This window comes from Sphingomonas mollis (assembly GCF_016427505.1).
Lineage (GTDB): Bacteria > Pseudomonadota > Alphaproteobacteria > Sphingomonadales > Sphingomonadaceae > Sphingomonas > Sphingomonas mollis.
In genome coordinates this window covers 1-165,633 of the sequence record NZ_JAELXS010000009.1, presented here as the reverse complement: position 1 = coordinate 165,633, position 165,633 = coordinate 1, and the positions used below count along the sequence as shown (strand labels likewise).

Genomic DNA, 165,633 nt, shown 5'->3' with positions numbered 1-165,633 from the left:
GCGGGGTGGAGCAGCCCGGTAGCTCGTCAGGCTCATAACCTGAAGGTCACAGGTTCAAATCCTGTCCCCGCAACCAAATTTGAGAACAACCAGACCGTTTCGGGATTTCCCGGGGCGGTTTTTTGTGTTGCTAGGCAGTTACGTCGTGACCTGCCAGCGGGCGAGCGTGACGCGGTGCGCGGCTGGTTCGACCAATATGTCTTTAGCAACGACGCGCAGGCGGCAGGAGACCATCTGCCCGTCACCGCTCGCGGCATGCTGTCACCGCCATCGCCACCGCGTATTTCGCTCGGGATGCAAAGTGAGATACGCGTTCATTGCCGAGCATCGCGATCACTTTGGCGTGAGGGCAATGTGCCGCTGTCTCGCCGTGCAGCCCAGCGGTTTCTATGCTTGGCAGAAGAGCCCGCTGAGGAGCCAGCGGGCTTGGGAGGACGTTCGGCAAACGGAGCCGCTGCAGCGGGCCTGGAACGACAGCGGTAAGGTCTATGGCTACCGCAAGCTGCATGATGCCCTGCTGGATCACGGCGGGACATGCCCAACCGCGTTGCGCGGTTGACCAGGCTGGCAGGTATCAGGGCGCAGGTTGGCTACAAGCGCCGACTTGTCAGCTATGGCAGCAAACCTTCGCTGGTGGTCGACAACACGCTGGATCGCCAGTTCGACGTGGCTGCGCCAAACCGGGCCTGGGTGACAGACATTACATACATCCGCACCCTGGAGGGCTTTGCCTATTTGGCGGTTGTGATCGATCTCTATTCCCGCCGCGTGGTCGGATGGTCGATGCAGAGCCGGCAGACCACCGATGTGGTGCAGCAGGCGCTGCACATGGCTGTATGGCGGCGCAAGCCGAAGTGCCGGGTGCTGATCCATTCAGACCAGGGATCGCAGTTCACCAGTATGGACTGGGCTGCTTCATCCGCGCTCACAATCTTGAGCACTCCATGAGCCGACACGGAAACTACCATGACAATGCCCGGTGCGCAAGCACGTCAGGAACGGAATGCTGTCGCCCGTCGAGTTCGAACGACAGCAGATTTTGGAATTGGAAGACGTCTAGAAAACTAGGGGCTACTCATTGCCGTATAGAGACAGTCGTCGAGCGGCAGCAGCGTGTGCGGACGGAACGCCACCATTGCTTCCTCCGCTTTGGTCAAGATCGTTGAACGAGGGGCCTTCGGCCCGGTCTTCAGATCCTCGACTGTCGCTCTCTTACGCCACTTCGCCACCGTCTTCGGATTGATGCCAAGTTCCCGGCTCGGCGTCGCGAGCGACGCCTGCGATCGCTGTATCGCTGCTCCCACGGCGTGCGTGGTCGTGGCGCTCCCGTGACGAACTTGTCCCGTGCTGCTTCCTTCCATTCCAGCGAAAGGATCGCACTGTCAAACTGCGGGATCAGAACACCAGATTCAATGCTCCCTAAATGACGACCAGAAACCGCTCGTTATGGGTTCCAACGCGTATTCCAGCGCCGTCCGCGCCCGTAGCGGCACCAGTATTTCCGCAGGAAGGCCAGCTCGTAACGTCACCCCATGATCTTCGGCCCCAACGAGTTTGAGTTCGCTCGGCGGGACGACGATCTCGCCGGCGTAATATGCCTGGCCCGAATGTTCGTCGACGAAGCTGTCCGCCGACAGTTTCGTCAACCGCCCTTTCAGATCGGCCAGCGCGCGGTTGTGCAGGGATGGGAAGCGGACCATCGCGTCCTGACCGATCTTCAGATCGTCCGCATCGTCGGTCGAGAAGCGCGCCTGCACGATCAACGGGGCGCGATCGGGCACGATATCCATCAGTTTCTGCCCGGCATTGATGACGCCGCCGGCGGTGAAGACCGACAGGCCGACGACCGATCCGGTGGCCGGCGCGCGGATCATCGTCCGGGCCAGCTGGTCGCGGGCCGCGGTCAGTTTCGGCAACACGTCGCCCAGCGCCGTATCCACCTCGCGCAGTTCGGCCGCCGTCCGTTCGCGATAGGTCTGCTGCGCCTGCAGGCTTTGCAGCACATTCTCCTGTGCCGACTGGCGGCTGCCGCCGATGCTGGCATCGTACTGGCCCTCCTGCCCTTGCAATTGCGCCCGCAGCCGTTCGAGTTCGCGGACGCGGGTCTGCGCGACGAAGCCACGTTGCGCGAGCGGCGCGAGCGCGGCCAGTTGGGAGTCGACCAGTCGCAGCTGTTCCGTCGTCGCCTCGACCTGACGGGTATAGCCACGGCTCTGCGTCCGCGCCTGCGCCGCGCGCTGGCCGAGCGCACCGCGTTGCGCAGACACCGTCGCGCGCCGGGCGGACAGTTCGATCTGTTGCGCGCGGAGCGCCTGATCCGCGAGCGGACGGTCGTCATCCGACAGATTTGCAAATTCGGCGGGCGGGGTGAGGCGGGCCTGTCCGGTCTGTTCGGCCAGCAAACGAGCGCGCTGTGCCAGCAGACGGATGGTGTTGGAAGCAAGCGCCCGTTCCTGTGCCTGCACCTCCGGCGCGGCAAGGGCGATCAGGGTCTGGCCGCGACGGACATGCTGCCCCTCATGCACCATGATCCGGCCGACGACACCGCCGTCGCGATGCTGCACCGCCTGACGCTGCCCAGACACCACGAGTTGTCCTGCAGCATGCGCCGCCGCATCGAGCCGCGCGAACGCCGCCCAGCCGATCAGTCCGACGAAGAACAGCAGCGCGACGATGGTGCCGGTGCGGATATCGGACGTCGGGTCCATCCAGCGCATGGGCTTGGAGCGTGCCGTCATCACGCGGCCGCTCACAGCGCCACCGGGCGGCGCGGTGGCGCGGCGGTGACAGCAGGTGCCGGTTTCAGGGCATTCATCACTTCATCCCTCGGGCCGAACAGCGCGACGCGGCCGTCGCGCATCACCAGAATCTTGTCGACCGCCGGCAGCACCGATAATTTATGCGACACGATCACGATCGTCTTGCCCTGCGCTTTCAGTCGGGCGAGGGCGGCTACCAGCAGCGCATCGCCATCGACGTCGAGATGCGCGTTGGGTTCGTCGAGCAGCAGGATGGCGGGATCGCCGAACACCGCCCGCGCCAGCGCGACGCGTTGCGCCTGTCCCGCCGACAGACCGACGCCGCCGGCGCCCAGTTCGTAATCATAGCCACCGGGCAACCGGACGATCAGGTCGTGCGCGCCGATCGATTGCGCCGCGGCGACGACCGCCAGGTCGATATCCTCGCGGTCCGCATCCAGCTCGCCGGAGAAGCGCGCGATATTGTCGCGCACCCGACCGGCGAGCAGCGCCGTGTTCTGCGGCAGGAAGCCGAGCGCGCGGTTGAGCCGCTCCTGATCCCAGTCGGTGCTCGCGGCGCCATCGAACCGGATGGTACCGCGATCGGCGGGCATCGCGGTCGCCAGCAGCCGCAGCAAGGTGGATTTTCCGGCGCCGCTCGGCCCCAGAATCGCCAGCACCTCGCCGGGAGCGAGCGCGAAGCTGACATTGTCGACCAGCGGCCGCTCATGGCCCGGCAGGATCGCGGTCAGTCCCTCCGCTGCGATCGCGCCGCGGGGAGGCGGCAGGATGGTGGGTTCGACAGGGGCGCCATGGCCGACCAGTGTCGACAGCGAGGTATAGCTGTTGCACGCCTGTACCAGTCCCTTCCACGCGGCCACCAGTTGTTCGATCGGCGCCAGCGCGCGGGCGATCAGGAAGGACGAGGCGAAGATGGCACCCGGCGATATCTGGCCGTCGATCGCCAACAACGCCCCCAAACCCAGCGCCAGCGACTGCAACGCCAGCCGGACGAACTTAGTCGCGGCCAGATAGAACCCGCTGGTGAAGCCCGCCGACGTCGACAGGTCCAGCGCGACCTCGCGCTGCCGCACCTGTCGCGCCACGGTGCTGCGGCGCATCCCGAGCGCCCGCACCGCCTCGGCCGAGGAAAGCAGCGCATCCTGCGCGGCATAGGTAGCGACGGCCGCTTGCTGGGCGTGCTTCATCTTCGTGCCGGTGGCCACTTCGTTGCGCCAGGCGATACACGGCAGCAACAGGCCACCGAACAGCGCGACGGCGCCGATCGCCGGATGCACCAGAAAGCAGATGAGGATGTAGACGGGCGTCCATGGTGCATCGAACAGCGCGAGGACGCCGGGGCCGGTCAACGTCTGGCGCATCGCATCGAAATCGCGCAGCGCCTGCCGGCTGGCGGGCGGATCGGGGCGACGGATCGCGGCATCCAGAATGGCGGGCGCCAATGTCACGTCCAGCACGACGCTGGCCCTGACCAGCAGCCGCATGCGGACGCGATCGAGCACGGCGATCACCAGCAGCGCCGCCATCAGCACGATCGTTAGGAATAGCAACGTCAGATGGCCATGGGTCGGCACGACCCGATCATAGACCTGCAGCATGTACAAAGTCGGGGCGATATAGAGCATATTCAGCAGCGCGCTGAACACGCCGCCGGCCACCAGATGCCGCCGACATGCCGCCAACGCGGCCTGCATCGACCCGAACGGTCGTTCCGTCCCCGCCATTCCGATACGCCTCCGCCCGTGCATCCCCCTGAACGGAATGCCGAAATCCCCATGTCGCGTTCAAGAAACGAACCGCCGTTGCGGGGTAATAGCGTAGAATTATTATCAAATCATAATGATCGTTTCGCATGTTCCAAATTGGAACATCGCCATTTTGGTTACATGGCCTGGGTTACCGAGATGCATATTCCGTGATAGTTGGCCAAACAACGGGGTTATTCAGCAGAATACGACGACGCGCCTTGAATATTGCCAAACTAGTCGTTCGACTGTTTTGGCGATGGGAGACGCTTGTCTGAATCGGGGGAAGTAGAAATGGCTGTTCAGCATAGTCCGATCCGTATCGACGGCACACTCGATGAATGGATCGAGGATGATCGCATCGATGGCGCGGCCCCCGTCAGTGGATATCGAGTCTATGGAACGTCGGACACCAGCACCTATTCGATCGCGCTGACGTCGCCCACGGCTATCGGCGCCAATACGACGATCTGGCTCAACACCGATCGCAATGCATCCACCGGGTATCAGGTGTTCGGCTTCGCAGGTGGCGCCGAATACAATATCAATTTCGCTGCCGACGGCACCGCGTCTCTCTATACGGGCGCGGCCGGGCAGACGCTGGTCGCGGGCAACTTGCTGATGGCGCGATCGGCCGATGGCAAGACCATGGAAGTGCAGATTCCCAAGGCGTTGATCGGCAATCCTCCCGCCATAAATATCCTGACCGACGTCAACGATGCGGCCTATATTCCCGGCAACTACTCCGGACCCCAGTACACGATCTTTGGCGACACCGGCATCGTCCCCGACGCCGGCAAGCGCGTCGCGATCGTCTATTCGGAAACGACCGCGAAGAATTATTTCAGCGAAACCGCCTATGCGCAGCTGTTCATGGCCGCACAGTCGCAGGTGATGCAGGCGGGTGTGCCGTTCGACATCCTGACCGAAAAGGATCTGACCAGCCTGCAGACGCTGGCAAAGTACGACACGATCGTTTTTCCTTCGTTTCGCAACGTGCAGGTCGGATCGGTGGATGCGATCACGGCCACGCTGGAACAGGCGACCCGCCAGTTCGGTATCGGTCTGGTCGCCGCCGGTGAGTTCATGACCAACGGTGCCGACAATGCGGCACTGGCCGGTGACTCCTATGGCCGCATGAAGCTGTTGTTCGATGCGACGCGCATCACCGGCGGTTTCCCGGCGGACGTCACGCTGAAGTCGGCGGATGCCAACCACCTCGTTCTCGACAATTACGTGGCGGGTGAGACGATCCGCCAGTACACCGGTGTCGGCTGGACCGCGATCGGCAGCGTCAGCGGCACGGGCACCACGATCGTCACCGAAACGGTGAACGGCCAGAACTATACCGCCGCGCTGGCGACGCAGACCGCCGGCGGCGGCCGGAATGTCCTGTTCTCGTCCGAAGCGGTGATGGCCGACAGTAACCTGTTGTGGCAGGCGGTCGATCATTCAGTGAATGGTGCCGGCGTGTCGGTTGGCCTTGAGATGACGCGCAACAGCTCGATCGTCGCATCGCGCACCGACATGGACCAGAGCCAATACCGTGACGAGGTGAACCCGGCGAACAACGCGCCGGGCATCTATGACAAGCTGCTGCCGATCCTCGAAAGCTGGAAGAAGGATTTCAACTTCGTCGGCAGCTATTACGTCAACGTCGGCAACAATGCCGCCGCCGACGAGACCACCGACTGGACCGTGTCGGGCGCCTATTACAAGCAGTTGCTGGCGATGGGTAACGAGCTTGGCTCGCACAGCTATACTCATCCGGAAAACACCAACCTCCTGACACCGGCAGAGGTGGCGTTCCAGTTCGGCGAAGCGCGCAAGGTGCTGGAACAGGAAATGTCGAAGGTGCTGGGCTATGCCTTCACCGTCGGTGGCGCCGCCGTACCCGGCGCGCCGGAGACGCTCGGCACCTCGCAAGAGATCATGAAATACGTCGATTACCTGTCGGGCGGTTATGCCGGCGTCGGTGCCGGTTATCCCAACGCGTTCGGTTACATCCAGCCGGGCACCGACAAGGTGTATCTGGCCCCGAACACGAGCTTCGATTTCTCGCTCGTTGAGTTCCAGGGCAAGACGCCCGCGCAGGCCGAGGCCGCATGGGCCGCCGAATGGGCCGCGCTGACCGCCAAGGCGGAAACGCCGGTCGTGATCTGGCCGTGGCACGATTACGGCCCCACCGCCTGGACCGCGGACGCGACCGGTGCGCCGAGCAAATACACCCAGTCGATGTTCACCAACTGGATCGAGCGCGCCTATACCAGCGGTGCGGAGTTCGTGACGTTGCTGGATCTGGCGCAGCGGGTCAGCGCCATGTCGCATGCCACGCTGACGACCAGCATCGTCGGCGACGTCATCACCGCGAAAGTCGGTGCGAGCAACATCGGCACCTTCGCCCTCGATGTCGACGGGCAGGGCAGCAAGGTCATCAAGAGCGTCGCGGGCTGGTATGCCTATGACGAGGACAGTGTGTTCATGCCGGCCAGCGGCGGCACCTTCACGATCACGCTGGGCGCCGTCGCCGATGACGTGACCCACATCACCGCGCTACCGATGCGCGCCTCGTTGATCTCGGTAAAGGGCGATGGTCGCAACCTGGCCTTCACCGCGGTGGGCGAAGGCAGCGTCACGATCGATCTTGCCGCGACGGGCACGGATTGGGTAAAGACGACGGGCGCCACGGTGGTGTCGCGAACGGGCGATATCCTGACCCTGGCGCTGGGTGCGATCGGCAGCCATGACGTGGCGGTCGGTTACGTGGCGAACGTGGCACCGGTGCTGACATCGGGTGCCGGCAAGGCCAGCATCGCGCTGACGATTCTGGAGAACAGCGCGGCGGTCGCCACGATCGCGGCGACGGACGCCAATGCGGCACTCGGCGATGTCGTGAAATATACGCTGGCGGCCGGCGGCGACGCCGCGCTGTTCACGGTCGACGAAAAGACGGGCGTGCTGAAATTCATCGCGGCACCGGATTTCGAGACCCCGCTCGATGCGGGACGCGACAACGTCTATAACGTCACCGTCCTGGCAAGCGACGCCCGTGGCGCCAGCACGGCGCAGGCCTATGCCGTCACGATCGGCGATGTGGCGGGCGTCAACCTGCGCGGCGGATTGTTCAACGATACCCTGACGGGTAGCGGCGAGAACGATACGATCGACGGCAGCTGGGGTAACGACATTCTGTACGGCCGCGGCGGCAACGATACGCTGATCGGCGGTCTGGGCGATGACTCCTTGTACGGCGAAGACGGCAACGACAATCTGACCGGCGATTCGGGTCGCGACATGCTCGACGGTGGGGCCGGCAACGACACGCTGAACGGCGGGTCGGGCGAGGACAAGCTCTATGGTCGTGCCGGTAACGACACGCTGATCGGCGACACCTATGACGATTATCTGGATGGTGGCGACGGCGACGACTTTCTGGACGGCGGTGCCAACGAAGACATTTTGATCGGCGGCGCCGGCAACGACATCCTCGATGGCGGCAGCAGCGAGGATATTCTGACCGGCGGTGCCGGGCGCGACATCTTCCGGTTCAGCAAGGCGTCCGATACGGGCACCAGCCGCGCCAGCCGCGACGTCATCACCGATTTCATCCGCGGTGAGGATCGCATCGATCTGTCGCTGATCGACGCCAACACACGCGTCGCCGGCGATCAGGCGTTCACGCTGCTGTCCGGCACGAACGCCAAGTTCACGGCGCCGGGTCAGCTCCGCGTGGTCTATCAGGTGATCGACGGGGTGGAGCATACGATCCTCGAAGGAAATACCGATACCGGGTCCCTCGCCGAATTCTCGGTCGATCTGGTCGGTCATTTCACCTTCACGCCCTCAGACTTCATGCTCTGAGCCGATACGGGACGCGGTAACGTAACGTGGCGGGTATCGGCTTCAAGCTGGCGCGCATGGCGCAGGTCGGCGGCATCGGTGGTGTCGTGGCGGCGGCGTCGCATGGCGCGATCATCAGTTCCGGACCGTGGTTGATGGCGGCCGGCGCGGTGATCGCGCTGGAAGCGTGGGGTCAGCAACACGCCGGTCTGGCCGCGACCGGCGCACTGCAGACGATCCTCGTCTATGCGTTCAGCCTGTCGGCGCTGGCGGCGGCGCCGACTATCGCGGTTGCCACGCGCGTGATGTCCGATCTGCTCTATGCCAAGCGGCACGAACAGGTGCCGGGCATCCTGGTCGCTGCACTGGCCAGCGCGGCGGCGATCTCGGTGCCGGTCGGGGCATTGGTCTATGCCTTTTCCGGACTGGCGCCGGTCGATCAACTCGCGGCCACCGCCATTCTGACGCTCCTCGCTCAGATTTGGGTCGCGAATCTGTTCCTGACCGCGACCCGGCGACACTGGGCGGTGCTGACGGGCTATGCCGGCGGCATCGGCGTCGTGGTGGTGATCGGTGCGCTGGCGCCCGACGTATCGATGCGCGGCCTGTTGTGGCTGACGCTGGCGGGGGTTGCCGTCACGACGATCCTGCTGGTGCGCGCGGTGCGCCATGGTTTCCTCGCGCCGCCGATCTGGCCGACCGAGTGGGCCGTGGCGCATCGCCGTCATGCGCATCTGGCGATCGGTGGCACGCTGGCCACGTTGGCGATCTGGATCGACAAGTGGATCACCTGGTACGCCGCCGATGACAGCGTGGCGGGATTGTCGATGCTGCGGTTCCATCCGGTCTATGATCCGGCCAGCTTTCTGGGCCTCCTGTCGTTGGTGCCCGGTTTGACGTTGCTGCTGGTGGCGACAGAGACGCGGTTCGACCGCAGCTTCGCGGTACTGATGGCCGCCTGCACGGGAACCGCGCCGATCGCGGGTATCCGGCGGGCGCGGCGGGCGCTTATCAATACCGTCCTGCACGATGTCCGCCTGTTGACGGTCGCACAGGCGACCATCGCCGCTGCCCTATGGGTGCTGGCGCCCGAGTTGTTCAAGCTGATCGGGGCCGATCCGCGCGGTATCTTCGCCTTCCGGTTCACGGTGGTGGGGGCGGTGTTTCACCTCGTGGCGTTGTTCTTCACGATCATCCTGTCCTATTTCGATCTGGCCGGCCGCGTCCTGATCGTCTGGGCGATGTTCTTCGTGGTCAGCGCGGGGACGACGCTGGCGACGGTCCATGCCGGGTTCGCCTGGTACGGTTGGGGTTATCTTGCGGGTGCCGTGATGGCGGCGATGACGGGCGCGATGCTGGCCGGTCATGCGCTGTGGGACCTCGTCTATCTGCTGTTCGTCGGCAACAATCCCGCGGTCGTGGGGGAGCGCCGGCGATGGGCGTGATGGCGAAACCCTCCGCTTTCCGTCGCTGGGGGCGGCTGGCGTTCCATGCCGGGCTGGTGCTGGCCATGAGCCAGACGAACGCGTGCGCCAAACCGGCCCACGAACCCCGATTGCCCGCCGGCACCGACTGGCGCTGGGCGATCGATTACGGCTCGGCGACCGATGCAACGCTCGCCGGCCAGTATGACGTGCTGGTGCTGGAGCCCGATCACGACCGGGCGCCGGCATCGCTGCGCCGGCCGGGCGGGCTGGCGATCGGGTATATCAGCCTGGGCGAGGTGGAGAAAAGCCGGCCGGCGGCGGCATCACTCGCCGCGGCGGGGGCGCTGCTGGCCGCCAATCCCCATTGGCCCGACGCCCGCTATGCCGATCTGCGTCATACGCGCTGGCGGGCGGAGGTGTTGGACAAGCTGGTCCCGGCGATCCTGGCCAAGGGGTATAACGGGATTTTCATGGACACCCTCGACAACGCCGAAGCGATGGAACGGGCCAATCCGATCGGCAATGCCGGCATGGTCGATGCCGCGGCATCGTTGGTGCGCGCGATCCACGAACGGTTTCCTGCTGCCATCATCGTCATGAACCGGGGTTATGCGTTGTTGCCGAAGGTCGCAGACGCGATCGACGGCGTGCTGGGTGAGGCGATGGCGACGCGCTGGAATTTCCGCACCCGCACCTACGACACGCTGAGCGAGGGAGACTGGAACTGGCAGGCCGGGCGGCTGCGTGCCGCGCGTCAGGTCAATCCCGCGCTGGCGCTGATGACGCTGGATTATTGGGAGCCCGGCGATGCCGCCGGAGTGCAGGCGCTGTATGCGCGAGAGCGGGCGGCCGGATTCGTGCCGTATGTGTCCGTGCTTGCGCTCGACCGGATCGTGCCGGAGCCGGGCCGGTGATCGCCGCCCGTCGCGCACCATTGATGGCGACGCTGGGTCTGGCGGCGGTCGGTGCCGCGCTGATCCTCGGTGCTGGCGGATGGTTGCTCGCGCCCAGCACCGGCGAACAATTGAGCGCGGCGATGGGGACGGCGGATCGATCTGCCCTCGCGCGGCTGTCGCGGGATGCCAAGGGCAGCGATGCCGGTACGCAGGCGTTGCTCGCGCGTTCGCTATTGGCGGCGGGCAAGCCCGATGAGGCGTTGGCTGCGCTGGCGCCGGTGGCCGCCGCGCATCCCCGCGACCCGGTGTTGATTGCCCTGATGAGCCGCGCGCTGGCGAAGGCCGGTCGGCAAGGCGAACGCCTGAAGCTGCTGCACGACGAGGCCGCGCGCACCGGAACAGAAAAGGCCCTAGGCGAATTACGCGTCGTGGCGCTCGCGGCGAACGATGTTGTGGAGGAGCGGTTCGCTCTCACGCGACTGGCGCAGATGTCGCGGCTGGATGGCGATGGTATCGAACGGCTGGCGTATCTGGAGGAACGGGCAGGTGCCGGTGATAGCGCGCGGACACGGCTGACCGAACGCCGGATGACGGGTGCCTCGATGTCGACGGATGCCTTGCAGCGATTGCTGCGGCTGTCGCTGAAGGACGCCGACGCGCCCACCATCGCCACGCTGGTCGATACGCTGGCCGAACGCGGTGCCGAACCCGGCCGGGCGAGCGTGGTCGACGAACTGGCGGCCCGGCGGCGGCCGCAGGTCGCGCTGGCACTCGCCAGCGATCCCAGAGGTGATGGGCCGGCGCTCTGGCGGCGGCGTGCCGAACTGACGATACGCGTCGGCGATACGGCCGGCGCGCGGGCGCTGCTGGCTGCCGCCACGGCGCGGGCAGGCGTCGCGCCGCCGCAGGATATCGTCGCCGTCGCTTATGCGTTGCAGGCGCCGGACATGGTCCTGACCGCGGCCGAACATGGGGCGATACCGCGGCCGGACGCCGCCCTGACGCTCGATCTTGCCCGTCGGTTCGCGACACGACCCGCCCTCATTGCCCGGTTGGACCGCCTGGCGGGTGCGGAGTGGCGTCGGCAGGACCCGTGGCTGGCGATGCGACTGGCGGTGGCGGCCGACGATCGGCCCGCCGCGCTGCGCTATGCAGATATGGTGGCGCCGGCGCAGCGCGATGCGGCGCGCGAGGATCTGCTGATCCGGTTCGGCGATCGCGCCGGTCTGCAAGCTCAGTTGCTCGATCGCGCCCGCCGCGATCCGGCCGCGCGGGTGGCGCTGGCGGAACGGCTGTTGTCGATCGGCGCGCGGAACGAGGCGACCGGGTTGTTGCGGACGATGGCGGTGTCGCCGAACGATGCCGCGACGCGCAGGCTGCTGTATCTCTGGGGGCCGCGCCCGGGGTCGGCCGCGCTGGCGTGGTTGCGGGAACGGGCGGCCGGTGCCCAGAACAACGACGATCGGCTTCGCTGGCTGATGCTCTATGCTCAGCGCGATGTGCCACAGGCGGCGTTGCGGGTGCTTGAGCAACATCCGCTCGCCGGGCAGACGCCGGTGCTGCTGTCGCGGCTAAACCTGTCGGCGGAAACGGCCGATCAGGGCGCCAACGAGCGTGCCTTGCGTCCCCTGCTCGATGGGCGTTCGCTGTCGCCGGCCCAGTTGCGGCAGATGACGGCGACCACCATGCCGACGATCGATCGCAACCTGCGGCTGGCGCTCACGCGGCGACGGATCGCGGCCAATGCTTCCCTGCCGGCGGATCGGATGGATGTCGCGTGGGCGGCGTGGAACGCGCGCGATCTGGCTGCCGCGCGAGCCGCCGTCGCCGACCAACTGGCGGCACATCCCGACGATGCGACGGCGGCGACGTTGATGGCCGAGATCGAGTCGAAGCAGCATGGCGATCGCCGCGCCCGCCCGTGGTTCGAGCGGGCATTGGATATGGGTGAGGGCGACAGCCGGGCGCGGGTCGCGCTGCTGTCGCGGCTCGGCCGCACCGATGCGGCGCTGGCAATGACGCGTCGGCTGCGGGCGACTGCCTCGTTAGACAAGTCGCTGATCGCCGACGAAGCACGATTGCTGATCGCCGCCGGCCGGCCCGCCGATGCCAGAGCTTTGTTTTTGCGATGACGATGATCCTCCTTGCCGTTGCGCTGATGGCGCCGGCCGCTCGGCAAATGCCGGACGCGGCACCCGGCGCGTCTGTCGCGGCAACCACCGATCTGGTACTCGACTGGCCAGCCGACGCCGCCCTGTCGATCGAAGCCGATGGAGCTGAGACCATCGTCTGGTTTGATCGTGGCCCGGATGCGACCGCGCTCGACGCCTTTCGTCAGCGGGCCGGAGATGATCTGGGTCGGATGGAATGGAACGATACCAGCATGGTCATCCGGCCGGCGCCCGGCCGCCGGTTCATGTCGACCGTGGCTGGCGATCGACTGACGATCAGGGTGATCCGCGACACGCCGATCGCCGCGACCATGGCGGGCGAGGCGGTCGATTATGCCTTGGCGCAGGCGGCGGCGGATGCGGCTACCGGCTATCCCGGCCGGTCGCGTCGGCGCCTGACGACGCTTGACCGGCAAGTACCCGGCGATCCGCAGGTCGCCCGCGCGCTGGCCGATGCCGATACCGCGCGCGGAGCCACGGCGCGTGCGGCCGATCGCTATCGCGCGCTCGGGGCGACGGACACCGTCGCACGCCGGACGATCAGCGCGGCCGGCGGCGACGTGGCGGCCATCGCCACCGTGCGTGACGGTCGTGGCTTCACGCAGGCCGAGGGGAGCCTGCGCGTCGCGGTTCCCGTTCTCGGGAGCGCGACCGGCGCCGATGTCGTGATCGGCGGGGCGGTGCGCCGGTTCCAGACCAGTGCCGATGGCGTCGTCACACAGGCCGGCACCATCCGGTCGCTCCGGCGTGGCACCGTGTTCGCCGACGTGACCGGCAGTGTCGGCAATGCGGCAACGCGGCTGGAGGTGCAGGGGGCCGCGAACCTGACGAATGCCCGCGTGGGACTGGCCGGCCGGCTGGTCGTCGGCCCCGCTGAGCGCGAGGGTCGATTGATCGCCGGGTGGCATGTGCCTGACGTCTCGACGGCTGAGCAGGCGTTGCTGGGCGGTTATGTTAATCGCTGGGGGGCGGGGGGTACACTACGCGTGTCGCCGGCGCTGACGGTGCAGGGCGATGTCGCGCGCACATTCTATGGACTGGGTCACGAGGGGGCGCTTGCCCGGACGACCGTCGTGACCGGCGGCCTCGATGCCACGGTGAGGCGGATGAAACCCGCTTTGACGCTGCTGTACCGGCTGGAGGCGGAATATGTCGATCGGATGGTCCGGCGGCCCGGCGGTGCGCTGTCATTACCGCTAGTCGACCGCGAGAATCATACCATGCAGGCGTTGGTGGCCGAGCAGCTCGGCGCGTGGCGGATCGCCGGGGCGGCGGGGTGGACGTTCGACCGCTTCGGCGGCAACGGCCCCACCGCCACGCTGACCGTGGCGGGGTATATCGACGACGCCTGGCAGATCGAGGCCGCAGGCGGCGTCAGTTCGGTTCAACGACCCAATCTGGTCGGCACGCAGGTGTTCGCGCGGGTGGGGATCAAATATAGCATGGGGCGGCTGCCATGAAGGCGAAGCAATTGCTGCGGATCAACGCGGAACTGGCGGTCATGATCGGCCTGCTGGTACTGATCGACGTCAAATCGACCGGCGGAACGGCGTTCGCGGCGCTGAACCCCAATCCCTTGTGGTTACCGGTGCTGGCGATGGCGCTGGGATATGGCAGCGGTATGGGGTTGCTGGCGGCGGGGATGGCCTCGGCTTATTGGTTCGCCATGCCGCATGCGGCGATGGCGTTGGACGAGGATCCGTTCCACTACATGCTTGCGCGGTCCCTGCCGCCGCTGATGTGGGTGGCGGCGAGCGTGCTGGTGGGTGAACTGACCTATGTCCGCCAGCGTCGGATCGCGTCGCTGGAACGGCACGGCCGCCGGACGGAGGATGACTTGGCCACGGCGACGAACGCTTTCCGGCTGGCCAGCGAGAACGCCCATGCGCTTCAGGTCCGCATCGCGGTGGACGAAGTCGGTGTGGGCCGGGCGATCGAGGCAGCCACCGGGCTGTTCGATCCGGACCGGGGGCGCTTGCCCCAGACGATGTCGCGTCTGGTGGCGATGGATGCGCAGGCGCAGGATTTCACCATCTATACGCCGGTGGCGGGATCGTGGCGCGCGTTCGCGCAGGGACAGGAGGCATCGGGTCGCCCCGACTATCTCGCCGGCGCACTGGTCGATGCGATCCTCGCTACGCCGCAAGCGGTGACGCTGGCCGATCCGGGTGCCGGTGCGTTGTTGGGGCGCATCGGCGTGATGGCCCTGCCGGCGCGTGATGCGCGGGCGACCGTGCGCGCGATCCTGATGTTCCATCATCTGGAACCGGAGCGGTTCAGTCGCCGCGGCATCGTCGATCTCGATGCGGTCGCATCGCGACTGGCGGCGCTGCTTGCGGTGTTGCCGGCCGATGTGTCGAGCAATCAGCCACCGCGGTTCCAAGTTGCGATCACCAGCGACGCCGCGTGATCCGACCGCTGATCCTCTGGTCGCTGGTGGATGTGATGGCGATGGCGCTGCCGTCGCTCCATCCGGCGACCTACCCGCTGTTCGCGCCGATCCATGTGTCCGCTACGCTGGCCGCCCTGTTGATCGCACGGCGATCGACGGATTGGCGGACGGTCGGTGGCTGGATGCTTTGGCTGGGCGCGGCATTCGGGCCGATCGGCTTGTTGGCGATCCGCCTTGCGACGCCCGTGCTGGCGCTCCGTTTTCTGGCGCTGGATTCGGCGCGGCTGGCGTTGCCGGAGCCGGTGGACGACGATTCCTGGATCGACGATCGCTCCATCCATATCGCGCCTCTCAGCGGCGAAGCCATCAACCTGCCCGATCCAGCGCAGCTCGGCTCGCTGGTATCGGTGTTCCGCCATGGCAGCATCGCGGACCGGCAGATGGCGATCGAAACCGTCGTCGCTTCCTATGAATCGCGGTTGTCGAGCATCGTTGCCCGTGGCCTGATCGATGACGACCAGACGATCCGGGCGCTGGCGGCATCGGCGGCGACGCGGGCCAACCAGATCCTGCTACAGCGGCGGCGGCGGCTGGAACGCGCCGTGGCGATGCACGGCCATCCCGACGATCGCTTGGCACTGGCGCAATTGCTGGCCGATCACGGCGAACACGATGTCCTGATTTCCGAAACCGGCCGCGCCCGCCTGCGCAACGACGCGGTGGAGGAAATGCAAGGGGCGCTGGCCGTGCTGCCTCGTCCCGATCAGCGTTTCGCGGCGGCGGAGGCATTGCTCCACCGCTTGCGGCCCCGTCGCAAGGACCCGACCCGCCTGCCGCTCAGGACGGCGCTGGACCTGCTGGTCCGCGCGCGCGACGTGGAGGGGCTGGCCCGGCGATGCGCCATGTCCGATGCCGCCGCGTTGCCGCCGGCCGATCCCTTGTATCAGGTCGTGCAGTTCTGGCGCGGGGCCGCGCGCGCTTGACCGTTTCGCCGCATGCCGACGTATGCCTGATCGTCGAGGGTGCCTACCCTTACGTCGTGGGCGGAGTCGCAAACTGGTTGCAGGATCTGATCGGCGGCCTGCCCGATTGCCGGTTCGCGATCGTCGCGATCAAGCCGGATGCCACGCCGATGCCTTGGCGGCTCGAACCCCCCGCCAATGTCGTGTCCGTCACCGAAGTCTCGCTGGCGCCGGGATTGGACGTGGTGCCCCGCCGCCGCCGCCCGGCGGATGTCGCGGCGATCGCCGGGATGCTGCTCGCCTTTCTCGGAGAGGAAGGCGAACCGCCACTCGCGGCCCTGTTCGCCGCGCTCACCGCCAGCCGGGAGCCATGGACCCCGGCGGAGTTGCTGACGCATCCCGTGCTGTTCCAGGCGATCGTCGCCTATGCCGAACGCGCGATGCCATCGGCCTCGTTCCACCACGTGTTCTGGGCGACGCGGACGCTGCTCGGCGGACTGCTCGCGGCGTTGCTGACCCCGCTGCCGATCGCGGCGCGCTATCACACGATCTCGACCGGTTTTGCTGGCCTGATCGCGGCACGCGCAGTGATCGAGCACCGGGCGCCGGCGATGATTACCGAACATGGCATCTATCTGCTCGAACGGCAGATCGAGATCATGATGGCCGACTGGATCGGATCGCATGCGGGGCAGGGACTGACGCTCGATGCCGACGTGCCGGGCCTGCGCGAGTTATGGCGGCGCGCGTTCCGCAACTATGCCCGGTTGTGTTACGATCACTGCGATCCGATCATCGCGCTCTATGCAGCCAACAATGCCGTGCAGGCGCGACTGGGCGCCGCGCCGGAACGGCTGCGGGTCATTCCCAACGGTATCTACCTCGATCGATTCGTGAATATCCCCGTGGCGCAGAACCCTGAAAAGCCGCTGGTCGCGCTGATCGGACGGGTGGTGCCGATCAAGGACATCAAGACCTTCATTCGCGCCGCCGCGATCGCCCATCGCGCCTGCCCGACCGCCGAGTTCGCCGTCCTCGGTCCGCTGGATGAGGACGGCGACTACTATGACGAATGCCGCGCGCTCGTGACCGCGATGGGAATGGACAAGGTGATCCGCTTCACCGGGCGGGTCCGGGTCGACGAATGGCTGCCGCGGATCGACATCGTCGTCCTCACCAGCCTGTCCGAAGCGCAGCCGCTCGTGATCCTCGAAGCAGGGGCGTTCGGCATCCCCGTGGTCGCACCCGATGTCGGCAGTTGCCGGGAAATGCTGGAAGGCGCGCAAGGCGACGATGCGTATGGCGGTATCATCACGCCGCTGGTCGATCCCGAAGCAACGGGCAAGGCGATCATCAGCCTGCTCGCCGACCCCGCCCGCCGCGTAGTCTTGGGGAAGTCGCTGCACGATCGGGTGAAGCGCGACTACGACCAGACGTCAGTCATCGCCCGATATCGGCAGCTGTATCTGCCGGATCAACTGTTTTCGCAGCAAGTCTAAGGCTCAGGACCCATTGATCGGAGCCAGTCATGCGGGATCGGTGCCTTGCGCCCTTTGCGTGACGGGGTGCAGGCGGTGGTGCCGCGCAGCAAGCGCGTGGCGAAACCAATCGGCGTCACAGCCCGATCCGCGAGCAGAACTGGAGCGGACGGCATCGCGTCGAACATGAGCGCGGCGCCCTTGTCGTCGCCCATCTGCCCTTCGGTGAGCAGCATGACACGCGGGCGGCGGCATGTTATTGCCGCCGCGCGCATTTCGGGGTTCCAGCCGGCCTTGCCTGCCAACCGTCCCGAACGACGCTACTCGGAGTTAGCTCGCAGCATCTGAGCCACTTTCGTAGAGAGGGCTTCGAGAGTGAACGGCTTGGTCAGCAGTTCCATGCCTGGTTCCATATGGCCGTTACCAACTGCGGCATTCTCGGCAAAGCCTGTGATGAACAGCACCTTCAGGCCGGGCCGCAAAACGCGAGCGGCATCGGCAACCTGTCGGCCGTTCATACCGTTGGGCAAACCGACATCCGTTATGAGCAGCTCGATCCTGGCTCCGGACTGAAGCACCTTGATTCCCGCCGCCCCATCGGCTGCGCCAATCACGGTGTATCCCAGATCGTCGAGTACCTCGTCGATGAGATGGCGGATGGTCGCCTCGTCATCGACAACGAGCACGGTCTGGGCATTGCCACTCGCGGAAAGCCCGGTTGCGCCTTCCTCGAGTATCTCAGCGGCGTCGCCATGATGGCGTGGCAGGTAAATGCACACCGTCGTGCCTTGTCCTATCTCGGAGTAAATTCGAACCTGTCCGCCGGACTGCCTGGCGAAACCATAAATCATTGAAAGGCCGAGGCCTGTGCCCTGACCGATCGGCTTGGTCGTATAAAAGGGTTCGAACGCGCGCTCGATCGTCTCCGGCGTCATGCCCGTGCCTGTGTCGGTCACGCAGATCGAGATATACTGCCCCGGTGGCAGATCGCGCTCCCTTCCTATGCGGTCATCGACCCACTTGTTTGCAGTTTCGATCGTCAGCTTGCCTCCTTCAGGCATCGCGTCACGGCCGTTGATGCAAAGGTTGAGGACTGCGTTCTCGAGTTGCGGCGCGTCGATATCCGCCAGCCAAAGACCGGCAGCGCCGACGATTTCGATGTCGACCGTCGCCCCGACTGTCCGGTGCAGCATTTCCTCGAAACCAATGATCAGCCGGTTAACATCGGTGGGCTTGGGGTCGAGCGTCTGGCGGCGCGAAAACGCCAGAAGGCGCTGTGTCAGCGATGCAGCACGTCGACCAGCGCCCTGTGCGGCATTGATGAAGCGGTCGAGATCATCGAGCCGTCCTCGCGCCACGCGAAGCTGGAGCAGTTCCAGATTGCCCATCATACCGGTCAGCAGATTGTTGAAGTCATGGGCCAGCCCGCCGGTCAGTTGACCGACCGCTTCCATCTTCTGCGCCTGACGCAGTTGCTCCTCGGTCTTCCTCAGCGCCTCCGCCTGCTCCTTCTCGGCTGTGATATCGCGACCTGTCGCATAGGTCATGTCGCCAGCGGGCACGGCGACCCAGGAAAGCCACCGTAATGAGCCATCTTTGTGGTGGTAACGATTGACTATGGCCGGACGCCCGCCGTCTGCAGCGAACTCATAGGCGTCGGTTGTCCGGTTGTGATCATCGGACATCACGAACTCGTTGACGTGATGTCCGATAAGCTCGCCCGAGGCGTACCCCAGCATGGTCGTCCAGGCAGGATTGACGCGTCTGATGACGCCCGCAAAATCGATCACGAGCATGAGATCGGGTGATGTCTCCCAGATCCGGTCGCGCTCCGCGGTCCGTTCGGCGACCTCGTCCTCAAGCGTCTCATTGAGCCGCTGGAGTTCGAGTTCCGCGCGCTTGCGTTCCGTGATGTCGATCGATGAGCCGACCAGGCCGTTCACGGTACCATTGGCGTCCCGGAACGGTGATTTGGTCGAGAGCCAGGTCACGCAGGTACCATCGGGAAGGCTGACTTCTTCCTCTACGACCTCCGTGATCTGCTCGGTCATCACCCGCTCGTCATTCGCCATGACGATCTCGGCCTGAGTTTGATCGTCGAGAAATTCGCGATCGGTTCGCCCGATGATTCTATCCAGGGCCTTGCCAACCAGATCGGCGGTGCCGCGGTTGGCAGCCAACATCCGCCCCGCACGGTCCTTGGCATAGACCACGCCGGGTACGGCTTCCATCACGGCTGATAGAAGCGCGTTCGCGCCACGAAGCGCGTCCTCCGCCTCGCGACGATCTGCTATGTCGATGACGGAACCGATATAGCCCAGGAATTCGGCCCGAGGTCCGAACCGCGGAGAGGCTGCATCGATCGCCCAACGGTATGTGCCATCTGCACGACGCAAGCGATACTCGAGGCGGAAAGGCTCCTGTCGAGTATTCGCATCGAGGAAGATCCGGCCTGCCGCTGCCTTGTCGTCCGGATGCGTGACGTCAAGCCAGCCCAGACCGGCCGCCTCCTCGGGTGTCTGGCCGGTAAAGTCATACCATTGGCGGTTAAGGTACGTGCAATTGCCTTCCGGGTCGGTCACCCACATCATCACGGGCGCATGATCGGCCATGTTGCGGAACCGGGCTTCACTGTCGACAAGCTCGATGCGTGTCAGCGCCAGCGCCTTCTCGCTCGCGCGAGAGCTGAGCGAGCGCTGATCGCGTTCCTGTACCGTGCGACGCAGGTCGAGCAGCGACATGACCTGCCGCGCCAGCACTTGCAGCGTGTCCTGCTGGAGCGCCGTGAAGGGCCGCGGGCGATAGTCCAGTACACACAGCGTCCCGATCGGCAGTCCGTCTTCGGTCTTCAGCAACGCGCCTGCGTAGGAGCGGATATGTGGATCGCCGGTTACCAGCGGATTGTACTCGAACCGGGTATCCAGCGTCAGGTCCGGCACCACGAGAAATTCGTCCTCAAGCAGCGCCTTGACGCAGAACGAGCTTTCCAGTGGCGTCTCGCGTACGCCCAGCCCGACTTCCGCCTTGAAGAATTGACGCCCATCGCCGATCAGATTGACGACCGCGATCGGTGCATCGCAGAGCCGTGCTGTCAGCGCCGCAAGTTCGTCAAAAGATTGCTCCCGAGGCGTATCCAGCACCTCGTATCGCGCCAATGCGGCAAGCCGTTCCTGTTCGCGCGCGGTGGTTGCGTCAACCACGACACGGCTCTCCGTCTAGGCGAGCCTCGTTACGGGCGATCATCAGGCGCAGGGAAGAGTGCGCGACCTCACCGGAAGTGCTGTACCGTCCAGTGATCACCTCCGCCTTCATGTACGATTCGAATTCCGTCGTGAGGGCGACGTGGCGGGGTGGGGTAGAGGACATGCCGTTCTGTTCGCGACCAGACGGCAGGTGTCAACGTTTGCTGGAGTCTGGGTCGGCTGGTCTGAATCGAAGAGGATTCACAAGGCGCAGGAATTCTGGTTCGAGCAGCTGGCCATGTAGAGGTCGGCAGTATGGGTCGAGCTTATTCGGATGATTTGCGTGAGCGGGTAGCGGCCTCGGTTCTGGGTGGCCGGTCGTTCCGTGCAACGGCTGAACTCTTCGGGGTCAGCGTATCGAGTGCAGTGAAGTGGTCGCAACGCCTTTGGGCGACGGGCAGTGCTGCGGCCCGGCCATTAGCACGCTAGCAGCCGCGTTCGCTTGAGCGCGAGCGTGCGTGGCTGCTGGAGCGACCGGCGACCACGCCGGACGTGACGCTGCGTGCGTTGGTGGCGGAACTGGGCGAGCGCGGCATGGTGACGAGCTATGGTTCGGTGTGGCGGATCGTGCGCGAAGCGGGGTGACGGTCAAAAAAACGCTGATCGCCCGCGCAATGGCGCAGGTATCAGGGCCGGATTGATCCGCGCCGCTTTGTCTTCATCGACAAGATCTGGGCCAAGACAAGTATGACCCGACTACCCGGTTGGTGCGCACGAGAACGCCCGCTCATCGGCAATGTGCCGCACGGTCATTGGCGTACGCTCACCGTCCTCGCAGCACTTCGCCACGACCGCGGTGGTCGCACGCCGGTCGAAAATCCTCAGGTTGCTTCCTTTGGAGATCGTCGGTTGCGATGTTCGAGGTGACGGCGCAGATCGAACAGGTCCGTGGGACGCTGACTTATTTCAGCTATGACGACGGCTATGATGCCAGCGCCTTGCTCTTAGCCACCTGCTGATTGCGAACCCCAGTGATTGCCTCGCTGGCGCTCAAGCCGCACTGCGCGTATCGTTTGCCCGGCACGAGCTATACGGCATTGACCGGTACGATGGAGCCAGAGCAGATTCAGGTTATCGTCAACGCCATGGCGATGTCGCTTTCACTCAGATGTCGAATCACCGAATGCGCTCGATCCGCAGAAGCATGCGATCCGGGATAGCCGGATCGTATGGCTGGTCCGCCGCTGCCGTCGAGGCGGACCAGGATCTTCGGCGATCGTCACGGCATGGGCGAAGCCACGCAACTCTTCGACGATCGCTCCGGCGAATGCCGTATCGTCTTCGGAGAGAAGGTTCGACCCATGCTGGTCGGCTACTCGATTTCCGAATGCCGCTTAAACGGATCGCCCGGCAGCAGCGATCACTTGTCGCGTTCGGCGCGCTTCCGATCGGCCTTGCGGGCGCGGCTGATGGCGGCGGCGTGCTGACGCGCGCGCTTCTCCGACGGCTTTTCGTAATGCCGACGCAGCTTCATTTCGCGATAGACGCCTTCCCGCTGCAGCTTCTTCTTGAGCGCGCGCAGGGCCTGATCGACATTGTTGTCGCGGACGATGATTTGCATATCGACTTAACTCTCGGGTGTGTGAGCAGCCTCACGGCCGCCGTTATCGCTGGGGTTCCTGTACCGAGGTATGGCGAGTAATCAAGATTTACCCTGCCCCTAACGCTGGCCCACAGGTAGAATGGAACCGACTTTTATCGATTCCGGGTGCCCATCTCGTTCTTCCACTACGATTTTCCGTGAGTGGAATGCGTCGGCAGCCAGATTCGGCATCGTATCCACGCTGATTCTGACAGATGATGGGCGGTGGTTGGATAGAATGTTTTCGATTCTCTCGCCGATCGCCTAGGACCGCGTTCATACCATGGGCGTCCCGACGACGCGCATGATGGGTTCAGCACAGACAGGACAGACATGGCCGGCGCCACCATCGGCAAGACCATCCGATCGAATATCGTGCTGTTCGGTGCGCTGTTCGCCAATGTCGGGATAGCGATCGCCAAGTTCATCGCAGCTGGTCTGACCGGTTCTTCCTCGATGCTGAGCGAAGGATTTCATTCCCTGGTCGATAGCGGCAACCAGATATTGCTGCTTTACGGACAGCGGCGGGCCAAACGGCCGGCGGACGTCCAACATCCGTTCGGCTATGGCCGGGAGCTTTATTTCTGGGCGTTCGTCGTGGCTATCCTCGTCTTCGCACTGGGTGCCGGGATTTCGTTCTATGAGGGATGGCTGCACATCCGATCCCCTGAACCCTTACGTGATCCGACGGTCAACTACGTGGTTCTCGGCATCGCGTTCCTTTTGGAAGGCAGTTCGTGGACGATCGCCGTACGGGAATTTGCCCGGACCAAAGGCGAAGTCGGCTGGTGGGATGCTGTAAAGGCATCGAAAGACCCGGCCAGCTTCATCGTTCTATTCGAGGATTCTGCGGCATTGGCCGGCCTTCTGGTCGCGGCGATCGGCATCTGGGCAAGCCATCGATGGCTCGAACCCCGGATCGATGGTGTCGCTTCCCTCGTCATCGGTGCGATCCTGGCCGCCGTGGCCGCATTGCTGGCTCGCGAAGCCAAGGGCCTGCTGATCGGCGAGCGGGCCGATCCGGATGTAGTGGAGCGGGTCCGATCGATGGTCGCGGCCAGCGATGGCGTGACGGCGGTCAATCACGTCAGGACCATTCACACAGCGCCGGAGGCGGTGTTCGTGGCGATCAGCGCCGACTTCGACGACGACCTGACCATGGGACAGGGCGAGGCATTGATCGGAAAGATCGAGCAGAGCCTGCGCGAAGAATTTCCCGAGATATCCTCGATCTATGTCCGTCCCGAAAGGGTGGCGGAGTCCACCGATGGTAGCGGCCAACCGGGCGCAACAACGAACGGATGACGGCTCCGCCTGGCGAAAATCCGACGCAAGGCTTTCACAGAGGCCGGATATCCCGCTGAAATATGATAGCTAAGTGACATGCCGAAACCCGATATCCTGATGCCTGCGCCGATGTCGCCCGAAGTAATCTCTGCGCTCGACGACCGCTTCGTGCTTCACCGTTTGTGGGAGCAGCCTGATACCGGCGAGTTTATGAACTCTGTCGGCCCCCATATTCAGGGACTGGCGGTAAGCACGCTGGCCGGACGGATCGACGATGTGCTGTTCGACCGCCTTCCCGCGTTGGAGATCGTCGCCAATTTCGGCGTAGGTTATGACAATGTCGATGCGCGGGCGGCTGCGGCACTTGGAATCATGGTCACCAACACGCCGGGCGTCCTCGATGAGGAGGTGGCCGACCTGACCCTGGGCCTGTTGCTGGCGACGATCCGGTGTATCCCGCAGGTTGAACGATATGTGCGGGAGGGGTTATGGCCATCGGGTGCTTTCCCGCTTTCCCCGACCCTGCGCGGACGGCGAATCGGCATTCTCGGGCTGGGCGCGATCGGCAAGGCGGTGGCGCGACGGCTCGACGGGTTCGGCGTGGAGATCGCCTATCATGGCCGTTCCAGACAGGCCGATGTCGATTACGACTATCACGATACCCCGGTTGCGCTGGCGACGGCGTGCGACGTCCTGATCGCCATCGTACCCGGTGGCGCTGCAACGAGGCATCTTGTCGATGCCGATGTCCTGACGGACCTCGGCCCTGACGGCGTGATTATCAATGTCGCGCGCGGCAGCGTCGTCGACGAAGCGGCGCTCATCGCCGCGCTTCGATCCGGCACGATCCTGGCGGCAGGACTCGACGTGTTCGAGGACGAGCCGCAGGTGCCCGAGGTGCTGCTGACGCTCCCCAATGTCGTGGTGCTGCCGCATATCGGCTCGGCGTCGATAAAGACGCGGGCAGCGATGGGGCAATTGGTGGTCGATAATCTCGTCGCCTGGTTCGATGGCGGGAAGCCGATCACGCCGGTTCCTGAAACGATCTAGCATCCCGCCGGATACGGGGGGACGGCTTGATCGTTTGCGGTCGATGATACGCTTGACCATGGCGGCTGCGGCCATTTCGATTACCTTGTCGTCGACAGGCGGTATCGCGCAGACCGGGCCGCTCGGCGCCAATCTCGAGCTGTTCGATTATCGCGCGCCGGTCCGCTGGTTCGAGGCAAGCTCGCAGGGACAGCCGATCAAAATGGCCTATCTGGACTTGCCCCCGACCGGCGTGTCGAATGGTACGACCGTCGTCCTGCTGCACGGCAAGAACTTCTGCGCGGCGACGTGGCTGGATACGGCGCAGGCGCTGGCCGCCGAGGGTTTCCGCGTCATCGCGCCCGACCAGATCGGCTTCTGCAAATCATCGAAGCCCGCAGGATATCAATACAGCTTTCACACGATGGCCGAATTGACGCGGGGCCTGCTCGACCATGCTGGCGTGGGCAGGGTGGTCCTTGTCGGCCATTCCACCGGCGGTATCCTCGCCACGCGCTTTGCCTTGCTCCATCCCGAGCGTGTCGTAAAGCTGGTGCTGGTCAATCCGCTGGGTCTGAACGATACGCTGGCCGAAGGCGTACCCTACACCGATCTGGGCAAGCTGCGCGTGGAGGAGGCAAAGACTGATGCCGCCTCGATCAAGACCTATCAGCTACGCAATTATTATCATGGGGAATGGCGCCCGGCCTATGATCGCTGGGTCGCGATGCTGGCGGGGCAGTATGCCGGTCCCGACGGTGATATCGTCCGTGATGCGCAGGCCCGGCTGTCGGACATGATCCAGACCCAGCCGGTTGCCGCCGAGCTGCCGCGCCTCGCCATGTCGGTCACGCTCATCATCGGCCAGCGCGACCTCACCGCATTCCGCGCCAATACGGCTCCACCCGAGCGCCGCGATCAGGTCCGGACCGTGCCGAAAGCGGCGGAGGACGCCGTCAAGCGCATCCCCGATGCGCGACTGATCCGCCTGAACGATCTCGGTCACTCCCCGCAGGTGGAGTCGCCGCCGCAGTTCATGGAGGCGCTGCGAATGGCCATCGGCGCATCGGGGGGTGCAAACTTGTCGGAAAGCGTCAGGTAAGCGGACCGTTCGCCACCGGCGGGTCGAAGATCGGCGTGCCATCGGCGCGATAGACGATGGGCTGGACGCGGGTGTGGCGGTTCGGGTCGAGCAGCGGGTCGCCCTTGATCGTCTCGTAATCGCGGGCGTGGAACACCAGCATGTCGCGACCGCGCTCATCCACGGTGAAGCTGTTGTGACCGGGGCCATAAACTTTATGCGCAGCCGACGTGGTCATCACCGGGCTTTGGCTTTTGGTCCAGACCGCCGGGTCCATGATGTTCGCATCGTCGCGCGCCGTCAGCATACCCAGACAATAGCGCGCATCGGTCGCACTGGCCGAATAGGTCATGAACAGGCGGCCGTTGCGGGCCAGCAGGGCCGGTGCCTCGTTCACCTTGTAGCCGCGCACCTCCCAATCCAGCGTCGGCACCGACAATCGCGCGGGCTTCGCCGCCAGCGTCAGTGGGGTGGCGAGGGGAGCCAGATAGAGATTGGAGTTGGTCTCGATCCCCGGCTCGCGCTGCGCCCATGCCAGATACCGCGTGCCGCGATGGACGAAGCTGGTGGAGTCGAGATTGAAGCTGTCCCACGGCGTTTCCAGCTGGCCCAGCACCGACCATTTGCCCGTCATCGGATCGGGGCCGTCGCAGACGACGGCATAGGTGCGGATGCGGAACACGTCGGCACCGCCGCCGCTGGGGCCGGCCGCGAAATACATGATCCAGCGGCCGTCGATCAGGTGCAGTTCCGGCGCCCAGATATATCCCGACATCGGCCCGCTCGACTGATGCCGCCACAGCACCGCTTCCTTCGCGGTCGACAGCCCGGCGATCGTTCGCGAACGGCGCAGCACCAGCCGGTCATATTCCGGCACCGACCCGGTCAGGTAATACCAGCCGTCGGTATGGCGGAATACCTGCGCATCGGCCCGCTGACGGACCAGCGGATTGACGATCGGCGGCGGGGCTTTCTTCTGGGCCAACGCCGGTGCGGCGGCAGTGACGGCGGCACCGGCAAGAAACAAACGACGGGATGGATGGATCATAGGGGATATCCTGAGCATCGGATGGTCGTTTGGCAACAGACGAGCGGTCCATCCCCATTCAACCACCCACGCCGCGTTCGCGCGCCCACACGACGGCTGCGCTGCGACGATTGACGCCGATCTTCGCATAAAGCCGTGCGACGTGATTGCGCACCGTGTTGCGCGACAGGCAAAGGCGCTCTGCCATCGCGACGTCGTCCATATCCTGACAAATCAGCTCCAGCACCTCGCGCTCGCGCTTGCTGAGATCTGCCGTTGGCGTTTCGATCGCGCCGGCCGGCCGCGGGTTTCGCAGGGTAGCGAGCTTGTCCATGATCGAACGGCTGAGCCAGTTGGCGTCCTTCATCACCGCCTCGATCGCCTCGACGAGTTCCAGCTCGCCGCGTCGCCGTAGGGAAATGTCCTGATAGAGCCACAGCACGCACGGTGCGCCGTCCACGCTGATCCGCTCGGCTGACGCCAGACAGTCCGCGCTTTCACCGTCCTTGCGAAGAAGGCGGACGTCATGACCACGGAACCCGCCCTGGTCGCGGATTTCCTTTTCCAGCCCCTTGCGCTGTGACGCGTCGTTCCACAGCTGAAGATCGTCAGCGACACACCCATCGATCGCCTTTGCGGAATAGCCGGTCAGCGCCTGAAAGGCCTCGTTCACGCGGACGATGCGGTTGTCGTCTCCCTCCGTCACGACCATCGCGACGGGCGCCATTTCGAATACGGAGGAGAAGTGGCGCTCGCTGGACCGCAGCGCCTGCTCAGCGCGTCGTCTCGGTTCCAGGTCCGCGAAGGTGAACAACAGGCAGTTCTCGTTGGCAACCTCGATCGGCTGGCCGGCGAGCAGGACGAGTGTCTTGTCGCCGCCGGCCAGTGGCAGTTCCGCCTCCAGCTGCGGCACCGGTTTGCCATCCGCGATACATTCCCGAACGAACGCCTTGCGATCGACTTCTGCCAAAAAATCCAGATCGAACAGCGTCTTGCCGATGATCTGCTCGCGAGTATAGCCCGACAGGTCAAGGAAACCCTGATTGACCAGCACGTAACGCCGGTCGGCAATGCGGATGATGAGGGCCGGGGCGGGATTGGCGTGAAACATCGCCTCGAACCGGTCTTCCGCATCGAAGCGTTCGGACACGTCGCTGATGACCAGTCCCAGACAATCGGGTTCGCCGCCATCTTCGTCCATCACGATGTCACGCACTTGATGCACCCAGTATGACTCGTCGGCGCCGACCGGCATGACCTCCACGATCAGATCAGGGAAACTCTCGCCAGCCAGCAGGCGCACCAGAGGGTACTCGCGCCGGGGCAGTCGACGATGATCGCGATAGCGAAGCTGGAAGCGCGTAGCATAATCATCGGCGGTTCCGCCCAGATCCGCCACCGCCGCCACGCCATGCATCCGCAGTGCGGCAGGATTAGCGCTCAGGATGACGCCAGTCGGGTCCATCAGGATTACGCCTTCGAGCAATCCCGCCATCAATTGTTCCAGATGGTGCAGGGTCGGCGCGTGTAATGGCTGGCTGTCGCGGTTTATCATCTCCGTTGAGCGCGGGGTGACCGTCATGGGTTCCCCGGCCTGCCATACCAAAATACTAAATTACGTGGTGCCATGATACCAATGGTCATCCTGCTCTTTATCGGCGGAACTGAACGGAATGGCACCGCCGGTTGTTGAACCCCCGGAACGACATTCTTCAGGAGCTTATCATGAACCTCATCATTCTTCTCGTCGTCGGCGGGCTTATCGGCTGGGTCGCCAGCATGATCATGCGGACGGACGCACAGCAGGGTGTCCTGCTCAACATCGTCGTCGGCATCGTTGGCGCGCTGTTGGCCGGTTTCATCATCACGCCGCTGATCGGTGGCGCATCGATCATGGACGGCGCGCTGAACATCCAGTCGATCCTGATCTCGCTGGCCGGTGCGGTCATCCTGCTCGCCATCGTCAACATGGTGCGCCGCGGTACGGTTCGCTGATCGACAAGGGAGGCAAGACCATCAGGTCTCGCCTCCCGTCAAGCGTTCGCCATCGCCCCATGTCGGCTGACACTCCGACATAGAGCGATGGCTTTGATAAATCATCAAGGGCAGATATCGTTTGCGGCTTCAGCATGCCCATTGCATCGCTTGACGCGGCAGGCTTAACTTCGTCGCCGATGTCGAGAGAGATCCCTCTTGGGGTGATCACACCGTTTAGCTGACTCAGCGAAACTGTTGATCGACGCGCGTAACGTCTCGTCCCTTTTTACCGTCGCGCCATTATTTCCCGAACGGGTTCTTCGTGTCTGCATCGATCGGCACGATCTTTAACTGTTGGGGCACCGTGCCGACGTCGATATGCTCTTCGGCCAGTCTCTGCAGGATGGCGGTCAACGCGGCACTTCGTGCGGGGTAGGCGGTGCGGGCGCTGGAGGTGTGGGCGAAGCAGTTGAACAGGATGCGACCGTCAGCGATGTTGTCGATGAACGCGACCGCGGCGGGGCTGTCCAGAATCGCCGCCTCCGCTTCGAAGATGTCGAGCACGATGCGGCGAATACGCTCCGGCTCTATCCCGATCGGCACCGAAAATTGGATCTGCAACCGGCCCAGTGCGTTCGCCATCGTCTTGTTCAGGACCGATTTCGTAATCAGCTCGGAATTGGGCACGATCAGGGTCGAATGATCGGCCAGCTCGATCTCCGTCGATCGCACGCTGATCCGCTTCACATCGCCTTCCTCGGTACCAATGCGCACGAGATCACCGATCTTGACCGGCCGCTCGGCCAGCAGGATCAGGCCAGAAACGAAATTCTGGGTGATCGCCTGCAGGCCGAAACCGATGCCGACCGACAGCGCCGACAGCATCAGCGCGATCCGCTCCATCCCGATGCCGAGCGAGGCGATGCCCCACAGCACTGCCAGGATGATGGTGATGTAACGGGCGATCAGCGCGAAGGAGTTGCGGCCGCTGATATCCATGCTGGTCGTCGGCAGATATCGATCGTTCAGCCATCGCAGGAACAGCCGCGCCAGCGTGAGTCCGACGAGTAACACCGCCAGTGCACGCAGGATCGCACCCGGCGAAATGCTGACGTCGCCGATCGTGATGCCATCGGCGACCGTGCCGAAACGTTCGACCGTGCTGTCCACTCCCGAACCGAACGGCGTGAGCAACATCACCACGGCGACGACCGCCAAGCCCAGCCGGAGCACACCCGATAGCAACACGCCGAACTGATCGATCGCGCCCGGTCGGATGCCGACTCCCCGCGCCAGCAAGTGACCGGGCCGGCTCTCGGCCGAGAAGATCGTGGTGACGACATCGTCAATGAAGGTCAGGAGCAGATAGAAGGTGCCGACCACGATCGCGAGCCATTCGATCACGATGCGGGTCAGGAACAGGCTGAAATTGGTGTAGCCCGCCAACAGCGCCACACCACCGGCCAATGTGACCAGCCATGCCAGCAACGTCACGATCCCGACACTGGCGCGCGCGGCGCCGGTTCCGGTGATGGCTGTCCCGTCCTCGTCCGCCCTCGCGTCGTCCGCGATACGAGCCCGCGTGCGCAGGCGACCGAGTGTGAACAGCAGGCCACCGATCGCCAGCAGGCGGATCGCCGCCAGCGCGGCATCGGCGCCCGATACGGCGACGGGACTGAAGCGCATCGTCTCGACGGAAGCGGAGAGAAAGATATCGACCGAGGTCAGAATGGCGAGCACCCACGCCCAGGGCAGCAGTGCCCGCGCGACATCGTCGCCGATCGGCAACAGCCGCCACGATCCCTGGCTGCGCATCAACAACGCAGCGCCCAGTGCACCGATAAAGGCCCCCATGCCGACTGCGAACACGAACGCCGAGAGCATTGGCTCGGCAGTCGCCGCCGTCAGCCCCGACCAGCGCAGTCCCTGAACGAGCGCGGTGGCGGCAAGGGTCGGCAGGGCGGTGCCGGTGACCAGTCGCCACATCGCATATCCGGATCGACGGACCCGGTGGCCGGGCGCCGCATCGATGGCATAACGCCGCCCCGTCTCACGCAAGGCGATCCGTGCAGGCCAGCCCATCGCCACCGCGACTACCGCGCTGGCGATGGCGATCCACCAATGACCACCCGCCAGACCATGACCGATATCGCGGATGATCTGTTCGAGGAACCGGCCGAACCGCGAGACGTCCCGCGGCCCGGCGTCGATCAATGCTGCCCAGAAACCCGGTGTCAGCGGCGACGGATTGCGCGTCGCCCAGCTTCGCCCCAGTTCCGCAGCCTGATCCGCAGCGATCCGGTCGGCCAGTTGCTGCGCCTCGACGATCAGCAGCTTGCCGCGGCGAATGGCGCTGTCGATCGTGTTGCGCCGTTGGGCTAGCAGCTTGCGCTGTGCCGCGATATCGGGCGCATCGACGATGCCCGGCGCGACCGGCCCGATTTCGGTTATCTTGGCATCGACCAGCGCCATCTGCGTATCGAGCATTTCGTCGGACTTGGTCGCGGTGGCCCGAGCCGCCGAAAGACGATCGGTCAGCGCGCTACGCTCTTCCCGCGTGCTCGCGTTATCGGCGGCCTTCTCCACCGCCCGCACTTCGTTGGACGCCCCGACGAGTTCGACGACCGCATTGGCGACGACATCGTCACCTTGGGCAATCGCCGGCTCACCGATTGATATGATCGCGAGCAGAACCGCCGCGCAGCGCGCGATGAGCCAAGATGGTCGTGAGGTGGACAATGATCGCTCCGGACAGCCGAACCGGCTCCTTAGCGCCCTCGGTCAGGAAAGCCCAAGATGTGCCCGCTCACCGATACAATTGAGCCGCATCTGCCTTGAACCGGGCACCACTGTCGTTCCGGCTGTAGAACATATGACCGCCGGCATAGACGCGGAGTTGAACGCGCTCGGACTGGCCGAACGCCGGCATCTGATCGACGATCAGGCGGGACGCGAAGAAGGGGCAGGACAGATCGTCCCAGCCATGGACGATCAGCACCCGCATCTTCGGATCATTGGCGATCGCCTTGCGCAAATCGGTCACGGGCGTGTCGGCGGGCTTGCCGCGATCCCAGGCGCGGTTCACCGCATAGGACAATGCGTTGTACCGGGCATCCGTCTTCCAGCCGACCTCACGCGTGACGAAATCGACCATCGCACTGGTCGTCGGCCCGATCAGCGCGTCGAGAATCGGATCGTTGGACTGTTGCTGCGCCGACCAGGGAAACGGATCGAAGGCCGTGACGTTGGAATCGTACACGCTGCCGATCGTCCCGTCTGTGCGATGGATCTCGCGAAGATACGTGCCGGTATCGACGCGGCCGCCCAGACGGCGGACGAGGGCGGGGTCCAGCCCGGTCAGCTCCGTCACACGGGACACGATCCGGCCGGTCGCCTCGGGATCGGAGCGGCCCCGCAACAGGTCACGGGCGAAGTCGCCCCGCGTGTACGCCTCCACATCCGCCATGGCCGCAGGGGTCAGCCGTCCCTGCCGCTCGAGGTTCGCCGCCGCCATCGAGGGCAGGGCGGTCATCCATGGTAACGGCGACAGCGCCGTCGCGTCGTCGCCCGATGCAGGGTCGAGATAGGGCGAGACCATGATGAGGCCATTCACGCCCACGCCGATCTGCGACTGGAGTTCATAGGCGATGCGTGGCGCGCGATACCCGCCATAGCTTTCGCCCATCAAATATTTCGGCGAGCGCAGACGCCCTTCCTTGACCAGCCAGTCATAGACGACCTTCGACAGGTATCGGATGTCGGGATCGTTGGCATAAAAGGACTTCTTCGTTTCGGCCTCGTCGACCAGGCTGCGGCTGAACCCGGTGCCAATCGGATCGATGAAGACGAGGTCGGTGAAATCGAGCCAGCTGTTCGGGTTATCCCGCGCGATCGGGGCGTCCGATGGCGCGTCGCCCTGCGCGCCGAACTGCACGCGCTTCGGGCCGACGGCACCGAGATTGAGATAGACCGATGCCGCCCCCGGCCCGCCGTTGAACGCGAAGGTCACCGGCCGGGCGGGATCGCGGTCCGCGATGGTATAGGCCGTATAGGTGACCTGCCCGATCTCCTTGCCCTTGTCGTCGCGTACCGGGATCGTACCGACCGTCGCCTTGTAGTTGATCGCCCGGCCACCGATCCGCGCGGTCTGGGTGATCGACTTGTCGGCCGGCAGCGGCGGCAGCTTCAGAGCGTCCTCCGTCTTCTTCTCGACCGTGGTCGTGGTCTTGTCTGCCTGAGCATAGGCGGTGCTGCCGCCGAGGAGGAGTGTGGCGGCGAGAAGACGGGCGGTGATCGACAAGGTCATGTCCTGTTACTGGGCGGCGGTCGCGGGAGCGGGGGCGGCGGTGCTCGTACGATATCGATCGAACCAGGCGATGATCGCCGAGGCCTTGGCGGCGGATTGCGATGGGCGCGACGTGAAGCCGCCATGGCTGGCGCCCGGCACCTTCACGAGCGCGGTTGGCACGCCGCGGATCTGGAGCGCGGCGTAATATTGCTCCGATTCACTCACCGGCGTGCGGTAATCGTCGCTGCCGACGACGACGAGGGTCGGCGTCTTCACATTGCCGACCAGACTGAGTGGCGAGCGGTTCCAATAGCTCATCGGGTCTTCCCAAGGCAGCTTGGTGAACCAGTAGCGCGAGGTGAACAGCGTGTTGTCCATCGTCAGCGCCTCGCTGACCCAGTTGATGACCGGCTTTTGCGTGGCGGCGGCCTTGAACCGGTTCGTCTTGCCGACGATCCATGCGGTCAGCACGCCGCCGCCCGACCCGCCGGTAACGAACAGATTGTCGGGATCGGCCGTTCCATCGGCGATCGCGGCATCGACCGCGGCGATCAGGTCGTCATAATCGGCCGACGGATAAGCCTTGTCGATCAGATTGGCGAAATCCGCGCCGTAGGAGGTCGATCCGCGCGGATTGGTCCACAACACCGCATAACCGGCCGCGGCATAGAGTTGCACGTCGGTCGAAAAGCTTGGCCCGTAGGCGCTGTTGGGACCGCCATGGATTTCCAGGATCAGCGGCACACGCCGCCCGGCCACGCGGTTGGCCGGTGTCGCCAGCCAGGCGTCGATCGGCCGGCCATCGGGTGCCGTGACCGCGATCTTGCGAACGGTGGCGAGCGATTTGGCACCGGTCATCACGGCATTCAGTTGCGTCAGCCGGCGTGCTTTGCCGCCGTTCCACACCCAAACATCCGCCGGTGCATTCGCGTCGCCGCCGGTATAAGCGATGACGCCGCCCTTCGAGACCGAGAACTCGCCGCCCGTATAGGGCCGGTCGAGCGCATCGCCCTCGACATTGTCGATCAGCGGTGTCGTCCGGCCATCGAGCGCGATCCGCGCGATCCGGCGCTGCCCGTGGTCGTCGTAACTGGCATACAGGCTGCGGCTATCCGCCGCCCACATCGCATCCTCGATCGCGCGGTCCAGTGGCGCGGTGAGCGATCGCGGCGCGGCGGCGCTACGATCGCCGACATAAAGCTGCGTGTTTTCATAGCTCCGTCGTTTGTCGTCGAAGCCCAGCCAAGCGATCCGGTTGCCATCCGGCGATACGCGCGGCTGGCCATCCGGGCCATCGCGCGACGTCAGTGTCCGCATCGCGCCGCTGGCGACGTCGATCGAGATGATATCGGAATTCATCACCTGCCGCTCGGCATCCGGCCCGCGAATGGCGGCGAAGACGATCTCGCGGCTATCGGGCGTCCATGACAGCGGGCCGCCATCGTCGAAGGCGCCGAACGTCAGTTGCCGCGCCGCACCCCCGTCCGCCGCGACGACGAACAGATGGTCGCGACCGGGTTTCACATAACCGGGGCCGTCATTGCGATAGTTGACGCGATCGATGACGGTCAGCGGCTCGGCCCATTTCGCACCCTCGGGCTTGGACGGCGCCTTGCCCAGCGTCGTCGCCTCTCCCGCAACGGTCGCGACATAGGCGAGCCGCATGCCATCGGGCGACCAGGCGAGCGCCTGCGGATCGCCGGGGAAGCTGGTCACGCGCGCACTGGCGCCCGTCGCGATCCAGCGCACGAACAACTGCGAATTACCGCCTTCCCCGTCGCTCGCCGCATAGGCGATGCGGGTGCCATCGGGCGACCAGCGAGGGCTGGACCCTTGGGCGGCGAACGGCGACTGCCGCCCCGTCGCCACGTCGATCAGCCATAGTGACGACTGCATCCGATCGGTCATCACGTCGCCGGCGCGGCGGACGTACACGATCGTGCGGCCGTCCGGGCTGATCTGGGGATCGGCGGCGATCGACAGGCCGAACAGATCGGCACCGCCGAACAATCGTGACGGCCCGTCCGCCGGCGCGGCATGGGGCTGTCGCTGCGCGGCGGCGGGTGTCGTGGTGGCCAGCAGCAGAAGGGCGATCGTGAGACGCAAGGGACGCTCCTGAATTGATGAACGGGACAATGCCCGATTGCGTTTTTCGCGCAACTCCGATGTTGATCGACCTCTGCGACCCGCGGGTCTCGACGCTCAGATCGGCTGAAAGCTGCCTTTCGCGGCGTAGGGTTTCAGGCAGATCGTCCACGTCGTCAGCATGCCGGGCAAGCGGGTGCCTTGATTGCCCGAACCGTGGCGGCGTCCATCCTCCGGCCCGGCGTCCCTCACCGTCTCACGTAGAAGAGATGCCTGCGGACCCGCGCCACCTTTACCAATGAGTCGCGCCAGTACGGCACCATCCAGTCGGTGTGATAATGCGTGGCCCGTCCGACGTCCGGAAAGACATAGCCTGAAAGCGCGCGGCGGGCGGCCCGTCTCGCCCTGGCCCAACCGACATGCACCGTGCGTCGCTGGATCGACCCGTCGCAGGTGAAGGAGAACTGGCACCCGGTATCACGGGTATAGCCTTGATAGACGACGCCGCAGATCGTCTTGGGAAAACCGGGCGCCCGGACGCGGTTCAGGATCACCTGGATCACTGCCTTCTGCCCGCGCGTATCGCTACCCGCTTCGTACAAGGCGGCGGTCGCCAGACATTCGGTCGCCTGTTCACGGGACGCGACGCCGCCGGAGAAGCGATAGCGAGCGGCGGTCGATCGTCGCTCCTCGTCAACCGGCACCGCTGCGTTCGATGCACGCGCCTGCGCCATCGTCAGCGACCGCTTTGGCCGGGTCGATGGCCGGGGCCCGATCACCCCCAGGATAATCACGACGGTCCCGACGATGCCGAGCAGCAGCAACCAGCGTTTCGCCGCGGCGTCGCGGGCTGCCTTGCGCCTTCTTCCCCGTCGCAACGCTCCGGATTTTACACGTCGCTGCGCCATGATCGTCCGGATGTAGCACCGGAACGGGCGGCTGACAGGTGCTTAGAAAGGGAAGCGACGTAGGCGGCCGGTTTCGCCTGATTATTGCGGGATGATCGGCTTCACGAAGAAGCCGGGCGGGAAGGGCGCCTGACCCGGTCCGGCGGGATTGCGCAGTGCATTGCGCTGACCGGCATCGGCGCTCAGCGGAATCTGCATGCCATCGGTTTCGGCCAGAATGGCGAACAGCTTCCCGCTCATCCGTTCGGCCAGATCCTCATGGCCGGGGCGGGCGAGAAGATTGTCCGTCTCATGCGGGTCTGCGGCCAGATCATATAGTTCGTCGATGTCCCAGATGCCGTGGAAGTGCATGTATTTGTACCGGTCCTCGCGCAGCGAATGGACGGTCGGCGTCTGTGGAAAATTACGCTCCCAATAATATTCGTACAACAGCTCATGTCGCCAGGGTACCGGCTGGCGCTGCGCTAGGGGCAGGGCGTTCGCTCCGGCCATACCAGCCGGCGCCTTCAGCCCCGCCGCCGCCAGCATGGTCGGTGCGATGTCGATATTGGCGACCACCTGTTCCACCACGCTGCCCGCCGGAAACAATGAAGGACACCGCGCGATCATCGGGATGCGCATCGATTCCTCATAGGCGGTGCGCTTGTCGATCAGGCCGTGTTCGCCGAACATGAAACCGTTGTCGCCTAGATACAGGACTACCGTATCGTCAAGCTCGCCCCGCTCCTCCAATAGCGCGAGAATGCGCGCCAGTCCTTCGTCGACCGCCAGCAACGTCTCCATGTAACGCTTGTAGTAATCGCCGATGTCGAGCGTGCCGTGATACGGATAACCGACACCGTGCCAGCTATTGCGCTGGTTCTCGACCCAGGCTGGCCGACCGGGTACGCCTGCCTTCATCGATGCCGGATATCGGAACGTTTCCTTGTCATAGCGCCCGGCGTGGCGCGCCGCCGGAATGAATTCGGAATGCACCGCCTTGTGCGCGAGGTGCATCATCCACGGCTTGTCGGCCGGACGTTTGCCGATCCAGTCGATCGCATAATCGGTCAGCTCGTCGGTGATGTAGCCCTTTTGCGGGACCTGCCGGCCATCGACATTCAGCCCGTCCGCACTCGGCAGGTAGCTGCCCTGGCCCTTGAAGCTGACCCAATGATCGAACCCCGGCTGCGGTCCGGCGCCCTCGTCGCCCATGTGCCATTTGCCGATAAAGGCGGTGTCGTACCCGGCGGCCTGGAGATATTCGGGATAGAAGATCAGGCCCGGTGGGATCGGATGATTGTTGTCGACCACCTTGTGCTGATGCGCATACAGGCCGGTGAAGATCGACGCGCGCGATGGCGAGCACAGCGCCGTGGTGACGAAGGCGTTGCGAAAGTGCGTGCCCTCACGCGCAAGCCGGTCGAGCGTCGGCGTGTCGCCGAAATCCTGCGCCTTCATGAACCCCATCGCATCATACCGATGATCGTCGGTCAGCACGACGAGGATGTTCTTAGGCTTGACCCCCTGCAGCCGCGGCAGGCGCCGCGATGCCGGTACAGGCCTGGCAGCCGCCGAAGCCCACGAATACAGTCCGAACGCGCCGCCGGTCCCGGCCAGCAGCACGCCCCGCCGCGTCGGATCGTCGATCATCAGAAATCCTTGCGCAGCAGCAGGCCGGCATAGCGGCGGTCGTCACGCGGCACGAACCGGACCGTGCCGGCGAACGTCCCGTTGCCCAGGAAGCTGGCATAGGAACTGTCGGTGATGTTCTTCACATACGCCCGCAATTGCCACCCGTCGCCGGGTCGGACCAGCGCGATGCTGGCGTTCCAGATCGCATAAGCGGGCTGGATCGTGTTCGGTGTCTGCGCGAGCGAATATTGTACCTTGCTCGAAAAGGTCACATCACTTTGCAGTTCGAGCGAGAGCTAGTCCGACAAAGCGAAGCGATAGGCTGCATTCTCGTAAAGCCGGACCTTAGGTGCGAAGGGCAACGGCTGACCATTGATGTCGCAGCTGACCGGTGCGCCGGTCGGGCAATTGAAGTTGCGGACCTCGGCATCCGTGTAGGCACCGGAAATATCGATCGTGAACCCCGCGATCGGCCGCAACGTGACATCGGCCTCGACCCCGCGTGACCGAACCGATCCGGCATTGATGAGCCGGGTGACGGGAGCGCCACCGACCAAGTCGGTGAAATTCGCCTGATATCCGTCGAACGTCGTGTTGAACGCTGCCAGCGCATAACTGAATTTTCGGTCGCCCGTGCTGCCCTTCACGCCGATCTCGAAAGAATCCGATGTCTCCGGGCTTAACGGTACTTCGTCCAGCAGCGTCGTCGCGTTGAGCGAACGCATGTTGAAATACACGTTGAACGCCGGCCCCTTATAGCCGCGCGAATAGGTGAAATAGGTTTGCGCATGTTCCCCCAGATCATGCTGGAGTCCGAGCCGATAGCTGTCGCCGCGCTTGTCGGTGTTCCCGGTCGCGTTATGATATGCCCGGATGCCGGGTCGGTCGAGTGCGGCCACGCCGCTGTTCGTGGGATCGTTGGTCGATGTGCGGACGTGGTAGAAATCGATGTCGTCCCACGTCGATCGATAGCCGGCAATCGCGCGGAAGGCGCTCGTGAAATTGACGTTCGCTTCCCCGAATAGCGCGTAGTTCTTGCTGGTGATGCCGTAATTGGCGACGCCGGTCGTCGTAGTCTGCGTCGTGCCCGCCAGCGTGGTCAATGCGCGCTGATACCGCTCGTCCGTGTCGCCGTGCAGATAGTAGGCGCCGACGACATAATCGATTAGGCCGCCGCGCGGGGAGGCGAGGCGCAATTCCTGCGAGAATTGCTTGCTGTTCACGCGTCCGTCGTCGATCCCTTGCGGAAAGGCGGCGGTCAGCGTCGGCAGGCCGTCATAATCCTGCTGCTGATGGTTAAGCCATTGCCGCCACGCGGTGATCGATGTCAGTTGATAGTCACCCCGCGCCAGCTCGGCCGTCAGCGAGCCGCCGTAATTCTCGTCGCGGACGTTGGTATCGATATTGGTCGCCGCCAGCCGGTTCGCGGCATCGGGGCGGATGCCGACGCCCGCGAGCAGCGCGGCGAGCGGTGCCGAATTGGTGATCGCGCCGGTCGGATAGGCGATCTGTTGCGTCGAGCTGAACACCGATGCGATGGTCTCACGGGTATTCAGGTAATCGCTGATCGCGGTCAGTTTCAGCGCCTCGAACGGTGTCGCGACCAGCTTGGTGCGAACGCCGTAGCGGCGCGAGCCGTTGGTGTCGTTGCCCGTCGTGACGTTACGGGTATTGCCGTTGAAATTGCTGTACAAGCCACCGATCAGCGCCTGTAACTTGCCCGGCACGATCGCGCCCGACACGCCGGCCTTGATCCGGTATTCCTCGTCCGTCGTCGCGCCCAGTTCGCCGAACGCGCGAAATTCGTCGGTGGGGCTGCGGGTGACGATGTTGACCACACCGGCTGACGCGTTCTTCCCGAAGAGCGTTCCCTGTGGCCCGCGCAATACCTCGATGCGTTCGACTTCGCCTAGATCAAGCGTCGATTGGCCCGGGCGGCTCAACACGACGCCATCCAGTACCGTCGATACCGATGGCTCGACGCCCGGCGAGGTGGTGATCGTCCCGACACCGCGGATGAAGATCGTGCGATCCTTGTTCGAAGCGCCGCTGCGGAACCCGACCGAGGGGATCGAGGCGGCGATCGTTTCGACATTGTTCAATTGCCGCTCGGCGAGCGAGGTGCCCGATACGGCGGTGATCGCGATCGGCACCTGTTGCAAGGTCTCGTTGCGGAAACGCGCGGTGACGACGATATCGCCGGTGGGGGCATCGGGTGTTCGTTCGGTGGCATCAGCCTCGGTCGGCGGGGCCGCTTCCTGTGCGACGGCTGGTATAGCCGTGGCGATCATGGTGGTGCTAGCGAGCAGCATGAGCAGGTAGCGGTCAGTCATCGATTGCCCCTTTTGTATCTGGTCCTGTTAATTCCCATTAGGTTGATCGGATATAAAGAAGCGCAAGGGAGCGCCCTAACCCTACTTTATACCATGGCAGGGATCGGCACATCATCCTCCAAGGCGACCAGCTTCGGCAACAGCAGCTGGATCCAGCCCAATGCCGCCAGATAGGCCACGCTCGCGAACAGCAGCAGCGGCAGATAACCAAGGCCCGCGGCCAAGGTCAGGCCTGCGACCTTGGCGATGCCGATGCCGCCGACATTTCCGCAGAACGAGCCGAACGCGGTTACGCGTCCGACCCGGCGTTGCGGCACGATATCGGCGATCAGCGCGAATAGATTTGTGGAGAACGCCTGATGCCCGGCCAGTGCCAGCGCCATCAGAGCGACCGCGACCGGATAGTCATGCGTGACGAGCGCGAACGGGATCGGCACCACCGCCAATGCCGCGGCCAGCATGATGCCCTTGCGCACCCAGTTCACCGAATATCCAAGGCCAAGCAACCGGGTCGAAACGCTACCCCCGACCAGCGAGCCTACCGCCGCGCCGCCATAGGCGATCGCGAGCGGCACGCCGAGCGCCACCCCGGTCAGGCCGAACTGGCGGTGGAAGAAATCGGGCAGCCAGAAAAGCAGCAGCCACCACGTCGCGTCCGACAGGATTTTCGCCCCCGCAACCGCCCATGTCCGTCGATCGCGCAGGATCGGCCCGTCCGCGATGACGATCGGCCCGTTCGCGACCGGAGGCGCGGTGAAGGTCACGCCCCGCGCCGCGATCAGCCACGCCAACGCCCAGACCAGCCCGATCGCGCCCGCCACGACGAACGTACCCCGCCAGCCAAACCACAGGGCGATGGCGGGGATCGCCAAAGGTGCCAGGATCGCTCCCAGGCTGCTCGCGGCGTTGGTCGCGCCGAAGCCCGTCGATCGCCAGCGTGGCGGCAGCACGGCGGCCACGGTCTTGGTGCCGGTCGGCGTGCCCATCGCCTCGGTCGCACCCAGGGCGATGCGGACCGCCGTGAATTCGATCATCGACCGCGCCCATCCGTGCAGCAAAGCGGCGACGCTCCATGCCGCTACGCCAACCGGGTTGGCCCATTTCACCCCCAGTCGATCGGCGATCCAGCCACTGAACAGGAACCCGACGGCAGCTCCCGTCTGGAACCAGGCGGCGAGCGTGCCGTAATCATTGTCCGTCCAACCCAGATCGACGGCGATCACCGGCTTCAGCACCGCGATGATCTGGCGATCGACCAGATTGAGCACGCCCGCGGTGATGACCAGCGCGAACAACAGCGCGCGATGCCGGGCACCAAGTTGGCCGACCGTTTTCAATGATGTGACCCGTTCATGCCATGAACATGACCAGCAGACGACCGACGCGGCGAGGCAGTTTCTCTATCAAAGCATCAAGGGCGCGTGGTCGATATGCGGCAACACATGTCGCGCAAACAGGTCCGCCTCGGCGGCATGGGGGTATCCCGAGAGGATGAACGCATCGATCCCCTCCGCCCGATAGGCGTTGAGTTTTGCGAGCACCTGATCCGGATCGCCGACGATCGCCGCCCCGCAACCCGATCGTGCACGGCCGATACCCGTCCACAAATTCGCCTCGGCATAACCGTCCTGACGCGCGGCTTCTTCGCGCAGCTCGGCTTGCCGGCGGACGCCCGCCGACTGCGAATCGAGCGAACGCGACCGGATTTCGGCACCGGTCGCATCGTCCAGTTTGGACAACAGGCGATCGGCGGCGGCCCACGCCTCCGCCTCGGTTTCGCGCACGACAACATGGACGCGGTAGCCGAAGCGCAGTGTGCGACCGTGGCGGCCCGCACGGGTGCGCATGTCCGACACGATACCACGTACCCCCTCCATCGTATCCGGCCACATCAGATACACGTCGCATCCTTGCGCCGCTGCCTCACGCGCCGCCGGCGACAGTCCGCCGAAATAAAACGGCGGACAGCGCCCGCTCATGGTCGTGATGCGCGGTGGATCCAGCTTCAATCGCCAGAACTCGCCCTGATGATCGAGCGGCTTTCCATCCAGCAACGTGCGCAGGATCGTCATCGCCTCGACCGTGCGGGCGTAGCGCGGCTCGCTTGCCAACGTTTCGCCAGGCAGATCGCTGGAGATGATATTGACGGTCAGCCGCCCGCCCATCATCCGGTCGATGGTGGCGATCTGCCGAGCCAGTTGCGGCGGCCAGCTTTCGCCGATCCGCACCGCCATCAATGTCCGTATCCGTGTCAACATCGCGGCCATCGCCGCGGCAAAGGCGGTGGTGTCGATGCCCAGCGCATAGCCGGACGGCAGCAGCACATTGTCGAACCCGCCGCTCTCCGCCTGCATCACGATGTCCCGGCAATGTTCGAAGCTCGATTGCAGTTTCGGATCGGGAACGCCCAGAAATTCGTAATCGTCGTCGCACAGCGCGGAGAACCAACTGATCTCGCAGGGAGGAAGCGTCGTCCTCATGGCAGCATCTCTCCCATCCCGGCCTGCAAGACCCCGTACCATTCGGCGCGGGTCCATTCGATCTGGTAAGCCCTGGCCGATGCCAGGATACGGGACGGCGTCTGCGATCCCACGATCGGAATGATACCAGCCGGATGCGCCATCACCCAGGCGAGCGCGGCGGTGGCGGCATCGACGCCGTACCGTGCCCCCTGCGCCGCCAAAGCCTGCGCCGCCGGATGCGTGCCGTCAGCCAGCCGTCCGCCACCAAGCGGTGACCAGGCGAGTACCGCCAGATCGAGCCGCATCGCCTGATCCAGTGTTCCGTCGAACAGCGGCGCAGTATGAAGGGCCGAAAATTCCGGCTGCGTGCTGACGATCCGGCGATCCAGAAATGCCTGCACCGCGTCGATTTCGGCGGGACTGTAGTTGGAAACGCCGACTTCACGAACCTTGCCGGATGTCACCATGCGATCGAGCGTGGCGGCGACTTCCTGCGGATGGGTGAGCAGGTCGCGCCGATGAATCTGGTACAGATCGACATGCTCGATACGCATGCGGCGGAGCGAATCGTCCAGGGCAGTCCCCAGATAATCGGCGCTGGAGTTATACGGGATACCGGGCCGGATACCGCCCTTGGTCGCGACGACCATTCGGTCACGCAGATCCGGCGCCTCCGCCAGTGCCCGTCCGAACAGCGCCTCGGCCGATCCGAACCCGGCGGGCGTGTCGCAACCATAGATGTCCGCCGTGTCGAACAGCGTGATTCCCGCCTCGAACGCCGCGTCGATCAACGCGCGTACCGCTGGAATGTCGTCTCCGGCGAGCCGCCACATGCCCCAGGCTATCGGCGAGACAAGCAGATCGCTCTTGCCGAGCGGGCGGAGTTGAGCGGAAAGGCGCAGCGTCGTCATGACCGGCGACATGGCATAGGGATGAACGCGATGGTAGCCGCGATCAGGTACGGCGTGGTCGGAACGGGCATGATGGGGGTGGAGCATCTCCACAATATCGCCCTGATTCCCGACGCGGAGGTGGTGGCGATCGCCGATCCCGTGGCGACCTCGCTCGACTGGGCGCGGAATGCGTTGGGCGAGCGTGCCGCCGGCGTCGTCGCCTATGCCAGCGTTGCCGCCTTCGCTCGCGATGCGCAGGTCGATGCGATCGTCATCGCCTCACCCAACCACACGCATCGGACGGTGCTGGACCCGTTGTTCGGCATGGATGCGGCGGTTCTGTGCGAAAAGCCGCTGGCGACGACGATGGACGATGCCCGCTGGATCGTCGATCGTGCGGCATCGCGTGACCGCCCGTTCTGGACAGGCATGGAATACCGCTTCATGCCGCCGGCCGCCGCCTTTATCGACCAGATTCACCAGGGGCGGGTCGGTCGCCTGCAGATGCTGTCGATCCGCGAGCACCGTTTTCCCTTCTTGCCCAAGGTCGGCGACTGGAATCGCTTCGCGCGCAACACCGGTGGCACGATGGTCGAGAAATGCTGCCATTTTTTCGACCTGATGCGGCTGGTCGTGCAGTCGGAGCCGGTCCGAGTCTATTGTTCCGGCGCGATGGACGTGAACCATCTCGACGAACGATATGACGGCGCCCGGCCCGACATCATCGATAACAGCTTCACCACGGTCGATTTCGCCAATGGCGTCCGCGCCATGCTCGATCTCTCCATGTTCGCCGACGGGGCCGAGCATCAGGAGGAGATGAGCGCTACCGGCGATGCTGCGCGGCTCGACGTGCTTATCCCGCCCGGCGACCTGATCTTCTCACCCCGCGTCGGCTTCCGGGGTCAGAAGCGCCCCGAGCGTACCCGCGTCGCGATCGATCCGACCGCCCATGCCGCCGGCTCGCACGAGGGCGCGACCTATTACCAGCATGTCGCCTTCGCGGCGGCGGTGCGTGGCGAGGGGCCGGTACTCGTCAGCGCGGAGGACGGTTTGCGTGCGGTGGCGATCGGTACCGCTGCCGAAATCAGCGCGCGGGAGCACCGCGTCGTCGAGATGAGTGAATTCGGCCTGTAAACGAAGAATCAGTCGAGTGGATCGCGGCGCGCGAGGGCCTCGGCGAGCGAGCTTTTGCCGCTGCCGCGCTTGGCCGGTTGCGGTTGCGATGCGTCGGGCGCCCAGCCGGTGAGGAAGATGATATCGATGCGCTCGCGGGTGCGGCCGTCGGGGCCGGCGGCATCGGCGAATGCGGCGGCCGCGCGGGACAGGGCGCCGGGCGACAACGGGTGGCGATCGGTCAGGATGTTCGTACCGGCCATCCCGCGCAGATCCTGCAACAGTCTGCCCAGATCGGGATAGCCGATGTCGAGCGTCTCGATATCCGCGACCGGCAACGCGAAGCCGGCCCTGACCAGCAGATCGCCCGCCGACCGCACATCGACCTGCGGATGCAGCCGCGCGACGGGACGATCGCGTTCCGCGATCTGGAATGCGCGACGAAGTGCCGGAAAGGAGCCGGCACCGACGAACGCGGCTAGGAACAGACCGTCGGGCCGCAGCACCCGGCGAGCCAGCGACAGGGCGCCGGGCAGATCACCGATCTGGTCGAGCACCCCGGCACTCACCACGCAATCGAACGCGCCGTCCGCGAAGGGCAACCGGTCCTCATCCCCCTGAACGCCCTCGCTCTGCTTTGCGAACCCGAAACCAGCATCCAGTCGCGCAACGCGGGTGCCCGGCGGTGGCAGGAAGGCGCCATCGAACGAACCGAGATCGAGGATATCTGTGAACGAACGCGTCACCGTATCCAGCCGGTCGGCAACACCGTCGAGCATCGCGGTACGGAGAAAATCATGCGCGGCGTAGCGGTCGGTCGCGCGGTCGCGGCGCCGGCGCCGGGCGGTGCGATCGAAGATGTCGGGCACGTCCATGCCGGCGCTTGTGCCGTGCGCGTGGGCCGGCGACAAGCGATGGATGCTGCGGTCAGTCCTGAAGCCCTTGCGATGGATCGCCGATTACGCCCTGCCGCCGCGCTGCCCCGGCTGCGGCGTACCGGTGGCGGAGGACCACCAGTTCTGCGGCACGTGCTGGGGCGCATTGCGGTTTCTGGGGCCGCCATGGTGCGCGGCCTGTCATACGCCGTTCGCCTTCGACCGCGGCGAGGGGGCGGTCTGTGCGACCTGCGCGGGCACGCCGCCCCGACATGCCGGCGTGCGGGCGGCGGTCGCTTACGGCGATGTGGCGGGTGCGCTGGCGGTGCGGTTGAAGCATGGCGGCCGCATCGCGCTGGCGAACACGATGGCGCGGGCGATGCTTCGCCTGATGCCGGCGGCGGGCGACCTGCTGGTGCCGGTGCCGCTGCATCGCGGTCGATTATGGCGTCGCGGGTTCAACCAGGCTGCATTGATCGCGGACGTCGTATCACAAAGGACCGGCGTGCCGCGCGATCATCATGCGTTGCAACGGCGGCGGGCGACACCGTTGCTGCGCGGCCTCGGCCGCCGTGCGCGGGCCAGGGCGGTGGCCGGCGTATTCGTCGTCGATCGCGCGCGTCGGGACGCGATCAGGGGCCGGGCGGTGGTGCTGGTCGACGACGTCTACACGACCGGCGCGACCGCGACCGCCTGCACTCGCGCGCTGCTGGCGGCGGGGGCGCGATCGGTGACGATCCTGTGCTGGGCGCGGGTGCTGCCGGACGCGGCCGATGATTGACAAGCGCAGGCCGTCACCACACCTGATGTCCATGGCCAACGTAGAAATCTATACCAAGGCGTTCTGCCCTTATTGCACGCGGGCGATGCGGTTGCTCGATTCCAAGGGCGTCGACCCGCAGGAATTCGACATCACGCTGGGCGGGCCGAAGCGCGCCGAGATGATCGAGCGGGCACAGGGCCGCACTACCGTGCCGCAGGTGTTCATCGATGGCCGCCATGTCGGTGGCTATGACGATCTGGCGGCGCTGGATCGGTCCGGGGGGCTCGACCCGCTGCTGGCGGCGTGAAGGCCGCCGTTCTCCAGATGACGGCCGGGATCGATCCGGCCGTCAATGCCGCCACGCTGGTCGACGCGATCGAGCGCGCGGCAGGGCTGGGGGCGGCGATGGTGTTCACGCCGGAAATGTCCGGTCTGATCGATCGCGACCGGACACGTGCGGCGGCATCGATCGTCGGCGAAGATGACGACATCGTGCTGATGGCGGTGCGCGAGGCAGCGGAGCGTTACGGCGTTTGGGTCCAACTGGGATCGCTCGCGGTGCGCCGGGCGGATGGCCGACTGGCCAATCGTGGTTACGTCATTGACGCTGACGGTGCGATCCGTGCCCGATACGATAAGCTGCACCTCTTCGACGTCGACCTGCCGAGCGGCGAAAGCTGGCGTGAATCTGCCAGCTACGCGCCCGGTGAAATGGCGACCGTGGTAGATAGCCCCGTCGGCCGGATCGGATTGTCGATCTGTTACGATATCCGCTTCCCCGATCTCTATCGAACGCTGAGCGACGCCGGAGCGACAGTGCTGGCAGTGCCGGCGGCGTTCACCCGGCCGACCGGCGCGGCACATTGGGAGGTGCTGCTCCGCGCCCGCGCGATCGAGGCGGGAGCGTTCGTCGTGGCCGCGGCGCAGACCGGGACTCACGCCGATGGACGTACGACTTATGGCCATTCGCTGGTGGTCGATCCATGGGGCGAGGCGCTGCTGGACATGGGGGAAACGCCCGGTCTGGCGGTGGTCGATCTCGATCCAGCGTTGTTAACCGATGTGCGGACGCGAATTCCGTCGCTGCGGCATCGCCGGCCGATCCCGCCGGTAACGATCGTCGCATGATCGTATTCGACCTGCGATGTCCGACCGGTCATGTGTTCGAGGCTTGGTTCGGATCGACCGGCGCCTATGAGCAACAACGAAACGCCGGCCTGATCGGCTGTCCGGCCTGCGGCGACACCGATATCGAAAAGGCAGTGATGGCCCCGGCGATCGCGGCAAAGGGTCATCGTTCGAGCGTGGCACCGCAGGCGATGAAACAGGCAATGCAGATGCTTGCCGCCGAACAGGCGAAGCTGTTGGATAAATCGACATGGGTCGGTGCGGGATTCGCTCACCGCGCGCGGGCGATGCATGCGGGCGAAGAATCGCCGTCACTGATCCACGGGCAGGCCACGGTGGCAGAGGCAAAGGCATTGATCGACGATGGCGTGCCGGTCGCGCCACTGCCACTGCCCATCGTGCCGCCCGATCAGGTCAATTGAGTCGATCGGTGAAATGGACTCTCTAGGGGGTGGATAGCCGCGCGCCACTGGATTAAGAGGGCAGTCGTGGTTCCGTAGCTCAGCTGGACAGAGCGCCACTTTCCTAAAGTGGGCGTCGGGGGTTCGAGTCCCTCCGGGACCACCACTCTCCCGCTACGGTTGCGATACTTATCGACACCGAAAGTATCGGGGGTGCCGCCGGCACCCCCGATGAAGCATCAGGCCTTGGTAAGATGGGCCGAGATGTACTTGTTCATCTCGAACATCGTGGCCTTGTCCTTGCCGAACACCTTCTTCAGGTTGTCATCGGCCAGGATTTCGCGCTTGTTTTCGGGATTCTGCAGGTTCTTGGACTTGATATAGTCCCAGACCTTGCTGATGACTTCGCTGCGCGGCAACGCGTCGTTGCCGACGATCGCACCGAGATCGGCAGACGGCTTGACCGGCGCATGGATGCCCGTCCCGCTGTTGGTTGGCTTCTTGGCAGCCTTGTCGGCGCCGGCGTCCTGCTTTGCAGTGGCCATGGTAATCCTTCCTGTTGAACTGTTGCCCAGCTTAGCGGAGCATTACGCCTTGTCGAGCGCGGACGCCTTGTGCGCCGCCTTTCCGCCGTTGTCACTCTTTACGATATACTGGGGGTCATCCGCCGACGCGCGGACCTGATAACCCTTGATCTTGATATCGCTGGTCACCTTCTTCTCGACATGGCCGTGCGCTTCGCCACCATGGGATTGCCACGTGACCTCGTCGCCTTTCTTGGGGTCCTTCATCGCTCCACCTCCTTGATTGTTGGCTATCAATCGCGGCAGAGGCCGGAAGGTTGCGAGGAGTGAGACCAAATGAAGACGCGAGCCGCCGTGGCGTTCGAGGCGAAACGGCCGTTGGAGATCGTGGAACTCGATCTGGACGGGCCGAAGGCTGGCGAGGTGCTGGTCGAGATCATGGCGACGGGCATCTGCCATACCGACGCCTATACGCTCGACGGGCTCGATTCGGAGGGGCTGTTCCCCAGCGTACTGGGCCATGAGGGCGCCGGCATCGTGCGGGAGATCGGCGCGGGCGTGACCAGCGTCGCGGTCGGCGATCATGTCATCCCGCTCTACACGCCGGAATGCCGCCAGTGTAAATCGTGCCTCAGCGGCAAGACCAACCTGTGCACCGCGATCCGCGCGACGCAGGGGAAGGGGCTGATGCCCGACGGCACTACCCGCTTCAGTTATAAAGGCCAGCCGATCTTCCATTACATGGGTTGCTCGACCTTTTCGAACTTCACCGTGCTGCCCGAAATCGCGGTGGCGAAGATCCGGGAGGACGCGCCGTTCGACACCAGTTGCTATGTCGGCTGCGGCGTCACCACCGGCGTCGGCGCTGTAGTGCATACCGCCAAGGTGCAGCCGGGAGATACCGTGGTCGTGTTCGGTCTGGGCGGGATCGGGCTGAACGTGATCCAGGGTGCGAAGCTGGCCGGCGCGAAGATGATCGTCGGTGTCGATATCAATCCCGACCGCGAGGAATGGGGCCGCCGGTTCGGCATGACGCATTTCGTCAACCCCAAGGATACCTCTTCAGTGCCTGGGGGCGACATCGTGCCGCACATCGTCGCGCTGACCGATGGCGGTGCCGATTACAGCTTCGATGCCACGGGCAACACCGATGTGATGCGGCAGGCGCTGGAATGCTGCCACCGCGGATGGGGCACCAGCATCGTCATTGGCGTGGCGGAGGCGGGCAAGGAGATCAGCACGCGGCCCTTCCAGCTCGTCACCGGACGCAACTGGCGCGGTACGGCGTTCGGCGGCGCGCGCGGGCGGACGGACACGCCGAAGATCGTCGACTGGTACATGGACGGGATGATCCAGATCGACCCGATGATCACCCACCGGCTGACGCTGGACGAGATCAACAAGGGGTTCGATCTGATGCATGCGGGCGAATCGATCCGCTCGGTCGTGATCTACTGACCGTCGGCCCGTAACGACAACGGAGAGGAATATTCCATGTTCAGTCACATCATGCTCGGCACCGACGATATCGATGCGTCGAAGTCGTTCTACGACGCCACGCTGGGTGCGCTCGGCATTCCGGCGGGGCGGATCGATCCGATGGGTCGGGCCACCTATGTTCATAGCGGCGGCATCCTGATCCTGACCAGGCCGATCAATGGCGAGCCCGCTTGCCACGCCAATGGCGGGACAGTGGGCTTCGCGGCGGCGTCGCCGGAGGCCGCCGATGCGTGGCATGCGGCGGGCCTCGCCGCCGGCGGGACGGCGATCGAGAATGCGCCGGGGGTCCGCAACTCGCCGTTCGGGCCGCTCTACCTCGCCTATCTTCGCGATCCGGCGGGCAACAAGATCTGCGCGATGCACCGCGTCGCGTCGAAGGCATGATCGACGCCGGCACGGCCCTGATCCTCACCCTTGCGTGCCAGGACCGTGTCGGCATCGTGGCCGCGGTGGCGGGGGCGCTGGTCGGGATCGACGGGTTCATCCTCGACAGCCAGCAATATGCCGATCTGGAGACGGGGCGCTTCTTCATGCGCGTCGTGTTCACCGGCGGCGGGCCGGGCTTCCCGAGCGATGTCGAGGGTGTCCGGGCGGCGCTGGCGGCGGCGGCGCTGCGGTTCGACTTCGCGTGGGAGGTCGTTCGCGCGGACGACCGGCCGCGCGTGCTGCTGGCGGTGTCGAAGGGGTCGCACTGCCTGAATGATCTGCTCCACCGCTGGCGGACGAACGCGCTGCCGGTCGAGATCGTCGGTGTGGTGTCGAACCATGATGCGCTGCGCTCGTTGGTCGAATGGCATGGCCTGCCGTGGCACCACCTGCCGGTCGACGATGCCAGTCGTGATGCGCAGGAACGCGCGATCCTCGATCTGATGGCCGTCGAACGGGCACAGTATCTGGTGCTGGCGCGGTACATGCAGGTGCTGGGGCCGACGCTGGTCGAGGCGCTGCCGGGGCGGTGCATCAACATCCATCACAGCTTCCTGCCCGGCTTCAAGGGGGCGCGGCCGTATCACCGGGCGCATGAGCGCGGCGTGAAACTGATCGGCGCGACGGCCCATTTCGTGACCGCCGATCTGGACGAAGGGCCGATCATCGAGCAGGCGGTGGAGCGGGTCGATCACCGTGCCTCGGCCGACGACCTGGTCCGCATCGGCCGTGATATCGAGGCGCAGGTGCTGGCGCGCGCGGTGACGTGGGTCGGCGAACGACGCGTATTCCTGAACGACAACCGGACGGTGGTGTTTCGATGACGATGGAGACGGTTTCGACGGCGAAGGCCCATGGCGGCACGCAAGGCGTCTATCGCCACCGATCGACCACGACGGGCACCGACATGACCTTTGCCGTCTTCGTGCCCGCGCATGATCCGGGCGAGCGATTGCCGGTGCTGTGGTTCCTGTCCGGCCTGACGTGCACGCACGCCAACGTGATGGACAAGGGCGAATATCGCCGCGCCTGCGCCGAGCATCGCATCGTCTTCGTGGCTCCCGACACCAGCCCGCGGGGCGAGGGCGTGGCCGACGATCCCGCTTACGACATGGGGCAGGGCGCCGGCTTCTACGTCGATGCCACCGAAGAGCCATGGGCGCCGCATTTCCGGATGCGGACCTATATCGAGGATGAACTGCCGGCCCTGATCGGCTCGGAGTTTCCGGTCGATCCGGACCGGCAGGCGATCACCGGGCATTCGATGGGAGGCCACGGCGCGCTGACAATCGGATTGCGGCATCCCGACCGGTTCCGCAGCGTCACCGCCTTCGCGCCGATCGTCGCACCCGGGCAGGTGCCGTGGGGCGAGAAGGCGCTGGGCGGGTATCTGGGCGACGATCGCAGCACCTGGCGCGCCCATGACGCAGTGGCGTTAATCGAGGATGGTGCGCGGCGGCCCGATCTACTGGTCGATCAGGGTGAGGCTGACCAGTTTTTGGACGAGCAATTGCGACCCGAACTGCTGGCGGCGGCATGTGCGGCGGCGGGGATCGACCTGACGCTCAGGATGCAGCCGGGATACGATCACAGCTATCTGGGCGTCTCGACCTTCATGGCGGATCACGTCGCCTGGGCGGCCGAACGATTGGGGAAGGCGACATGAGCATGGAACCGGAGGATGGCGACCTGATCGCCGAGGACGGCAAGATCGCCGTGCCGCCCCAGGTCGCCGATGCGATCCGCACGTTGATCGCGTGGACGGGCGACGATCCGACCCGCGAGGGTTTGCTCGATACGCCCAGACGCGTCGCGCGGGCGTGGCGGGAATATTGCTCCGGCTATGGCGACGATCCCGCCCGGCATCTGTCGCGGGTGTTCGAGGAGGTGGGCGGGTATGACGAGATCGTGCTGCTGAAAGACATCCCCTTCCAGTCGCATTGCGAACATCATATGGCGCCGATCATCGGCGTCGCTCACATCGCCTATCTGCCGCGCAACCATGTCGTCGGCATTTCGAAGCTGGCCCGCGTGCTGCATGGCTTCGCGCGGCGGTTGCAGGTGCAGGAGCGCCTCACGGCGGAGGTCGCCGATTGCATCTGGGACAATTTGAAGCCGCTGGGCGTCGCGGTGGTGATCGAGGCGACGCACGCCTGCATGACCGCACGCGGCGTGCGGACGCCGGGCGTGGCGATGACGACCAGCCGGATGATGGGCGTGTTCCGCGACGACGAGCGCAGCCGCAAGGAAGTGCTGGCGCTGATGGGTCGCGGCGGCGCGTGAGCCGGCGGCCGCTGGCGCTGGTGACGGGCGGTTGCCGCCGGCTGGGCGCGGCGATCGCCGCCGCGCTGGCTGGGGCGGGATATGATCTGGCGCTGCACGGCAGTCATGATGCCGATCCGGCGCCGTCGCTCGCCGATGCGCTGGCGACGGCCGGCGGTGTCTGGCAAGGGTTCGTGGCGGATTTCGCTGATCCTGCACGAGCGACGGCGCTGTATGGCGAGGTGACGGCCCGTTTCGGGCGGGCACCGGATCTGCTCGTCAACGGTGCGTCGCTGTTCGGGCAGGATGTGCTGGCCGATGTGACGGCGGACGATCTGGCGCAGGCCCATGCGATCAACGCAGCAGCGCCGGTGCTGCTGATGCAGGCTTTCGCCGCGACGATGGGCGAGGGGGCGGGCGAGCTCGATCGGTCGATCGTCAACATCCTCGACCAGCGGATCCTGCATCCGCACCCGGACCAGCTATCCTACACGCTCGCCAAGCTGGGGCTGACGGGTGCCACGCGGATCGGCGCGGCGGGGGTACGGGTGAACGGTGTCGCACCGGGACTGACCTTGCCGACCGGCGATTATTCCGGCGAGCAGATGACGTCCCTTGCCGACCTGATGCCGCTCCGACGACTGCCGATGCCGGACGACATCGCCGCAGCGGTGCTGTTCTGCGCGTCGATGCCGTCGCTCGACCGGCAAATCCTGTACGTCGATGGCGGTGCGCATCTGGTGCCGTTCGCGAGAGATTTCGTTCACCTGACGGCGTGAGCGCCGACAGGGTCCGGGTGTAGTTAAGTCCCTAGGTGTTTGATCCTGGGCTTTGATGGTGCATCACTCACTGTTGGAAGGATGCGCTATGGGCCAGCTACTCCACAGGAGCGCCACGGCATCAACCGGCTGCCGGAGGTAAAGGGCGACAAGCCGGCGAAGCGTAAGTTCAAGTCCTGCCCGATCAGCTATTTCCATATCGACATCGCCGAGGTCCGAACCAAAGAGGGCAAGCTATACCTCCTCGTCGCGGTCGACCGCACCTCCAAGTTCGCCTTGGTCGAGCTGCACGAAAAGGCGATCCGCCGGCTCCCCGCCGACTTCCTGCGACACCTCGTGGCCGCAGTGCCCTACAAAATCCACACCGTTCTCACCGACGATCCTGTCCTAAGCGAAGTCGATTCACCGACCCGACCGGGGACGGCTGGACGCCCGAAGACATTAAGGCAACGTGGGCGCAGCTACCTATCTGGTGCCGCGGCTTCGAAGCAGCCTGTGCCGTTCTCGACATTTAACATCGCCTGAGCAAGTCTTTCCTGAGCGAAGTCGAAGGGCCGCGACACCCTTGGACCAACAATCAGGGCCTGCCCCGGCGAAGGTCGGGGTGGAACGGACGAACCGCACCAAGGATGCGATTGTCAAGCGCTACTGCTACAAGACCACGATCAACTCCGACAACACCTTGACGACTTCGTCGCCGCCTACAACTTCGGCCGAAGACTCAAGACCCTCAAAAGCTCACACCATACGAAGCGATCTGCACGGCATGGCAACAAGAGCCAAGCGGGTTTACATCAAATCCACACCAACAATTGCCGGGACCAAACATCTAGCGTCGCGTAACGCTGGCGATATTCAAACTCTTCGTCTGGTCGATTGCATGAACCTCGACTACGGGATCGACGAAGCCTTTCGTCTATCCCGTAGTCAGCGTGGTCTCGCCTGCCACGCCTGCATCTCCTCGACAGCTATCGATCGTCTCAAGACGCGGGCGTCGGGGTCGATGACGACATGAGCGTCTCCCGATATCGTCAGCGTTCCGCGACCGTCCGTCATCGGCAGCGTCCGGCGGATACCATCGACGGTGATATCGATGGGCAGGGGAAAGGGGCCGTTGCCGGGAACCCGCCACGCCAGCGTGAGTGTGTCGCCGGTTCGTGTCTCCACCAGATCGGGCAGCGCCGCCTGGCGCAGATAGACGTCGAAGAACCAGTGATAATCCTTGCCCGTCACCTTCGCGACCAGCGCCTCATACTCCCTCGTCGATCCGAAGCGGGGCGTGAAATTGCCGGGACGGGGATCGGGACGGCCATAGACGGCGAGGCGCGTGACATCCCAGAATGCCTTGTCGCCGATCAGCCCGCGCAGGGTGTGGAGCATCCACGATCCCTTCATATAGATGTCGAGGCCGGCGCCGCCCCTGGAGGCCTCGTACACCTCCTCCTCGGTCAAAATCTTGCCGCGAACTATGGGCGCCTTGTTCACGATCTGACTGCGCTGCCCCATCATCATCGTGATGTAGCGGGCGTTGCCCTCCCGCCACTGGCCATAGGCGGGCTGCATGTAGCTGCCATACCCTTCGTGCAGCCAGTAATCGTCCCAGTTGGCGGCGGTCAGTTGGTTGGCGAACCATTCATGGGTGAATTCGTGCTGGAACAGCCAGTCGAACCCTTCGATCGCCTTGGCATAGCCGTTGCCATAGGCATTGATCGTCTGGTGCTCCATGCCCTTGTGCGGGGTCTCGACCACGCCGACCTTTTCATCGCCGAAGGGATAGGGACCGATCATCGTTTCAAAGAAATCGAGCGTCGGTGCGAATTCGGCGAACAGGCGCTCCGCCTGTGCCTTTTCGCCGGGCAGATACCAGTAGAACATCGGGATGCTATTGCCGAAGCGGCTCTTGTAGATGCCGCTGATCTCTTCGTACGGGCCGACGTTGAGCGCAATCGCGTAGGTGTTGGGGTGGGCGGTGCGCCAGTGCCACGTCGTGCGGCCGTCGGACAGCGTGTCTATGCCAAGCAGCTTGCCGTTCGAGGGCGCCTTCAACCCTTTCGGCACGGTGACGTGGAGGGTCACGGCCGCCGGCTCGCCTTCGGAAAAGTCGAGGCAGGGCCAGAGCAGGTCGCACCCGTACCCTTCCGTAGTGGTGGCAAACCACAAACGGCCATCCGGCGTCTTCGACCAGACGACACCGTCGTCCCATGGTGCGTTGAGCGCGACATGCGGCGTCCCACCATAGGTGATGCGGGCCGATACCGATTGTCCGGCGGTGAGCGGGCGGGGCAGGCGGATCACGAGTTGCCCTTCCGGATTCGACCATGCCGAGGCGGGCAGGGTAACGCCGTCGATCGCGATGGCGCTGACGGGCAGGTTGCGGTCGAGATCGATGACCAGTCGGGTTAGCGGCGTCTTTGCGGTAAAGCCGAGGGTTGCGATGCCGGTCAGTTGATAGGTGTCCGGCAACACCTCGAACGCCAGATCGGCGCTGTCGAAACGCAATGCCAGCTGGTCGGCGGTGCGCTCACCACCCGATCGCTGGGTCTGTTCAGTGATCGCCGGCATTCCCTTCTTGGGTGGTTCGGCGGCGGCGGCGAGCAGGGCGAGGGCGGTTACGATCATGGCTGGATATGTCCCCGCTCATCCGATCCGGCGCAAGCCGATTGATGGTTTCCCAATACTCCCCATATATTGGCGGAAAGCGTGCCCGGATCGGCACTCACCGGAGTTTGCATGAACCAGACCTATCCCGTCCTGCCGCTGCGCGATATCGTCGTTTTCCCCAACATGATCGTGCCCCTGTTCGTTGGCCGCGACAAATCCGTCGCCGCGCTCGAATCGGCGATGAATGCCGACAAGGAGATATTCCTCGTCGCGCAGCTCGACCCCGCGGAGGACGATCCCGCGCGTGAGGATCTCTACGAAGTCGGCGTCACCGCCACCGTGTTGCAGTTGCTGAAGCTGCCCGATGGCACCGTTCGCGTCCTGGTCGAGGGCAAGGAGCGAGCGCGGATGGACGAGCTGATTCCCATCGAGACGCATCTGACGGCCACCATCGTCCCCGTCGCCGATCTGGCGGCCGAGGGTACGGAGGTCGAGGCGTTGATGCGGTCGGTCGTCGGGCAGTTCGAGAATTATGCCAAGCTCAACAAGAAGCTGCCGGCGGAAACCGCGGTGCAGCTTGGGGAGATCGACGAGCCGGCCAAGCTGGCCGATGCCGTTGCTGCGAACATCGCGGTGAAGGTGGCGGACAAGCAGGCAATGCTGGTCGAGGCTGATCCGGCAAAGCGGCTGGAGATGGCGTTTGCCTTGATGGAGGGCGAACTCGGTGTTCTGCAGGTTGAAAAGAAGATCAAGAGCCGCGTGAAGCGCCAGATGGAGAAATCCCAGCGCGAATATTATCTGAACGAGCAGCTGAAGGCGATCCAGCGCGAGCTGGGCAACGGCGACGAGGAAAGCGACGGCGACGAGCTTGCCGAGCTGACCCAGAAGATCGCCACGCTGAAACTGTCGAAGGAGGCCCGCCAAAAGGCGACCTCCGAGCTGAAGAAGCTGAAGACGATGGCGCCGATGAGCGCCGAGGCGACCGTCGTACGCAACTATCTCGACGTGCTGCTGGGCCTGCCATGGGGCAAGAAGTCGAAGATCAAGAAGGATATTGCCGCCGCGCAGATCGTCCTCGACGAGGATCATTATGCGCTGGAAAAGGTGAAGGATCGCATCGTCGAGTATCTCGGCGTGCAGGCACGGACCAACAAGCTGAAGGGGCCGATCCTGTGCCTTGTCGGCCCGCCGGGTGTCGGCAAGACATCGCTGGGCAAATCGATCGCCAAGGCGACGGGACGCGAGTTCATTCGCCAGTCGCTGGGCGGCGTGCGGGACGAGGCCGAAATCCGCGGCCATCGGCGGACTTATATCGGATCGCTGCCGGGCAAGATCGTCACCAACCTGAAGAAGACCGGCACGTCGAACCCGCTGTTCCTGCTCGACGAGATCGACAAGCTGGGTCAGGATTTCCGGGGCGATCCGGCGTCGGCGCTGCTTGAAGTGCTCGATCCCGAACAGAACGGGAAGTTCCAGGATCATTATCTGGAAATCGATCTCGACCTGTCGGACATCATGTTCGTCTGCACGGCAAACACGTTGAACCTGCCGCAGCCGTTGCTCGACCGGATGGAGATCATCCGGCTGGAGGGTTATACCGAGGATGAAAAGGTAGAGATCGCCGAGCGGCATCTGGTTGAGAAGCAGATCGAGGCGCATGGCCTGAAGGCTGGTGAGTTCGAACTGACCCAAGCCGGTCTGCGCGCGCTGATCCAGAAGTACACACGCGAGGCTGGTGTGCGGACGCTGGAGCGCGAGATCGCCAAACTGTGCCGCAAGGCGCTGCGTCGCATTCTCGAAGGCAAGATGGAGAGCGTGATCATCACGCCCGACAATCTTCACGAATATGCCGGCATCCAAAAATATCGCCATGGCCTGTCGGAAACCGAGCATCAGATCGGTGCTGTCACGGGGCTGGCCTGGACCGAGGTCGGCGGCGAGTTGCTGACGATCGAAAGCGTTACGGTCGGCGGGCGCGGGGCGGTGAAGACCACCGGCAAGCTCGGCGACGTGATGAAGGAGTCGGTGGAGGCGGCCTGGAGTTTCGTGAAGGCGCGCGCGCCGAGTTACGGGATCAAGCCATCGCTGTTTCACCGTAAGGATGTCCATGTTCACCTGCCCGAAGGAGCGGTGCCGAAGGATGGTCCGTCGGCGGGCATCGGCCTCGTGACGTCGCTGGTCTCGACGTTGACCGGTGTGCCGGTGCGGCGCGAAGTAGCGATGACGGGCGAAGTGACGTTGCGCGGTCGGGTGCTGCCGATCGGTGGCCTGAAGGAGAAGTTGTTGGCGGCGCTGCGCGGTGGCATCACCACGGTGCTGATCCCGGCCGAGAACGAAAAGGACCTCGCCGAGATTCCCCAGAATGTGAAGGATGGGCTGACGATCATCCCCGTTGCGCATGTCGATGAGGTGTTGCGACTGGCGCTGACCGAGCCGCTGGTGGCGATCGACTGGACGGATGCGGATGAGCTGGCCGCGCTGCCACCGCCGGGCGTGGCGCCGGCGGGTGCCGAGCTGCATCACTGATCGTTGGTCAGTGATCATGTCCTGCCGCGGGACCATATCGTCTCGCGGCAGGTTGACTTGCGGGGACCGCCCGCTGTTATTGGGCGCTTGGCTTGCGCGCCGCGTTCGTGCGCATCACGATTCGTAAATGGGGGTTTGCAATGAACAAGCAGGAGCTGATCGCGACGGTTGCCGACACATCGGGACTGGCGCGCAGCGACGCGGTGAAGGCGGTAGAGGCGGTGTTCGACACCATCTCTGCCAGCCTGAAGAAGGGTGATGAGGTACGTTTGGTGGGTTTCGGGACGTTCTCGGTATCCAAGCGCAAGGCGTCGACGGGTCGCAATCCGCGCACCGGCGAGCCGATGACGATCAAGGCATCGACCCAGCCCAAGTTCAAGGCGGGCAAGATCCTGAAGGATTCGGTCAACTAACAGACTGGACAGGAAGGGGGCGGCCGATTAGAGGGCTGCCTCCCGCCGAGGATGGGCGCGTAGCTCAGCGGTAGAGCACACCCTTCACACGGGTGGGGTCACAGGTTCAATCCCTGTCGCGCCCACCATCTTCGGACACGAAAAGGCCCGCCACTCAGATTTGAGCGGCGGGCCTTTTCGTGCCGATACGCCCTACCACGATCAATGCGCGTTGCGGTGCTTCCACTTGTGCATCACCACCGCGATGACGCCGCCGACTATCAGGCCAACGATGCCCGATCCGATCGCGGTCACGGTCCACGCGATGACGCCGTGCAGGCCGGACACCGCGCCGGCCACCCCCTCTGCCGCATCGTGGATCAGATGGGCGGGGGTGCCCCAACCAAGCCCCTCCAGACCATGGACGATGATCCCGCCGCCTACCCAGATCATTGCGGCGGTGCCGATCGCGGCGAGCGCGGTCATGATGACGGGCATCGCCTTCACCATCCCGCGGCCGATCGATTGTGTCATCGGCGAGGGGCGGCGAGCCAGGTGCAGGCCGATATCGTCCAGCTTCACGATGATCGCCACCGCACCGTACACACCGACGGTGATCGCGATCGCGACCAACGCCAGGGCGACCGCCTGGCTGACGATGCTGCCGTCCGATACCTCGGCCAAGGCGATCGCCATGATTTCGGCCGACAGGATGAAGTCGGTCTTCACCGCGCCGGATACCTTCTGCTGTTCGAGCGCCTCGGGCGTGGTCGCCGTATCGGCTGCTTCGGCGACCGCGGCGTGGCCGGACATCGCTTCCCACAGCTTTTCCGCACCCTCGAAGCAGAGATAGGCACCGCCGATCATCAGCAGCGGCGTCAGCGCCCATGGGGCGAAGGCACTGAGCAACAACGCCACCGGCAACAGGATCAGCAACTTGTTGCGCAGTGACCCCATCGCGATCTTGCCGATGATCGGCAGCTCGCGCGCGGGAGACAAGCCCATGACGTAGCGCGGCGTGACGGCCGTATCGTCGATCACCACGCCCACCGCCTTGGTGCCGGCCCGGCCGGCGGCGGCGCCGATATCGTCGAGCGATGCGGCCGCCAGCCGGGTGATGCCGGCGATATCGTCGAGCAGAGCGGCCAATCCCGATGCCATGCTATTCTCCGAAATGATGTGTAGCGGCCCGTGTGTGCGCAAGTGATGCCGGTGACAAGCGTCAGGCGGCACCCATCCGTTCCGGCAGGAATGGATCAAACCGGCGACGAACATCCATAATGGACTGGCTAAGCACCGATTTCCTTCAGTCACCGAATAGCCAAATCCGATGGATGACCGGTTAGCCGGCCTTAGCCCCCGCCAGTTACAATGCCTCCGGCTCGTCGCACGGGGTTTGGAAGCGAAAGAGATCGGGCGTTCGCTCGGCATTTCCGACCTGACCGTCAAGAACCATCTGAGCGCGGCACGCGCCGCGCTGGGCGTGGCGCGATCGATCGATGCGGCGCGGCTGGTCGACGCCTATGACCGCGCCCTCGGTGATGACCCGGATGCCACTGGTGCTTCGGGTACTAGTGCCCCGCCGGGGATACCGGATCTCTCCTATTATGATGTTCAGCCAGCGGGCCAGTCGGAGACATCAGACGATATCGATGGCCTGCGGGACGGGGGAGTGATCCCCTATCGCACAGGACCATCGCTGCCGCTGCCGTTTCCGACGCGAAGGGGGCAGCGGAACGATCTGGGGATCGCACCCAGGCTGGCCATCGTCGGGGGGTTGGTCGTGTTGCTGATCGCAGCGGTCGGCTTCTTCGTCGAGGCCAGTCGCGGGTTGAAATTCTGATGACCCGGCATTCATCATCGACCACGTCCTTCGTCGTGGCCGGATCGGAGCATCACGCCCATGACGACCATCGCCCCCGCCGCTGCCTACAAGATCGCCACGCGCCTCACCGGGCTGGAACAGGAGATCGATCTGGCCGCCCGGTCGAGTGCGCGCCTGCCGGCCGACCTGCTCGACGAACTGGCCCGGGCCGGCGCCTCGCCGATCGCGGCACAGCGCGTGCTGGATGCTGCCGCAGAGACGTTCGCCGCCCTGATCGCGGCACGTGGCAAGATCGCGCGGACGCACGGCCTATTGCTGGCCTATGCCAAGGAAGAGGGACTGACCGAAGCGTTCGGCGATCAGTTCGAGTGTCACGAATTCGTGACCGGGCTGGGCGAGCAGGCGAAATCCGATGTGATCCGTCTGGCCGCCTGATGTGGACGGCCGGCGGACGGGCGAATAGCCCGGGGCGCCGGCCATGATCCACATCCTGTTCTTCTATGCCCTACTGGCGACTGCCTGTGGCTATGCTGCATATCGGGGCGGTGCGCCCGAGCGATGGGTTGCGGGCATCCTGCTGGCCGGCACCGTCGCCACCTGGGCTGTCGCGATCGGTCTGGGGGGAAGCCATGCCGGGCATTTCATCGGACTCGAATATGGCGTGCTCATCGTCGACAGTATCATGCTCGTCGCCCTCATGGTCGTCGCGGCGCTGGCGGATCGGTTCTGGCCGTTATGGATGACGGCGCTGCACGGCTTTGGCGTCGTCGGCCACGTGGCGAAGGCGATGGCGCCGGAGATCATGCCGAACGTCTATCAGGCGGCGCACCTGTTCTCCGCCTATCCGGTGACGATCCTGCTGATTCTGGCCACGCGCTGGCATGTCCGGCGGTTGCGGGAAGCGGGGCACGACAGATCCTGGTCGATCTTCTGGCGCCCCTCGACGCCATGCTGGCAGCCAGCTGGGCCGACCAGCTGATCGCGGCATTCGGCAGTGTCGGCGCAGTGCTGGCCGGAAGCGCCCAACGGCTGCGAGCGGTGCTGGACGGCGACGAACGTGCAGTCGCACTGCTGGTCGCGCAACGGCGGACGATCTTGTGGGTCCTGCGCGAGCGAGTGGTGCGGCGACCGATCATCGCGACCCGCCATGATCTGATCCGGTATCTGCATCATCGCATGGCCCATGACGGCGAGGAGTCGATACGCGTCTTCTTCGTCAATGGCCGGCGCGAATTGCTGGCGGAGGAAGTGCTGGCGCATGGCGGCCCCGACGCGGTGGCGATCGAGCCTCGGCGGGTGATCGTCCGCGCGCTGGAACTGGCGGCGACGGGTATCGTCCTGATCCACAATCATCCCAGCGGCGATCCGTCACCCAGTATCGCCGACCGCCGCTTTACCCGGCGGCTGGCGCTGGCGGGCGATTGTCTCGGCATCCGGTTGCATGATCATCTGATCGTCGCGCGTGACGGCTATCAGCGGATCGAGGTCGTAGGGGTGCCGCTCGCCTGACCAGACGGGCAGAATATAATCCGAAATGGAGGTAGCTGATCGACATCTGCTCGGCTGGCGATCGTCCCGCCATGGGTCGGTGTCACGGTTTCGTCACGTATCAGTCACCGATCTGTCGCAGGATTCGCATCTTCCCGTCATGCGATCGTCCTAATCGCCCGTTCGAGATCGACGGGGTTTCCGATGTCGATCCTGGGCGCCAGCCCACACCACAAGAAGATCGACAGGGAGTTTTCGACATGGCCAGCTTCACGGCGGTTACGCGCGTTCTGATGGCGGGCACCGCCTGCGTCCTGCTAGCTTCGTGCGGTGGCGCCGACAGCGTGGCATCGCCCGGTGCGGGCAGCGTCACCATCGTCAATCCGGCGCCCACGCCGACCCCGGCGCCGACCGGCACGCCCACCCCATCGGCGATCACCGCCGCACAGTTCGCCGCGGTGACCACCATCGACGGCATCTCGATCACCGCCGACGAGCAGCTAGCGCTGGTGAATGCCGGCACGAACAACAACGTCAACGGCGTGAACGTGCTGAGCGGCGTCTATCCCGTCAGCGCAACGTCCGCGACAACAGCGACTGATCCGTCGAGCACCAACGCGTTTTTCACGAGCACCAATTTCGTCGGTGCGCTGAACGGGCCGACCGATACGGCATTCCAGGATTGGACGTGCAACGCGCCGGGTACGACCTTTGGCGGTGGCGGCGGTTCGTGTTCAGCGGTGCCCGCCATCGGTACGGGTGGTTCATCAGCGGCCTGCCCAACCGGAACGATCGATGACGGACTGGTGCAGACGTTCCGCGCTTGCCGTCTTCCAACGCTTATCAACAGCAGTCTGACGCTGCCAAAAATCGCGGGGGTGTTCTATCGTCTCCGCGGGCAGACCGAGGTGGGAGGGGACGTCGGAACAACGGGAGCGGATACGGGGGTCACTCTGACGATCGCTCCTGGCGTCGTGATTGCGGCCGACTCGACGGAAGCGACGGCCGATCTTCTGCTCGTCAACCGCGGTTCCAAGATCAATGCGGTCGGTACCCGCGCCGCGCCGATCATCTTCACTGCACAGCAGAACCTGGGCGGAAATGCCAACTTCGGCGATACCAGCCAAGGGCTGTGGGGCGGTATCATTCTGCTTGGTCGCGCTCCCGTCGCAGTGTGCGCTACCGGCGGTCCAAACAATGCGGGCGGGACCAGCACGACCTGTCAGGCGGCGATTGAGGGCGTAACTGGCCGCTTTTATGGTGGCCCGAACGCTGCCGACAGCAGCGGTCAAATGTCATATGTCCAAATCCGGTACAGTGGCATCGCGATATCCGACGGCAACGAATTGCAGGGTCTGACCCTTGGCGGTACCGGTTCTGGTACGGTTATCGACCATATACAGAGCCACAACTCGTCCGATGACGGTGTCGAAATCTTCGGTGGCACGACCAACATGAAGTATTTCGCGGTAACCGGTGCTGACGATGACGGCTTTGACATCGACAACGGCTATCGTGGCTCGATCCAGTTCATGATCGCAATCCAGAAGGCTTCCGGCGCTACGGTGGACAGCTTTTCCACCGAAATCGACTCGAACCGTGGCGAAGATCTGTTGCCGCGCACTTATGGACAGTACGCCAATTTTACCTTTGTGCAGACGGCTTCGGCGCCTGCCGCGATCCGTTTACGTGGTGGAGCGGATATGCGGTTCGTCAACGGGATCGTAAAGACGCCATCGGGCGTGGCCTGTGTGAACATGGTTGCTGCCGAAGTGAGCGCCACCGACCGTTCTACGATCCGCGCGGCCAATACCAATCTGCAGGACTTGGGCCCGCCGGTGTTCAGCTCCGTCTACTTCGCCTGTCAGGGTCGCTGAGCTCGCTCGCGACCCGATGAGCATCGGTGCCGGGGCGGCTGACCAGCTGCCCCGGCACTCGCCATAGAATTTCTGATCTGGAACCCCGGTCATGCCACAGCGCCTGCGCTACGCCACGCTCCTTCTTCTGACCTCGCAGCTGGTCGCACCGGCCGTGCTGGCGCAGAACGCACCCGCCCCGGCCGCACCGCCGCCCGCCGCCACCAGCACGACGGCGACCCAGCCAGACACCGCGGCGGCACCAGCCGAGCAGACGCAGGAAGCGGAAATCTCCGCCCCCGGCGGCGGCGCGGATGCCGAGGACATCGTAGTGGTGGGGCGCAACATCCCCAATTTCGTCCGCGCGACGCCGCAGATCGTCTCCGTCCTGTCGAGCGCCGACATCGCCCGTACGGGCGAGGGCGACATCGCCGGTGCTTTGACCCGGGTCACCGGTCTGTCGGTGGTCGGCGGCGGCTTCGTGTTCGTCCGGGGTCTTGGCGATCGCTATTCCTCGTCGCTGCTGAACGGATCGCCGTTGCCTAGCCCCGAGCCGCTGCGCCGTTCGGTGCCGCTCGATATCTTTCCGACCGCGATCGTCGGCTCGGCGGTGGTGCAGAAGACCTATTCAGCGAATTACCCCGGCGAATTCGGCGGCGGCATCATCAACCTGACGACCAAGGCAATACCGGACAAGAATTTCGTGTCGGCCGGCGCGTCGATCTCTGCCGATACCGTGACGACCAGCGAGCTGGGTTATACCTATTATGGCGGCGGTGCCGACTGGATCGGCTATGACGACAAGACCCGCAGCGTGCCGGGCTTCATCCGTAATGCACCGCAGGGATCGGGCATCATCCCGGTCGAGCAGGTTGCGCAGCTGAGCAACGCCCGCACCACCCTGCTTCAGCGAAACAACCAGTTGCCGGCGAACTGGTCGGGCGAGATCAGCGGCGGGTCGGTCTATGATCTGGGCACCGGGCGGCTGGGCGTGATCGGATCGGTCAGCGTCAGCAACACGTTCCGCACGCGATCGACCACGCAACAGGATTCGGTCAGCGCGAACGGCGCGATCCGCAACGATTACCAGACGCTCATCACCGACAACCGCATCGTCGCCAACGCGCTGGTCGGTGTCGGGTATGAGTGGGACGAGAACAAGATCCGCTGGACCAACGTGTACATCCACGACACGCTGAAGCAGGGTCGCGCCTCGGTATCGGATAACTACAACAATTTCAGCGGACTTCGCTTTCAGCAGAATACCAGTTGGTTCGAACGCCAGCTGATCGAAACCCAGCTGGTGGGCGAGTTCAAGCCGATCGACGATTTCAGCGTCGATGTACGCGGTGCCTATGCCAATTCGAAGCGGAACGCGCCGTACGAGCGGCAGTTCGATTATCTCTGTGTCGCCCGCCCGCAAGGTCTGACCGTCTCACAGACGTCGGCCAATGACGCCGGTGGCAAGCAATGCGACGGTGTCTATCAGGTCAACCAGCGCTTCTCGCCGTTCGCCTCGATCATCTTCAGCGAGCTGGAAGAGAATCTCTGGAGCGGTCAGGCAGATCTGGCCTACAAGCTACCTACCGATCGTCCGTTCACTGTTTCTGCCGGTTATTATTATTCGGATACGCAGCGCACCTCGACCCGGCTTCAGTTCAATTACCAGCTGAACACCGGCGGCGGCACTGCGATCGGTTATCCGTACAATCTCTATCGCCCCGATTACCTGCTCTCGCCGGACGTGCTGAACAACGCCTGCCCGCTCGTGGGAACGGGTTCATGCACAGTGCAGTTGCAGTTCGTGACTCCCCAGGGTGCGTACGAATATGATGCGCTTCTGCGCACCCATGCCGGTTACGTCCAGGCCGAGGCCGAGGCCACCGACGGCGTGCGCGCCACGATCGGCGTACGCTACGAAACCGCCGACGAGCGGGTTACGCCGATCTTGTCGCCGACGCGTCGGTTGAAGAACGACTACTTCCTGCCCGCGGCAACGCTGACGTGGAACTTCGCCGCGGACATGCAGCTGCGCGCCAGTGCGTCGAAGACGATCTCGCGTCCGCAGTTCCGCGAGCTGGCACCGCAGCAGTTCCGCGATCCGGATTCGGATCGCCTGTTCTTCGGTAACCCGAACCTCGTCGATACCAAGCTGTACAATCTGGAAGGCCGGTACGAGTGGTTCTACGCGCGCGACCAGCGCGTGACGCTGGGTGGCTTCTACAAGCGGATCGACAATCCGATCGAGCAAGTCGGCTTCTATCCCGGCTCGGACGACCGGCTCCAGACCGGTTTCACCAACCTGCCCAGCGCCACGTTGTACGGCGGCGAGTTCGAGGTGCAGAAGTTCTTCCCGCTCGATTTCCTGAACAGCGATTTCTTCGCGACCCGACGCCTGCTGGCGATCGCGAACTACACCTATTCGAAATCGAAGATCAACGCATCGGACACTTGTGTCCCCAATCCTGCCGATGTCAGTGCGACCCTACGGCTAAATGGGTGCGCGGCGGGCTTCGGCTTTGCCAGTTCGTTGTTCCGGTCGGATGCGCCTCTCACCGGTCAGTCGGATCATCTGGTCAACCTGCAACTCGGCATTGAGGATACCAAGTCGCTCTCGGCGGCGACGCTGTTGTTCAATTACGCTAGTGAGCGCGTGACCAATCGCGGGCCGCTCAATCTGGGCGGGGGTAGTTTCCAGCCGGACATCATCGAAAAGCCGGGCATCCGCCTCGATCTGGTCGTGCGGCAGGGTTTCGACCTGATCGGCGGCCGGTTCGAGCTGAAGGCAGAGGCACGCAACCTGACGGGTACGCAATATCAGGAGCGGCAGACGTTCGACGGCGGCAACGTCGTCTTCATCAACCGCTACAAGCAGGGCCGCATCTTCTCGTTGGGGCTGAGCACAACCTTCTGAGGCTGATGACGTGGGGGGTGACGGACGATCGTCACCCCCAGGGGCGTTCGCGATACCATTTCGTGATGACGTACTTCACCCCGCTACGCACCTTCATCCCCTGATGCAGCGTGGCGGGGTTCAGCGATCCGTCCGGGCGGCGGTTGTTCCAGCAGACCAGCTTGCCGGTTTCCGGCTGGATGATCTTGTCGATCGCCTTGAACCGCGTCGCGCCGCCCGCCTCGGGTTCGTTCAGATAGACCATCAGCGTCCATGTCCGGTTGCCGGCGACCGAACAATATCGATCGTAATCGGCACCCTGCGGTTCGAAATAATCGGTATGTCCCTTGAATTCCTGCCCGAGTGCATAGCGTTGGCCCTGCAACGGTTCGCCGTGCGCGGGGTCGAGACCGGTCAGCGCGGCGAACAGCGCCTCCGTTTCGATCACGGCCGGATCAGCGGGGTCCAGATCGCCGGTTTCGCTGGTGCGATAGGCGGCGTCGCCATTGCTGTCAGCGATCGTCGAGGGGCGGCGAACCGCGTCGATCCGGTCGACCAGCGCGGCGCAGAGCGTGGATGTCAGGAACCCGCGGCGCACGAACAGCGTCAACCTGGCGCTGGGCAGGCGCTGGACGCCGCCATGCGACAGGATGCGATCGACGATCGGAGCGGCGTCGAGACCGGAGCCGAGCGGGGGAAGCGTAGCCATGACGACGCTTTTGCCAGCATCGTGTCCGCGCGCCAGCTTCTTTTCGTTTCAGACCTTTGACGTAAAGCGGTAACATGCCATGGTTAAGCGCCAGCGTGCGGGGCGGGATGGGTATGGAATGCGATTGAAGCTCGACGCGCGCGCCCGGCGCCTGCTGCGGCGATTGCCCGTAGTGAACGTCTATTCGGTGGCGGAACTCGCACTGATGGCGGGGCTGGCGGTTCAGTGCGCGCGGTTGTTGTGGGTTTTGGTGACGCCGGTCGGGCCGCTGGGTGACTGGCGTCCGGCAGGGGTCACGGTGCCCGGCTCGCCGATCGGCTTGCTGACCAGCTTCGATCCATTCTTCCGGTTACAGGGTGCGCAGACCGGACCGTCCACGGTCACCGCGTTGCAGTTGACGCTGTTCGGCACCCGGCTGGACGAGGCGACGGGGCGTGGCTCGGCGATCATCGCGGGACCTGACGGCGTGCAGCAAAGCGTGGCGGTGGGCGATGAAATCCAGCCCGGCGTCCGGCTGAAGGCGGTGTCGTTCGATCATATCACGCTCGATCGTGGCGGCGTGGACGAGGATCTGTTCCTCGATCAGTCCGGTCAGACGCCGCCGCCACCGGACGGCATGCCCGGCAACGGACCGCCGGCGACCGTGCCGATGGTGCCGGGCGGGTCGACACCACGTCCCGGCGGCGGCGCTCCAGCGATCGGCATCGGTCAGTTGCGGCAGGAAATCGGCTTCATCCCGCGGCTGGACGGCGGCCGGGTCAGTGGCCTTGCCGTCCGATCGCAGGGTACGGGGCAGGCGTTTCGCATGGCGGGCTTGCGCGATGGCGACGTCATCACCGCGATCGGTGGCCGACCCGTATCCAGTCCTGCCGATCTAGACCGTGTCGCCACCGATTTTTCGGGCGGCGGCAATATTCCCATCACCGTCGAGCGTGGGCAGGAAACGCTGCCGCTCGCCATCACGATAGCGGCTCCCACTCGATGAAACTTCCTTCTCTCGTTCCGGCGGCCATGATCATGGCGGCGGCATCGCCGGTGGTGGCGCAGACGACGCTGAACGTCCGCGATGCCGATATCCGCGCCTTCATCGCCGACGCCGCGCGCGTCACGGGCCGGACGTTCATCATCGACGCGCGGGTGGCGGGCAAGGTGACGGTGGTGACCGACCGGCCGCTGTCGCGCTCCGAATATTTCGAGGTTTTCCTGTCGACGTTGCGTGCCAATGGCCTGGTCGCCGTGCCGACCGGCAATGGCGCGCTGCGTATCCAGCCGATCGACAATGCCGCCGCACAGCCGAGCCGGATCGGATCGGGCGGCGCGGCGCGTAATAGCTTCGTGACCGAGATCGTTCGCCTGCGATCGATCGATGCGCCCAGCGCGGTCGAAACCGTGCGGCCGCTGGTCAGTGCGCAGGGGGCGGTCACCGCCAATCGCGGTGGCAACAGTCTGGTCATCGTCGATTTTGCCGACAACATCCGACGTATCCGCGAAGTGATACGGCGCATCGATACCGACAGCAGCACGACCCGCGTCGTCGCCTTGCGCAACTCCAGCGCGCGCGAGATCGCGACGGCGCTACAGTCGCTGGCCAGCGGCGCCGGTGGCGCGACATCGGGCGGCGGCGGTGGTCAGGCGGCGGCCGGTGGCAGCGGCGTATCCGTGGTGGCGATAGAAAGCTCGAATTCGATCGCGCTGCGTGGTGATGCGTCGAGCGTCGCACGACTGGCGGCGGTGGCGGCCGATCTGGATCGCAAGGCGAGGAGCGGCACCGAGATCAAAGTCGTGTTCCTGGAAAACGCCGACGCGGAGCAATTGCTGCCCGTTCTCCAGCAGCTCGTCGGCCAGACCCCCGATCCGATCCAGACGACGACGCTGTCCCGCGGGACGTTCCAGCAGAGCAACTCGACCAGCGGATCGACCGGCAGCAACGTCCAGCCGCAGGCGATCCAGCAGACTCCGCAGGTTTCCGGCGGCGGCGGTGGCAGCAATACGACCGCCAATGGGCAGCAGGCACCGATCTCGCAGCCGGGCAGCCGCGTACAGGCTGTCGTCACCCGCTTCACCGGCGCCAACGCGATCGTCATCGCCGCACCTGCCGAGGTCCAGCGTCAATTGTCGGAAGTGGTGCGTCAGCTCGATACCCGCCGCGAGCAGGTGTTGATCGAGGCGATCATCGCCGAGGTGTCCGACGCGACGGTGAAGCGGCTGGGCGCTCAGTTCCTGCTCGGCAATCTGTCCGGCGGTGCATTCGGTGCATCGACGTTCACGAATACCGCGCCCAACATCCTGTCGATCGCCGGTGCGATTGGCGCACGCAGTATCGGCGGCACCGAGACGACCGTGGTCGGCGCAGACGGATCGCGGACTACCACCCGCACGCCGGATCCGGCTTCGGCGGCGTTGACCCAGTCGGCGATCGGCTCGATTCTCAGCGCCAGCGGTGGCTTCGCGGGCTGGGGTGGACAGATCGGCGACACGATCTTCGGCGCGATCGTCAACGCGGTGAAATCTGATAATACGTCAAACCTGTTGCAGGTTCCGCACCTCATCACGCTCGACAACCAGCAGGCGCACAGTTTGGTCGGGCAGGAGATTCCGGTAACGACGGGACAGGCGTTGTCGAACAATTTCGACAACGCGTTCCGTACCGTGCAACGCCAGAATGTCGGCATCCAGCTCGACGTGAAGCCGCAGGTGAATGCTGGCGGCTCGCTGAAGCTCTATGTCCGGCTGGAGGTCAGCTCGATCGCGGGGCCGGTGTCGAGCGACAATAGCGAACTGATCCTGAACAAACGCGCGTTCGAGAACGTCTTCACCCCCGATGACGGCCAGATCACCGTGATCGGCGGGCTGCTCGATGACAACGAGCGCCGTACGATCGAGAAAATCCCGCTGCTGGGCGACATTCCGGGGCTGGGCGCGTTGTTCCGGTCGAAGGCGCGCAGCCGCACGAAGACCAATCTGATGGTCTTCATCCGCCCCACCATCCTGCGCACCGCCGCGGACAGTCGCCGCGTGACCGAGCAGCGATATGGCTATCTGCGCGCGGTGCAGGGCTATGCCCAGCCGGGGGTGGAGCCATCGATCGACCAGCTGGTGCGTGATTACATGAACGCCGCGCCGCCGATCCCTTCCGCACCGATGGCAGGTAATATCGAGGACCCGAAGATCGCGGTGCCGGTACAGACCCGGTCGTCGATGTCGATCCGGCCCGAACGGCAATGATCATCCGTCAGGGCAACGAGATGGCGCCGCCGCCGTCGCTGCCGCCCATAGCCGGTGGGAACACGGACGAGGCGACGATCGCGAGCGCCGACCTGTTGGCGCCCGAACCGGGCGTCAGCGATGTCGTCGTGCCGCAACTGGCGCTGCCTTATGGCTTTGCGCGCAAGTTCGGTGTGGTGGTGCAGCCGACCGGCCCCGATGCGCCGTTCACCGTGGCTCTGCGCGACGGTGCCGATCCCAAGGCGTTGTTGGAGGCGCGGCGATATCTGGCGCAGCCGTTCGACGTCACGATCGTCGATGCGCCGGCGTTCGACCGGTTGCTGTCGGATGCCTATGCGATGGATGGTCAGGCGACCGCGCTGGCCGCGGTCGGCATGGGTGACGAACTCGACCTGCTGGCAGGCGACCTGCCGACGGCCGAAGACCTGCTCGACACCGCCGACGATGCACCGGCGATCCGCCTCATCAACGGCGTCATCGCCGATGCGACGCGCAACGGCGTGTCGGATATCCATATCGAGCCATACGAAACCGGCCTCGTCGTGCGCATGCGGATCGACGGCGTACTGCGCGAAACGATGCGGATGCCGCCGCATGTCGCGCCCGTGGTGGTAAGCCGCATCAAGGTGATGGCACGTCTCGACATCGCCGAGCGACGGGTTCCGCAGGACGGACGCATGGGCCTGACGCTGGGCGGCAAGCTGCTCGACGTCCGCGTTTCGACCTTGCCCAGCCGGGCAGGCGAGCGGGTGGTGTTGCGTATCCTGGACAAGGACAATGCCGGCATCGATCTCGATGCGCTGGGGATGCCGCCGGCGATGCTGAAAATCTGGCAGGAGGTGCTGGCCGAGCCAAACGGAATCGTGCTCGTTACCGGGCCGACGGGGTCGGGCAAGACCACCAGCCTTTACGCGAGTTTGCGCCTGTTGAATGACGGCAGCCGCAATATCCTGACCGTCGAGGACCCGGTGGAATATGCCGTCGATGGCATCGGCCAGACGCAGGTCAATTCCAAGGTCGGGCTTACCTTTGCGGCGGGCCTGCGTGCGATCCTGCGGCAGGACCCCGACGTGGTGATGGTCGGCGAAATCCGCGATCGCGAGACGGCGGAGATCGCGGTGCAGGCATCGTTGACCGGGCATCTGGTGCTGTCGACCGTTCACACCAACGACGCGATCGGCGCGATCACCCGGATGCGCGACATGAAGGTCGAGCCATTCCTGCTCGCCTCCACCCTGCGCGCCGTCGTGGCGCAGCGGCTGGTGCGGCGGCTGTGCCCGGCGTGCCGCAAGCCGGTGCCGGCGGCGGGAACGGTGGCGCTGTTGCTGGGGCTGGAACCGACGGAAACCGTATACACCGCCGTCGGCTGCGACCAGTGCAGCCATAGCGGATACAAGGGCCGGATCGGCGTGTACGAAGCGGTACGCGTCGATGACACGATCCGCCGTCTCATCAACGAGGGCGGCGACGAGCAGGCGATCGCAGACCATGCATTCCGCCGCGTCCCCGATCTTGCGAACGCGGCGCGCGATCTGGTCCGCGCCGGCCAGACGACACCGGAAGAGGCCGTGCGCGTCTCGCGGCGTGATATGACCGACGTGCCGGAGCCGGTGGATGCGTAAGGCCGTCGTCGGTCGTGGCATCGCATAGTCGATGGCAGATTTCGACTATATCGCGATCGACACGCGCGGCGCCGAGAAGCGCGGCCATGTCGCTGCCCCCGATCTGGATGCCGCGCGCGTGTCGCTCGGCCGGCAGAAACTGTACATCGTCAAGATCGAGCCCGGGTCGCCGCCGGCCGTGCGCGGCCGGCCGCTCTTCGGTCTGCAACTGGGCCGCGCCAAGATGAGCGTGAAGCATCTGACGCTGTTCACGCGCCAGCTCGCGACGCTTAACCGGGTATCACCGCTGGAGGAGTCACTCCGCACCATTACCAAGCAGACCGAGCAGGACAATGTACGCGGCATCGTCAGCATCGTTCATGCCGGCGTGGTCGAGGGGCGACGACTGGCCGATTCGATGGCGCGCGAGCCAAAGAGTTTCCCGCCGCTGTACCGCGCGATGGTAGCGGCAGGCGAAAGCTCCGGCACGCTGCCGACGATCCTCGATCGGCTGGCCGCGCTGCTGGAACGGCAGGCGGAGATTCGCGGCAAGCTGATTACCGCGCTCGCCTATCCGGCGATCCTTGCGATCGTCGCGCTAGGTGTCGTCACCGCACTTATGATGTTCGTCGTGCCTCAGGTGGTCGAGCAGTTCGATACGGTCGGACAGGAATTGCCGCTGCTGACGCGGATGGTAATCGCCCTGTCGGACTTCCTCGTCGGCTGGTGGTGGGTGATGCTCATCGCGCTGGCGCTGGGCGGGGTTGCGATGTGGCGTTTGCTGAAGGAGCCGTCGATCCGCCTGTCGTTCGATAGCTGGCTGCTTCGCATCCCCCTGATCGGCCGGTTGTTGCGCGATCTCCATGCCGCACGGATGGCGCGGACGTTGGGCACGATGGTGGCCAGCCGGTTGCCGCTGCTGGAAGGGCTGACGCTGACAGCCGGCACGATCCACAATCGCCGGCTGCGCGTGGCCTCCGACGATCTGGTCGATGCGATCCGTGGCGGTGGCAGTCTGTCGGCGGCGATGCGGCGGGCGGGGGTGTTCCCGCCCTTGCTCACCTATCTGGCGGCGTCGGGCGAGGCGGCGGGGCGGCTGGATGAGATGCTGGAACGAGCCGCCGATTATCTGGAACGCGAATTCGACCGTTTCACCGCCACTGCGCTGTCGCTGCTGGAGCCAGCGATCATCGTCGTGATGGGCGGTATCGTCGCGACGATCGTGCTATCGATCCTGCTGCCGATCCTTCAGCTCAACACGCTGGCCGGGGGCTAGGCGCCAATGAGAGGTTTCATGCGTACCGAATCGAAGAAGAACCGCCGCCGTGAACAAGGCTTCACGCCCGTCAGGCGTTCCGCCGAACACGGCTTCACGCTGGTCGAGCTGATGGTCGTGATCGTCATCATCGGCCTGCTCGCCACGATCGTCGCGCTCAACGTGCTGCCATCGGGCGATACCGCGCGTATCCAGAAGGCAAAGGCCGACATCGCGCAGATCGAGGGTGGGCTGGAACTGTTCAAACTGCAGAACGTGAACTTTCCAACGACGACTGAAGGGCTGCAGGCGCTGGTAACGGCGCCGTCTGGCCTCGCCGATCCGTCGCGTTATCAACAGGGCGGATATCTGAAGCGTTTGCCCGACGATCCATGGGGTCGCCCGTATCTCTATGCCTCGCCCGGCCAGCATGGCGAGGCCGACGTCTGGACCTATGGCGCCGACGGCAAGGAAGGCGGCGAGGGGATCAATGCCGATATCGGTAGCTGGCAGTAACCGCCGCCTGACGCCAACCGGTCGCGCCGATGCGCGGCAGGGCGGATTTACGCTGGTGGAGCTGATGGTGGTCATCACCATCATCGGACTGGCGTCCGCCGTGGCGGCATTCGCGATGCCCGATCCGCGCGGGCGGGTGCTGGATGAAGGATTGCGCTTTGCCGCCCGCGTCCGCGCGGCCCGCGACATAGCGGTGGTCGAGGCGCGACCGGTCAGCCTGTGGGTGACCGGCGGCGGTTATGGCTTCGACCGGCGCCTCGGCGGCACGTGGCGGCCCGTCGCTGAAAAGCCGCTGCGGGTGGAGCGCTGGTCGGAAGATACGCGGGCAATCCTGCCGGATGCGAGTGGCCGGGTGCGCGTGACCTTCGACCCCACCGGCATCGCCGATCGCAGCATCGATATCCGTCTGACGCGCAGTGGCGTAGATGCGCTGGTCCGTATCGGGGCGGATGGCGAGGTGCGCGCCGATGCGCAATGAGCGTGGGTTCACCCTGATCGAGATCATGGTCGCGCTGGCAGTGTTCAGCCTCGCGGTGCTGGCGCTCGTCCGACTGGAAAGCGCCACCGTGCGGGGTGCCGGCCTGATCGACGAAGCGATGGTCGCACAGATCGTCGCCCGCAACGTCGCGCTCGACGCGCTGACGGAGGCACAACCGCCCGCACTGGGCCGAACCAGCGGCGCCGAAGTGAACGGCGGTCGCGCGTGGGGCTGGACGCGGCAGGTGTCGCCGACCGGCGATCCCACGGTCGTGCGGATCGACGTAGCGGTCGCCAACCGCACCGGCCAGGTGGTCGGCCGCATCATGATGATCCGGCCGCCGAGCGCAGCGGCGGCGGTCGTCGGCGTGTCGTCATGAACCGTTCTCAGTCAGAGCGCGGCTTCACCCTGGTCGAGGTGATGGTCGCGCTGATGATCTTCGGCATGATCGCTGCTGCCGGTGTCGCGATCCTGTCGTTCAGCATCCGTGCGCAGGCCGCTACCGCCACGCGGCTGGACGATGCCTCGGCGCTGGCGCGGACCGTCTCCGCCCTGTCGGCGGACCTCGCCCAGGCGAATACCCGCGCCGTGCGCGATGAGGGCGGCACGCTGCGCCCTGCATTCGTCGGTGAAGCGACGACGCTGGAACTGGTACGCGGTGGCTGGACCAATATCGATGCCGCCCCGCGGGCAGGCGAGCAGAAGGTGTTCTGGCAGATCGCCGACGGCACGCTGGTACGGATCGGCTATCCGCATCTCGACGGCGCGGTGGCCTTGCCGCCGACGACGATGCTGGCGGGCGTGCGCAGCCTGCGCTGGCGGTATCGCTATGCCGGTGCCTGGAGCGACCGATGGGACGGAGCGTCGGGCATTCCTCTGCCACAGGCGGTGGAACTGACGTTCGATCGGGGCGAGCGGCTTAGTTACCGCGCGATGTTCCTCGTCGGGACCGGCTATAGCGGCACGTTGCCAGGGTCTGCTCCCGGTGCGACGCCGCCTCCCACGCCGACACCGGCGAACCCCGGTGCCAACTGATTTCCCTTCCCGACAGCGCGGTGCGGCATTGCTCACCGTGCTGATGCTGGTCGCGGTAATCGCCGTGATGGCGGGGGCGGCGCTGGAAAAGCTGCGCCTGTCGACGCGACTGGCGGGCAATGCCGCCAATACCGAACAGGCTCGCGCCTATGCCGTGGCGGCGGAGGCGATGGCGGCGGTGCGGATCGGAGGCTTGCTGAACGCCAATCGCCAGCGGGTGACCCTGGCCGGCGGATGGAGCGGGAGACCGTTCGGCTTTCCGCTGCCCGGCGGCGGCATGGCGACCGCGCGTGTCACCGATGGTGCCAATTGCTTCAACCTCAACGGGCTCGTCCTGCGAACCGGCAGCGTCTATTCCAGCAATCCGGCACAGCGGGCGCAGTTCACCCGGTTGATGCGATTGATCGGCGTGCCCACGCAGGTGGCGGATCAGATCGCGGCGGGCGCCTCCGACTGGATTGATACCGACGCCGACCAACAGGCGAACGGGGCGGAGGACGCGCGTTATACCGGCCAACAGGTCGGGTATCGCACCGCCGGTACGCTGATGGGGGATCCCAGCGAATTGCGCGCGATCGCCGGTGTGACGCCGGATATCTACGCACAGGTTCGGCCCTGGATCTGCACCTTGCCGCAGGCATTGCCGGCGCGGATGAACGTGAACACGCTGTTGCCCGAACAGGCGCCTTTGCTCGCGATGCTGGCGCAGGATACCGTGTCGGTGGATGCCGCCCGACAGATGTTGCTGCGTCGGCCGTTGCAAGGATGGGGCAATCCGGCGCAGGTGTGGGAAGGGACCGGCTCTCCGACGGTTGGCGCGAACCAACTCGGCACGCGTTCGGAGTGGTTCAATCTGGCGATCGATGTGGCGATTCCGGGGGCGCAACTGGAAGAACGTGCATTGGTCGATGCGACAAGGCTTCCCGTGCGGCTCGTGGCGCGGCAATGGGGGGAAGACACATGACCACGCTCCTGTTCCTTCCCGCCGGTGACATCGGCTTCCGCTGGATGCGATTCGGCGATGTCGGCCTGATGGCGCGCGGCGATGGCATTCCCGCCGGCGAAGACCCGGTGATCGCGGTGGCGCCTGCCGATGCGGTGACCCTGCACTGGGCCGACCTGCCGACCCGCTCCACCGCTCAGGCCACCGCCGCCGCGCGCATCCTTGCCGCAGAGGCCAGCGCTGCGCCGCCGGGCGAGCTACACGTCGCAATCGGGCAAGAGGACAAATCGGACGGCACCGACCGGCCGATCGCCGTCGTCGGAACAGCCGCGATGCGCGACTGGCTGGAGATGCTGGCGCGCGTCGGCGTCGATCCGGTCGCGATGGTGCCCGCCCCGCTGCTGTTGCCGCGCCCGGACGAGGGGTATTGGCAGGCGACGATCGCCGGACAGGCGCTGGTGCGGGGACGGACCAGTGGTTTCGCCGACGAGACGCGGCTGACCGAACTGGTGACGATGGGCCAGTCGTTGACCCCGCTGGCGCATGAGCCGCTGGATCAGGCGATCGCTGCCGCCGCCCTGTCGCCCTCCCTCGACCTGCGGCAGGGAATGTTCGCGCGGCGACGTCGTCTGGCCGTCGATTGGCGGTTGATCCGGCGATTGGCGGTGTTGGGCGTGGCGATCGTTGGCGTGACGCTGGCGATCTCGCTCGTCCGGCTGGCCAAATACCGTTTTGCCGCCGATGCGCTGGAGGCGCGGGCGGATGCGCTGGCCGCGACCGGATTGCCGCGGGGCGAGACGGTGACAGATGCCGATCGCCAGTTGAGTGAGCGGACCGGTCGCGTGATTGGGCCGGGGCTGGGCTTTTCCACCACGACCGCCGCCGCCTTTGCGGCGGTCCGCGCCGTTCCGGGGACCGAAGTGACCGCGATCGACTTCGCCGCCAATGGCGATCTGCGCCTGACCGTCGCGACCGAGCGTGAGGCGTTGGCGACCGACCTGAAACGTGCGCTGGAGGCGGCGGGTTTCGCCGTGCAGGCGAGCGTGTTTCAGGCATCCGGCAATCGGGTGACCGGTGAGATGACGGTGCGCGCCCGATGACTGCATTACGTAGCTGGTTCGATGGCCGGTCGAAACGCGAGCAGCGGTTGCTGCTGGTGATGGCGGCGCTGGCCGCGGTCACGATCGTCTGGGGACTCGTGATCCGGCCGATGAGCGATATGATGGCGGGGGCGCGGGAACGGCATGCGGCGGCCGTCGTGCGGTTCGGCGAAACCGCAGCGCGGGTCGATGCGCTGCGTGATGCGCGGGCCGCGCGGATGCCGCTCCTGACCGGATCGCTGGCGGATGCGGTTCGCGCCCGCGCCGATCAGGCCGGGTTCCCGCTGGCAAGTCTCGATCCCGACGGCAATGACGGCGTCCGTATATCCATCCAGTCCGCGAAGGGATCTGCCTTGACTGCATGGCTGGCTCGACTGGAACGGGCAGGGATCGTCGTGGAAAGCGCGACCCTCACCGATAATGGCGACCGTACCGTGGCCGGTCGCTTGGTCTTGCGGCGGCGGGCGGCATGAGGCGTATTCGACTGTCCACCGCGCCGGCCGTGCTGTTCGGTGCGATGCTGCTGATCTGTCTGATCGTGTTCCTGCCGATGCGACTGGTGCTGGGTTGGGCGGGCGCAGGCGAACAGGGGCTGCTGGCGCGGTCGGTGACCGGAACGATCTGGGGATCGACGCTGCGTGAGGCGCAATTCGGCGATCTGGCGATGGGCGATCTGTCGGCCCGTCTGTCGCCGTTGCCCTTGTTGACCGGGCGGGCGACGATGATGCTGACCGGGCCGGGCGGCACCGGCGCTCCGCCGCTGTCGGGCAATGCTTTTGTCAGCCGTCATGGCTACGGCATCGGCGGGATGACGGCACGGATCGCCACGGGGCGCGCGTTTCAGCCGTTGCCGGTCACCAGCCTCGATCTGGATGACGTAACGGTACGGTTCGAGGACGATCGCTGCATCGCGGCCGAGGGACGGGTACGTGCGGCGCTGACGGGGGATGTCGCCGGCATCGGTGTGCCGCCCTCCGTCGCTGGCGTGGCGCGATGCGATTCGGGGGCGCTGGTGTTGCCGCTGTCGAGTCAGGCGGGAACGGAGTCGGTCACGCTGCGCATCGGTGGCAACGGCCGGTACCGCGCCGACCTGTCGATACGGCCTGGCGATCCCGTCGCGGCGACGCGACTGGAGGCGGCGGGTTTCGTGCGTGGTGGTGACGGATATGCTCTTTCGGTCGAAGGACGTCTGTGACCGCTTGACGGTCGGCGGGTCGTGCCGCTAGAGGCTCCAACCTTCGCGGCGACCGTAGTTCAATTGGTTAGAGCGTCGGCTTGTGATGCCGGAAGTTGCGGGTTCAAGTCCCGTCGGTCGCCCCACTATCTCTCCTCCCCCCGGACATTCGCGATGACCCATGACTGGGGTTTCCCCGATTTCGACGACCATGAGGGCGTCCATCTCTTCACCGATCCCGTATCCGGGTTGAGGGCGGTCATCGCGATCCACTCCACCAAGCTGGGTCCGGCTGCGGGCGGCGTCCGCTTCTGGCATTATGCCGACAGCGACCGCGCGATCACCGACGCACTGCGCCTGTCGCGCGGCATGAGCTTCAAGAACGCGATGGCCGGTCTGGAGCTTGGCGGCGGCAAGGGGGTCGTGCTGGCGGCGAACCCCGGCGACACGATCACCACCGATCAACTCGAAGCCTTTGGCCGCGTCGTCGAATCGCTCGGCGGCAAATATGTGACCGCCGAAGATGTCGGCATGTCCGAAGCGCGGATGAAGGTGATTGCAGGCCAGACGCGCTACGTCTCCGGATTGCCGGTGGCGAGCGGTGCGGCGGGCGGCGATCCGGGTCCGTATACGGCGCACGGCGTATATCTCGGCGTGAAGGCGGCCGCTGCGCGCGGTCTCGGCGCAACCGACATGAAGGGCGTGCGCGTCGCCGTTCAGGGCGTCGGTTCGGTCGGTGGCGGCTTGGCCCGGTTGCTGGCAAAGGACGGCGCGATCCTGACGCTGGCGGACGTGAACGAAGGCCGCGCGCAGGCGCTGGCCGCCGAACTGGGCGCGACGTCGGTGCCGGCGGAGGCGATCCTGGTGCAGGACGTCGACCTGTTCAGCCCGAATGCCCTGGGCGCGATCCTGACCGAGCAATCGATCGGCGAACTCACTGCCAGAGTAATCGCGGGCGGTGCGAACAACCAGCTCGCCACACGCGCCGATGGCTTGCGCGTGCACGAGCGCGGCATCCTGTATGCACCCGATTATGTCATCAATGCGGGCGGCATCATCAATGTCGGCCTTGAATATCTCGGCCATGGCGACGAGGCCGAGGTGATGGCACGCATCGCGAAGATCCCCGAGCGACTGAACGAGGTTTGGGCGGAGAGCGAACGGTCGGGGCTGCCGGCGTCGGATGTCGCCGACCAGATCGCACAGCGGCTGATCGGGCGTTAAGTCCGGTCGGGCTTCGATGCTCTTCCGTCAGAGGATTTATCGTCGGGGTGCCCGTTGGTCTTTGTGATGACGCAACTCGCGCGTGACGACGGCGAAAATCTGCCGTAATAATTTGCGTATCGTGCCCACGCTTCATGCCTTCGCCAATCCTGCGCGCTTCCTGACGATCGCCCGGCCGTTGACGCCGATGCTGGTCTGGGCCGGTATCGCGCTGATCGCGATTGGCTGCTGGGCGGGGCTGACGCAGACGCCGCCGGATTATCTGCAGGGCGAGACGGTGCGCATCCTCTACATTCATGTCCCGGCCGCATGGCTGGGCATGGGCGGGTGGAGCGGTATTGCCCTGTCGTCGATCGCGCTCCTGATCTGGCGCCATCCTCTGGCGACGATTGCGGCGCGAGCGATCGCCGTGCCGGGAGCGGTGTTCGCCGGCATCTGCCTAGTCACCGGATCGATCTGGGGACGACCGACCTGGGGGACATGGTGGCAATGGGATGGGCGGCTGACGTCGATGCTGCTGCTGTTCTTCGTCTATGTCGCCTATATCGCGCTGGCCCGTGCCGATAACGATCGGGGCGGCGATGGCCGCGTACCGGCGTTGTTCGGACTGGCAGGAACGATCCTGTTGCCGATTATCCGGTATTCGGTGGTATGGTGGAACACACTGCATCAGGGACCGAGCATCGGTTTGACGAAATCCACCATTGCCGGATCGATCCTGTGGCCGCTGCCGATCATGCTGGCAGGCTTCTCCTTCCTGTTCGCCGGGATCGTACTAATGCGGATGCGGACGATGCTCGCGACGGCGAAGGCCGAGGCGCGGTTGCGACGGATGGCGCGCATATGAACCCCTGGCCATTCGTCGCCGCCGCTTATGCCGTCACGCTGGGCGGTGCGGCCTTGCTCGTTGTCGTCAGTTATCTCGCGATGAAGCGGGCCGAGCGATGAGGGCCAAGAATCAGCGGCTGACATTAGTGTTGCTGGCGCTGGCCGCGGTCGGTGTCGCGGCCCTGCTGGCGCTATCGGCGCTCAAGGATCAGGCCGCGTTCTTCTACGCCCCGTCCGACGTGCAGCGCGAAGGCTTGCCGCTGGGACGGGCCGTACGGCTGGGCGGCATGGTCGAGGCAGGCTCGGTGAAGCGAGCGGCGGATGGCGTGACCGTACACTTCGTGGTGACCGATGGTCGGGCGACGACGCCCGTCACTTTCGCCGGAATCGTCCCGGACCTGTTCCGTGAGCGATCGGGGGTCGTGGCCGAGGGGCAATTCCAATCGACCGGCGCGTTCGTCGCGACCAATCTGCTGGCCAAGCATGACGAGAAGTACATGCCGCCCGAACTGGCCGGCAAGATGCACGAAACGACGACGCTTGCTCGCTGAAGCCGGTCTTGCCGCATTGTGGCTGGCGGCGGCGCTCGCTGCCCTGCAACTCCTGATGGCGGCGCTGGGGCTGAAGGGCAACGGCGAGGTCATGGCGGCGGTCCGGCCGGTGGCGGTAGTCCAGGGCGTATTGGCGATCGTGGCGATGGGCGTGTTGATCGCGGTGTTCTGGCGATCGGACATGTCGGTCGCGCTGGTCGCGGCGAACAGCCATTCCGCCAAGCCGTGGCTGTACAAAGTGGCCGGCGCGTGGGGCAACCACGAGGGATCGATGCTGCTGTGGGTGACGATCCTCGGTCTTGCCGGCGGTGCGGTCGCCTTGCTGGAACGACGGCTACCGGAACGAACCCTAATCGCGACGCTTGGCGCGCAGGCGGCGATCGCGCTGGGCTTTTATGCGTTCCTGTTGTTCGCGTCGAACCCGTTCGCCCGGCTGGAGCCGGCACCGGCCGATGGCATGGGGTTGAACCCGCTGTTGCAGGACCCCGGCCTGGCATTCCACCCACCGACGCTTTACGCCGGTTATGTCGGACTGTCGGTGGCGTTCTCGTTTGCGGTCGGTGCGCTGGTGACGCGCGACGTGGGGCGCGAGTTCGCGCGGGCGATGCGGCCTTGGGTGCTGGGCGCGTGGATATTCCTGACGCTGGGGATCACGGCGGGCAGCTATTGGGCCTATTACGAACTCGGCTGGGGTGGCTGGTGGTTCTGGGACCCGGTCGAGAATGCATCACTGATGCCGTGGCTGGCGGCGACCGCGTTGCTCCATTCGGTGACGGTGCTGGCGACGCGCGACGGCTTGCGTGCGTGGACGGTGATGCTGGCGGTGGTCGCGTTCTCGATGTCGATGCTGGGCACGTTCCTTGTCCGATCGGGCATCCTGACCAGCGTCCATGCCTTTGCGGTCGACCCGCGTCGGGGGGCGTTCATCCTCGCGCTCCTGGTCATCTATATCGGCGGAGCGCTGGTGCTGTTTGCCGCGCGTGTCGGGACGGTGCGGCAGGGGACGATGTTCGATCCGGTCAGTCGCGAGGGCGGGCTGGTCGCCAACAACCTGTTGCTGTCGGTGATCCTCGGCATCGTGTTGATCGGTACGCTTTACCCGATCGTCGCCGCCGGTTTCGGCGTGCAATTGTCCGTGGGGCCGCCGTTCTTCAACAAGGCGGCGGGACCGATCGCGTTGCTGCTCGTGGCGATCATGGCGGTCGGCCCGCTGCTGCGCTGGCGACGGGATGAGGCGCAGGCGGTGATCGCGCGGGCGACCTGGCCGATCGCCGCGACGGCCTTTGCCTTTGCAGGGCTGATCGTGTTCGCGATGCCGATCGGTGTGCTGCCGCTGCTGGGACTGAGCGCGGCGACGGGTCTGGCGGTGGCGAGCGTCGCGCCCTTGTGGAAGCGTGATCTGCGCCGGACGCCGCTATTCACCTGGGGGATGGTCATCGCGCATCTGGGCATTGCCGTATCACTGGCAGGCATGGCGTGTGACGCCGCCTTCACCGCCGAGCGCCTGATCGCCCTCAGACCGGGTGACGCAACGCGGATCGGGCCATACCGGGTGACGCTGGACGGCATTTCGCCCGTGGTGGCGGACAATTGGTCGGCGTTGCAGGCGCAATTGACCGTGACCCGCGATGGTGGATCGCGACGCCTGTACCCGCAATCGCGCACCTTCACCGATCCGCCGACGACGACCAGCGAGTCGGCGATCGCGACCGTGCTGGATGGTCAGCTATATACCGTGCTGGGCGTGGCGGATGGCCGGGGGCGCTGGCAGTTGCGGTTGTGGTGGAAACCGTTCGTGACGCTGATCTGGTTCGGCGGCGTGTTGGTGGCATTGGGCGGTGCGCTGTCGCTGCTTGGGCGAGTGCGGCCGCGCCGCCGTTCCCGGCCGGAACCGGCGTGGCTGTGACGCGGCGTGTACTCTGGCTGCCGCTGGTCGGCTTCGCTCTGCTCTTCGCGGTCGTCGCATCGGGTTTGATGCGACCGGCCGATCGGACGGTACGGTCGGCGCTGATCGGCAAGCCGTTGCCGGCGTTTTCGCTGCCGCCGCTGATTCCCGGCAAGCCGGGTCTGTCGAGCGCGGCGATGGCGGGGCAGGGGCCGCGCCTGTTGAACGTGTTCGCCAGTTGGTGCGTGCCATGCGTGGCGGAGGCTCCGCAGTTGATGCGCCTGAAGGCAGCGGGCGTACCGATCGACGCTATCGCGATTCGCGATACGACACCGGCGATCCGCCGGTTCCTGGCGCGTGTCGGCGATCCTTATGCACGGATCGGCGACGACCGGGTCAGCGCGGTGCAATTGTCGCTCGGCTCGTCCGGCGTGCCGGAGACGTTCCTGATCGACGGCAAGGGCATCGTCGTGCGGCAATATGTCGGCGATATCCGGCCAGAGCAGGTCGACGAGATCCTCGCCGATTTTCGGAAACTGCGGTGAGGATATTACTACCCATCGTTCTGGCCCTGTCGCCGGCCATCGCGCTCGCTCAATCGACCGCGCCCGCGGCGCTCGCCGACACGCAGCTTGCCGATCCGACGCAGGAGGCGGCGGCAAAGGCGTTGATGGAAACGCTGCGCTGCGTCGTCTGTCAGGGCCAGTCGATTGCAGACAGCGATGCGACGATGGCGGGCGACATGCGCGCTCTGGTTCGTCAGCGCATTCAGGCCGGCGAATCGCCGATCGCGATCCGCGACTGGCTGATCGGGCGATACGGCGACTATATCTCCTATGACCCGCCGCTGTCCGCGGCGACGTCGCTGTTGTGGGCGACGCCGGTCCTGCTTCTCGGGCTGGGTGTGTGGATCGCCCGAGCCAGTTTCAGGCGGCGACGTTGATGGGCTGGCTGGCGCTCGTGATCATGATGGCGGCGGCGTTTGTCGCGTTGGTGCTGCTGCGCCTGCCGCGACTGGTGTGGTCGATGGTCGGCGCCGCGTTGATGCTGGGCGCGACCGGATATGCGCTGCAATGCCGACCCGATCTTCCTGCACAGCTTGCGATACCAGCCGGCGAGACGCTGGCCACCGATCCGGCGATTACCGATATCCGCGGTCAGATGTTCGGTCGCTTCGGTGCCGAGGGGGCGTATCTGACGGCAGCCGATGCGCTGTCGCGCAATGGATCGTCGCGATACGAAGTGCAGACTATTCTGGGCGGCATCCGCAACTCGCCGAAAAGCGTGCAACTGTGGACGGCGCTCGGCGACGCGATCGCCCGGCATGACCATGGTCAGCTATCGCCGGCGGCGGCGCTGGCCTTTAGTCACGCTGCCCAGCTTGATCCACGTCATCCCGGGCCACCGTTCTTTCGGGGAATGGCTCTCGCACGTGCCGGCGATGTCGATGGGGCTGAGGCTTCATGGCGTCGGGCACTGTCGCTGACGGCACCCGACGCTGTCTATAGACCGGCAATTGTCGAACGGCTCGCGCTGATCGACAATCTCCGGCAGATGCTGGACCGCTGAACGATCAGGACGCGCCACGTCCTGTTTTTGCCTGCAACTCATCGATCCGCTTCGAGGCGTCCGCCTTGCTCAGCTTGTCGTCGAATTCCTCATGCGCTTCTTCGCTCAAGGTCTTGAGGTAGCTGGCCTGTGCGCCGGTCATCGGCTCGTCGCCGGTGGTCCAGTCGTCGGGGTCCTTCTCGGCATTGGAAAAGGTTTCGGTCTTCGGGTTCGGGGTGTCGGTCATCGCAAAAATCCTTCCGGTTGACCAACACCCCTGTTCACAATGTGTTCCGCTTCTGGTGAGTCAGTTCAGCGGCAGATCGAGCGCCTCGGCAACGGCTGCATGGCGAATCTTGCCACCCGATACATTGAGACCCGCCGCCAGATGCGGGTCGGCCGCCATCGCCGCGTCGGCACCCAGATTGGCGAGCTTCACCGCAAAGGGCAGCGTCGCGTTGTTAAGTGCGAACGCCGACGTCCGCGCCACCGCGCCGGGCATGTTCGCGACGCAATAATGGATCACGCCATCGACCTCGAACACCGGGTCCTCATGCGTCGTGGCGTGCGACGTCTCGAAACAGCCGCCCTGATCGATCGCGATATCGACCAGTACGCTGCCGCGCTTCATCGTCTTCAGCATCTCACGCGTTACCAGCTTCGGCGCGGCGGCCCCCGGTACCAGAACCGCACCGATCACCAGATGCGCGTTCTTCACCGCCGCCGCGATGGCCGCCTTGCTGGCATAGGCGGTCTTGATCTGGCTGGAGAAGAACATGTCCAGTTCGGCAAGCCGGGCCATGTTCAGGTCATAGATCGTTACATCGGCCCGCATCCCGACCGCCATCTGCGCGGCATTGATGCCCGACACACCGCCGCCCAGAATCGCGACCTTGGCCGGCGCCACGCCCGGCACGCCGCCCAGCAACACCCCGCGACCGCCCTGTTCCTTCTCCAGATAGTGGGCGCCCACCTGCACCGACATGCGCCCTGCGACCTCCGACATCGGCTTCAGCAATGGCAGGCCGCCGCCCTGCGCCGTCACCGTCTCATACGCGATGCAGGTTGCGCCCGACGCCATCAACCCTTCCGCCTGCGGCTTGTCGGCTGCAAGGTGCAGATAGGTGAACAGCAGGTGGCGTGGCTCCAGCAGGGCGATCTCGCTGGCCTGCGGTTCCTTCACCTTCACGATCATCTCGGCGCCGGCGAAGACGGATCGGGCATCCGGCAGGATGGTCGCGCCCGCCGCTCGGTAATCGGCATCCTCGAAATCGATGCCCGCACCAGCCTTCGTTTCGACCACCACCTCATGTCCGGCCGCGACCAGTTCGGCGACCGATGGTGGCGTCAGTCCCACGCGATATTCGTGATTCTTGATTTCCTTGGGAACGCCGATCTTCATGGTAACCTCTCTTTTGTTCTGATGCTGGCGCTATAACGTGCGGCAACCATGTTGTCCCGTTGCGGGTGTTCGGCGACCATGCTAATCGCGCGTTCATGTCAGCACCTGATAGTGCGTCGTTTGCCTGCGGTATGGCACCCCGCATCGCGGATCGATCGATCCGCCCGTGAGCACCTCCACCAGCAAGACTTCAGCGGCCCTCGGCACGGCCGCCGATGGCTATCAGCATCATCCCAAACAGGGACTGGCCAAGCTGGCGCTCGGCGCGATCGGGGTCGTCTATGGCGATATCGGCACCAGCCCGCTGTATGCGATGAAGGAGGTGTTCGTCGGCCATCATCCGCTGGCGGTCGATCAACTCCATATCTTCGGCGTCGTCAGCCTGATCTTCTGGTCGCTGGCGATGATCGTCACGTTGAAATACGTGCTCATCATCCTGCGTGCCGACAATAACGGCGAAGGCGGCAGTCTTGCGCTGCTGGCGCTGATCCAGCGGCGGACGGGTGGCGGGCGATGGGGCCCGAGCCTCGTGATCCTCGGCGTGCTGGCGACGGCGCTGTTCTTCGGCGACTGCATGATCACGCCCGCCGTGTCGGTGCTGTCGGCGGTCGAGGGATTGGCGACCGTGGAGCAGGGGTTCAACGCGTTCGTCATCCCGATCGCGGTCGTGATTCTGATGGGCCTGTTCTACATCCAGTCGAGCGGCACGGCGCGGGTCGGGCGATTTTTCGGCCCGATCATGCTCGTTTATTTCATGACGCTGACGGTGCTGGGCGTCATCAATATTCTTGGCCGGCCTGATATCCTGATGGCGATCGACCCGCGCTGGGCGGTCCGGTTCGTCATGACGGACGGAATGCTGGCGTTTCTGGCGCTGGGTTCCGTCGTGTTGGCCGTGACGGGGGCAGAGGCGCTTTACGCCGACATGGGCCATTTCGGCCGTCGCCCGATCGAAGTAGCGTGGCTGTATCTCGTCTTCCCCGCCCTGATGGTGAATTATCTGGGGCAGGGGGCGCTGCTGCTCGATCAGCCCGACGCTGCGAAAAACCCCTTCTTCCTGATGGCGTCGGAGGACTGGCGCCTGCCGCTGGTCATCCTGTCGACCATGGCCACCGTCATCGCCAGCCAGGCGGTGATCACCGGCGCGTTCTCCGTCGTGCAACAGGCGGTGCAACTGGGTCTGATGCCGCGTTTGCGCATCGAGCATACCAGTGCGGCCGAAGCGGGACAGATCTACATCCCGGTCGTTAACTGGGCGTTGATGGTCATGGTGCTGCTGCTGATCTTCGGCTTTCGCGAATCGTCCAATCTGGCGGCGGCGTATGGCATCGCCGTGACGGGGACGATGTTCATCAGCACCTTCATGGTCGGCGTGCTGATCCGGCGGGTATGGCAATGGCCGGCATGGGCGACGTGGCTGTTCGTCGGCCTGTTCCTGCTGATCGACGGCGCGTATTTCGCATCGAACCTGACGAAGGTGCCCGATGGCGGCTGGTTCCCGCTGTTGGTGGGCGCGGTCGTGTTCACGGCGCTCACGACCTGGTCGACCGGGCGCAAGCTGATGATCGACCGGCTGCGCGATGCGGCGATGCCGATCAAGGTGTTCATCGCCTCGGCCGCCACCTCGGCCAGCCGGGTGCCGGGAACCGCGGTGTTCATGACCTCCACCGCCGAGGGAGTGCCGCATGCGCTGCTCCACAACCTGAAGCACAACAAGGTGCTGCACGACCGCATCATCCTGTTGACCGTCGCGATCGCCGATCAGCCTTACTGGCCGGATGCGGAGCGGGTGAAGCATGAGGAACTTGGCCATGGCTTCCACCGGGTCGTATTGCGCTTCGGCTTCATGGAGGAGCCAAACGTACCGTTCGCATTGAAGAACGCCTATGGTCCGGGTGCCGAGGTAAAGATGATGGACACCAGCTTCTTCCTGTCTCGCCAGACGCTGATCGCGTCCGAACGGCCCGGCATGGCGCTATGGCGCGAGAAGCTGTTTGCGTGGATGCTGCGCAACGCGGAAAGCGCGATGGAGTTTTTCCGCCTGCCGTCGAATCGCGTGGTCGAGCTGGGCAGTCAGGTCGAGATTTGACGGGCGATTTTCCAGCAGCGCCGATCCCTGCGCCGATTATCGTGACCGCTCTATTCGGACGGTCGGATCAGGGCTGGTTCGATGCCCAGCGGGCGGAGTTCTTTCCACCCGAGCGGAACGTGCTGTCGGCGCATTGCACGCTGTTTCATCACCTACCGCCATCCGCAGCCGATGAGTTGAAGCATCGACTGACCCAGGCCACGCGCGCCGTCCGTGCGCCAGACGTACGGATCGCCGGACTGATGTCGCTGGGTCGAGGTGTCGCGTACCGGCTCGATGCACCGGGACTGGCGGCGATCCGTCATGACCTTGTCGATGCGTTCGCCGGGCTGTTGACGCCACAGGATGCCGGTGGATGGCGGCCTCACGTCACCATCCAGAACAAGGTGACGCCGAATGTCGCGAAGCTGTTGCTCGACCGACTGGCCAAGGATTTCCGTCCGCGCCCGGTCGAACTCACGGGGCTGGCGACGTGGTGGTATCGCGGTGGTCCATGGGAAGCGCTGTCACGGCATATGTTCGCTTGACCGCCTCCGCGACGCTTCCTATAGGCGCCGCTCGCGAGTGAACATGCCTCTTGGGGCGAAGTAGCTCAGCTGGTTAGAGCACGGGAATCATAATCCTGGGGTCGGGGGTTCAAGTCCCTCCTTCGCTACCACTCGCGAACCTTTTCCATGGATCGTTGACGACGAGCATCGCGTCCCGCCGGGCCAGCGCGATCAGCGTCAGGCCGTGGGCGGCGGCATGGGCGATCGCCATGCTGGTGGGCGCCGATACGCCGACGAGCAGCGGAGCGCCCGCTATCAACGCCTTGTCGACCATCTCGAAGCTGATCCGCGATGTGACGAGAATGAACCCGTCCACGCCGCGTCCCGCCAGCCCGCCGACGAGTTTGTCCAGTGCGTTATGTCGCCCGACATCCTCATAAGCTGCTACAACCTCTCCCTGACGATTACAGACGGTGGCAGCGTGGACAGCCCCCGTAGCGGCGTTGAGCGGCTGGTGATCGCGCAGGTTCTTCAGCGCGGCAAACAGGGCTTCTCGGGTCACATCGGGACGCGGCGCCATCGGCGCAGGTCGATGAAGCTGCTCCAGCCCTGCGATCCCGCACAGGCCGCAGCTCGTATCGCTGGTCCGATGCCGCACCCGGTCATGGATACGGTTGCGGCAGCGATCGGCCAGGGCGATGCGGACGATCCAGCCCGCCTCCGTTTCGAACGGCTCCACGGCGACGACATCGGCGACGGTGTCGGCCAGTCGCTCGGTCAGCATGAAGCCGATCGCGAAGGCCTCCAGATCGGCAGGGGTCATCATCATCACGGCATAGCCAAGGCCATCGACCTCGATCGACACGGGCGCTTCCACCGCTACGCATCGCTCGCCCGCCGTTATGCCATCCGGTCGCATGATGCTCGCGGGCATTGGTCGCATCGTCATGCGGTCAGCATATCGCCTTCCAGCGCGGCAAGATCATCACGTGTGTTCACATTGGCCAAACTGGTCGCGGCGCGGATCGGCAAAGCGCCGACGCTTTCCGCCCAGCCCCTGACCGACCGGTTCGACGCCGTCTCGATATGTGCCAACAGATGCGCGCCCAAGGCGGATGACCAGTGACCCAGCACCGGCGCGTCCTCGCAATAGGCCGGGCCGCGATGCAGCAGCGCCTCGATCAATTCATCGGGAAGGCGCGGCATGTCGCAACCGATCGTCAAGACGCAGCGAAAATCGTGCGTCGCCGCATGATCCAGCGCCGCCGCGATCCCGCCCAATGGTCCCAGCCCGGGGCGGGGGAGGTCAGGCAAACCAGCCGCCTGCTTGCCGATCACCACCACCTCGTCACAGTGTCGCCGCAGCGTCGCAACGGCGTGATCGACCAGTGTCCGGCCTTCCAGTACGGCCTGTGCCTTGTCGGTGCCGAACCTCGACGACCGGCCACCGGCCAGCACGGCGCCCAGCGGTCTGGTCATATCCTCACCCTGACCGGCACCGACTTACCCGCTGGCACATGGCTTTCCAGCGCATGGTGTTCCAACGGGATCAGGTAGTTCAGCTCGGGATAGTATCCACCCAGGCATCCTTCGGGAATGTTGTATTCCACGACCCGCAGCCCTTCGACGACGCGTTCGATGCCGTCCTCCGCATCGCTTTCCAGTGCGACCGTATCGCCGTCTGCAATACCGAGATGGGCGATGTCCGCACGGTTCATCATCACCACCATCCGCGTGCCCTTGATCCCGCGGAAGCGATCGTCATAGCCATAGATGGTGGTGTTGAACTGGTCGTTGGACCGCAATGTCACTAACCGGAACCTGCCCTCCTTCTCGGCGAAGCCGCTGGCGTTCAGCGCCCGGGGCACGTTGAATTCCGCCTTGCCGCTATCGGTCTGCCATTCGCGGTGGGACGCGGGATTACCCTTCCAGAAGCCGCCGGGCACGAACAGGCGTTCGTTGAAATTGGCGAACTTGTCCGGATAGACGTTCTCGATCGCCGTGCGGACGAGACCGTAATCGCCGACCCATTCATCCCAGGGCACATTGGGATTGTCCGGTAGCAGCGCCTTGGCGATGCCGGCGATGATCGCTGGTTCGGACAGCAACGTCTCGGCGGCCGGCGTCGCCTTGCCGACCGAACCATAGATGTGACTGAACGAGTCCTCCATCGACACCGCCTGCCGGCCGCCTGTCTGCATGTCCTGTTCCATCCGGCCGAGGCAGGGGAGGATATACGATTCTTCGCCCGGATACAGATGGCTCTTGTTGAGCTTGGTCGCGATATGGACCGCGATCGGCAGCTTGGCCCACCCTTCCTTCATTGCCGCATGTTCAGGCGTCGCACGCAGGAAATTGCCGCCGAGCTGAACGAAACCCTGCGCGGTTCCGGCAATGATCTCGCGGCAGCTTTCGACCGTGTCCCAACCCTTTTCGGTCGGCGGTTCGAACTCGAACAATTCCTTCAGCCGCTCGACCGGCGCCAGTTCGGTCTTCTCGGTGATGCCGACGGTGCGCTGGCCCTGCACGTTGCTATGGCCGCGCACCGGGCCGGGGCCGGCACCCTCACGACCGATGTTACCGCGCAGGAACAGCATGTTCAGGATCATGTACAGGCTGTCGATGCCATAGCGGTGCTGGGTGATGCCCATGCCGTACACGGCGATGACGCGTTCCGCCTTCATATAGACCCGCGCCGCGCCCTCGATCGCGTTGCGGCTCAGGCCGCTTTCATCGACGATCTCTTCCCAGCGCGCGTTGCGACAAAAGGTGGCGAAGTCGTCGAAGCGGACGGTGTGTTGCGCGATGAAATGATGGTCGAGGATGCGCTCGCCCCCCTCGGTCTGCGCGCGGTCGTCCGCCTCGATCACATATTTGCAGATGCCGAGCATCGCCGAGATGTCGCCGCCGGCGCACACCTGATGATATTGGCTGGATATCTTTGTCGGTGCGCCGACCGTCATCTGCACCGGACTCTGCGGACTGGCGAAGCGTTCCCAGCCGCGCTCGCGCAAGGGATTGAAGGTGACGATCTCCACCCCGCGCTCGCGGCATTCCTGCAATGTGTGGAGCATCCGCGGCGCGTTGGTGCCGACATTCTGTCCGAACACGAAGATCGCGTCGCACTTGTCGTAATCCTCAAGCTGGATCGTCGCCACCGGCGAACCTATCGCGCTCTTCATCCCGACCGACGTGGTCTCGTGGCACATGTTCGACGAATCGGGCAGGTTCTGCTGCCCCCACATCCGCGCCATCAGGCTGTACATGAACGACGTTTCGAGACTGGCGCGGCCGGAGGCGTACAGGACGACCTTGGTGGGGTCGCAGGTCTTCAGCTTGGCGCCGATCGCGTCGAACGCTTCCTGCCAGCCGACGGCGACATATTTGTCGGTCGCCGCATCGTATTTCATCGGATGCGTTAGCCGCCCGGCTTGTTCCAGATCGTAATCCGGCCACTCAGCAAGTTCGGACACGCTGTGCTTCTGAAAGAATTCGGGCGTGACGCGATGGCTGGTCAGTTCCCACGCGGTGGCCTTCGCCCCGTTTTCGCAGAATTCGGCGATATGCGGCTTGGCCGGTTTGCCCCAGGCACAGGACACGCACATCACGCCTTCGGGCTTGTTCTGGCGACGGAGCGCATCGAGCACGTCGGGACTGATGCCTTCTTTGGGCAGGATCTTCGACATGCCCTTCATCGATCCCCAGCCACCGGCCGGAGCGGTATATTCCTTGATTACAACGTCCTTGTCGTCACTCATGCCGTCCTCCGCTTAAAAGCGGAACGAAGCGGCGCGAGTTTCGATGCGGGGCGGTTCAAATTCAGTGCGCGAACGACTAGATGGGCGTCACACTACAGGATCGTTCGATGACCACCCACACCACGCGTATGCTTATCCTCGGTTCAGGTCCGGCCGGCCTGTCCGCCGCGATCTATGGTGCGCGCGCCGGGATGGCGCCGATCGTGGTGCAGGGCATCCAGCCCGGCGGCCAGCTGACGACGACGACCGATGTCGAGAATTATCCCGGCTTCGCGGATGTGATCCAGGGTCCGTGGCTGATGGAGCAGATGCAGAAGCAGGCTGAACATGTCGGCACCCGCCTGATGTGGGACACGATCGTCGAAGTCGATCTGTCGCGTCGGCCGTTCCGCCTGATCGGCGACGGCGGCGACGTGTATGAGGGCGAGGTGCTGGTGATCGCCACCGGCGCGCAGGCCAAGTGGCTGGGGCTGGACAGCGAACACGCCATGAAGGGCAAGGGCGTGTCCGCCTGCGCCACCTGCGACGGATTCTTCTATCGCGGCAAGAAGGTCGCGGTGATTGGCGGCGGCAACACCGCGGTCGAGGAGGCGCTGTACCTGACGAACCATTCCGACGACGTGACGCTGATCCACCGCCGCGATTCATTGCGTGCCGAGCGCATCCTGCAGGAGCGGCTCCACGCCCATCCGAACATCACGGTGCTCTGGAACAAGGAAGTCCGCGAATTCGTCGATGGTGGCGGCAATGCCGGCCTCGTCGCGCTCGATCTGGAAGACACGGTGACTGGCGAGCACAGCCGACTGGATGTCGAGGGCGGCTTCGTGGCGATCGGCCATCACCCCGCAACCGAACTGTTCCGGGGGCATCTCGACCTCGACAGCGATGGCTATATCGCAGTGGAGACGGGATCGACGCGCACCAACGTCGCAGGCGTGTTCGCGTGCGGCGATGTGGCGGACAAGATCTATCGTCAGGCGGTGACGGCGGCCGGCACCGGCTGCATGGCCGCGCTGGATGCCGAACGCTTCCTGGCGGCGGTGGAGTTCGAGGAAATGGCCGAGGCGGCGGAGTAGGGGCCTAAAGCCCCTGCGCCTTGCTCCGCACGAAATCGGTCAGTGCGCCGAAGGTTTCGAGCATGTCGCCATCCACTTCATCATCCTCGATCAGGATGCCGAGCCGGTCTTCCAGCTCGGTCAGCACACCGGCGACCGCCATCGAATCGAGTTCGGGCAGTGCCCCGAACAACGGCGTATCGACGGTGAAGGTAGCCGCGCGTTCGGGCGCGATGCCGAGCACGTCGGCCAGCACGCCGCGTACATTGGTTTCGATCACATCGTCGCTGGTTGCGTCGCCCGTCATCATCTTCCCCGCCATTATCGCGGCGGGCGTTACCGCGCGGGCATGAAAACGGCAATCGCTCTGCTATGCGGTTCGATATGATCGCGCTCGACCCCGTTCCTCACGCCATCGACCGGCTGACCGCCTGCGGCCGGGCGGAAGACCCGGCGCTGATCGACCGCGCGGGTGAATGGAGCTTCGCGCAACTGGGGCAGGCTGTGGCCGCCGCTGCCGCCTGGCTGCGCGCGGAGGGGCTGGAACCCGGCGACCGGGTTGCGACGTGGTTGCCCAAGACCCGGATCGCCTGCGTCATGCCGCTCGCCGCCGCGCGCGCGCGATTGGTCCATGTCCCCCTCAATCCGGCACTCCGTCGCGCACAGGTGGCGCATATTCTTGCCGACAGCGGCGCACGTCTGCTCGTCACCCAAGCCTCGCGCGCCGCGACGCTGGCGCTGGACGACTTACCGGTGGGATGCACCGTCGCGGAGGACACCGCGGTGCCATTGGCGGGGGCGGGGCTGGCGCCTTCCGATGCCGACCCCGGCGATCTCGTCTCCATCCTCTACACCTCCGGCTCGACGGGACGGCCCAAGGGGGTGATGCTCAGCCACGCCAATCTGTGGCTCGGCGCGATTTCGGTCGCGCATTATCTGAAGCTGGAACCGCACGACCGTGTGCTGGGCGTCTTGCCACTCGGCTTCGATTACGGCCAGAACCAGCTGTTTTCCACCTGGGCAGCCGGTGCCGCCGTGGCGCCACTCGATTACCTGACGGCGCGCGATGTGGTGAAGGCTGTCGCGCGGGTCGGTGCGACCACCCTCGCCGGTGTCCCGCCGCTCTGGGTTCAATTGCTGGAGGCGGAATGGCCTCCTGAAACCGCCGGGACGCTTCGCCGTCTGACCAATTCGGGTGGCGCGCTGACACCACAACTGGTTCGGCGCTTGCGCGAACGTTTCCCCCAAGCGGACCTGTATCCCATGTACGGTCTGACCGAGGCGTTCCGATCGACCTATCTCGACCCTTCACTGGTCGATGCACATCCCGATTCGATCGGCCGCGCGATCCCCTTCGCGGAAGTGATGGCCGTCCGCCCCGACGGCACTCGCGCTGCGCCGGACGAGCCGGGCGAACTGGTCCACGCCGGCCCGCTCGTCACGCAAGGATATTGGCAGGATGCCGAACGTACCGCCCACCGTTTCCGCCCCGCGCCTGCCTTCGCACGATCGGGCGGCATGGCGGTGTGGTCCGGCGACACGGTGGTCGAGGGCAAGAACGGTCTGTTTCGCTTCGTCGGTCGCTACGACGAGATGATAAAGAGCGCCGGCCACCGGATCAGCCCTCAGGAAATCGAGGAAGCGGTCCTGTCCGGCGGGGAAGCCCGCGAAGCGGTGGCGCTAGGCATACCCGACGAACGGCAGGGTCAGATCGTCGCGGTGATGCTGGCCGGCGATGCCATGCATGAACCGATACTGCGCGCCAGGCTGAAGGCGGAATTGCCCTACTGGATGCAGCCCGTCCATTATGTCTGGCGCGCTGCCCTGCCGCGCAATGCCAACGGCAAGCTCGACCGCGCCTTGATCCGTGATCTTGTTAGGCAGGGTCATCAAGAGCAAGGGGCGCCGGAATGAACCCCAAACCGATGGGGCCGATCCCCCCCGAATATGCCGATCAGCATGGCGTTTTGACGATCGCCGGTCATCTCGCCGGCGACTGGGCGGCGGCGGGTACGCCTGTCTTCGTGTATGATGCGGCGATCGTCGCGGCGCGTATAGCGCGGTTCAGGGCAGCGATGCCGGCGGTCGATCTCCATTACGCGATCAAGGCCAATCCGCACCCCGACCTGCTTGCTGCCATCGCGCCGCTGGTCGATGGACTGGATATCGCCTCGGCCGGCGAACTGCATCGTGCCCTGACGGTGAAGCCCGCGACTGCGATCAGCTTCGCCGGGCCGGGCAAGCGGGACACCGAACTGGAAGCCGCCATCGCGGCCGGGGTGACGTTGAACCTGGAATCCGAAGCCGAGGCGACGCGGGCAATCGCGATCGCCGATCGCCTTGACCGCACGCCGCGGCTGGCAGTGCGGGTGAACCCGGATATCGAGTTGCGCGGATCGGGCATGAAGATGGGCGGCCGCCCGTCGCCCTTCGGCATCGATGCGGTCCGCGTGCCGGCGCTCGTCCGCCGATTGATCGCGGCCGGCGTCGACTGGCGCGGCTTCCACATCTATGCCGGCAGTCAGGCACTGGACGCCGATGCTGTTGCGGAGACGCAGGCCGCCACCGTCGCGCTGGCAGCGCGGCTGGCGGACGAAGCCGGCGCGTTGCCGCCGCTCGTCAACCTCGGCGGTGGGTTCGGCGTGCCGTATTTTTCAGGCGACCGGCCACTCGATATCGAGACGATCGGCAGCCGACTGGCCGACGCCCTCGCAACGCGACCGACGGTTTTGGCGAGCAGTCGCTTCGCGATCGAACTTGGCCGCTGGCTGGTGGCGGAGGCCGGGGTCTATCTGGCCCGCGTGGTGGATCGCAAGGAAAGTGGTGGCGAAATCTTCATCGTCCTCGATGGCGGCCTGAACCACCAGCTTGCGGCGTCCGGCAATTTCGGCACGGTGGTACGGCGCAACTACCCGCTCGCCGTCGCGGATCGCATGGGCGAGCCGGTGGTGGAGACGGTCAACGTGGTCGGTCCACTCTGCACACCACTGGACCGGCTGGGGGACAGGGTAGCCCTGCCGCACATCGAGCCTGGCGATGTGATCGCGATCTTTCTCGCCGGCGCCTATGGTGCGACCGCCAGCCCGGCGGCGTTCCTCGGGCATCCGCCAGCGATCGAGCGGGTGGCCGTCTAACCGAACGCTGCCATTGCAGCGCGCTGCGTCAGCGAACGGAGCGCGAGATTGGATAGCAGGAACAGCGCGAACCTTGGTCGCGCCCGTTGTTGGTCGCGTACGCTACGCTGTGCAATCCGTGGGCCGGCATAGGCCCAATCGATCCACGCACTGGCGCCACCACGTAGACAATATCGGCCGCTCCATCCGGAGGTTGCAATATGCGCCTTTCATCGCGCCTGTGCCGTGCCGGTTCCCCATCTTCGGTCAGGAACTTCTAGGTTCGTCTGTCAATCGTCATAGCGCCCAAACGGCAACGACCCCCACATCGGATAATCCGGTGCGAGGGCCGTCGCTTGTCCGGCGATGCCGGTACGGATCAGTCGAAGGTCGCGCCCCACTTGCGAACCGGACGGTCCTTCCACAGGCCGCGATGATAGGCGTCAGATGCCAGCAGCGGCATCACCGACCCGGCCTCGGCGAACACCATCTGCTCGATGCCCGTGTTCACCTTGCCCCACGATGCCGCTTCCTGCAGCGTCGAGGACGAACACGCACCGTCACGCACGTCGGCGACGGTGATCTGCACCGCATACTTATGCACCTGTACATCGTCATGGCCGAGGATTTCGGCGCAGACGACGGTGTCCTGGATGAAGTTCTTCGGCACACCGCCGCCGATCATCAGCAGGCCCGTGGTGCCGGCCTTGATCTTGATGTCGGTCAGCTCGCGGAAATCGGCGATCGCGTCGAGCACCATGTACGGCTTGCCCTCCTTCGCGCGATCGACCTGATGCTTCACCAGACCGAAGCCGGCCGAGGAATCGACGAACGCCGGGCAGAAGATCGGCACATCATGCTCATAGGCGAGCTTGACGAGGCTGTTTTCCTTCTTGCCGTTCTCGACCAGATACTTGCCCATCGCGCGGATGAACTCGCGGCTCGAATAGGGGCGCGGCTCCAGCGAATTGGCGATGTCGAGGATCGTGTGGTCGCAATCCTGCAACTGCTCTTCGTCGATATACGTGTCGTAAATGCGATCGATCAGCAGCGAGCGCAGCGTATCGTCATCTGGCACTTCCAGCGCCTGATAATGCTTGTGGCCAAGGCCCTCGAAGAAATCCATGTCGACGATCGACGCGCCGGTCGCGACGATGCCGTCGATCATGTTGTTGCGCAACAATTCGGCGTATAGATCCATGCAGCCACCGGCCGAGGTCGAACCGGCGATGACGAGGAAGATCGTGCAGTCCTTGTCGGCCAGCATCTGGTTATAGATTTCGGTCGCGCGGCCAAGATCGCGGCTGGTGAACGACATCTTTTTCATCGCGTCGACGATCGGTCGCGCGTCGAACTTCGTGATGTCGATATGCTCGACCGTGGTCGAAAGCAGTTCCGCCTTGCGCTGCGCGTCGATGCGGGTGTCTTCGGTCATGTCAATTCCCTGGTAAACAGCCGTCGCCCGACGAAATTCGGGGTCTTCACCGGCGGTCGCGATGCGCGCCTTGCGAAGACCCCGGCTTTCGCCGGGGTGACAGGTAATGATGGCAGTGCGTTACAGCTTGACGACGTTCGATGCGACCCCGGCATGGCCGGTCAGATCAGTATAGAGCGACACCATCGGCTCGTCGTCCACGATCACGGTCTCTTCCGAACCGAAGCCGTTGAACGCCGTCCGCATCGCCGCGCCATAGGCGCCGAGCATCCCGATCTCGATATAATCGCCCACCTGCACATCGGCCGGCAGCAGGAACGGGCCTGCCATATGGTCCATGTCGTCGCAGGTCGGGCCATAGAAGGAGAACGGATGATCCCGCACCGTCGATTCCGGCTCACGCAACAGCGTGACGGGGAAGCGCCAGCCGATATGCGCCGCATCGAACAGCGCGCCATACGCACCGTCGTTGATGTACAGTTCGTTGCCGCGGCGACGCTCCACGCGCACCACGACCGAGCTGTATTCCGCGCACAGGGCCCGGCCCGGCTCCGCCCACAATTCCGCCGAATAGCTGATCGGCAGGCTTTCGAACGCGCGGTGGATCGTCTCGAAGAAGCGCTCCAGCGGCGGTGGCTCCATGCCCGGATAGGACGAGGGGAAACCGCCGCCGACGTCGATCACGTCGACGGTTACGGCCGCCTCCACGATCGCCGCGCGCACGCGCTCCATCGCCTGCGCATAGGCATCCGGGGTCATCGCCTGGCTGCCAACGTGGAAGCAGATACCCAAGGCGTCCGCCGCCTGACGGGCCGCGAACAGCAGTTCCTTCGATTCGCCCGGCGCTACACCGAATTTCGATGCGAGGCTCAGCTTCGAATATTCGGACGACACGCGCAGCCGGACGCACAGCGTCAGATCGGACGCGTTGCGCGTTGCGCGCATCACCTTGTCGAGTTCTTCGATGCTGTCGAGCGAGAACACCCGCACGCCATGGGTGAAATACGCTTCGGCGACCGCTTCCTCGGCCTTTACCGGGTGCATGAAGCACAGGGTGGCATCGGGCAGCGTCCGCGCGACGAGACGCACCTCGGCAATCGAGGCAACGTCGTAATGCGTGATGCCGTTATCCCACAACACCTGCAACAGGTCGGGGGACGGGTTCGCCTTCACCGCATACATCGAGCGACCCGGAAACTTCTCAGCGAAGAATCGGGCGGCCCGCGCCGCGGCGTGGGGACGAATCAGGGTTACCGGATCAACCGGGTTCCGCCTGGCGATGTCGATGCCTCCACCAACGGTGGGGAGGACGGTCGATTGGGCTTTCGCTAGCCCCAGCGCGCTATGGTGCTTGTGCAATTCAAGGGACCTCCAATTGCCTTTCGGCATACGGTGACAAAAGCTGCCTTGCGGTTGGAAGTCCCATGGGGCAGCGGAAGCGCGATCTAGGGTCGTGATCCCCCCATGTAAAGTGGCTAGCTTCAGCAAAGGACGACATGTGACGATTTTGCGACAGCCTACCATGGCGGGCGTCCGCGACGCAGCGGCCAAGCTGATGACAATTCTGCCGCCGACGCCGATTTTCACGACGGAAATCAAGGGCGTGCCCGTTACCTTCAAGGCCGAATGCCTGCAACCGATCGGGTCGTTCAAACTGCGCGGCGCCTGGCACCGTCTGACGGCGCTGGACGAGGCGGCCCGCCGCCGTGGCGTCGTCGCGTTCTCATCCGGCAATCACGCCCAAGGGGTGGCCTGGGCAGCCCGTCGTCTGGGCATCGCCGCAACGATCGTCATGCCCACCGACGCACCGCGCGTGAAGCGCGAGGCCACCTTGGCACTGGGTGCGGAGGTCGTCGATTACGACCGCGCTACCGAGAGCCGCGAACTGATCGCCGGTCGATTGGCGGAGGCGCGCGGCAGCACGCTCGTGCCCAGTTTCGACGATCCATGGGTCATCGAGGGGCAGGGCTCCGCCGCACTTGAGGCAGCACAGCAGATGACCTTGGCGGGGCTGGGGGCGCCGATACAGGTGGTCGTCCCATGCGGCGGTGGCGGTCTGGCGGCGGGCAGTGCGCTCGCGCTCAGGGACGCGGCGATCTGGCTCGTGGAACCGACAGGATGGGACGACATGCGCCGCAGTCTGGAGGCGTCATGGATCGAGCCGGTCGGCCCCAATCCACCTCCCACCGCCTGCGATTCGCTCCAGACCACGCGCGTCTCGCCGCTGACGTTCGATGTCCTGTCCCGCCGCGACGCGACCGGCGTGGCGGTCAGCGAGGACGAGATCGCCGCCGCGCAGGGGTGGGCGGCGGAGCGGTTACGACTGGTGGTCGAACCCGGCGGTGCCGTGGCGCTGGCGGCGCTGCTGGCGGGGCGTGTGCCGGTGAAACCGGGGACGCTGGCGATCCTGTCGGGCGGCAATGTCGATCTGGCTGCCTATGCGCTGGCGATCAGCCGGTGAACGGCGTGCTGGGATCGATCGCATCGGCGGCGCCGGCGATCGCGATGCTGGGATGCTTCGCGTGCGTCATCGGCGGCATTGCCCTGATTCGCGGGCGACGGGACGTGCGTAAAGGCGTGTTGATGCTGGTGATGGCGGCGGTGCTGCTGGGTAACGTGCTGATCTGGACGATGTAGCAGGCGGCACCACGAGACAATGGCGTTGCGTGACAGGCCGGTTATTAAATCACGCCGTCAGGTTCAGGGAAGGAAACTCGATGCGCGCGCTGTCTCTGATTGCTGCTGTTTCGCTGATGTTTTCTTCGTCGTCTTTGGCAGGATCACCCGAGCAGCTGCCGGAACCATGGGCGGTTGCTTCGGATACCGCCGTCACCAGTCGCGATATCAGTTTTCAGAATGGCGGCGCGACCCTGTCGGGAACGCTGTTCTACCCCGCCGGCACGAGGCCGCGCGCGACCGTCATCGCCCTGCATGGCGCCGGCGTGCCGTTGCGTTCCGATCCGCTGTATCGCCATCTGATCCAGATCATGCCGCGTCTGGGCATGGCCGTCTTTCTGTACGATCGGCGCGGATCAGGTCGCTCTACCATGGCGGTGCAAAGCCGGGCAACTTCGACCTGCTGGCCGACGATGCCGTCGCCGCCTTCGCGCGGCTGTCCCGAGAACCTGGCATCGATCCCGCGCGTATCGGCTTCTGGGGATTGTCGCAGGGCGGATGGCTGACGATCCTTGCCGCGGCCAAGGAACAGCGAGCCGCCTTCGCCATCGCTGCCTCGGCGCCGATGGCCGCCGCCGACGTCCAGATGAACTTCGCCGTCGCGAACATCCTGCGGATACGCGGTCAGCCACTATCGGTGATCGACCGGGCAATCCGCGCCCGTACCATCGTCGATGAGTATGCCCGCGGCCGCCGCTCCCGCGCCGAAGCTGAAGCAGCGGAAGCCGATGCGAAGACCGCGCCGTGGTACGACCAGATTTGGCTGAGGGGGAACATCGACGATCCCGAATGGCGCCGGCAGATCAGCGCCGATCCCCTGCGCGCGCTCGAACGGTCACGCGTACCGACGCTCATCCTCTTCGGGCAGAAGGATCCATGGGTGCCGGTGGCAGGTTCGATCGCCTCGCTGCGATCATCCGCTTCCCGGTTTCCTCAGGTCACCGTCCGCGTGATCGACAATGCCGATCACGCGATGATGATGGATGTTCCACCCATACGACAGATCGACACTCGTTTCGCGACCCGGGCAGCACCGAACGCGCCGGCATATTTCGCGTTGCTCGGCGCGTGGCTTGAGTCTGTCGTTGGCGAATAGGCGGTTGCTTGAATCCCGTCACGGGCAAAGCCCATGCCGTCGAACGGCGCAGAGCGCCGCCGGCCGGCTTTGCACCCTAGCGCAGATCAGCTTGGCTGATCCGCTGCGCCCAGCCTCACTTGATCGGCGACTTTGGATCGAGCCGCATGTCCAGATATTTGTCCACCGATCCCATCAGTTCGGGCATTTCATGCTCGAAGAAATGGTTCGCCTTCGGGATCGTGTCGTGGTGGATGGTGATGTGCTTCTGGGTGCGCAGCTTGTCGACCAGCTTCTGCACCGACACTGGCGTGACCACCTCGTCATTCTCGCCCTGGATGATGATGCCAGACGACGGGCAGGGGGCGAGGAAGGTGAAGTCGAACATGTTCGCCGGCGGCGCGATCGAGATGAAGCCGCGGATTTCCGGACGGCGCATCAGCAACTGCATGCCGATCCACGCGCCGAAGCCCGATCCGGCGATCCACGTCGTCGATGCCTCCGGGTGAAAGCTCTGCACCCAGTCGAGCGCCGATGCCGCATCGGACAATTCGCCGATGCCGTTGTCGAACACGCCCTGGCTCTTGCCGACGCCACGGAAATTGAACCGCAGCGTGGCGAAACCGCGCCGCTGGAACGTCTTGTACAGTTCCTGCACGATACGGTTGTTCATCGTGCCGCCCGCCGACGGGTGCGGATGCAGGATCATCGCGACGGGTGCGCGGGGACGGGGAGCGGGCGCGAAACGGCCCTCCAGACGGCCTTCGGGACCGGGAAAGATGACTTCGGGCATGGAAACTCGCCAATCTGGGGCGCGCCGGGTGGAGCGCGGAATGTGGGGCGCTATATAGGCGCAAAGCCCTTCTCCGCAATCGGCCCTGTTTTATCGATGGAACGATCCTGACCGCCTCGACCCGCCTATACCTCGACCATGCCGCCACCACGCCGATGACGCGACTCGCCCGGGAGGCGATGGCGGCGGGGCTGGCGAACTGGGCCAATCCATCCTCGCCGCATACCGAGGGTCGCGCCGCGCGTGCGGCCCTGGAAGATGCCCGCCGTGCGATCGCCGCTGCCTATGGGTGGACGGGCGAGGCGCTGCTGACCAGTGGGGCAAGCGAATCGCTGGCGATCGCGCTGTGTCGCGGCACCGCCACCCGGATCGCGATCGGCGCGACCGAGCATGACGCGGTGCTGCGTGCCGCCCCGCATGCGACGGTGTTGCCGGTGACGGCGGACGGGACGATCGATCTGTCGGCGCTGCGCGAATGGATAACCGCCGATCCCACCCCCGCACTGGTCGCCGCGCAATGGTGCAACAGCGAGACCGGGGTGCGGCAACCGCTCGCCGAGATCGCGGCCATCGTTCATGCGGCGGGTGGCCGGCTGCTGGTCGATGCCGCGCAGATGCCTGTGGGCGCCGATCGGGACTTGGCCGCACAGGCCGATTTCGTCGCTCTGTCGGCGCACAAACGTGGCGGGCCGCCGGGTATCGGCGCGCTGCTGGTCCGCGATCTTGCCGCGTTGATGCCGACCGGCGGGCAGGAGCGCGGCTATCGCCCCGGCACCGAGAACGTCCCCGCCGTGCTGGGCTATGCCGCCGCGCTGGCCGAGCCCGAGGACATCGACCGGATGGTGCTGCTGCGCGCCCGGCTCGACGATGCGATCGCACGGTCGGGCGGCGAGGTGGCTGCCCGGCACGCATGGCGGCATCCGGCGATCGGGTCGTACCGCCTGTCCGGCACCGCCGCGACCGCGCAACTGATCCGCCTCGACCTTGCCGGCTTCGCCGTATCGGCGGGCAGCGCTTGTGCCAGTGGCAGCATGAAGCCCAGCCATGTGCTGTCGGCGATGGGTTGGGCGGAGGCGGCCACCCGCGAAGTGATTCGCGTCAGCTTCGGCCGCACGACGACGGACGCCGACGTCGATGCCTTCATCGCCGCGTGGCGGGCGATGGCGCGTGCGACCGGGCGGTTCGCGGCATGATCTACCTCGATTATCAGGCGACGACCCCTCTCGCGCCCGAGGCATTGGCGGCGATGCTGCCCTGGCTGCGCGATCAGCACGCCAATCCTCACTCTCCGCATCGTCCCGGTCGTGCGGCGCGGGCGGCGGTGGAGGTGGCGCGCGATCAGATTGCGGCACTCTGTCCGCCCGGTGGTCGCATCGCCTTCACCAGCGGTGCGACCGAATCGCTCAACTGGGCGATCAAGGGAACGACCGGGCCGATCGTCACCCTGGCGACGGAACACGCCGCCGTTCTCGATACCGTCGCGGCGGAGGCGAAGAGCGGGCGGGCGGTCATGATATTACCGGTCGGTCCGGATGGTCTGGTCGATCTCGACACTGCCCGTGCGGCGATCGTGCCGAGGGTCGGACTGGTCGTGGCGATGCTCGTCAATAACGAGATCGGCGTGATCCAGCCGATCGCCGAACTGGCGGCGATGGCCCGCGCTGCCGGTGCGCTGATGCTGTGCGATGCCGTGCAGGGATATGGCCGCGTATCCATTCCGCCGACGTGCGACATGATCGCGATCTCGGCGCATAAAATCTACGGGCCGAAGGGCGTGGGCGCCCTGTGGATACGCGACGGTGTCGATCTCGCGCCGTTGCTCCACGGCGGTGGTCAGGAGGCACCGGGGCGATCGGGAACGCTCAGTCCGTCGCTTTGTGCGGGGTTCGGGGTGGCGGCCTCGCTGATGGCGACGCAGGCAGAAGCGGATCAAATGCATATCGACAATCTGTGGCGGATCGCGTCCGCCCGGCTGCCGTCCGACTGGCAACTGAACGGCACCGACGCGCCCCGCTATCGCGGCAATCTCAACATCCGTAGCGCCGGGCTCGATGTCGCGCGCCTGATGTCCGATTGTCGCGATCTCGCCTTCTCCGCCGGATCGGCCTGTGCCAGCGGCTCCGGCCGGTCGAGCCATGTCCTGCGGGCGATCGGTCTGGGTGAGGGGCCGGCGCGATCGTCGATCCGGCTGGGCTGGGGGCGCTACACGACCGAAACCGGCTTCACCGCCGCGATCGACGCGATCATCGCGGCCGCGGAGGCACAGCGCCTGTGATCCGGGTCCGTTTCGTCGCGACCGACGGCACCGTCACCGATGCGCAGGGCGCGGACGGCGTTCGCCTGCTCGACGTCGCGCAGGCGGCGGGGCAGCCGCTGGAGGGGACCTGCAACGGCGATCTCGCGTGCGCCACCTGCCACGTCATCGTCGATCCCGCCGATGCACCGCGCCTGCCGCCCGCCAGCGAGAACGAGGAGGATCTGCTCGATCTCGCCCCGGCGGCCACGCGCACCAGCCGGCTGGCCTGCCAGATCATCCTGACATCCGCGCTCGATGGCCTGACGGTGCGGATCCCCCGAAGCTGACATTCCGACAACATGGGGTTCAGTATCGATCCATCCTGCCCGGCTCATATCCGTGCCCTGCCCGCCGTAGTTCGGGGGGTGCGTAACGGAGTAAGAGCTCATGAAAATCGTCGCCCTGATCGGTGCCGGCCTGCTCGCCAGCGGCACCTTCGTCGCCGCGTCCGCCGATGCCCAGCCTCGTCACGGTTATGGCCGTGGGTATGACCGCGGATATGGTCATGATCGCGGCTGGCGCGGGGATCGCTGGGACCGCGGTCAGAGGTGGAACGGCGGCTATCGTCGCGATCGCGGGCGCTGGAACGGTGGTTATCGCGGTCGTGGACGAGGTCGCCTCGTCTGCCACATGGAGCGCGGTCGGTACGGGCCGGTCCGCACCTGTTTCCGCGGCTATCGCTGATTCGACCGGACCGGGCCGGTTGGAACGGTCCGGTTCATCCACGCATTCCGCCCGGTTCCGGGATATCGAAGGAAGCATCGCATGAAACTCACCACCCTTTTTGCCGCCGGTCTGGTCGTGCTGTCCGGCCTCGCGCCGATCGCCCCGGCGGCCGCGCAGCGCACCGTCGTCCATGAACGCACCGTCGTTCGCCATGACGGCGGACGCCATTACCGTGGCCGCGACCGGGTCCGTACGCGTCGGGTCTGCACCAACCGCTGGCGCGACGGTCGCCGGGTGCAAGTGTGTCGCACCGTCCGCGTTCGTCGCTGACGACTTGATCGATCCGCCCGGCTCCGCCATAGGGCGCCTGGGAGTCGGGCGGACGTGGTCGTCGCCAACCCGGTCAGGTCCTGACGGAAGCAGCCGCAACGATTTCGCCGCGGGTCGTCCCGGCTCCCACCGCAAGCACGTGTAAAACGTGCTGGCGCGGCCAGCGGTGCAAAGTATCGTCTGACGACGCGGCTTCGCCGCGACGCTATTCCCCTCCACACCGCCCCGCCGACCGGCTAAGACGACGGCAATGTCCGACTCCTTCGACCTCGGCGAACCGCCACAGCCTGCCACCGCCCCGCCGCCCGAGGCGTATCGCGTCCTTGCCCGCAAATATCGTCCGCAGACGTTTTCCGAACTGATCGGTCAGGATGCGATGGTCACGACGCTGGGCAACGCGATCAAGCGCGACCGGCTGGCCCATGCGTTTCTGATGACCGGCGTCCGCGGCGTCGGGAAGACGTCGACCGCCCGCCTGATCGCGAAGGCGCTCAACTGCGTCGGCCCGGACGGTCAGGGCGGCCCGACGATCGACCCCTGCGGCGTCTGCGAGCCGTGCCGGGCGATCGCCGAGGGCCGGCACATCGACGTGATCGAGATGGACGCCGCCAGCCATACCGGCGTCGACGATGTCCGCGAGATCATCGATGCCTCGCGCTATTCGGCGGTGTCCGCGCGCTTCAAGATCTATATCGTGGACGAGGTCCACATGCTCTCGAAAAACGCCTTCAACGCGCTGTTGAAGACGCTGGAGGAACCGCCCGCGCATGTGAAATTCCTGTTCGCCACGACCGAGGTGAACAAGGTGCCCATCACCGTCCTGTCGCGGTGCCAGCGATTCGACCTGCGCCGCATCCCGGCCGAAAAGCTCGCGGATCATTTCGCGGAGGTATGCCGCAAGGAGGGCGTGACCGCCGAGCCGGAGGCACTGGCGCTGATTGCCCGCGCCGCCGAAGGGTCGGCGCGCGACGGCCTGTCGATCCTCGATCAGGGGATCGCCCATGCTGGCCTCGACGGCGGTGGCGTGACGGCGGAGGCGGTGCGCCAGATGCTGGGCCTGTCCGACCGCGGGGCGGTGCGCGATCTGTTCGCGATGCTGCTGGCCGGCGACGCGGCGGGGGCGCTGGTCAGCCTGCGCCGCCAATATGATTATGGCGTCGATCCGGTGTCGGTGTTGCGGTCGCTGCTGGAGACGGTGCACGGCATCACATTGGCCAAGGTCGGCGCGGCGGCCGATCCGTCGCAGCCGGTCGAGGAGCGGACCGCGCGGGCGGACTGGGCGGCGGGGCTGTCGTTCCCGGTGCTGCACCGATTGTGGCAACTGGTGCTGAAGGGGCATGACGAGGTCGCGCACGCCGCCCTGCCGATCGAGGCGGCCGAGATGGCGTTGCTGCGCGTCATCCATGCCTCGCAATTGCCCGATCCGGGCGATCTCGCGCGGCGTCTGGCGGACGGCCATGCACCCGCCGCCGCTGCCCCGGTGATCGCCGCGCCGCCTGCACCGCCACCGGCGCCCGTCGAGGCGGTGTTGCCCGAGCGGTTCGAGGATCTGGTCAGGCGGCTGGAGGATAACGGATCGCTGGCGCTGGCGGCGCGGCTGCATAACGGCGCCCGTGTCGTCCGCTATGCGCCGCCCGAACTGGTGCTGAGCGGCAGTCGGCCGATGGCGGCGGATACCGTCACCGATCTGGCGCTGGTGCTGAAGGCGATGACGAAACAGGTCTGGCGCATTACCTTCGACGACGTACCCGGTACGCCGACGCTGAAAGAGCAGGAGGAGGCGGCCGAGGAGACGAAGCGGCTGGCCGCCTGGGACTCGCCCATGGTACGCGCCGCCCGAGAGGCTTTTCCCGATGCGGTCCTGGAGGACTGGCCGGGTAAACGGAGACTGGCATGAAGAATATCGACGAAATCCTGGCGATGGCCCAGAACGTCCAGAACGAGCTGGAAAAGGCGCAGGCCAATCTCGACACGATCGAGGTCGAGGGTGTGTCCGGCGGTGGTCTGGTCAAGGTGAAGGCATCCGCCAAGGGCCGCATCATCGGTATCGCGATCGACGATTCACTGATGCAATTGTCCGAAAAGCAGATGCTGGAAGACCTGCTGGCCGCCGCCTATAACGACGCGCGGGCGAAGGCCGATGCGGTGTCCGGCACCGAGATGTCGAAGATGACCAGCGGGCTTTCGCTGCCGCCGGGGTTCAAGCTGCCGTTCTGATTGGTCGTTTCAGTGGTTGAATCGGGCTGTTCCCCGGCGGAGGCCCGGGGGCAGTCGGCGTAGCCATTGTAATATCGGCTTTCGACAATCCCGACGCTTCGTCGTTGCTTCGCTGCGCTCGCAACGACGAACGTCCATCCATCATTATAATCGTTCGCCCAACTGGATTCCGGCCTGCGCCGGGGAACGGCCGTGATGTCGTTGCGCCCCGAAGCGCAGCGGCGTCTTCATCGGAAAGTCGCTAAAGTCACACTCACGGCCGCGCGCCTGCGCGGGCGGGTGCGTATGTGTGCGCGAGAATAATCGCGGGTCTGGCAAACGGTGAGAAGGAACGCTCAAGGGGATATGCCTTTGTCCCCGTGTAGGACATCCCCTGTTTTGATCCCGTTACGGTACAGGAACAACTTTCGATCGGACAGCGTTGCGCTCCTTATAACAGAGGAGGATGTCCATCATGGCCGACGAACGCATCGTGACCGATACCGGAACACAGCCGCACACCACGATCATCGAGCGTCGCAGCGGCGGCGGCGGGATGTTGATCGCGATCGTCCTGTTGATCGCGGTCGTGATCGGCGGTTTCTATCTGTTCGGGCGGCAGGGCGCGGAGAACCGCAAGGATGCGGCGATTACCTCGGCGGCCAAGAGCGTCGGCGGGGCGGCCGACAAGGTCGGCGATGCGGTAGGTGGCGAGAAGAAGTAACGCGGCAACTCACCGTTCCGGCGGCACCGCGGGGTGGCCGCCGGGCGTGGCGGCGAGATCGATGACGCACATTGATCCGCGTGTCGCGTGGGGTCCGCACCAGATGCCGGCGTAGCGATAGAAACTGGCAGTCAGCAGTTTGCGATGGCCGCGCCCCGGTACGCCGTCATCGACCATCATCTGACGCACGACATCTTCCGCGCCGTGCATCCCGTAGCTGATCGCCTCGACGACGTAGATGTCTCCGCCGCGTTGCCGAACGCGGGCGCCCGGCGAGGCGCCGGCCGTACTGGCATGGCCGATACCGCCGACCGCGCCTTGCGCCATACCATGGTCGCGGGCGGCGGCGGCGAGTATCGGGTCGGGTGCCAGCAACGGGACTGGCGGCATGGCACCGATCGCCGAGGCGGCGGCTTCGGCGGCAGCCGGGCCTTCGACCGTGGCATGTTCGGTGCCGTCGCGCTCTCGGTAAAATATGCCGTCATAACTTTCGGCGGCACGGCGGAGCCATCCGGCATAGCCGGCGGGGTCGGCACGCACCGCGTTCAGGGCGCCGAGTACGTCGCGATCGTTCGGCCAGAGCGGAGCAGGGGGAGCGAGGGCGGCGAGCAGCACCGCCGCCGCCAGCTTCAGCGCAGGCACGTATCCAGCCCCGCACGACGCACCACGCCGACATAGCGGGCGAGGACGTTGCCGTGCCGCCGCACGAAGCCGCTAGGGGCGATCGCGGCGCGTTTCTTGGGCAGCGGCAGGACGGCGGCGATCCGGGCGGCCTCGGTCGGCGACAGGCGGGTGGCGTCGTGACCGAAATAGCGGAGCGCGGCGGCGTTGACACCATAAGTACCGATGCCGGTTTCGGCGATGTTCAGGTACACCTCCATGATCCGTCGCTTGCCCCAGAGCATTTCGATCAGCGTCGTGAAATACGCCTCGAACGTCTTTCGCACATAGCCGCCGCCCTGGAACAGGAAAGCGTTCTTCGCGGTCTGCTGGCTGATCGTCGAGCCGCCACGGATACGGCCGCCCTCGGCATTGCGCATCGCCGCGCCGGCGATGGCGCGGAAATCGAAGCCGTGATGCTGGCAGAAGCGCGAGTCCTCTCCGGCGATGGCGGCGCGGGCCATATCCGGATCGATCTGCGACAGCGGCATCCAGTCCTTGGTCACGCTGCGCCCGCCGAGCAGATCGCCCATCATCGTGAAGGTGAAGGGGGGCGGGACGAACCGGTACAGGCCGACCCACAGCATCGTCACCGCGACGAAGATCAGGGTGGCCTTCAACAGCCAGCGAAGAGCGATCATGCTTGCCCGTCTAACGCATCGAACGTTTAACTCCACCCGTTCGTGCTGAGCTCTTCGGCTTGCTAGCTAGCCAGCCGCTCAGAATAACCTTCGGCATGTAGCGCCGAAGTCGAAGCATTTCGTGGAGAGGTGGCCCCTTCGGCGTAGCTCAGGACAGGCTTCAACTGCGCCCAGGCCGAACGGAAGACGGCGTTACGCAGGCGCGCGGCAAAGCGCCAGAATCTGCGCCGCGGCGGCGACGCCGGTGTCGTGTGCGCCGTGTGCGGTCGAAAAGTCGTGCGGCGAGCACGCCTCGCCTGCGAAGAACAGCCGGTGGTCGATCGGCTCGGCGAGCACCCGGCGCTGCCCGGCGGCGCCGATCATGGCATGGCTGTAACTGCCGCCGATCCACGGTTCGTGGCGCCAGCGGGTAGCGGCGAGCGGCGACAGGCGGGACCGCCAGTCGCCACCCAGCAGGGCGACCAGTTCGTCGATGGCGAAGGCGGTGGCGGCGCGATCGTCTTCCAGCGCATCGGCACAGGGGCCGCCGAAGAAGCTCTCCACGATCGGGCGGCCGAACGGCGACAGGCGATGGCTGGCGGTGCAGGCGCTGTGGGGATTGCCGATCAGATGCGCATCGGCGGGCCAGATCGGCCGGTCCACCGCGAGGAATACCTTGTCGGCGATGCCCAGCGGCAGGGAGGCGGCGGCATGGTGCTTGGCGGGGAGGGGCGGGTCGAAGGTGATCGCCTCCCCCGTCAGCGCGGTCGTCGGCACGCAGAGGATGACGTGATCGGCCTCGATCGTGCCGGTCGGCGTGTCGAGGCGAAGCGTGCGGTGGCAGTGGTCGATCCGCGTCACCGGGGTCGAAAGCCGGACGGGAAGACCGGCGGCGTGATCGACGATCAGCGTGCCATATCCATCCGGTAATGCCCAATTGTCGTCGGTGGCGGCGTCTTCATAGGCCGCCCAGTCGTGCAGCGAAACCGCGCTAAGGGCGGCGCCGTTGGCGAAGCCGGAGATCGCGTCGATCATCGGGCGGGCGGGATCGTCGGCAGCGATGAAATCGGAGAGCGGGCGATCAGGTCCGTCCAGCGCCGCATGGGCGGCATCGTCCCAATCGCGTCGGGCCTTCGCGAAAGCTTGCTGATTGACGGGCGGGTAGCCCAGATCGCGCCATTGCGTGCCCCAATTGGCGGTGGTGCGATCAATTGCGATGCCCCGCCGTTCGGCGACGTGTGTCCATACGTTCCGGCTCGCCGAATGGAGCCATCCGCAACCAAGATCGATGATCCCTGATGCGGGGGAAAGCGCCGCGCTGCTCGCGCGACCGCCGAGCCGGTCGCTGGCCTCGACGAGTAATACCGCATGCCCGGTATCATGGAGATGCCGGGTAGCGGCAATGCCGGCCGCGCCGCCGCCGATCACGACGGTGCGCGGCATCGTGTCAGGCCGCGGCGAGCAGTCGCTTCTCGCCGGCGATGCGCATCATGCCCTTTTGCAGCTTCTCGAACGCCCGCACCTCGATCTGGCGGACACGCTCGCGACTGACGCCATAGACCTGGCTGAGTTCCTCCAGCGTCTTGGGATCGTCGGTCAGGCGGCGCTCGGTCAGGATGTGCTTCTCGCGATCGTTCAAGTCGTCCATCGCCGACACGAGCATGCCGTGGCGGACGTCCGCCTCCTGCTGGTCGGCGACGATCGAATCCTGCAACGGCGCATCGTCCTGCAGCCAATCCTGCCACTGACCCTCGCCATCCTCCCGCATCGGCACGTTCAGCGAGGTGTCGCCGCCCATGGCCATGCGGCGGTTCATCGAAACGACGTCCTGCTCCGCGACGCCCAGATCGGTGGCGATCTTGGTGACGTGTTCCGGCTTCAGGTCGCCATCCTCGAACGCGTCCAGCTTGGACTTCATGCGGCGCAGGTTGAAGAACAGCTTCTTCTGGGCAGCGGTGGTGCCCATTTTCACGAGGCTCCACGACCGCAGGATGTATTCCTGGATCGAGGCGCGAATCCACCACATCGCATAGGTGGCGAGGCGGAAGCCGCGATCCGGCTCGAACTTCTTCACACCCTGCATCAGGCCGATATTGCCCTCGGAGATCAGCTCCGACGTGGGCAGGCCGTAGCCGCGATAGCCCATCGCGATCTTGGCGACGAGGCGCAGGTGGCTGGTGACGAGCTGGGCCGCCGCATCGGTATCGCCATGTTCCTGAAAACGCTTGGCGAGCATATATTCCTGTTCCGGCTGCAGCAGCGGAAACTTGCGGATCTCGGACAGATAGCGGTTGAGGCTCTGCTCCCCGCCGAGCGCAGGGATCGTCGCCGGGACGTTGCTGCCTTTTGCCATTGATCGATCCCTTTCCTTGGAAGCATGCCTGCCGCATCGCAGCGAGCGCATACCGATATCTATACGTGAAGACTGGTGAACAGTTCCTGCATATCCGCAGGCATCGGACTTTCGAGCGCCAAAGCGACACATGTTACCGGATGAATGAACCCCAGATGCGCGGCGTGCAAGGCTTGGCGTGTGAAACCGAGCGTTTCGAGGCAGCGTCGCGGCTGACCCTTCGCCTTGCCGTACACCGGGTCGCCAAGGAGCGAATGGCCGATCGATGCCATGTGGACGCGCACCTGATGGGTGCGGCCGGTTTCCAGCCGGCATTCGACCAGTGCCGCCTCGCGCAGTCGCTGGATCGTAGTGAAGTGCGTGACGGCGCGCTTGCCGTTCGCGACGATCGCGATCTTCTTGCGGTTGTGCGGGCTGCGCGCGAGCGGGGCGTCGACCGTCCCCTCGGCCGGGCGGGGGATGCCGCCGACGATCGCGCGGTAACGGCGGTCGATGCTGTGGTCGTGGAACTGGCGGGCCAGTCCCTCATGCGCCTGATCGGTCTTGGCGGCCACCATGAGCCCGGAGGTGTCCTTGTCGATCCTGTGGACGATCCCTGGCCGCGCGACGCCGCCGATGCCCGACAGCGATCCGCCGCAATGATGGAGGAGGGCGTTGACCAGCGTGCCGTCGAAATTGCCCGCCGCCGGATGCACGACCAAGCCGGCGGGCTTGTCGACGACGATCAGATGCTCGTCTTCATAGGCGATGACGAGCGGGATATCCTGCGCCTCATTGTGGAGCGGCGTGGGGGCGGGGACGGCGACCGCGAAGATCAGGCCGGCGGCGGCGGGGCGGGAGGGGTCGCGCGCCGGGGTGCCGCCCTGCGACACCGCGCCGGCGGCGATCAGCGCTTTCAGCCGCTCGCGCGACATCGTCGGCACCGCATCCGCCAGCGCACGGTCCAGCCGCCATCCGTCCGCGGTCGGCGCGATCGTCGCTTCGATGATGGAAACCCCCCGGTCCATGGAGTAGCCAGATGGTGATGGACGTGGCGATATCAAGCGACCTGCTGCAACGGATCGTCGCGGCGGCGGCGGCCGATCCGGCGGTGGAGGTGTGCGGCCTGCTGTTCGGCGAGGCCGGCGCGATCGTTGCGGTGGAGGCGTGCCGCAACGTCGCGGGCGACCCGGCGCGGCGGTTCGAGATCGATCCGGCGGCGCTGATCGCGGCGTATCGGCGGGGGCGGAGCGGCGGGCCGGCGGTGATCGGCTGTTACCATTCGCATCCCACCGGCATCGCGGCGCCGTCTGCGCGCGATGCGGGGGACGCGGCGGCGGATGGCGGCCTGTGGCTGATCGTCGGCGGCGGGGCGGTGACGGCTTGGCGTGCGGTGGCGAACGGCCCCGTCCATGGCCGGTTCGAGCCGGTCCGGCTCGTGGTGGCGACGGACCGGGGGTGAGGGCACGTCACAGCCGCTTGCGGGGCGGGCGGAAAGGCCTCAGATGGCAGTACGTTCAAGGGGATTATGATGGCCATCAGTCCGGTCGATTTTGCCAGCCTGCTCTGTTCGCGACTTTGCCATGACCTGTTGTCGCCGGTCGGCGCGCTGAACAACGGGCTGGAACTGCTGGCCGACGAGACCGATCCGGCGATGCGCCAACGATGCATGGAACTGCTCGCCGACAGTGCGCGCACGTCCGCCAACAAGCTGAAATTCTTTCGACTGGCGTTCGGCGCCGGCGGCAGTTTCGGCGAGATGGTCGATCCGCGCGAGGCGAAGGCAGCGATCGAGGGGCTGTTGTCCGATGCCAAGCGGACGACGCTGGGCTGGTATGTCGAGGCGGATTCACTGCCCAAGGCGGCGGTGAAGGCGCTGTTGAACCTCGCGCTGATCGCCAACGAGGCGCTGGTGCGCGGCGGATCGCTGGATATCGGGGCCGAGCAGCAGGGCGACCATCTGGAGATCGTCGTGAAGATCGAGGGGTTGCGGATCATCCTCGATCCCCAGATCCGGCAGATGCTGACCACCGGTGCGTCGGAGGACGGCGTGACATCGCGCCTCGCCGCCGCGTTCATGGTGCATACGCTGGTGACGGAAGCGGCCGGCACGATGCAGGTGTCGGAGCCGGCGCCGGGGGTGATGATCTTCGGCGCGGCCCTGAGCACGGGCGGCGCGGGATAAAAGGCCGGCGGGTAAAGGAGCTATTAACCGGCATCGGGCATGACGGGCGTCGAAAGCCCGGAGGCCCATGGACGACCTGTTACAGGAATTCATTGCTGAAACCCGCGAGACGCTGGATGCGATCGCGGGCGAGATCGTGCTGTGGGAGTCGAATCCGACCGACCGCGCACGCCTCGATGCGATCTTCCGCTTCGTCCATACGGTGAAGGGAAGCTGCGGTTTTCTCGATCTGCCGCGGCTGGGTCGACTGGCGCATGCGGCCGAGGATGTGCTGTCCGCCGTGCGTGACGGTACGCGGTTGCCGGATACCGCGCTGGTCAATGCCGTGCTGGCCATCGTCGACCGGATCGGCGAGCTGACCGAGGCGATCGCGGCGGGCGTGCCGCTGGACGATACGACCGAAGACCTATTGATCGCCGCGCTGGCCGAGGATGCCGCCCCGGTGGCGCCGGCCGCCGTCGGCCCGCAGACGCGGACTGCCAATCGCAGCGTGCGGCTGGCCGTCGATCTGCTGGACCAGATGATGGCCGGCATGTCGGACATGGTGCTGGCGCGCAACGAACTCGCCCGCCGCCTGCGCGACCAGCCGATCGATCCCCGCGTCGAGGGCGCGCTGGAACGCCTGTCGCTGACCGTGGGCGAGATGCGCGACACGATCACCCGCACCCGGATGCAGCGGATCGAGACGCTGTTCTCTGCCATCCCGCGCATGGTGCGCGACGCCGCCGCGCCGCTGGGCAAGGCGGTGACGCTGGATATCGAGGGCGCCGACGTCGAACTCGACCGCGAGATGATCGAGCTGTTGCGCGATCCGCTGGTCCATATCATCCGCAACGCGGTCGATCATGGCATCGAACTGCCGGCCGATCGTCGCAGTGCCGGCAAGCGCGAGAACGGGCGGCTGCTGGTGCTGGCGCGCCAGACCGGCAACCAGATCGTGCTGGAAGTGACCGATGACGGTCGCGGCATCGACGTCGACCGCTTGGTCGCGAAGGCGATCGCCGCCGGGCGTCGCACCGAGCAACAGGCCGCGGCGATGACCGAGGCGGAACGGCTTGCGCTGGTGTTCGAAGCCGGGCTGTCGAGCCGCGACGTCGTAACCGAACTGTCCGGGCGCGGCGTCGGCATGGATGTGGTGCGCGCCAATATCGAACAGATCGGCGGTCGCATCGCGCTGAAGAACCGGCCGGGCGCGGGACTGACGATCGAGTTGCAGGTGCCGCTGACGCTGTCGATCATCCCGACGATCATCGTCGGCGTCGGCGACCAGCGCTTCGCCCTGCCGCGCCAGTCGATCGAGGAGATCGTGGCGCTGCGCGGGCAGGCGGTGCGGATCGATGCGCTAGGCGATGCCAGCGTCGCCACCGTGCGTGGTCGTCGGCTGCCGATGATTACGCTGGGCAGGGTATTGGGCATCGAGGCGTCCGAACCGACCGCGCTGGTGATCGTCGCCACGCGTGAGGGCGATTACGCGCTGGGGATCGATGCGGTGCTGGATACCGAGGAACTGGTGGTGAAGCCGGTACCGCCGGCGATCATGGCGACCGGCGTCTATGCGGGGCAGACGCTGCCCGACAGCGGATTGCCGTTGCTGCTGCTGGACGGCACCGGACTGGCCGCCGCGGCGGGCCTGCGTTTTGCGCCATTGGCGATCGCGTCGGAGGAAGAGGAGATCGTCGAGGAGAAGGGCATCGTCGCCCTGTTATTCGACGATCTGGATGGCCAGCGCCGGGCCCTGCCGCTGGCGGCGGTCGACCGGGTGGAGACGGTGTGCGCCTCCGCGATCCGGCGCACCGGCGGCCGGCTGCACCTGTCGCTGGAGGGCGGTGTGATCCCGCTGGTCGCGATGGCGGTGCCGCCGGCGACGGGACAGGTGACGTTGCTGCGCCTGACCGACGGCTTTGGCGAGCTGGGCTATGCGATCGACGACGCGCATGAGATCGTGACGTTGCCGCTGGCGGTGGCGCCGGCACGGGGGCGGCCGGGCATCGCCGGGGTGGTGATGGTCGCGGGCGAGCAGGTCGAACTGGTCGATGCCCATGCGCTGTTCGCGGGCGAACTGGCGGCGCCGGGCAGCGGCCCGCTCTGCCTGTTGCAATGTGACGAGTCGGGATGGATGGAGACGTTCCTGCGACCGATGCTGGAGGCATCCGGTTACCGCTGTGCGACGCGATTGGCCGAGGGCGACCGGATCGCCGTGACGCTGGCGATGGACGATGACGCCGACCGGGTCGACCGCAGTCATCCGGTGGTGCTGCTTCGCCGTCAGCCGGGCCTGTCGGGCGAGCCGGGCGTGTATCGATACGACCGGGCGGCGCTGATCGCCGCGGTCGCGGCCGGCATGGAGGTGGCGGCATGAGCGCCCTGTTCCTGATCGCGCAGATCGCCGGCCGCTGGATCGCGGTGCCCGCCGATCAGGTCGATTCGGCGGTCGATATCGGCACGGTGGTCGCGGTGCCGCGGGCATCGGCGGCGGTGCGCGGACTGGCGGCGCTGCGCAGCCGGGTGGTGACGGTGATCGATACGCGGGTCGCGCTGGGTCTTGCTCCCACACCGCAGGCGGGCCGCGCGATCATCGCGAAGTTCGACGGGCATTTCTATGCCTTTCTGGTCGATGCGTTCGACGACGTCTTTCCGTTCGATCCGATGCCGTTGTCGTCCGGCCTTGCGCTGGAAGGTCGGTGGGGCGCCAGTGCGATCGGTATCGTCGAGCGCGACGACGAACCGATGCTGGTGCTCGATCTGGCCGCACTGGTCCCCGGCACGCTGGCCGTCGCCGCCTGATCGAGCGCCGCCTGATCGACCGCTGATCGATGGCGCGTCCGTTAAGCGCCCGCTTACCCTTTGCTGCCACAATGCGGCTCGATGTGATGGAAGGCTGTTCGCATGAAGACGTGTCTGGTGGTCGACGACTCCAAGGTTATTCGAAAGGTCGCGCGCCACATCCTCGAAACGCTGGATTTCCAGGTCAGCGAGGCGTGCGACGGGCGTGAGGCGCTGGAGGCATGTCTGGTGTCCGCGCCCGATGTGATCCTGCTCGACTGGAATATGCCGGTGATGAGCGGGATGGATTTCCTGCGCGCGTTGCGCGACTCGTCGATCCCGACGCGACCCAAGGTGGTGTTCTGCACGACCGAGAACGGCATGGCGTACATCCGTGCCGCGATCGATGCGGGCGCGGACGAATATGTGATGAAGCCGTTCGATCGCGACACGCTGGAAAGCAAGCTGCAGATCGTCGGCGTCGCCTGAACCCCCCAACGGGCTGATCCGGCGATGGCGCTCGCACCCCTGATCGTGATGGCACCGGCGGTGCGCGTGCTGATCGTCGACGACTCGGTCGTCGCGCGGGTTGTGCTGACCCGGCTGGTCCAGGCGGATGGCCGGTTCATGGTGGTGGCGGCGGTCGGCACCATCGCGGCGGCGTTGCAGTTCCTGACCGACGAGGCGGTCGACATCATCCTGCTTGATGTGGCGTTGCCCGGTGTCGATGGCCTGACCGCGCTGCCCGACATGCTGGCGGCAGGGCGCGGCGCGCGGATCGTGATCGTGTCATCCTCCGCCGGCGATGGTGCGGCGACCACCGTGCAGGCGCTGGCGCTGGGCGCTGCCGATACGTTGGAGAAACCGGACGCGAGTGGCCTTTCGTCCGATTTCGGGCGGCGGCTGGTCGATCGGCTGTCGCGATTGTCGGATCGATCGACGACGGGGCGGGCACCGACACCGGCGCCGATCGCCCTGGCGCCGATCACCCTGACGTCGGTCGCGCCGCCGCCCCGCACCGCCGAGGACGCGTATGATATCGTCGCGATCGGTGCGTCCACGGGGGGCATCCACGCGCTCGGCCAGATGCTGCGCGCGTTGCCGCCGACGTTCCGGCTGCCGATTCTGGTGACGCAACATCTGCCGACGTCCTTCATGCCCTATTTCGCGGCGCAACTGGCGCTGATGGCCGGGCGACCGTGCGATGTCGCGACCGATCGCCTGCGGATCAGGCCGGGCCGGCTGATCGTGGCGCCGGGCGACGCGCATCTGCGCTGCGTCTCGCTGGGGGAGGGCAATGCGGCGGTGCGACTGACCACCGACCCGGCGGCCAGCGGCTGCCTGCCGTCGGTCGATCCGATGCTGTCCTCGCTGGCCGAGGTGTTCGGGCGCCGCCTGATGGCGGTGGTCCTGAGCGGGATGGGGCGCGACGGCGCCGAGGGCGCGCGACGGGTTCGCGCGGCGGGGGGATGCGTGGTGGTACAGGATCAGGCGAGTTCGGTGGTCTGGGGGATGCCGGGCGCGATCGCGATGCAGGGGCTGGCGGATGCGGTGCTGCCCCCCGACGCGATCGGCCGGCTGGTCGCCACGCGGCGTCGGCCATGACGGCGACACTGGCGCCGCCCGTCGTGGGGGCGATCCCCGGTTCGCCATCGGCGATGACCGTGCTGGCGGCGCTGCTGGAGGCGCGGACCGGCCAGCAATTGTCCAGCTATCGATCGTGGCGGCTGGATACCGCGTTGAAGCCGCTGCTGCGCGCCCGCGGGCTGGACACGCTCGACCAGCTGGTGATGCAGTTGCTCGACGGCACCGACCGGGCGGTCGGCGACCTGATCGTCGACGCGCTGGTGAACGGCGAAAGCTCGTTCTATCGCGACCTGCCGATCTTCGACCAGCTGGCCGAGGCGATCGTCGCGCATGAGGGGAACGGCCGCCGCGTTCGTATCTGGAGCGCGGGGTGCGCGACGGGGCAGGAGCCGTTATCGCTGGCGATGCTCTATGCCGAACGACAGGCGGAAACCGGCACGCCGGTGCCGGAGATCGTCGCCACCGACATCTCCGACACCGCGCTCAACCGCGCGCGGGCGGGCCGGTACACGCAGTTCGAGATCCAGCGCGGCCTGCCGATCCGGCGGATGATGCACTGGTTCGACGGCGACGGCGCCGATTGGATCGCGAAGCCCGAGCTGACCCGGCTGATCCAGTTCCGGCGGCTCAATCTGGTCGGCGACCGGGGGCCGGCGGGCAAGTTCGATGTGGTGCTGTGCCGCAACGTCCTGCTCTATCTGTCGCCGCCGGCCAAGGCGCAGGTCTTCGCCCTGATCGCCGGCGCGCTGAAGCCGGGCGGCACGCTGGTGCTGGGCGCGGGCGAGACGGTGATCGGGCAGACCGGCCTGTTCGAGCCGAGCCGCCGGTTTCGCGGGTTTTACGAGCGGACCACGGCGGAGCGGGAGCGCGACGCGGCCTGATCGCTTGCGAGCGGGCGCATCTTCGGCCACCAAGCCCCGATGCGGGAGAACGGCCGGACATGACGATCATCGACACACCGTCCCCCAACTGGGACGAGCGCGCGTTGCCCGTGTCGATGCTGGTGCTCCACTACACCGGCATGCCCGATGCGGAGGGCGCGATCGCCCGGCTGCGCGATCCGGCGGCCAAGGTGTCGTGCCATTATCTGGTCGCCGAGGACGGCACTATTCTGCGCATGGTCGACGAGGACAAGCGCGCCTGGCACGCGGGCCGGTCGCACTGGCGCGAGATCGACGACGTCAATTCCGCCAGCATCGGCATCGAGATCGTCAATCCCGGTCATGACTGGGGGTATCGCCCGTTTCCGGCCGAACAGATGTCGGCGCTGATCCCGCTGGTGGCCGTGATCGTCGAGCGCCATCGCATCACCCGCGGCAACGTCGTCGGCCATTCGGACATCGCCCCGGCGCGCAAGCGCGATCCGGGCGAGCTGTTTCCGTGGCACGATCTGGCCCGGTTGCGACTGGCGCTGCCCCGGCCGACCAGGAATTTGATGGACCCGCACTGGACGGAGGCGGGATTCTGCCTGGCGCTGGAGCGGTTCGGCTACGACGTGACCGACCGGATGGCGGCGATCATGGCGTTCCAGCGGCGCTTTCGCCCCGAACTGATCGATGGCGAGATCGATGCCGAATGCCGGATGATCCTGCTGGCGTTGTTGCTGCCGAGGCCGCAAGGCGACGATTGAGCTTGGCGGGCGGCGACCCGCCCGCTAGGGCCTGCCGACGCCAGAGGATCGGGCGACCGCGGGCGGCTTTCGGGCCGCGCGAGGAAAGTCCGGGCTCCACGAAACGACGGTGCCGGGTAACGCCCGGCGGGGGCGACCCCAGGGACAGTGCCACAGAGAGTAGACGGCGTGCGGCTTCGGCCCAGTGCTTCGGCAGCGTCAAGGTGAAAGGGTGCGGTAAAAGCGCACCGCGCGACCGGTAACGGAAGCGGCATGGTAAACCCCACCGGGAGCAAGACCGAATAGGGATGGCATGGGCCGCAAGGTCCGGGCGTGTTTCCGCCTGCCGTCCGGGTTGGTTGCTGGAGGCGGCGCGCAAGCGTCGTCGTAGAGGAATGGTCGCCCATCCCCTTTGGGGGAGGACAGAACCCGGCTTACAGATCCTCTGGCGTTTCATCTTCCCGCACGCCACGGTGCCGCCGATCAAACGGGATGGGGATTCGCGTGAACAGGAAAATGATCGTCGGCGCCGGGCTGTTGCTCGCGTCGGCCGCCACGGCGCAGCAGCCGGCACGTACCGTACAGCAGGATTTCGAGGCGGCGGCGGCGCTGGACGCCGGCACCGATCACGCCGCCGCGCTGGGCGCGTGGGAGGCGCTGGAGAAGCGGACGAAGCCGGGGACGCGCAGCAATGCGATCGTGCTGGTGCGCAAGAGCAATGTCCTGTGGAAGCTGGGGCGCAGCGACGATGCGGTCGCCGCGGCGCGGGCCGGGTTGGAAAAACTGCCGACGACGGACGCGTCGTTACGTGGCGACCGATACGATGCCTATTTCACGATCGGCCGGGTCGCCATGGCGGCGCTCGATTACGCCGGTGCGGCGACCGCTTTTGCCCAGGCGGAGCAACTGGCCGATCTTCCCGCGCAGAAACTCACCAGCCTGTTCGGCCTGATCGAAACCCTGACCTTCACCGATCCGGAAGGCGCGAAGGCTGCGCTGGCGCGCGCCAATACGGTGATCGCCGCCATCAAGGTCGAACCCGCGGTGGTCGCGCAGATTGCCCGCCGCGCCGCTGTTCTCGCGCTCAATTCGGGCGACCTCGCAACCGCCAGAAGCGAATCGCAGCGTGCGGTTAAGCTGATGGGCGGGTTGACCATGCAGACCGACCTCAATGACGTTTCCGCGCGCGCCGATGCGGCGCTGGCCCTGATATTGGGTGGTCAGCCCGACAGGGCGCGGGAGTATCTGGCCTATACCGGGGCCGGCCGGATACCGAACACGGATTTCGATCCCGCCAGCGGCATGACCGTTCCCGAATGCGGGGGCGATGCCGGATTGAAACCGAACGACATGGCGGTCGTGGAATTCTCGATCGCCGATGATGGCAAGGTCGACCGGTCCACGCCCGTCTATGCTGCGGGCGGCGGTGCGGTGGGACTGGAGTTCGCCCGAGCCGCGCGCAACTGGTCCATGTCGCCCGAACAGGCAAAACAATTGCCGGCTTTCTACCGGCACAACGTCCGTGTGGAATTACGGTGCACGACGGCGTTTGCCCGCCCGACGTTGACGCGCGTGCTGGCTGACGACCTGACCGCGTGGCTGGCGACGAAGGGCTTGCGGTCGGATCAGGATGTGGAAGAGGGGAAGGCGCCCGATACGACAAAATCCCGGTCCGCCCTTGCCGCGGCAGAGGCCAGGGGAGACGGCGATGCGCTGACTTCCCTGCCGCTGCTCGTCGCGTTGATGAACGATCCTCGGGTCGGTCGTGAGGAGACGCATGGTTTTGCGGTGCGGGCGCTGTCGATTGCGCGGGCCAACGCCGCACCCGCCACGGCATCATTGGGGCTGGCGCTGGTCGAACGGGCTACGGCCGGCACGGCGACATGGCGGGATCGCGATTATCAGCGCGCCATCGAGCCGCTGCAGGCCGATCCCTTGTTCGCCAACGATGCGCAGGCACGTGGCGCGTTGAGATTGACCCTCGCCGATTCGCAAAAGGGTGAGCGCGGCATGACATTGCTGCGACAGGTCGCTGACGATCCCGGCCTGAAGCCCAACGATCCGTTCCGGGTCGGGGCGCTCGTTCGTATCGCGTCACGGTCGCAGGCAAGCGGCGATACGATCGCGGCGAGGCAAGCGTTCGAGAAGACCGGACTGGAAGCCAGTCAGTGCGCCCTGCTCGATTCCCCACCGCGCTTTCTGAGCGCGGGCGGCACGTTTCCGGAAGAAGCCCGGCGCTGGGGGTTCGAGGGCTGGACGCGGACGGAGTTCGACGTCGATGCCAATGGCCGCGTCGTGAACCAGCGCGCAATCGTCAGCTACCCCGCCTTTGTCTTCACGGATGCCGGTGTGAAGACCATCACCGGCGCCCGTTTTACCAAAAGCTATCGGCCTGACGGAGGGCTTGGCTGTGGGGCGCTATGGCGAAACATAAAATTCGTCATGGGGAGCTGAAGGATATCGCGGCGACCGGCCTCTTCATCAGGCCGGTCGCGCGGTGAACATCACACCGTCAGCACCGGCTCCGGTCGGCCGACCTGATCCAGCGCGGTGTGGCGGTCGATCTCCATCAGCGGCTTCAACAGGCCGTCGCGGATGTCATAGACCCAGCCGTGCAGCGTCAGGTCCTGCCCACGTGCGAACGCGGCCTGCACGGTGTCGGTGCGGGCGAGGTTCACGAGCTGGTCGCGGACGTTGACCTCGACCAACCGGTTCACCTGCGCCTCGCCCTCCGGCAGGGCATGTACCTCGTCGGCATGATCGCACAGCGCGGCATGGGCGGGTTCCAGCCATCGCTTGACGGGGCCGGTGGCGCTGCCGCTCAGCGTCGCCTTGATGCCGCCGCAACCGTGATGGCCGCAGACGATGATGTTGGGCACGGCCAGCACGTCGACGGCGTGCTGCAACGTGCTCATCAGGTTCAGGTCTTCGGGATTGACCAGATTGGCGATGTTGCTGTGGATGACCATCCGGCCGGGCAGCGACTGGGTTTTCTGTTCCGGGCTGACCCGGCTGCCGGAACAGCCGATCCACATGAATTCCGGCTTCTGGCCGGCGACGCTGCGGCTGAAGAAATCGGCATTCTCGTCGGTAAGCTCGACCGCCCAGGCGCGGTTGGCGAGCAGGAGTTGCTTGGACTGTTTCATACGAACCGGACCCCGGAAACAGGTGCGTCGATCAACGGCGCGCTGCGATCGGCGATGTCACCGCGCACGACGACGCCGATGCCGCGATACTGCGCGTTCTTGATGAAGGCGTTGATGATGTCGATGTTGTCGAGGTCGACATAGCTGGTCGAGGTCAGGTCGATCATCAGGTTCGCGCCGTCCGGCACCAGCCCCAACCGCTCCTGCAATTCATATTTGTGGATGAAATACAGGTTGCGGCGGGCGCGGACCAGCCAGTCGTCGCCGTCATGCGCCACCGTGATCGCGGTACGGAAATTCCGCCCGATCACGAAGACGAAGCCGACGACCATGCCGATCATGATCCCTTCCAGCAGGTCGGTGAACAGGATGGCGACGACGGTGACGACCAGCGGCACGAACTGCGTCCAGCCCTGTTTGAAGCGGGCGATGTACAGCTTCGGCTTGGTCAGCTTGTACCCCGTCGCGATCAGCACGGCGGCCAGCGCCGACAGCGGGATCAGGTTCAGCACGGCGGGGATCAGCGCGACCGACACCAGCAGCCAGGTGCCGTGCAGGATCGTCGACAGCTTGCTGTCGGCGCCCGCATCGACGTTGGCCGAGGAGCGGACGATGACCGACGTGACCGGCAGGCCGCCGATCAGGCCGGAGACGATGTTGCCGCCGCCCTGCGCCATCAGTTCCCAGTTCTTGTCGGTGGTGCGGCGCTTGGGATCGATCTCGTCCACGGCCTTGACGCTCAGCAGCGATTCGAGGCTGGCGACGATGGCGAGCGTGGCGGCGGTGGTCCACACCGCGCCGGTGCCGATCGCGGTGAAGTCGGGCAGGCTGAACAGCGCGATGAATTCGGACGGATTCGCAGCCTTGGGCACCTGCACCAGGTGCTTGGCGGCAAGCTGCCACTCAGGCTTCACTGCACCGAGCAGCGCGTTGCCGAGCACGCCGATCAGCACGACGACCAGCGGCCCCGGCACGAACCGCAGCGGCCCCTGCTTCGGCCGGGCGGCGTCCCACCAGAACAGGAACACGAGCGACACCAGCGCGATGATCGTGGCACCCGGCGTGATACTGCCGGTCAGGCTCTCCGCGATCCGCGAGAAGGTGTTGACGCCGGCCTCGGTGCTGAATTCGAAGATGCCCTCCGCCTCGGCATCGAAGCCGACGGCGTGGGGGATCTGTTTCAGGATCAGGATCAGGCCGATCGCCGCCAGCATGCCGGTGATGACCGACGAGGGCACGAATTCGGCCAGGATGCCGGCCTTCGTAAACGAAAATCCCAGCTGCAACACGCCGGCCAGCATCACCGCCAGCGTGAATACCTGAAACGAGGGCAGGCTCTCGATCGCGGTCAGGACGATGACGGTCAGGCCCGCCGCCGGTCCCGATACGGACAAGGAGGATCGCGACAGGGCACCGACGACGATGCCGCCGACGATGCCCGCGATCACGCCGGAGAAGAGCGGCGCACCGGAGGCGAGTGCGACGCCGAGACATAGCGGCAGCGCGACGAGCGCCACCACGATGGAGGCCGGCACGTCGGTACGGGCGGTGGCCAGCAAGGATTTCGAGGACGGCACCAGGGCTCCTGTCGCTAAGGTGTCGAAGCCAATGTCCGTATCGGACATGAACTTAACATGACATATCTGTCATCTGCCTCCGGGCATAGATGACGATCGCAACCCGTGCAACGGCGAAGGGCCGAAACGACCGTATCGAGGTTGCGTCACGGCATCGGACGCCTATGTCGGCAGGCTATGGCGTACCGCCCGACACGATCCAACGACTGGGGCTTTCCCCGATGGCGCGGCTATAGCGCCGGCCGCGAGGCGGAAACCGTGCGCCTGTGCGACCGGCATGGCTGCCAGGAACCGGGCAATTGCCCTGCGCCGAAATCGCCCAACAACCCCGATCGCTGGTGGTTTTGCCAAACTCACGCCGGCGAATACAATCGCGGCTGGGACTATTTCGAGGGCCTGTCGGCGGAGGAAGCGGCGGCGCGCGAGGCGGACGAATCGGGCACGGCGGCCGGGTACGAACGGTCGCGCCATTACGCGTGGAGCGGGCCGGGCGATGGCAGCCGGTCGCGCGACGAACTCCGTGCGTTGACCGCACTGGGGCTGGAAGAAGAGGCCGGCTTCGAGGAAATCCGCGGCGCGTGGCGCAAGCTGGCCAAGGAGAACCATCCCGATGTGCGGCCGGGCGATCCCGATGCCGCCGTGCGGTTTCAGGCGGTGCAGGCCGCCTATGAAGTCCTCCGTGCCGCCGAAGAGCGTCGGACAGCCGCTTGATCCGCATCGCCAAGAGCCGCTGGCGCGGCGTCGTGCTGGTGTGCGGTAAATGTTCGAAGAAGGTGTCGGGCGGGTTCGGCGACGACGGTCGGACGTCGCTGACCAAGGTGCTGCGCCAGCGCGCGGGAAAGGGGCGGAAGGCTGATTTCGGGGTAATCGAGACGAAATGCCTGAAGCTCTGCCCGAAGCGCGCGGTCGCGGTGGTCGATGCGGAACGGCCGGCGGCGTGGCTGGTGGTCGATCCGGGTGAGCCGGTCGATACGGTGGTGGCGCGGTTGGGATTTATCGACCGGACTGAGTAGTCACCTTTATGTTCCCCGGCGGCGGCCGGGGTCCAGCCGGGTGGACTATCGTGATGACTTACAGCGGCCTTCCCAACTAGACCCCGGCCTCCGCCGGGGAACGGCAGGTATCCGCTGCTACGCGTAGCGCGCGGCGGTTTCGTGGATCAGCGCGATCATGTTGGGGATGCCCTGCGTCCGGTTCGAGCTCAACTGCCGGCTGAGATCGAACGGCGCCAGTTCTCCTGCCACGTCCGTGGTCAGGATCGCCGCCGGTTGCCGGTCCTGCACCGCGATCAGGACCAGCGCGATGATGCCCTTGGTGATCGCGGCGTTCGAGTCGGCCAGAAAGTGCAGCGTGCCGTCGTCGGCACGGGTCGGATAGACCCAGACGGAGGCGGAGCAACCACGGACCAGCGTCGCATCGGTCTTCAGCGCGTCCGGCATCGGTTCCAGCGCCTTGCCCAGATCGATCAGCAGACGATAACGGTCGTCGGCGTCGAGAAAGTCGTATTCGTCGTGAATTTCAGTGAGGCTGGGCATCACCGGCGGGTAGCGGCTGGCGCGGGCCGCGACAACCGTGGCGACCGCGTGGGGGACGCCGATCCCTAGAGATCGACGCCGGCCGCGATCGCTTCGAGCTTCTTGATCCGCTCGCGCAGGTCGGCGATCTCGATGCGGGCGCCGGCGGTGGGCAGGGGGGCGTGGCCGCCCTGGTCCATCTCGTTGCGCTTCAGCTGCAGCCAGCCGCGCCAGCCGGCAAGGCCGCCCGCGACGATCATGCCCAGGCCGGTCAGGCCCGCAAGCGACAGGGTAACGGTGGTGAATGGATCGATCATGACCCGCCTCCTTCTAGCGGTCGCGCAGCCGCTCGATCTCGCGATCGAGACCCAGGCTGCCATGGTTGTCGGTGATGACGCGTTCCAGCACGGCGACGCGTTCCTTCAGTTGCCGCATCTCTTCCTGCGTGCGCATCGCGTCGGCGCTTTGCACGAGGTGGTGCTGTTGCTGGCCGAGTGACTGGTATCGCCGTGAGAGGACCTTGGCGATCGAGACGATGAGGACGATCGCGACGACCATCGAAAAGGGGTTCATGTTCGTTCTTCCCTGAATTGACGCTGGTCAGCCCAGCCTGATCGGTTCCGGCTGGTCGCGGCGCAATCGTTCGATCTCGTCGGACAGATCCATGCCGCGATCGGTGACGATCCGTTCCAGCACCCGGACCCGCTGTTCCAGCCGCTCGGTATGCGCCGCATATTGCGCGGCCTTCTCGGCGGTCTGCCGGGTGATGACCTCGCTCATCCGTTCCTTGTGCTTCAGCCAGCGGCTGAACATGTTGCCGCCGACACCGAGGATGACGGGCAGTCCCACCACGATGAAGAAAAAGGCGAGGAAAACGCTGCTTTGCATGGTCTGATCCTCAGTTCGGATGGCTGCGAAGGCGATCGATCTCGTGGCTCAACAGGTTGCCGCTGTCGGTCACGATCCGTTCGACGACCAGCCGGTCCTTCATCGATCCCAGTTCGGCGCGCAGCTGGGCGTTCTCCTGACTGAGCAGCTTGATCCGCTCGGCGGTCTCCTGATCCTTGCGGGGATAGACCGCCTGACCCCAGGCGCCGTCCAACGGATAGCCGTTCTTGATCCGCATCCAGGTGGTCAGCACCCAGCCACCGATTCCGGACAGCCCCAGAATGACCGCGACGGGGACGAAAGCATCGAAAGGGAATGGCATGATGGCGGCTCCTCTCAGCGCAGCGCGTCGATGTCGCGGGCGGTGCGTTCGGCGGGGTCGGTGGCGATGCGTTCCAGCACCGCGATCCGCTCCTCCAGCCGGCTGACCTTGCCCACCAGCTTTTCATTCTCGGTCGTCAGCAGCCTCATGTGCCGGCGCGCCTCGGGATCGTCGGTGTTGCCCCAGTCGTCGCTCGGCGCATAACCATGCCTGGCGCGTATCCAGTTGTTCACGACCCATCCGCCGGTCGACATGGCAATGATCGCCAGCACGAAGAACGGTCCACCCCAGTCCATCGTCTTCCTCCCTGATCTCGTCGTCTCGCCGTCGGGCGAAGGGTCAGCGCAGCGCGTCGATCTCGTTGGCGAGAGCGGTGTTGCGGCTGGTGTAGTGGGTTTCCATGTCGGCCAGCCGGCGATCGATATCGCGCAGTTTCGACCGGACCTCGGCGCTCGACCGCTTCGGGTTCGAGCGGACGCCCTGCCAGAACTTGGCATCGTCCGGCGTATCGTACAGCCCGATCGGCTTGGGATCGACGACCCAGGCGACGATCATGTACGCGATGACCAGCCACCATTGCTGGGCGATGACGGTCATGCCGGCCACGCCGAGGCGGACCCAAAGGACATCGAGACCGGTATAATCGGATATCCCGGCGCAGACGCCCTTCCACTTGGCATCCTGCTTGTTCAGGTAGAATTGGGTACGGGCAGCCATCTCAGTTGCTCCGATCAAGATTGGGGTTGCGGTTGATCTGATATTGCGTCGGCGTCTGCGGGGCGTTCAGGCCCGGCTTCCAGTCGGGATTGTCGGCGGCCACGATCCGTTCGACGGTGTTGAGGCGATCTTCCAGACGGCGGGCGAGATTGTACATCTCGTCCAGCATCCGTTCGTCCTCCTCGGTGATCTTCGGCGCCCGCTTCCACTGCGAGACATAGTGCAGGATCAGCCACGGCAGGCCGATGAAGATCGACGTGATCGCGATCAGCGGTACGAAAATGTCTTCCATCGCCTCAGCCCTCCGACTTGTTCAGTCGCGCCTTCAGCGCGGCCAGATCGGCATCGACGCGGTCGCTCTGGCGAAGCTCGGCGATCTCGTCTTCCAGGCTCTTGCTGACGCCAAGACCCATCGCCTCGGCGCGGCCCTCCGCCTCGTCGGCGCGGCGTTCCAGTTCGCCGAAGCGGCTGAACGCCTCCTGCGTCTTGGGGCCGGCATAGGCATCGCGCAGGCGATAGCGGTTGTTGGCGCTTTCCAGCCGGGTCTGGATCGTCGACTGCTTGTTGCGCGCCTCGCGCAGGCGACCCTGCAGCTTGGCGATGTCCTCTTCCGACGCGCGCAGGCCGTCGTCGAGCACCTGCACCTCCGCCTTAAGCTGATCGGCCATGTCGGCCGCCTTCTGGCGTTCCATCAGGGCGGCCTTGGCCAGATCCTCGCGGTCCTTCGACAGCGCCAGTTCCGCCTTTTCGGTCCAGTTCGTCTGAAGCTGGTCCAGCTTGGCGATGTGCCGGCGCATTTCCTTCTGGTCGGCGATGGTGCGGGCGGCAGAGGCGCGAACCTCGACCAGCGTCTCTTCCATCTCGAGGATAATCATCCGGATCATCTTCGCGGGGTCTTCGGCCTTGTCGAGCAGGTCGGCGAAGTTGGCGGCGACGATGTCGCGGGTGCGGCTGAATATTCCCATCATGAACTCCTGAGGGGCGGAAATGGCGTTCACGCCCTTATGCCACGAACCGGGCCGCCGTGGCGACTGCCGCGCCGGCATTCCCGCCCGTTTTCATCGAACCGTCATGGGCGGCGGGACCGACGGCGGCGAGCACGCAGGTGGCGCTCATGACGATGGTGAGGGCGAGGGCGGCGAACTTGTGGGTCAGGTCGTTGAACATCATTGCCTCCATCAATTGGTTGGCCGCGCTGTCGGCGGGATACCTGATGCTTTGCAGGGGGCGTGCCAGTTTTGAAAAACGTGAGAAAACAGCGGCTAATGCGATTTCCGCTGCGATGGATGATGTGGCGGCTTGCGCAAACTTGGTATTTTGCGCCAAACATTGGCGATGGAACGGGCCAGCCAGGTCATCGGTCAGTCGGGGGCGTTCCTCGATGCCCTCGAACGTGCGAGCCGCGCGGCCGCGCTCGACCGCCCCGTGCTGGTCATCGGCGAGCGGGGGACGGGCAAGGAACTGGTCGCCGAGCGACTCCATCGCCTCAGCCAGCGCTGGGACCATCCGCTGGTCGTCATGAACTGCGCGGCGCTGCCCGAAACGCTGATCGAGGCGGAATTGTTCGGGCATGAGGCGGGAGCCTTCACCGGCGCGACCAAGGCGCGCGTCGGGCGATTCGAGGAGGCGGATGGCGGCACGCTGTTCCTCGACGAACTGGGCACCCTGTCGATGGCTGCGCAGGAACGCCTGCTGCGCGCGGTCGAATATGGCGAGGTCACGCGGATCGGATCGTCGCGGCCGATGCGGGTCGACGTGCGCATCGTCGCCGCCACCAACGAACACCTGCCCGACAAGGTGGACCGGCACGAGTTCCGCGCCGATCTGCTCGACCGGCTGTCGTTCGAGGTCGTGACGCTGCCGCCGCTGCGCAGTCGCGCGGGCGACATCCATGTGCTGGCGGATCATTTCGGACGAAGGATGGCGGCGGAGCTGGGGCGGGAGCGCTGGCCCGGCTTCGGTCCAGTGGCGGTGGATCAGTTGCTGAAGCATCGCTGGCCCGGCAACGTCCGCGAATTGCGTAATGTGGTGGAGCGGGCGGTGTATCGCTGGGAACAGGGCGGGCCGATCGATTCGATCGAGATCGATCCGTTCGCGTCGCCCTATCGGCCCCAGAATCAGGGGCAGGGGCAGGGGCAGGGGGCGCCGACGCCGCGGGTCGAAACGACGGGCAACGCACCGACGGATCAGGCGGGGCAGGACGACGAGGTGGCCGCCTGCGAGGTCGGGCCATCCGACTTCAAATCGCGTGTGGCCTTGTTCGAGCGGGAATTGCTGACCCGCAGCTTGGCCGAGAACCGCTTCAACCAGCGCCAGACCGCCGATGCGCTGGGGCTGTCGTACGACCAGCTTCGCCATGCGCTGCGCCGCCACGATCTGATCGGAACGGTTGCGTAACACACGCCGGGGGACCAATTGAGCGCGGCGTGCGTTTCTCGCACCGTCTAATTCAGGCCCAATCAGGAGAAGCCCCATGGCGTTCGAACTGCCGCCCCTTCCGTATGATTACGACGCGCTGGAGCCGACAATCTCGAAAGAGACGATGACGTTCCACCACGACAAGCACCACGCCGCCTATACCAACAAGCTGAACGAGTTCGTCGCCGCCGATCCGAAGCTGGAAGGCAAGACGATCGAGGAAATCCTCGGCCAGATCTCGACGTTGCCGGCCGGCATCCGCAACAATGGCGGCGGTTTCTGGAACCACGACTTCTTCTGGAACACCATGAAGAAGGGCGGCGGCACGCCATCGGGCAAGCTGGCCGAGGCGATCGACCGCGATTTCGGCGGGCTCGACAAGCTGAAGGAAGAGTTCAACACCAAGGGCGCGGGCCAGTTCGGCTCGGGCTGGGCATGGCTGATCGCCGATGCGAGCGGCAAGCTGAAGGTCACGTCGACCCCCAATCAGGACAATCCCCTGATGGACGACGCCAAGGAGCAGGGCACGCCGTTGCTGGGTAACGACGTGTGGGAGCACGCGTACTACCTGACGTATATGAACGACCGGCCGGGCTATCTGAAGGCGTGGTGGGACGTGGTCGACTGGGACAAGGTCGGTCAGCGTTACGACGCGGTAGCGGCGTAACTCCCGACAAACATCCGACGTCACCCCAGCGAAAGCTGGGGTCTCCCTGTGGTGAGGTACTTACCGTTTACCGGGAGATGCCAGCCTTCGCTGGCATGACGATGGGGAGAGGGGTGGTTTTACGACCGCCCCTCACTCCGGCGGCAACTCCTTCGCCACCGCGCCTTCGCCCGCCTGCAACCCGTGGCGCATCAGCATCGGCAGGTTCGCGATCGCGAAGCCCAGCGTCAGCGGGATCGCGCCCCACAGCTTGAACCCCACCCAGAAATCCCAGCCGGCGTTGCGCCAGACGATCTCGTTCAGGATCGCCATGGCGACGAAGAATATCATCCAGTTACGCGTCAGCTTGCGCCAGCCGAGCGCCGACAGGCCCGGATAGGCGGAACCCAGCAATCCCTCCAGCAACGGTCGCCCGGTAATGAGGCCGAAGCCCAAGACGCTGGCGAATGTGGCGTAGACGATGGTCGGCTTCATCTGGATGAAGCGGGGGTCGTGGAAATAGACGGTCAGGCCGCCGAATATCACGACCAGCACGCCCGAAATCCACAGCATCGGCGACACGCTGCCCAGCTTTACCTTCGACACGATGATCGCGATTATGGTGGCGATGACGAACGCGGTCGTCGCGCAGATCACCCGCGCGATCACCAGCGCGCCGAGCCGGTCCATGTCGGACAGCATCCCGCTGAACTGCGCCACCAGCCGCATCATCGGTTCGGCGGGGGCAAGGAAATTGACGAGGAAGAAAACGACGAGTGGCGCGTAGTCGACGCCCATGCGCAGGCCGGAGGAGTTGTCGTTCCTGCTCATCAAAATCCTCCCCGGCACGGGGAGGGGGACCAGCGAAGCTGGTGGAGGGGGAGTGCCACGGGAGATCCCGCTCGCGGCGACCCCCCTCCACCACGCGCTATGCGCGCGGTCCCCCTCCCCGTGCCGGGGAGGATCATCAGCCCGCTCACTTCTTCACTCCCTCAACCCCGGCGATGATCCGGCTGACCTCGTTGGCGTCGAACGGTCGCAGGTCGGTCATGCCCTCACCGATGCCGATCGCGTGGATCGGCAGGCCGAAGCGCTCCGCCGCTGCGACCAGCACGCCGCCGCGCGCGGTGCCGTCCAGCTTGGTCATGACCAGCCCGGTGACGCCGGCGACGTCCTTGAACACCTCGATCTGGTTCAGCGCGTTCTGGCCGGTGGTGGCGTCCAGCACCAGCACCACGTCGTGCGGCGCCTCCGGGTTCAGGCGGCCGAGCACGCGGCGGATCTTGGACAGTTCGTCCATCAGCTCGCGCTTGTTCTGCAGGCGGCCGGCGGTGTCGACGATCAGCACGTCGATACCCGTCGCGGTCGCCTGCTTTACGGCTTCGTAGACGATGCCGGCCGCGTCGCCGCCTTCCTTGCCGGTGACGATCGGCACGCCGACCCGGTCCGCCCAAGTGCGCAACTGGCCGATCGCGGCGGCGCGGAACGTGTCGCCCGCGGCCAGCATCACGCCGTAATCCTGTTCCATGAACAGATGCGCCAGCTTGGCGATCGTCGTCGTCTTGCCGGAACCGTTGACGCCGATGACCAGGATCACCTGCGGTCGGGGAAAGGCATCGATCTCCAGCGGCCGCGCGACCTTGGCCAGCGCCTTCTCCACCTCTTCGGCGACGACGAGGCGGATGCCGAGTTCCTCCATGTTCCGCTCGAAACTGCCCTCGGCCAGCCGGGTGCGGATATGGCCCGCCGTCTCGGGACCGAGATCGGAGGCGATCAGCGCCTCCTCGATCTCCTCCAACGTGTTGTCGTCCAGCCGCGCGGTGCCGAGGCCGGCGAGGTTGCCGACCAGCCGGTCGGACGTGCGCCGGAAGCCGCCGAGCAGCTTGTCATGCCAGGAGGGGGTCGTGCTCATACCGTGGTTCCGATGAGATGGGTGTCGGTGGCGCCGGTGATCGCGGCGCGGACGATGGTGCCGGGGTCGGCATGGGCGGTCAGGTGGATGTCGGCGAAGTCGTCGGCATGGCCGCGTGTGCCCGGTCGTTCGACCAGCACGGTGCGGACGGCGCCGACCTGCGCCGCCAGCCATGCCGCCCGGCGAGTGGCCGCTGCTTGCCGCAACAGGCCGGCCCGCTCGCGCCGCACGACCGGATCGACCTGCGGCATCCGTGCGGCGGGCGTGCCGGTGCGCGGTGAATAGGGGAAGATATGCGCATGGACGATGTCGCAATCGGCGATCAGCGCCAGCGTATCGGCGAACATCGCATCATCCTCGGTAGGGAAGCCGGCGATCAGGTCCGCGCCGATCGCCACGTCGGGCCGGCATGCCTTGATCCGCTCCACCAGCGCCACCGACTGGGCGCGGGAATGGCGGCGCTTCATCCGCTTCAGGATCATGTCGTTGCCCGCCTGCAGCGACAGGTGGAGATGCGGCATCACCCGCATCTCGCTCGTCACCAGATCGAACAGGCGGTCGTCGATCTCGATCGAATCGAGCGACGACAGCCGCAACCGCATCAGGCCGGGCACGCCGCGCAGGATGCGCTCGACAAGCAAGCCGAGCGATGGCGCACCCGGCAGGTCGTGGCCATAACTGGTAAGGTCGACACCGGTCAGCACGACCTCGCGGTGGCCGGCATCGACCAGTGCCGCGATGTGATCCACCACCCCGCCGGCCGGGATCGACCGGCTGGCACCACGCCCCTGCGGGATGATGCAGAAGGTGCAAGCGTGGTCGCAGCCATTCTGCACCTCGACAAAGGCGCGGGCATGGCCGTCGAACAGGGTGGCGGGCAGGGCTTCGGTGCGGCCCCAGCTGGCGGGCAGCAGCTTGGCGTCGTTGGCGACGACGCGCTCGACCTCCGGCATCGCCGCGAAACTCGCCGGATCGATCGTCGCGGCGCAGCCGGTGACCACGATCCTTGCCCCGGGCCGGTCGCGGGCGGCGCGGCGAATCGCGGCGCGGGTCTGCTTCACCGCCTCGTTCGTGACGGCGCAACTATTGACGACGACCATGTCCCGCCCCGCGATCAGGGCGCGGATCGTTTCGCTTTCGGCAATGTTGAGGCGACATCCGAGGCTGACCACCTCGGCCGCAGGAGGAGGCGACATGACCGGCGATTTAGGGGCGCACGACGCGCAAGTCCACGACCAGCCACGCGAACGCGCCGGCGCGATACTCGACTTCTGGTTCGCGCTGACCCCCGAAGAGCATTTCGCAAAGAACGAGGCGCTCGATGCGACCATCGCCACCCGGTTCGGGACATGGCGCGACGCGGTGCTGGCGTCCGGCGCGGCGGGGTGGCGCGACGATCCGAAAACGTTGCTGGCCGCGATCATCCTGCTCGACCAATTCTCTCGCAACATCCATCGCGGCACGGCGGAGGCGTTCGCGGCCGATCCGCTGGCCCTGTCGCTGACGCACGAGGCGATCGCGCGGGGGTGGGACGTCGATTATACCGATGACGAGCGCGTCTTTCTCTATCTGCCGCTGATGCACGCAGAGGACGCGGCGACGCAGGATCTGTGCGTCGAGAAATATGCCGCGCTGGGTATCGAGAACAATCTGGCCTTCGCGCGCGACCATCGCGCGGTGATCCAGCGGTTCGGCCGCTTCCCCGGCCGCAACGACGCGCTGGGGCGGGACAGCAGCGAGGCGGAGCGGCAATATCTGGAGGAGACGGGCGGCGGCTGGTAGCGGCCGTCCTTGCCAATCCCGTCGCATTCGCCTATCGGACCACTCACGTTCGTTGTCGAACGCTGAAGATCAGCACGACCGCCCTTTGCGCGGCGTGCACGCTGGCCGGCGAGTTTTCGCCCGCCGGCGCTTTTGCGTTTGGCGTGTTTTGAGGTTGGTGACACCATGTTCGAGAGCTTGAGCGACCGGCTTGGCGGCGTCTTCGATCGCCTGCGTGGCCGGGGCGCGCTGACCGAGGCGGATGTCCGCGCGGCGATGCGCGAAGTGCGCGTGGCGCTGCTCGAAGCCGACGTGGCGTTGCCCGTCGCGCGCGATTTCGTCGACAAGGTGACCGAACAGGCGATCGGCCAGAACGTCCTACGCTCGGTCACGCCGGGTCAGCAGGTCGTCAAGATCGTCCATGACGCGCTGATCGCGATGCTGGGCGCCGACGAATCGTCGTTGTTGCTCGATGTCACGCCGCCCGCGGTCGTGATGATGGTCGGCCTGCAGGGGTCGGGCAAGACGACCACGACCGCCAAGATCGCCAAACGCCTGACCCAGGGTTCTTTGACCGGTCGCGAGCGCAAGAAGGTGCTGATGGCGTCGCTCGACGTCAATCGCCCCAATGCGCAGGAGCAGTTGGCGACGCTCGGCACGCAGGTCGAGGTCGCGACGTTGCCGATCATCGCCGGCCAGCAGCCGGTCGAGATCGCCCGCCGCGCGATGCAGGCGGCCAAGTTGCAGGGCTATGACGTCCTGATGCTCGACACCGCCGGTCGTCTGCACGTCGATCAGGCGCTGATGGACGAGATGAAGGCGGTCGCCGACATCGCCCGCCCGCAGGAAATCCTGCTCGTCGTCGATTCGCTGACCGGTCAGGACGCGGTCAACGTCGCGCAGAACTTCTCGGATCAGGTGCCGCTGACCGGCATCGTGCTGACCCGGATGGACGGCGATGCACGCGGCGGTGCCGCGTTGTCGATGCGCGCCGTCACCGGCAAGCCGATCAAGTTTGCCGGCACCGGCGAAAAGATGGATGCGCTTGAGGCGTTCCATCCGGAGCGTGTAGCCGGTCGTATCCTGGGCATGGGCGACGTCGTGTCGCTGGTCGAGCGCGCCGCCGAATCGATCCAGGTCGAAGACGCCGAGCGCATGGCCATGAAGATGGCCAAGGGCCAGTTCGACATGGACGATCTGCGCGGTCAGCTGGCGCAGATGCGCCGGATGGGCGGCCTGGGCGCGCTGGCCGGCATGATGCCCGGCATGAAGAAGGCGCAGGGCGCGCTCGCCGCCCAGCCGGGCAGCGACAAGATGCTGATCCATATGGATGCGATGATCGGGTCGATGACGGCCAAGGAACGCTCGAAGCCCGAACTCATCAACGCCAAGCGCAAGATCCGTATCGCCAAGGGCTCCGGCACCACGGTTCAGGAGGTGAACAAGCTCCTGAAGATGCACCTCGAAATGTCCACCGCCATGAAGAAGATCAAGAAGATGGGCGGGCTGAAGGGCATGATGGCGATGCTGGGCAAGGGCGGCATGGGCGGTGGTATGGCCGGGCTCGGCAATGCCATCGGCGGCGCCGGCATGGGCGACCTGATGAGCAAGGCGGGGGGCGGGCTTACCGGCCTAGGCGGCGGTGCCGACGGCATGCCCAAGCTGCCACCCGGCTTCGAAGGACTTCTCAAGAAGAAATAACGACCTGCCCGATCCCGCTGCGGCGGCGAGAGGGCCTTACCCCAACCAACCTGTCCCGGCGCCTGTCGGGATCACGATACCAAGAAGGAAGAATATCATGGCCATCAGCATTCGCCTGTCGCGTGGCGGCTCCAAGAAGCGCCCGTATTACCGCATCGTCGTGGCCGATGCGCGCGCACCGCGCGACGGCAAGTTCATCGAGAAGATCGGCAACTACAATCCGCTGCTCGCCAAGGATGCCGAGAACCGCGTCGTGCTCGATGCCGACCGTGCGAAGCATTGGCTGTCGGTCGGCGCGCAGCCCACCGACCGCGTCGCTCGTTTCCTCGACGCCGCCGGCCTGCGTGAGCGTGCCGCTCGCCAGAACCCGAACAAGGGCAAGCCCGGCGAGAAGGCTACCGAGCGCGCCGAGGAGCGTGCCGAAAAGGTGAAGGCCGCCGAGGAAGCCGCCGCCGCCGAGAAGGCAGCACCTGCCGCCGAGCCGGAGGCCGCCGAGGCCCCCGCCGACGCGACCGCCGAGTAACAGGCAGCCGATCCGCGTCATCATGCGTTGTCCCGCTATCCAGCAGGAGTGACGCATGATGACGATGGATACGAACCCCACCCCCGACCCCCGCACCGCGCCCGACGATATGGAGGACGCGACGAACGAGGGTCGATCGGCCGAGCAGCCCGCCGAGGGCGGCGATGGTACGCCCCCGGAGAATGATGGCTCCCCCCACCAACGCTGATACGAAGCAGCCCGTCACGCTTGCCGCTGTCATTGGTGCGCACGGCATCGCGGGCGAGGTGCGCCTGAAGGTCTTTGCCGAGGATTTCGCGGCGCACCACAGCTTTAACGACGGTGCCCTGACGCTGACGTCCCTGCGCCATGGCGGCAATGGGGCGATTGCCCGCTTCACGCAGGTGGAGGATCGCACCGCCGCCGAAGCGCTGCGCGGCACGACGCTGACCGTGCCGCGCAGCGCCCTGCCGCCGCTGGCCGAGGGCGAATATTATCATGCCGACCTGCTCGATCTGCCAGCCGTCACGCCTGATGGCGATGCACTGGGCACAGTGGTCGCCATCGACAATTTCGGGGCAGGGGACGTGATCGAGATCGAACGCCCCACCGGCAAGCGCTTCATGGTGCCGATGCGACCCGAGGCCGTGCCGGAATGGTCGCCGGAGCGGCTGGTGATCGACCCGCTCTTCGTCGAGTAGGCCGGGCTGACCGTCAGCCGGTATGGCTGAACAGGTCGGTATGCAGATGCAGATAGCGCTGGTTGAAGTCGCCGATGCTGCGCAGCCGTTCCCATTGCGGAAAATTGATCTTGCGCTTCGTACGCGAGATCAGGCCATCGGCCTCCAGCGCCTTCAACATTCGGTTCACATGCACCGATGTCAGACCCAGCGCGTCGCTCAGCCGCTCCTGCGTCATCGGCAGCATATAGCCATATTCATCGATCAGGTCGGCCGCTTCCAGCCGGGCGCCCAGCTCGCATAGCAGATGCGCCGTCCGCGTCAGGGCGTTGCGCCGTCCGACATTGACGATCCACTCGCGCGAGATCGATGCCTCTGCCAGCATATTGACGAACAGCGCATGCCCCACCGCCGGCCGTGCCTTGACCAATTGCTGCACGTCGGACCGCACGATCACCGCGATGTCTCCGCGCGTCAGCATCTGGACGCTGTGATCGGCTACATCGAGCGCCATATAGTTCAGGTCGATCGGATCGCCCGGTATGTGCAGGGCGATGATCTGTTGCGACCCGTCACCGGTCAGTTTCTGGCGAAAGGCAAAACCCGCCGTCAGGACGAAACACAGGCCCGGCCGCTCGGCTTCACGGATGACATAGGTGGAAGCCTCCAGCGTCCGCATCGTGACCGGCAGTTCGGCGATCATCCGGCAGTCGTCGGCATCCAGCGGTGCCCGCAGCGACAGATTCCGAATCAGCGATTGCAAAGGTGTCGGAGGGGCACTCATCATCATTTCCCGCGTTAGGGCGGGAGCACGAAGCATCTCTCGGTCGCCGAAGCCCGGATATCCGTTCAGCGATGACCGTCCATAACATGTCCGCGCATGACTGGTACAACAAATGTATGATCTTGTATATTGACATAAATTTATGTTTTTGGGCAGTGGTTATGCCAAAAAGCGATGGCCATCGTAACCAACGGCATTGGCAAATACGCTCCCTGAATTTTTCAGGTGATGCAACGACATCCGCGATTTTCATGACATGTGACGGCATCAATAATCATGACCCGTTTGGATAGTCGCTGGTCCTGACGATGGTGTTGCGGCGTCGTACGATCGATATCGACGGAACCTCGCGGCGCACGACTTGCCCATTAATTTTTACAGACGGCGATGGTCGTCAGCGCCTGATCGGCCGCTGGTCCGACAGCATGTTGCGGATGGTTGTGGCGGCGACGCCGGCTTCGCCCATCGCATGGCTGATCTGGTCCAGCCCCTTCACCACGTCGCCCGCTGCGAACAGGCCGGGCAGGGAGGTGCGCTGGTGATCGTCCACCTCCAGGCACCCCTCCGCCGTCGCCCGCGCACCGGCCGCCACCGCCAGCGACGATCGGATGACCGACCCCATCGCCGGATAGACGCTGTCGAACGACATTCGCCCTTCTGCGGTATCGAAGGCGAAACGCTCCCCCTCGATGGCGAAGCCGCCACAGGGCCCCTGCACGCGGACGACACCGGCATCGTCCAGCGCCGCTTCGCAGGCGGCATCCAGTTCCATATCCTCCACCGGACTGACCAGCGTGACGTCACGGGTATAGGCGCGCAGGAACAACGCCTCCTTCATCCCATGCTGGCCCTGACCGATCACGCCGACGCGCCGATCGGTTACCTCATATCCATCGCAGATCGGGCAATAGCGCAACAGGCCGGCGGCGAGCGCCCGGCTGTGCAGATCGACGTCCATCTCGGGCCGGTTGTTCACCACGCCGGTCGCCAGCAACACGGAGCGGGCACGGACGCCGCGATCGCCGATGCGGACGATGAATCCGTCGCCCACCGGCTCGATCGCCGTCACCATCGCCTCCTCGCGCACCGCGCCGAACCGCTCCGCCTGGGTCAGCATCAGGCGCAGCAGGTCGCGGCCGGGGATGCCATCGGGATAGCCGGCATGGTTGTTTGTGCGCGGTATCCACGCGGCGCGACTGTCGCCGGAATCGAACAGGCGGATGTTCAGCCGGAACCGCGCCAGATAGATCGCCGCCGTCAGCCCCGCCGGCCCCGCGCCGATGATGACGCAGTCGTCCACCGCCTCTTGCGTTGTGACCGGCTCAGGGGAAAGGGAAGCCATGACGTTCATCGCGCAAGTCCTGACGCTGTATCCCGAGATGTTTCCGGGTCCGCTTGGCCTGTCCATCGCGGGTCGCGCGCTTAACGAAGGACGGTGGCGGTGCGATCCGTTGCAGATTCGCGACTTCGCCACCGATCGCCATCGCTCGGTCGACGACACGCCGGCGGGGGGCGGGGCCGGCATGGTGCTGCGAGCCGACGTAGTGGCGCGCGCAGTCGATCATGCCGCCGCCGCCGCGCCCGGCCTGCCGATGCTGGCGATGACGCCGCGCGGCGCCCCCCTGTCGCAGAAGCGGGTGAGGGCGTTGGCCGCCGGCCCCGGCCTCACCATCTTGTGCGGGCGGTTCGAGGGGTTCGACGAGCGGCTGTTCGAGGCGCGCGGGATCGAACAGGTGTCGATCGGCGACTATATCCTGTCGGGCGGCGAGATGGGGGCGCTGGTCCTGCTCGATGCTTGCGTCCGGCTGTTGCCTGGGGTAATGGGCGCGCCTTCTAGTGGGGATGACGAGAGCTTCGAAAGCGGCCTGCTCGAATATCCGCACTATACCCGCCCCAATGAATGGGAAGGGCGCACGATCCCCGAAGTGCTGCGATCGGGGGATCATGCGAAGATCGCGGCCTGGCGAAAGTCGAAGGCGGAGATCGATACACGGCTACGGAGGCCGGACCTGTGGGAGCGCCATGAGGGCGCTCGGGTCCGATCTCCCTCTGGCGCGCGGCACGACGAGGATTGAAGACATGAACCTGATCCAGACGCTCGAAGCCGAGCAGATCGCCAAGCTGACCGAAAAGCGCGCGATCCCCGAATTCCGCGCCGGCGACACGCTGCGCGTCGGCGTGAAGGTGGTCGAGGGCGAGCGTACCCGCGTCCAGGCATATGAGGGCGTGTGCATCGCGCGCTCGAACAAGGGGATGGGTTCCAGCTTCACCGTGCGCAAGATCTCGTTCGGTGAGGGTGTCGAGCGCGTGTTCCCGCTGTATTCGCCGAACATCGATTCGATCGACGTCGTCCGCAAGGGCGCCGTGCGTCGCGCGAAGCTGTATTACCTGCGTGGCCGCACCGGCAAGTCGGCGCGTATCGCCGAGCGCCGCGACACGCGTCCGGCCAAGGGTACGGCCGCAGCCGAGTAACATCGGTTGTCGCACACCGGTTTGGTGGGTCGGTTGGGGCAGCGGCGTTTCGGCGTCGTTGCCCCGATGGCTGTCTGCCGATGAAGAAACCCGTCGTCTCCCTTATTCGTGAGGGCGCGCCGGGATGGCGCTGGCTTGCCGACCGGATCGATGCGGTGGACTGGCACTTCCACGATATCCCGCAGCAACGCACCGGCAGTCGCGGCGAGAAGCTGGCGCGGCTGGCTCGATCGCTGAAGGCGGTCTTCGCGGCACGGCACAGCGACTTGATCCTGTCGTTCGGCCCCGGCAATGCGGCGGCGATCGAACTCGCCCGCCGCATTCTGCGCGTGTCGGTGCCGCATGCGAATTACTTCTTCAACTACACGCCCTTGCCACCGCCCGCCCAGAGCGCGTCGCGCGGCAAGCTGTTGGCCGATATCGGCCTGCTTGTTGTGTCGGCGGAGAGCGAACGGACACAATATGCGCAGCATTTCGGCCTGAACCCGGCGATCCTCGAAACCGTCCTGTGGGGCGTCGGGATGCCGGTGGTCGATACCGCTTATACGGTGCCGGCCGGCCCGTATGTCTGTTCGATCGGCGGCAACAATCGAGATTATCCGATGCTGCTGGCGGCGGCTGCGCTGCTGCCCGATACCCGTTTCCTGATCGTCGCCCGGCCGGTGAACATGGTCGGCCTGACCGTGCCGGCCAATGTGGAGGTGCGCACGAACATCCCGTTCGAGGCGGCCATGGCGGTCATCGCCGGTGCCGAGGCGATCATACTGCCGATGGCCGACCGGGCGGTGGCGGCGGGCCATGTCACCATCGTCAACGCGTTCCTGCTGGAAACGCCCGTCATCGCGACGGAGGCACCCGGCATCGCCGATTACGTCATCAATGGGCAGACGGGCATCCTGACGGTCGAACACGACGCTAAAGCCATGGCGGACGCTATCACGGCCCTGTTGAACGATCCCGCTCGCCGGAAAGCGATCGCCGCGACGGCCCGGACATTCGCGCTGGAGCGGTGTTCGGAGCAGAATTACATCGACCATCTGCCCAAGGTCGTGGAGCGCCTGCGCCGCCGGCGGTAAGGTGCGCAACCTCCACTGATACCTGTTCGTGGCAAGTAAAGATCGAACAGCCCGCGGGGCGTATCGAGGTGCCACTTCGCGCGACAGCCTGTCTATCGATACGGGCCTTCAACAAACTCGTATCAAAATCTTGTTAATAAAGATCTCGTCGTTGCGAGCGTAGCGAAGCAACCCAGTATCCCAAGCGCTGCTCTGGGTTGCTTCGCTGTGCTCGCAATGACGAGGCATCGTGATTGCGAAATCCGGCATCGAACTCCGCTCGTGACTAAAGACGGAGGACAGTCCACCGCAAATCACGCTCAAAAACCGGCGGATGCAACACGCACCCGCCGGCTGTATCCTCACTGATCCAGGAAGCTGCGCATCTTTCGGCTACGGCTGGGATGCTTCAGCTTGCGGAGTGCCTTCGCCTCGATCTGGCGGATGCGCTCGCGGGTCACGCTGAACTGCTGGCCGACTTCTTCCAGCGTGTGATCGGTGTTCATGCCGATGCCGAACCGCATGCGCAGCACGCGCTCCTCACGCGGCGTCAGCGAGGCGAGGACGCGGGTCACCGTTTCCTTCAAATTCGCCTGGATCGCCGCGTCGACCGGGATGACCGCGTTCTTGTCCTCGATGAAGTCGCCCAGATGCGAATCCTCCTCGTCGCCGATCGGCGTTTCGAGCGAGATCGGCTCCTTGGCGATCTTCATCACCTTGCGGACCTTCTCCAGCGGCATGGAGAGGCGTTCGGCCATCTCCTCCGGGGTCGGCTCGCGGCCCTGCTCGTGCAGGAACTGGCGGCTGGTGCGGACCAGCTTGTTGATCGTCTCGATCATGTGGACCGGGATGCGGATCGTCCGCGCCTGATCGGCGATCGACCGCGTGATCGCCTGCCTGATCCACCAGGTTGCATAGGTGCTGAACTTGTACCCGCGGCGATACTCGAACTTGTCGACCGCCTTCATCAGGCCGATATTGCCTTCCTGAATGAGGTCGAGGAACTGCAACCCGCGGTTCGTGTACTTCTTGGCGATCGAGATCACGAGGCGCAGGTTAGCCTCGACCATCTCCTTCTTGGCGATCCGCGCCTCGCGCTCACCCTTCTGGACCATGTTCACGATGCGGCGGAATTCGATCAGCGCCATGCCGGTCGCCTGCGAAATCTCGCCGATCTCGGTCCGGATGCGATCGACCGCTTCACCCTCGTTGGTGACGAAGGCGGTCCATTTCTTGTCGAGCTTGCCGACGCCGGCCAGCCACGAATCATCCAGCTCATGACCGATATACCGGTCGAGGAAGTCCTTGCGCGGCACCTTGTGACGCTCGGCCAGACGCAGCATCTGGCCGCCCAGTGCGGTCAGGCGGCGGTTGAAGGCATAGAGCTGATCGACGAGATATTCGATCTTGGCATTGTGGAACTGGACGCTCTCTACCTCGGCGGTCAGGTCCTCGCGCAGCTTCTGGTATTTGCGCTCGTCGGACGCCGACAATTCGCCACCGGCGGCCATCGAATCGAGGCGCGTCTGCTGCAGCTTGGCGAATTTCTTGTAGAGCGCCGTGATGTTGGCGAACCGCTCCAGCGCGATCGGCTTCAGCTGCTCTTCCATCTGGGCGAGCGAGAGGGTGTTGTCCTCCTCCTCGTCGTCCGATGCACGCGGCGTGCGTGGTTCACCCGACTCGTCGTCGTCGTCGGCCGACGGTTCTTCAGGTTCGGCCTCTTCCTTGAACGACGCGCCGGCGGTCTTCTCGCTGATCTCGCCGTTCTCATCGTCCTCGGCGCCCTCGACCTGCTCCGGCGACGGACCCTTGGACAGCATCGCATCGAGATCGAGAATCTCGCGCAACTGCATCGTGCCTTCGTTCAGCGCGGTCGACCAGTCGATGATCGCGTTGAAAGTGATCGGCGATTCGCACAGGCCCAGGATCATCGTATCCCGGCCGGCCTCGATCCGCTTGGCGATCGCGATCTCGCCCTCGCGCGACAGCAGCTCCACGGCTCCCATCTCGCGCAGGTACATGCGGACCGGATCGTCGGTACGATCGATCGTCTCTTTCTTCTTTTCCGGCAGCGCGGCATCGGCGGCGCCGTCCTCGGCGGCCTCCGGCTCGTCATCGGCGTCGGCGCGCTCTTCGGTCTCGCCGTCTTCGCCGGCTTCGTCGTTCTCGACGATGTTGATGCCCATTTCCGACAGCGCGGACGTCATGTCCTCGATCTGGTCGGACGTCATCTCGCCCTGCGGCAACGCCTCGTTCAACTGGTCGTAGGTGATGTACCCACGCTTCTTGGCGCGGGCGATCACCTTCTTGACCGACGCGTCGTTGAGATCGATCAGCGGTGCGTCACCCGTATCAGGAGCCTCTGCCGTATCCGCTGTCATGTTAGCCTTCGCCATCAATTACCCTCAGATCCCAACGATCGGGCGTCTTCGTTCGACTGACATAGGTTTGCAAGTCGCATTTCCAACGCCTGTTTCTCTTTCACCAGTGCCACTTGCCGTTCGAACGCCTCATCGGTGAAGCGTGTCTGCATCGCCTGGGTCGCCTGCGCGAGCTGGGCGTCCACCTCGGGCCGGGCGATCAGGATGGCGATCGCCTCGTCGAGGTCTTCACGGGCACGGGCTTCGTCACCCAGTCTTTGCGTGAACGTATAGGGCATGGCATCGGCCCGAAGGAGATCGGTGGCGACCTCCCCGAAACCGGACCTCGCCAATATGGTGACGAGGTGCGCGCTATCAAGCGCGTTTGCTTTGCGCTTGTCCTCCAGTGCCAAGTCGACCACCGCCTCAAATAGTCGCCCAAGCGCGCCATCGGCCAAGCGGAGGCTGCCAAGAACCTCCATATGCCGGGCGATCTCCGCAGGGTGACGGATCAAACCAGCGAGCACCGCCTTCGCAAGAACGGGGTCGATGCCGCTATCTCGTACCGCCTTGGCTTCGCTGGTAACGGGCCCGCTGGTGATCGCCGGACCCGGCCGCCATGGCTGCTTGCCGCGCTGGAACGGCACGAAGGGTTTGCGCTGGGGCGTGAAATGGGTGTCGCACCGGCGGCGGAAGTCGGACTGGTATTCCGACCGCACCGACGCATCGGCGATACCCGCCGCCAGTTCGCCCAGCCGCCGCTTCAATCCCGCACGCTGTTCGGGCGTATCGAGCGGTTCGGCGGCCAGTTCGGCCTGCCACAGGCGATCGACCAGCGGCTGCGGTTCGGCGAGCAGCTTCTCCATCGCCGCCGCGCCGCCGGCCTTTACCAGATCGTCGGGGTCCTGCCCCTGCGGCAGCGTCACGAACGACAGGCTGCGCCCCGGCGCCAGCATCGGCAGCGCACGGTGCGCGGCCCGAAGCGCGGCCTTCTGCCCCGCCGCATCGCCGTCGAAGCACAGGATCGGCACGTCGCTGATGCGCCACAGCCGTTCCAGTTGATGTTCGGTCAGCGCGGTGCCAAGCGGCGCGACCGCCTCACCGATGCCGGCCTGCGCCAGCGCGATGACGTCCATATATCCCTCGACCACCAGTACCCGGTCGGCCTTGCGCGCGGCGGGGGCGGCGCGGTCGAGGTTGTAGAGCGTGCGCCCCTTGTCGAAGAGCGGGGTGTCCGGCGAGTTCAGGTATTTCGGCTCGCCCTGATCCAGAATGCGGCCGCCGAACGCGATCGTCCGCCCGCGCGCATCGCGGATCGGGATCATCAGGCGGCCACGGAAACGATCGTACGGCTCCTTGCCCTCGACCTGGATCAACATGCCGGATTCGACCAGCATCGGGTCGCCATAATCCTTCAACGCGGTCTTGAGCTTGCCGCGCGAATCGGGTGCGAAGCCCATGTCGAAGGTGCGCGCCGTCTCCGCCGAGATCCCCCGCCGGTCGAGCAGCGCCCGCGCCTCGGTGCCGGCCAGGCCGTTCAGCTGTTCGGTGAACCACGTCGCCGCGTCGGTCATCGCCTCGTGCAGGCCCTTGGCGCGTTCTGCCTTGGCCGCGGACTGGCGATCCATCGCGGGCAGTTCCATGCCGGCGGTCTGCGCCAGTTCCTTCACCGCATCCATGAACGGCAGGCCACGCTGGTCGGTCATCCACCGGATCGCGTCGCCATGCGCGGAACAGCCGAAACAGTGATAGAAGCCCTTGTCGTCGTTGACGTAGAAGCTGGGCGTCTTCTCGTTATGGAACGGGCAGCAACCGCGCATCTCGCGGCCGGCTTTTTGCAGTTTGGTGGTCTTGCCGATCAACGCCGACAACGACGTGCGCGCACGCAGTTCGTCGAGAAAGGCGGGTGAGAGGCTCATGCGCGCTTTATAACGCCTATGTCGGGTTTGCGGTAGAAGAGCAACAATTCCCTCAACTCCCCTCCCGCTTGCGGGAGGGGTCGGGGGAGGGCCTGTCCACGAGCGCCCGTTCGATCGTGACTACCACGCCGTCCAGTCGTTCCAGCACGTCGTTGTTCCAGAAGCGGATAACCCGAAATCCCTGAGCCTCCAGATAGCGGGTGCGCCGGGCGTCCTCGTCGGCGCGCCAGTCATGCTGGCCGCCATCGACCTCGATCACCAGCCTAGCCCCGCGCGACACGAAGTCGCAAATGAAGGGACCGATCGGCACCTGTCGATTGAAGCGGATGCCCGCGACTTTGCGCGCGCTGATCGCTTGCCACAGGCGGCGTTCGGCATCGGTGGCATTCAGCCTCAATTCGCGGGCGCGGGCGGTGGGGCGGGTGTAGCCTTTGTCCGACATGCCCTCCCCCGACCCCTCCCGCTTGCGGGAGGGGAGTTTCCGTTACGCCAAAGCAGCCTTCACCAAACCGCTCGCCTTGCTCATATCCAGCGCCGTCGCATGGCGCGCCTTCAGCTCCGCCATCACCCGGCCCATGTCCTTCATCCCCGTCGCGCCCAGATCGGCCTTGATCGCCTCGATCGCCGCGCTGGTCTCCTCGTCGGTCAGGCGCGTCGGCAGGAAGCGTTCGATCACCGCCACCTCTGCCGTCTCCGCCGCCGCCAGTTCGGGCCGGTTGCCCTGTTCGTACATCGCGATCGATTCGCGGCGCTGCTTCACCATCTTCTGCAGCACCTCGACGACCAGCGCGTCGTCGTCGGCGGGGGCGACGCCTTCACGACTTTGCGGGGCGCGGGCCTCGATGTCGCGGTTCTTGATCGCGGCCTGGATCAGGCTCACGGTGGCGCGGGTTTCCTTGTCGCCGGCCTTCATGGCGGCGATTTGGGCGGATTTGATGTCGTCTCGAATCATGATGCGCGGCCCATAGCAGATTGACGGCGAGGGTGGGCGAGTTTAGCGGGCGGGGCTTAGCGACATCGCTGATCCAAAGGAGTGCCCGCCGCATCATGGCCGACGCCACGACATTTGCCGCGCCCGTCGCATCCGCGCCCCCGCAGCCCGAGGGCGCGACAGGCGTTCTCGTCCTCGCCAGTGGCGACGTCCTGTGGGGCCGTGGCTTCGGCGCCGAGGGTGAAGCGGTGGGCGAGGTATGCTTCCACACCGCGATGACCGGTTATCAGGAAATCATGACCGACCCGTCGTTCGCGGGCCAGATGATTACCTTCACCTTCCCGCATATCGGCAATGTCGGCGCAAACCCCGACGATGTGGAGGCGGATGCCCCCCACGCGCTGGGCATGATCGTGCGCGAGGACCCGACCGCGCCGTCCAGTTTCCGCGCGATGGAGAATCTCGACGGCTGGATGCGCCGCCACGCGCGCATCGGCCTCGCCGGCATCGACACGCGCGCGCTGACGCGGCGGATCAGGACCGGCGGCGCGCCCAACGGCGTCATCGCGCATTCGGCGACGGGGACGTTCGATCTCGACCTGCTGCTCGACATGGCGCGCAGCTGGCCGGGGCTGGAGGGCATGGACCTTGCCAAAACCGTGTCGACCGAGATGCATTATGGCTGGCAGGGCGGCCTCTGGCGGCTCGGCTTCGGGTATGAGCCTTCTGCTCCCCTCCCGCTCGCGGGAGGGGGGTGAGCGCCCGCACGTCGTCGCGATCGATTACGGCAGCAAACGCAACATCTTCCGTAACCTTGTTCAAGCGGGCGCGAAGGTATCCGTCCTCCCCGCCACCGCGACCTACGAACAGGTGATGGCACTGAGGCCCGACGGCATCTTCCTGTCGAACGGCCCCGGCGACCCCGCCGCGACCGGTGAATATGCCGTGCCGGTGATCCGCCAGTTGCTGGACACGAAGCTGCCGCTGTTCGGCATCTGCCTCGGCCACCAGTTGCTGGGCCTCACGGTCGGCGCGACGACGACCAAGATGTTCCAGGGCCATCGCGGCGCGAACCACCCCGTCCAGTGCCTGAGCGACGGCCCCCGTTCTGGGCGAGTCGAGATCACCAGCATGAACCACGGCTTCTCGGTAGAGCGCGACAGCCTGCCCGCCGGCGTGACGGAGACGCATGTGTCGCTGTTCGACGGCTCCAACGCGGGGCTGGAGATCGACGGCGGCCGGGCGTTCTCGGTACAGTATCACCCCGAGGCGTCGCCGGGGCCGCAGGATAGTTTCTATCTGTTCGAGCGGTTTGTGGGGATGCTGTAAGTGGGACGTGAGGTTTCTGACTATGTTGCGTTGGCGCTGGTGGCTGATCTCCGCGTCGAGCGTGATTACTTTTCAGATAAACCTGAGGATTTTAGCGGCGATATCGATCAATTAAAGGCAAAAGCAGAAGAAATTCTGAGATTTCCCATCTCTGATTACATGCTTCAGCAGGTTGTCAGGACCCTTGCAGATTGCAAGCTGATCCGCATAACCGATGATCACTTTTCAGGTACTTTTATCAAGATCAAGGCGAGTAATCTTGGAAAGTTTGTCGAGAACGCCAAATTAGAGCTAGGTCAAGCAGTTAACGAGTCTGATGAGCTTTCTATTATCACAAAGCCGTCGGACTATCCAAATGCGTCAGCGCTGCAAAAGCATGAATTGTTTGAGGATTACGATGAGCTTGGGCCCGCATGGCTGAATAGAGCTCTCGACGGTCTTCGGAAGCAAGTGGAACAGGCTGGTTCTCTTGACGCTATTGCGAGTCAATCTGTTGTTAAAGAAACTAAGGTCCCGGCTTCCGATCGAGTTGTCACATTCTCCGATAACCAAGTTACGGAATTAGACGAGCAAACGACCGCGATTATCGATGCAGTTTCAGCGCAGAATCAAATTGACGGCGTTCCTGGATTACGGGAGTTGGTGCTTGGTCAATTAAAAGCTGGCCGGGAGCTATTACGAGCTGGAAGCTTCCGTCTCTATTTGATTGAACTGACTCTAATTGAAACGCTCAGAATGCTGGTGAAGAGATATGAAAAAGAAGCGATTGGCGGATTGGCGTCGGCATTGATCGCGGTCCTGCTGAAACACATTGGAATTGACGCATAATGCCCAAACGCACCGACATCTCCTCCATCCTCGTGATCGGCGCGGGGCCGATCGTCATCGGTCAGGCGTGCGAGTTCGATTATTCGGGCACGCAGGCGATCAAGGCGTTGAAGGAGGAGGGCTATCGCATCGTCCTCGTCAACTCCAATCCCGCCACGATCATGACCGATCCCGAGCTGGCCGACGCCACCTATGTCGAGCCGATCACGCCGGACGTGGTCGCGAAGATCATCGAGAAGGAGCGGCCCGACGCCGTCCTGCCGACGATGGGTGGCCAGACCGCGCTCAACACCGCGCTGGCGCTGTTCCGCGACGGCACGCTGGACAAGTTCGGTGTGCAGATGATCGGCGCGGATGCCGATGCGATCGACATGGCGGAAGACCGGCTGAAATTCCGCGACGCGATGGACCGGATCGGCCTCGAAAGCGCCCGCTCGGCCATCGCGCATTCCGAAAAGGAAGCGCTGGAAGGTCTTGATAAGGTAGGGCTTCCCGCCATCATCCGGCCCAGCTTCACGATGGGCGGCTCCGGCGGCGGCATCGCCTACAACCGAGCCGAATTCCTGGCGATCGTCCGCAGCGGACTGGACCTGTCGCCGACGACCGAGGTCCTGATCGAGGAGTCGCTCCTCGGCTGGAAGGAATATGAGATGGAGGTGGTGCGCGACCGCAAGGACAACGCGATCATCATCTGCTCGATCGAGAATGTCGATCCGATGGGCGTTCACACCGGCGACTCGATCACCGTCGCGCCGGCGCTGACGCTGACCGACAAGGAATACCAGATCATGCGTAACGCATCGATCGCGGTATTGCGCGAAATCGGTGTGGAAACAGGCGGTTCCAACGTACAGTTCGCGGTAAATCCGAAGGATGGCCGCCTGATCGTCATCGAGATGAACCCGCGTGTGTCGCGTTCGTCGGCATTGGCGTCGAAGGCAACCGGCTTTCCGATCGCCAAGGTCGCGGCGAAGCTGGCCGTGGGATACACACTCGACGAGATCGAGAACGACATCACCGGCGCGACGCCGGCCAGTTTCGAGCCGACGATCGATTACGTCGTCACCAAGATTCCGCGCTTCGCCTTCGAGAAGTTCAAGGGCGCCGAGCCGACGCTGGGCACGGCGATGAAGTCGGTCGGCGAGGTCATGGCGATCGGCCGCAACATCCACGAATCGATGCAGAAGGCGCTGCGCGGTCTGGAAACCGGCCTGTCCGGCTTCAACAATGTCGACGCGCTGGTCGGCGCACCGCGCGGCCAGATCGAGGCGGCGCTCGCTTCGCCGACGCCCGACCGGTTGCTGGTCGCGGCACAGGCATTGCGCGAAGGCTTCACCGTTGCCGAGGTCCACGCGATCGCCAAATACGACCCGTGGTTCCTGGAGCGGATCGCCGAGATCGTCGCCGCCGAGGCCGAGGTGATGGAACACGGCCTGCCGATCGACGCGCCCGGCATGCGCCGGCTGAAGGCGATGGGCTTCAGCGACAAGCGGCTCGCCTGGCTCGCCCTGCAATCCGCGAACCTGCGCGGCATGACCCGCGGCATCGCGCGCGGATCGGGCCTGATCCACGAGGTCGTGAAGGCGATGACCGGCGGCGTGACCGAGGACGAGGTGCGCGCGCATCGGCTGAAACTGGGCGTGCGCCCCGTCTTCAAGCGGATCGACACCTGCGCGGCCGAATTCGATGCGAAGACGCCGTATATGTATTCGACCTATGAGGCGCCGACCTTCGGCGAGCCAGAGGACGAATCGATGCCGTCGGATCGCCGCAAGGTCGTGATCCTCGGCGGCGGGCCGAACCGGATCGGGCAGGGGATCGAGTTCGATTACTGCTGCTGCCACGCGTGCTTCGCGCTGGCCGATGCCGGGTACGAGACGATCATGGTCAACTGCAATCCGGAGACGGTCAGCACCGATTACGATACGTCCGACCGCCTGTACTTCGAACCGCTGACCGCCGAAGACGTGCTGGCGATCCTTGATGTCGAAAAATCGCGCGGCGAGTTGGTTGGCGTGATCGTGCAATTCGGCGGCCAGACGCCGCTCAATCTGGCGCGAGCGCTGGAGGCCGCCGGCATCCCGATCCTCGGCACCACGCCGGCCGCGATCGATCTGGCCGAGGACCGCGAACAGTTCGCGGCGCTCATCAACAAGCTGGGCCTGCTCCAGCCATCGAACGGCATCGCGCGCAGCAGGGACGAGGCGCTGATCGTCGCCGACCGGGTCGGCTATCCCGTGCTGATGCGGCCCAGTTTCGTGCTGGGCGGCCGGGCGATGGAGATCGTCGATGGCCCATCGCAGCTCGAAGACTATATCCAGACCGCCGTGCAAGTGTCTGGCGATGCGCCGGTTCTGATCGACCAGTATCTCCGCGACGCGATCGAGGTCGATGTCGATGCGATCTGCGACGGCGAGGACGTGGTGGTCGCGGGTGTGTTGCAGCACATCGAAGAGGCGGGCGTCCATTCGGGCGATTCGGCCTGCTCGATCCCGCCCTACAGCCTGTCGGGCGAGATCATCGCCGAGATCGAACGCCAGACCGAGGCACTGGCGCGGGCGCTGTCCGTCGTCGGCCTGATGAACATCCAGTTCGCGGTGAAGGACGGGAAGGTCTATCTGATCGAGGTCAACCCACGCGCCTCGCGCACCGTGCCGTTCGTCGCCAAGGCGATCGGCGTGCCCATCGCCAAGATCGCCGCACGGGTGATGGCGGGCGAGAAGCTGCGCGACCTGCCGCCGATCGATCGCCACATCGATTACGTCGCAGTGAAGGAGGCGGTGTTCCCGTTCAACCGCTTCCCCGGCGTCGATCCGGTGCTGTCACCGGAAATGAGGTCCACCGGCGAAGTGATGGGTATCGCCGCCGATTTCACGACTGCGTTCGCCAAGTCTCAGTTGGGTGCCGGCACGATCCTGCCGACCGAAGGCGCCGTGTTCGTCAGCGTGAAGGACGGCGACAAGCCGCAGATCGTGCCGGCGATGCGCGAACTGATCGACAAGGGCTTCACCGTCGTCGCGACCGGCGGCACCGCCGATTATCTGGAACGGGCGGGTCTGGCGGTCGAGCGGATCAACAAGGTCGCGCAGGGGCGCCCGCATATCGTCGACCGCATCGCCGATGGCGGCATCGCGCTGATCTTCAACACGACCGAGGGGTGGCAGTCGCTGAAGGATTCGAAGCCGATCCGTCAGGCCGCGCTGGCGGGTCGCATCCCGTATTTCACGACCGCCCCGGCGAGCGTGCAGGCGGCGCATGCGATCGCGACCGGTGCGGGCGTGCTTGAAGTACGGCCCCTGCAGTCCTATTATTCGCAGTCGCACAACTGATCCCGAAATAATCGCGATGTGCGTGCGGCCCGGACGGGTTGTTCGGGGATAGACTGAATTGGGGACTACACATGGCGACCGTCGAAAAGATGCCGATGCTCCAGGAGGGCTACGAAACGCTCACCGCGGATCTGAAGCGTCTGAAAGCCGAGCGGCCGCATATCGTCGATGCGATCGAGGAAGCGCGCGCGCATGGCGATCTGTCGGAAAATGCCGAATACCACGCCGCCAAGGAGCAGCAGGGTCAGAACGAGGCCACGATCTCGGACATCGAGGACAAGCTGAGCCGCGCGCAGATCATCGATCCGCGCGACCTGTCGGGTGACAAGGTGGTGTTCGGTGCGACCGTGACGTTGCTCGACGACGACGACAAGCCGGTGAAATACCAGATCGTCGGCCAGACCGAGGCGAACGCGAAGACCGGGCGGATCAGTTACAATTCGCCGCTGGGTCGCGCGCTGATCGGCCGCAAGGTCGATGAGGATGTCGAGGTGTCGGTGCCCGCGGGCGATCGTTACTACGTCGTGTCCAAGATCGAATTCATCTGACGATGTGGCGCGAAGGGCGGGCGACCGCGGCGATCGCCGCCGCGACCGTTCTCGTGTCGGCGTTGCTGATCCTCAGCGGGACGTTGCCGACGGCAGCGGTCGGCTGGGGCTTCATTCCGTTGCGGTTCGAGGGTGCGCCGCCGCCTGATCACCTGTTCATGGCCCCGCTATGGCTGACGCCGCTCAGCGCGACGTTGATCCATGGCGGCTGGATGCATCTGGGCTTCAATATCCTGATGTTCGTCTATTGCGGGCAACAGACGGAGCGGGTGCTGGGGGTCGGTGGCATCGCCGTCCTGTATCTGGTCGGCGCCTATGCGGCGGCGGCCGTGCAATGGTCGTTCGGACCGCTCTCGGCCCAGCCGATGATCGGCGCCAGCGGCGCGATATCCGCGATCGTCGGCGCCTATGCGATCCTGTTCGGGCAGCGGCGTGCCAAGCGGTTGGGACCGATTCCCGCCTATGTCATGCACGTGGCGTGGCTGGCGGTATCGTGGATCGGCATCCAGTTGCTGATCGGGCTGGCCGGCATGGGCGGCGTATCCGTGGCGATCGGTGCACATATCGGCGGTTTCGTAGCCGGCGTGTTGCTGGCGCGGCCGTTGCTGGGATGGCGCTACCGACGGGCCTGATCCGGGTTCGATATCTTCGTCCTTGCGAGTGTAGCGAAGCAATCGATGCAGCGCGCGGACCACTGGTTTGCTTCGCTACGCTCGCAATGACGAACTGCATCGTAAAGCCGGCTTATCCAGCAACGGTATCACCCAAGACAAAAAAAGGGCGCCCCGCAGGACGCCCCAATTCGTATCACGCAGGCTTGATCGTATCCGGTTCCAGCAGCCGGTGCAGATGCACGACCACGAATCGCATCTCGGCATCATCGACTGTCCGCTGGGCGGCGGCACGCCATGCCTTTTCGGCGCTGGCATAATCGGGAAAGATACCGACGACATCCAGCTTGCCGGGATCGACGAAGTCGAGAGTGCGCGGATCGCTGACGCGGCCGCCGAAGACGAGGTGGAGTTTGCTCATGCCCCGTCTTTTAAGGTGCGCCGCAGCATGCGGCAATGGGGCGACGCATCATCAGCGTCCGCCCCGTTGTCGTCGATCAAGTCCGCCCGCTGCCCTTGGCCGCCTGCGCTGCCGCGCCACCGGCGCTCGACAACGCCTTCAGGACGCCATCGAACAGCGCCTGACCACGCTCGCGTGCCGCACCGGTGGTAAGGCCCGCCTGATCCAGTTCCTGCTTGCCCGCCTCGCGCGCCGCCGCGAATGCCTGGCGGGCGCTGTCACCCAGCTTGCGGCCGACCGGCGACAGCAATTCCTTTTCCTTCGCCGACCGGGGCAGCAGCGCGCCTGCCAGCGCGCCCAGCGCTACGCCGCCGATCAGGACGACGAACGGGTTCGTCTCGATCTCGTCTGCGGCGCGATGCGCGGCATCCTTCGTGGCGCGCTTGGACGAATCATAGACATCCGCCGCACGGTCGCGGGCGTCGTGATAGACCCGCGATGCCGTCTCGCGAACCTGATCGTAACTCGATGCGGCATCGGTATCGCTCTTGGCGCCATCGTGATGGGGGCGGGGAGGGGTGTCGCTCATGATATCAATCCTTCGAACGGGGTATCGGGGAGGCGGGAACCGGGCGGCGGGCACGGCGTCGGCGTAGCGCATCGCCGATGCGGCGACGGGCGAACAACAGTCCGACCGCGGCGACTGCTCCGGCGACGATGCCGGGATAACGCTTGGCCCCATCGACGCCGGCATTCACGGCATCGAGACCCGCCTGTCGCGCATCGTCGGCGATGACCTTCGGGTCGAGCCGCCCCTGTAATTGCGCGACGGTGCCTGACAGGCGCGCACGCGCTTCGGCTGCCTGAAGTTCGGCGGCGACGAGATCGAGACGCGGATCGCTCACGCCGACCGCTCCGGCAGGATCGGCGCGGCGAGCTTGCCCTTGCCGACGAACGCCAGCCCACCGGCGAGGGCAAGCACGACGATTACGACGATCACCGTCGCCAGCAACGGCCCGACCAGCGTGGCGAGCGCCATGATGAGCCCGACCAGCAACGCGACCAACGCCGCCAGGGCCAGCACGCCGGCGACCGCAAAGAACAGGATCGCGGACTTGTACGCCGCGATCCGTTCGGACGCCTTCGCCTTGTACAGGCCGATTTCGGCGGACACGACATGCCGGCTGTCATCTACCAGCCGGCCGATCAACGTCGTGACACCTTCTTCTTCGATCAGGGGCGGCAAAGAGGTCAATCCTGCGAATCCACGCCCGACTGGATCAGGCGCGCGACGACGAAGCCGAGCGCGGCGGCGGCACCGACCGCGACGGCCGGGCTTGCCTTCACGAAATTGCGGGCATCGTCGATCAGGTCGTCGATGTTCTTGTTGCGGACCGTATCGGCGAATCCCGACACCTGACCGGCGGCCGAGCGGGCATATTCGCCGTATTGCGCACCGATCTTGTCATCGACCTGCGTCGCGGCATCGATCAGCAATTGCGACAGCTGGTCCAGCGCGGTGCCGGCCTTCGCCTTGCCGTCGTCGGCCAGCGTGCGAAGCTTCTCCGTCGCCTGCTGGCCAGCCTTGCCGGCGCCGTCGCGGATCGCCTGTTTGGCATCGGCGGTGCGGGCAGCGAGCGACTTGTCGGCGGTCGGTGCATCGATATCGCTGCCGGCATTCTTCAGTGGCGCGGCGGTCTGCAACTCACCACCGGCGGGGCTGGCGGCGATATCGCTATCGGTCATCGGGTTCAGATCGTTGTCGGGCATGGTCGGTGTCCTTGCTATTCGCCGGTTCAACAAGTCTTATCCGTGCCGGTTCCCTGCACGCAACGTACGCGCAACGATTGCCGACGCGGTGCCCGCGATATAGGACGCAAGCGAACCCAGTGCATCTGCACGACAGCGCATTCACAGCATGCTTCAGGAGCAAGCCACCTTGACCGCCATCATCGACATCCATGCCCGCCAGATCCTCGACAGCCGGGGCAATCCGACCGTGGAGGTCGATGTGCTGCTGGAAGACGGCAGTTTCGGCCGCGCGGCGGTGCCGTCGGGCGCGTCGACCGGCGCGCATGAGGCGGTCGAGAAGCGCGACGGCGACAAGAGCCGCTGGGGCGGCAAGGGCGTCGATCAGGCGATCGAGGCGGTGAACGGCGAGATCGCCGAGAAGGTCGTCGGCCTCGATGCCGAGGATCAGGTCGATCTTGATCACGCGATGATCGAACTGGACGGCACCGAGAACAAGGGCCGGCTGGGTGCGAACGCGATCCTGGGCGTCAGTCTGGCGGCGGCCAAGGCGGCGGCGGATGCGCGCGGGCTGCCGCTGTACAAATATGTCGGCGGCGTCTCGGCGCACCTGTTGCCGGTGCCGATGATGAACATCATCAACGGCGGCGAACATGCCGACAACCCGATCGATTTCCAGGAATTCATGATCGTGCCGGTCGGCGCGTCGAGCATCCTCGAAGCGGTCCGTTGCGGTTCGGAAATCTTCCACACGCTGAAGAAGGGCCTGAGCGAGAAGGGCCTGAACACGGCGGTCGGCGACGAGGGCGGCTTCGCGCCCAACATCGCCAGCACCACCGACGCGCTCGATTTCATCATGCAGAGCATCGAGAAGGCCGGATACACGCCGGGCGACGACGTCCACATCGCGCTCGATTGCGCCGCGACCGAATTCTACAAGGACGGCCGCTACAACATCAGCGGCGAGAACCGCATCCTGTCGAGCCATGAAATGGCCGAATATCTCGCCGACCTGACCCGCCGCTATCCGATCTTCTCGATCGAGGACGGCATGGGTGAGGACGATTGGGAAGGCTGGAAGGCGCTGACCGACCTGATCGGCGACAAGGTCCAGCTGGTCGGCGACGATCTGTTCGTGACCAATCCGAAGCGGCTGAAGCGCGGCATTACCGAGGGGATCGCCAATTCGCTGCTGGTGAAGGTCAACCAGATCGGCACGCTGACCGAAACGCTGGAGGCCGTGTCGATGGCGCAGCGCGCCGGCTACACCGCGGTCATGAGCCACCGGTCGGGTGAGACCGAGGACTCGACGATCGCCGATCTCGCGGTCGCCACCAACTGCGGCCAGATCAAGACGGGCAGCCTCGCCCGGTCGGACCGGTTGGCCAAGTACAACCAGCTGATCCGCATCGAGGAAGAACTGGGCAACGCGGCGCGCTATGCCGGCCGCGACGTGCTGATCGGCGGCTGACGATGCGCGCGAGGAAGCCGTCGGCCTTTCGCCGGACGCTGCGGCGGGCAGCGGTGCCGGCGGCGGTCCTCGCGGTCATGGCGTTCTTCGGCATCTATGCCGTGCTGGGGCCGAACGGCCTGCTCGCCTATGGCGATTACAAGCGGCAACTGGTGAAGCGGGAACGGGATTATGCCGTGCTCGATCAGCGGCGGCAGGTGCTGAAGAACCGGGTGGCGTTGCTCAACCCGGATCACGCCAACCCGGATATGGTCGACGAAATGGTCCGCAAGGAACTGAACGTCACCCATCCCGACGAGGTGATCGTCCCGCTCGACCCGAAATAACGAAGCGCGCCGGTCGCCGTTGATGGCGACCGGCGCGTTTCATCGGATCAGCGGCCCAGGAAGGTCAGCAGATCCTGTGTCAGGCGGTCGCTGTGCGTCACGTTCAGGCCGTGCGGCGCGCCGTCATATTCCACCAACTGCGCGTTCGCGATGCCGGCCTTCGCCGCGCGGGCCGAGGCATCGATCGGCACGGTCTGGTCGCCGGTGCCATGGACGATGAGCGTCGGCACGCGGAACGAGGCGAGGTCGGGCCGGAAATCGGTGTGGCTGAACGCCTCCGCACAGGCCAGCGTCGGCTTCAGACCGGCCTGCAGCGCCAGACTGGTCGACCAGTGGACGACATCGTCGCTGACCGGGCTGGAAATATACCCCACGCCATAGAATTGCGGCACGAAGGTGTGCCGGAAGAACTTCGCCCGGTCTTCCTTGATGCCGTCGGCGATCTGGTCGAACGTCGATTGCGGCGTGCCGTCCGGATTGTCGTCGGTCTTCAGCATATACGGGACCACCGACGAGATCAGGCCGGCGGCGATCACGCCCCGGCCGTCGTGCCGGCTCATATAGCGTGCGACCTCGCCGCCACCCATCGAGAAGCCGACGATCGCGGCGTCCGCATCGGCGCCCGTCGCCTTCATCACATCGGCCAGATCGTCGGCCAGCGTGTCGTAATCGTACCCCGACCATGGCTGCCCCGACCGGCCGAAACCGCGCCGGTCATAGGCGATCGCACGGAACCCGGCATCCGCCAGCGCCATCGCCTGCGCATCCCAGCTATCGGCGTTCAGCGGCCAGCCATGGGTCAGGATGACGGGACGGCCACTACCCCAGTCCTTGACGTAAATATCTGTACCGTCGCGTGTTTTTACGTAGGGCATGTCGTCGCTCCGTTCGTGATCGATGCGGGCGGTAAACGTATCTCGCCTGCGACCCGTTCCCCGAAATGCTGGCGCCGACGCGGTGCGCCTGCCAGCATGGCCGCTCGGGCGAATCGGAGAAATGGACGAATGACGAAATGGGGGATGGCGGCATCCGCTGCGCTGCTGGCGTTGACGGGCGCCGCGCCGGCGCCACGCGCGCCGCAGTCGACGGCCGTGACGCCGCAGGCCAGTCGCTGGGGCAGTTTTCGCGATGCCTATGTCGAGGAACTGTTCCGGCTCGATCCCGGCTACGCCATCTATCAGGGCCGGCACGATCTCGACGGGCAGGTGCAGGACTGGAGCCCGGCGGGCCTGAAGCGGCTGGGCGAATTCTATCGCCGGTCGCTGGTCGCCGCGCGGGCGATGCCGGTGCGTGGGATGACCGCGCAGGACCGGTTTGAGCGCGACTATCTGATAAAGGTCACCGAGGGCCGGTTGTTCTGGCTGGAGGATGCCGACCAGCCGCACCACAATCCGCAATGGTACATGACCGCCGGTCTCGACCCGAACGTCTATATCGCGCGCAACTATGCCGATGCGACGACACGGGCGCGGGCGTTGACGAAGTTCTTCCTCGCGGTGCCCGCGGCGGCGGCCAACATCCGCGCCAATCTGGCGACGCCGATGCCGCTCAGCTTCGCCGAGTTCGGCGCGGCGGGGTTCAACGGCTTTGCCGACTACTATACCGGCGATGCCGTCCGCGCCTTTGCCGGGGTAAAAGACGAGCGCGTGCAGCGCGACCTTAAGACCGCCGCCGCCAGCGCGTCCGCCGCGATGCGCGCGCTCGGCGGCTGGATGGAGCAGCAACGGCCCAGCGCCACCAGCGACTTCGCGCTGGGCGCCCCCCGCTTCGCCCGCATGCTGGCGACGACCGAGGGCGTCACCCTGCCACTCGCCCAGGTCGAGGCGGCGGGCCGCGCCGATCTGGCCCGCAACCGCGCGGCGCTGGTCGCGGCGTGCGCGCAATATGCGCCGGGCACGACGGTGCCGGTCTGCGTCAAGCGGATGAAATCGGACAAGCCGGCCGATAGCGCGGTGGCGGAGGCACGCCGCCAGATACCGCGACTGCGGGCCTTCGTCGTCGAGAACGATCTGGTCACGATCCCCGGCACCGAACAGGCGCTGGTCGAGGAAGCGCCACCATACATGCGCCAGAACCCGGCCTATATCGATCCGCCGGGGCCGTTCGAGCGCAACATCCCGTCGATCTATTACATCTCGCCGCCCGATCCCGCGTGGGACAAGGCGACGCGCGACGCGTTCGTGCCGGCGAAGGACGACCTGCTGTTCACCTCGGTGCACGAGGTGATGCCCGGCCACTTCCTCCAATTCCTGCACGCCAACCGCTCGCCGTCCCTCTTCGGCCGTATATTCGTTGGCTATGCCTATGCCGAGGGGTGGGCGCATTACAGCGAGGAGATGATGTGGGAGGCCGGCCTGGGGCAGGGCAGCGCGCAGGTGCATATCGGCCAGTTGTCGAACGCCCTGCTGCGCGATTGCCGCTTCCTGTCGGCCATCGGCCTGCATGCGCGCGGGATGACGCAGGAACAGTCGCGCCAGATGTTCGTCGACCAATGCTATCAGGACGAGGGCAACGCCCGCCAGCAGTCGGCGCGCGGCACCTATGATCCTGCCTATCTGAACTACACGATGGGCAAGCTGATGATCCGCCGCCTGCGCGCCGACTGGACCGCGACGCATGGCGGCCGGGCGGGGTGGAAGGCATTCCACGATCGCTTCCTCAGCTTCGGCGGCCCGCCCATCCCGCTGGTTCGACAGGCGATGATGGGGGAGAAGACGGCGCGGGCGGTGTTTTAAAGTCCGGGAGATACCTTCCACCCCCGTCATCCCGGCGAAGGCCGGGACCCATGGACACGGAGGTCGGGGTCAGGTTTCGTTCCCTATCCGGACACACCGCAACCATGGGTCCCGGCCTTCGCCGGGATGACGGTGAGGGGGAGTATCGCTCATACATTGCGCAAACGGCTATCCAAAGGCACAAGGCGTGATATTGTATCAACGGAGCCATTCATGCGTGAAGTGAAGATGTTGCTGGCCGCGACGATCCTGGCCGGGGGGCTTGCGGGCGCCCCGACGCTCGCCCAGACCGCGGCGATGACCAACGATCCCTATATCTGGCTGGAGGACAAGGACGGCGCGAAGGCGCTGTCATGGGTGGAGGCGGAGAATGCCCGCACGCTGCCCCGGCTCCAGAACGATCCCCGCTACGCCGCCTTCTATGCAGAGGCGTTGGCGATCGCGTCGGCCAAGGATCGCATCCCGATGCCCAACCAGCAGTTTGGCCGCATCCTGAATTTCTGGCGCGATGCCGATCATCCGCAAGGGCTGTGGCGCTGGACGACCGAGGCCGATTACGCAAACCCCGCACCCGCATGGAAGACGCTGATCGACCTCGACGCGCTCAGCAAGGCCGAGGGCAAGAAATGGGTGTGGAAGGGCGCGACCTGCCTGCAACCCGAGGAACGCCTGTGCCTGGTCGCCCTGTCCGAAGGGGGCGAGGACGCGATCAGCTATCGCGAATTCGATCTGGCGACGGGCCAGTTCGTCGCCAACGGCTTCGCGCTGTCGACCTCGAAGCAGGGGGCGACCTGGATCGACAAGGACACGCTGCTCGTCAGCCGTGACTGGGGCGCCGGCACGCTGACCGCCTCGTCCTATCCCTTTGTCGTCAAGCTGTTGAAGCGTGGACAGCCGGTCGATCAGGCGGTCGAGGTGTTCCGCGGATCGCCGCAGGATCAACTCGGCACCTATGCGACGACGCTGATCGACGCGAAGGGCAACCGCGCGGTGGTGATCGAGCGACGGGTGACGTTCTTCGGTGGCGAGAAGTTCGTTTGGACCCCCACGGGGACGCCAGCGGGAACGACGCGCAAGCTCGACGTGCCGGCCCGCACCTTTCCGGCCGGAATGGTCGATGGCCGGGTGATCTTCGACACCAGCGATCCGTGGGGCAATATCGCCGCCGGCTCGGTCGCGTGGGTGCCGCTGGCCGAACTGGAAAGCGGGCGGATGACACCGCGCGTCCTGTTCGCTCCGACCCCGCGTCAGGCGGTACAGGGCGTGTCGACGACGAAGGATCGCGTGATCCTGACCTATATCGACAATGTCCGGGGGCGGATGACCGTGTTCGCGCCGACCGCCGCCGGCTGGGCAGCAACGCCGGTGGCCGTGCCAGAGAATATGAGCGTCGGCGTCGCCAGCACCACCGATCGCGAGAACCGCGCGTTCGTGTCGCTGACCGGCTTCGCGACCCCGACCACGCTCGCCACCATCGATGCGGCGGCACCGGCCGCGCCGAAGGTCGTGAAGACGCTGCCCGCGCAATATGACGCAGCCGGCGTGACGGTGGAACAGTTCGAGGCGACCTCGACCGATGCCACGAAGGTGCCGTATTTCGTCGTTCGGCCGAAGGGGGCGAAGCTCGACGGCACGACGCCGACGCTGATGACCGCCTATGGCGGGTTCGAACTGTCGCGCCTGCCGACCTATCTGGGATCGACCGGCAAGCTGTGGCTCGAACGCGGCGGTGCCTATGTTCTCGCCAATATCCGGGGCGGCGGCGAGTTCGGGCCGGCGTGGCACGATGCCGGCCGCAAGACGAAGCGGCAGGTGATCTATGACGATTTCGCCGCCGTGGCGAAGGATCTGTTCGCGCGGCGGATGACGAGCGCGAAGAAGCTCGGCATCTATGGCGGGTCGAACGGCGGCCTGTTGATGGGCGTCGAATTCAACCAGCACCCCGATCTGTGGAACGCCGTCGCGATCCAGGTGCCGCTGCTCGACATGATCCGGTACGAAAAGATCGCGGCGGGCGCGTCGTGGGTCGACGAATATGGCTCGGTCGACAACCCGGCGGAGCGCGCGTTCCTCGAAAAGATATCGCCCTATGCGAACATCAGGAAGGGCGGCGCCTATCCCGAACCCTATATCTGGACGACGACCAAGGACGATCGCGTCGGGCCGCAGCACGCGCGCAAGTTCGCGGCGCGGTTGAAGGAATATGGCCTGCCCTATCTGTTCTACGAGGATACGGCGGGCGGCCATTCGGGGGATGCTGACATTGCGCAGGGTGCACGGTTGCAGGCCTTGCAGATGACCTATTTCGCGCAGAAACTGATGGGACCTGCCGGGGAAACGGCCGCGCGATAGGCTTTCCGGTGCTGCCCTGCCGGCGATTGCGTGCCGTGATGAAACGATGCGTTCGCCACATCGTTATTGCTGCAACGCAGCGATAGGCGCAAAGGGAGCGGGATGAACGATATGAGCTCTGCGATCGAACGTCCCGCTGCCTCCCCACCGCCGTCGCCGGCGGTGATCTTCGAGGCGATCGTCAAGCAACTGGCGGTCGCCGCGACCTATAATCGCGGCGACGTGACGCTGGCGCCGCACGTCATCTATACCCGGCACGACGAGATCTACGTCGATGCCACGACGCTGGAACGCGACGGCAAGCCGCCCAAGGAAGAAAAGATGGGCTCGTTCAAGCTCGCCGGCCTCGGCGCGTTGCGCATCACGCCGCGCCGCTTCTCGGCCAGCACGCTGCACAACCCGGGTGACCCGCGCTACGAGGGCACCGTGCTGATGGCGATCGAGCCGAACTGATCGATCGCGAACTGACGGAATAACTTACACTGGGTCGTTGCCGCCCGTCGGTCGCCCTCCTAGGGTGGTGACATGGTCGACCCGGACACCCGTCTTACCCCCGATATGCCCGGCGACTCCCTGTTGGGCGTGCCGGTGGGCGTCGCCGCGGAGGAAGCGGTACGCATTGCCATGCGCCGCGACCGGCTGCTGGCGTCGCTGACGCTGACCGCCGGTGTCGGACTGGTACTGGCGTTGCCGTTCGCCCTGAAGGCGGGGGCGGAGTTTTTCCTGCCGCTCACGACCGCACTGGTCATCGCCGTCGCGCTGATCCCGGTGCTGGAATGGCTGGAGCGGCGGCGGGTGCCGTCGCCGCTGGCCGCGCTGCTGTGCCTTCTCACGTTCCTGCTGGCCGCCAATATCGCGCTGGCGGCGATCATCGTCCCGGCGGCCGACTTCTTCCGCCTGCTGCCGACCCGGCTGGACCGCATCCAGGACAATCTGGCGCCGCTGTTCGACCTGTATTCCAACCTCGAAACCTATGTGAACAAGACGCTGCGCCAGGTGGCGACGACGCCGATCCGCCAGCCGCGCACGGCAGCGGTGGCGGCGCCGGGATCGATCCTCGAACTGGCCGCCACCTCGGCGCCGGCGGTGATCGTGCAGGTGCTGTTCGGCATGCTGATCGTATTCTTCTTCCTGTCCGGCTGGACGCGGATGCGGCAGCGGACGATCACCGGCCGCACCAGTTTCGACGGCGCGATGGCGACCGCCCGCGTGATTCAGGACGTGGTGGACGACGTGTCCGCCTATCTCGGCACGATCACCGCCATCAACGTGGTGCTGGGCATCGTCACCGGCGTGGCGTTGTGGGCGATCGGCATGCCCTATCCGGCGATGTGGGGCGGGATCGTCGCACTGCTCAACTACATCCCCTATTTCGGGCCGGTGATCGGCGCGTTCCTGCTGGCGCTGGGCGGGCTGATGACCTTTTCCGACATCTGGATGGCGATGCTGCCGCCCGCGATGATGTACGGGCTGCACCTGATCGAGGCGAACGCGATCACGCCGTTCGTCGTCGGCCATCGCCTGACGATTAGTCCGCTGCTGATCCTCATCTCGCTCAGCTTCTGGGGATGGGTGTGGGGGACGCTCGGCGCGCTGCTGGCGGTGCCGCTGCTCATCATCATCCAGACCGTGCTGGGGGCGGCGGGCAAGCCGGATATCGCCGGTTTCCTGTTCGAACACGGCACGCTCGTCCAGCAACAGCGCGGGCGCAAGCGGCCGGCGGCGGACGCACCGGCGGCGCCCTGAAAAACGCCGCATGAAAAAGGGTCGTTGACAGGCAGGGGGGCCTCGCCTAGTTGGCCGGCCTCGCTTCCAAGCGGGTGTAGCTCAGTTGGTTAGAGCGCCGGCCTGTCACGCCGGAGGTCGCGGGTTCAAGTCCCGTCACTCGCGCCA

General features: G+C 65.4%; 162 protein-coding genes, 5 tRNA genes, 2 other RNA genes and 5 pseudogenes. 108 read left to right on the top strand and 66 right to left on the bottom strand.

Annotated features, from left to right (window positions below; genetic code table 11):
- Positions 1-277: 277 nt before the first annotated feature.
- Positions 278-1,060: pseudogene (locus JAO74_RS15840) on the top strand (IS3 family transposase); the annotation flags it as partial.
- A gap of 25 nt (positions 1,061-1,085) precedes the next feature.
- Here JAO74_RS15840 and JAO74_RS18840 read toward each other — a convergent pair.
- The 3 genes and pseudogenes from JAO74_RS18840 to JAO74_RS15830 form a co-directional block, all read right to left on the bottom strand.
- A pseudogene (locus tag JAO74_RS18840) lies at positions 1,086-1,361 on the bottom strand (IS481 family transposase); the annotation flags it as partial.
- Between the two features lie 48 nt (positions 1,362-1,409).
- On the bottom strand, positions 1,410-2,708 hold the full coding sequence (locus JAO74_RS15835; protein ID WP_233151078.1) for an HlyD family type I secretion periplasmic adaptor subunit: 1,299 nt from the start codon (positions 2,706-2,708) through the stop codon (positions 1,410-1,412).
- 41 nt (positions 2,709-2,749) lie between these two features.
- Positions 2,750-4,483: a type I secretion system permease/ATPase gene (locus JAO74_RS15830; protein ID WP_233151077.1), complete on the bottom strand. Its 1,734-nt coding sequence runs from the start codon at positions 4,481-4,483 to the stop codon at positions 2,750-2,752.
- A gap of 315 nt (positions 4,484-4,798) precedes the next feature.
- On the opposite strand from JAO74_RS15830, the gene JAO74_RS19095 reads away from it, so the two are divergent.
- Genes JAO74_RS19095 through pelF form a run of 8 tightly spaced genes read left to right on the top strand, consistent with a single transcriptional unit; the run spans position 4,799 to position 17,691 of the window.
- Positions 4,799-8,365 carry a M10 family metallopeptidase C-terminal domain-containing protein gene (locus JAO74_RS19095; protein WP_199040285.1) on the top strand — a complete coding sequence of 1,189 codons (3,567 nt, stop codon included), beginning with the start codon at positions 4,799-4,801 and terminating at the stop codon, positions 8,363-8,365.
- 26 nt (positions 8,366-8,391) lie between these two features.
- On the top strand, positions 8,392-9,789 hold the full coding sequence (gene pelG, locus JAO74_RS15820) for an exopolysaccharide Pel transporter PelG (protein ID WP_199040282.1): 1,398 nt from the start codon (positions 8,392-8,394) through the stop codon (positions 9,787-9,789).
- Positions 9,789-10,685: an endo alpha-1,4 polygalactosaminidase gene (locus JAO74_RS15815; RefSeq protein ID WP_233151076.1), complete on the top strand. Its 897-nt coding sequence runs from the start codon at positions 9,789-9,791 to the stop codon at positions 10,683-10,685. The genes pelG and JAO74_RS15815 overlap by 1 nt, the downstream gene beginning before the upstream one ends.
- Positions 10,682-12,799: a hypothetical protein gene (locus JAO74_RS15810; RefSeq protein ID WP_199040279.1), complete on the top strand. Its 2,118-nt coding sequence runs from the start codon at positions 10,682-10,684 to the stop codon at positions 12,797-12,799. The genes JAO74_RS15815 and JAO74_RS15810 overlap by 4 nt, the downstream gene beginning before the upstream one ends.
- Complete coding sequence (locus JAO74_RS15805; RefSeq protein ID WP_199040276.1) at positions 12,796-14,298, top strand: hypothetical protein; 1,503 nt, start codon at positions 12,796-12,798, stop codon at positions 14,296-14,298. Before JAO74_RS15810 ends, JAO74_RS15805 begins: the two co-directional genes overlap by 4 nt.
- On the top strand, positions 14,295-15,248 hold the full coding sequence (locus JAO74_RS15800; protein WP_199040273.1) for a hypothetical protein: 954 nt from the start codon (positions 14,295-14,297) through the stop codon (positions 15,246-15,248). Before JAO74_RS15805 ends, JAO74_RS15800 begins: the two co-directional genes overlap by 4 nt.
- Positions 15,245-16,213, top strand: a complete 969-nt coding sequence (locus JAO74_RS15795) for a hypothetical protein (protein ID WP_199040270.1) — start codon at positions 15,245-15,247, stop codon at positions 16,211-16,213. Before JAO74_RS15800 ends, JAO74_RS15795 begins: the two co-directional genes overlap by 4 nt.
- On the top strand, positions 16,210-17,691 hold the full coding sequence (gene pelF / locus JAO74_RS15790; protein WP_233151075.1) for a GT4 family glycosyltransferase PelF: 1,482 nt from the start codon (positions 16,210-16,212) through the stop codon (positions 17,689-17,691). Before JAO74_RS15795 ends, pelF begins: the two co-directional genes overlap by 4 nt.
- On the opposite strand, the gene JAO74_RS15785 is transcribed toward pelF, so the two are convergent.
- The 4 genes from JAO74_RS15785 to rpsU all read right to left on the bottom strand — a co-directional run bounded on the left by JAO74_RS15785 (position 17,688) and on the right by rpsU (position 22,473).
- A complete protein-coding gene (locus tag JAO74_RS15785) occupies positions 17,688-17,906 on the bottom strand; it encodes a hypothetical protein (RefSeq protein WP_199040264.1) in 219 nt (72 codons plus the stop codon). The two genes, pelF and JAO74_RS15785, sit on opposite strands and share 4 nt — an antisense overlap.
- A gap of 84 nt (positions 17,907-17,990) precedes the next feature.
- The gene (locus tag JAO74_RS15780) at positions 17,991-20,870 is read right to left on the bottom strand and encodes a PAS domain S-box protein (RefSeq protein ID WP_332908832.1); all 2,880 of its coding nucleotides are present in this window, start codon (positions 20,868-20,870) and stop codon (positions 17,991-17,993) included.
- Entirely contained in the window at positions 20,863-21,036 is a 174-nt protein-coding gene (locus JAO74_RS19290) for a type II toxin-antitoxin system ParD family antitoxin (protein WP_199040261.1), read from the bottom strand. The genes JAO74_RS15780 and JAO74_RS19290 overlap by 8 nt, the downstream gene beginning before the upstream one ends.
- A 1,236-nt stretch (positions 21,037-22,272) precedes the next feature.
- Positions 22,273-22,473 carry a 30S ribosomal protein S21 gene (gene rpsU, locus JAO74_RS15760; protein WP_056528936.1) on the bottom strand — a complete coding sequence of 67 codons (201 nt, stop codon included), beginning with the start codon at positions 22,471-22,473 and terminating at the stop codon, positions 22,273-22,275.
- Between the two features lie 354 nt (positions 22,474-22,827).
- On the opposite strand from rpsU, the gene JAO74_RS15755 reads away from it, so the two are divergent.
- The 3 genes from JAO74_RS15755 to JAO74_RS15745 all read left to right on the top strand — a co-directional run bounded on the left by JAO74_RS15755 (position 22,828) and on the right by JAO74_RS15745 (position 25,912).
- On the top strand, positions 22,828-23,799 hold the full coding sequence (locus tag JAO74_RS15755; RefSeq protein ID WP_199040258.1) for a cation diffusion facilitator family transporter: 972 nt from the start codon (positions 22,828-22,830) through the stop codon (positions 23,797-23,799).
- A gap of 78 nt (positions 23,800-23,877) precedes the next feature.
- Positions 23,878-24,831: a 2-hydroxyacid dehydrogenase gene (locus tag JAO74_RS15750; protein WP_199040255.1), complete on the top strand. Its 954-nt coding sequence runs from the start codon at positions 23,878-23,880 to the stop codon at positions 24,829-24,831.
- Positions 24,832-24,889: 58 nt separating this feature from the next.
- Positions 24,890-25,912 carry an alpha/beta fold hydrolase gene (locus JAO74_RS15745; RefSeq protein WP_233151074.1) on the top strand — a complete coding sequence of 341 codons (1,023 nt, stop codon included), beginning with the start codon at positions 24,890-24,892 and terminating at the stop codon, positions 25,910-25,912.
- Here JAO74_RS15745 and JAO74_RS15740 read toward each other — a convergent pair.
- Positions 25,911-26,939, bottom strand: a pseudogene (locus tag JAO74_RS15740) (glycoside hydrolase family 43 protein); the annotation flags it as partial. The gene JAO74_RS15745 and the pseudogene JAO74_RS15740 overlap by 2 nt on opposite strands.
- 58 nt (positions 26,940-26,997) lie before the next feature.
- Complete coding sequence (locus JAO74_RS15735; protein WP_269845954.1) at positions 26,998-28,473, bottom strand: PAS domain S-box protein; 1,476 nt, start codon at positions 28,471-28,473, stop codon at positions 26,998-27,000.
- Between the two features lie 170 nt (positions 28,474-28,643).
- On the opposite strand from JAO74_RS15735, the gene JAO74_RS15730 reads away from it, so the two are divergent.
- On the top strand, positions 28,644-28,913 hold the full coding sequence (locus JAO74_RS15730) for a GlsB/YeaQ/YmgE family stress response membrane protein (protein WP_199040246.1): 270 nt from the start codon (positions 28,644-28,646) through the stop codon (positions 28,911-28,913).
- 282 nt (positions 28,914-29,195) lie between these two features.
- On the opposite strand, the gene JAO74_RS15725 is transcribed toward JAO74_RS15730, so the two are convergent.
- From JAO74_RS15725 to JAO74_RS15685, 10 genes are all read right to left on the bottom strand, one after another.
- The gene (locus JAO74_RS15725) at positions 29,196-31,634 is read right to left on the bottom strand and encodes a DUF3772 domain-containing protein (protein ID WP_233151073.1); all 2,439 of its coding nucleotides are present in this window, start codon (positions 31,632-31,634) and stop codon (positions 29,196-29,198) included.
- Between the two features lie 67 nt (positions 31,635-31,701).
- Entirely contained in the window at positions 31,702-33,201 is a 1,500-nt protein-coding gene (locus JAO74_RS15720) for a S10 family peptidase (RefSeq protein WP_199040243.1), read from the bottom strand.
- 6 nt (positions 33,202-33,207) lie between these two features.
- Entirely contained in the window at positions 33,208-35,289 is a 2,082-nt protein-coding gene (locus tag JAO74_RS15715) for an alpha/beta hydrolase family protein (RefSeq protein WP_199040240.1), read from the bottom strand.
- A gap of 227 nt (positions 35,290-35,516) precedes the next feature.
- A complete protein-coding gene (locus JAO74_RS15710; RefSeq protein ID WP_199040237.1) occupies positions 35,517-36,176 on the bottom strand; it encodes a cell wall hydrolase in 660 nt (219 codons plus the stop codon).
- An 81-nt stretch (positions 36,177-36,257) separates the two neighbouring features.
- A complete protein-coding gene (locus JAO74_RS15705) occupies positions 36,258-37,808 on the bottom strand; it encodes a sulfatase family protein (protein WP_199040234.1) in 1,551 nt (516 codons plus the stop codon).
- Positions 37,808-38,062, bottom strand: coding sequence for a hypothetical protein (locus JAO74_RS19170; RefSeq protein WP_332908831.1), 255 nt, complete (start codon positions 38,060-38,062; stop codon positions 37,808-37,810). Before JAO74_RS19170 ends, JAO74_RS15705 begins: the two co-directional genes overlap by 1 nt.
- Before the next feature lie 24 nt (positions 38,063-38,086).
- Positions 38,087-40,123, bottom strand: coding sequence for a TonB-dependent receptor (locus tag JAO74_RS15700; RefSeq protein WP_332908830.1), 2,037 nt, complete (start codon positions 40,121-40,123; stop codon positions 38,087-38,089).
- Positions 40,124-40,209: 86 nt separating this feature from the next.
- Entirely contained in the window at positions 40,210-41,460 is a 1,251-nt protein-coding gene (locus JAO74_RS15695) for an MFS transporter (protein ID WP_199040231.1), read from the bottom strand.
- Between the two features lie 66 nt (positions 41,461-41,526).
- Entirely contained in the window at positions 41,527-42,603 is a 1,077-nt protein-coding gene (locus JAO74_RS15690; protein WP_199040228.1) for an LLM class flavin-dependent oxidoreductase, read from the bottom strand.
- On the bottom strand, positions 42,600-43,496 hold the full coding sequence (locus JAO74_RS15685; RefSeq protein ID WP_199040329.1) for an aldo/keto reductase: 897 nt from the start codon (positions 43,494-43,496) through the stop codon (positions 42,600-42,602). Before JAO74_RS15685 ends, JAO74_RS15690 begins: the two co-directional genes overlap by 4 nt.
- Before the next feature lie 30 nt (positions 43,497-43,526).
- Here JAO74_RS15685 and JAO74_RS15680 point away from each other — a divergent pair, with 30 nt between their 5' ends.
- On the top strand, positions 43,527-44,615 hold the full coding sequence (locus JAO74_RS15680) for a Gfo/Idh/MocA family protein (protein WP_199040225.1): 1,089 nt from the start codon (positions 43,527-43,529) through the stop codon (positions 44,613-44,615).
- A gap of 8 nt (positions 44,616-44,623) precedes the next feature.
- On the opposite strand, the gene JAO74_RS15675 is transcribed toward JAO74_RS15680, so the two are convergent.
- A complete protein-coding gene (locus JAO74_RS15675; RefSeq protein ID WP_199040222.1) occupies positions 44,624-45,469 on the bottom strand; it encodes a methyltransferase domain-containing protein in 846 nt (281 codons plus the stop codon).
- A gap of 43 nt (positions 45,470-45,512) precedes the next feature.
- On the opposite strand from JAO74_RS15675, the gene JAO74_RS15670 reads away from it, so the two are divergent.
- The 5 genes from JAO74_RS15670 (at position 45,513) to JAO74_RS15650 (ending at position 47,927) form a co-directional block, all read left to right on the top strand.
- Positions 45,513-46,250, top strand: a complete 738-nt coding sequence (locus JAO74_RS15670; protein WP_199040219.1) for a ComF family protein — start codon at positions 45,513-45,515, stop codon at positions 46,248-46,250.
- A 31-nt stretch (positions 46,251-46,281) separates the two neighbouring features.
- Positions 46,282-46,539 (top strand): glutaredoxin 3, encoded by a 258-nt coding sequence (gene grxC / locus JAO74_RS15665; protein ID WP_199040216.1) that lies wholly within the window; start codon positions 46,282-46,284, stop codon positions 46,537-46,539.
- On the top strand, positions 46,536-47,360 hold the full coding sequence (locus tag JAO74_RS15660; RefSeq protein WP_199040214.1) for a carbon-nitrogen hydrolase family protein: 825 nt from the start codon (positions 46,536-46,538) through the stop codon (positions 47,358-47,360). The genes grxC and JAO74_RS15660 overlap by 4 nt, the downstream gene beginning before the upstream one ends.
- Complete coding sequence (locus JAO74_RS15655; RefSeq protein ID WP_199040211.1) at positions 47,357-47,782, top strand: DUF1178 family protein; 426 nt, start codon at positions 47,357-47,359, stop codon at positions 47,780-47,782. Before JAO74_RS15660 ends, JAO74_RS15655 begins: the two co-directional genes overlap by 4 nt.
- 68 nt (positions 47,783-47,850) lie before the next feature.
- Positions 47,851-47,927: transfer RNA gene (locus JAO74_RS15650), tRNA-Arg, on the top strand.
- A gap of 73 nt (positions 47,928-48,000) precedes the next feature.
- On the opposite strand, the gene JAO74_RS15645 is transcribed toward JAO74_RS15650, so the two are convergent.
- Together JAO74_RS15645 and JAO74_RS15640 are read right to left on the bottom strand one after the other, a co-directional pair.
- Complete coding sequence (locus tag JAO74_RS15645) at positions 48,001-48,306, bottom strand: SWIB/MDM2 domain-containing protein (RefSeq protein WP_082543407.1); 306 nt, start codon at positions 48,304-48,306, stop codon at positions 48,001-48,003.
- A gap of 42 nt (positions 48,307-48,348) precedes the next feature.
- Positions 48,349-48,552, bottom strand: a complete 204-nt coding sequence (locus JAO74_RS15640; protein ID WP_199040208.1) for a hypervirulence associated TUDOR domain-containing protein — start codon at positions 48,550-48,552, stop codon at positions 48,349-48,351.
- 69 nt (positions 48,553-48,621) lie between these two features.
- Between JAO74_RS15640 and JAO74_RS15635 the strand changes: the two genes are divergently transcribed.
- The 7 genes and pseudogenes from JAO74_RS15635 to JAO74_RS15605 all read left to right on the top strand — a co-directional run.
- On the top strand, positions 48,622-49,743 hold the full coding sequence (locus tag JAO74_RS15635; RefSeq protein ID WP_199040205.1) for an S-(hydroxymethyl)glutathione dehydrogenase/class III alcohol dehydrogenase: 1,122 nt from the start codon (positions 48,622-48,624) through the stop codon (positions 49,741-49,743).
- Positions 49,744-49,779: 36 nt separating this feature from the next.
- On the top strand, positions 49,780-50,169 hold the full coding sequence (locus tag JAO74_RS15630; protein ID WP_199040202.1) for a VOC family protein: 390 nt from the start codon (positions 49,780-49,782) through the stop codon (positions 50,167-50,169).
- The gene (gene purU, locus JAO74_RS15625; RefSeq protein ID WP_199040200.1) at positions 50,166-51,035 is read left to right on the top strand and encodes a formyltetrahydrofolate deformylase; all 870 of its coding nucleotides are present in this window, start codon (positions 50,166-50,168) and stop codon (positions 51,033-51,035) included. Before JAO74_RS15630 ends, purU begins: the two co-directional genes overlap by 4 nt.
- Positions 51,032-51,877, top strand: coding sequence for an S-formylglutathione hydrolase (fghA, locus tag JAO74_RS15620; protein WP_199040198.1), 846 nt, complete (start codon positions 51,032-51,034; stop codon positions 51,875-51,877). Before purU ends, fghA begins: the two co-directional genes overlap by 4 nt.
- Positions 51,874-52,494 (top strand): GTP cyclohydrolase I FolE, encoded by a 621-nt coding sequence (gene folE, locus JAO74_RS15615; RefSeq protein ID WP_199040196.1) that lies wholly within the window; start codon positions 51,874-51,876, stop codon positions 52,492-52,494. Before fghA ends, folE begins: the two co-directional genes overlap by 4 nt.
- On the top strand, positions 52,491-53,252 hold the full coding sequence (locus JAO74_RS15610; protein WP_199040194.1) for an SDR family oxidoreductase: 762 nt from the start codon (positions 52,491-52,493) through the stop codon (positions 53,250-53,252). Before folE ends, JAO74_RS15610 begins: the two co-directional genes overlap by 4 nt.
- A gap of 108 nt (positions 53,253-53,360) precedes the next feature.
- A pseudogene (locus JAO74_RS15605) lies at positions 53,361-54,085 on the top strand (transposase family protein); the annotation flags it as partial.
- A gap of 94 nt (positions 54,086-54,179) precedes the next feature.
- Here the strand turns inward: JAO74_RS15605 and JAO74_RS15600 are convergent.
- Positions 54,180-55,871: a M1 family metallopeptidase gene (locus JAO74_RS15600; RefSeq protein ID WP_199040192.1), complete on the bottom strand. Its 1,692-nt coding sequence runs from the start codon at positions 55,869-55,871 to the stop codon at positions 54,180-54,182.
- 111 nt (positions 55,872-55,982) lie between these two features.
- Here JAO74_RS15600 and lon point away from each other — a divergent pair, with 111 nt between their 5' ends.
- From lon to JAO74_RS15585, 3 genes are all read left to right on the top strand, one after another.
- Positions 55,983-58,379 carry an endopeptidase La gene (gene lon / locus JAO74_RS15595; protein WP_199040190.1) on the top strand — a complete coding sequence of 799 codons (2,397 nt, stop codon included), beginning with the start codon at positions 55,983-55,985 and terminating at the stop codon, positions 58,377-58,379.
- Between the two features lie 140 nt (positions 58,380-58,519).
- Entirely contained in the window at positions 58,520-58,792 is a 273-nt protein-coding gene (locus tag JAO74_RS15590) for an HU family DNA-binding protein (RefSeq protein WP_199040188.1), read from the top strand.
- Positions 58,793-58,845: 53 nt separating this feature from the next.
- Positions 58,846-58,920: transfer RNA gene (locus tag JAO74_RS15585), tRNA-Val, on the top strand.
- A 73-nt stretch (positions 58,921-58,993) separates the two neighbouring features.
- On the opposite strand, the gene JAO74_RS15580 is transcribed toward JAO74_RS15585, so the two are convergent.
- A complete protein-coding gene (locus JAO74_RS15580) occupies positions 58,994-59,932 on the bottom strand; it encodes a DUF808 domain-containing protein (RefSeq protein ID WP_199040185.1) in 939 nt (312 codons plus the stop codon).
- Between the two features lie 169 nt (positions 59,933-60,101).
- On the opposite strand from JAO74_RS15580, the gene JAO74_RS15575 reads away from it, so the two are divergent.
- From JAO74_RS15575 to JAO74_RS15550, 6 genes are all read left to right on the top strand, one after another.
- Entirely contained in the window at positions 60,102-60,614 is a 513-nt protein-coding gene (locus tag JAO74_RS15575) for a helix-turn-helix domain-containing protein (RefSeq protein WP_199040183.1), read from the top strand.
- A gap of 60 nt (positions 60,615-60,674) precedes the next feature.
- Positions 60,675-61,031 (top strand): hypothetical protein, encoded by a 357-nt coding sequence (locus JAO74_RS15570; protein ID WP_199040180.1) that lies wholly within the window; start codon positions 60,675-60,677, stop codon positions 61,029-61,031.
- Between the two features lie 43 nt (positions 61,032-61,074).
- Positions 61,075-61,575: a hypothetical protein gene (locus tag JAO74_RS15565; RefSeq protein ID WP_199040177.1), complete on the top strand. Its 501-nt coding sequence runs from the start codon at positions 61,075-61,077 to the stop codon at positions 61,573-61,575.
- On the top strand, positions 61,545-62,105 hold the full coding sequence (locus JAO74_RS15560; protein WP_199040174.1) for a JAB domain-containing protein: 561 nt from the start codon (positions 61,545-61,547) through the stop codon (positions 62,103-62,105). Before JAO74_RS15565 ends, JAO74_RS15560 begins: the two co-directional genes overlap by 31 nt.
- Before the next feature lie 239 nt (positions 62,106-62,344).
- A complete protein-coding gene (locus JAO74_RS15555; RefSeq protein ID WP_199040172.1) occupies positions 62,345-63,961 on the top strand; it encodes a hypothetical protein in 1,617 nt (538 codons plus the stop codon).
- Positions 63,962-64,052: 91 nt separating this feature from the next.
- On the top strand, positions 64,053-66,854 hold the full coding sequence (locus JAO74_RS15550) for a TonB-dependent receptor domain-containing protein (RefSeq protein ID WP_199040169.1): 2,802 nt from the start codon (positions 64,053-64,055) through the stop codon (positions 66,852-66,854).
- Between the two features lie 31 nt (positions 66,855-66,885).
- On the opposite strand, the gene JAO74_RS15545 is transcribed toward JAO74_RS15550, so the two are convergent.
- The gene (locus JAO74_RS15545; protein WP_199040167.1) at positions 66,886-67,542 is read right to left on the bottom strand and encodes a prolyl hydroxylase family protein; all 657 of its coding nucleotides are present in this window, start codon (positions 67,540-67,542) and stop codon (positions 66,886-66,888) included.
- Between the two features lie 118 nt (positions 67,543-67,660).
- Here JAO74_RS15545 and JAO74_RS15540 point away from each other — a divergent pair, with 118 nt between their 5' ends.
- The 20 genes from JAO74_RS15540 (at position 67,661) to JAO74_RS15445 (ending at position 84,926) form a co-directional block, all read left to right on the top strand.
- Positions 67,661-68,527: a type II secretion system protein N gene (locus JAO74_RS15540; protein ID WP_199040164.1), complete on the top strand. Its 867-nt coding sequence runs from the start codon at positions 67,661-67,663 to the stop codon at positions 68,525-68,527.
- Complete coding sequence (gene gspD / locus JAO74_RS15535) at positions 68,524-70,767, top strand: type II secretion system secretin GspD (RefSeq protein WP_199040161.1); 2,244 nt, start codon at positions 68,524-68,526, stop codon at positions 70,765-70,767. The genes JAO74_RS15540 and gspD overlap by 4 nt, the downstream gene beginning before the upstream one ends.
- Positions 70,764-72,389 (top strand): GspE/PulE family protein, encoded by a 1,626-nt coding sequence (locus JAO74_RS15530; protein WP_416194318.1) that lies wholly within the window; start codon positions 70,764-70,766, stop codon positions 72,387-72,389. Before gspD ends, JAO74_RS15530 begins: the two co-directional genes overlap by 4 nt.
- Positions 72,390-72,420: 31 nt before the next feature.
- On the top strand, positions 72,421-73,644 hold the full coding sequence (gene gspF, locus JAO74_RS15525) for a type II secretion system inner membrane protein GspF (protein ID WP_199040158.1): 1,224 nt from the start codon (positions 72,421-72,423) through the stop codon (positions 73,642-73,644).
- A gap of 18 nt (positions 73,645-73,662) precedes the next feature.
- The gene (gene gspG, locus JAO74_RS15520) at positions 73,663-74,139 is read left to right on the top strand and encodes a type II secretion system major pseudopilin GspG (RefSeq protein WP_199040155.1); all 477 of its coding nucleotides are present in this window, start codon (positions 73,663-73,665) and stop codon (positions 74,137-74,139) included.
- A complete protein-coding gene (locus JAO74_RS15515) occupies positions 74,114-74,617 on the top strand; it encodes a GspH/FimT family pseudopilin (protein WP_199040152.1) in 504 nt (167 codons plus the stop codon). The genes gspG and JAO74_RS15515 overlap by 26 nt, the downstream gene beginning before the upstream one ends.
- Positions 74,607-74,996, top strand: a complete 390-nt coding sequence (gene gspI / locus JAO74_RS15510; RefSeq protein ID WP_199040149.1) for a type II secretion system minor pseudopilin GspI — start codon at positions 74,607-74,609, stop codon at positions 74,994-74,996. The genes JAO74_RS15515 and gspI overlap by 11 nt, the downstream gene beginning before the upstream one ends.
- On the top strand, positions 74,993-75,652 hold the full coding sequence (gene gspJ, locus JAO74_RS15505; RefSeq protein ID WP_199040146.1) for a type II secretion system minor pseudopilin GspJ: 660 nt from the start codon (positions 74,993-74,995) through the stop codon (positions 75,650-75,652). Before gspI ends, gspJ begins: the two co-directional genes overlap by 4 nt.
- Complete coding sequence (gene gspK / locus JAO74_RS15500) at positions 75,642-76,616, top strand: type II secretion system minor pseudopilin GspK (protein ID WP_332908829.1); 975 nt, start codon at positions 75,642-75,644, stop codon at positions 76,614-76,616. The genes gspJ and gspK overlap by 11 nt, the downstream gene beginning before the upstream one ends.
- Positions 76,613-77,695, top strand: a complete 1,083-nt coding sequence (gene gspL / locus JAO74_RS15495) for a type II secretion system protein GspL (protein ID WP_199040143.1) — start codon at positions 76,613-76,615, stop codon at positions 77,693-77,695. Before gspK ends, gspL begins: the two co-directional genes overlap by 4 nt.
- Positions 77,692-78,168: a type II secretion system protein GspM gene (gene gspM / locus JAO74_RS15490; RefSeq protein ID WP_199040140.1), complete on the top strand. Its 477-nt coding sequence runs from the start codon at positions 77,692-77,694 to the stop codon at positions 78,166-78,168. The genes gspL and gspM overlap by 4 nt, the downstream gene beginning before the upstream one ends.
- On the top strand, positions 78,165-78,890 hold the full coding sequence (gspN, locus tag JAO74_RS15485) for a type II secretion system protein N (protein ID WP_199040137.1): 726 nt from the start codon (positions 78,165-78,167) through the stop codon (positions 78,888-78,890). Before gspM ends, gspN begins: the two co-directional genes overlap by 4 nt.
- 48 nt (positions 78,891-78,938) lie before the next feature.
- A tRNA-His gene (locus JAO74_RS15480) sits at positions 78,939-79,015 on the top strand.
- A 28-nt stretch (positions 79,016-79,043) separates the two neighbouring features.
- On the top strand, positions 79,044-80,093 hold the full coding sequence (locus JAO74_RS15475) for a Leu/Phe/Val dehydrogenase (protein WP_199040121.1): 1,050 nt from the start codon (positions 79,044-79,046) through the stop codon (positions 80,091-80,093).
- Positions 80,094-80,214: 121 nt separating this feature from the next.
- A complete protein-coding gene (gene ccmC / locus JAO74_RS15470) occupies positions 80,215-80,940 on the top strand; it encodes a heme ABC transporter permease CcmC (protein ID WP_199040119.1) in 726 nt (241 codons plus the stop codon).
- Positions 80,941-81,037: 97 nt separating this feature from the next.
- Positions 81,038-81,472, top strand: a complete 435-nt coding sequence (gene ccmE / locus JAO74_RS15465) for a cytochrome c maturation protein CcmE (protein ID WP_199040109.1) — start codon at positions 81,038-81,040, stop codon at positions 81,470-81,472.
- Positions 81,462-83,378 (top strand): heme lyase CcmF/NrfE family subunit, encoded by a 1,917-nt coding sequence (locus JAO74_RS15460; protein WP_199040106.1) that lies wholly within the window; start codon positions 81,462-81,464, stop codon positions 83,376-83,378. The genes ccmE and JAO74_RS15460 overlap by 11 nt, the downstream gene beginning before the upstream one ends.
- Positions 83,375-83,902 (top strand): DsbE family thiol:disulfide interchange protein, encoded by a 528-nt coding sequence (locus JAO74_RS15455; RefSeq protein WP_199040321.1) that lies wholly within the window; start codon positions 83,375-83,377, stop codon positions 83,900-83,902. The genes JAO74_RS15460 and JAO74_RS15455 overlap by 4 nt, the downstream gene beginning before the upstream one ends.
- The gene (locus tag JAO74_RS15450; protein WP_463607491.1) at positions 83,899-84,300 is read left to right on the top strand and encodes a cytochrome c-type biogenesis protein; all 402 of its coding nucleotides are present in this window, start codon (positions 83,899-83,901) and stop codon (positions 84,298-84,300) included. Before JAO74_RS15455 ends, JAO74_RS15450 begins: the two co-directional genes overlap by 4 nt.
- Complete coding sequence (locus JAO74_RS15445) at positions 84,264-84,926, top strand: tetratricopeptide repeat protein (protein WP_332908828.1); 663 nt, start codon at positions 84,264-84,266, stop codon at positions 84,924-84,926. Before JAO74_RS15450 ends, JAO74_RS15445 begins: the two co-directional genes overlap by 37 nt.
- 4 nt (positions 84,927-84,930) lie before the next feature.
- Here the strand turns inward: JAO74_RS15445 and JAO74_RS15440 are convergent, their stop codons facing one another.
- A complete protein-coding gene (locus JAO74_RS15440) occupies positions 84,931-85,152 on the bottom strand; it encodes a DUF3072 domain-containing protein (RefSeq protein ID WP_199040103.1) in 222 nt (73 codons plus the stop codon).
- Positions 85,153-85,212: 60 nt separating this feature from the next.
- On the bottom strand, positions 85,213-86,307 hold the full coding sequence (gene ald / locus JAO74_RS15435) for an alanine dehydrogenase (RefSeq protein ID WP_199040101.1): 1,095 nt from the start codon (positions 86,305-86,307) through the stop codon (positions 85,213-85,215).
- A 244-nt stretch (positions 86,308-86,551) separates the two neighbouring features.
- On the opposite strand from ald, the gene JAO74_RS15430 reads away from it, so the two are divergent.
- From JAO74_RS15430 to JAO74_RS15420, 3 genes are all read left to right on the top strand, one after another.
- Positions 86,552-88,396 carry a potassium transporter Kup gene (locus JAO74_RS15430; RefSeq protein ID WP_233151084.1) on the top strand — a complete coding sequence of 615 codons (1,845 nt, stop codon included), beginning with the start codon at positions 86,552-86,554 and terminating at the stop codon, positions 88,394-88,396.
- Positions 88,397-88,437: 41 nt separating this feature from the next.
- Complete coding sequence (locus JAO74_RS15425) at positions 88,438-88,923, top strand: 2'-5' RNA ligase family protein (protein WP_332908827.1); 486 nt, start codon at positions 88,438-88,440, stop codon at positions 88,921-88,923.
- 54 nt (positions 88,924-88,977) lie between these two features.
- Positions 88,978-89,054, top strand: a tRNA-Met gene (locus JAO74_RS15420).
- On the opposite strand, the gene fdhD is transcribed toward JAO74_RS15420, so the two are convergent.
- The 3 genes from fdhD to JAO74_RS15405 are packed head-to-tail and all read right to left on the bottom strand — an operon-like array spanning position 89,033 to position 92,642.
- Complete coding sequence (fdhD, locus tag JAO74_RS15415; RefSeq protein ID WP_233151071.1) at positions 89,033-89,818, bottom strand: formate dehydrogenase accessory sulfurtransferase FdhD; 786 nt, start codon at positions 89,816-89,818, stop codon at positions 89,033-89,035. The two genes, JAO74_RS15420 and fdhD, sit on opposite strands and share 22 nt — an antisense overlap.
- A gap of 11 nt (positions 89,819-89,829) precedes the next feature.
- Positions 89,830-90,363 (bottom strand): molybdenum cofactor guanylyltransferase, encoded by a 534-nt coding sequence (mobA, locus tag JAO74_RS15410; protein WP_199040092.1) that lies wholly within the window; start codon positions 90,361-90,363, stop codon positions 89,830-89,832.
- A complete protein-coding gene (locus JAO74_RS15405) occupies positions 90,360-92,642 on the bottom strand; it encodes an FdhF/YdeP family oxidoreductase (protein WP_199040090.1) in 2,283 nt (760 codons plus the stop codon). The genes mobA and JAO74_RS15405 overlap by 4 nt, the downstream gene beginning before the upstream one ends.
- 107 nt (positions 92,643-92,749) lie before the next feature.
- Between JAO74_RS15405 and trxB the strand changes: the two genes are divergently transcribed.
- Complete coding sequence (trxB, locus tag JAO74_RS15400; RefSeq protein WP_199040087.1) at positions 92,750-93,718, top strand: thioredoxin-disulfide reductase; 969 nt, start codon at positions 92,750-92,752, stop codon at positions 93,716-93,718.
- A 4-nt stretch (positions 93,719-93,722) separates the two neighbouring features.
- On the opposite strand, the gene JAO74_RS15395 is transcribed toward trxB, so the two are convergent.
- Complete coding sequence (locus JAO74_RS15395; RefSeq protein WP_199040309.1) at positions 93,723-94,004, bottom strand: acyl carrier protein; 282 nt, start codon at positions 94,002-94,004, stop codon at positions 93,723-93,725.
- 77 nt (positions 94,005-94,081) lie between these two features.
- On the opposite strand from JAO74_RS15395, the gene JAO74_RS15390 reads away from it, so the two are divergent.
- On the top strand, positions 94,082-95,611 hold the full coding sequence (locus JAO74_RS15390) for an AMP-binding protein (protein WP_199040084.1): 1,530 nt from the start codon (positions 94,082-94,084) through the stop codon (positions 95,609-95,611).
- Complete coding sequence (locus tag JAO74_RS15385; RefSeq protein ID WP_199040081.1) at positions 95,608-96,831, top strand: pyridoxal-dependent decarboxylase, exosortase A system-associated; 1,224 nt, start codon at positions 95,608-95,610, stop codon at positions 96,829-96,831. The genes JAO74_RS15390 and JAO74_RS15385 overlap by 4 nt, the downstream gene beginning before the upstream one ends.
- A 358-nt stretch (positions 96,832-97,189) precedes the next feature.
- Here JAO74_RS15385 and JAO74_RS15380 read toward each other — a convergent pair whose 3' ends face one another.
- Positions 97,190-98,245: a 1,9-bis(guanidino)-5-aza-nonane synthase gene (locus JAO74_RS15380; RefSeq protein ID WP_199040077.1), complete on the bottom strand. Its 1,056-nt coding sequence runs from the start codon at positions 98,243-98,245 to the stop codon at positions 97,190-97,192.
- Positions 98,246-98,365: 120 nt separating this feature from the next.
- Positions 98,366-99,604 (bottom strand): type III PLP-dependent enzyme, encoded by a 1,239-nt coding sequence (locus JAO74_RS15375; RefSeq protein WP_199040074.1) that lies wholly within the window; start codon positions 99,602-99,604, stop codon positions 98,366-98,368.
- A 139-nt stretch (positions 99,605-99,743) separates the two neighbouring features.
- Here JAO74_RS15375 and JAO74_RS15370 point away from each other — a divergent pair, with 139 nt between their 5' ends.
- The 4 genes from JAO74_RS15370 to JAO74_RS18815 all read left to right on the top strand — a co-directional run bounded on the left by JAO74_RS15370 (position 99,744) and on the right by JAO74_RS18815 (position 102,017).
- Positions 99,744-100,706, top strand: coding sequence for a threonine ammonia-lyase (locus tag JAO74_RS15370; RefSeq protein WP_332908826.1), 963 nt, complete (start codon positions 99,744-99,746; stop codon positions 100,704-100,706).
- Positions 100,703-100,882 (top strand): hypothetical protein, encoded by a 180-nt coding sequence (locus tag JAO74_RS15365; protein WP_199040071.1) that lies wholly within the window; start codon positions 100,703-100,705, stop codon positions 100,880-100,882. Before JAO74_RS15370 ends, JAO74_RS15365 begins: the two co-directional genes overlap by 4 nt.
- 80 nt (positions 100,883-100,962) lie before the next feature.
- A complete protein-coding gene (locus JAO74_RS18820) occupies positions 100,963-101,427 on the top strand; it encodes an alpha/beta hydrolase family protein (protein ID WP_233151092.1) in 465 nt (154 codons plus the stop codon).
- The gene (locus JAO74_RS18815) at positions 101,322-102,017 is read left to right on the top strand and encodes an alpha/beta hydrolase family protein (RefSeq protein WP_233151082.1); all 696 of its coding nucleotides are present in this window, start codon (positions 101,322-101,324) and stop codon (positions 102,015-102,017) included. Before JAO74_RS18820 ends, JAO74_RS18815 begins: the two co-directional genes overlap by 106 nt.
- A gap of 115 nt (positions 102,018-102,132) precedes the next feature.
- Here JAO74_RS18815 and JAO74_RS15355 read toward each other — a convergent pair whose 3' ends face one another.
- A complete protein-coding gene (locus JAO74_RS15355; protein WP_199040064.1) occupies positions 102,133-102,789 on the bottom strand; it encodes an alpha/beta hydrolase in 657 nt (218 codons plus the stop codon).
- 155 nt (positions 102,790-102,944) lie between these two features.
- Between JAO74_RS15355 and JAO74_RS15350 the strand changes: the two genes are divergently transcribed.
- The 9 genes from JAO74_RS15350 (at position 102,945) to JAO74_RS15310 (ending at position 109,001) form a co-directional block, all read left to right on the top strand.
- Positions 102,945-103,982, top strand: coding sequence for a cysteine desulfurase family protein (locus JAO74_RS15350; RefSeq protein WP_199040061.1), 1,038 nt, complete (start codon positions 102,945-102,947; stop codon positions 103,980-103,982).
- A complete protein-coding gene (locus JAO74_RS15345) occupies positions 103,979-105,064 on the top strand; it encodes a cysteine desulfurase family protein (protein ID WP_199040058.1) in 1,086 nt (361 codons plus the stop codon). The genes JAO74_RS15350 and JAO74_RS15345 overlap by 4 nt, the downstream gene beginning before the upstream one ends.
- Entirely contained in the window at positions 105,061-105,372 is a 312-nt protein-coding gene (locus tag JAO74_RS15340; RefSeq protein WP_199040055.1) for a 2Fe-2S iron-sulfur cluster-binding protein, read from the top strand. Before JAO74_RS15345 ends, JAO74_RS15340 begins: the two co-directional genes overlap by 4 nt.
- Before the next feature lie 100 nt (positions 105,373-105,472).
- Positions 105,473-105,769, top strand: a complete 297-nt coding sequence (locus tag JAO74_RS15335) for a hypothetical protein (RefSeq protein WP_199040052.1) — start codon at positions 105,473-105,475, stop codon at positions 105,767-105,769.
- 81 nt (positions 105,770-105,850) lie between these two features.
- Complete coding sequence (locus tag JAO74_RS15330; protein ID WP_199040049.1) at positions 105,851-106,081, top strand: hypothetical protein; 231 nt, start codon at positions 105,851-105,853, stop codon at positions 106,079-106,081.
- A gap of 38 nt (positions 106,082-106,119) precedes the next feature.
- Positions 106,120-106,213: signal recognition particle sRNA small type (gene ffs / locus JAO74_RS15325), an RNA gene on the top strand.
- A gap of 118 nt (positions 106,214-106,331) precedes the next feature.
- Complete coding sequence (locus JAO74_RS15320) at positions 106,332-107,978, top strand: DNA polymerase III subunit gamma/tau (RefSeq protein ID WP_199040046.1); 1,647 nt, start codon at positions 106,332-106,334, stop codon at positions 107,976-107,978.
- Complete coding sequence (locus JAO74_RS15315; protein WP_056525535.1) at positions 107,975-108,298, top strand: YbaB/EbfC family nucleoid-associated protein; 324 nt, start codon at positions 107,975-107,977, stop codon at positions 108,296-108,298. Before JAO74_RS15320 ends, JAO74_RS15315 begins: the two co-directional genes overlap by 4 nt.
- Positions 108,299-108,752: 454 nt before the next feature.
- Positions 108,753-109,001: a hypothetical protein gene (locus JAO74_RS15310; protein ID WP_056525538.1), complete on the top strand. Its 249-nt coding sequence runs from the start codon at positions 108,753-108,755 to the stop codon at positions 108,999-109,001.
- A gap of 9 nt (positions 109,002-109,010) precedes the next feature.
- Here JAO74_RS15310 and JAO74_RS15305 read toward each other — a convergent pair whose 3' ends face one another.
- The 5 genes from JAO74_RS15305 to JAO74_RS15285 all read right to left on the bottom strand — a co-directional run bounded on the left by JAO74_RS15305 (position 109,011) and on the right by JAO74_RS15285 (position 113,641).
- Positions 109,011-109,643 (bottom strand): CAP domain-containing protein, encoded by a 633-nt coding sequence (locus JAO74_RS15305; RefSeq protein WP_199040043.1) that lies wholly within the window; start codon positions 109,641-109,643, stop codon positions 109,011-109,013.
- Positions 109,631-110,302: a monofunctional biosynthetic peptidoglycan transglycosylase gene (gene mtgA, locus JAO74_RS15300; RefSeq protein WP_199040040.1), complete on the bottom strand. Its 672-nt coding sequence runs from the start codon at positions 110,300-110,302 to the stop codon at positions 109,631-109,633. The genes JAO74_RS15305 and mtgA overlap by 13 nt, the downstream gene beginning before the upstream one ends.
- A 192-nt stretch (positions 110,303-110,494) precedes the next feature.
- A complete protein-coding gene (locus JAO74_RS15295; protein WP_199040037.1) occupies positions 110,495-111,724 on the bottom strand; it encodes a flavin monoamine oxidase family protein in 1,230 nt (409 codons plus the stop codon).
- Positions 111,725-111,728: 4 nt separating this feature from the next.
- Positions 111,729-112,634 (bottom strand): RNA polymerase sigma factor RpoH, encoded by a 906-nt coding sequence (gene rpoH, locus JAO74_RS15290; protein WP_199040034.1) that lies wholly within the window; start codon positions 112,632-112,634, stop codon positions 111,729-111,731.
- A gap of 59 nt (positions 112,635-112,693) precedes the next feature.
- Positions 112,694-113,641 (bottom strand): RluA family pseudouridine synthase, encoded by a 948-nt coding sequence (locus JAO74_RS15285; protein WP_199040031.1) that lies wholly within the window; start codon positions 113,639-113,641, stop codon positions 112,694-112,696.
- Positions 113,642-113,652: 11 nt separating this feature from the next.
- Here JAO74_RS15285 and JAO74_RS15280 point away from each other — a divergent pair, with 11 nt between their 5' ends.
- The 10 genes from JAO74_RS15280 (at position 113,653) to JAO74_RS15235 (ending at position 123,211) form a co-directional block, all read left to right on the top strand.
- Positions 113,653-114,075 carry a M67 family metallopeptidase gene (locus JAO74_RS15280; protein WP_416194317.1) on the top strand — a complete coding sequence of 141 codons (423 nt, stop codon included), beginning with the start codon at positions 113,653-113,655 and terminating at the stop codon, positions 114,073-114,075.
- A gap of 69 nt (positions 114,076-114,144) precedes the next feature.
- Positions 114,145-114,798, top strand: coding sequence for a histidine phosphotransferase family protein (locus JAO74_RS15275; protein WP_199040028.1), 654 nt, complete (start codon positions 114,145-114,147; stop codon positions 114,796-114,798).
- A 67-nt stretch (positions 114,799-114,865) separates the two neighbouring features.
- Complete coding sequence (locus JAO74_RS15270) at positions 114,866-117,157, top strand: chemotaxis protein CheA (RefSeq protein WP_199040025.1); 2,292 nt, start codon at positions 114,866-114,868, stop codon at positions 117,155-117,157.
- Positions 117,154-117,582, top strand: a complete 429-nt coding sequence (locus JAO74_RS15265; RefSeq protein ID WP_199040022.1) for a chemotaxis protein CheW — start codon at positions 117,154-117,156, stop codon at positions 117,580-117,582. The genes JAO74_RS15270 and JAO74_RS15265 overlap by 4 nt, the downstream gene beginning before the upstream one ends.
- A gap of 102 nt (positions 117,583-117,684) precedes the next feature.
- Positions 117,685-118,050, top strand: a complete 366-nt coding sequence (locus JAO74_RS15260; RefSeq protein WP_199040019.1) for a response regulator — start codon at positions 117,685-117,687, stop codon at positions 118,048-118,050.
- 24 nt (positions 118,051-118,074) lie between these two features.
- A complete protein-coding gene (locus JAO74_RS15255; protein ID WP_233151070.1) occupies positions 118,075-119,166 on the top strand; it encodes a chemotaxis protein CheB in 1,092 nt (363 codons plus the stop codon).
- A complete protein-coding gene (locus JAO74_RS15250; protein ID WP_233151069.1) occupies positions 119,163-120,029 on the top strand; it encodes a CheR family methyltransferase in 867 nt (288 codons plus the stop codon). Before JAO74_RS15255 ends, JAO74_RS15250 begins: the two co-directional genes overlap by 4 nt.
- Positions 120,030-120,088: 59 nt before the next feature.
- On the top strand, positions 120,089-120,778 hold the full coding sequence (locus JAO74_RS15245) for an N-acetylmuramoyl-L-alanine amidase (protein ID WP_199040017.1): 690 nt from the start codon (positions 120,089-120,091) through the stop codon (positions 120,776-120,778).
- A 40-nt stretch (positions 120,779-120,818) separates the two neighbouring features.
- An RNA gene (rnpB, locus tag JAO74_RS15240) (RNase P RNA component class A) lies at positions 120,819-121,210 on the top strand.
- A gap of 51 nt (positions 121,211-121,261) precedes the next feature.
- On the top strand, positions 121,262-123,211 hold the full coding sequence (locus tag JAO74_RS15235; protein WP_199040015.1) for an energy transducer TonB: 1,950 nt from the start codon (positions 121,262-121,264) through the stop codon (positions 123,209-123,211).
- Between the two features lie 50 nt (positions 123,212-123,261).
- Here JAO74_RS15235 and JAO74_RS15230 read toward each other — a convergent pair whose 3' ends face one another.
- Entirely contained in the window at positions 123,262-123,903 is a 642-nt protein-coding gene (locus tag JAO74_RS15230) for a carbonic anhydrase (RefSeq protein ID WP_199040013.1), read from the bottom strand.
- Complete coding sequence (locus JAO74_RS15225; RefSeq protein WP_199040011.1) at positions 123,900-125,480, bottom strand: SulP family inorganic anion transporter; 1,581 nt, start codon at positions 125,478-125,480, stop codon at positions 123,900-123,902. The genes JAO74_RS15230 and JAO74_RS15225 overlap by 4 nt, the downstream gene beginning before the upstream one ends.
- 177 nt (positions 125,481-125,657) lie before the next feature.
- On the opposite strand from JAO74_RS15225, the gene JAO74_RS15220 reads away from it, so the two are divergent.
- Together JAO74_RS15220 and JAO74_RS15215 are read left to right on the top strand one after the other, a co-directional pair.
- Positions 125,658-126,191 (top strand): J domain-containing protein, encoded by a 534-nt coding sequence (locus tag JAO74_RS15220; RefSeq protein WP_199040005.1) that lies wholly within the window; start codon positions 125,658-125,660, stop codon positions 126,189-126,191.
- Positions 126,188-126,493: a (2Fe-2S) ferredoxin domain-containing protein gene (locus JAO74_RS15215; protein ID WP_199040002.1), complete on the top strand. Its 306-nt coding sequence runs from the start codon at positions 126,188-126,190 to the stop codon at positions 126,491-126,493. Before JAO74_RS15220 ends, JAO74_RS15215 begins: the two co-directional genes overlap by 4 nt.
- A gap of 117 nt (positions 126,494-126,610) precedes the next feature.
- Here the strand turns inward: JAO74_RS15215 and JAO74_RS15210 are convergent, their stop codons facing one another.
- The 10 genes from JAO74_RS15210 to JAO74_RS15165 all read right to left on the bottom strand — a co-directional run bounded on the left by JAO74_RS15210 (position 126,611) and on the right by JAO74_RS15165 (position 130,247).
- Positions 126,611-127,015 carry a SufE family protein gene (locus JAO74_RS15210; protein ID WP_199039999.1) on the bottom strand — a complete coding sequence of 135 codons (405 nt, stop codon included), beginning with the start codon at positions 127,013-127,015 and terminating at the stop codon, positions 126,611-126,613.
- 65 nt (positions 127,016-127,080) lie between these two features.
- On the bottom strand, positions 127,081-127,311 hold the full coding sequence (locus tag JAO74_RS15205; RefSeq protein ID WP_056525585.1) for a hypothetical protein: 231 nt from the start codon (positions 127,309-127,311) through the stop codon (positions 127,081-127,083).
- Between the two features lie 13 nt (positions 127,312-127,324).
- Positions 127,325-127,567 (bottom strand): hypothetical protein, encoded by a 243-nt coding sequence (locus JAO74_RS15200; protein ID WP_199039996.1) that lies wholly within the window; start codon positions 127,565-127,567, stop codon positions 127,325-127,327.
- Between the two features lie 27 nt (positions 127,568-127,594).
- Positions 127,595-127,882: a hypothetical protein gene (locus JAO74_RS15195; protein ID WP_199039994.1), complete on the bottom strand. Its 288-nt coding sequence runs from the start codon at positions 127,880-127,882 to the stop codon at positions 127,595-127,597.
- 10 nt (positions 127,883-127,892) lie between these two features.
- Positions 127,893-128,204 (bottom strand): hypothetical protein, encoded by a 312-nt coding sequence (locus JAO74_RS15190; protein ID WP_199039993.1) that lies wholly within the window; start codon positions 128,202-128,204, stop codon positions 127,893-127,895.
- Positions 128,205-128,218: 14 nt separating this feature from the next.
- Positions 128,219-128,500 carry a hypothetical protein gene (locus tag JAO74_RS15185; RefSeq protein ID WP_199039991.1) on the bottom strand — a complete coding sequence of 94 codons (282 nt, stop codon included), beginning with the start codon at positions 128,498-128,500 and terminating at the stop codon, positions 128,219-128,221.
- A 43-nt stretch (positions 128,501-128,543) separates the two neighbouring features.
- A complete protein-coding gene (gene pspC / locus JAO74_RS15180; RefSeq protein ID WP_199039989.1) occupies positions 128,544-128,921 on the bottom strand; it encodes an envelope stress response membrane protein PspC in 378 nt (125 codons plus the stop codon).
- A 1-nt stretch (position 128,922) separates the two neighbouring features.
- The gene (gene pspB, locus JAO74_RS15175) at positions 128,923-129,213 is read right to left on the bottom strand and encodes an envelope stress response membrane protein PspB (RefSeq protein WP_199039987.1); all 291 of its coding nucleotides are present in this window, start codon (positions 129,211-129,213) and stop codon (positions 128,923-128,925) included.
- A gap of 4 nt (positions 129,214-129,217) precedes the next feature.
- Complete coding sequence (gene pspA, locus JAO74_RS15170) at positions 129,218-129,886, bottom strand: phage shock protein PspA (protein ID WP_199039985.1); 669 nt, start codon at positions 129,884-129,886, stop codon at positions 129,218-129,220.
- A 37-nt stretch (positions 129,887-129,923) separates the two neighbouring features.
- Entirely contained in the window at positions 129,924-130,247 is a 324-nt protein-coding gene (locus tag JAO74_RS15165) for a hypothetical protein (protein ID WP_199040347.1), read from the bottom strand.
- Between the two features lie 9 nt (positions 130,248-130,256).
- Here JAO74_RS15165 and pspF point away from each other — a divergent pair, with 9 nt between their 5' ends.
- Positions 130,257-131,318, top strand: coding sequence for a phage shock protein operon transcriptional activator (gene pspF / locus JAO74_RS15160; protein WP_199039982.1), 1,062 nt, complete (start codon positions 130,257-130,259; stop codon positions 131,316-131,318).
- A gap of 76 nt (positions 131,319-131,394) precedes the next feature.
- On the top strand, positions 131,395-132,006 hold the full coding sequence (locus tag JAO74_RS15155; RefSeq protein WP_199039979.1) for a superoxide dismutase: 612 nt from the start codon (positions 131,395-131,397) through the stop codon (positions 132,004-132,006).
- Positions 132,007-132,138: 132 nt separating this feature from the next.
- On the opposite strand, the gene JAO74_RS15150 is transcribed toward JAO74_RS15155, so the two are convergent.
- The 3 genes from JAO74_RS15150 to mtaB all read right to left on the bottom strand — a co-directional run bounded on the left by JAO74_RS15150 (position 132,139) and on the right by mtaB (position 135,093).
- On the bottom strand, positions 132,139-132,816 hold the full coding sequence (locus tag JAO74_RS15150; protein ID WP_233151068.1) for an inner membrane-spanning protein YciB: 678 nt from the start codon (positions 132,814-132,816) through the stop codon (positions 132,139-132,141).
- 145 nt (positions 132,817-132,961) lie between these two features.
- Positions 132,962-133,897 carry a signal recognition particle-docking protein FtsY gene (ftsY, locus tag JAO74_RS15145; RefSeq protein ID WP_199039976.1) on the bottom strand — a complete coding sequence of 312 codons (936 nt, stop codon included), beginning with the start codon at positions 133,895-133,897 and terminating at the stop codon, positions 132,962-132,964.
- Complete coding sequence (gene mtaB / locus JAO74_RS15140) at positions 133,894-135,093, bottom strand: tRNA (N(6)-L-threonylcarbamoyladenosine(37)-C(2))-methylthiotransferase MtaB (protein ID WP_199039972.1); 1,200 nt, start codon at positions 135,091-135,093, stop codon at positions 133,894-133,896. The genes ftsY and mtaB overlap by 4 nt, the downstream gene beginning before the upstream one ends.
- Between mtaB and JAO74_RS15135 the strand changes: the two genes are divergently transcribed.
- From JAO74_RS15135 to rimM, 5 genes are all read left to right on the top strand, one after another.
- Positions 135,092-135,679 (top strand): DUF924 family protein, encoded by a 588-nt coding sequence (locus JAO74_RS15135; RefSeq protein WP_199039969.1) that lies wholly within the window; start codon positions 135,092-135,094, stop codon positions 135,677-135,679. The genes mtaB and JAO74_RS15135 overlap by 2 nt on opposite strands.
- A gap of 165 nt (positions 135,680-135,844) precedes the next feature.
- The gene (ffh, locus tag JAO74_RS15130) at positions 135,845-137,359 is read left to right on the top strand and encodes a signal recognition particle protein (RefSeq protein ID WP_199039965.1); all 1,515 of its coding nucleotides are present in this window, start codon (positions 135,845-135,847) and stop codon (positions 137,357-137,359) included.
- 97 nt (positions 137,360-137,456) lie between these two features.
- A complete protein-coding gene (gene rpsP / locus JAO74_RS15125) occupies positions 137,457-137,882 on the top strand; it encodes a 30S ribosomal protein S16 (protein WP_199039962.1) in 426 nt (141 codons plus the stop codon).
- A gap of 55 nt (positions 137,883-137,937) precedes the next feature.
- Positions 137,938-138,090, top strand: a complete 153-nt coding sequence (locus JAO74_RS15120) for a hypothetical protein (protein WP_199040344.1) — start codon at positions 137,938-137,940, stop codon at positions 138,088-138,090.
- Positions 138,068-138,562, top strand: coding sequence for a ribosome maturation factor RimM (gene rimM / locus JAO74_RS15115; protein ID WP_416194319.1), 495 nt, complete (start codon positions 138,068-138,070; stop codon positions 138,560-138,562). The genes JAO74_RS15120 and rimM overlap by 23 nt, the downstream gene beginning before the upstream one ends.
- Before the next feature lie 13 nt (positions 138,563-138,575).
- On the opposite strand, the gene JAO74_RS15110 is transcribed toward rimM, so the two are convergent.
- Positions 138,576-139,304, bottom strand: coding sequence for a Crp/Fnr family transcriptional regulator (locus tag JAO74_RS15110; protein WP_233151066.1), 729 nt, complete (start codon positions 139,302-139,304; stop codon positions 138,576-138,578).
- A 415-nt stretch (positions 139,305-139,719) separates the two neighbouring features.
- Entirely contained in the window at positions 139,720-140,676 is a 957-nt protein-coding gene (locus tag JAO74_RS15105) for an NAD(P)/FAD-dependent oxidoreductase (RefSeq protein WP_233151065.1), read from the bottom strand.
- Between JAO74_RS15105 and trmD the strand changes: the two genes are divergently transcribed.
- From trmD to JAO74_RS15090, 3 genes are all read left to right on the top strand, one after another.
- Positions 140,666-141,400, top strand: a complete 735-nt coding sequence (gene trmD / locus JAO74_RS15100; protein ID WP_199039952.1) for a tRNA (guanosine(37)-N1)-methyltransferase TrmD — start codon at positions 140,666-140,668, stop codon at positions 141,398-141,400. The two genes, JAO74_RS15105 and trmD, sit on opposite strands and share 11 nt — an antisense overlap.
- Positions 141,401-141,404: 4 nt before the next feature.
- Positions 141,405-141,797, top strand: a complete 393-nt coding sequence (rplS, locus tag JAO74_RS15095) for a 50S ribosomal protein L19 (protein WP_056525635.1) — start codon at positions 141,405-141,407, stop codon at positions 141,795-141,797.
- Positions 141,798-141,877: 80 nt separating this feature from the next.
- Positions 141,878-142,873, top strand: a complete 996-nt coding sequence (locus JAO74_RS15090; protein WP_199039949.1) for a glycosyltransferase — start codon at positions 141,878-141,880, stop codon at positions 142,871-142,873.
- Between the two features lie 341 nt (positions 142,874-143,214).
- On the opposite strand, the gene rpoD is transcribed toward JAO74_RS15090, so the two are convergent.
- Genes rpoD through JAO74_RS15070 form a run of 4 tightly spaced genes read right to left on the bottom strand, consistent with a single transcriptional unit; the run spans position 143,215 to position 148,083 of the window.
- Entirely contained in the window at positions 143,215-145,248 is a 2,034-nt protein-coding gene (rpoD, locus tag JAO74_RS15085) for an RNA polymerase sigma factor RpoD (RefSeq protein WP_199039946.1), read from the bottom strand.
- Entirely contained in the window at positions 145,248-147,131 is a 1,884-nt protein-coding gene (gene dnaG / locus JAO74_RS15080) for a DNA primase (protein ID WP_199039943.1), read from the bottom strand. Before dnaG ends, rpoD begins: the two co-directional genes overlap by 1 nt.
- Before the next feature lie 52 nt (positions 147,132-147,183).
- Complete coding sequence (locus tag JAO74_RS15075; RefSeq protein WP_199039940.1) at positions 147,184-147,573, bottom strand: endonuclease domain-containing protein; 390 nt, start codon at positions 147,571-147,573, stop codon at positions 147,184-147,186.
- Positions 147,574-147,615: 42 nt separating this feature from the next.
- A complete protein-coding gene (locus JAO74_RS15070) occupies positions 147,616-148,083 on the bottom strand; it encodes a GatB/YqeY domain-containing protein (protein ID WP_199039937.1) in 468 nt (155 codons plus the stop codon).
- A 95-nt stretch (positions 148,084-148,178) separates the two neighbouring features.
- Between JAO74_RS15070 and carA the strand changes: the two are divergent.
- The 5 genes and pseudogenes from carA to JAO74_RS15045 all read left to right on the top strand — a co-directional run bounded on the left by carA (position 148,179) and on the right by JAO74_RS15045 (position 154,728).
- Positions 148,179-149,391: pseudogene (gene carA, locus JAO74_RS15065) on the top strand (glutamine-hydrolyzing carbamoyl-phosphate synthase small subunit).
- Positions 149,392-150,219, top strand: coding sequence for a hypothetical protein (locus tag JAO74_RS15060; protein WP_199039934.1), 828 nt, complete (start codon positions 149,392-149,394; stop codon positions 150,217-150,219).
- Entirely contained in the window at positions 150,219-153,548 is a 3,330-nt protein-coding gene (carB, locus tag JAO74_RS15055) for a carbamoyl-phosphate synthase large subunit (protein WP_199039930.1), read from the top strand. The genes JAO74_RS15060 and carB overlap by 1 nt, the downstream gene beginning before the upstream one ends.
- Positions 153,549-153,619: 71 nt before the next feature.
- Positions 153,620-154,096 (top strand): transcription elongation factor GreA, encoded by a 477-nt coding sequence (greA, locus tag JAO74_RS15050; protein WP_199039916.1) that lies wholly within the window; start codon positions 153,620-153,622, stop codon positions 154,094-154,096.
- Positions 154,097-154,098: 2 nt separating this feature from the next.
- Positions 154,099-154,728 carry a rhomboid family intramembrane serine protease gene (locus JAO74_RS15045; RefSeq protein WP_199039914.1) on the top strand — a complete coding sequence of 210 codons (630 nt, stop codon included), beginning with the start codon at positions 154,099-154,101 and terminating at the stop codon, positions 154,726-154,728.
- A gap of 175 nt (positions 154,729-154,903) precedes the next feature.
- On the opposite strand, the gene JAO74_RS15040 is transcribed toward JAO74_RS15045, so the two are convergent.
- The 5 genes from JAO74_RS15040 to JAO74_RS15020 all read right to left on the bottom strand — a co-directional run bounded on the left by JAO74_RS15040 (position 154,904) and on the right by JAO74_RS15020 (position 156,877).
- A complete protein-coding gene (locus JAO74_RS15040; RefSeq protein WP_199039912.1) occupies positions 154,904-155,128 on the bottom strand; it encodes a DUF4170 domain-containing protein in 225 nt (74 codons plus the stop codon).
- A 76-nt stretch (positions 155,129-155,204) separates the two neighbouring features.
- On the bottom strand, positions 155,205-155,696 hold the full coding sequence (locus JAO74_RS15035) for a DUF883 family protein (protein WP_199039910.1): 492 nt from the start codon (positions 155,694-155,696) through the stop codon (positions 155,205-155,207).
- 4 nt (positions 155,697-155,700) lie between these two features.
- Entirely contained in the window at positions 155,701-156,012 is a 312-nt protein-coding gene (locus JAO74_RS15030; protein WP_199039908.1) for a DUF3618 domain-containing protein, read from the bottom strand.
- Positions 156,009-156,353 carry a phage holin family protein gene (locus tag JAO74_RS15025; RefSeq protein WP_233151064.1) on the bottom strand — a complete coding sequence of 115 codons (345 nt, stop codon included), beginning with the start codon at positions 156,351-156,353 and terminating at the stop codon, positions 156,009-156,011. The genes JAO74_RS15030 and JAO74_RS15025 overlap by 4 nt, the downstream gene beginning before the upstream one ends.
- Before the next feature lie 5 nt (positions 156,354-156,358).
- Positions 156,359-156,877 carry a hypothetical protein gene (locus JAO74_RS15020; RefSeq protein ID WP_199039904.1) on the bottom strand — a complete coding sequence of 173 codons (519 nt, stop codon included), beginning with the start codon at positions 156,875-156,877 and terminating at the stop codon, positions 156,359-156,361.
- A 169-nt stretch (positions 156,878-157,046) separates the two neighbouring features.
- Here JAO74_RS15020 and eno point away from each other — a divergent pair, with 169 nt between their 5' ends.
- Complete coding sequence (gene eno, locus JAO74_RS15015; RefSeq protein ID WP_199039901.1) at positions 157,047-158,327, top strand: phosphopyruvate hydratase; 1,281 nt, start codon at positions 157,047-157,049, stop codon at positions 158,325-158,327.
- Positions 158,328-158,329: 2 nt separating this feature from the next.
- Positions 158,330-158,653, top strand: coding sequence for an FtsB family cell division protein (locus JAO74_RS15010; protein WP_233151063.1), 324 nt, complete (start codon positions 158,330-158,332; stop codon positions 158,651-158,653).
- Positions 158,654-158,700: 47 nt separating this feature from the next.
- Here the strand turns inward: JAO74_RS15010 and JAO74_RS15005 are convergent, their stop codons facing one another.
- The gene (locus JAO74_RS15005; RefSeq protein ID WP_199039898.1) at positions 158,701-159,528 is read right to left on the bottom strand and encodes an alpha/beta fold hydrolase; all 828 of its coding nucleotides are present in this window, start codon (positions 159,526-159,528) and stop codon (positions 158,701-158,703) included.
- Between the two features lie 144 nt (positions 159,529-159,672).
- Here JAO74_RS15005 and JAO74_RS15000 point away from each other — a divergent pair, with 144 nt between their 5' ends.
- From JAO74_RS15000 to JAO74_RS14980, 5 genes are all read left to right on the top strand, one after another.
- Positions 159,673-161,388, top strand: coding sequence for a DUF885 domain-containing protein (locus JAO74_RS15000; protein ID WP_233151062.1), 1,716 nt, complete (start codon positions 159,673-159,675; stop codon positions 161,386-161,388).
- A gap of 213 nt (positions 161,389-161,601) precedes the next feature.
- Complete coding sequence (locus tag JAO74_RS14995) at positions 161,602-163,740, top strand: prolyl oligopeptidase family serine peptidase (RefSeq protein WP_199039891.1); 2,139 nt, start codon at positions 161,602-161,604, stop codon at positions 163,738-163,740.
- Between the two features lie 111 nt (positions 163,741-163,851).
- Positions 163,852-164,193 carry a hypothetical protein gene (locus JAO74_RS14990; RefSeq protein WP_199039888.1) on the top strand — a complete coding sequence of 114 codons (342 nt, stop codon included), beginning with the start codon at positions 163,852-163,854 and terminating at the stop codon, positions 164,191-164,193.
- A 105-nt stretch (positions 164,194-164,298) separates the two neighbouring features.
- Positions 164,299-165,486 carry an AI-2E family transporter gene (locus tag JAO74_RS14985; protein ID WP_199040292.1) on the top strand — a complete coding sequence of 396 codons (1,188 nt, stop codon included), beginning with the start codon at positions 164,299-164,301 and terminating at the stop codon, positions 165,484-165,486.
- A 70-nt stretch (positions 165,487-165,556) separates the two neighbouring features.
- Positions 165,557-165,633: transfer RNA gene (locus tag JAO74_RS14980), tRNA-Asp, on the top strand.

Excerpts from the sequence above, each read along its gene's own strand:
- JAO74_RS15835 (WP_233151078.1), bottom strand. The coding sequence starts at position 2,708 with ATGGACCCGACGTCCGATATCCGCACCGGCACCATCGTCGCGCTGCTG.
- JAO74_RS15830 (WP_233151077.1), bottom strand. The coding sequence starts at position 4,483 with ATGGCGGGGACGGAACGACCGTTCGGGTCGATGCAGGCCGCGTTGGCG.
- JAO74_RS19095 (WP_199040285.1), top strand. The coding sequence starts at position 4,799 with ATGGCTGTTCAGCATAGTCCGATCCGTATCGACGGCACACTCGATGAA.
- JAO74_RS15815 (WP_233151076.1), top strand. The coding sequence starts at position 9,789 with ATGGCGAAACCCTCCGCTTTCCGTCGCTGGGGGCGGCTGGCGTTCCAT.
- JAO74_RS15805 (WP_199040276.1), top strand. The coding sequence starts at position 12,796 with ATGACGATGATCCTCCTTGCCGTTGCGCTGATGGCGCCGGCCGCTCGG.
- JAO74_RS15800 (WP_199040273.1), top strand. The coding sequence starts at position 14,295 with ATGAAGGCGAAGCAATTGCTGCGGATCAACGCGGAACTGGCGGTCATG.
- JAO74_RS15785 (WP_199040264.1), bottom strand. The coding sequence starts at position 17,906 with ATGCTGCTCACCGAAGGGCAGATGGGCGACGACAAGGGCGCCGCGCTC.
- JAO74_RS19290 (WP_199040261.1), bottom strand. The coding sequence starts at position 21,036 with ATGTCCTCTACCCCACCCCGCCACGTCGCCCTCACGACGGAATTCGAA.
- rpsU (WP_056528936.1), bottom strand. The coding sequence starts at position 22,473 with ATGCAAATCATCGTCCGCGACAACAATGTCGATCAGGCCCTGCGCGCG.
- JAO74_RS15755 (WP_199040258.1), top strand. The coding sequence starts at position 22,828 with ATGGCCGGCGCCACCATCGGCAAGACCATCCGATCGAATATCGTGCTG.
- JAO74_RS15750 (WP_199040255.1), top strand. The coding sequence starts at position 23,878 with ATGCCGAAACCCGATATCCTGATGCCTGCGCCGATGTCGCCCGAAGTA.
- JAO74_RS15745 (WP_233151074.1), top strand. The coding sequence starts at position 24,890 with ATGGCGGCTGCGGCCATTTCGATTACCTTGTCGTCGACAGGCGGTATC.
- JAO74_RS15735 (WP_269845954.1), bottom strand. The coding sequence starts at position 28,473 with ATGATAAACCGCGACAGCCAGCCATTACACGCGCCGACCCTGCACCAT.
- JAO74_RS15730 (WP_199040246.1), top strand. The coding sequence starts at position 28,644 with ATGAACCTCATCATTCTTCTCGTCGTCGGCGGGCTTATCGGCTGGGTC.
- JAO74_RS15720 (WP_199040243.1), bottom strand. The coding sequence starts at position 33,201 with ATGACCTTGTCGATCACCGCCCGTCTTCTCGCCGCCACACTCCTCCTC.
- JAO74_RS15710 (WP_199040237.1), bottom strand. The coding sequence starts at position 36,176 with ATGGCGCAGCGACGTGTAAAATCCGGAGCGTTGCGACGGGGAAGAAGG.
- JAO74_RS15705 (WP_199040234.1), bottom strand. The coding sequence starts at position 37,808 with ATGATCGACGATCCGACGCGGCGGGGCGTGCTGCTGGCCGGGACCGGC.
- JAO74_RS15700 (WP_332908830.1), bottom strand. The coding sequence starts at position 40,123 with ATGACTGACCGCTACCTGCTCATGCTGCTCGCTAGCACCACCATGATC.
- JAO74_RS15690 (WP_199040228.1), bottom strand. The coding sequence starts at position 42,603 with ATGAGGACGACGCTTCCTCCCTGCGAGATCAGTTGGTTCTCCGCGCTG.
- JAO74_RS15685 (WP_199040329.1), bottom strand. The coding sequence starts at position 43,496 with ATGACGACGCTGCGCCTTTCCGCTCAACTCCGCCCGCTCGGCAAGAGC.
- JAO74_RS15680 (WP_199040225.1), top strand. The coding sequence starts at position 43,527 with ATGGTAGCCGCGATCAGGTACGGCGTGGTCGGAACGGGCATGATGGGG.
- JAO74_RS15675 (WP_199040222.1), bottom strand. The coding sequence starts at position 45,469 with ATGGACGTGCCCGACATCTTCGATCGCACCGCCCGGCGCCGGCGCCGC.
- JAO74_RS15670 (WP_199040219.1), top strand. The coding sequence starts at position 45,513 with ATGCTGCGGTCAGTCCTGAAGCCCTTGCGATGGATCGCCGATTACGCC.
- grxC (WP_199040216.1), top strand. The coding sequence starts at position 46,282 with ATGGCCAACGTAGAAATCTATACCAAGGCGTTCTGCCCTTATTGCACG.
- JAO74_RS15655 (WP_199040211.1), top strand. The coding sequence starts at position 47,357 with ATGATCGTATTCGACCTGCGATGTCCGACCGGTCATGTGTTCGAGGCT.
- JAO74_RS15645 (WP_082543407.1), bottom strand. The coding sequence starts at position 48,306 with ATGGCCACTGCAAAGCAGGACGCCGGCGCCGACAAGGCTGCCAAGAAG.
- JAO74_RS15640 (WP_199040208.1), bottom strand. The coding sequence starts at position 48,552 with ATGAAGGACCCCAAGAAAGGCGACGAGGTCACGTGGCAATCCCATGGT.
- JAO74_RS15635 (WP_199040205.1), top strand. The coding sequence starts at position 48,622 with ATGAAGACGCGAGCCGCCGTGGCGTTCGAGGCGAAACGGCCGTTGGAG.
- JAO74_RS15630 (WP_199040202.1), top strand. The coding sequence starts at position 49,780 with ATGTTCAGTCACATCATGCTCGGCACCGACGATATCGATGCGTCGAAG.
- purU (WP_199040200.1), top strand. The coding sequence starts at position 50,166 with ATGATCGACGCCGGCACGGCCCTGATCCTCACCCTTGCGTGCCAGGAC.
- fghA (WP_199040198.1), top strand. The coding sequence starts at position 51,032 with ATGACGATGGAGACGGTTTCGACGGCGAAGGCCCATGGCGGCACGCAA.
- folE (WP_199040196.1), top strand. The coding sequence starts at position 51,874 with ATGAGCATGGAACCGGAGGATGGCGACCTGATCGCCGAGGACGGCAAG.
- JAO74_RS15600 (WP_199040192.1), bottom strand. The coding sequence starts at position 55,871 with ATGATCGTAACCGCCCTCGCCCTGCTCGCCGCCGCCGCCGAACCACCC.
- lon (WP_199040190.1), top strand. The coding sequence starts at position 55,983 with ATGAACCAGACCTATCCCGTCCTGCCGCTGCGCGATATCGTCGTTTTC.
- JAO74_RS15590 (WP_199040188.1), top strand. The coding sequence starts at position 58,520 with ATGAACAAGCAGGAGCTGATCGCGACGGTTGCCGACACATCGGGACTG.
- JAO74_RS15580 (WP_199040185.1), bottom strand. The coding sequence starts at position 59,932 with ATGGCATCGGGATTGGCCGCTCTGCTCGACGATATCGCCGGCATCACC.
- JAO74_RS15575 (WP_199040183.1), top strand. The coding sequence starts at position 60,102 with ATGGATGACCGGTTAGCCGGCCTTAGCCCCCGCCAGTTACAATGCCTC.
- JAO74_RS15570 (WP_199040180.1), top strand. The coding sequence starts at position 60,675 with ATGACGACCATCGCCCCCGCCGCTGCCTACAAGATCGCCACGCGCCTC.
- JAO74_RS15565 (WP_199040177.1), top strand. The coding sequence starts at position 61,075 with ATGATCCACATCCTGTTCTTCTATGCCCTACTGGCGACTGCCTGTGGC.
- JAO74_RS15560 (WP_199040174.1), top strand. The coding sequence starts at position 61,545 with ATGCTGGCAGCCAGCTGGGCCGACCAGCTGATCGCGGCATTCGGCAGT.
- JAO74_RS15555 (WP_199040172.1), top strand. The coding sequence starts at position 62,345 with ATGGCCAGCTTCACGGCGGTTACGCGCGTTCTGATGGCGGGCACCGCC.
- JAO74_RS15550 (WP_199040169.1), top strand. The coding sequence starts at position 64,053 with ATGCCACAGCGCCTGCGCTACGCCACGCTCCTTCTTCTGACCTCGCAG.
- JAO74_RS15545 (WP_199040167.1), bottom strand. The coding sequence starts at position 67,542 with ATGGCTACGCTTCCCCCGCTCGGCTCCGGTCTCGACGCCGCTCCGATC.
- JAO74_RS15540 (WP_199040164.1), top strand. The coding sequence starts at position 67,661 with ATGCGATTGAAGCTCGACGCGCGCGCCCGGCGCCTGCTGCGGCGATTG.
- gspD (WP_199040161.1), top strand. The coding sequence starts at position 68,524 with ATGAAACTTCCTTCTCTCGTTCCGGCGGCCATGATCATGGCGGCGGCA.
- JAO74_RS15530 (WP_416194318.1), top strand. The coding sequence starts at position 70,764 with ATGATCATCCGTCAGGGCAACGAGATGGCGCCGCCGCCGTCGCTGCCG.
- gspF (WP_199040158.1), top strand. The coding sequence starts at position 72,421 with ATGGCAGATTTCGACTATATCGCGATCGACACGCGCGGCGCCGAGAAG.
- gspG (WP_199040155.1), top strand. The coding sequence starts at position 73,663 with ATGCGTACCGAATCGAAGAAGAACCGCCGCCGTGAACAAGGCTTCACG.
- JAO74_RS15515 (WP_199040152.1), top strand. The coding sequence starts at position 74,114 with ATGCCGATATCGGTAGCTGGCAGTAACCGCCGCCTGACGCCAACCGGT.
- gspI (WP_199040149.1), top strand. The coding sequence starts at position 74,607 with ATGCGCAATGAGCGTGGGTTCACCCTGATCGAGATCATGGTCGCGCTG.
- gspJ (WP_199040146.1), top strand. The coding sequence starts at position 74,993 with ATGAACCGTTCTCAGTCAGAGCGCGGCTTCACCCTGGTCGAGGTGATG.
- gspL (WP_199040143.1), top strand. The coding sequence starts at position 76,613 with ATGACCACGCTCCTGTTCCTTCCCGCCGGTGACATCGGCTTCCGCTGG.
- gspM (WP_199040140.1), top strand. The coding sequence starts at position 77,692 with ATGACTGCATTACGTAGCTGGTTCGATGGCCGGTCGAAACGCGAGCAG.
- gspN (WP_199040137.1), top strand. The coding sequence starts at position 78,165 with ATGAGGCGTATTCGACTGTCCACCGCGCCGGCCGTGCTGTTCGGTGCG.
- JAO74_RS15475 (WP_199040121.1), top strand. The coding sequence starts at position 79,044 with ATGACCCATGACTGGGGTTTCCCCGATTTCGACGACCATGAGGGCGTC.
- ccmE (WP_199040109.1), top strand. The coding sequence starts at position 81,038 with ATGAGGGCCAAGAATCAGCGGCTGACATTAGTGTTGCTGGCGCTGGCC.
- JAO74_RS15440 (WP_199040103.1), bottom strand. The coding sequence starts at position 85,152 with ATGACCGACACCCCGAACCCGAAGACCGAAACCTTTTCCAATGCCGAG.
- ald (WP_199040101.1), bottom strand. The coding sequence starts at position 86,307 with ATGAAGATCGGCGTTCCCAAGGAAATCAAGAATCACGAATATCGCGTG.
- fdhD (WP_233151071.1), bottom strand. The coding sequence starts at position 89,818 with ATGCCCGCGAGCATCATGCGACCGGATGGCATAACGGCGGGCGAGCGA.
- mobA (WP_199040092.1), bottom strand. The coding sequence starts at position 90,363 with ATGACCAGACCGCTGGGCGCCGTGCTGGCCGGTGGCCGGTCGTCGAGG.
- JAO74_RS15405 (WP_199040090.1), bottom strand. The coding sequence starts at position 92,642 with ATGAGTGACGACAAGGACGTTGTAATCAAGGAATATACCGCTCCGGCC.
- trxB (WP_199040087.1), top strand. The coding sequence starts at position 92,750 with ATGACCACCCACACCACGCGTATGCTTATCCTCGGTTCAGGTCCGGCC.
- JAO74_RS15395 (WP_199040309.1), bottom strand. The coding sequence starts at position 94,004 with ATGACGGGCGACGCAACCAGCGACGATGTGATCGAAACCAATGTACGC.
- JAO74_RS15390 (WP_199040084.1), top strand. The coding sequence starts at position 94,082 with ATGATCGCGCTCGACCCCGTTCCTCACGCCATCGACCGGCTGACCGCC.
- JAO74_RS15385 (WP_199040081.1), top strand. The coding sequence starts at position 95,608 with ATGAACCCCAAACCGATGGGGCCGATCCCCCCCGAATATGCCGATCAG.
- JAO74_RS15380 (WP_199040077.1), bottom strand. The coding sequence starts at position 98,245 with ATGACCGAAGACACCCGCATCGACGCGCAGCGCAAGGCGGAACTGCTT.
- JAO74_RS18820 (WP_233151092.1), top strand. The coding sequence starts at position 100,963 with ATGCGCGCGCTGTCTCTGATTGCTGCTGTTTCGCTGATGTTTTCTTCG.
- JAO74_RS15355 (WP_199040064.1), bottom strand. The coding sequence starts at position 102,789 with ATGCCCGAAGTCATCTTTCCCGGTCCCGAAGGCCGTCTGGAGGGCCGT.
- JAO74_RS15350 (WP_199040061.1), top strand. The coding sequence starts at position 102,945 with ATGACGCGACTCGCCCGGGAGGCGATGGCGGCGGGGCTGGCGAACTGG.
- JAO74_RS15345 (WP_199040058.1), top strand. The coding sequence starts at position 103,979 with ATGATCTACCTCGATTATCAGGCGACGACCCCTCTCGCGCCCGAGGCA.
- JAO74_RS15335 (WP_199040052.1), top strand. The coding sequence starts at position 105,473 with ATGAAAATCGTCGCCCTGATCGGTGCCGGCCTGCTCGCCAGCGGCACC.
- JAO74_RS15330 (WP_199040049.1), top strand. The coding sequence starts at position 105,851 with ATGAAACTCACCACCCTTTTTGCCGCCGGTCTGGTCGTGCTGTCCGGC.
- JAO74_RS15320 (WP_199040046.1), top strand. The coding sequence starts at position 106,332 with ATGTCCGACTCCTTCGACCTCGGCGAACCGCCACAGCCTGCCACCGCC.
- JAO74_RS15315 (WP_056525535.1), top strand. The coding sequence starts at position 107,975 with ATGAAGAATATCGACGAAATCCTGGCGATGGCCCAGAACGTCCAGAAC.
- JAO74_RS15310 (WP_056525538.1), top strand. The coding sequence starts at position 108,753 with ATGGCCGACGAACGCATCGTGACCGATACCGGAACACAGCCGCACACC.
- mtgA (WP_199040040.1), bottom strand. The coding sequence starts at position 110,302 with ATGATCGCTCTTCGCTGGCTGTTGAAGGCCACCCTGATCTTCGTCGCG.
- JAO74_RS15295 (WP_199040037.1), bottom strand. The coding sequence starts at position 111,724 with ATGCCGCGCACCGTCGTGATCGGCGGCGGCGCGGCCGGCATTGCCGCT.
- rpoH (WP_199040034.1), bottom strand. The coding sequence starts at position 112,634 with ATGGCAAAAGGCAGCAACGTCCCGGCGACGATCCCTGCGCTCGGCGGG.
- JAO74_RS15285 (WP_199040031.1), bottom strand. The coding sequence starts at position 113,641 with ATGGACCGGGGGGTTTCCATCATCGAAGCGACGATCGCGCCGACCGCG.
- JAO74_RS15280 (WP_416194317.1), top strand. The coding sequence starts at position 113,653 with ATGGTGATGGACGTGGCGATATCAAGCGACCTGCTGCAACGGATCGTC.
- JAO74_RS15275 (WP_199040028.1), top strand. The coding sequence starts at position 114,145 with ATGGCCATCAGTCCGGTCGATTTTGCCAGCCTGCTCTGTTCGCGACTT.
- JAO74_RS15270 (WP_199040025.1), top strand. The coding sequence starts at position 114,866 with ATGGACGACCTGTTACAGGAATTCATTGCTGAAACCCGCGAGACGCTG.
- JAO74_RS15265 (WP_199040022.1), top strand. The coding sequence starts at position 117,154 with ATGAGCGCCCTGTTCCTGATCGCGCAGATCGCCGGCCGCTGGATCGCG.
- JAO74_RS15260 (WP_199040019.1), top strand. The coding sequence starts at position 117,685 with ATGAAGACGTGTCTGGTGGTCGACGACTCCAAGGTTATTCGAAAGGTC.
- JAO74_RS15255 (WP_233151070.1), top strand. The coding sequence starts at position 118,075 with ATGGCGCTCGCACCCCTGATCGTGATGGCACCGGCGGTGCGCGTGCTG.
- JAO74_RS15250 (WP_233151069.1), top strand. The coding sequence starts at position 119,163 with ATGACGGCGACACTGGCGCCGCCCGTCGTGGGGGCGATCCCCGGTTCG.
- JAO74_RS15245 (WP_199040017.1), top strand. The coding sequence starts at position 120,089 with ATGACGATCATCGACACACCGTCCCCCAACTGGGACGAGCGCGCGTTG.
- JAO74_RS15230 (WP_199040013.1), bottom strand. The coding sequence starts at position 123,903 with ATGAAACAGTCCAAGCAACTCCTGCTCGCCAACCGCGCCTGGGCGGTC.
- JAO74_RS15220 (WP_199040005.1), top strand. The coding sequence starts at position 125,658 with ATGGCGTACCGCCCGACACGATCCAACGACTGGGGCTTTCCCCGATGG.
- JAO74_RS15210 (WP_199039999.1), bottom strand. The coding sequence starts at position 127,015 with ATGCCCAGCCTCACTGAAATTCACGACGAATACGACTTTCTCGACGCC.
- JAO74_RS15205 (WP_056525585.1), bottom strand. The coding sequence starts at position 127,311 with ATGATCGATCCATTCACCACCGTTACCCTGTCGCTTGCGGGCCTGACC.
- JAO74_RS15200 (WP_199039996.1), bottom strand. The coding sequence starts at position 127,567 with ATGAACCCCTTTTCGATGGTCGTCGCGATCGTCCTCATCGTCTCGATC.
- JAO74_RS15195 (WP_199039994.1), bottom strand. The coding sequence starts at position 127,882 with ATGCAAAGCAGCGTTTTCCTCGCCTTTTTCTTCATCGTGGTGGGACTG.
- JAO74_RS15190 (WP_199039993.1), bottom strand. The coding sequence starts at position 128,204 with ATGCCATTCCCTTTCGATGCTTTCGTCCCCGTCGCGGTCATTCTGGGG.
- JAO74_RS15185 (WP_199039991.1), bottom strand. The coding sequence starts at position 128,500 with ATGGACTGGGGTGGACCGTTCTTCGTGCTGGCGATCATTGCCATGTCG.
- pspC (WP_199039989.1), bottom strand. The coding sequence starts at position 128,921 with ATGGCTGCCCGTACCCAATTCTACCTGAACAAGCAGGATGCCAAGTGG.
- pspB (WP_199039987.1), bottom strand. The coding sequence starts at position 129,213 with ATGGAAGACATTTTCGTACCGCTGATCGCGATCACGTCGATCTTCATC.
- pspA (WP_199039985.1), bottom strand. The coding sequence starts at position 129,886 with ATGGGAATATTCAGCCGCACCCGCGACATCGTCGCCGCCAACTTCGCC.
- pspF (WP_199039982.1), top strand. The coding sequence starts at position 130,257 with ATGGAACGGGCCAGCCAGGTCATCGGTCAGTCGGGGGCGTTCCTCGAT.
- JAO74_RS15155 (WP_199039979.1), top strand. The coding sequence starts at position 131,395 with ATGGCGTTCGAACTGCCGCCCCTTCCGTATGATTACGACGCGCTGGAG.
- JAO74_RS15150 (WP_233151068.1), bottom strand. The coding sequence starts at position 132,816 with ATGAGCAGGAACGACAACTCCTCCGGCCTGCGCATGGGCGTCGACTAC.
- ftsY (WP_199039976.1), bottom strand. The coding sequence starts at position 133,897 with ATGAGCACGACCCCCTCCTGGCATGACAAGCTGCTCGGCGGCTTCCGG.
- JAO74_RS15135 (WP_199039969.1), top strand. The coding sequence starts at position 135,092 with ATGACCGGCGATTTAGGGGCGCACGACGCGCAAGTCCACGACCAGCCA.
- mtaB (WP_199039972.1), bottom strand. The coding sequence starts at position 135,093 with ATGTCGCCTCCTCCTGCGGCCGAGGTGGTCAGCCTCGGATGTCGCCTC.
- ffh (WP_199039965.1), top strand. The coding sequence starts at position 135,845 with ATGTTCGAGAGCTTGAGCGACCGGCTTGGCGGCGTCTTCGATCGCCTG.
- rpsP (WP_199039962.1), top strand. The coding sequence starts at position 137,457 with ATGGCCATCAGCATTCGCCTGTCGCGTGGCGGCTCCAAGAAGCGCCCG.
- JAO74_RS15120 (WP_199040344.1), top strand. The coding sequence starts at position 137,938 with ATGATGACGATGGATACGAACCCCACCCCCGACCCCCGCACCGCGCCC.
- rimM (WP_416194319.1), top strand. The coding sequence starts at position 138,068 with ATGGCTCCCCCCACCAACGCTGATACGAAGCAGCCCGTCACGCTTGCC.
- trmD (WP_199039952.1), top strand. The coding sequence starts at position 140,666 with ATGACGTTCATCGCGCAAGTCCTGACGCTGTATCCCGAGATGTTTCCG.
- JAO74_RS15105 (WP_233151065.1), bottom strand. The coding sequence starts at position 140,676 with ATGAACGTCATGGCTTCCCTTTCCCCTGAGCCGGTCACAACGCAAGAG.
- rplS (WP_056525635.1), top strand. The coding sequence starts at position 141,405 with ATGAACCTGATCCAGACGCTCGAAGCCGAGCAGATCGCCAAGCTGACC.
- JAO74_RS15090 (WP_199039949.1), top strand. The coding sequence starts at position 141,878 with ATGAAGAAACCCGTCGTCTCCCTTATTCGTGAGGGCGCGCCGGGATGG.
- rpoD (WP_199039946.1), bottom strand. The coding sequence starts at position 145,248 with ATGGCGAAGGCTAACATGACAGCGGATACGGCAGAGGCTCCTGATACG.
- dnaG (WP_199039943.1), bottom strand. The coding sequence starts at position 147,131 with ATGAGCCTCTCACCCGCCTTTCTCGACGAACTGCGTGCGCGCACGTCG.
- JAO74_RS15075 (WP_199039940.1), bottom strand. The coding sequence starts at position 147,573 with ATGTCGGACAAAGGCTACACCCGCCCCACCGCCCGCGCCCGCGAATTG.
- JAO74_RS15070 (WP_199039937.1), bottom strand. The coding sequence starts at position 148,083 with ATGATTCGAGACGACATCAAATCCGCCCAAATCGCCGCCATGAAGGCC.
- carB (WP_199039930.1), top strand. The coding sequence starts at position 150,219 with ATGCCCAAACGCACCGACATCTCCTCCATCCTCGTGATCGGCGCGGGG.
- greA (WP_199039916.1), top strand. The coding sequence starts at position 153,620 with ATGGCGACCGTCGAAAAGATGCCGATGCTCCAGGAGGGCTACGAAACG.
- JAO74_RS15045 (WP_199039914.1), top strand. The coding sequence starts at position 154,099 with ATGTGGCGCGAAGGGCGGGCGACCGCGGCGATCGCCGCCGCGACCGTT.
- JAO74_RS15040 (WP_199039912.1), bottom strand. The coding sequence starts at position 155,128 with ATGAGCAAACTCCACCTCGTCTTCGGCGGCCGCGTCAGCGATCCGCGC.
- JAO74_RS15035 (WP_199039910.1), bottom strand. The coding sequence starts at position 155,696 with ATGAGCGACACCCCTCCCCGCCCCCATCACGATGGCGCCAAGAGCGAT.
- JAO74_RS15020 (WP_199039904.1), bottom strand. The coding sequence starts at position 156,877 with ATGCCCGACAACGATCTGAACCCGATGACCGATAGCGATATCGCCGCC.
- JAO74_RS15010 (WP_233151063.1), top strand. The coding sequence starts at position 158,330 with ATGCGCGCGAGGAAGCCGTCGGCCTTTCGCCGGACGCTGCGGCGGGCA.
- JAO74_RS15005 (WP_199039898.1), bottom strand. The coding sequence starts at position 159,528 with ATGCCCTACGTAAAAACACGCGACGGTACAGATATTTACGTCAAGGAC.
- JAO74_RS15000 (WP_233151062.1), top strand. The coding sequence starts at position 159,673 with ATGGCGGCATCCGCTGCGCTGCTGGCGTTGACGGGCGCCGCGCCGGCG.
- JAO74_RS14995 (WP_199039891.1), top strand. The coding sequence starts at position 161,602 with ATGCGTGAAGTGAAGATGTTGCTGGCCGCGACGATCCTGGCCGGGGGG.
- JAO74_RS14990 (WP_199039888.1), top strand. The coding sequence starts at position 163,852 with ATGAGCTCTGCGATCGAACGTCCCGCTGCCTCCCCACCGCCGTCGCCG.
- JAO74_RS14985 (WP_199040292.1), top strand. The coding sequence starts at position 164,299 with ATGCCCGGCGACTCCCTGTTGGGCGTGCCGGTGGGCGTCGCCGCGGAG.